The following is a 225946-nucleotide window of genomic DNA, read 5'->3' as shown; positions in this document are numbered from 1 at the left end:
CCAGGCCAGCAACCACCAGGCGCGAGCGGCAAAGGCACCGGGACCATCGTCATAGAGCACGATTTCGCTGTCGTTATCGATGCCCCAGGCCTGCAGGCGCGCCAGCAGTTGCGCCGGGTCCGGCAACGGATGCCGGCCGGTCACGCCCTTGATCACCGGCCCGCTCAGATCGCGGTTCAGGTCGGCGAAATGCGCCCCGGCGATATGCCCGTCGGCGTAGCTGCGCTGGCCGTAATCCGGGTCTTCCAGGGCAAAGCGACAATCCAGAATCACCAGGCCGGGCTGCTGTTTCTTCTGGTCCAGGGCAAGCGGGCTGATCAACTGCGCGAGGGGCATGGCGGGCTCCTGTGAATAAGTCGGAGGTTGATCCTACTGCACTTCTTCCAGGGCTTGGGCCAGGGGCACGTAAAACTCTTCGAACAGGTCGTTGACCGCTTCCCGGGCCTGCTCGGTGACAAAGCCGGCTTCCAGTACCAGCACCTGATACACCCCGCGCTTGATGGCTTCTTCGCTCAGGTGGGTGGAGTTTTCCCGGGTGGTGCACAAAAAACGCACCCAGGAGGTGAGGATGATCCAGGCATTGAGGGTCAGGGATTCGATCTGCACCTTGTCCATGGCGACGATCCCGGCCTCGACGAAACGCCCATAGATGGCCATGCCCTGGATCAGGCAGCGCTGGGAGAAACGCCGGTAGCGCGCGGCCAGTTCGGGGTCGCTGTCCAGCAGGTGCTCCAGGTCGCGGTGCAGAAAACGGTAGCGCCACATGGCCGCCAGCAGCGCCTGCAGGTAATAGCGCTTGTCTTGCACGGTGACCGCGCGTCCGGGCGGCGGGCGCAGGAAGCTGTCCACCAGGCTTTCGTACTCGGCAAACAGCACGGCGATGATCGCCTGCTTGTTGGGGAAGTGGTAGTACAGGTTGCCCGGGGAAATCTCCATGTGCGCCGCAATGTGGTTGGTGCTGACGTTGCGTTCGCCTTGCTGGTTGAAGAGTTCGAGACTGAACTGGACGATGCGTTCGCGGGTTTTTATGCGTGGGGCCATGGGTGTGGGCTTTAATCAGAAGGCTGGGGTGCATCTTACGTTCTATCCCCCTGGGGATAAATCGCGACCGGCACCGGATGGTATTTGACAATTTAGAGCATAAGCTCTAAAAAACTAGCCACCCCCAGAAACCGGAGCCCGTCCATGTCTGCCGAAATCGCCTACCTGCAGGATTCCCTTCAGCAACAGGACGCGCTGCAAACACTGTTCGAAGCCCAGCGCCGGGCCTTTGCCGCCAACCCCATGCCGCCCGCCGCGCAGCGCCAGCAATGGCTCAAGTCGCTGCACGATCTGCTCAACAGCGAGCGCCAGGCGCTGATCGACGCCATCAGCCAGGACTTCAGCAACCGCAGCGCCGATGAAACCCTGCTGGCCGAGCTGATGCCCAGCCTGCACGGCATCCACTACGCCCGCAAACACCTGAGCAAATGGATGAAGCCGTCCCGCCGCGCCGTGGGCCTGGCCTTCCAGCCGGCCTCGGCCAAGGTGGTCTACCAGCCCCTGGGGGTGGTCGGGGTGATCGTGCCGTGGAACTACCCGCTGTACCTGTGCATGGGCCCGCTGGTCGGGGCCCTGGCCGCCGGCAACCGGGTGATGCTCAAGCTCAGCGAATCCACCCCGGCCACCGGCCAGCTGCTCAAGCAACTGCTGGCGCGGGTGTTCCCCGAGGACCTGGTGTGCGTAGTGCTGGGCGAAGCCGAAGTGGGCATGGCGTTTTCCAAGCTGCGTTTCGATCACCTGCTGTTCACCGGCGCCACCAGCATCGGCAAGCACGTGATGCGCGCCGCCGCGGAAAACCTGACTCCGGTGACGCTTGAACTGGGCGGCAAGTCCCCGGCCATCGTGTCCCACAGCGTGCCGCTCAAGGACGCCGCCGAACGCATCGCCTTCGGCAAGACCCTGAACGCCGGGCAGACCTGCGTCGCCCCGGACTACGTGCTGGTGCCGGAAGAACGGGTCGGCGCCTTTGTCGAAGCCTATCGCCAGGTGGTCCGCGGCTTCTTCCCGACCCTGGCGGACAACCCCGACTACACCGCGATCATCAACCAGCGCCAGTTGAACCGGCTCAACGGCTACCTGAGCGATGCCACCAGCAAGGGCGCGCTGCTGGTGCCGCTGTTCGAGCAGAGCCAGGAACGCCGCCTGGGCCACAGCCTGCTGCTCAACGTCACGGACGACATGAGCGTGATGCAGGACGAGATCTTCGGCCCGATCCTGCCAATCGTGCCCTACAAGACCCTGGACCAGGCCTTGGCCTACATCACCCAGCGCCCGCGCCCGCTGGCGCTGTACTACTTCGGCTACGACAAGGCCGAACAACAGCGGGTGCTCAACGAAACCCACTCCGGCGGCGTGTGCCTGAACGACACCCTGCTGCATGTGGCCCAGGACGACCTGCCGTTTGGCGGCATCGGCCCGTCCGGCATGGGCCACTACCACGGGCATGAAGGCTTCCTGACCTTCAGCAAGGCCAAGGGCGTGTTCATCAAGCAGCGCTTCAATGCCGCGCGCCTGATCTACCCGCCGTATGGCAAATCGATCCAGAAACTCATCCAGAAGCTGTTCATTCGTTAACCAGTACAACGCCGGGTAATAACAATAATGACCCCTAGCCTGTATGAAACACCCGCGCTGTCACGGCGCGGCCTGCTGAAAATCGGCCTCTGCGCCAGCGCCTTCCTGGCCACCGCCGGGCTCGGCGCCAGCCTCAGCGGTTGCTCCGCCAGTACCCCTGCCAGTGGCTTCAGCATGCTGCGCAGCAATGACCTGCCGTTTTTGCGGGCGCTGATTCCGGTGATGCTCGAAGGCGCGGTGGCGGCGGACAAGATGCCCGCCGCCGTCGAGGGCACCCTGGCCAGCCTGGACAACGCCCTCAATCACCTGTCGACCGAGATGTTCAAGCTCACCCAGCAGTTGTTCGATGTGCTGGGCATGGCGGTGACCCGCGGCCCGCTGACGGGGATCTGGGGCAGTTGGGAAAACGCCAGCACGGAAGACATCCGCAACTTTCTCAGCCGTTGGGAAAACAGCTTCCTGGCCCTGCTGCGCATGGGTCATGCCTCGTTGCTGCAACTGGTGATGATGGCCTGGTACACCCGGCCTGAGTCTTGGGGCCATTGCGGTTATCCCGGGCCACCGAAGGTCTGATCGAGCTGTGTAGCCGCTGCCACAGGCTCTGAACGGGCGGGACGCTCGCGGGACACTGGGGGTTCGGCTGGAGATCGTCAAGCAAGGCCCTGCGGGCCTTTTCGCAGCTTCGCAGGCTCAGCAGCGGCTACAGTGGATCCGCGCCGAGCCTTCAATAATAAGAGAGCACCCGATATGCCCGTACCTGATCTGTTCCGCGAAGGCCTGAACCGTGGCTGGAAAACCTACAACGGCTCGCAACTGGAGCAGGACCTGACCCTGGAAGCCGATGTCGCCATCATCGGTAGCGGCGCCGGTGGCGGCACCACCGCCGAAATCCTCAGCGCCGCCGGCTACAAGGTGCTGTTGATCGAGGAAGGCCCGCTCAAGACCAGCGACGACTTCAAGATGCTTGAGGACCAGGCCTATACCAGCCTCTATCAGGAAGGCATCGGGCGCATGAGCAAGGACGGCGCCATCACCATCCTCCAGGGTCGCGCCGTGGGCGGCACCACCCTGATCAACTGGACCTCGAGCTTTCGCACCCCCGACCCGACCCTGGAGCACTGGGCCCGGGAACACGGGGTGGTGGGCCACAGCTCGGCCGAGATGGCGCCCTGGTTCGAAAAGATGGAACAGCGCCTGGGCGTGGCGCCCTGGGCCATGCCGCCCAACGCCAACAACGACGTGATCCGCAAGGGCTGCGAAGCCCTGGGCTACAGCTGGCATGTGATTCCGCGCAACGTGCGCGGCTGCTGGAACCTGGGCTATTGCGGCCTGGGCTGCCCGACCAACGCCAAGCAGTCGATGCTGGTGACCACCATTCCGGCAACCCTGGAAAAAGGCGGCGAGCTGCTGTACCTGGCCCGGGCCGAGCGCCTGCAGATCAAGGATGACAAGGTCACCGGCTTGCAATGCCAGGCCATGGACGCCCGCTGCGTAACGCCCACCGGGCGCACCATCACGGTCAAGGCCCGGCATTACGTGCTGGCCGGCGGCGGCATCAACAGCCCGGCCCTGCTGCTGCGTTCCGATGCCCCGGACCCGCATTCGCGGCTGGGCAAGCGCACCTTCCTGCACCTGGTGAACTTCTCCGCCGGGCAGTTCGACGAGGTGATCAACCCGTTCTACGGCGCGCCGCAATCGATTTACTCCGACCACTTCCAGTGGCAGGACGGCACCACCGGCAAGATGTCCTACAAGCTCGAAGTGCCGCCCCTGCAACCGGCGCTGGCCAGCACCCTGCTGGGCGGTTTCGGCCCCGAGAGCGGGCTGTCCATGGAGCAACTGCCACATACCCACGCGATGCTGGCCCTGCTGCGGGACGGCTTCCACCCCGACAGCACCGGCGGCAACGTCGAGCTGCGCGGCGATGGCACCCCGGTGCTCGACTATCAAGTCTCGCCCTACGCCTGGGACGGCCTGCGCCGGGCCTTCCACAGCATGGCGGAGATCCAGTTCGCCGGTGGCGCCAAGGCGGTCAAGCCGCTGCACAGCGATGCGCGCTTCGCCAAGACCCTCAACGAAGTGCGGGCGCAAATCGACGGCCTGGACCTGGCCCTGTACCGCACCCGCCTGGGCAGCGCCCACGTGATGGGCGGCTGCGCCATGGGCGAAGACCCGAAAATCGCCGTGACCGACAGCCTCGGACGCCACCATCAACTGCACAACCTGTCGATCCATGATGGCTCGCTGTTCCCCACCAGCATCGGCGCCAACCCGCAGCTGTCGGTGTACGGCCTGACGGCGCAACTGGCCACGGCCCTGGCGGAGCGTTTGAAAACGGCGTGAAACAGCCGGGAAATTTCGGCGTCCATAGGACTTTCTTCTCTAAAAGGCGACTTGGCCGACCGGGAAGGCTGCGATACCATCCGACTCCCCAACGGATTCCCGCCAGGACGACGCGATGAACCGAGTGTTGTACCCAGGTACCTTCGACCCTATTACCAAGGGCCACGGCGATCTGGTCGAGCGCGCCTCGCGGCTGTTCGACCACGTGATCATCGCCGTTGCCGCCAGCCCCAAGAAAAACCCGCTGTTCCCTCTGGAGCAGCGCGTGGAACTGGCGCGCGAGGTGACCAAGCACCTGCCCAACGTTGAAGTCGTCGGCTTCTCCACGTTGCTGGCGCATTTCGCCAAGGAGCAGAACGCCAATGTGTTCCTGCGCGGCCTGCGGGCGGTTTCGGACTTCGAATACGAATTCCAGCTGGCCAACATGAACCGCCAACTGGCGCCGGACGTGGAAAGCCTGTTCCTCACCCCGTCGGAGCGCTACTCGTTCATTTCCTCGACGCTGGTTCGTGAAATCGCTGCCCTGGGCGGTGATATCACCAAGTTCGTGCACCCGGCGGTCGCCGACGCGCTGACCCTGCGCTTCAAGAAATAAGCCGCGCGGCCCCGCACTGGGGCCCTTGCCTGGCGTCGGCCATCGCGCCCGCGTGCACTGCGGGCGGCAATACGGCACAATTGCGCGCATTCGTTTTTACATGCCCGGGCCTGCCGCCCAGGCCGGAGTCCCCCATGTCCCTGATCATCACCGACGATTGCATCAACTGCGACGTCTGCGAACCCGAGTGCCCTAACGCGGCGATTTCCCAAGGCGAAGAGATCTACGTCATCGATCCGAACCTGTGCACCCAGTGCGTCGGCCACTACGACGAGCCGCAGTGCCAGCAGGTGTGCCCGGTGGATTGCATTCCGCTGGACGAGAACCGTCCGGAAACCGAAGAAGAGTTGATGGCCAAGTACCGGAAGATCACCGGCAAGGCTTGAGCAATTCAGCGCCCTTCAGGGCACTTTCGCCGGCAAGCCGGCTCCTACGGCGTTCGTAGGAGCCGGCTTGCCGGCGAAGCTTCTCAGCGCTGGCAACGCGGGCAATAGACGCTGGCCCGCTGGCCCAGCTTGATTTCCCGCAGCCCCGTGCCGCAGACCTTGCAGTGCTCCCCGCCACGGCCGTAGACGAACAGTTCCTGCTGGAAGTAGCCCGGCTGACCGTCGCCGCCGATAAAGTCGCGCAAGGTGGTGCCGCCCCGCTCGATGGCCGCCGCCAGGATGCGCTTGATCTCGATCGCCAGCTGCACATAGCGGGTCCGGGAAATGCCCTTGGCCTCACGACGCGGATCGATGCCCGCGGCAAACAGTGCCTCGGTCGCGTAGATGTTGCCCACCCCCACCACCACCGCGTTGTCCATGATGAACGGCTTGACCGCCATGGAGCGGCCGCGGGACAGCTGGAACAGGCGCTCGCCGTCGAACAGATCGGTCAGCGGCTCCGGCCCCAGGCGCGCCAGCAGCTCGTGGTTCAGCGGGTCCAGGCTCCAGAGCATGGCGCCAAACCGGCGCGGGTCGGTGTAGCGCAGGGCCAGGCCCGACTCCAGTTCGATATCCACATGTTCATGCTTGGCCGCCGGCTGGCCGATCTCCACCAGGCGCAGATTGCCCGACATGCCCAGATGACTGATGAGGGTGCCGACTTCGGCGTTGATCAGCAGGTACTTGGCCCGGCGGTCCACCTGAACAATCCGCTGCCCGGACAGGCGCACGTCCAGATCCTCGGGAATCGGCCAGCGCAAGCGCCGGTCACGGACAATCACCCGGCTGACCTTCTGGCCTTCCAGGTGCGGCGCGATCCCGCGCCGGGTGGTTTCGACTTCCGGTAATTCAGGCATCTTCGCCTCAGGCACTCATCGCGATATGAACAGTCAGTGTGCGCCCAGCTCGCGCACGGTTTCCTTGAGGTTCTCGAAGTCGTAGTCCGACAGACCGACGTAATCGAGAATCAGGTGGCCGATGCTGTTCCACTCCAAGTCCTGGGTCTGGTTGCCCAGCACTCGATACGAGGCACAGATGTGCTCGGCCATCTTCAGGATCGCCAGCAGGTTCTTCAGCTGGCTGTTGCGCGACGACTCGTCGCTGAAGATCGCCAGGGCATTGTGGTGATTGGCGATGGCGTTGGTCACGTGTTCCGGCAGGCGCCAGGACTTGGCGGTGTAGTAGCCGACCACCGCGTGATTGGTGTTGAAGGCACGGTTTTCCGTGTCCACCACCCGCCGCTCCGGTCCGGCGCTGCCGTAGGCTTCTTCCAGCACCGCCATGTAGTCGGGGAAGCGCTTGAGCATCAGCGGCACGCCGCAATCATGGAACAGACCCAGGGCGTAGGCTTCGTCCACCGCTTGCGAGCCGGTGCGCTTGGCCAGGGTCAGGCAGGTCATGGCCACATCCTGGGCGGTGTCCCAGAAGCGGTTGAGGGTGACGATGGTTTCATCGCTCATCTCGCCCTTGATCGACTGCGCATTGATCAGGTTGATGATCGAGCGGCTGCCCAAGAGGTTCACCGCGCGCTGGATCGAGGCGATCTTGTTGGTCAACCCGTAATACGGCGAGTTGACGATCTTCAGCAGTGCGCCGGACAGGCCCGGGTCCTGGGATATCAGCTTGGCAATCACTTCCAGGTCGGGATCGGGCATGTACTGCTCCATCTGCAAATCCACCATGATTTGCGGTTGAGGCGGCACGCTGATGCCTTGCAGGGCCTGCTGAATCTGTTCGGCTGATAGCTCTTGGGACATAAGTACACACTCTGGCTGAGGCGGCGATTCTAACCCCTAACGGGCCAATGTTGGGCGAACGGACAGGAACTTTACCCTGCGCCTTTAGCCGCAGGTCCATTGGCCGTCGCTGAAGTTGCGCAGCAAGGTATAATCGCGCCCTTTTTTCCGGAGCGACGTCATGTCCCTGCCAAGCCTGCGCCTCAAAGCCAACGCCGATCGCCGCCTGCGCGCCGGCCACCTGTGGGTCTACAGCAACGAAATCGATGTAGCCGCCACCCCTCTGCACGGCTTCAAGGCAGGCGACCAGGCGGTGCTGGAAGCCGCCGGCGGCAAGCCCCTGGGCGTCGTCGCCATGAGCCCGAACAACCTGATCTGCGCCCGCCTGCTGTCGCGCGATGCCAAGCTGGCCCTGGACAAGTCGCTGCTGGTGCATCGCCTGAACGTGGCCCTGTCCCTGCGCGAGCGCCTGTTCGACAAGCCGTTCTACCGCCTGGTGTACGGCGATTCCGACCTGCTGCCGGGCCTGGTGGTCGATCGGTTCGGCGACATCCTGGTGGTCCAGCTGGCCTCGGCCACCATGGAACAGCACAAGGACGACGTGATCGCCGCCCTGGTCCAGGTGCTCAAGCCCAGCGGCATCCTGTTCAAGAACGACTCCGCCGCCCGCGACGCCGAAGGCCTGGGCCGCTACGTCGAAACCGTGTTCGGCCTGGTGCCGGAGTGGGTCGCCCTGGAAGAGAACGGCGTGAAGTTCGAAGCCCCGGTGATGGAAGGCCAGAAGACCGGCTGGTTCTACGACCACCGCATGAACCGCGCACGCCTGGCGCCTTACGCCAAGGGCAAGCGGGTACTGGACCTGTTCAGCTACATCGGTGGCTGGGGCGTGCAGGCCGGGGTGTTCGGCGCCAGTGAAGTGTTCTGCGTCGACGCCTCGGGCTTTGCCCTCGACGGCGTGGAGCGCAACGCCGCGCTCAATGGCATCGCCGAGAAAGTCACCTGCGTCGAAGGCGACGTGTTCGAAGCCCTGAAAGAGCTGAAGGCCGCCGAAGAACGCTTTGACGTGATCGTTGCCGACCCGCCCGCCTTCATCAAACGCAAGAAAGACCTGAAGAACGGCGAAGGCGCCTACCGCCGCCTCAACGAACAGGCCATGCGCCTCTTGAGCAAGGACGGCATCCTGGTCAGCGCTTCGTGCTCGATGCACCTGCCCGAGGACGATCTGCAGAACATCCTGCTGACCAGCGCCCGTCACCTGGACCGCAACATCCAGCTGCTGGAACGCGGCGGCCAGGGCCCGGATCACCCGGTGCACCCGGCCATCCCGGAAACCCGCTACATCAAGAGCATCACCTGCCGCCTGCTGCCCAACAGCTGAGCCCGGGCCGATGGCCCTTCCCGCCCAGCGCGGGAAGGGCCATCGCCCTCGATTGACTTTGCACGGCCACGACTCGATTCTCGGCAGCTTCTCAAGGACCGAGAGCACCGCACCATGGGCCACTCCCCCGCCACCCCGAACAAGACCTCGGCGGTCATTCTGCTGCTGACCATGACCCTGCTCGGGGTCTTCCCGCTGGACGTGATCCTCCCCTCCTTTCCCGCCCTGGCCGAACGCTTCAATACCTCCAGCGCCGATATCGCGCTGTCCGTCAGTCTGTTCGCCATTGGCTTGTCGTTTTCCCTGATGGTGGTCGGGCCGCTGTCAGACTCCCTGGGGCGCAAGAAGCTGCTACTGGCAGGCATGGCCGTGGCCATCGCCGGAGCGCTGGGCTGCATGGCCGCCACCGAGTACCGGTGGTTCCTGCTGTTTCGCGTGGTTCAGGCCGTGGGTTGCGGCTGCTTCGTGCTGTCCCAGGCGCTGGTGCAGGACCTGTTCGTCGGCCGCCAGCAGGAGCGCCTGCGCATCGCCCTGGTCACCGCCAGCGGCATCTTCATTTCCCTGTCACCGCTGCTGGGCACCTGGCTGCAGGCTCACCTGGGCTGGCAGGGCAGCTTCGAGGTGTTCGTCGGCCTCGGCCTGCTGGTCATCCTCAAGGCCTGGGTCCTGCTGGAGAACACCCCAGGCACGGCGACGCGCCAGAGGAACATCCTCGCGGCCTACCGACTGGTGTTTGCCGACCTGTCGTTCGTCGGCTACTGGCTGATCTCGGCGCTGGCCTTCGCCTGCCATTTTTCGTTCATCGTCATTTCACCGCTGATTTTCATGGAGCAGTTGCAGCTCACGCCCTACCAGTACGCCCTGGCGCTGCTGCTGTATGGCGCGGCCTATGTGGTGGGTGGTGCCGGCGCCGGGGTGATGAACCGCTACCTGCAGGCCAGCACCCAGATCGTCACCGGGCTGGGGCTGATCGCCCTGTCCGGCCTGCTGATGCTGCTGTTGCAGCGGTTCGAGCTGTCCGTCGCCACGGTCCTGGTGCCGATGATCGTCTGCACCGCCGGCACCACCATCACCCGCCCGGTGGCGACCTCGCGGGCCATGGGGATCTTCCCGCACAACGCCGGAACCTCGGCTTCGGCGGGCAACATGCTGATCTTTGTCTCTGGCGGCCTGATCAGCGCGTTCATCAACCTGAGCGCCAGCAACCTGGTGATGGCGCTGGGGCTGTGCTTCCTGGGGCTGAGTGCCATTGCCCTGGGCCTGAACAGCCTGGTCAATCGTCGCTATCAGGACGCTTGCGTCTGAAGATCGCGCAGACGGCACAAATCCCGGAGGTACAGCAGGAAGGAAAACGCCAGGGGCGGGCCAGTGAAGTAGCGCAAGGACAAAAACCCGCTCTTGAACGGATCCAGATGCTGCTCGCGGGTCCAGAAATCGAACAACGCCTGCACCAGCCACGCAGCGCCAAGAGCCACCAGCATCCAGGCTCCGTCCCCCAGCAGCCGTCGTTTAAAACCGTCACGTCCCGGCAGCCAGCTGGCGCTGAGCAGCGTCATCAGTAGCAGGAACGCCACCACGCTGTAGATCACCCCGCGGGTGAAGGGCAACTCACTGCAGGCCTGCACCACCACCGCCGCCGCAAAGGCCAGCAACAGCGCGGCCTTCCAGGTGCGCCACTGGCGCCGCTGCCCGGCCAGCAGTTGCACGAAGCCGCCGCCCGTCAGCAGGGCCGCGCCCACCACGGCCATGGCGCTGCCGGGCCAGTCGCTATGGAGCACCAGCCACATCAGCAGCAGCCCTTGCAGCAGGCCAATGCCTAGGTAAAACCTCAGGGATCGCATGTTCGCGGACATTCCAGCTCCATTGGATGGTGATCGAGGGGGCCGCGAGTCTAAACCAGGAGCCGGCGTGCGGGCAGCGCTCGGCGATATCCAGGCAATCGCACGCCACAGAGCGGCCACGGCATTCCTTCCTGACGCCAGCGGTGTAGAATCGGCGAATTCATCGCCAGTCATCCCCCGGCGGGTTTATGAGCTCAGGCTGAGGCGCGCGGCGATCCCGCGGCGTCATCGGCAGCTTTCGGACACACGGCCATTTCTGAGTGTTCCCAAGGTCAATAGAAGCTCACTCCCCACTTGTTCCCTGATTAGCCGCCCGGAGTGCTCCATGCCTGATTACCGCTCGAAAACATCCACCCACGGCCGCAACATGGCCGGTGCTCGCGCCCTGTGGCGCGCCACGGGGATGAAAGATGCCGACTTCAAGAAACCGATCATCGCCATTGCCAACTCCTTCACCCAGTTCGTCCCGGGGCACGTGCACCTGAAGGACCTGGGTCAGCTGGTGGCTCGCGAGATCGAACGCGCCGGTGGCGTGGCCAAGGAATTCAACACCATTGCCGTGGACGACGGCATCGCCATGGGCCATGACGGCATGCTGTATTCCCTGCCGAGCCGCGAGATCATCGCCGACTCCGTGGAATACATGGTCAACGCTCACTGCGCCGACGCCATCGTCTGCATCTCCAACTGCGACAAGATCACCCCCGGCATGCTGATGGCCGCCCTGCGCCTGAACATCCCGGTGATCTTCGTTTCCGGCGGCCCGATGGAAGCCGGCAAGACCAAGCTCGCCAGCCACGGCCTGGACCTGGTGGACGCCATGGTCATCGCCGCCGACTCCAGCGCTTCTGACGAGAAGGTTGCCGAGTACGAGCGCAGCGCCTGCCCGACCTGCGGTTCCTGCTCCGGCATGTTCACCGCCAACTCCATGAACTGCCTGACCGAAGCCTTAGGGCTCGCCCTGCCGGGCAACGGTTCGACCCTGGCCACCCACAGCGACCGCGAAGAGCTGTTCCTGCGGGCCGGGCGCACCATCGTCGAGCTGTGCCAGCGCTACTACGGCGACAACGACGAGTCGGTGCTGCCGCGCAATATCGCCAACTTCAAGGCGTTCGAGAACGCCATGACCCTGGATATCGCCATGGGCGGTTCCACCAACACCATCCTGCACCTGCTGGCCGCCGCCCAGGAAGCCGAGATCGACTTCGACCTGCGAGACATCGATCGCCTGTCGCGCCACGTGCCGCAGCTGTGCAAAGTGGCGCCGAACATCCAGAAGTACCACATGGAAGACGTGCACCGCGCCGGGGGTATCTTTAGCATCCTCGGCGAGCTGGCCCGTGGCGGCCTGCTGCACACCGACCTGCCCACCGTGCACAGCAAGACCCTGGCCGAAGGCATCGCCCAGTGGGACATCACCCAGACCAGCGACGAAGCCGTACACCACTTCTTCAAGGCCGGCCCGGCAGGCATCCCGACCCAGACCGCGTTCAGCCAGTCGACCCGTTGGGACAGCCTCGACGACGACCGTGAAAACGGCTGCATCCGCAGCGTCGAACACGCCTATTCCAAGGAGGGCGGCCTGGCCGTGCTCTACGGCAACATCGCCCTGGACGGCTGCGTGGTGAAGACCGCCGGTGTCGACGAGTCGATCCACGTGTTCGAAGGCAACGCCAAGATCTTCGAAAGCCAGGACAGCGCCGTGCGCGGCATCCTCGCCGACGAAGTGAAAGAAGGCGACATCGTGATCATCCGTTACGAAGGCCCGAAAGGCGGCCCGGGCATGCAGGAAATGCTCTACCCAACCTCCTACCTGAAGTCCAAGGGCCTGGGCAAAGCCTGCGCCCTGCTCACCGACGGCCGCTTCTCCGGCGGTACCTCGGGCCTGTCCATCGGCCACGCCTCGCCTGAAGCGGCGGCCGGCGGCGCCATCGGCCTGGTACAGGACGGCGACAAGGTACTGATCGACATTCCCAACCGCTCGATCAACCTGTTGGTCAGCGACGAGGAACTGGCGGCACGCCGGGTCGAACAGGACAAGAAAGGCTGGAAGCCAGTGGAAGCGCGCCCACGCAAAGTGACCACCGCGCTGAAAGCCTACGCCCTGCTGGCCACCAGCGCCGACAAGGGCGCGGTGCGCAACAAGGCCATGCTCGACGGCCTGTGATCGTCACCCGTAAATGAAAATGCCCCGCCAAGTGCGGGGCATTTTTTTGACCTTGCATCGCCCTGGCGGACGCCTTCACTGGCAAGCCAGCTCCTACGGCAGCATTCGGGGAGCTGGGGCCGGGGCTCAGGGCATGCGTTCGCCCAACTGCCCGCGCAGGAAGCGGTACAGGCCATCGGCGCTCTTGCGGTAGCCGTCGGCGGTCAGGTGCACCAGATCGTTGCGCGCCAGGTCGCTGCCCTGCCATTTGCTGATGGAGCAATCGCCGCCCATGAACGCCTGCCAGTCCCAGAACAGGGTGCGGCTGGTCTTCGCCACGTCCTTCTGGATCTGCACGATCTGCCGCAGCGGTTGCGGCTGGGAAGCCGCGCAGCTGCCGGCATTGCGGCGCTTGATGGAATCCGGCGGACCCACCAGCAGGATCACGGTCTTGGGCAGGTTCTTGCGCAACAGCCTGACCTTTTCCTGCAACTGGCTGCGGTACAGCTGCAGGTCCAGGTCGTCATCAAAGGCTTCGTTGGTGCCGTAGGCCAGCACCACCATGTCCGGGCGCAGGGCCTTGAGGGTTTCCAGCCAGCCGGGCTGCCACTTGTCCAGCACGTCCAGACGCGCGCCATTGATGCCCAGGGCGGAATAGATCACCCCGGCGCTCTTCTGCCCGAGGATGTTCCAGCCGCCCAGGGCCAGGCCCTGGTTGTTGGCCACGTTCAGGTCCAGGGGCAGGGTCAGGTTGTTGAACGGCGGACTGAAGCGCCACTGGCCACCGGTAGCGGCCAGCATGCGGCTGCTTTTGTTGAGGTTGTCCCGGGCGGTCAGGGTGTTGTTGCTGGACGCCTGGTACAGCGCGGAAATCCGGTACTGCTGGTTGCTCGGCTGGCGCTCGGCGATATGCACCCGGGCTCCCGGGGTCATCGGCAGCGACAGGTAACCGCCCAGGGGAAACTGGTTGCTCTGCTGGTTGCGTGCCGACACCAGGGACCACTGGCGCTTGGCCGCCCCCAGGATCACCCGTTCATAGCGGGTGCCGGGCACCGGTGTGGCCGCGACGAAACCAATGCCGCCATCGCCGTACTGCGCTTGCAGCAGGCGGCGCATCTCGCCGCTGAACAGGTCGGCGGCGGTATGGGAGTCACCCAGTTGCACGATGTTGATCGGCGTGCGGTCGGAGGTACTGAACTTGCGCGCCAGCAGTGCCAGGTTCGGGTCGGTGCCGATGGTCACGACTTTCTTGGTTCCGCTCCCGGACCGGGCCAGGGCCGAGGCCGGAGTGGCCTGGACCTCGGTGGTCGGGCTGCAACTGCTCAGCAAGGTGATGCCCAGCAACAGCGCAATGCCTTGCAGTCGCCCCATATCAGTGCTCCGTCAATTGTTGGCTGGGGAAGTTGATCAGCGAGATCACGCGCTCAGCGATCAACTTCTGCCCAGTGGTGGTGAAATGAATACCGTCATCGACCCGGGTCTTGACCTTCTTGCCGTCGCCGGTGGTGCGGTAATAGGAAAACTCGTCGTTCTGGTAGCCGAGAATCTCGTTGGCCGAGACGAAATGCTGCTGATAGCGCTCGATCTGGCTCTTGTACAGGTCGCTCAGGTAAGCCATGGCCGTCGACAGCTTGGGCTTCTCCATGTTCGGCGGGCCGACCCAGATCACTTGCACATTGTGGGCCTGGGCGGTGTCGAGGATCGAATCGATGCGCTGGCGATAGGCGTCTTCCCAGTCCGGGGTCTTGAAGCGCAGGAACGGCTTGCCCTTGGCCACCGGCATGTCCCACGGGTCGTTAGGGCCGAGGAAGATCACCATCAGGCGGATGTTCGGGTTGCTGGCCAGGGTGCTTTCAACGGTCTTGGGCCAGTTGAAAAAGCTCGGATAGGCAAGGCCAGTGCTCTGTTTGCTGAGGTTCAGGCTCTTGACGTTGTAGCGCTTGCGCAGGGTGTTGGCCATGTGCGGCGCCACGCCCTGCATCAGCGAGTCACCGACAAAGAACACCTCGTCGCCGGTGGCCAGACTGGCCATCAGCGGCGCCATGCCTGCCTGCTGGACCTTGGGCCCATGGCTGAGCGCCGGAGCCACGGCCACCGGCTGCGGGGCAACCGGGGCCGGGGCCTGCGCAGCGGCATGGGCGGGGGCGGCATGGGCGGCGCTCAGCGGCGGATGCTCCGGCACCGGCGCGGCGGCCAGCTTCGGCAAGGGTTCCGGCTCGTCGTCCACCGCCGCTTCGGCCTGGGCCACCGTCAGGTCGGCGGTGGCGGCAAAGCTGCCGACAAACGCCACCCGGGCATTCTCCAGGGCCTGGTTGAGCTGGGCGCCATAGCGCCACTGCGGGTTCTGCGACAGCCCAGGGATCTCGCAGTCATCGTGGTACTTCTGCTGGCAGTAAAGGCGGATCGACTGCTGGTTGAACCACACCAGCAACAGGCTGGTCACCACCAGCGCATAGAGCACCTTGGCGGCGCTGCCGAGGCTGACCGACAAGGGCGAACGGTTAGAAGCTGGCATAAATGAACCCCGGCACGCCCGACGGTGAGGCGAAGATGACCACGCAGATGAACAGCCCCAACGGCACCGGATAGAACAGCCACGGCAAGCTGGTGGCGGCGGCGAACAGGCGCTGCAGCAGCGCCACGATCCGTGGGTAGAAGGCGACGAACAACAGGCAGCCAAGCAGGCTCAGGGCGCTGCCAGCCAACCCGGCGAAGGACAGGCCGCCCAGGCCGCTGAGCATGTCCATGGCATCGGACAAGGTGGCGCAGCGGAAGAAGATCCAGGCAAAAGCCACGTAGTGAAAGGTCAGCAGGCGAGCCGCCAGGTCCGACCCGATCCAGCTCGGCCCCCGGGCCAGCAGCGGGCTGCAGAACTTGTACAGCGCCAGGCCCACGCCATGCAGCGCGCCCCAGATGATGAAGTTGGCGCTGGCGCCGTGCCACAAGCCGGAAATCAGCATCGCCAGCAGCATGTTCAGGTTGCCGCGCCACACCGGCCCACGGTTGCCCCCCAGGGGGATGTACACGTAGTCACGGATGAAGGTCGACAGGCTGATGTGCCAGCGTCCCCAGAACTCCTTGAGATTGCGCGCGGCATAGGGGTAGTTGAAGTTCAGCGGCAGGCGGAAGCCCAGCAACAGGGCGATGCCGGTCACCAGGTCGGTGTAGCCGCTGAAGTTGAAGTAGATCAGGAACGAATAACCGTAGACCGCCCGCAGGATCTGCTCGGCCGAGAAGGCCACCGGGCTGTCGAACACCGGATCGACCCACTCGTTGGCCAGCCAGGAGCTGAGGAAGAACAGCTTGACCACCGCCACCGCGATCAGGCCCAGGGCCCGTTGCGGCTCCAGCACCTGGCGCAGCTGCGGCGGGTTGATCTGCTCCAGCATCGGGATCGCCCGGTTCACCGGGCCGGCGATCAGGCTGGGGAAGAAGGCCAGGTACAGCGCCAGGTCAAAGGGCGAACCCGGCGTCAGCTCACGGCGGTTGATCGACACCAGGTAGCTGACCGAGTGGAAGGCATAGAACGACAGCCCCACCGGCAGCAGCACCTCCAGCAGCGGCAGCGACACCTCGACGCCAAACTGGGCGAAGGCGTTCTGCACCGTGCTGGTGAAGAAGTCCTGGTACTTGAACAGATAGAAGGCGCCCAGCACCAGCAACAGCATCAGGCCATTGACCCAGCCCCTGCCAGGGTAACGCTGGCTCAACAGGCCGAGCAGATACACCAGGGCCGTGTAGCCCAGCAGGATATAGAGGAAGTTCAGGCTGAAGCTGGCGAGGATCGCGTAGCTGGCGGCCAGCAACAGCGCATTCTGCAAACGCAGGCTGAAGCCCAGGCCCCAATACAGAACGAAGAACAGGATGAAACAGAGGCCGAATTCGATCGAGAGATAGCTCACAACGTAGTCCATTACGTGCAATCGGGGACAAACCCGGCACAAGGGAGAGCAGGCGGGGGACAGGAAACGGGCGCGATTATGGCAGAGGGGGTTTGACGGTCACAAGTTGAAACATTCTCCGCCTATTGCGGACGCCGGCTGCGCAACAAACGAAAGCCCCCCCCTTGTAGGAGCTGGCTTGCCAGCGAAGACGTCCACAAGAGCGACGCCAGACCCAAAGGCCTGTTCGCCGGCAAGCCGGCTCCTACGAAGGGCCGGCGTAGCGGGCGGGATTACTGGATGTCTTCAGGCTTGACGATCACCCAGTTCTTGTCCGCCGTCACCGGCAGGCCTTCCTTGGCCTGGGCCGCGGCATGCTTGGCCATCATGCCGTTGAGCTGGGTCATGTACTTGTCCTTGCGGTTGATCCACAGGTGGATGCCACCCTTGGCCACGTCCACCCCATGAAACAGCATGTAGCCGTCGCTGGTCGGGGTGTCGCCACCCACCAGCACCGGTTTCTTCCACTCGTCGATGTAGGTCAGGATCGCCGCGTGCTTGCCCGCCATCCAGGTGGCCGGGGTCCACAGGTACGGCGTCAGTTCCAGGCCGAGGTTGGCCTGCTCGTCGTACTTGCCGTCGGTGATCTGTTTGCGCGCGGTGGTCAGGGCGCCGGTCTTGCGGTCCTTGAGCAGGGTGGTCACGCCAATCACGTTCTGCGGCTTGACGTTGTAGCCGTACTTGGGATCGGCGGCGACCATGCGCACCAGCTCTTCGGAGGCGGCGGTCATCACGTAGACCTCGATGCCGTTCTCCATCAGCTTGTTGTACAGCTCGGCCTGGCCGGTGAAGACCTTGGGCGGGTTGACCTCGATGGTCTTGACCACGTCACCGTCGTAATAGGTGCTCGGCACCGGCTTGCCGGAGGCCATCAGCTCGTCGACGTAGCCCTTGAGTTCCTTGAGGGTGAAGCCGGAGAACACCTGCGCCACCCAGGGGTAGCAGACCATGTCGTCGATTTCACACAGGCGGTAGTAGTAGCTGAACAGGCTTTCCTTGTGCTCGGCGGTGTCCTTGAACGGGATCAGCTTGAGCGACGGGTCGAGGGTGTCGCGGGTGATCAGGCCCTTGTTTTCCATGAAGGGCAGCAGGGACTCTTCCAGGTCATAGCGGTAGCTGGTGTTGTCCATGTCGAACACCGCGAAGTTGCCCTTGTGGGCGTTGGCCGCGATCATCGCGTCCAGCTGCTTGGCCTGTTCGGCGGGCCAATGCTTCAACTCGGTGGCCAGGGCCTGGCCGGCGAGGCCCAGGCAGAGTGCGACTGCGAGCAATTTCGGTGCGAGTTTCATCGACGGTTTTCTCCCTGAGTGAAAGCCTTCGACGCTAACAAATCCCTGTGACAGTTCTCGTCTCCACGCGACCGCTTGCATCCCGAGAGCGCCAGCCACATGCGCCTGAGCGTCAGCGGCTTATTCCAAAAACGACAGTTGCCATGCGATATCGTTATTAATTCATTAGATTTCAAGCTGTTAGGCTTGCCGGTTCGCAATCGCCCCGAGCCGCGATTGGCACACGTCTTATCGGAGCCTCAATGAATCTGCCGCTGATCCTCAACCTGCTGGTGTTCCTGGCCCTGCTGCTGGGCCTGGCACAAACCCGCCACACCACCTGGAGCCTGGCCAAGAAGGTCTTGCTGGCCCTGGTCCTGGGCGTGGTGTTCGGCACCGCCCTGCACAGCCTTTACGGCGCCGGCCATCCGGTGCTCAAGGCCTCCATCGGCTGGTTCGACCTGGTGGGCAATGGCTACGTGCAATTGCTGCAAATGATCGTGATCCCCCTGGTGTTCGCCTCGATCCTCAGCGCCGTGGCCCGCCTGCACAACGCCTCGTCCCTGGGCAAGATCAGCTTCCTGACCATCGGCACCCTGCTGTTCACCACCGCTATCGCCGCGCTGGTGGGCATCGGCCTGACCAACCTGTTCGGCCTGACGGCCGAAGGACTGGTGGCCGGCACCCAGGAAATGGCCCGCCTGCAAGTGATCCAGAGCGATTACGCGGGCAAGGTCGCCGACCTCAACGTGCCGCAGCTGCTGCTGTCGTTCATCCCGCAGAACCCTTTCGCCGACCTGGCCCGGGCCAAGCCGACCTCGATCATCAGCGTGGTGATCTTCGCCGCCTTCCTCGGTGTCGCGGCCCTGCAACTGCTCAAGGATGACGCCGACAAGGGCCAGAAAGTGCTCAACGCCATCGACACCCTGCAAGCCTGGGTGATGCGCCTGGTGCGCCTGGTGATGAAGCTCACCCCCTACGGCGTGCTGGCGCTGATGACCAAGGTGGTGGCCGGCTCCAACCTGCAGGACATCATCAAGCTCGGCAGTTTCGTGGTGGTGTCCTACCTCGGCCTGGGCCTGATGTTCGTGGTCCACGGCCTGCTGGTGGCCCTGGCCGGGATCAACCCGCTGCGCTTCTTCCGCAAGGTCTGGCCGGTGCTGACCTTCGCCTTCACCAGCCGCTCCAGCGCCGCGAGCATTCCCCTGAGCATCGAGGCCCAGACCCGGCGCCTTGGCATTCCCCAGTCCATCGCCAGCTTTGCCGCCTCGTTCGGCGCCACCATCGGCCAGAACGGCTGCGCCGGCCTGTACCCGGCGATGCTGGCGGTGATGGTCGCCCCCACCGTGGGCATCAACCCGCTGGACCCACTGTGGATCGCCACCCTGGTGGCCATCGTGACCTTGAGTTCTGCCGGTGTGGCGGGCGTGGGTGGCGGCGCGACCTTCGCCGCGCTGATCGTGCTACCGGCCATGGGCTTGCCGGTGTCGCTGGTGGCGCTGCTGATTTCCGTGGAGCCGCTGATCGACATGGGCCGCACCGCGCTGAACGTCAGCGGCTCGATGACCGCCGGCGCCATCACCAGCCAGGTGATGCAGCAGACCGACAAGGCGCTGCTGGACGCCGATGAACATTCGGAGCTGGAGCACGCGTAAAAGCAGCTACAAGCCGCCAGCTACAAGCTGCAAGCAGAAGCCGACGGGCTCTTGCTTGCAGCTTGAAACTTGAAGCTTGCAGCTGCCTGCCGTCAGCTTCTTTCCCACACCTCGAAGCTGTACGCCGGTTTGTCCCCTTCCGGCGGATTCAGCACCTCCGACACCCGCTTCCACTGCTGTTCATCGAACTGCGGAAACCAGGCATCGCCTTCCGGGTTCAAGGCCACCCGCGTCAGATACAGGCGATCGGCCTGCTCCAGCCCTTGGGCATAAAGCTGCGCGCCGCCGATCAGCATCAGCTCGCTGGCGCCCTGCTCCAGGGCCCATTCCTCGGCCCGGTCCACCGCGGCCTGCAAAGACGGGTAGACCTCGGCACCTTCGAGCACCAGGCCGGTCTGACGACTGACCACGATGTTCAAGCGCCCCGGCAAGGGCCGGCCCAGGGAATCCCAGGTCTTGCGCCCCATGATGATCGGCTTGCCCAGGGTGGTGGCCTTGAAGAATTTGAAATCCCCCGGCAAATGCCAGGGCATGCTGTTGTCGACGCCGATCACGCGGTTTTGTGCGAGGGCCGCGATCAGGCTGAGAGGGAGAGATTTTTTCATGCTGGCGAGGATACCAGAGGCCCCAGGCCTGGCAACTTCACCCGACCGCCGCTGCAGCAGTTATGCTCAGCGCACTTTTGAGCGATGGAATGACGCGTGACTGCACTGACTCCCCTGCAACGCCTGTGGCTGACCGAAACCGTGCGCCTGCGCGAGGAGCACGCCGGCCCGCTGGAGGATCAGGAAGCCAATCGCCTGGCCCGCAACCAGGGCGGCGACCTGGTGACCCGGATCCAGAACCGCGCCCTGTGGCTGGCCCAGCGCGACGGCTTGCACGATGCCCTGCTGCACTGGCACCAGGGCGCGCGCCTGGCGTTGTTGCTGCTCTCGCTCATGGCGGTCCTCAGCGGCGCCGGCCTGGCCTTCAGCGCCCTGGGCAACACCCAGCAACCGGTCAATGTGTTCTGGGCCCTGGGCAGCCTGCTGGGCCTGAACCTGATCCTGCTGCTGAGCTGGCTGGCCGGCCTGCTGTTTGCCGGTGAACACGGGGCGGGCCTGGGCCGCCTGTGGCTGTGGCTCAGCGAAAAATTCTCCCGCGATGCCAAGGCCGCGCAGTTGCCGCCGGCGCTGCTGCTGTTGCTGCAACGGCGCAAGCTCAACCGTTGGGCCCTGGGCAGCCTGATCAACGGCCTGTGGTGCCTGATCCTGTCCAGCGCCGTGGTCATGCTGCTGGTGCTGCTGACCACCCACCGCTACAGCTTTGTCTGGGAAAGCACCCTGCTGGGCAGCGATGCCTTCGTGGCCATTACCAACGCCCTCAGCGCCCTGCCCCGCAGCCTGGGCTTCGGCGCGCCGAGCGTGGCGACCATCCAGGCCAGCACCCGGGACGTCTACAACACCGAACTGATCCGCCAGTCCTGGGCCATCTGGCTGGTGGTGCTGGTGGTGATCTACGGCGTGCTGCCGCGCCTGCTGCTGATGCTGTTCTGCCGTTGGCGCTGGCGGCACGGCAAGGCGCGCCTGCAACTGGACCTCAACCTGCCGGGCTACGCCCAGCTGCGTGAACGCCTGATGCCCAGCAGCGAACGCCTGGGAGTCAATGACGCGGCCCCCGAGCAGTTGCACCGGGTCGAAGGCGGCGTCAGCGCCGAGGACAGCAGCGGCGCCTTGCTGGTGGCCATCGAACTGGACGAGCAGCGCCCCTGGCCGCCGCAACTGCCGGACAGCATCAAGAATGCCGGCATCCTCGACAGCCGCGAGTCGCGCAACCGCCTGCTGGAGCAGATGAGCCGCTTCCCCCCGGCGCGCCTGGTGATCGCCTGCGACCCGCGGCGCTCGCCGGACCGCGGCAGCCTCGGGCTGATCGCCGAACTGGCGCGCAACGCCAGCGCCACCCGGGTCTGGCTGCTGCAAGCCCCGCCCGGCCAGGCCCTGGATGCCGACCGCCTGGGCGACTGGCACAGCGCCCTGCAACAACTGGAACTGCCCTTCGCCGATTGCGCGCCCCTCGACTGGCTGGAGAACGGTCATGACTGATGCTCGGCAAAAGCCGCTGAAACTGGCGGTGGTCGGCCACACCAACGTCGGCAAGACCTCGCTGCTACGCACCCTGACCCGGGACGTGGGCTTTGGCGAAGTCTCCCATCGCCCCAGCACCACCCGGCACGTGGAAGGCGCCCGCCTCTCGGTGGATGGCCAACCCCTGCTGGAGCTCTACGACACCCCCGGCCTGGAAGACGCCATCGCCCTGCTGGACTACCTGGAGCGCCTGGAACGCCCCGGCGAACGCCTGGACGGCCCGGCGCGGCTGGCACGTTTTCTCGATGGCAGCGAGGCTCGGCAACGCTTCGAACAGGAAGCCAAGGTCCTGCGCCAGCTGCTGGCTTCGGATGCCGGCCTGTATGTGATCGACGCCCGCGAGCCGGTGCTGGCCAAGTACCGCGATGAGCTTGAAGTGCTCACGGGGTGCGGCAAGCCGCTGCTGCCGGTGCTGAATTTTGTCAGCAGCGCCGACCAGCGCGAAGGCGACTGGCGCGAAGCCCTGGCGCGCCTGGGGTTGCACGCCCTGGTGCGCTTCGACAGCGTGGCGCCACCGGAGGACGGCGAACGGCGGCTGTATGAAAGCCTGGCTCTGCTGCTGGAGCACGCGCGCCCGGCCCTGCAACGGCTGGTCGACGACCAGGAGGCCCAGCGCCGGGCGCGCCAGCACAGCGCGGCACGGCTGATTGCCGAGTTGCTGGTGGATTGCGCCGCCTGCCGCCGCGGCGTGGCCAGCAATACCGAGCTGGAGCAGCAGGCGATTGGCGAACTGCGCCAGACGATCCGCCAGCGCGAGCAGCGCTGCGTCGAGGCCCTGCTCAAGCTCTACGCCTTCCGCCCCGAGGACGCGGCCGCCAGCGACCTGCCGCTGCTGGATGGGCGCTGGGGCGACGACCTGTTCAACCCGGAAACCCTCAAGCAACTGGGAGTGCGCGTCGGCGGCGGCATCGCCGCGGGCGCGGCGGCCGGCGCCGGGGTGGACCTGCTGGTGGGCGGCCTGACCCTGGGCGCCGCGGCCCTGGCCGGGGCGATTGCCGGTGGCGCCCTGCAAACCGCCCGCAGCTACGGCAGCCGCTTGCTGGGCAAGCTCAAGGGCCAGCGCGAGCTGACCGTGGACGACAGCGTGCTGCGCCTGCTGGCCCTGCGTCAGCGGCAGTTGGTGCAGGCGCTGAACCGGCGCGGGCACGCGGCGCTGGACAGCATCCGCCTGGCGATGCCGGAAGACAAAAGCTGGCGCGAGGGCAAGTTGCCGGAAGCCTTGAGGAAGGCCCGGGCGCATCCGCAGTGGTCGTCGCTCAACCCGCAGAAACGCCTGAGCCAGGCCGAGCGCCAGGAGCAGATCGAGGCGCTGGCGCAACATCTGCTGTAGCCGCTGCCGAGCCCGCGAGGCTGCGCAAAGGGCCGCAGGACCTTCAACAAGCCCAAAAGCGGCGCCTCCTGCGGAGCCGTTCGCAGCCTGCGGCAGCGGCTACAAAAACCAAGCCTGTACCCGCTAAAGCAGCGCCAGCGCCTTGTCCTTGAGCACCTGCAAATCCATTACCGGCACCCACATTTCCTTGGCCTGTTCGTCCCAGTGGCGCAGGCGCAAACTCAGCGCGCACAACGGGTCGAGTTCGAAGGCTGCCGCCTCTGCCGCGTTCATCGCCCCGCCCTGGTATTCCAGGGTGCGCCGGCTGGCTTCGCTCAGCCGCTGGTAATAACCGGGCTCCTTGAAGGTCAGGTAGCGCTTGGCCTGGACGTGGTACTCCACCAGCCGCGCTAGACGCTCGCTGAACCCCGCCCGGCGCAGATAATCCGCCCCCAGGCGCTCATGGCTGACCACGCCGAAACCGCCCATGTTCTCGGCATCCTGCTGGCAGATATGCCCGATATCGTGGAAGAACGCCGCCAGCACCACTTCATCGTCATGACCTTCCGCCAGGGCCAGTTGCGCGGCCTGGGACATGTGCTCGATCTGCGACACCGGCTCGCCAATGTAGTCACAATCGCCGAAGCGCTCGTACAGGCCGAAAACCTCGTCAATCACCTGCTGCCGACGCATCACGCCTCCCCCAGCAGCCGGGCGATATTGCCCTCGGCCATGGCCGGACCGACGCTCATGCCCACGCCGGTATGCATCAGCGCCGCATAAACCCCGGGCGCCGCCTCCAGGAAGGAGAACGGCCCGGGCCCACGCGCCCCATACACGCCCTGCCAGCGCTCCACCACCTGGACCTTGCAGCCCAGGGTCTGTTCGGCCAGTTCGATCAGCCAGTTGTCCACCTGTTCGGCGTTGAACGGCGACGGATCGCTGCCGTAGTCATGGGAATCGCCGATGATCAGCTCGCCGTAGGGGGTCGGGCTGATCAGCAGGTGAATGCCGTGCTCGTGCAGATGGGGCACCTCGCGCAGGATCTGCGCCTGCACTGCCGCCGCTTGCGGCAGGTCGGCGAAGGCGCCGTAGTGCACGCAGCTGAGCCCGGTGAGCAAGGCATGTTGCAGGTTGAGGTTGACCTGGGGCCGGGCGCGAAGCATCTGCAGGCGGCAGATCTGCGGCTGCAGGACGGCGATCTGCTCGGCCAGCAGGGTCTGATAGTCGTGGCCCGAACACAGCACGATCCGCGGCGCATGAAAGCTGCCGGCGGTGCTGTGCAGTTGCCCCGGCTGGATATCGCGCACCAGGGTCGAGAAGTGGAACTGCACGCCCAGGTCGCGACGCAGGTAGTCGATCAGCAGCGGCAGCGCCTCGCGGGAATACAGTTGCTGGTCATCCAGGCCGTGCAAGGCCGCGCGGTGATGGCGGAACTGGCCGCCGTACAGGTCATTCAGGGCCGCGCCCCGCAGCAGTTCGACACGATAGCCGTGCTCCCGCGCGCGACCGGCGCAGAAGGCTTCCAGCAGTTGTTCTTCGGCTTCGTTGCGGGCGAACAGGTAGGAGCCGTTGCGCTTGAGTGGCAGGCCGGCCAGCTGTTGCCAGTCGGCCCAGATATCGCGGCTGGCGCGGGCCAGTTCCAGCATGATGCCCGGCGGCTGGCCGGTGACCAGGGCCTGGCCGAAGTTGCGCACCGAGGCGCCCAGGGGCGTGGCGCTGCGCTCGAATACCTGTACCCGCAAACCGCGCTTGGCGGCCGCGTAGGCGTGGGACAGGCCGAGGATGCCGGCGCCGACGATCAGCAGATCGCTGTGATGGGTCATGTTCATGTCTCGTTGTTTTTGGCGAGGGGCTTGCTCCCGCAGGAGTGCGCAGTACTCCCAGGCAGGTGCACCGCCCGGTCGGGATTCAGGGCCGCTGCGCCGCCCAGCGGGAGCAAGCTCCCTCGCCACAGCAGCCCCTGGCGTTACTGCGCGGCAACCTTTTCCGACTTGCCGTCATAGCGCTTGCGCCATTCGGCGAGGATCTGGTCGCGGTTCTTCGAGGCCCAGGCAAAGTCGTTCTTGATCAGGCGCTGCTCGTAGTCGGCCGGCAGTTCGGTCTGCGGCTTGGCGATGCCCGGCTGGGCCAGCACGGCGAAGTTTTCCTTGTACAGCTCCATGGCCGCCGGACTGGCGGAGAAGTCGGCGAGCTTCTTCGCGGCCTCTTCATGCGGGGTGCCCTTGATCACTGCCGTGGCTTCGATTTCCCAGCCCAGGCCTTCCTTGGGCAGGATGATGTCCAGCGGCGCGCCCTGGCGCTTGAGCTGCACGGCCGGGTATTCGAAGGAGATGCCGATCGGGAATTCACCGGCGGCGGCCAGCTTGCACGGCTTGGAACCGGAGTGGACGTACTGGCCGATGTTCTGGTGCAGGTCATCCATGTACTGCCAGCCCTGCTTCTCGCCGAAGGTCTGCAGCCAGGCGCTGACATCCAGGAAGCCGGTGCCCGAGGACGCCGGGTTGGGCATGACGATCTTGCCCTTGTACTCGGGCTTGGTCAGGTCCTGCCAGCTCACCGGCTTGCTCAGGCCCTGCTTTTCGGCCTCCACGGTGTTGAAACAGATGGTCGCGGCCCAGACGTCCATGCCGACCCAGGCCGGTGGGTTGGCGGCGTCGCGGTAGTTCGGGCCGATCTGGCCCAGGTCCTTGGGCGCATAACTTTGCAACATGCCTTGCTGGTCGAGGATCGCCAGGCTGGACGCCGCCAGGCCCCAGACCGCATCGGCCTGCGGGCGGGCTTTTTCCGCCAGCAGCTTGGCGGTGATGATCCCGGTGGAGTCACGCACCCACTTGATCTCCACGTCCGGGTTGGCCTTTTCGAAGGCTTGCTTGTAGGACTTCAGCTGCTCGGCTTCGAGGGCGGTGTAGACCGTCAGCTCGGTTTTCGCAGCAAAGGCGTTCAGGCTGACAGCAGAGAGGACGGCAGCGACAAGAGCCAGGGGCTTGAACATGGTGCGGTTCCTTAGTGAGTGCAGATCAGGGGGTGGGTGAGCAAGAAATCAATGACCCGGCGCGGTTTGCCGCCAGGCCTGGGAGCGGCGCAACAGCCCGCGCGACGCCCAGGCCAGCAGCAGCGAGACGCCGGCGGAGGTGAACAGGATCAGGGTCGACATCGCCGCGGCGCCGCCGACGTTGCCGGCGTCGTCCATGTTCAGCACGGCGACGGCGGCGAGGATGGTGTCGGGGCTGTAGAGGAAGATCGCCGCCGACACCGTGGTCATGGCCGAGACGAACAGGTAGCGCACGATGTCCAGCAGCGCCGGCAGGCAGATCGGCACGGTGACCCGCAGGTAATGCCGGTACAGCGGCGCCTTGAGCGACAGCGCGGCGGCCTCGAACTCGGCATCCAGCTGGCGCAGGGCGGTGGTGGCGGTCATCTGCGCGGTGGTCAGGTAGTGGGCGATGGTGCACACCACCAGCAGGGTCATGCTGCCGTAGAACACGTGCAGCGGGTTGCCGTTGAGGTTGAAGAAGAACACGTAGCCCAGGCCCAGCACCAAGCCGGGCACCGCCATCGGCACGAAGCTGAGCAGGCGCAGCGCCAGGTTCAGGCCGCGCTGGCCGCGGGTTTTCTCCATCAGATAGGCGCCGGTGAAAATCAGCAGGCTGCCGATCAGCGCCGTGCACAAAGCCATGCTCAGGCTGTTGCGGTAGGCCAGCCAGCCACCGCCGGCGGTGTCGTCGAACTGGTAGTGGTTCAGCGACAGCGACAGGTTGTAGGGCCAGAACTTCACCAGGGAGGAATACACCGCCATGCCGAACACCAGCAGCAGCGCGGCGCAGATCAGCAGCACGATGCTCAGGTAGCAGGCGTCCCGCAGCCGCGATGGCGCCGGCTTGAACACCTGGGCGCGACCGCTCATGGCATCGCCGTGACGGCGGCGCAGCCAGGCATCGACGCCGAAGCTGAACAATGCCGGCAACAGCAACACCATGCCGATCAACGCGCCACGGCCGAACTGCTGCTGGCCCACCACCGCCTTGTAGGCTTCCAGGGCCAGCACCTGATAGTCGCCGCCCACCACCACCGGCACGCCGAAGTCGGTGATGGTCAGGGTGAACACCAGGCAGAACGCGGCGAACACCGCCTGCCGGGTGGCTGGCCAGGTGATGCTGCGAAAGGCCCTGGCCGGGCTGGCGCCCATGCTCGATGCGGCGTCGAACAGCCGCGCATCGGCCAGGGACAGGGCCGAGAGCAGGATCATCAGGGCATGGGGAAAGGTGTAGATGACTTCGCCGAGGACGATGCCCCAGAAGCCGTAGATGTTCTCGGCGAACAGGCCACGCAGCATCCCCTGATTGCCGAACAGATAGACCAGGGCAATCCCCGGGAGCATCGATGGCGCCATCAGCGGCAACAGCGACAGGCCACGCCACAGGCCCTTGCCGGGAATCAGCGTGCGTTGCAGGGCGTAGGCGAACAGGTAAGCCAGGGGCACCACGATGGCGGCGACGCTGAGGGAGACTTTCAGGCTGTTGCCCAGCAGCCAGTGGAAGTTGGCGCTGCTCACCAGCTCGCGGGCTGCCAGCCAACCACCGCCCTGCCCGGCCTCGGCGCTGAAACCGCGCCAGAAGATCGCCAGCAGGGGCAACAGCACCGCGACACCCAGCAGGAGCAGAAGCAGAAGCTTGCCACCGACGACAAAAATACGGTCGCCGATCTCGGCACGCGAAGCCTGGCGCGCCCGCTTGGCAGGTAGCGGCAGGGACATTGGCACGCTCATCTTAGGCAAACACCTGGAGGCTGCGCGGCGGCAAGGCGACCCAGATGTCCTGGGCGCCCAGGCGCGGCATGGCGTCCGGGGCCAGTTCCGCCAGCAGCGCATGCCCCGGCAGCTCGTTGAGCTCGAAGCTCATGCGGCAGCGGTTGCCGAGGAAGGTGATCTCGCGGACCTTGGCCGGGAACAGGTTTTCCTCATGCACCGGCGGGTTCACGCTGATCGCTTCCGGGCGGCAGAACAGCCGGCCCGAAGCGGTCTTGGCCGAGCCGTCGGCCAGGCGCACCTTCATCCCGCCAACCTGGGCATGACTGTCGCTGTTACGGCTGAAGGGCAGCCAGTTGCCCTGGCCGACGAACTCGGCGACGAAGGGCGTGGCGGGGCGATCGTAGATTTCCTGGGGCGTGGCGTACTGCTCGACCTTGCCGTTGTTCATCACGGCGATGCGGTCGGCCATCAACATGGCTTCGTCCTGGTTGTGGGTGACCATCAGGGTGGTGATCCCCAGGCGCCGCTGCAGTTGGCGCAGCTCGGTGCACAGGTGCTCGCGGACCCGGGCATCCAGGGCCGACATCGGCTCGTCCAACAGCAGCAGCGACGGCGCCGGCGCCAGGGCGCGGGCCAGGGCCACGCGCTGCTGCTGGCCGCCGGACAGCTGGCCGGGGTATTTCTTCTCGCTGCCGCTCAGGCCCACCAATTCCAGCATCTGCGCCACGCGCTGCCGCGCTTCCTCGCGCCCGCTGCCGGCCAGGCCGTAGGCGATGTTGGCTTCCACCGTGAGGTTGGGAAACAGCGCATAGGACTGGAACAGGATCCCGTAGTCCCGGGCTTGCGGCGCCAGCAGCGACACATCCCGATCCCCCAGGTACAACTCGCCCTGGTCCTGGCGCTCAAGGCCGGCGATGCAGCGCAGCAAGGTGGTCTTGCCACAACCGGACGGCCCCAGCAGGCACACCAGCTCGCCGGCGGCGACGTCCAGGGAGACGTTATCCAGCGCCGTGAAAGCGCCGAAGCGCTTGCGCACGCCGCGCACTTTCATCGGTGCGCCAGGGTTGCTCAGGGCAGTTGCGATTGCAGGGTTCATGGACAGGCCTCATCAAGCAGATGAGGCCAATCCTAGAGTTGTAATGAGTCGGTCATATGGCAGTAAGGCAAAAACGACCGATAGTGGTATTCGGGGATTTTGGTTCAACCTGCCAGTGATGTGCTGGCTGATCGGACGCCTTCGCGAGCAAGCTCGCTCCCACAGGGGGGAATGCATTTCAATGTAGGAGCGAGCTTGCTCGCGAAGCCCTCGGCATGGCCGATGCAGATCCTTCAGGCGGGAGCCATTTCCTGCGCCAACCCGAGAAAAGCCGCTGGCAAGCGCGCGTTCTTGCGCTCCTTGAGGCAGTACAGGTACTCGACGATCTGCGGCGCGTTTTCAATGCTCAGCACTCGCAACTGCGGGTCGTGGGGCACTTCCTGGCGGGCGATGATGCTGATGCCGATGTTGCGCAGTACCGCCTCACGGATCGATTCGCGGCTGCCGATTTCCAGCAGCGGGCCAAAGCTGACGTTGGCGTCCTTGAGCAAGGTTTCGGTAAGGCTGCGGGTGGTGGAGCCCGGCTCGCGCATCAGCAGGGTATGCCCGGCCAGGGCGTTGAGGGGCACGTGCTCCAGCGCCGCCAGGGGGTGGTTGCGGTGCACCGCCAGCACCAGCGGGTCGCTGCCCAGCACCCGGCGGACCAAGCGTGAATCGTCCAGCAATTGCGAGGAAGCGGCGACATCCACCCGATAGTCCTCCAGCGCCTCCAGGACTTGCTGGGAATTGCCGATTTCCACCGACACCTCCACCTGGGGCAGGCGCTCGCGGAAGGTCTTCACCAGATCGAGGATGTAGTACGGCGCCGTGGCGGCGATGCGCAAGGTGCCCTGTACCTGACCGCTGTTACGCAGGAAGAACTCGATATCGGCTTCTTTCTGCAACAGGTCCTTGACCATCGGCAGCAGCCGCGCGCCCTCGTCGCTGAGGCTCAGGCGCCGACCGCCGCGGTAGAACAACTCCACCGAATACTGGCTTTCCAGGTTGCGGATCTGCGTGGTCACCGTCGGTTGACTGAGGCCGAGCTTCTTCGCCGCCAGGGTGATGCTGCCCAGGCGGGCGACCATGTAAAAGGCCTTCAGCTCCGCGCTCAGCATGGCGGCTTGTCGCAGCTGCAAGCTTGCAGCGGCAAGCCGCAAGCTGAAGCCGGTGCGCGTGAGTTCATCACTCTGGTTCTCTCCTCAGTAGCTTGTTGCTTGCCGCTTGCCGCTTGCCGCTACCGTGTCCTATTTGCGCAGCAGGCGCAGGCCGTTGAACACCACCAACAGGCTCACGCCCATGTCGGCGAACACCGCCATCCACATGGTGGCGAGCCCGGCAAAGGTTACCCCAAGAAAGATCGCCTTGATGACCAGGGCCAGGGCGATATTTTGCTTGAGCACCACCGAGGTCTGGCGCGACAGGCGGATAAACGCCGGGATCTTGCGCAGATCATCGTCCATCAGGGCGACATCCGCGGTTTCGATGGCGGTGTCGGTGCCGGCCGCGGCCATGGCGAAACCGATCTCGGCCCGGGCCAGGGCCGGGGCGTCGTTGATGCCGTCGCCGACCATGCCGACCCGGTGGCCCTGAGCGTACAGGTCTTCGATGGCTTGCAGCTTGTCGCTGGGCAGCAGGTCGCCCCGGGCCTGGTCGATGCCTACCTGAGCGGCGATGGCCTGGGCAGTGTGCGGGTTGTCGCCGGTGAGCATCAGGGTCTTGATCCCCAGCTCATGCAATTGCCGGATGGCTTCGCGGCTGGATTCCTTGACCGTATCGGCCACGGCGAACAGCGCCAGCGGGCCGTTGCTGTCCAGCAACAGGACCACGGTCTTGCCCTGCTGCTCCAGGGCAAAGAGTTTTTCTTCCAGGGCCGGGGAGCACAGGCCCAGCTCTTCCGCCAGGCGGTGGTTGCCCAGGTGATAGAGCTGGCCGTTGATTTCCCCGCGCACTCCGCGCCCGGCCAGGGCTGCGAAGTTATCCACAGGGTGCATGGCCAGCTGTTTATCCACAGCCGCGCGGGCAATGGCCAGGGACACCGGGTGGTCGGAACGCCCCGCCAGGCTCGCGGCCAGGGCCGGAGCCGTGTCCTGCGCCAGTGGGTCCAGGGCCAGGAAGTCGGTCTGCACCGGCTTGCCGTGGGTGATGGTGCCGGTCTTGTCCAAGGCCAGGTAATCGAGCTTGTAGCCACCTTCCAGGTAGACCCCGCCCTTGACCAGGATGCCTTTGCGCGCCGCCGCTGCCAGGCCGCTGACAATGCTCACCGGGGTGGAGATCACCAGGGCGCACGGGCAGGCCACCACCAGCAGCACCAGGGCGCGGTAGATCCAGTCGAACCAGGCGCCGGCCATGAACAGCGGCGGGATCAGCGCCATCGCCAGGGCGAAGGCGAATACCGCCGGGGTGTAGATTTTCGAGAAGGTATCGACGAAGCGCTGGGTCGGCGCCCGTGCGCCCTGGGCCTGCTCCACGGCGTGGATGATCCGCGCCAGGGTCGAGTTGTTGGCGGCGGCGCTCACCCGGTATTCCAGGGAGCCGGCCTGGTTGATGGTGCCGGCGAACACCTTGTCGCCCACGGTCTTTTCCACCGGCAGGCTTTCACCGGTGATCGGCGCCTGATCGATGGTGGAGCTGCCGGACACCACCTCGCCGTCCAGACCGACGCGCTCGCCGGGACGAACCCGCACCAAGGCGCCCAGCTCGACGCTTTTCGCTTCCACTTCGCGCCAAGTGCCATCGGCCTGCTGCACCGTGACCTTTTCCGGGGTCATCTGCATCAGGCCGCTGATGGCGTTGCGCGCCCGGTCCAGGGAGCGGGCCTCGATCAGCTCGGCCACGGTGAACAGGAACATCACCATCGCCGCTTCCGGCCACTGGCCGATCAGCACCGCGCCGGTCACGGCGATGCTCATCAGGGCATTGATGTTGAGGTTGCGGTTCTTCAGGGCAATCCAGCCCTTCTTGTAGGTGCCCAGGCCGCCGCTGAGGATCGACACCAGGGCCACCAGCGCGATCACCCAATCGGGCGCGGCACTGGTGAAGTGAATGACTTCGGCGGCCAGCGCGCCGATACCCGACAGCGCCAGGGGCCACCAGGCTTTCTTCACCGGCGCGGCGGCAGGCGCGACTTCGGCGCCCTCCTGCTGCAGCGGCTCGGCGTGCATGCCCAGGGATTTGACCGCGTCGATGATCGGCGCGGTGCTCGGCAGGTCGTGGGTCACCCCCAGCACGCGGTTCATCAGGTTGAATTCCAGGGCCTGGACCCCCGCCAGCTTGCCCAGCTTGTTCTGGATCAGGGTCTGTTCGGTGGGGCAGTCCATGGCCTCGATGCGAAAGCTGCTCAGGCGCGCGCCGGCGCTCGGGGTTTCGCTCAAGGTGACCCTGGACGGCGCCGGACCGGCGGCACCGCAGCAGGAAGCGCCATGGGCGGCGTGGTCGTGAGCCTTGACCGGCTGCAGCTTGCCCGCCGGTGGGTGGGCATGGCCGTGATCGTGATCGTGATCGTGATCGTGATCAGCATGGGCGTGCTGGGCGTCGGGCTTGCGCGGGTTGTGAATGGAGTCGCTCATCGGGGTCGCGTCCGTATAAAGGTGCTTGTTGCCAAGTGAACACCCTGTAGCCACTATAGGGTCAAGCACCCATTCGGAGACGACGGCAATGAAGATTGGCGAACTGGCGAAACTCACCGACTGTCAGGTCGAGACCATCCGCTACTACGAGCGCGAAGGACTGCTGCCGGAACCGGCCCGCAGCGAAGGCAACTACCGCCTCTACACCCAGGCCCACACCGAGCGCCTGACCTTTATCCGCAATTGCCGCAGCCTGGACATGACCCTTGAGGAAATCCGCAGCCTGCTCAACCTGCGGGACAGCCCGGAAGGCCAGTGCGCCAGCGTCAACGCCCTGATCGACGAGCATATCCATCACGTCAAGGCGCGCATCGACGGGCTCCTGGTGCTCCAGGAGCAACTGCTGGACCTGCGTCAGCGCTGCAGCGAAGGGCCGGACCAGGATCACTGCGGCATCCTCCAGCGCCTGGAAGTCAGCGGTTCGGTGGCCCCCAACGAAGCCGAACCCTCGCACGTCGGCCGCAGCCACGGGCACTGAGCCCCGGGCGCGGCCTCAGGCGCCGCGCCGCGCGCTGCCGATCAGCCGCAGATAAGTCCCCTCGAGCAGCGCCAGCAGCCGCTGGTCAAACTGCCGCCAGGCCAGGCCCTGGCGCACCAGCCAGGCGCTGAGCAGCCCCACCAGGCAGCCACCGAGAATATCGAAGGGGAAATGCACCCCGAGGTAGACCCGGGCCCAGCCCACCAGCAGCGCCAGGCCCAGCATCACCAGCCCGGCCTTGCGCAGGCGCGCGAGGATCAGCGCGAACGCCATGGCGAACATGCCGCTGGCGTGATCGCTGGGGAAGGACGCGCCGGGCGCATGGGCGAGGAAGTTCTGCCCCAGGTCGATCATGAAGGGCCGCGGATGGAACCACAGCTCACGGATCAGCCAATTGCTGGCCAGGGCCAGCACGATGCCGAGGGTCGCCAGCAGCACGATCATGCACTGGCGGCGCTCACCGAAAACCCAGAGCACCGCCAGCAGTAACGGCACGCTGAGCACCAGCCATTGCGCGAAGAAAACCGCCAGTGTACGCATCGGCATTGACGCACCGGCACTGGCGTTGATGGCCAGGAACAGGCTGTGATTGAGTTCTTCCATTCGCGGCTCACGTTGAAGTTCACAAGGGCGACGCCCGGTGTCTGGCAGGGCCACTCCTCAGAGCGTAGCTGGCCGCCAGGCACAGTCATGCCCGGAACAGCTCCGGGCACAGGTCGATAAAGGCTACAGGGTCAATCGACAAGGGCCGCGCGGCATCAGCCACGCGGCCCCTGGCACAGCAGGTGGGGGCTTAAACGGCCATCGGCGCGGTCATTGGCGCGTGGTGCTCGTAGCCTTCCAGGGAAAAGTCGCTCGGTTCGATCAGTTGCAGCCACTCCGGCTGGTAGACGCCGGTCTTGGCGAACTCCGGCACACGCTCGGAAATCACCAGTTTGGGCATCGGGAACGGCTCGCGCTTGAGCTGTTCGTTGAGCATGTCCAGGTGGTTTTCGTAGACGTGGGCATCACCGATGAAATAGGTGAACCAGCGCGGTGTGTAGCCGGTCAGGCGGCCGATCAGGCTCAGCAGCGCGGCGCCCTCGGTGAGGTTGAACGGCGTGCCCAGGAATTTCGTGCTACCCATTTTATGCACACTACGATGAGAATCGTAGGCAATACCCAGATCATCTCGAAGTGCATGATTATAATTGCACATTACGCTATAGATAACAAGCACTTGCGCTCATTGATTGCACATTCTTGTGCAGGCCCTACCCACGGTGAATGTCTAGGAAAACGTGTCGCTCTGCCCACGTCCCTGCTGCCGGTATCTGAAGACCTCAGCTCGACCAACCTCCCAGCTGGGAACGTCTCCTCGTCGATGGTCAAGTCACGCCGAGCCGCCTGTAACGTATACACTCGGCGCAGGCGATCTGCCATTACGACAACCTGATTTTGCAACGGACACTCCATGGACTACAGACGCATCAGAGGCATGGATTCAGGACAGCGGCTTGCCTTTGAAGAACTCGTTTGCCAGCTTGCACGACGAGAGGCACCAGCCGCTGACGCGGAATTTAGGCGAATAGAAGGTGCCGGCGGGGATGGCGGTATCGAAGCTTATTGGTTGCTCAGTGATGGGAGCGAAATCGGTTACCAGGCAAAATACTATCTAAAAGCAGGTGACATTGATTGGGCCAATATTGACGACTCCGTCAAACGCGCCCTTCAGTCACATCCATCGCTAACCAAATACGTTGTGGCGTTAGCCTGCGACCTGACTGATAGGAGCGGTAAGCAAGGGGGCGGCAGAAGAGGTTGGGAACATTGGGAAGCCCATAAGGAAAAATGGACATCCTATGTTCCATCGGGTCAGACAGTGGAGTTTGTTCCTTGGACTGCCTCAGACCTGACTCACCGACTCTCCGTATCAAATGCCGAAGGCCTGAGAAGATACTGGTTTGGGGACATCGAATTCTCACCAACTTGGTTGTCAGAAAAAGTCGACTGGGCTGTAAAGTCTCTCGATGAAAGGTTTCATCCTGAAGATCATGTCGAAGTTGGGATTGAAAAGCTATTCAAGGTGATTTTGCACGATCAGGACATCATTTCAGAGCTCCAAGCTAAGATCGACAAAGTCCGCGCTCTAGCAAAAATAAGCAACACCGAAAATGAATTGGGCAGTTCCACTACCGCTCTCATGGAAAGCGTTGTATCCCAGGTGAAAAAGCTTGATGCGCTTAAAGTAAAAATCACACCTGACGCTTGGCTTACTTGGCCACTGGCGGAATGCCTTGCATGCATCGAACAAATCTCGGACAGCGTCCATGATCTCCAACGTACGGCATGGACAACCAAGGAAGAGAGACGCAATGCTAAAAAGCCCCGTAGTGAGTCTCTAGAATCCCTAGAACATCAGTTGAGCGAGCTTAGCGACGCGTCATACGCACTGAGGTCATCACTTCAAGACAGATATTTGTCTGTAGAGCATAGCCACAGTTTTTTTCTTAACGGAAAAGCCGGCACCGGCAAATCTCACTTACTTGGTAACATTGCTCAGCAAGCCATCTCGGATGGCAGGGTCGTTGTCCTTATACTCGGCCAACATTTGACTAACGAAAGTATCTGGAGCCAAGTCACTGACCGTTTAGGCCTTGGGGATATAGATCCTGACGCTTTCCTTCAAGCATTGAGTGCTGCTGCAGACGTTACGGGCAAGCGCGGCTTGATTCTGATTGATGCTCTAAATGAGGGATCTGGCATAACCCTGTGGCGTAAGGAGCTTGCAGCGTTCATCGCCAGGATCGAGAAGCATAAAAACCTATTGGCTGTGTTCAGTTGCAGAAGTGAATATACACCTTACGTCATACCTTCCAGCCTTGACGAAAAAGTCCCATCTTTTCTAATTCGCGGATTCGTGACCCCTGAAGAACAGGCCCGCGCTGCTCGCATATACCTAGGTAAACGAGGAATCTCACAACCTAATGTTCCCTGGCTAGCTGCGGAATTCGTCAATCCGCTATTTTTGAGAAGTGCCTGTATTGCGCTGAACAAAGAAAATAAAAAATGGTTTCCGAGAGGATTAACTGGTACTAAGCAGGTCTTCTCCTTTTATCTGAGAAGTATTGCTCGACACTTAGGTGCCGGTAGAGACGGCAGCGATGATCTCGTCAAACCAACCAATCAAGCCCTTTTATCGATTGCTAGGGAGATGGCCGCACAGCGGCAAGACTTCGTTCCTTACTCCCACGCCATACGCATCGTTGCTGATAAGTTTCACGCCTTTCCACCTCCGTCAGGAACAACCTGGTTTGAGGTACTTCAGCGAAGTGGCTTGTTCAGGATTGATCCAGATCCAAAAAGCAAAGGTATCGACCCATTCGAATCGTCGGAAGACATTGTCCGCTTTAGCTTCCAGAGGCTACAGGATTATTTGATGGCTTCGGGGCTTCTAGACGAAGTCAAAGACCCCGCAGAAGCTTTAATAAACGGCTCACTCCAGTTCATTCACAGTGGAAAGCGGCTTCATCCCAAGTGGGCCGGTTTGGCGGAAGCACTTTCCGTACAGTTACCTGAGCGTTTCCAAAAGGAGCTTCTCGATGTCATGCCTGGCGGCGCAAATCGATGGGCAAACGACGATTCTAGCGCCAATGCGTTTATAGAAAGTTTGCGGTGGCGAGCTAATGAATCGTTTAGCAACCGTACACTTGAACTCTTTGAGCACTTTCTATCTGAAAACGAAGAACATTTAGATATCATTCTTCAAGTGAGTGCAAGTGTAGGTCACCCGTGGAATGCGAAATTCCTGCACAACCGACTTGCTGCTCAGAGCATGCCCAAACGGGACTCTACATGGACTGCTCAGCTGAATTTCCTGCCCATGGATGAGGAGAATACCGGTCGACGATTGATCGAATGGAGTGCCTTCGAGCAAAGCAATCAAACCGACCCAGAAGTCCAGTACCTCTGCGCAATAACATTGACCTGGTTTTTTACTTGCTCCCACCGTGAGCTGCGAGACCGAGCAACAAAGGCGCTTACGTCGCTCATGATCTGGAATCCCAGCCTGTATGGAATGCTTTGCAGGGACTTCAGTAAGGTAGACGATCTCTACGTCCTCGAGCGCCTACATACAGCCGCCTTTGGAGCATGCTGCATAGATCCAGAGCAGCATCGACTGCGCACCTATTCGGAGATCGCGTACAACGAGGTCTTCGACAGAGAGAACGTTCCGCTCTCGATTTTACTCAGGGACAGCGCGCTCGGCATTATCGAGCACGCACTACTAAATGATCACCTGCCCAAACAGGTCGATATAGTGAAAGCAATGCCGCCTTATCAGTCCAAAAACATCAGGCTGTCAGTGTCCGAAGACGCCCTCGAAAAAGTGGCGAAGCGGGCTGGAGACTCGCAGATCCAAGATTCCTGCGCAGGATGGGGTGGCGATTTTGCCAGTTATGAGATCCAGCCGAGGGTCAGCTCATTCTTGAATGTAGCACTGGATTTGCCTGAACCTCTGAGCGCCACACAGGTATATGAGCGGTTCGAGGATGAGGTCATTAATCATTCCGACCTACGGATCGACATCCTCAAATTGATGAACGATTTCAGGCCTAATGCCTTCAGGGATCTCAGGCTCAAGCTTTCTGAGCAAGATGTTAGTGAGCGCTCAACCTACTTCACGAGAGCTGAAAACCTGCTGCTGGATGTTTTGAGCCCTGAAGAGCGGGCAAGATATAGAAAGGAGTATAAAAAACGCTTCAAACCCTCGGCGGCTGGGGTTGAAAGGCTACCTCACGTCGACATACAGGCGGCACAGCGTTGGGTGGCCAAACGAGCATATGGGCTGGGTTGGACAAAAAAGCTGTTTCCAGATGATCGTTCGGGTCGGTCTGACTACAGTCGCAATCGACCATTGATCGAGCGAATCGGGAAAAAATACCAGTGGCTTGCCCTCGATGAGCTTCTCTGTAGCCTTGCCGACAACAAGTGGTTATCTGAGACGAGTGAACAGGGGGCACGTCGTTATGCCAGCCCTCTAGACATCGGCACTCATCGCGACATAGATCCAACCATCCTGCTCACTGACGAGCACAGCCGGCCTGATGTACGCCATCCGGTGATCGATGAGTTTCGGATATCCATACGGGAGACTGTCGAAAACGACGTGGGGAAATGGCCATTCGAGGAGGAACCCTCCGACGGCATAGAAAACCTGGTAACCCGTACTGATTCAAACCGTGCAGCTTGGGTAGTCCTACACGAACACCGCTCTGTGACGGTGAAGTATCCAGAGAAGGAAGGCGGGGATCACGGCTCCAGGCAACAACAGTGGCGCTTCCTGCTGCCGGTGTTGGTGAGGCAGGAGGACGAACAACAGCTCCTCGATTACATCCAAAAAAAGCAAAAGTTGGACGTGGACTCATGGACTTCCCGTGATTTCACCAACGATGGCTATCTCAGAGAGGCTCCATGGCGCTCGACATGGGCTCAAGAGCAATGGTCAACCTACGAATTTCACGACTTAGGTGAAGTAGAGATTGCCTATCCGTGCTTCCGGCACTATTGGGAATCACACTTGGATGTCTCAATGCCCGAAGGCGCTCAAGCTTTGATACCGGCACCCTGGCTTGCGCAGAGGCTTAACTTAAAGCCCCATCGTGAAGATCCAAACATCTATGTGGATCAAGCAGGGGAAACGCGCTTCGTTTGCGGTAGAAGCCCAGGTGATGGCTCGCACGCGCTTATCGACCAGCAGCTTTTCCAGACATTCCTGGAGGAAGATGGGCTCGCTTGCGTATGGATCTTTGTGATGGAGCGAAGCGCATGGCCGGGCGGTGATAATGAACATGCATCCCGGCGACGTTCAGAAGGTGTAGTGTGGCAAAAGCACGGCAAACCGCAGATGGTTCATTGGAGCGATGATTGGGCTAGGGGCAGCTCAGAGCGTTATGTTCCGGTAAAATCGTAGCCGACCGCTCAGTAGGGGTAGGCTGAAACTAGGCCCTCCCCCCACTAAATCCGGCCTACCTCAAGGCTGCCAGCAACCTTGCTAGCCCTTAAAATAAGCGGCCAATTCCTAGCGTGGTCAGTCGGCCTCTTCCATTTGCGAGAGAATTTGCTTTTTGAAGTGGCTTCGCCGTGTGGTGTCGTGCATGTATGTGTCGATGAGTCTCTCTGCGATCCGGGGAGTATTGCTCAGCACATGCTTCACTATCTCCCGCATTTCACCCAATGGCTTGCCCTGTTGGGCGAGGTACTTCTCAAGCACCTTGCGCAAATTCGCTTTAGATAATTGAGGCTGCTCAGCTACCAGCGCTTCAGGTCTAAGCCGCATGAAGGCCACCTGCCCGACGATTTTTTCTGCATGGTCGTATTCGTTGAAACTTGAAATCTCCAGAGAGCGGGAGTTTAGAACTTGGCCTCCATCGTTAATCAGCGATTCGTAGATGATCTGTGTTTCATCCTCGACTACCGAAGTGAGCACCTCGCCCTTGTAACCAAAGTAGAACCCGAAGGGTAGTTTCCCATCCTCATTTGCTGCCGTCGCGATGAACGAAAATGAGTGGCAGAATCCTGCAACCACCGTTAACTCGCCACGGGCTGCGTCCATAATCGCCCGCAGATCCTGACCATACTGTTGCCAGCAAATGAAGCCGCCACTGGGCATGGCCAAGCCTTTCTCGGCATCTCCATGGCCATCGATGAAAACCAGCGGAAGCAGCCCCACCTTGCAAGAGTCCCGGATCTTTTTCATGGCGGCAGACCAATTATCTCGATGCCTGCATTGCACGTGATACACGCGCGATGTGTCATGGATAATGTTTTGCGCCGACAGAGCCATCAATGAGTCGCAGATCCCTTCATGGCGAGTACGAGCAGATTGCTTATCATCCTCTCTGAGGCAATCGATGAGAAAAATGGTGTTGGCGTCGGAGGCAATCTTCTGGTCGTAGTTAAGCGTTATCTCTTCCATCACAGAGGCCCTCATAGGCAGGTAGGCGCTTAGCATGGCCCACCTGCATCCTGGCAGCACTTCCTTACAAATGCGATAGCAAGAAGCCACCAACCCCGTGACACTGCGTCAAAGCTGAGGCAGGATTATCGCGCTCAAGCACCATCGTGCTCGCCCTAAGAGGCGGGGCCTTGGAACGCACGGAGCGCTCAATTCCCAACAGCTGTACGCGTAAATGGAGTTCACATGGCTGTAACACTGAAACGCTCGAACCTTCAGACTGATGTCTATACCTACACTTGGACTCGAGATGAAGGCGATTCACCTTACGCAGGAATTCAAGATCGCCGCCAGGTGGACAAGGATGAGGGCTATGAAGTCCTGTACTTCCTAGAGCAACTCCTGAACAAGCACGACAAAACGAAGGTTAACGAGCTGCACGCCGCAGAAGACGCCCTTCATCACAAAGACTTGAGCAAGGTCACTGATCGGGTTGACCTCACCGGAGGGGTGGAGAAAATTTTGGGCTGGTAAACAAAGCTGACGCGTACGCGGGGCATGCCGCGTGTCTTCATGACTGCAGCTCGATGGCGATGACGCCGTTGCAGTTTTGGGCTTGCCCCCGCTGGGGTACGGCTGTCGTGAACCAAACCACTGCTGTGCAGTGTTTTGGCCCTTCGGGCGTCCATCCTCCAGCCTTTGGCCCGGAGGGCCGGCGCGCTCCGCTTGCGTTCGTTGGTACAGCCAAGACCCTCATCTTTCGACGGCGGTTGGCGTGCAGGCGACACTAGAACTGCGATCCAAGCCAACTGAAGCTCAGATGAACCCTGAACAAAAACGACCATTCCCACTGTGCGGGGAACCGTGAGGGAGATCTCTATCATCTGCAGCAAGCAGTCACAGATGATTTAAATTAATTTAGAAAACAAAAAAGCCACCCTAAGGTGGCTTTTTTGATCTTGCCTTGCGGCGAAAAACGAATCTTGCCTTGCGGCTACAGACAAAGAATACGGAAAACGCTGAGGCTATGTCAATACCTTTGACATTCAAGCGGGCTGGGCCAAGACCTCTTCGACGTTGGCCGCTGCAGCCTCAACAGGCGCGGGCTCTTCGACAGGCACCATTTTTCCCATACCCATGGAGATCATCACTCCATAGCGGATTTTTAGCAATGTGTTCTCGGACACCTGGTGGGCAGGGATATTTTTTCGAGTCTCCGGATCAAAAACATCAGTCAATCGACCACCGTCAACGGCTTGCACAAGATTGCTTTTCGCCCAGCGAGGTTTACCGGCAGCGTAGCGAGCTGTCACCGGAAAGTCGCCACCCATCTGGACATGCATTCCAGAATTTTCTGGCACCTTGTGTGGTTTCGGGCCATTTTCAAACGTGCTGCTGACAGGCACAACCAAGTATAGACCCCGGTGTTTCCCGATCACCACTACCGCCCTGCGCTTGATGAGCTCGTTGGGAATCCGATAATTGTAGGCAGTGTCATCAGCCTCATCGCGCGCGACCGTGGTATCCGCACCCTCAGCTCCCTTCTTGAAGAGCCCAAATTCACATTCGTAGATGTGACCAATCCTGACCTGTCCGGCTACCCGCGTTTGCGCCACTTCCCTTGCTCCTTCATCACTGCTTTTCTGACTCAGCCGTTTATTGACGCCTATTTGCCTTGCCGAAGCAGGCTCAGATCTTTAGCCACCAAAGATTGCGACACCCCCAGCAAGTCAGCTATCTCTGACTGAGTCAGACCATCGTCATACATCTGCTTCTCAAGCTGACGACGCTCCGAAACGGAAATCTCGTTCGGGTCGAATTGGGTCATCTGCTTGAACGAGCGTCCCCGAATCCGTGCAGAAACCACCTGACCAGATGCCTTGGCAACGTGCGCGACGATCACACCAGCTGCCCCGGTAACCTTGAACTTATCTCGGGTCACGTCGATGCCTAAACCGTCGATTGTGGCCATAAGTGCGTTTCCGTCAGCAGCCAGCTTCGCTGGAGTTCGTGCCATGGACTGACTCCCTTAGTGGTAGATTTCATTGAAATCAAGGAAATCAATGAACGCGGAGAAATCCTAGCACCTCTACGTCAATTTTGCCAAATCAATTACCGATACCCGGTTCAGGAGGGCCGAAAATGCGCGATCCGTGAACGTAACTTGATCCTCTCCAACGCTTTCGCGAGGCGTTCCCTTCCACATCTTGCAACCAATTTGGAGGCAAAAAACATGGCAAATAGCCATTCCCTGCCTACGCTCAGGAATTACTCTGTGAGATGAGCGCACCATGACGAAGATTGAGGCAGGGCCAGTTGTAGCTGATGATTTTGAGACGTGGCTGAATGGGCGCCCCAAATGGTTGCAGACTGCAGCTCGAATGCTTATCGACTCGAAGCGGCAGCTGAACCAGGACGAAATCAAAGAGCTGTCCAGGCTTTGCAAGGTCGAAGCCAAGGGTGAGGCTGATACAGGATTTCTGAGCGTTACGCCCGGCGCGTTATCGCAGGTCGCCAATAGACCCATGCTTCGGATTGAAGAGATTTTGGATGTGCATGGGTTGAACGCAATCAAGCCTGGCGCCAACCTCCCCTTCGGCAAGAGTAACCTGTCTGTTATCTACGGACAGAATGGAACCGGCAAAAGCGGGTTTGCAAGGTTGCTCAAGCAGATCTGCGGATCACGTTCCAAGGACGACATTCACGGAAATGTCTTCGATCCAGCACCGACTCCGTGCCGTGCACAGTTCAAGGTATCGATTGACGGTAAATCGGCTGATGTTCACTGGGACATTCCCAGTGGGCCTCACAAAGCGCTACGACATGCACAGGTGTTCGATACCAAGGCTGCCCAGCAGTACATGACCAGGACTGAGGCTTGCTATGAGCCAAGCCGGATGAAGTTTGTATCCGCGCTGATCGCCACCGCAGATGCCGTTAGCGCGGAGCTGGCAAGAGAAAAGGCGTTGCTTAGCAAAGCGCTACCCGCTATGGCTCAGAGCCTTAGTCAAACAGTCGAAGCGAAATGGCTTTCCGCCTTGAAGAGCACGACTGCGCCTGCGAGCATTGATAAGGAATGTCTGTATACCGACCAACTTGATCGGGAGCGTATAGAAAGCGAAGCCTTGCTTGCAGAGAAGGACATCGCCGGTCGTCTTTTGGCTATCAACAAAGAAAAAACTGCCCTGAAAAGTATCGAGACAGCGATGTCGACACTTCAGTTGGGCTTGAACGACGCGACGGCGGGTGAACTGGAAAACCTGAAGAATACCGCCGTCAAAGCGAGGAGCACCTGCGAAGAGGCAGCGGCAGCTATTTTCGGGAAAGCAGAGCTTGAGGGTGTTGGCTCAGCGACCTGGCAGAAAATGTGGGAGCAAGCACGTGCCTATTCCACGGGCACAGCCTACGTCGATATAGCGTTCCCTAACGTCTTAGCTGACTCACGTTGCGTACTTTGTCACCAAAGCCTCAGCGAGGACGCCAAAGCCCGACTGACAGGGTTTGAGAAGTTCGTGACCGACGGCCTCGAAACAACCGCCAAGACGGCTGAAAATGGTTTTGCTGATCGCAAAAAGCGGCTGCCAATTCTTCCCGGACAAGCTGACTGGATTGTCCACATGTCCACTCTAGGTTTTGAAGAGGCCGATGGGGTCAGTTGGCTTGGCCTGTTGAAAGCACGGTTTGATCAAATTGCACTGGGCAGCCCTGTAGGCACCCTGCAACCTTTCGACTGGTCGGGCATAAACGAGGCGGCAAAGACCAAGTCAGCAAAACTCATCGAAGAGGAGCTGAGCCTGTCGGCCTTGTTGAAAGATGAACATCGCCAAGCCGTGCAGAGTCGAGTTCAGCAACTCCAAGCCAAGCAGTGGCTCTCTCAAAGCAAAGCGTCAATTGTTGCAGAAAGGGCTAGGTTGATCGCCGTTGCAGCGATTGATAAAGCTTCGCGCTCAGCCGCCACCAATGCCCTGACTACGAAGAAAAACGAGCTGGCGAAGACCGAGCTTGATGCTGGCTATCAATCTCGATTCCTAGATGAGTTGAAGCGCCTCGGCGGACACCGCCTTCCAATCGCGCCGCAAAGTAAATCCGGGGGCAAAGGCAAGATCACCTTCGGCTTGAACCTGGTGGGTGCAAATGGCACCCACGGCCTGGACTACATCTTGAGCGAAGGAGAGACCAGGATCGCTGCGCTGGCAGCGTTCCTTGCGGACACCACAGGCTCAAACCAACTGGCCCCGTTCATTTTTGATGACCCGATTTCTTCGCTGGATCAGGACTTCGAAGAAAAAGTAGTCGAGCGTCTCGTGGCCCTATCTCAGACGAGGCAGGTCATCATTTTCACTCACCGACTTTCTCTAGTAGCTCAGGTAGAAGCTGTTACCAAGAAGTGGGAGCAGACCCCTGGTATGCCCACCATCAAGCCAACGCTGACGTCACTTCAACGGTTAGCGAAAACTGCCGGCATTGTCGCGACTGCAAGCGCTCGAGACCTAAAGCCGGAAAGCGCGGTGCGCGGATTGATAGATAACACTATTACACACCTCAAAAAGCATCTGGAGAAGGCTGAGGTCGAGGCGTATGAGTCGCTTGGCAAGAGCGCTTGCAGTGACTTCAGAATCATCGTGGAAAAGACGGTGGAGTACATCTTACTGGCAGATGTCGTAGGACGTTTCAGGCGTGCGATCAACACCCAGGGCAAACTGCACAAGGTTGCCAAGGTGACAAATGAAGACTGCGTATTCATTGATGACCTGATGACACGCTACTCAGTGTTTGAACATGCCCAGTCGGACGAGTTGCCCAGCAGCGCGCTCGAGCTGGATGTCTTTGAGGCAGACGTAACAGCGTTGCAAAAATGGCTAGCCGAGTTCTCCTCGAGAGCCAGCTAGCACGGCCCATTGAGCAAGGGTCAGAATCAAGCCGAGCGCTCTGATTTTGACCCTGGCCTAGTTCAGAGATCCCACTGGATACATCCCGCCTGAAGCTCAAATGGCAACGTACTGCTGACCCTGTCACTCTTCTTCCTGGTGGCTCAGGAAATCAAAGGTTGTCAGAGTGTCGCAGTTTAGGCAGTGGTACATACTCGATGCGTCTTGAAAGTGCATGCCGCAAAAGCTTCCGCAGAAAGGGCAGCATTCATCCCATTCCAGATCACCCCAGTTCCAAACCCCCAGGTATTCAGGCACACCATCCCGATCATGTCCGATGACCTCAAACGAGTCATCAGTAGTACCGACGAACCCATCGATGTCGAAGTGCTTAAGGATCGGCAAAATGTCCGCCGGATCCAAGGTGAACCATTCACCAGAACCACGCAGATGCGAGAAATGTCGATGAATCTCCTTTTCCAGCCGCACGTCATCATCGGTACGAATCCACCCCAGAAGTAAAAGTTTCCTTGGATTCCCGGTTTGGAGACCTTTTTTTCGTTTCTCGATGTCCTTGGCCCGGCCTATTTTCACTTGCTCATTACTGTCTTCAATGAAGAAGTAGATCATCGCCGCGCCCTCCGTAGATCCATTATCCTGTGTCCTTTCAGAAAGCAGCCCACCGAATGAGTAGTAGGTGACACCAGACTGCCGATCCTGCGCCTAAGTCAGGTCACGGCTTGAACAACTCATCCAACGGCACGAACGCAGCGCCAGTTTCTGCGGCAGCTCTAACCTTCCGGTCAATCACCTCCGCAATGGGTATCCGCCGTCCCAGTGCTTTGTAGATATCCTCGCCGGACATGCAGATCACCTTTCGGCCTCTGCCAAACGCGTGAAGGCCTTCCTGTGTAAACCCGCCATAGCTGATGAAAACGCCACGCGCCCAAGCAGCCTTCTGATCGAGCTTGCCTTGAAACGTATGAAGCTCAGCTGCCCCAATCGGATCTCTGACCCATTTGGCCTCGATCAAATACGTTTCGTTTCCTAGCTGGAAGCTTCCGTCTATTTGCTCGCCAACCAGGCTGAACGGCGAACGCGCCTGAAGCTTGGAGGAGTCAAAAAGCTCTTTGAGGAATCCTTCGAATTCGTAGCCACGCTTCTGCGGAGCTAGGTCGCGCAGATCATATAAACGCTGCTTCAGGGCATCAAGGATCGCGCCCTGATCAATCACCGCTGCCGCAGCGAAAGGATTTTTTACCACCTGGGCGTGCTGCCCTGGCGATCTGATAGATTCGAGCAGGGATAGAAAGCGGCCTTCGGCGTTTACCACGTCTTCCGTGGCTTTGCTCTCCGCCCGAATGGTTTGGCGGTGTTTCCAGAGGGCTTCGAGCACTCGAGTTACCGTGGAGTGATCGGCGTTCTGGAGGAGGCATCTGACGCGCCTGGCCTTGGAGGTGCCATCCTTGGAAAACATCTCGTGGGAGATGTCGATCTCAAGCTCCTCCATGAAGAATTCGTCCATGGTGCGGTTGGAGAAATCGAGGACGTATCCGCCGCCCATGTCGAAGATCGAATCTAGAAACCGCATCTCAGTCGATTTGAAATTCGCCACACCTTTCCTCGGTCTTCATTTGCCCGACACTCAGATGCCAAGCCAAGATAGCGTTGAAAAATTTATTTAATAATATGCCCCAATCCAATCCCGAGGAATATATTCATGGCCACTGATACCGTGACTCAGCGATTGCAGGAAGCTAAGCACGTCGTGGTCTTCACTGGCGCTGGTGTATCAGTTGAGAGCGGCATCCCAACTTTCAGAGATGCGCTGGTTGGTCTCTGGGAGCGTTTTGATCCTGCACAACTTGCGACTCCCGAAGCCTTTCGAGCAGACCCGAGCCTGTGTTGGGGATGGTATGAATGGCGTCGAAACAAGGTCATCCATGCGCAGCCGAACGGTGCGCATATCGCTATCGCTGAGCTCGCCAGCCATGTACCCAAGCTAACTGTGGTCACCCAAAACGTTGATGACCTTCATGAGCGAGCCGGCAACCAGGATGTGATTCATCTGCATGGCAGCCTGCACTCTCCCAAGTGCATCGATTGCGGGATCGCGCATACCTTGCCCCTCACGACTGACGCTTTGCCTGAGAATGGACGTCGGATTGAGCCGCCACGATGCACCGCATGTAACGGATATGTTCGGCCAGGCGTTGTTTGGTTCGGTGAGATGCTGCCCGAGGATGCATGGAGTGCAGGGCTCGCAGCTGCAGAGGAGTGCGATATGTTCCTGTCGATTGGAACGTCCGGCATCGTTTACCCCGCAGCTGAGCTTCCGCTACGCGCTTTAGGTCACGGGGCGACTGTCGTTCACATTAATCCCGTGCGGTTCGATATCAGCTGTCAGGAGCACTTTCTTGAAGGCGCTGCCTCGGTAATGATGCAAAAGCTACTACGCGAGAGCTTCGGCGACCTTCCTGCCTAGTGGTCAGAGGTAGATTCACATTACTTCTGCTTTGGGCTTGCCCCCTTTGGGGGGCGGCTGGCGTGAACCAAACCCTGACTGAGCCAGGTTTTGGCCCTCCGGGCTTTCATCCTCAAGCCTTTGGCCCGTCGTGGGCCGGCGCGCTTCGCTTGCGTAGCTATCCTTTCCAAGACTCAACCAGTCAATTTATGCCGGACGGATGTGCACCGCTGGTAAGGCAGGTAGCTATTGACAATGGCAATATGGCAGCACAATACTTTTACTGTGAAGCTTACAGGCAGATTTTTTGCCGCGTTTCGCGGCATTTGAAACCATCGTGTCGGAGATTGCTTCTACGCGACTCACAACTTGGCGCTTCGGAATACCCTGCCGGGACGCATATGAGTGCCTGTAAGCTTCCGCTCTCAAACAAGGATGCTGCATGTCGGAATTACATCAGCTTCGGAAAGCCACCTCTCTTCATGACCTGGCTGCCATCCTTAACTACACTCCAAGTGCTTTATCCTACCTAGTGTACAAGAGACCTGCGAAATACACACAGTTCTCAATCCCTAAAAGCAATGGTTCAACACGCCAAATCTGTGCGCCTTGTGATGAGTTAAAAGCCCTTCAGCGCCGAGTAAAAATTCTCTTGGATGAATGCTTAGCCACCATCGAGAATTCAAGTCTAGCTCGCGGGGCAATTTCTCACGGTTTTAAACAAGGTCACTCCATTATTACAAATGCGGAAACTCATAAAAAAAGAAGATACGTATTTAACGTAGATCTTAAGGGTTTTTTCGACTCTATTCATATGGGCAGAGTTCGCGGCTACTTAATCAGCAACAATGATTTCAAGCTCAACCCTAATGTGGCAACTGTCATGGCACAGATCATGTGCCATGACAACAAACTTCCCCAAGGTAGCCCTACCTCACCAGTCGTCTCTAATCTCATTGGTCACCTTTTAGATTTAAGGCTCGTCCAGTTAGCCAAGAGAAATGGTTGTTCATACTCTCGCTATGCGGATGACTTGACGTTCTCAACCAACAAGAAGACGTTTCCTAAAGAGATTGCCTTATCTGACGAGAACGATAATTCTTGGGCGGCAGGCCCAGCGCTTACAAAAGTAATACAAAAAAGCGGATTTGAGCTAAATCACGACAAAACTCGCATGCAGTACAGAACCAATAGGCAATCGGTGACGGGCCTTGTCGTGAACCAGATAACGAATACTCCTGCGGAGGTTCGACGAACTGCTAGAGCCATGGCTTTCCACCTATTTAACAAAGGCCATTATTTAATCAAGGGCGAAGCGACAGGAGCTGAGAAAGCGAAAGCACTGGAAGTTAAAGACTATACCCAACTAGCATCGCTTGATGGGTTGTTTAGCTTTATATACATGGTTAATAATTTTAATCGTAAGAAAATTGTTGAAAATAGCAGCATAAAAATAGAATCATTTAAAAAGACCAGTCTTGAAATGATTCATGGCGACTTTTTGTTTTACAAAAACTTCTACGCCTCGCCTCTACCGACGATTATGTGCGAAGGTAAAACAGACAACATCTATCTTACATGCGCCATGAAGTCTCTGATTGATAAATTTCCGCAACTTTGCAAACTTAACAAAGATGGGAAGCCAGCTTTAAAAGTCCGTTTCATTAACTATTCGGAGCTGACCCATAGGGTGCTAGACCTGAATGGAGGCTCGGCTGACCTCGCTGCATTTATCCGTACGTATGCAAAAAACTGTGGCAAATACAAAGCGCACCCTCCTTTGAATCCAACCATTATAGTTGTAGATAATGACAGCGGTTCCGATCCAATATTCAAAGCGATCAAAGATGTCACCGGGAATCGTTACTCTATCCCTAATGGGAAGGGGGCAATCTTAGACAAGACTAAAACCACTTACTATATTGCTCAAAACCTATCTGTGGTTCTGACCCCATTGAGAAAAGATGGCCAACCAACAATGATGGAGGATTTTTTTCCAGCTAACGTACTGAAAGCCGTTTGGGATAACAAAACCTTTGAGATTTTGAGCAAATCCCCTTCGAAGAATACGTATAACAAAAACACTTTCGCACAAAGAATCGTGAAGGCTGACCGCCCTAACATTGAATTTAAAAGGTTTGCGCCTATTCTTAGATCGATAAGTGAGGTGATTGAGGGGTATCACGTAGAAAAGTCCGTGATTGAGCAAAATTTGCCGCCGAAGCCAGCTAAGCCTTAGTTAACAGAATTCATCCTGAAAGGTGCCGTATGTGCGGTATGTGTTGAGGTCTAGTTCTCGCATTTCAGGGCTTCAATCGCCCAGACCATCAGTTAGCGTGGAGCATTCAGCGTCAAATCTCTGATCTAGGGCGCGATATCAAATGACGCTTTCGTGCCCGTGCAGCAGCAATTGTCATTGGTCGCTGCATTCTTTTGCTCAGCGTAATGTACCCAAGTAGGGCCATTAAGCCCAAGAATGATGGCTAATGTGCCTTATTGGGGACATTAAATATGTATCTCAGAACGACGTACCAATAGCGCTCGATTCTAGGAGGGAAGTAGATTCTCTGATTCGCTGGCCTCATGGCGAGACCAGCGTAAGGTAGCTATCGACATGAATTGCCTAATCCCCAGCGCTCCCCGTTCATTTCTGGCTTTCGAGCCAGGTAGGGTCAGTGCCGCCTCTACCTTGGCACGACTCGCTTCGTACATTGCAAATGCGTTGAACTCAGAATCAAGCAGCACCAAGAGCACTGTATCGAAGGGTTGTCGTAGATCAATTGCACCCATTCGGCCCGTAATCTTTTGCGGGTTCAGGATACATCGCCCCTTGATCTGGATTCTCGCGACGCCATCTTCCAGCTTCTCTGTAACGTCGTAACCTGCCTGCCTTGCAGGATGTAGTAACAGGCCGAGTCTAGTAGCAGCTTCGTACTCTGCGATCTCGCCTGTCACGCCCAGCGGCTTGCCGGTCAGGCGATAGAATCTACGCGCGAGCACCTTGGCCTCTTTCAAGATCTCTAGGATTTCATCCTGGATCAATGCAGCCTGCTGAGGTACGTTGCCATGACTGAGTTCAGTCATCTGCAAACGCCTCGAGCGCAGTGAGCAGCTTGGCAAGCTCAGTCAGGTTGGCTGCAGTCACGATGTCATATTTTCCTCGACTACTCAGCCTATACACCTCTCGAGCCTTTTTGACGCGCTCCAGTAGTGGAACAACAATGCCTGACGCTTTTTCAAGAAACTCATTGATGTCCGCACGCGTCTGGGGAATTTTGTAGCCCTTCGCCGCACTTGTAATGATCACGTCGGAATCGCGCAGCTTGGCAATGCCGCTGGAGCGGATTCTCTGGTCGTTGACGTCACCGAAGCCGCTATCTTTTAGGTGGGCGACTATTTCTGCGGTTGGCACGTAGTCTTTGGTGACGAATTCGCTTTGGAATCTCAAGAACCGCAAGATGCTTAGCTGCAGGCGCTCATCCTCATCAGGGTGCTCATCAACGCGTTCGCTAAAAAGGTTTGCCTGGCGGACAGCTTCTTGGTGTACCTGGTAGTCTGCATACCCAGATTCATCCGTCGGGGGCGGCAGTAGAGGCTGGTATTTGGATGGCCACTCAAGCATTCCAAGAGTCAGGCTGCGAAGGATTTTCTTGTAGGCAAGAACTGCTTCTTCCGATGCTTTCTCTTCGTAGATCTGAGCGACTGAGCCAGCAAAAAAATCTGCAACCTGAACCAAAACGTTGTCCTTACTGGCCATCGTCTGGAACGCATCCTTATCGCCAAATAGGTCGTCCACGAATCGTTCTGCAACGTAGCTTTTGAGACTCTCCTGAAATTCCTGGCCACCATGCTCGTCTACGATCATCTGGAGGTCAGGGTATGCGCGGAACAAACGTTCATAGAGCAACCCGTTCACGTATTTTATGAACGAGGTCTTGATACGGAGGCCACCGTCTTTGTGAATTCGGGACTTATCAAGGACGGTGAAATAGAGCTTGAATGGCAGCTCGGCTAGCTCGTTTAGGATCCGGGCGCGACGATCTGAATCCTTGGGCTTCAGATTGCTGGATTTGATCTCGCCCGTTTGAAAATGGCGCATGCGGAGTGCTTCAGCTTGGGCATAAGCAGCTTCCAGGTCTTTCTCTGCCACCAGAATGGAGCACACGATGAAGAAGTCCGAGCTTCCTCCCTTTGACGTATCAAGGTCGGAATTCCCGGACTCATCCACGAAGGCATAGGTTCTGTCCATGAGCTTGCTCCATCAACAACGTGCTGAGCGCAGGGGGTCGCCCAATGGCAAGGTGGCGAACTTAGTTCGTCGCAGTTGTACTGCCTGGAGCGGGGCCTTCGCTGAACGTGTAGTTGATGACCACGTCATTACGGATCAAAACGTCAAGCGTTTTCTGAGTGCCCGTAGTCGTCACCTTCATGGTGACCACGTAGCTCTGGGCATGGGCTGAGCCATTGGTGTAGGTATAGATCCACTTCTCGTCGGTCTCGCTGACTGCGCTCTTAGCGTAGGGCTCACCAAATAGCGACTTCAACTCAGCAGTCGTGGTTTTGCCTTTGGTGATACTCGCTACACTGGCCGACGGAAAGTCTCGTCCTGCGGTGTAGTGGGACGTAGCGCAACCGCCAAGTGCGACACAGATTCCCATTACTGCGATGAGCTTTTTCATATCCTTCCTTGATCGTAGAAAGCTCCAAATCTAGCTGGCATCGAGGCTAAAAGCCATCAACAGGTAAACCATCAAGCACTCCCCCATCGCGACTCAGATTGGCTAGGTGGGCTTCAACGTCATCAACCGGTCGTCTGGAAGGGCGCACTGATGGTACTGTGCAGTGTCAGAGTGATGTCACATGGAAAGTGCCCGTGCTCCCTTACCACTCCCACAATTAACGTGTGACGTCATGCCTTCTACCGATGATTTTCGATTTAACGCTCATCACCTCCTGATCGATTTAGATGCAACCACTAATCATCTAATGATGCTCGTTGTCTCTCGCGAAGTGACGGGGAGCGGTTGGGACGAAGCTTTAATCCGCCACAAGCAAGCATACGAAGCTTGGGCATCCATTCTGCCTGGAGCTCAAACAGATCCGATGTATGTGCTAGATGCAAGGCCGCCGGGCGAGCACAGTGCCACTGCAAAATAGATGCAACCTCCTAGCATCCATTCGGCATTCTATGAAGCACGCAACTCCCATGCTGATCTCGCGCCGTTAGCAGTAATCTAAGCGTTACTGGAAGGACAGCGGAACCGAACCCACGTCACCATCTAAAACGCGCTAGGGGGAACATGGACGTCGAATCTTTGACGAAGCAGATCACGCTAGTTGGCGCCGTGGTTGCGGCTTGCACCGGCGTCTGGAGCCTCTGACTGCAAATGCGTGGTAAGCGCGACCATTACTCTGTCGGCACAGGAACGGTACGCCCTGAGATCATCAGAGAAACGATGATTCATGTTGTGAGTCATAGTGATCACCCGATCTATCTCGCGGATTACGGATTTATCGATCCAAACTTCAAGTTTTCCTCAATTCCTATGGAGCAGGAGCTGCACGATTTTCAAGACAGTCATGTGTACACCCGTGGCGGCAGCAATCTTGAGAAGCGCAGCGACTTCTTCGAAATTGGCTACATTCGGCGCGACACTCCCATCGGTGCATTCGCAAGAACTGTTACTCAAACTAGGCCCTGCCTCGGATTTGCCTACGATACGCCTGCATGGAAGAGGCTGTGGGTTCGTACCCTGCTTTTGGTGAAAGGGCGAGGGTATTTGCGATGATTTCCTTTCCCCCCCGGAATCCGCTGTGCTTGATTATCAAGCCAGCGGTTCTTCAGACAGCGTTGTCAGCCCGTTCGAATGTAAATCCTTACACATATAGCAAGCCGAGCCAGGGCAAAGCCCTCTGAACTGCTCTGTCTGAGAAACCAGAGGCGGCGCAGAACCTCGTTGATTTACTGCATAGCCCTGCTGCTCAAAAAAGCCTGACGCAGTTGTTGTCAGCAAATGAAATCGAGCGATTCCCTGCTCGACGGCTATCGCTTCAATGACCCGAAGCACCGCGACACCGACCCCTTTCGATCTGTATGCCGGCTCTACGACCATGGAGCGCAGCAATCCATCTGCTCCATATGTTTCAAACCCACCCCATCCGACACTCTTTCCGTCCATGGTGAACTCAAAAAAGGTTCGGCCTGGAAGATCAATATCGTCTGCTGGAAGGTCAGCAGATTTCAGCGCATCGCGAAAGCGCTGCCACTGTCCTCCGGCTATTTCCTTTGCCTGGATCCTCATCTCCTTGCTCATCCCTTTATCTCCTTTGTGCCGCTTTGTATGGGCCGTCACCGCTCAAGCCGAAGCAGCAGTCATCATATTCGCTTTACCGAATATTCGAAAAATCGTATATTCGATTTTCCATATGCATCGAGTTCAACCATGAGCCCTGCTATCAAAGTGCTTTTCGTGTGCGTTGCCAACTCAGTCCGCTCCCTGCTTGCGGAGGCTTTACTGCGGCACACTGACCCGAGCTTCGAGGCCTTCAGCGCCGGTTCCGAACCGTCTGAGGTTGATCCGCGCACGATTCAGGCATTGGAGGCAGTTGGAGTCGATGCAACGGGCCTGCGCAGCAAGTCCATCAGCGAGTTTCAAGCTGATCGATTCGATTACGTAATTACTCTTTGTGATAAATCCGCAAGCGAGTGCCTACCAATGCCCAGTGCAGGTGAAGTCATTGCCTGGGATTTTCCTGACCCAGTAACCAGCGATGATCCTGGCGCATTTCGCCATACGCTCCACGACATCCACGAGCGCATCAAGCTCTTCGTTTTGGTCAAGACCAAACACCTGGAGGATCTGTGACAGAACCCATGAACCCCACCACCTTATTCAAGTGCCTGGCGGATGACACCCGAGCAAAAATTTCGCTGCTTGTCGTGAGTGAAGGTGAGCTGTGTGTTTGCGAGCTAACGGCAGCACTCGACCTGAGTCAGCCAAAGATTTCTCGCCATTTGGCGCTGCTGCGCTCTGCCGGTTTGCTGTTGGATCGTCGCCAAGGCCAATGGGTGTACTACCGGCTGAATCCTGATTTGCCCACGTGGGTGACTGCAGTTTTGAAGGAAGTGGTAGACGCCAATCAGCAATGGCTGGAAACCGAGGCTAAGCGCCTCTGCGGCATGAACGACCGTCCGATCAACCAAGCCGTGTGTAGCTGATTCACGCCCAACCGGATTAATGAAATGCTGATTGCAGTATTGATCTTTATCGCCACCATCGTCCTTGTCATCTGGCAGCCCAAGGGGCTTGGGGTGGGCTGGAGTGCGATGTTCGGTGCCATCGTGGCGTTGCTGGCAGGCGTCGTTACCCTCGCAGACATACCCGAGGTTTGGCGCATCGTCTGGAATGCCACTGGGACTTTCATCGCGGTCATCATCATTAGTCTGCTGCTTGATGAGGCAGGCTTTTTCAAATGGGCTGCGCTGCATGTGGCCCGGTGGGGAGGCGGGAGCACCCGCAAGCTGTTCGCATTTATCGTCCTGCTGGGCGCAGCGGTGTCGGCCCTGTTCGCCAATGACGGAGCAGCATTGATCCTCACACCCATTGTGATCGCGATGTTGCTGGCGTTGCGTTTTTCGCCTGCTGCTACGTTGGCATTCGTTATGGCAGCCGGTTTTATCGCCGATACGGCGAGCTTACCGCTGGTGGTTTCCAACCTGGTCAACATCGTTTCTGCCGACTATTTCGATATCGGCTTCAACGAATATGCTTCGATCATGGTGCCGGTAAACATCGTCAGCGTGGCGGCGACATTAGCCATGCTGCTGTGGTTTTTCCGCAAAGACTTACCAAAGACCTATGACCTCAACCAACTGGACAATCCGGACGAGGCAATCCACGACCGGGCCACTTTTTTAGCCGGCTGGTGGGTGTTGGCACTACTCCTGATCGGCTTCTTTGTCATTGAGCCATTGGGGGTGCCAATCAGCGCCATTGCAGCGGTCTGTGCATTCATTCTTTACGTCATCGCGGCTCGTGGTCACGCCATCAACACAAGCAAAGTGCTCAAAGAGGCGCCATGGCAGGTGGTGATTTTTTCTTTGGGTATGTATCTGGTTGTTTATGGCCTGAAGAACGCCGGCCTGACCGACCACATCGCGCAGATCCTGAACGTGTTCGCCGGTTATGGCGTTTGGGGCGCGTCCCTAGGTACAGGACTGCTAACAGCGTTGCTGTCTTCGATCATGAACAACATGCCCACCGTTCTGGTAGGCGCCTTATCCATTCATGCCGCCGAAGTCGATGGTGTAGTCCAGCAAGCGATGATTTACGCCAACATCATCGGCTGCGACTTGGGCCCGAAGATCACCCCAATTGGGAGCTTGGCAACTCTGTTGTGGCTGCACGTGCTCGCACGGAAAAGCATAACGATCAGCTGGGGTTACTACTTCAAGACCGGGATCGTGCTGACCTTGCCTATCCTCGTCACCACATTGTCCGCCCTGGCACTGCGCCTCAGTTTCTGAATCAAGGAATCGTCTGATGAAAGTCTTGTTCATGTGCACCCACAACAGCTGCCGCAGCATTCTGTCCGAGGCGCTTTTCAACCACTTGGCGCCCGAGGGTGTAGAAGCCGTCAGCTCAGGAAGCTTTCCCAGTGGCCGGGTGAATCAACGGGCATTGCAAACGCTGGAGGCGGCGGGTATCTCCACTGCGGGCTTGAGCAGCAAGGCTTCGGATGCTTTTGAAGGTTCGCCTCCAGACATCGTGATCACTGTCTGTGACCGGGCAGCGGGTGAGGCATGCCCAATCTTCTTTGGGCCAGCTTTGAAGGCGCATTGGGGTCTGGCCGACCCGTCTGACGCTAGCGGGTCGGAAGCCGAGATCACCGCAGCGTTTGAAACCACACTCGCCAAAATTCACGAGCGCGTGAGCGCATTTCTTGCGCTGCCACTGAAGACCATCAGCGCTGAACAGTTGAAAGCTGAACTGAATCGCATCGGTTCGCTTTAAAGATCAACCGAGGCGGTGCCCAACCTGGCGCCGCCGTAGGAGTTTTTATGCAAGATACATTGCCGAACGTACACGCCGACCTGATCGACATTCCGTCGTTGGAGCAACTGGAGCCGCGTACACCGTCACTCCATAAGCCTCGAATCTTGCTTCTGTATGGATCGACGCGAGAGCGCTCTTTCAGCCGGTTGGTGACTCAGGAAGCAGCCCGCTTGTTGGAGGAGTTTGGCGCCGAAACCAAAATCTTCGATCCCTCGGGTTTGCCGCTGCCGGATGATGCTCCGGATACACATCCCAAAGTCGCGGAATTGCGCGAACTCATGCAATGGTCTGAAGGACAGGTGTGGTGTTCGCCTGAGCGGCACGGCTCCATGAGCGCAGTATTCAAGGCCCAGATCGACTGGGTTCCGCTGGCGATAGGTGCTGTACGACCTACGCAAGGGAAGACGCTTGCAGTGATGCAAGTCTGCGGTGGCTCGCAATCTTTCAACGTGGTCAATCAGCTGCGCGTACTGGGCCGATGGATGCGGATGTTCACCATCCCAAATCAATCTTCGGTGGCCAAGGCGTTCACCGAGTTCGACGAGGCAGGCCGTATGAAACCGTCCTCGTACTACGACCGACTGGTGGACGTGATGGAAGAGCTGATGAAGTTCACGCTGCTGTTGCGGGGTCGCCAGGACTACTTGGTTGATCGCTACTCCGAGCGTAAAGAGTCAGCTGAAGAGCTGTCCAAGCGCGTCAACCAGCGCTCCATTTAACTCACCGCGAGGAAACGGTATGAGTCAGATCACGATCTATCACAACCCGCAATGTGGCACCTCTCGCAACACCTTGGAGCTGATCCGCAACAGCGGAGAAGAGCCGACTGTTATTGAGTACCTACAGACCCCACCTGACCGCACCACGCTTGTCAGGTTGATCAAGGAAATGGGTATTGAGGTGCGGGCCCTGCTTCGTATTAAAGGCACTCCCTACGAGGAGCTAGAACTCGGCGATACGTCACTGACTGATGACCAGCTCATCGATGCCATGATCACTCATCCCATCCTGATCAATCGCCCCATCGTCGTGACACCTTTGGGCACACGCTTGTGTCGTCCGTCAGAGGCAGTCCTCGACCTTCTGCCGCAGGAGCAGCGCGGCAGCTTCGTCAAAGAAGACGGACAAGTCGTCATTGATGAGAATGGCCGCAGGGTTTAAACCGATGTAAAGCAGATGGGCCTGGAGAGATGATGGTGAATCAAAACTCGAAATTTGATGTAGTGGTCATTGGCGGTGGCCAATCCGCGCTCACCGTAGCCTATTTTTTGAGGCGTACAGGCCTTTCCTACGTATTACTCGACGCCGAGTCAGCACCTGGAGGGGCCTGGCGGCATGGGTGGGATTCTCTCCGACTATTCTCGCCGTCTGCTTGGAGCTCAATTGCCGGCTGGCCTATGCCAGCAGTACCCGAGGGGACTCCTGGGCGGGACGATGTTGTCGACTATCTGACTCAGTACGAACGCCGATATGACTTCCCCATCATCCGCTCCACGCGGGTGACCCATGTCGAGAACATCGAAGGCGGGTTGCGCGTTTTTTCCGGGGATGCTTTCTGGGATGCCAAAGCGGTCATCAGTGCAACAGGCACGTGGAGCAGTCCGGTTATTCCCACCTATCCAGGGAAGGAGCTTTTCGAGGGGCAGCAAATCCATTCCGCTCAATACGTTGGGCCGAGTGAGTTCGAGGGGAAGGCAGTGCTGGTCGTCGGCGGCGGTAACTCGGGTGCCCAGATTTACGCCGAAGTTTCGAAGGTGGCTCACGCAACTTGGGTGACTCAGCAAGCGCCAAAGTATCTTCCAGATGAGGTCGATGGCCGCGTCCTGTTCGAGCGGGCCACTGCTAGATTGAAGGCGCAACAAGAAGGGATGGAGCCTCAACAGCCCGTTGGAGGGCTGGGAGACATTGTGATGGTGCCACCGGTAAAGGAAGCTCGCGCACGCGGCGTGCTGAACACGGTGCGGCCATTTACGCACTTCACCTCAACAGGTGTTGTGTGGCCATCGGGGGCTGAGACAAAGATCGATGCCGTCATTTGGTGTACTGGATTTTCTCCAGCGCTCAACCACCTGGCCAACCTGGGGATCGTTGACGATGACGGTAAAGTCGCCGTGAATGAAAACCGGAGTGTTGCTTCACCTAATCTGTGGCTGGTGGGCTACGGCGATTGGACGGGGCTAGCCTCCGCTACATTGATCGGAGTGACCCGCACCGCTCGAGATGTAGTCAACCAAGTCCAAAGCGATCTCACAAGCGAAGCCTGATCGCTCGCGACGCAAAACGAGTGCGCCTACTGTGATGTGACTTCAAGCTCAGGGAAGAGAATAGGCTCCAGTGGAGGAGTTGCCTGGCACAGCCCGAGTCGCCAGTAACCGACGTCGTGCCATTTCCCAAGCTTGAAGCCAACCTCCGGATATGTGCCGATATGGACGAATCCCAGCGACTCGTGCAGACCCACACTGCCTTCATTGGGCTGAGCAATTCCGGCGTAAGCTGCGCGAAAGCACTGTTTTTCAAGGATCGGAAGCAAAGTCTCATAGAGCTCACGGCCAACGCCCCGTCGGCGAGCCGATTCAGCTATGTACACTGTCACGTCCACCGCCCACCGGTAGGCCGGACGTGCGCGGTGCTGGCTGGCATAGGCGTAGCCCTTGATCTCCCCACCTTCTTCGGCCACCAGGTAGGGATATATTTGAAGCGTTGTCGCTATTCGTTGAGCGATTTCCTCAGCGCTTGGCGGAATCTCTTCGAACGAGATCGCCGTTGTCGAAACGATGGGAGCGTAAATGCGCTGGATGGCTGCCGCATCTGCTAGCACCGCTGTACGAATCTTCAAAGGCATGTAGGTCGTCCCTGATTTAAAAGCTGAACATTAACCTCTTTGGATCACCATTGGGGATGATCAAAATTATGAAGATTTGGCCATCTTTGAGATCGTCATAGGCTGGCTGATCTTGAGCGAGCCTGAGACTGTAATTGCCGCAAATAACCAGTGATTTATCAAAACAGAATGGAGAGCAAAGGCGCGCCGCCAAGCATGCTCAACTCAGCTTAATAAGGATTGATAATCTACAGTGCTCGACATCTGGTCGCGATCTATGGCGGATTCGCTGTATACTGCCGACTCTGACTTCCCCCTGAGCTACAGGAACACCAGAATGACTGTACTCCAAACGATCTACTGGCAGCCTACGCCGCCTTAGCGCTACGCCCCCTCGCAATACTCGCACCCGCCTGTTTCGCTCGCGGTGCGTACTGCTGTATGTCCGGTTCTTACACCTAAAGCATACAGTCAAATAATCCTCAAAATTTGAATTCGTATCGACGCGCTCGCCATTCGCCTGGTGTGCGTGCGGTGCATTGCCTTGGATATTCTGATGCTGCAATCACTCAAACAAACGTGGCTTTCCAACGTCCGTGGAGACGTGCTCGCGGGTCTTGTTGTCGCCTTGGCGTTGATCCCGGAAGCCATTGCCTTCTCTATCATCGCTGGCGTCGACCCCAAAGTCGGCCTCTACGCCTCCTTCTGTATCTGCGCCGTTATCGCCTTCGTCGGCGGTCGGCCTGGCATGATCTCAGCGGCAACCGGTGCCATGGCGCTACTCATGGTCACACTGGTTAAAGAGCATGGGCTTCAATATTTGCTGGCAGCCACTTTGCTTTGTGGAGTTCTCCAAATTCTCGCTGGTTACCTGAAGCTTGGCTCATTGATGCGCTTTGTCTCGCGCTCAGTAGTCACAGGCTTTGTGAATGCACTGGCGATTCTGATTTTCATGGCGCAGCTACCCGAACTCACCAACGTCACCTGGCACGTCTACGCCATGACCGCAGCAGGCCTGGGAATCATCTACCTGTTTCCGTATATACCGAAGATCGGCAAGCTGATCCCTTCGCCGCTGGTGTGCATCCTGACACTGACCGCTATCGCGATTTACCTGGGGTTGGATATCCGCACCGTAGGTGACATGGGACAACTGCCGGACACGCTGCCGATTTTCCTGTGGCCTGAAGTCCCGCTGAACTTTGAGACTCTGCGGATCGTCTTCCCGTACTCAGCAGCGCTTGCCGTTGTAGGCCTACTGGAGTCCATGATGACCGCGACCATTGTCGATGACCTGACCGATACCACCAGTAACAAAAACCGGGAGTGCAAAGGCCAGGGCGTTGCCAATATCGCAGCAGGGATGCTCGGTGGTATGGCCGGCTGCGCCATGATTGGCCAGTCGATCATCAACGTGAAGTCTGGTGGCCGCACCCGTCTCTCGACATTGTGTGCCGGCGTTTTTCTGCTGCTGATGGTGGTGTTCCTTGGCGAATGGCTCTCCAAAATCCCCATGGCGGCACTCGTGGCTGTGATGATAATGGTGTCCATCGGCACCTTCAGCTGGGATTCCTTGCGCAATCTGAAAGAGCATCCGCTGTCGACCAACCTTGTCATGGTGGCGACTGTCGTGGTCGTCGTGGCCACTCACAACCTTGCATACGGCGTACTGGTAGGTGTGCTGCTGGCCTCCCTGTTCTTTGCCAATAAGGTCGGGCACTACCTGGATATCAAGAGCACTCTGGAAGAGACGGAATCACATCGCACTTACCATGTTGTGGGCCAAGTGTTCTTCAGCTCAGCAGACAAATTCACCAACGTTTTTGACTTCAAGGAAGCCCTGAACAAAGTCACCATCGACCTGACCCAAGCCCATTTCTGGGATATCACTTCGGTTGCAGCGCTGGACAAGGTGGTTATCAAATTCCGCCGCGAAGGCGCCGAGGTTGAAGTGCTCGGTCTCAATGAAGCCAGTGCAACAATCGTCGACCGCTTCGGCGTGCATGACAAACCCGATGCCATCGACAAGCTCATGAGCCACTAAGGAGAACGACAATGACCCACGTAATGGCCTGCATTGATAACTCACAATCCTCATTGGCGGTCTGCGACTACGCAGCATGGGCGTCGCAACAACTTAACGCGCCCCTTACCTTGCTGCATGTATTGGATGAGGAGAAATATCCCGCGTCTGCAGACCTGAGCGGTAATATCGGCCTTGGCAGTCGAGAGCATCTGCTGGAGGAGCTGGCTACGTTGGATGCCCAGCGCGCCAGGCTTGCTCTGGAGCAAGGTCAACACATGCTTGAAAAGGCCAGGGAGCGAACGGTCATTTGCGGAGCTGCATTTCCTGAGCTAAAGCAGCGCCACGGACACTTGATAGAAAGCCTGGTTGATCTTCAGGACGATATTCGACTCTTGGTCATTGGACGAGTGGGTGAAGACAGCACACGTGGAGTGCACAGCCTTGGCAGCCAAATTGAAGCTGTCGTGCGCACAATTCACCGTCCAATTTTGATCACGAGCAGCAGCTATAAAAAGCCAGAAAAAGTAATGCTCGCTTTTGACGGCAGCCCCACAGCCCACAAAACCGTTGAGCTGCTTGCCGCCAGCCCGCTCTGCAAAAATCTACCAATTCATCTCGTTATGGTTGGCGCTGACTCGGAAGGCAACCGAGAAGCGTTGGAGAAAGCCCAGAGCACGCTCATGAGTGCTGGCTTTGTCGTCCAAGCTCAGATCGTAAAGGGGGAAGTGGAAGCGGCGCTCCACGTGTATCAGGCCGAGCACGGAATTGATCTGCTCGTCATGGGGGCCTACGGCCACTCGCGCATCAGACAATTTCTGATCGGTAGCACAACTACAACCATGCTCCGCACAGCTACCATGCCGGTATTGCTGCTCCGCTGAATTGACTCGCCTGACCGCAGTGTTTCCAACACTCTGGAAACACTGCGGTCATCCTAGTTAATGAATATCTGAACATGTCCTGTTGAGACCTCATGCAACTCATAACTGAAATCCTTCACCCGGATCTGAAATCTATACAAGGGAAAGTATTCCGTCGTCATGCCGCGCGCGGAATCGTGTTGCGGAACGAACAGATCCTGTTGCTGTTCACTGAGCGCTATAACGACTTTAGCTTTCCTGGGGGCGGCCTTGATGCTGGCGAGGACATTATCGTAGGTCTTAAGCGTGAGCTTGAGGAAGAGACTGGTGCTCGCGAGATTCGGGTGCTCCAGCACTACGGTTACATCGAGGAGTACCGGCCATACTGGAAACCAGAATATGACCTAATGCACATGACGTCGCATTTTTATGTGTGCGAAGTGGCATCCCAGCTAGAGCCAGTCAAAATGGAAAGTCACGAAATCGCTAATGGAATGCGGCCTGTCTGGATCAACCTGCATGAGGCCATAACGCACAATGAAGCCGTGATGCAGCGTCAGGAGTCATCGATGGGGCAGTCCATCCAGCGCGAAACTTTCATGCTGAAAAAAGTCGCGTCCGAGTTGTTGGTGCCGATCTGCAGTTGAAAGGATACCTCGGTAGCTCCCGGCCACTGAATTTCAATCAGGGAGATATTCTGTGGCCGGCGACCTTACGCTTAACTGGAAATCGTGGCGGGCGAAGCGGCAGGAGCAGCGCTGCGCCGTAAAATCAGGACACCACCGATTGCAGCCAGGGTCGAACCGATCAACACACCGACCTTTACTTCGTCAATCAGGTGAGCCGATCCAGCAAATGCCAGGTTGCCGATGAACAGGCTCATCGTGAAGCCGATGCCACACAAGAGCGCAACGCCGTAAAGCTGTGCCCAATTGCTGCCTTCCGGTAGTTTGGCCAAGCCCGTACGAATGGCCAGAGCAGCCAATAGGAAAATGCCAATCTGCTTGCCCACCAACAGACCCAGAGCTACGCCCAGCGGAACCGGATCGACTAGATTCTCCATAGAAATACCGTCCAGTGAAACACCCGCATTGGCGAAGCCGAAAATCGGCACCACAGCGAACGCTACCCACATGTGCAGCTTTTCTTCCAGGAACAGCAGTGGAGACCGGGCCTCCTCTTCAGGTTTGCCCATTGGGACGCACAGTGCAACGGCAACACCCGCAAGGGTGGCATGCACTCCCGACTGCAGCACGAAGAACCACAGCACACCACCGACCAGCAAATATGGGAATAATCGTCTGACGCCCAATCGATTCATTGCGATCAAAATGACCAGGGTTGCGAGCGATGCCAGCAACATCGGCATGGAAAGACCAGTGGTGTAGAAAAAGGCGATGATGACCACAGCGCCCAGGTCGTCAATGATCGCCAAGGCTGCGAGGAAAACCTTTAACGAAGTCGGGACTCGCTTACCCAGCAGCGACAAGACGCCCAGTGCGAATGCGATGTCGGTAGCGGCTGGGATAGCCCACCCCTTCAAGGTCTCAGAGTTACCCCAGTTGATTGCGATGTAGATTAGCGCAGGCACAACCATGCCGCCTAAAGCACCAAATCCCGGCAAAGCACGCTGGCCCCAAGTGGAGAGCCCGCCGGCCAGAACCTCTCTTTTGATCTCTAGTCCGACCATCAGGAAGAAGATCGCCATCAGGCCATCATTGACCCAATGCTCCACAGACATGCCCAGCCAGACACTGTGCAAGGCGGCAAAATAACCTTGCGAGAGAGGCGAGTTGGCCACAATTAAGGCCGCGAGTGCTGCGCCCATCAGTACGAGACCGCCAGCGGATTCCGACGATAGGAAGCGAGCCAGGATCGCGGCTGCTCTAGGGGTTTCTGCGGGAGTTCTACTGTGAGTCATCAGTGTCCTTACGCTTTGATCTAAAGCGATTATTTTAACATCCGAGGTTTATCGATATGGCTGGGCAAATAGCCTGTAACAGTTATTGTCCTAGGCTAAGATCAGCCTCAACCATGTCCCACTATGGCTCTGGCAAGCGCCATGAGAAATTATACTCACGAGGTTTATCCGTCCTCGCCGAGCTGATCGACGTTCAACCGTGTCATGGCTTCTTGGCTATGACCAACAGCCCTGCCACGATCAAGCCCGCGCCAGCGATCATGCGCAACGTGATGACCTCTCGAAGCACCAGACCGGCGAGCAGCATGGCAACGACCACGCTACCTTTATCGATTAGTGCCACCGTGGCGACATCCCCGACCTTCAGCGCCTTGTAGTAGAAGATCCACGACAAGGCAGTGGTAACGCCAGACAGTCCTAGCCAATACAGATTTCGGCTTGTGATGTTGGCCACTTCCTGTGTCGGAACAGCCCAGGCCGCGAATACGAGTACAAAGGCACACACGAACAGGGTGCGAACGGTTAGACCAAGCTCAGCTGAAATGCCTGCGAGTCCCATCTTGGCGATCACAGAAGTAAACCCGGCAAAAAACATTGAGATGAAGGCATAAGCCACCCATTTTTCCATACGTGTGTTTCCCTGAAAATTTGATGTTGCAAGCGACTGAGAGGCCAATCGCAAATCACTTGCCCCTCAGTACCTACTCCTGGCTGACGCAGTCAATCTGGCGGATGACTTATTTCGGGACGTACGCCGCTACCGACTTGCGAATCTCTTCCCGCGCTTCATCTGCGCTTCCCCAGCGGCCCATCTTCACCCACTTACCCGGCTCCAGCGCCTTGTAGTTTTCGAAGAAGTGCTGGATCTGCGCGAGGAGTAACGCAGGGAGGTCTGAGCACTCTTTCACGTCGCTGTACATAGAATTCAGTTTTTCATGAGGCACTGCGATCACCTTGGCATCCGCTCCGGCTTCGTCAGTCATGTACATCACACCAACCGGGCGACTGCGAATGACAACGCCAGGCGATACCGGGTAAGGGCAAATCACCAGGACATCCAATGGATCTCCGTCATCGCTCAACGTATTTGGAATGAACCCGTAGTTGGCCGGATAGAACATGGGCGTGCTGAGGAAGCGGTCTACGAAAATTTGTCCACTCGGCTTGTCCACCTCGTACTTGATCGGCGAGTGGTTTGCAGGAATCTCGATAACGGTGAAGAAGTCATCGGGGATGGCGTTACCAGCAGGGATGTCTGCGTAGCTCATGCTCATATCTCCAAGCGTCTAGGAAAGACTAATGCCGCTGACGTTTTTGCCAACGGATATACGTGATTCGATTTTTACGCTGACCAAACCAACAGATTTACCGGCTATAGGACGAATGATTTTCTGATCGCATCCAAGTCAGACCAAGGTTGCGAAAATTGAGAATTGACCTCACCACAGCCAAAGCGGTGATCGAACGGTTGATGCCTCAATGTCTGGGGCTGCTGCGCCGCGCACTTTCTACAAATGACAATGCCGCTCTGGATTCTCCATCTCCTGTTCCAGTCGACTAGCTTCTCTGACGGGGTCATTACGTCTCTCTCACTTCAAACTGGCGGGCCTCAAATCGGTGGATATCACCGCACAAACGCATCATGTCCTGCATAGATGGCACGGCTTCCCAGGTGCTCTTCTATTCGCAGAAACTGATTGTATTTCTCAACGCGCTCACCCCGGCATGGAGCTCCTGTCTTGAGATGGCCAGTCCCCATGGCAACGGTCAGATCAGCGATGAAGCTGTCCACAGTCTCGCCGCTACGATGAGAAACCATCGCTCCCCAATTTGCCCCGTAGGCCATTTCGATGGCGGCTTTGGTCTCAGTCAGGGTTCCGATTTGATTGGGTTTGATCAGTACGGCATTGGCGACGTTTTCTGTGATGCCTCGCTGAATCCGTTCGACGTTGGTGACGAACAGGTCATCTCCCACCAACTCGATCCGATCACCCAGTGCAGCATTCAATTGCCTCCAACCCGACCAATCGTCTTCCGAGAGGCCATCTTCCAGTACCGCAATCGGGTACTTATCGACCCATGAGGAATAGAGGCTAATCAGCTCTTGGGCATCAACTTTGCGGCCTTCCGAGCGTAGGTGGTAAAGGCCGTTTTCATAGAAACCGCTGGATGCTGGATCGATAGCGATCTCGATCTGAGATCCAGGGGCGTAACCGGCCCTTTCAATTGCCTTAATGATCAGCTCAATGGCGTCTGAATTTTTCTTGAGTGCCGGCGCAAAGCCGCCCTCATCTCCGACCGCTGTTGAATAGCCGGCGTCTTTAAGCACCGCTTTCAGCTCGTGGTACACCTCAGCGCCCCATCGCAAGGCTTCCTTGAAACTGCCAGCCCCTGTAGGTGCAATCATGAATTCCTGAAAATCAGGGCCTTGCCAGTTGGCGTGAACACCGCCATTGAGAATATTGAACATCGGAACGGGCATTCTTGCTGCTTTCTCGCCGCCCAGATATTGGAACAAGGGCACATTCATCGCAGAAGCCGCCGCTCTGGCAGCGGCGAGGCTCACGCCCAAGATCGCGTTTCCTCCAAGCCTGGATTTATCAGAGGTTCCATCCAGCTTAATCATCAGATGATCAATCTGTTCCTGGTCAGCCGCATCCAGGCCTCTCAAAGACTCAAGTATTTCGGTATTTACATTGCTAACGGCTTTTAAAACTCCTTTGCCGGAATACCGCTGTATATCTTGGTCACGCAACTCAACTGCTTCGTGAGCGCCTGTAGAGGCACCGGACGGTACTGAAGCCCGGCCCAGGGCTCCGCACTCCAAGGTGACGTCGACTTCAACGGTAGGGTTACCACGTGAATCGAGAATTTCACGTGCATGAATAGCCTGGATTTGCGTTTTCATTGATCTTCTCCAAGGAACGATTCGGGAACGTCATTAACCATGTGAATCCGTTGAGAGGCTTCTATGTCGGACGTCAGCTCTCCCTGAGTATCCTGAACAGCTGCACTGCCGACACCGCAATTGCGGGAACCAAGAAGCCTCCAATAATTAGTTCAGGAATCTCTCCCACCAAGGGCATCAACTGCCCTCCCTTTGCCATCTGAAAAAGCTCCAGCATTTGGTTTGACGCAACCATCACGGAGCAGCAGTACGCAGTCTGGGCTTGTAACCTGGCCCGCCTTTGATTGAGCAGATGAAAGGTCAGCAACGACACACCAATGCTTACGATGAACAGCACGGCGAACTCATAGACTGATCCTGTAAAAAACTTACCCATCACAAGCCCGAATACGCTGCTCAGCATCACTGCGCTCATGTGGTCTCCCGATTTTCTAAAGTGGTTTTAATGAGCCGACGTCGCTGAGCTTCATTTCGCAGTCTCATCTTTGGGCTCATGGACATCGCGCTCATTACCCTCAATTTTGCTGTGCTCTCAGCTCGTAGCCCGGCAGGCAGGTGTGGGCTACGTCGGCCTTGCAGGACTTCTCACTGGGCATGCGCATCGTTACTAATGCACCCTCGAGCGAGGTGACGATGTACCAACCCTCGCTCGATACCTTTTGGCTACCTGCAATGCCCGCCAGAAAAAGTGTCCAAAAAATCAGTCCTACGAAGAGCGGCCTGTTGTCACGGGCCCAGTTAGCAGGAGCTGGCTGTGGACTCAGGTTATAAACTCGGTACATGGCGTTTATCCTTTTTATTGGTTGTCCAACAAGGTGTGTTTTTTAGTTTTTCGCCTGGCCCACTCGACCGTACTCGATGGGCAATTTGATATAGCTCAGCGAAAACGACTCCTTGGCTAATGCCTCCAGCAACTTGTCGCACCCAGGTTCATCAGTGGATATAGTCACCGTGACGGGATGATCGGCACCGCTGAGGAAATGTGCGGTATGCAAATGTCCCAAATGATCTAGCCCCTCCGTACCGCTCACCAGCGTTGCTCCCAGAACACCTTGTCGCTTGGCGAAGTCGACCAGCCACTCCCCCAGTGGAAGGTGCTGGTAGTTGGTACTCTGTTCAGTGAAAAACGTCAGTTGAAAGCCATTCATGGCAACATCCTCTAATGTGGCGAGAGCGACCAACGCTCGGTTGTCTATGTCTCTTCATTTGCGAATTTTTTCTTCAAAACTGAATTACAGGGCGTCACCGAGCGGTAACTCGCATAAGAGGAGAACTGCTCGCACCTTGCGCAACTCGTCAGCGTGGTCGCGCAGGAAGGTGCGCAGTTTGCCCTCTGTATCCAGCAATTCCAGACACTGGGGATGACGCATATCGCCAAGCTCCGGGTGATGATGGGAGATGCGATGGCCTGGCAAATAACCTGCAGAAATCGTCTTGAGCATGACCTGCTCAATTTTTGCTTTTTGAGCAACTTTAAGGAGGTGCTGGGCTAGTGCAGGTGCGCTTAGGTGGTGCCAGAAGCTGGTCACGCGAGCCCGGCTAGCGCCAGGAAAATAGAGTTGCAAAGCTGTCAGGCGATCTTGGTGATGTTCAATCATTTCTCTTCCCCCACAAGAGTCACTTTCCGCTCGCTGGCGGATTCACTTTGAGCATGAAATTGCTTGATATCAGAGAGCCGGATTTCCTCCGGAAGAGGACGGTGATGCTTACTGTGGCCGACGCGCTGGGCGTGATAGATCCCGGTGTGTCCGGATACGAGGTAACTTGCGATACAGGCAATGGCTGCAAGCGGAGCAATTTCGGGCCCGAAGAGCTCCATGGCCATGACGATGGTTGCCAGTGGCGTATTCGCTGCACCGGCAAAGACAGCGACAAAGCCGATACCAGCCAGCATGCCGAAGGGAAGGTGCAAGAGGGGAGCCAGCGCATTCCCCAAGGTGGCGCCGATGTAAAACAGCGGTGTCACTTCACCGCCTTTGAATCCAGTGCCCAAGGAGACAACGGTGAACACCATCTTTCCAAGCCAATCCCAAGGGGCCATTGGCATTTGAAAGGATTGGACGATGCTCGGAATGCCTAGCCCGATGTACTTATCAACGTCGATGTAATGGTTACTACCGAGCGCCCACACTGCGACTGCGATCAGCAGGCCGCCGGCGAAGGGTCTTAATGGTGAATAGGTGATAAGCCGCTTAACGAAGGCTCCGAGCTTGTGGGTCGCTGTCGCGAATAGCAGGCCGGTAAGGCCAAAGACAATCCCAGCTGCCACCACAGCCATGACGCTCCACAGCTGCACCGGAACCACTTCGCCAATGACGTAATGCGTGTGAACCACGCCCCAGGCTTGCCCCACCTGGTCAGCAACGATTGCCGCAACCACGCAAGGGAAAAGCGCGTCGTAACGCATACGTCCAATGGCCAATACTTCAAGTCCGAATAAAGCCCCGGCAAGAGGGGTGCCGAAGACGGACGCAAAGCCAGCACTGATACCGGCCATGAGAATCACCCGACGGTCTTCGCGGCGCAGCCGGAAGACATGCGTCAGTTGATCGGCAAGGGCACCGCCCATTTGCACCGCCGTCCCCTCACGTCCCACAGATGCACCAAAAAGGTGGGAAACCACAGTTCCGATCAGCACCATCGGTACCATGCGCAAAGGCACGATCTTCTTAGGATCATGGATCTCATCGATGATCAGGTTGTTTCCGGCATCAACGGGTTTGCCTATCAAGTGATATGCAAGTCCCACAGCAAAGCCGGCCACTGGCAGGAGCCAGATCACCCAGGGATGGGTTTCTCGCCACTGGGTGGCATGATCCAAAGAAAGGAGGAATAACGCAGAAGCAGAGCCTGCCAAAAGAGCTACAAGACCAGCAAGCGCAAGCCATTTCGCTATATAGGGCAGTAAGTCGAGTTGTTCAGGTCGTCGAAATTTAGACATTTGGCCAGCCACAAAAAAGTAAGTGGGCCTGACCAAAAAGGGAATCTGAGCGCGAACGCCTACAGACCTGATTGATCAGGTTTCTGTAGGCATCATCAGCTGCTACGGGCGCAGCGGTTGGTTAATGGAGGAATGCCATCTCCAATCCGTCGATCTTAGCTAGCTCCGCTCAAAATGTAAAATCATGTTACGGAGGTAGTAAGCACAGGAAGATCTCCTGAAGCCTTGCTTGGTAAAAGGATGCCGGACTAGGTGGTTTTTTTGCCGACGAAGCCCATTTCAATTGGAGTCTTTATGTAAAACACCGAGATTTCCTCAAGCTCCAATCGTACGAACAACCGTTCAGATTCGTCCTCGGTGATAGCCATGCGAATCTCGGTAGGCTGATCCGCCAGTTCAAAAAAATGGGAGGAGTGCAGCCGACCGGTATGCCCAAAACCCTCGATACCCGTAGATAGGGTCGCACCACGTAGTCCCATTTCTTTCGCCAAATCTACGATCCAGTCGCCGAGCATCTTTCCCTGATAACGACGGTTCTGTTGGGTAAAGAAAATCACCAGGAAACCTTTCATTTTCATCTCCTCAACGCGTACCGATCATTTGATAGGACAGAAGCCCGGCAGCCGTCATCGCCAGCGAGCCCACGACGTGCAATGAAACCGAACCGAGCGCCCACAGCAGCCTGCCTTCCTGGATCAGGGCAACTGTTTCTGCCGAAAACGTGGAAAAGGTTGTAAGCCCGCCACAGAAACCCGTGATGATCAGCAGACGCCACTCAGGACTCAGGGTGGGAGATGCGGCCAAAAACGCGATGGCTAGGCCAATGATGTAGCCCCCAACCATGTTTGCAACCACTGTGCCTGGGGGAATCGTCGGAAACAGAGCGTTTAGCTTCATGCCCAAGAGCCAGCGCAACCAGGCACCAAGTGACGCGCCAACGGCGATAACTACAAGTGATTTCAGCATGGCGGGCTCACCTCGTCAGACCTAGGCCAAGTAGATACCAGGTAAGCACAACGCGGGAGTGGCGACTGGGGTAGTAGGATCATAATCCTGTCCTAGATTGGGGACAGGAAGCGGATACACCTACGCACCCTGTCCAGGGTTCACGTAGGCATCATCAGCACGAAGGCGGTTAAAGGAGGAATGCCATCTCCTGATCTGATCCTATAGCATCTGCGTCAATAGCATCAAGAGCCATACATGCAGGCGATCTTAAGGCGCCTTTGGCGAGGCAAGATGCTTGATCAATTATCAAGGTACGGGCCGACCCTTTGCGCAACTAGGTCAGTTGGCGCGTCTACATCGATTTAACCGATACGACCTCAACATACTTGTATTTCTTCCTAGCCGCCTTCACAGCCTCTTGCTCAGCAAGCAACGAGCTCAACGTATCCGCCTCGTGAATCAACTCGACCATTTTCCCTTCAAACTCGTTACCAACCCGAAGCGTGACCCGCAGCCTGGGCGCAAACACTTTCTCTGCTTTTTTCTTGTCTGCGGGAGTTGCTATCGACTTGGTAAAAACAACCTCTGGCGTAGGCTCCTGCAACGGAGGAGCAGAAACCTGCACTTCCTGCTGAGCCTCACCAAACAAGGCGCGACGCATTTCTTCTTCAGTTAAATCAGCGTTCATAAAACATCTCAATGGAGAAGCAATTAGCTCAACAAATTCTACAGGGGTGGCTACGCTAAGGTACGCTGTGGAGCATGATCAGACTTCAGATACCTAAGTCTATTTCTAGACAGGAACCTCTCCAGGCTCGCGAAAGCTGCGCCTTCGGTAATAGCATGATGAGCCCGTCCGCTAGGTCACTGGCGTGACGAGCGTATAGCGTCACTGTGCCAGGAACCGGTATCCGATCAGCAACGAAGGCACCGACTCGCTCTTGGGCAATTTTCAGTATGTCTAGGACTTCTGGGCTCACCTGTTTCGTGGACAAGTGCTCAACGACAGGTTTGGGCGGAGGCGCGGCGTGACTCCACATATTTACAACCACCTGAAGCAGTCCGTCTGAACCAAGATGCTCGAGGGCCATTTCCCATAGCTGACCTTCCTGCGCCATATCCAGGCGGGCCCTAGTCATTACGGAGTTCTAACAAGGTGATGGTCTTTCTTGATTGCGAGTTTACCAAGCTCTCAGCGGCTGCGAAGCTGATATCACTCGCATTGGTGGCTGAGGATGGGCGCGAATTCTACGTGGAATTGCTCGATGCTTGGAAAGAAGAAGACTGCAGTGATTTCGTAAAGGAAATCGTGCTTCCGCAGCTGTGGGGCGGTAGCTATGTACGACCCACCATTGAGGCAAGGTCAGCGCTGCTCGATTTCCTAGCCTCGTTTGACGAAATCCTGGAAATTGTCACAGACGCTCCACAGTACGACTGGGAGCTTTTCACCGAACTTGCATATGACAATGGTAAGTGGCCAAGGAACGTCCGGAATTACCCAACTGACGCAACCACTCTAAATGCCACAAGCGACGGGGTTCCGCTTCCGCATCACGCTCTCCTTGACGTCCGTATCATCGCTAGCATGTTCACCACAAGCAATCCATAGGAAGGACTACCCTGAGAAGGCGCATTGATCCGCAGTCTGTATTGGTCAATTGGGCCGAGCGGAGTATGAAATGGAAGGCACGCATGTCGGAGCAAGTCGCGGAGTTGCTCTGTGGTGACAACGCGGAAGGCTATTTTCATTATCCGCCAGGTGCTCAGCATGAACGGAATAGATAACGATTCGCCCTCGCTCAACCGGACTATAGGGAACAATCGCCCCCGCAGCGGCCTGAGCAATCCTCAGAATACTCAACACATCACCACCACCGAGGTAGCCGTCCAGATACCCTCTGTTTTACCACCGGTCGACCGGACATCCGTCCATGACGCGCCCACAACTTGATGGAGATCCGATGGGCCGAGGTGCTCCTCCGAAGTTCTCCACAGGAAGCCTTCCTATGACAGGTTGACTCGGGTTGTGCTCATTTAAAGGTCATTCGAAATCAAGGTCGCTCGGGCGTGGTTGTTTGTAGATATCTGCGCACTGTCGATCTCGACAGCTCCAGTCTCTCTGCTATTTCTGACACAGACACGCCGGCGCTGCTCAAACGATTAGCCTCCGCTGCCTTTTGCGCCGCATCGGATCGGACGGGTCGACCAGGCGGTAGTTTTCCGGCTCGTGCCATTGACTCCATTTCCTGATCAACACTTTCTTTTCTAATTCTGTTCATCTGTTTGGAAACGCGTTTAAGGCCCTCCCCGAACGGCTCATTAGATTGCAGGGACGTTGCCATGAGAATGAGTGAGGCCGGCTCAACTTCCATTAGCGCTGCAAGACGAATGAGCACATCAATCGTGATGTTAACTTCACCACGCTCTATCCGGCCCCAGTAGGAACGGTCAATTGTGATCAGGTTTTCCTGCGCAAAACCCTTTCTTCTACGCAGTGCTCGTACTACTACAGCAAGGGCTTCTGCGGCCTCCATGACATTTCCCCAAGCAAATCGAGGATGAGGCCATATTGCGCCGCACCATAACACGGACTATCATCCGTATTATGGTGCGACCAGCACTTTCAGGCTGGCTTCCCGTGATCCGATTGACGTCTCCAAGCCAACGTAACTGGCGTGCGGAGAGACTCTTTGCGAGGGGCGAGCGCAAACAAGCGGGATTGAATTGTCAATTTCCGGGTTATTAATTGAGGTGAACCCTATGGCTAGCGTCCAAGAGCCCGACTTTATGAAAGGGCCACGTGCGCCCCTTGAGGGCCTGGAGGGTACTTCCGAAGCTCGAGCTTTAGCAGTCGAACGATTCCCTACAAAGCCTTACTGCCTAGTTCGCGACTGGACAATATTTCGCATCGAAGTCACCCGCGACGAACTCTTCAAATGCCATGCAGCGGGCCAGCTCCCGATGATCCTGTTTGCTCACAACGTGGCCGAGGACAGCCAAGGCCGTTTTGAACGCGGCGATTGGGTTCGTTCAAGCATGTGCACCGGTTTCCACGACGGTGTTGCGTTCGAGACCAGAAACTCTATTTACGTGTTGATTGGCCCTGGTCATGAACAGCTCGCGAGCCTGAAAGACGTTTTCTCCCTCTTTTAACTGCGCTCTATATCGGAGCCCATTCAGGCTAAGGACATACGATGTTTAGAACAAACGACTCCGACATGCTTGGCCTGCCGGGTATGTTCGGTGAAGGTCAGTACCAATGGCATCAGGTATCCAAAGTGCTTCGTAATCACTGGTATCACGTAACTGTCCATGCCATGTACGAGGACAGAATTTCAGAGGCGGTTCTGATGATCGACAGCGAACCACGGCTTCAGCAACTGCTGATTGCCCAGGACGCGGAGACGATCATCACAGAGGTGCAAGTAGTCACACCTGCCCACATGAATGGCACGGGAGTTTGGCGCATGGAGAAACTGACCAAAGTGACGCTTGGTGAAGACCAAAACGAGTGTGTTGTGTGCCTGCTAGAGGTGGAGACCGGCTCCAAATACCACAGCTCTCACCAACCTGGCTTCAACACTGATGTGCTGAGCAACCTTCGTCCGATCTATCACGCAAACATGATTCGTACAGCCTGAGATTTACCAAGATTCCTGCACGATACCAGCACAGTTGGTTGCGTGTGGTTTTCCTGGTAACGCCATACTGGCTGCGAAAGGAGCGCAATTATGCTGAACACTGTGGATGTGAATCTTCATGGAAAACGACATACAGATTTCGATCTTGCACGAATCCTAAAAGCACAGGCGCAAGGCTTCGACAAACCGATAACAGCCTATCTCTGCGGAGTATCCATAAAGGCTCGTGCTGGATTAGGCGTAGTGTTTGGTCACAACCGCAAAGACCAATATGGACGGTTCGGCGACGGTCACCTGATCCGGACTTCTGACGTCATTAAGGCGGAGCGCGAGGGCCGATTTTGGGTACTTACCACAGAAAACTCACGCTACGTGATCGCGACGTTTCAGCACGGTAATGGACGTGCAAGCCTGCGCCATTTTCTGCGGTTGTCTCGTGGCCAGCATCATCTGTCCCCGCACCTTCTGCAATAGAGTGTGCCACCCATCACCGGCCCATGCCTTAAGGGTCGGTAGATTGTATGTCCAGGACGGTCATGAAATTGGGCGAGCCGGTCTGAACTGCATCCGGTATCTATAAAGGGTACGAAACGACTAACTTCCTCGCTGACCGGGAAGTGTGGCTGGTCGATGTGCCTGGTATTTCCAAGATGCTTCAGACAGTCCGACCTAAATAGTTTTGAACGGTTTGAAATGTTTTTCTGGCGCCAGGTACAGCCTTCCGCGCGTCCTTGAGAAGGCGACATAGAGCTTGTTTTTTGTTTGTGGGGGGAGCGCGGCAAGCGAGGATGTTTGGTAGATCTTCCGGTGCGTAGCGCCCAGCACAACGCAGACATCGTTATAGTGATCTACGGACTCATAGCCAATACCTAGCCATCTGCAACGAAACCTCGTCACGAGATCGGCTCGTCTACCGGCTAAAGCGCCAGCGAAAGTGTAATCCCCGGCAAGACGTCATCAGATAATCGCTCAAACGCCGTACCGTTTGTTACCACCAGAGGTAATGCAGTATCGACCACCCCGAGGCCCGATACACACGTTTCCTGAGGAACAGGGGCACGAGGAACCGTAAGCTGGAGGCTGTGGAGGCTGGGCCGACGGTCTGGGCTTCGGAACAACGTAGCAGCCAGGCCCACTGCATAGACTCTTGGACGAAAGCCATTTCGAAGATTGACCATCAATGCTGATACGCGCCCATTCATTCCTCGTCTCGAAGACCTGAACCTTTTCCCCGCGCCTCAGTTTGGAGATGACCTTTCCGCCTGGTTGATCCCTGACATTGAGATTATCAGCACTCACAAAGTGTTCAGTTATGTGAGCAGGAGCCGGGGCTGGCGGTGAGGCCGGGGAAATCGACGCTAGCGTATGCGGCGTGCTCAGAGCGTGTGGCTGTACCGGGGCTGGAGGCGTGTCTTTCTTCCCCATTGCCCACAGTACGGCAAAAAGAATCAGGAGCGGGACAAACCATGACTGGGACGTCTTGCGCATATCCATTGCTCTCATTCGTCACGCATTACAACGGCTGTCTTCCTGACCAACCTGACGTCATTCACCTACTGCGAGCTTAGCCAAGCTTCCATTTTTTGCAGCTTGTCGGGATCTAAAAGTTTGGGCCTTCCCGAATTCAGGATTTCAAAAAACCGCTGCTTTGTTTCGTAAGAGGGAAACCAATCAGCTACCTCGACGTTGCAGTGCTTAGAATCACTTAGCACCCATTTCATCGCCATGTCAGCTGCGGCTCTGTAGTGATCCGCCATGAACAGCTTTTTGCCGTCTTCTGACCAGCCTCGCATCGCAAGCTCGTCGGTTACGTTGATGACTCCAGCGTCTCCAAAGAAATCGGTCGTATCTGGATAATGAATACCTGCCAAAGACACTTTCGCTACGCCCGAATCCCGGTCGAAGTAGGACAGGAAATGCCACCCACCTGTAGTGCTTCCAGCGTGGGGAAAGTTAATCGCAGCTTTCCCGGTTATGTAGTGTTCCCGTGAGACGCGTTTGGGATCAAAATCAAATAGCGGCTGCCTCATGGAAGCTTGTTGAGGCGGGCCAAGCCCTGTTTTATATGACCGGCGTTCTCGCCGACTGTGGAAAGCGCACCACGAACGTTGTCGCCGACTTCCGCATGCCCCTGGGCTTCGACCTGGAGGGTCAGCTCCATCACGGCTGCCTCAAGAGCAAGTTGATTTTGGTACATCCTTTCCAGCACATCTGATAGCGAGTATTCGGTCATGATGCACGTCTCTATTAGACAAAAAACCACCATAGCAGCGGAGGGGACGACGGGATGTCCCCCCGAACTTATAAACGCACCGTCAAAAAAAATCAAAGGCGTGCCATCGAATGCTAGACAGCCCGAACTCATCGAGATGATTCATTGCTCTTCAGCATGACCGGCTTTAACAAGGGCAGCGCCTTTACCGTCCTCCTTAGTCATAAAGCTGTGTGCATTCTCAACGGAATAGAAAAATCCGAATATCATGACAAAGTAAATACCCATTACCAGCACACATGCCTCGATGAAAGCTGACTTGCCGTGTTTCAGCAGATATGTGAAGGTAAGACGATTCTTACGCTTGAGGTCTTGCCCAGCCAAACTCTTAACATACGGATCAAGACCGGGCGTTGCCCCAGACCTAAACTCAATAAAGAAGTTTTTGATATTGGCGTGAGCAGCTAGATAAAGTAGTAAAAATATGAGAAAGCAAATCAGCCCCATGGTAGCCGCGTCTCCATAGCGCTGTTTTGCTATGAGGGTGTTAGCTTTTCCTGCGGATATGGCAACCAGCACCATAAGGAAAAACTGAATTGATGTATTGCGAAGAAACTCTAAAAAATGTTTCCTCCCCGAATTCAAAATCCACATAAATAGCTCCGTGCTAGCGATTGCGACAATAACCTAGTGGAGGTGAGGCAAGCTCACCTACCAGGCTACCAAAACCGCATTGTCCCCCCCGGCAACCGCACCTTCCAACAGAAATATGACCAAGCAGGATGACTAAGCTCCATTGCTTTGGGGCAAGCGGAGCGCGCAGGCCAGTAGGCCGGCGGCGGGAGGATGGAAGCCCAAAGGGCCATGACTTGGCGTCAGCCATGGCATGGTTTACGACAGCCGACCCGATAGGGCGTGCCATAAACCGCGAATTGCTCAGATTGTTTTCAGCAGTCGCTCGAGTGTCTGGGCTTTACGTAAACGGACGGAACCGGCTGATAGCTGCCTAGCGCTAGACTGCTATCGGCCACCTGAATCGCATAGGAATGCGCCCTGCAGATCCAAAAGCAGCTACGTCAGATTGCACTTTTCTCCGGCCTTATCTGCCTTGGAAGCGGCTTTCACTGCCTCGCTAACCAGCTTTCCATTTTGAGGGTTCATTGACTTATCCGGGCCATGCAATTCGTAATAACCAGCAGGGCCATCCGGCATCAATTCTCTGCTGTAGCTCTTGAACACATTACAGGAAGTGGTTGCGCCGCAGCTCTGACTGGAAAGTGAAGCGATACAGCTTTCGGCAAGCTGCTTCAGCTTTGTCATCTCCGCTTCCACAGTCTGTGCCTGGGCATCCGCCACAATTAGCAGCAAAGCTACGCCTAAGACTTTTTTCATCAAAACACCTGCTCTCTTCTTTAGTTGAGGGCAGACCTTACCTCTGCGAAGTTAGAGCAACCACTCAAAACCGCGTCAGAAACTGCAAGAGCGAATGCAGGGGGAAACGGTTGGTCGGGTGGGATGGTTACGCCAGGGCGGGTCAGGGATAGCTGATGTTCTGCCGGCTCAAGTATTCCAATATTTTTGGACTGTGCTTCTGGCGATGCCGAGCTTTTCAGCGATTGTTTTCCTGTCGAAACCTTGCGCTTTCAAGGCTCGAATGTAGTGCGCATTAAGCGGCTGCTTAGGCTTTCCCTGGGAGCGCTTGATGAGCTTTCCATCACTAAATTGATCCTCTACTAACTGCCACCCTCCGGACATCTCGAATTCCCTGATTCGCAAGGCAGTACGTTGCAAAGTTTCCGAAGGGAGTTCGTCACCCTGAGCCGCAATGGCGAGAGTGACTACCATCAAAAGGTCGAGGCCTAAGTAGTCAGCGATCTCGTCCAGTTTCTCCAGCGTCGGCGTCGTCCTGGCCTGCTCAAGCTTCCCTACATTCGTTCGGTGCGTTGCCCCTGCGAGATCCTCATAACTCAACCCTTGGTGTGCACGGGCTCCGCGTAATGCCCCCGCCAGCGCTTCCTTCAGATTCATGAGTCGGATCCCCAAAAGCGAGGATAGAGCCACGGGTAGCGTGTTCCGATAAACAGATCATAGTGATATTATCGTGACATATGGTTTGCCAAGCGGTCGTTTGATCATAGCGGCGCGATGTCTGGATTGGTGATGGATTGGTCATGAGAGCAGCACCTAAGACACGGCCAGGGACGTCTCGATGGGAGACGCGCTCATCAAGTCCGACGTTTATGGCCCGCGTAAACCCGCCGCAATAGTCACTGAGCGAAGTCTTGGCGAGAACCAGATCTACTTTTTGAGCGAAGGCAGGGATAGTGAGTGATGAAGTTTGATTGCGTAAAGTTTTCCGGAAAGCTCGACTATGTCCGATCTGTTTTACCCATGAAAGGTGGCTATAAAGCCAAGATCAGTATTGATGGATCGATCATTCCTAATTTGACATTGACCAACAAAATTTACGAAGAATTAGAAGTTGGCCAAGGTGTGACACTTTATGGGATGTTTAAGAACAGTAGTAAAAAAGAAAAAAATATTGGTGTGATTTACGGTCTTCAAAAAGAAAGCGGCGAGAAAATGTTCGCTACTTCTTTTAGATTCATGGTTCCAATGATTTTGGCGGGCGCCGCAGCTCTCGCATTCTGCATGGTATTTCTCATCGGCTGGTTTCCCTCTTTATTTGCATTGATCTCGTTATTCGGACAGGATCAAAGCTATATGTATAACGCTACAGTGGTCACGATAGTTGAAGCAGGGTTGGTTGCGCTGTTTTTTCTATGGCGTGCCTGGGTAATTTTCAGTGCCACCTCAAGGCCGGAATCGTGGGAAGTTATCGCCCCTTCCACGCTGTCGAGTCGCTTCAGCAAGTTTCATAAGGAGTAATGTTCGCGGCTGGCGGTATAAGCGAAATGTTTGCGCCGCAATTTCACTGAAAACTGAACTTAGTCAGAATCCCGGTGCGCTACGCATTAGGCAAGCGGAGCGCGCAGGCGTGCTGGATGAAAGCCCGTAGGGCCGAGACGTGGCTCGCCACGGCTCGGTTCACGCCAGCCATCCGCCGGAGGCGGCACGCCAAAACCACCGCCCAGCCGTGTCAAAAGGAGGCTGAAATGACCTGCGATTTACTCCGCGAACGAGAGAGGACTAGGCGAAGGGTTCTGTGGGCGCTTGCCAGCTTCCATCCTGGTGATCCGAATGCCTCCGAACTCCTCACCATCCTTGATAGCCTCGACGTCCAAGAGCGAAACGATACCCCCTGTAGCGATAAGCCACTCGAACTCATTGAGGTTCGTAACTCTGTCTCGGTGATGCGCCACAACTCCGGCATCGACATCATTTTGGAGCAAACTATTCCGCAACCCTGGAGAGAGCGTTTCTACCAGGCAAGCATCGGGTCGACCAGGTTGGTTGATGGGCCTTACGCAGCGGACTGGGATAAATTCCTGACTGAATGGGAGCGTGAGATGCAGCATCTGCAAACTCACCGAGTTGCACACGCTGCTACCAGCTAGAACGGCTGGTTCGAGCGATGGCGGCGCAAACACACAAGCAGTCGGTGTTGCCGCTGAAATTCGCAACCTCAAACAGGAGCAGCAAGGTGGAACGACCTTCTTTTTTCATTGATTTTGAAGCTTCTGGAATAGCGCCTGACAGCTATCCTATCGAAGTCGCTGTCGTGTCGAGTGAGACCTCCTTCAGCTCGCTTATCAAGCCAGTCCGGTACTGGACGCATTGGTCGTTCGATGCGCAAGACATGCACGGTCTCTCTCAAGATCAGTTACATCAGGAAGGTGATACCCCGGTCGCTGTAGCGAGAAATATGAATCAGCTGTTTTCAGGCCAGGTGCTTTGCAGTGATTCACCTCAGGACGGTTTTTGGCTCGATGTGCTATTCGAGGCCGCTGATTTGATACCCACTTTCGAGTTGAAGCCTTTGGAGGTGTTCGTGGGTCGGCAGGCTGCCAGCGATATTTATCGCCTACTGCCGACAACCAAGCGCCACCGAGCTTTCCATGACGCGACGGCTTTGATGAACGCCTGCCGTGCTTTTTTCGAATCTTGAACGATCAGGTAGGTGCCTACTTACTCAATCAACCAGCTCCAGCAAAGGCTGGTACGCGCAATCCCAGAGGATCACGTTTACCTCCGTGCTGGCCAAATGGTATGGTCAGACCGTTGTCGCCCTTCGCGACTCGCCGGCATTAGGAGAAGCCAGCTTGGGAGCTCTAGAAAATTTGTCTGGAACCTCGCCGTATCTTTCTAGATTCGCCACTCCAAGGACTGGGGAGGACAGAATCCCTGGTTACTACTCGTCTGAGCTCAACATGTGGGCGATTAACTCGCCAACTGGGGCAGTCCCCATCATCGCCGATGGAGCTCTGAATGAGCTCATGACCAAGACCAAGGTTAATGCTGAGCAAGATGATGAAGCCCCTTGGCAGGCCGAGTTGTTGACCAAAACCTATCAAAAGGTTGAGAGCGACGATGACGACCACATACGCTGTCGAGGGCAATCGTCCGCCGATAGCTTTAGCCAACCATTCAGTTTCGACTCCAGCAACCACCTGCTGCAGCTGGTGACCAAGACCGATGCGAACGCAGAGCGCGACGACAGGTGTGGGGCCAATCATATTCTCGAGTTAATCACAAAGACGAATGTCCAGTTGGAGCGTGACGACAACGGCGATCCTACCTTAGGGCTTGATACGCGCTACTACACCGACTGACCTGGAAGGGCCTCATGTTGCTGCTGGTGACCAACCGTCGTGACATCACGATGGATTATGTTGTGGCAGAGCTACGTCGACGTGGCCAGCCTTTCATGCGCTTGAATACGGAGCTGCTCCCGCAGACGCTATGCTCGATGGCAGGATATCCTCGCGATGCATGGTCTATTTCACTGGATGGTGAAACGGCCCAGGGCTCGCAGATTTCAGGAGCTTATTTTCGCAGACCAGGTGCGCCGGCTGTATCTGATCAAATAATTGATGCAGGAGAGCGGGCCTATATCGAGGCGGAGTGGAGCAGCTTTCTCAAGAGCTTATATTCGCGATTGGAAGGTCGCTGGCTTAACTCACCTACCAAGATCTTCATGGCTGAAGACAAGCCAATGCAGCTTCTTCTCGCTCAAGAAATTGGCTTCAATGTCCCCGAAGCAGTCATAACGAACGACATCTCTTCGGCACGGGCCATTACCGCAGTGAGTCAGGCCATTGGTAAACCGCTTCGCCAGGCTGTTCTAACGGGCGAGACAGAGCGCGTTATCTTCACTTCTCGCCTGGGTACGCTTGAGGATGATCAAGCCCAAGCTATCGCAATGACTCCCTTCATTGTTCAGGCTGAGGTGCTCAAACAGTACGATGTGCGGGTTACGGTGGTTGGTGAGCATGTCTTTGCCACAGCCATTTGGTCTCAGGAGAACCCAGAAACAGAAATCGATTGGCGGCAAGGTAGTCGTCCAGACCTTCGCCATGAAAAAATCAGTCTTCCCGAATTGGTACAGGGCCAGTGCCTAGAACTGGTGCGCCGTCTTGGCCTGCGCTATGGGGCTATTGACTTGATCAGTGATCGGACAGGAAAGCTGTGGTTTCTCGAAATCAACCCGAATGGTCAGTGGGCTTGGATAGAAAATCTCACCGGGTATCCAATCGCCTCGGCAATCGTGGATGAGTTGACGGTGAATACGATTGCCAAAATTTAAGGAGCGCCTGCAATGGTTGTGGCCGAGCCTCATTCCCCTAACATTAGAAGAACAGGCCGAGGATGATGACTGCGCGCGTCAGCTAGATTCGTCTGTCAGGGCAAGTAATTGGTCTAAGGACAGCGAGGTCGTTCTGGAAGAATCGCGTCGTCTATTCGATGCAGAGGTTGACCGTCGTAAGGGAGCTGATACCAAGGCGGGTATCTATCTGGCGGCGATCACTGCGCTGATTCCTGTTCTGGTCTCTCTGCTACCTGCATTGTGGAGTGACAAGTCCAGTAAATGGCTGGGCTGTCTGGGGCTGTTCATTTTCTTCTGGGCTGTGGCCTATTTGCTGAAAGCGGGAGCGTGGGCATTCCGTACGTTACAGGTCGCGGGCTTTGCTCAACTGGGCCCTGGAGAGTTAGTAAAGAGCTGGAACAAGAAGACACCGAAGGCTGCACTGGCCAAGGAGCTGTCTAGCGCCGTGCTCTACAACTACCCTCTGGTAAACAAGAAGGTCACCGGCATAAAGATGACCCATGAATACCTTCTTCGGGCGTTCTTGAGCTTCACCATTCTTCTGGTTCTGCAATTAATATGGCCGATAGGGGCGTGGATTTTAGTGGAGGGCAAGAAACTAATTGGCCCGGACGCGTTATCACCATTGATCATGTGCTTTGCCTGAACCGAGGACTACATCACCAAAGGATCATTACCAGGGTGCATAACTTCTAAGCCCCCCTCAATAGTTGACATCTAAGGACGACGCATGAACCAGACAGACCCGTGGATGGTCACGTACAAGGATTTTCAAGGTTGCACAGAAAGACTGACTGATGAAGTGGATCGGCTAACGAGCCAAACCCGTGCAGCCACAGCAGTGCTCGAAAGTTCAGCCAAGTACACGGAGCATGTTGAAGCGGTCGGTATGCAGATCGCGCAGCAAGTAAAAAATGCCGAAATGGCTTGGTCAAAAGCAGACGAAGTCGCCGTTCATGCAGCGAGACAAGCACATTCCGCAGCCTTCAAGGGTGTTGAGGACTCGATCAAATCGGTCGTCGCCGCTGTAGGTCGCTCAGCTCAGCAGAACGCTAATGCTGCTGAGCAAATTGGACAATCCGCACGCCAAGCAAGGGGGTCGATTTACTATCTGTCAGCAGGTTTTCTCGTCATAGCCGCCCTTGGTGTGTCCGCAGCCTTGTACGCCAGCAATAGAGGGGATTCTGGTCTTGAAGCAGAGGTGAGACTCAGTGCAGCGCGTTTCGATTTGCTATGGGGTAATGCTAAGGCTGACGAGAGAAAAAAGATCGTCGAAATTATCCAGCGCCAGCCAGGTGCGGTTACTAGGTAGTACCGCATGCTACATCTGCATGCCTCGACTCGGTCTCTGGAGATGGTCGTGCTCCGGCTCTGGTTTAGGCTCGTATCCTGGGCGTCGGTCATATTCCAATCTGTCGGGCTTAGCCGCTAGCAGCAAGGCTAGATGATCAAGTCCGCGAAACCGTCCATGTGCATACCGCCCCGGCCTGTTTTCATCACCTGGTACAAAAGCAAACACCATACCCTCGAGGGTTGTGGCGTCTCCTTGAGTACCTCCTGCAATCGCCGCGAGCTCGTTCACATAGGTTTTGAATCGATGGACAGTGCCGCCGACTAAGCGGGCGCCTAAGAAGCCATCCAGAAAAGACGTCGTTGAAAAGTCAGCGACTTTTCTGAGGCGAGGTTTTGTGACCATGAATGGGGCGACCTGCAGCGCGTAATGATTCAAGAACTCGCACTCCTCAATAAATCCCTCTTGGCTACCTGAGGTTGGAAGGTAGCTAGTTGCCCCCCAGCAGATGTAGTGAAAGTCCAAGCAGCGCCTTAGCAGGTCATCCCGCACCGTTAAGTGATCAAAAAGAGAGCGCCGCAAGGGTTTCTTTGCCTCGGAGCGGATATCTAAAAATGATGCTTTGAACTCGACCAGCGCAAACCGTGCATTGGCCGCGATCAAGTAATCGGCAAATATTTTATCCTGTGATCCCAGAGTTGTGTCAGCAAAACCGGCTGAGCTTTTGTCTGGTGTGGTGTTTGAGAATCGCTGACGTAGCGCTGCCGAGAAACGTAAGATGACGTTCTGTTCTAATGCGCGCAAAGCCGTCTGATCGTTTTGATGCAATTAAGCTTCCATCCCTTCCTTGATTTTCTGCCGTTTCAGGAGCCATCCCTATAATACGCCAACATCTATAGCCTTACGCTGTATGCCGCGCTCGCGAAAGGCTTGGTGGCGGATAGCAAAAATCTGTCCAGAGATGTTATGGGGATTCATCCCCTCTGGCGGGATATCACCATAACCTTTATCACGAAAAGCCGTCGATCAGGCCATAGAAACTCATGGCCGCGCCCCAGAAGGAGATCCGCCGTCAGTATCCCAATGTGTCCTTGGTCTGCTTGCAGGTGCTCAGCCGGCCTCGTACCTGCCCAGTCAGCATACGTGTCTGCATGGACTGGTAGGCTTTGGTCGAGCCGTATTGCTTCTTCACATCATCGAGCTTGCTTTTCGCTTCGGCCATCTGAATCACGCAGTCATTGATGTCCTGCTTCGAGAGGGTTCGCGTGCCGGCCTGATTATGCGTGCCCTGAGGACGATTCTCGTATAGCTTCTGCACCTCGTTCAGGCTTGCCAGTGCCGCCGCCTCATCCGCATCGCTCGCTGCCCATACCGCACCACACATCAACATCGCGACCATTCCCGCTACACACCGTTTGATCAAATCGGATCTCCCTTTGTCATTGATAGGGCTCTGCCCTAGTGCTTGCGCAGTCAACCAGTGGCTAACTGCACACGGTCATTATCCTCCGCCAGGAGGGCATTGAGAACATTGGTTTTGTCAGACTCAGGGAAGGCAACCCTTACGGCCATCAGAGCTCTGCATCCCAAGCATCCATGGCGTCACCTAAGGTCGTAAACCACCGGAGCTCGGGGTTCTGAATGGCATTGGCAACCTGCATGACTTCATTGGCCTCCATCCACGACGGGAGGCTCTGCTCGCTCCCCGAGAAAAGCCTGGCTGTCGCAACCGCGAATCTCCCCGTAGTCGTAGACTGGAGGCACATGTAGCGCGCAGCAGCTCCACTTGGCAGCCTGCGCCAAGCCACCATCTCAATGCAGTCCTGTGGCTGCATAGAAGCCTTTACGACGTCACTCGTTTGCTGAGCCACCTTGAGGTCTGCCGATATATTTAACGGTCTGCTAGGTGCGCCAGGTTTGTGAGCGAGCTGCTTAAGTTGTTCACGTGAGGCAATGATCTGGTCTCGAATCTCTTCGGGATCGATGGACATGCCACCCCGGTCAGTCACCAAAAGGGTCTTCAAAGAGTTCGCAGCCAGGATGAACTCACGTTCACGCCTCTGCTCCCAATCGGGACGGCGGTCGGGAAACAGCCTGTTAATTAAGCGATGGAGGTTGATCATGTGGTGCTCCGATGACACGGACGGTAGCTAAGGCACCTGGTAGGCTACCACCCAATTCTCGCGGTTCGAAACGGCGGCGTCTGAAGCTGCACCCAGGCGCCACGGGTTGTCGGTCGGGAACGTGATCCCGCTGTACAAGCGCATATGGGCTATCCTCGGCCTGATTGCACTCATCAGACCTAAAGTGCTGGCAACAATCACACTGTCAGGTTCGTGTCGTGTCCCCCGAATCTCCCCCGACTCATACTTGACCCATCCGAACAGCCACTGAAATTGGGGACACGACATGAGCAGCTTCGACAACGTTGAAACCCGCGTACTGAACAAAGGTGAACTGGGCCACGTAATCAGATATCTGCGCGAACTCCGCCAGTGGTCTCAGGAGACTCTCGCCGAGCTCGCCAAGACGACCCCTAGAACAATCCAGCGGGTTGAAGCAGGGGCTGGTGCCAGCCTAAACACGCTTCGCTCTCTAGCCTCTGCCTTTGAGTTCCAGGACATCGACGCATTCACTAAACCGATGGAGATTCCAACCGAGGAGCAGCTGCGCGCTGCTCGTGAGCAGTTCGATCTGAGGTATGTCATGACGAAGGCACTGAAGCTCGAATCAGGCAGGGGCTTGGCCAAGCTCGCAGCTGAAAGCATCGGCGATTACATCGAGCCCGCCTTCGAGCCATCCAGAGACCAGGCACTGGCATTCGCGGAGCTCACTGATTACCTACGGGAGTATCGCGACTGCGCCGAGCTCTATTCCAGCACAGCGCGCTTGGAGGTTTTTGAAGAACTCCAGGCCATGATCGAACGCCTGAACAAACAGGGCGTTGATCTGCGCTATGCAACCTGCCCGGTGATACAAAACACGACCTCGGATTCGCCGCAGGAAGCACTCCCAGTTGGAGACGTGCTTTATCTGATTGGATTCAAAGAAGGCGAAGCCCCAGAGGAATTGGCCCTGCCCCGGAAAATGGGTATATAGGAACCCGCTTAGTCAGAGGTACGCAGTTGCTAGGCCTAGGACGTTCGCTCCCTACGGGCACGCCCGCCTGTTAACGCCAAAAGAGGCAGTGGATCCCTGAGAGCTGATATGACGTCCTCTCCAGGCATCCAAGCCTCGCACTCATCTCGGTCAACCTGTCCAGGACTCTCAGTCCATCCCGTCTTGATATCGAGAACCGCTGAACTCACAGTAAACAGTCGACTGGAACTGATCCACCCAAGCAAGCGGAGCGCGCCGGCCCGCAGGGCCAAAGGCGTGAGGATGGAAGCCCGAAGGGCCGAGACCTCGGCAGCGCCAAGGCTCGGTACACGACAGCCACTACCCGCAGGGGAACGCCCTAACTGAAAGCACAGGGTAATCAGCCCCCAGAAAGCATGATCAGAGCTTGGATATTGCGCCGCATTTCTCCATGTGCAGAAAAGGAAAAACCGGCCCTAAGGCCGGTCTCATCACTCGATGCCGCTGAATATCAAATCGATACAGGTGCAGAGATATGCGGGTGCGGATCGTAGCCCACAACCTCGAAATCTTCGAACTTGTAGTCGTAGATGGAAGCAGGCTTACGAAGCAGCTTCAGCTCAGGCAACTGACGTGGCTCACGAGCGATCTGGGTCTTCACCTGCTCCATATGGTTGGAGTAGATGTGTACATCGCTGAGCGAGATAACGATCTCACCCACGTCGAGATCACACTGCTGGGCGAGCATGTGAGTCAGGCACGCCAGGGATGCCGTGTTGTATGGGAGCCCCAAGAAGGTGTCGGACGACCTGATGAAGAGGTGCGCCGACAGCTTGTTGTCCACAACATAGAACTGGTACAGCAGGTGACACGGAGGCAGCGCCATCTTGCCTTGACGGGCATTTTCCTGAGGGCTCACCTTCTCGTCCGGCAGATACTCTACGTTCCAACCATGGAACAGGATTCGCCGGCTGTTGGGATTGGTCTTCAGCGCGTTAACGACGTAGTCAATCTGGTTGATTGTGCCGCCATCCTTGGTTGGCCAGGCAGTCCACTGCTTACCGTACACTGGCCCGAGGTCACCGTCTTCAGTAGCCCACTCGTTCCAAATCTTGACGCCATTCTCATTAAGCCACTTAACGTTGGTATCACCGCCAAGAAACCAAATGAGCTCATTAACAATGCTTTTGAAGTGCAACTTCTTTGTTGTGAGCAAAGGAAAGCCTTTTGACAGGTCATGACGGAACTGCCTGCCAAATACACTTATTGTGCCCGTACCAGTACGATCACCTTTCTGAGCACCATTTTCGAGAACATCACCCAGTAGATCCAGATAGCTTTTCATGAACTTTTCTCCACCTGGGCAGCTTCCAGGATACTGATAACTTGCTTAAGTTTATCAATTTCTTTCTGAGACTCCAAGAGCCGTTTATTGGCATCCGCCAAAAGGCTCATATAGGTATCTCTCGAACTTACCATACTTTGATACTTGTTCTCGTTGGTCTGAGCAACGTCATACGCTAATTTAGCCTCAGTAAACCAATGAAGCACTTCAATCCGAGCTGACTCTAACTTCTCAGTCAAAACCACCATAGGATCAACTGGCTTCTTATTAGAAACCTGCCTACGCAAAACTTCGATACGGCGATTTTCCTTGATAGTCTCAAGGCGCTCTAAAGGCCAAACACGTTGCCGGATGGTATTTCGATGCATACCGGTAATACGGCTAAGTTCGGCAACAGTTGCCTTCAGAGATTCGTTCGCACCGATATCAAAGAGTGCCCGAGTCAACAACTCTGTGTACTGATCAAAATCTTCCTTGTTCTTCTGATCGAATGCACGTGGATCACTCATTTCAGAGCTCCTCTTCCAGCAGCTGAAGGACGCCGTAAGCTTCCTCCATCGCCGCTTTGTTCTGCGCATGGGTGTGTGCGTAGGCTGGGTTACCAAGCATCGCCTTGTTTTGGTAATACACTTCTCGCCAAGCCGGAGCGTTAGCTTTGCTGACGATGGCATTCTGGCAACGGTTGGGGTTGCAGCGCAGCCCTCCAATGCATGGCAGCGAACTGTCAAACTCATCCACACCTCCACCGTAACAGAAGCCAGAGCCCACGTTGATAACCGCAATGTGCTGGTCGAGCATGGCCTCGAAAATGTCCTCCTTAGTATGCCCAGAGGCCATGTAACCCCGGAAAACCTTCCTAAGACTCTCCTTGTGAGCCTCGGCGTTCACACCTGCATAGCTACCGTCAGGGTCGAACCGCTGATGAATGCTCTCAAGCTCCGCTTCCTGACGAAGCGACCTCCCTTCCGCCTTCCGGGCACCAGCCCCCTTGGAAATCCTGTCGGCGATTTCGCCGTACAGCAGGGTGGTCTTGCTAAACCCACGATCAGAATGCCCCACACCCACAATCTCACCAAAGTGCTTTAGCTGGTGAGAGATAAACGGCAGTCCCAAGTCGGCACGATGCAGTTGGTAGGCCAAGGTATGACGCATCATGTAGGCGTGGAAGTCCAGATTCTCAAACGTCTCGGGTGGCAAGACACGCTCGAAAAATTTCTCCAGCGTGGCTTTGGTTGAACCGGCAGCAAATGGTTTCCCTTGCTCTCCAAAAGCAACGGTATCAACGTTCGAAAAGATATAGTCGTTGTTCTTGTATTTGCTGATCAGCTGGCACACCCGAACAGCGTCGCGAACAATGGGAATCGCGAGCCAGAAATCATCAAACAACTCAGCAAGGTTATCTTGATGCTTGCTCACATTACTTGCCAAAACCCAATAGCGCCCATCAGGTCGGAGGCTCGAGCTTGCGAGCAGCTCTGCATATTCTGAAGGACGCATCCCGGTATATTGACCAATAATGTAGAGACATGAATAGTTAACAAAATTCAGATAAAGCCTGAATTGATCATCGAGAGCCGACCCGGTGTCTTTCGCATATTGCTTAACAGCCCAAGGTGCTATTACAGAAAACAGCCTGCTAGAGTTCATGACATCGCTGCCCAGAACTTTAGCGACCTCATCAAAAGAGAAACCCTTGTTAGAAAGCCGCTTGTACACATACAAGTTGAATTTGAGCGGATTCAACCCACTCTGTTGCGAAGGAAAGTATTCCTTAGCGTTACGACGCGTCAGGCTAGCAACATCGATAACCTCTTCTCCCATCGCATCCAAAAAATCGACAATCGACAGCGAGGCCATCTGGGAAGAAATTTCGAAGACGCTGTTTGGTAAAATTTGCGACTTTTTCTCAGCATCCTTTGCAGGCCGATTTTTACCACCCAGGACTTTCCATTTCAGCTTGGAAAAGTCGACGAATGGCAGGCTCGCACCGAACACGTTCGCTTGCAGGTAGCCAGACTTGAGGTGCTTGAACAGCTTCTCAGTGTATTCGTCGTATACGTAGTCATAATCTTCGGCAGCTGCTGCATAGAAATGCGCAGGCAAGCATTGAATTGAGATCAGCTCACGATCCACGTGCTCCTTTCCAAGCTCAATAGCCGCGACGGCATAAACCTTATCCAAAAACCGAAGCCCGTTCTCATAGTCACTGATCAGCGAATTGGGCTTAAGCGGTTTCTTGCTGACTCTGGTGGATTTCCCATCCGCTGGAATCCCGCTCAGGGCCTTGAGGATGATCATGAATGCAGCTTTGAGCTCGAGAATCGCCAGCTCTGGAATGTTGGAATACTTCGTGAAATCGATGCGAAGTTTAGCCCCACGAATGTAGCGCGAGGCATTTGGGTAATCCGCATTGAAGTCCCAAACCCCGTCCACGAATGCAGAGCTCTGAGATACCTGCAAGTTATTGAGGTAGGACAGGAAAGCCCAGGCTTCCTGCTGGTCGCTCTCTGCTTCAATAGCAGAAAGCTGGCCTTGCAGCAGCGACAGGCTCGAGCGAAAACTTGAGAACCTCAAAAGGGTAGAAAAATTAATCTGCTCCATCATCACATCGCCACCCCATCCACCAGCACAGTCGTATCAACGAACTCCGAAAGACGACGGCCCTCGGCCAACTCTTCAGGCGTGAAATCAGATTTTGAGTGCAGAATGCCATCCAGCAACGCCAAGTTTTCGCGTACTACGCGTCCATACGGCGTATCCATGATGCGAGAAACCTCCTTGAGCGTGAGGTAGTCCCGCTCCATCGCGAACAGCTCTGGCAGGTTCGACGCAGTGAGCAAAACGTTCTCGCATCCCAGGCACATGTTGTACAACGCACAAGGGCTGCCGGGCACGTAGGAGCTCAGCTTCTTGATGAACTCCGGTGGGTTGAAAATGTTACGGCAGCTCGCTAGAGGAGTTTTGAAAACAACCTGTGGCCCATCGAGATTAACGACATCAATGAGGTTGGCTTCAGCCTCGCTGTTCGAGAGGCTATCAGCCAACTCGGCTGCTGACTCATGAAGCTCCCTGAGAGCCACATCCAGCTTGGAGCGTGCGATGTAGTTGAAGTCCATACGATCTAGGTAGGCCAGTGTGGTTTCAATATGCTTGTGGCCAAGAATCAACTGAATCTCACGGACGGGGACGTCACGCTCCACAAGCTCGCTGATGAAGCTGGGGCGCAACCTGGCAGGAGTGAGGTTCAAGGGCTGGCCATTGCTGTCCACGAAGCCTTTACGCTTACCGTAAGCAGCAAAGGCAACCCCTAGTGCGCCGTCCTTCCCAGTGGCGAAGGACTTGATTTCCATGAAGCTTTTCCGAGCACTGGATTGCCAGATGAATAGCTTATCTCGCATAACTGGGGGTGCAGATACGCGGATTTTGGCTGTCAGTGCCTTGATGTCTTCAAAAATCTGAGCGACAGCATACGATTGAGACGTGGTGAGCCAGGTGATGTCAGCTTCGAAAATATCGAGATGCATCAGCTTTTCACCGTCAGAACGCTCTTTCCAGTACCGGAGGCAAGGACGCCCAGTGAGCGGATGCTTAGGCTCGTAGTCATCCACATCAAGCAGCTTGATTGAGTCAGCGTTCAGCCCGGTGACTTGAGCCAGCTTGATCGCGTAAGGCGTGATCACCTGAGCGTCCACCAGATAGTGAACGCCCCAACCCTCTACAACCTCCCGCAGCCCGGTGCCTGAACGGCTCACGATACGCAGAAAGGCTCTCACATGAGGATCTTCACTGTCCTTCTGATCATGACCAACATGCGCGCAACCGAGCTTGTTCTCGAAAATCCAGCGAGCATTTTCAAGGGTATTGCAGCCTGGCTTTAAGCTGCCTTTCGCATCAATGGGATCTTCACCAATACCGCTTCGCTGGTAGGGCTGCGCAAGGGTGTTGTAGTGCTCTATATCCTCGTTCACGCTCGTAGAAATTCGAACACGCTCAGCGCTCGAGTATGGGCGATACGCATCAGTGACACGATCAGCATCAAACCCCTGACAGTTGATGAAATCTGATCCCGCGTAACCCTTGATATTTTTGATGGTCGTCAAGGTGCTACGGACGGCACTCACCAAGGTAGTCGCGGTAATCGGAGAAAGGGTGCCCTCAACAATATGGCGCTCGAGATACGAACGGAACAACGGGAGGCTGAACGGATCGAGAACCTCAGTCAGCGGCTCCAAGCCACTGAAGCCTTGCCCAGCGAGGAGCCTCGTGAACCATTTGAACCCCTCATGATAATTGCTCGCACCAGAGTCGCTGGTAGTACCCAGCGAAGCGGTGGCAAACGCATGTTTCAAGTCGTTGAATGGCCTACCTTCAGATGATTTTTCGAGACCGTCCAAGGTGGCAAAATCAAGCATCTGGAGTCGTTTAAAATCCACAAGAGCATTCTCCTGCGGCACAAACTCCTCCTTGGATTCAACCCGCTCCTTAACGGTCATATAGTCCGCAGAGGCGACCCCAAGAGACTGAAGATCAAGGTTGATTTCCTGGCAGGCGAGCCGCACGCCTTCATACCGGCTGTAGCCGTGCTTAATGGATTCAAGACCAGGAATGGGCTCTACCGCCTTTGAGAGGCTAAGTTTGTTGCCAAAAATCGGAAGCGCAAGTTTTTCTTCATGAGAGAGAGACTTGTACCAGCCCAGTAGTTTCAAACGCCAGTTACAACCAGCGGCTGTTTCTCCCTGATGAATGACACCGTCGATTAGCATATTGAGGATGAGCTTCTGCTCTGCAAGCTCAAACATCTTGATTGATGGGTCGAGATCCTTGCCTGCAATGTACGACTCGCTGAGCATCAGCGGAGCATAAGTACCACTGGAGTTATCGCTGAGCTCGACTTGGTAGTATTGGAGTGGATTTTCTTCCAGCGCCTTCAGCCACCTGAAAATCTTGCCACTCTCGACCGCACGTTCTGAAACATTCATTTCTTATCTCCCAACCTGATTTTCAGCGTCGTCTGAGCAGCAAGATCCGCCATGCTTTTTGCTTTGGTCGCAACCTCTCCAGTGTTCGGGCAAACCAAGTGGAAGATTTCCTGTGGCAACTTGGTATAAGTTCCTGTCGTGGATGTGTCTGAGTGGCCGAGTGACTTCTGAGCCATGAGGAGTTTGTTGAGATAGTCATCGCCGAAGTCAGGGCTAGTCAAAATCGCATATGCGTGACCATGACGAAGCTTATGGGGCGAAATCATGCGTTCAACCCGCTTACTCCTGACGGCGCGCTTAGAGAGCCGCTCAAGCAGTTTGCTAACGGCATCTGGATTAAAGGGCTGTCCCTCCGAATTGAAGAAGCACGGCGTTACATCAGCAGTCTCATAACGGCGAGCGTGCTTCTTATATAAGGGAGATGCGTGATAACGCTTGATACGTTCGAGCACAGCTCGACTCACAATTGAGTATCGTGGCTTGAGCTCATTCCCACGTCCTTTACTGCCGTCAATGTAAAGAGGGCAGTAATCAGGATGCACCCAATCAAGGTCATCATCCGGAACAAAGTTAGCTTGAGCAAACCCCAAAGCTTTATTCACAGCGCCCAAGGTAACCCTGCCAACTTCACTTCGGCGCAAACCCACATCAAAGATAGCTTGGATCAGGCATCGCTCCCTCTCGCTGCTCGCAGACTCAATAAGCGCTTTGAGTTCCTGCAATGAACAGGGATAAACCAAATCCTTCTTTGGAGCAGGAGAAAGAAAACCACCAGCATAAGGATTGTCCTCACGTCCTGGGCCTTTGTGCTTTCCGCCAACGCACAGGAAGTCATTGAACAGGGCCATATAACAAGCATCCCTGTTACGGATTGTAGTTGAGGTCAAACCATCCACTTCACGCAGGTGGGTAAAGTACCGTTGGATACCGAGTTTAGTTACGGCAAGAAGGATTTCGTCATAAGACGAGCTTTTGAAAGTTGGCGTGCCTTTCAGGTGTTCGAGCAAGTAACCAATGTTACGCCCATATGTCTCGGCTGACAGGGCCGCTAGGTTGGCGCTGCGAACTGCGAAGGTCAGGTACTCGCTTACAAGCGGTACAAGCCTCTCTTCTGAATCGAACAGCCCCACCGCCGTCACAGACACCCGGTCTGCCACTGTGGGCCCATCTTCGTTGAGCATCGACCCACCTAGGTCGAGCAACTGCTTCTCTTCGACTACAACCTTCACCGACTACCCCTTTTTGAAGGCCGCCCATCCTATGCAGAATGTGCAGCTTGTCAAGGTCAAGATGAAGTAGCACGAAAGACAAATTTTTTTAGGCGAGGAGCGTGTACTGTGCGCTTTTTCCTACGTCCGATAAAAGGCCCAGGTCGTTGGAGCGGATGTAGAGGGTCAGGGAGATTTCCCGGGTCTCGACATTGGGGTGGAACTGATACAGCAGATGGCACGGCGGCAGGGCCATTTCATCCAGCTGGGCGCAGTTCCAGCCGTGGAACAGGATCCGCCGGCTGCCCGGGTCGTTGATGATGGTGTCGACGCACTGGCGCACCTGGTCGATGGCCTTGTACAGCACCACGTAGCCCTGGCCGTCTTCCTCGCCGGCGGCGATCTGCCGGTAGCCCTGGCTCAGCGCCAGGTCGATGGCGGCCTGGTTGCTGGTCTTGATCTGCTTGTAGGCCGGCCATTTACGCCATTGCACGCCGTAGATCTCGCCCAGGTCGTCGTCGCCCTGGCGAAACGGGTTGGCCAGCCACTGGGCGTTTTCGTTGGCGTTCTGGTCCCAGACCTTGCAACCCAGGGCGCGGAACTCGGCGGCGTTGTTCACCCCACGCAGGAAGCCGACCATCTCGCCAATGGCCGACTTGAAGGCCATCTTGCGGGTGGTGATGGCCGGGAAACCTTCCTTGAGGTCGTAGCGCAGCATGGCCCCGGGGAAGCTGATGGTGTTCACACCGGTGCGGTTGGCCTGCTTGGTGCCGTTGTTGATGACGTGGGCCACCAGATCGAGATATTGCTTCATGAATTACCTGCATCCTTGAACCCGGGGCACGCCCCGGGATTCGAATTTATTGCGCCGCGCTCTGGGCCGGAGCGCGATGATAAGCCAGCCAGATCAGCCCCAGGCCGCCGAGGATCATCGGCACGCACAGCACCTGCCCCATGGTCAGCCAGTTCCACGCCAGGTAGCCCAGCTGTGCGTCCGGCACCCGGACGAACTCGACGATGAAGCGGAAGATCCCGTAGAACAGCGCGAACATACCGGAAACCGCCATGGTCGGCCGCGGTTTGCGCGAGAACAGCCAGAGGATCAGGAACAGCGCCACGCCTTCCAGGGCGAACTGATACAGCTGCGACGGATGACGCGGCAACTGCGCCGGATCGCTGAACGGCGGGAAGATCATCGCCCACGGCACATCGGTGGGTTTGCCCCACAACTCGGCGTTGATGAAGTTGCCGATCCGCCCGGCGCCCAGGCCGATCGGCACCATCGGCGCGACGAAGTCCATCAGCTCGAAGAAGCTCTTGTTGTTGCGCTTGCCGAACCACCAGGCCGCCAGCATCACCCCGATGAAGCCACCGTGGAACGACATGCCGCCCTTCCACACTTCGAAGATCAGGGTCGGGTTGGCCAGGTAGGCGCTCAGGTCGTAGAACAGCACGTAACCCAGGCGGCCGCCGACGATCACCCCCATGGACATCCAGAACACCATGTCCGAGAGCTTCTCCTTGCTCCAGGTCGGATCGAAACGGTTCAGCCGGCGCGAGGCCAGCAGCCAGGCACCGCCGATGCCGATCAGGTACATCAGGCCGTACCAGTGGATTTTCAGCGGGCCGATGGCCAGGGCCACCGGATCAATCTGCGGGTAAGGCAGCATTGCGACTCCTCGTCAGGGTTAGAACTCAAATATTCCCAGGCAAACTGCCAGCCCGGGATTAAGCCAGGATTGCGTCATCGCTCAGAACAGGAAGCTGATCCCCACGCCAAACAGTAGCGCGGCGAACATCCGCTTCAACAGGCGCGGCGACAGTTTATGGGCCAGGCGCGCGCCGATCCGGGCGAACACCATGCTGGTCAGGGCAATGCCCAACAGCGCCGGCAAATACACGAAGCCGAGACTATGAGCCGGAAGCTGCGGATCATGCCAGCCCAGAATCATGAAACTTAAGGCGCTGGCCAGGGCGATGGGCAAACCGCAGGCCGAGGAGGTGGCCACAGCCTGCTGCATCGGTACGCTGCGCCAGGTGAGAAACGGCACGGTCAGCGAGCCACCGCCGATGCCAAAGATCGCCGAGGCCCAGCCGATCACCCCGCCGGCCGCGGCCAGGCCCCATTTGCCGGGCACCTGGCGGCTGGCCTTGGGCTTGAGTTCCAGGGTCATCTGCAGGGCCACCAGCAGGGCAAAGACGCCGATGATCTTCTGCAGGTGCGGGCCGGAAATGGCTTCCGCCGTCAGCGCGCCGAAACCGGCCCCCAGGAGAATGCCTGCGGCCATCCAGGCAAAGATCGGCCAGCGCACCGCGCCGCGCCGATGGTGTTCACGGACCGCATTGACCGAGGTGAAGATGATGCTGGCCAGAGAGGTGCCCACCGCCAGATGGGTCAGTACCGAGGCATCGAAGCCTTGCAGGGTGAAACTGAACACCAGCACCGGGACGATGATGATCCCACCGCCCACGCCGAACAGCCCGGCCAGTACGCCCGCGCAGGCGCCCAGCAGCAGATAGAGCAGAAATTCCATGGGAGCATCCGAAAATGAGAGCGGCATGGTAACGGAAGCGCTACCCCGGACTCCACTGGATGGCGATGGATACCCCGGGGTTGTGTGCGTAGAGTGAGCAAAAACACCCAGGGGGTCACCTCAATGTGCTTGATCGTTTTCGCCTGGCGGCCGGGCCACGCCCAGCCCCTGATCGTCGCGGCCAACCGCGATGAGTTCTACGCTCGCCCCAGCCTGCCCCTGGGGCAATGGCCGGAGTCGCCGCAGATCCACGCCGGACGCGACCTGGAGGCCGGCGGCACCTGGCTTGGGGTCGGTGCCCATGGCCGCTTTGCCGCCCTGACCAATATCCGCAACCCGCACCAACCGCCCGCGCGGCGTTCCCGGGGCGAACTGGTGGCGCGCTTTCTCGCCGGCGATATTGCCCTGGAAGACTACTTGCGCGATGTCGTCGGCCGTTCGGTGGAGTACGCCGGCTTCAACCTGCTGCTGGGCACCGGCGATCAGCTGTGGCACTACAACGCGCAGGACCTGGAGCCCCAATTGCTCAAGCCCGGGGTCTACGGCCTGTCCAATGCCGGGCTCGACACGCCCTGGCCAAAGCTGCTCAAGGCCAGGGCGGCGCTGCAGGAAGTGCTGCATGACCCCAAGCCCCAGGCGCTGCTGGCGCTCTTGAGCGATCCGCAGACCGCGCCCTTCGCCGAGTTGCCGGACACCGGTGTCGGGCTGGCCACGGAAAGCCTGCTGTCCAGCGTGTTCATCGCCAGCCCCAGCTACGGCACACGGGCCAGCACCGCGCTGATCGTCAACGCCGACGGCTCGCGGCATCTGGTCGAACGCAGCTTTGGCCCTTATGGCGGGCATCTGGGGGAGGTCGAGCTGAAGGTGTGAAGCGCGTTCGCCGGCAAGCCAGCTCCCGTGGGAGCCGGCTTGCCAGCGAGGAAAACACCTCGATTACAGGGTCTTGTTCGACGCCGGATTGATCATCCGCGCCAACCCGAGTTTCTTCAGGGCCAGTTGCAGCGAGCTGTGGATAACTTGCGGGTTGTCGATGGTCATCATCTCGTCCAGCAGTTCCTTGGCCTTGCTCAGGCTGATCTGGCGCAGCATCCACTTCACTTTCGGCAGGTTGGTGGCGTTCATCGACAGGCTGTCGAAACCCATGGCCATCAGCAGCACCGCGGCCGCCGGATCGCCAGCCATCTCACCGCAGATGCTCACCGGCTTGCCTTCGGCATGGGCATCACGCACCACGTTCTGCAGGGCTTGCAGCACCGCCGGATGCAGGTAGTCGTAAAGATCGGCGACCCGCGGGTTGTTGCGGTCCACCGCCAGCAAGTACTGGGTCAAGTCGTTGGAGCCCACCGAGAGGAAGTCCACCTGGCGCGCCAGTTCCCGGGTCTGATACACCGCCGCCGGAATCTCGATCATCACCCCCACCGGCGGCATGGGCACGTCGGTGCCTTCGTCACGCACTTCGCCCCAGGCACGGTGAATCAGGTGCAGGGCTTCTTCCAGTTCGTGGATGCCGGAAATCATCGGCAGCAGGATACGCAGGTTGTTCAGGCCTTCGCTGGCCTTGAGCATGGCCCGGGCCTGCACCAGGAAGATTTCCGGGTGGTCGAGGGTCACGCGGATGCCGCGCCAGCCGAGGAAGGGGTTGTCTTCCTTGATCGGGAAGTACGACAGCGACTTGTCGCCACCGATGTCCAGGCTGCGCATGGTGACCGGCTGAGGATGGAATGCCGCCAGTTGCTCGCGATAGATCGCCAGCTGCTCTTTTTCACTGGGGAAGCGCTGGTTGATCATGAACGGCACTTCGGTGCGGTACAGGCCTACGCCCTCGGCACCACGCTTCTGCGCCCGAGCCACATCGGCCAGCAGGCCGGTGTTGACCCACAACGGCATGCGGTGGCCATCGGGGGTGATGCAAGGCAGGTCGCGCAAGGCGTCCAGGCCCTGGGCCAGTTGCCGCTCTTCTTCCACCACATCGGCGAACTGCTTGCGCAGTACCTCGCTGGGGTTGGTGTAGACCTCACCGTGGTAGCCGTCGACGATCATCTGGATGCCGTCGACCTTGGAATACGGCAGGTCCACCAGGCCCATCACCGTGGGAATGCCCATGGCCCGGGCCAGGATCGCCACGTGGGAGTTGCCCGAACCCAGCACCGACACCAGCCCCACCAGCTTGCCTTCGGGCACTTCGCCGAGCATGGCCGGGGTCAGTTCTTCACTGACCAGGATGGTGTTGTCGGGGTAGACCAGGGTCTGCTGGCGTTCTTCCTGCAGGTAGGCCAGGAGCCGGCGCCCCAGGTCCTTGACGTCCGAGGCGCGCTCACGCAGGTAGGCGTCGTCCATCAATTCGAAACGGTTGACGTGATCGGTGACCACCTGGCGCAACGCACCCTGGGCCCATTGCCCGGTCTTGATCACGGTCTTGACTTCGCTGCCCAGGGAGGCGTCGTCGAGCATCATCAGGTAGACGTCGAACAGCGCGCGCTCTTCCGGGCGCAACTGGGTGGCAAGTTTTTCCGACAGCGCGCGCATGTCAGCACGCACCCCTTCCAGGGCGCTCTTGAACAGCGCCAGCTCGGCATCGATGTCGGTGATGTGTTTGTCCGGCACCACGTCCAGGTCGGCCGGCGGCAGCATCACCACCGCGCTACCTACCGCGGCGCCGGGGGAGCCGGGTACGCCGACGAACTTGGCTTCCTGGATGCCCTTGCCCTGGCGTCCCAGGCCGCGGATCGAACCAGTGGCCTCGGCATGGGCGATCACCCCGGCCAGTTGCGCGCTCATGGTCACCAGGAAGGCTTCTTCGCCCTCGTCGAACTGACGGCGCTCTTTCTGCTGGATGACCAGTACGCCCACCACCCGACGGTGGTGAATGATCGGGGCACCGAGGAACGAGGCATAACGCTCTTCACCGGTTTCGGCGAAGTAGCGATAACGCGGGTGATCGGCGGCGTTTTCCAGGTTGAGGGGTTCTTCCCGAGTGCCCACCAGACCGACCAGGCCTTCGTTGGGGGCCATGCTGACCTTGCCGATTGAGCGCTTGTTCAAGCCCTCGGTGGCCATCAGCACGAAACGGTTGGTTTCCGGGTCCAGCAGATAGACCGAGCAGACCTGGCTGCCCATGGCCTCTTTGACGCGCAATACAATAATCCCCAACGCCGCCTTGAGATCCTTGGCGGAGTTAACTTCCTGGACGATCTTGCGCAGCGTATTGAGCATGGCTCGGGGTCGAACTCCGTCGTCAGTCGCGCACTAAAAGGCGCGGGGCAAGCTCTTTGAGAGCGCGGCGATACACTTCGCGCTTGAATGTCACCACCTGGCCCAACGGATACCAATAACTGACCCAGCGCCAGCCATCGAATTCCGGTTTACCGGTCAAATCCATCCGCACCCGCTGCTCGTTGGAGATCAGGCGCAGGAGAAACCATTTCTGTTTCTGGCCGATGCACAGCGGCTGGCTGTGGGTTCGGACCAGACGCTGCGGCAAACGATAGCGCAACCAGCCCCGGGTGCAGGCGAGAATTTGCACATCTTCGCGCTCCAGCCCTACTTCTTCGTTCAACTCGCGGTACAAGGCGTCTTCCGGCGTCTCGTCGGGGTTGATCCCGCCTTGAGGAAACTGCCAGGCATCTTGATTGATACGGCGAGCCCATAGCACCTGTCCGGCATCATTGGTCAGAATGATCCCGACATTGGGGCGGAAACCATCGGGGTCGATCACGGCTACAACCTCGCAAACGCATGTCGCCGCATTGTTCCACAAAGCTTGGGAATGCAGCAACGAGGCTGCTCAGCTTATGTGCACTCTTGTGAAAAGACCGTATTCTGGGCACCTTTTTCCGCGACTTTTCAGTGAGTAACTGCAATGCGCCTGGCTTTATTCGACTTGGACAACACGCTGCTTGGCGGCGACAGCGACCACGCCTGGGGCGACTACCTGTGCGAGCGGGGCTTCCTCGACGCCGTCGCCTACAAGACCCGCAACGACGAGTTCTACCAGGACTACCTGGCCGGCCAACTCGACAACGCCGCCTACCTGAACTTCTGCCTGGAAATCCTCGGCCGCACCGAGATGGCCGTGCTCCAACAGTGGCATCGCGACTACATGCGCGACTGCATCGAACCCATCCTCTTGCCCAAGGCCCAGGCGCTGCTGGATCAGCACCGCGAGGCCGGCGACAAGCTGGTGATCATCACCGCCACCAATCGTTTCATCACCGCACCGATCGCCGAGCGCCTGGGGGTTGAACACCTGATCGCCACCGAATGCGAGATGCATGAGGGTCGCTACACCGGACGCAGCACCGACGTGCCCTGCTTCCGCGAAGGCAAGGTCATCCGTCTCAAGCGCTGGCTGGAAGAAACCGGCCACGACCTGGAAGACAGCTACTTCTACAGCGACTCGATGAATGACCTGCCGCTGCTGGAACAAGTGAGCAACCCGGTGGCCGTCGATCCCGACCCGAACCTGCGGGCCGAAGCCGAGAAACGCGGATGGCAGGTCATCAGCCTGCGCGATTGATCCGCGCGCTGGCGAGCCGGCTGTAGGCACCGGCTTGCCAGCGACAGGCCCTACACCGGCTTGGCCACCATCAGGTAGAAAATCGCCATGAAGGCCAGGAACGCCGGCCAGCCGAGGGCAAACCACCAGCGCATATAAAGGTGGGCCCGCATCGGCATCGCCACCCCATCACGCAAGGCCTGCTCGGCCATCTTGTGCACCCGGATCTGCAACCAGACCACCGGCAGCCAGCACAGCCCCGCCACGACATAGAGCCCCAGGCTCCACAGCAGCCAGGCCTGCTGGATCGGCCAGCCCGCCAGATGCACCAGCCCCAGGCCGCTCAATGGCTGGAACACCGCCGTGGTGGCGGTAAAGGCCCAATCGGCGAACACCAGGTGCTTGAAGGTCACGGCAATCACTTCCACCCGACCACTGCGCCAGGCCCGCAAGGCGTAATAGGCCGAGCCGGCACCGAGCCCGAACAGCACGGTCGAGGACAGGATATGCAGGGTTTTCAACAGCAGATAAGCACTCATCGACGGGGTTCGGTCCACAACAGCCAGAGGGTCGCCACCATCAACACCAGGTTCTTGGCCACGGCGGCATAAGGGTCAAACCAGAAATGCGGCAGGATCAGGCTGATGATCAGGGTGTAGCCGAGCATCAACCCCAACTGCAACTGCAAGGCCCGACGACGCCAGCGCCGCAGCAGCAGGCCGACACCCAGCAGCGCATCGCAGAGTGATCCGCCGACTACCGCCAGGGCCGCCCAGGCGCCCTGCACGCCAGCCTCGGCCATGATTCGCAGGCCCCAGTCGTAGCCCGGGCCGACGCACACCAGCGCCGTACCCAGCCAGATCAACACCATCACCGCAAGCAGCAGCGGGCGCAGGGCCAGCTGGGTGCTTTGCGCGGCCTGCGGCCAGTCGTGCAGGCGAGCCGCCAGGGGCGCCGCGTGATAACCGCAGACCGACGCCAGCACTTCAGGGTCCGCCAGGTTATCGCTGCGAGCCATGGCCAGGCTCTGCCGGTTCAGTGCTCGCCAGCCCAGGCGATCTCCTGCGCCAGCCAACAGCTTGAGCAACACCGAAGGCAGCTGGAAGTAACGGGCCGGGGCCCAGCCCTGGGCCGCGCGCAGACGGTCCAGCAGCTGCGCCATGGTCATTCGCTCCGGGCCGACCAGGGGCAGGATCATGGATTCCTGCGGCCATTGCCTGAGCAACGCCAGCACCGCCGCGCTCAAATCCTCGATATGCAGGGGCTGCATCTGCGCCTTGCTGGACAACAGTGGCAGCAACGGCCAGGGCGACATCTTCGCCAGCCAGCCGCTGCTGGCACCACCGGCGCCCAGCACCAGCGACGGCCGCAGCACCACCGCCGGAATCCCCGAGCGCAGCAGGTAATCATCTGCCGCGGCCTTGCTGGCAAGAAATGGCACGTGGGGCTGGGTGCCGGCACCCAATGCGGAAATCTGCAGCACCCGCACGCCTCGGCTCGCCGCCAGATCGAACAGGGCACGGGTGCCCAGGTCCTGGGTCAGGGTCAGCGCCCGGGCATCGGTGCTCAGCAACCCGGCGGCATTGATCAGTACATCGGTATCGGCGGGCAGGACAAAGGGCTGGGGCTCATGCCCCAGGCGATCGAGGTCCAGTTGTCGCCATTCCACCCCCGGCAGGCTGCACGGCTGTGGATGACGGCTGGTAGCGATCAACTGATGACCGGCGGCATGCAGGGCCGCCAACAGATGGCGGCCGACAAACCCTGTGGCCCCCACCAGAACAACCTTCATGGCAATCCTTAAGGTTCACGCCGGAATCAGACCGGCTTGGCGCCCATCAGGCCGGCAATGGCGACAAAACACACCAGGCTGAACACCGCCAGCACCAGGGTGAAGGTCAGGCCGCTGGCGGCCTTGGCGCGCCGCAGGCGATTGAGTCGCACCATCAGCCACAGCCAGGCCAGGACGCCCAAGGTATAGAGCACGCTGGAGCCCAGGAGCCAGGCCTGGCCCAGCGGCCAGCCCACCAGATGCACCATCCCCCAGCCACTGAACGGCAGGCTCAGCAGACCGATGGCCAGCAGCAACCAGCCGAACAGCCCCGGACGCTGCAACACCCGGCTGTAAACCGCGGCATCGCCCTGGCGGCGCAGGCGCCAGGTCCAGATCGCCAGCCCCAGGGCGCTGCCCAACAGCAGCACCGTGGCCAGTACATGAAGCGTCTTCAGCGTGCTCAGTGTTTCCATGTTCTCGCTTCCTTAAGGCTCCGTTCCTCAGCGTAGTCGTTCAGCCCAGGAACAGCTGGTACGCCGGGTTGTCGCTTTCATCCCAGTACGGATAGCCGATCTGCTCCAGGGCCGCCGGCACCAGGTGACGCTCCTCGGCCGGCACTTGCAGGCCGGCCACGACCCGGCCGTCCGCCGCGCCATGGTTGCGGTAGTGGAACATCGAAATGTTCCAGCGGCCGCCCAGCTTGTTGAGGAAGTTGAACAGCGCGCCCGGACGCTCCGGGAACTCGAAGCGCAGCACCACTTCGTCGCTGACCTTCTCGGCATGGCCACCGACCATGTAGCGGATGTGCAGCTTGGCCAGTTCGTTGTCGGTCAGGTCGATCACCGGAAAGCCCTGCCCGGTCAGGCTGGCGATCAGGGCGCTGCGCGGATCGTTTTCCGGGTGGGTCTGCACGCCGACGAAAATGTGCGCTTCGCTGCCGGTGTTGTAGCGGTAGTTGAATTCGGTGATCTGGCGTTTGCCCACCGCTTCGCAAAACGCCTTGAAGCTGCCCGGCTTCTCGGGAATGGTCACGGCGATGATGGCTTCACGGCCCTCGCCCAGCTCGGCGCGCTCGGCCACATGGCGCAGGCGGTCGAAGTTGACGTTGGCCCCGGAATCGATGGCCACCAGGGTCTGTCCGCTGATGCCGCGCTGCTCGACGTATTTCTTGATCCCGGCCACGCCCAGGGCACCGGCAGGTTCGGTGATCGAGCGGGTATCGTCGTAGATATCCTTGATCGCCGCGCAGATCTCGTCGGTGCTGACGGTGATCACTTCGTCCACATAGTGCTTGCAGATGTCGAAGGTGTGCTGGCCGATCTGCGCCACCGCCACGCCGTCGGCAAAGATCCCCACGGTCGGCAGCACCACCCGCTCGCCCGCGGCCATGGCGGCTTGCAGGCAGTTGGAATCGTCCGGCTCGACGCCGATGATCTTGGTTTCCGGACGCAGGTACTTCACATAGGCGGCAATGCCGGCGATCAACCCGCCGCCACCGACCGGAACGAAAATCGCATCCAGCGGGCCAGGGTGCTGGCGCAGAATCTCCATGGCCACCGTGCCCTGCCCGGCAATGGTGTGCGGATCATCGTAGGGATGGATATAGACGTAGCCTTTTTCATCCACCAGCTTCAGAGAATAGGCCAGCGCCTCGGGGAAGGTATCGCCGTGCAGCACCACTTTGCCGCCACGGGAACGCACGCCTTCGACCTTGATCTCCGGGGTGGTCTTGGGCATCACGATGGTGGCCTTGACCCCCAGCACCTTGGCCGCCAGGGCCAGGCCCTGGGCGTGGTTGCCGGCCGACGCGGTCACCACGCCGCGAGCGCGCTCGGCGTCGCTGAGCTGGGTCAGCTTGTTGTAGGCGCCACGAATCTTGAACGAGAACACCGGCTGCAAGTCTTCGCGCTTGAGCCAGATCTGATTGCCCAGCCGCTCGGAGAGCTGGCGGGCAGTCTGCAATGGGGTTTCTACGGCAACGTCATAAACGCGCGAGGTGAGGATCTTCTTGACGTACTGTTCGAGCATCGGAAAGCATCACTGAGCGGGTTGGGCAGGGCCAAGGAGTCTAACCCAGCGTTTGCCCGGGCGACCACACGAATACCGAGGTTTTAGCCCGCCCCCTCAAAGCCTCTCCCCCGCCATGCGAACTCCCCGTCCACCCCGGCCGATTAGCCAAACGGGCAATGACCGGATCTGCCGCGGCGCCTATAATGCCGGCCTTTGTGCCCCCCCTTGCCCGCTTCGGAGCCCGCATGACCCAGGATCAACTCAAACAGGCCGTCGCCCAGGCCGCCGTCGACCTTATCCTCCCGAAACTCGATGACAAGAGCATCGTCGGGGTCGGCACCGGCTCCACCGCCAACTGCTTCATCGACGCCCTGGCCCTGCACAAGGGCGCCTTCGACGGCGCCGTGGCCAGCTCCGAAGCCACCGCCGCGCGCCTCAAGGGCCACGGGATTCCGGTGTACGAGCTCAATACCGTCAGCGACCTGGAGTTCTACATCGACGGCGCCGACGAAAGCGACGAGCACCTGAACCTGATCAAGGGTGGCGGCGCCGCCCTGACCCGGGAAAAGATCGTCGCCGCCGTGGCCAAGACCTTCATCTGCATCGCCGACGCCAGCAAGCTGGTGCCGGTGCTGGGCAACTTCCCGCTGCCGGTGGAAGTGATCCCGATGGCCCGCAGTCACGTGGCCCGCGAGCTGGTGAAGCTGGGCGGCGACCCGGTGTACCGCGAAGGCGTGATCACCGACAACGGCAACATCATCCTCGACGTGCACAACATGCAGATCACCAACCCGGTGGAGCTGGAAAGCCAGATCAACGCCATCGTCGGCGTGGTCACCAATGGCCTGTTCGCCGCGCGCCCCGCCGATGTGCTGCTGCTGGGCACCGCTGAAGGGGTGAAAACCCTCAAGGCCTGAGCCGCCGGTTTGCCAGCGTAGACGGCGCAAGGCCGCTTCGCTGGCAAGCCAGCGCCTACATGGGTTTCTTGAAGACGTAGAACAGGTTCGGCTCGCTCACCAGATACAGGGTGCCGGCGTCATCCATGGCCATTCCCTCAGCCTGGGGCACCGACTTGCTCAAGCCCTGGCGGCCCTTGCCCAATGCCAGGGTGCTGAGCGGGCGCCCGTCCACGTCCAGTTCCACCACCAAGCGAGATTCGTCCGACAGGGCCAGCAGATGGCCGCTGCGCTCGTCGTATTGCAGGCTGGAAAGATCGCGCACAAAGAGCCCGGCATCCCGCTTGGGGTTATTCAGCACATGCACCCCGTAGGACTTTTCCGGATCGTGATGGGGGAAGCCCTGCACTTCGTAGATCAGCATCGGGTCGCGCTCCTTGGCGACGAACAGGCGCTGGCCCTGTGAATCGTAAGCCAGCCCTTCAAAGCCCTTGTTCCCCGAAAGGTGCACGCCGAGGGTGATCTGCTCGGCCTGTGCCGCGTCCACCACGGTGGTTTCATCGTCCAGCTGGATCTTGATCAGCCGCTGCTGCCGCTCATCGCTGATTACATAGGTATTGGCGCTGATGAACTCCACCGCCTCCGGATCCCCGAAGCCCACCAGGGCAATGCGCCGCAGGACCTGACCGTCCAGGGACAGCTCGACCAGCTCGGCATTCTTGTTGGTCACGGTAAACAGGCTGTTGCGCAGCGGGTCGTAGGTCAGCGCCGAAACTTCGTCCAGGCCCTTGATCGGCTGCGCCTCCAGCACCACCCGATAGTCGCCCAGCCCCAGCGACTCGGGGGCCGCTACCTGCCAGTAGGTTTGCCAGTCAAACCAGGCGCGCTGCCACAACCGGTGATTGTGGACAAACGCCGCCAGCAGTGCGGCCATCAGGCCGAGAGTCAGGTAGAGGGGTTGCAAACGGGTCAGGCGATACATGGCGAGGGAGCTCGAAATCAGGACAGGCGAATGAAATATCACAGCCCACTGAATTCAAGCTTAATGCCGCGGGACGGCACGGCTCAGGCGCCGCGCCGGGGATTCACTGCTTCTCGAAGCGATAGAACAGGTTGGGTTCGCTGACCATGTACAGGTTGCCGGCTTCATCCATGGCCACGCCTTCGGCCCGGGGAATGGTTTTCTTCAAGCCGTTGAAGCCACCGAGCAAGGCCATGAAGCTGACTTGCTCGCCCTGCTCGTCCAGCTCCAGCAGCAGGTGGGAGTCGGCGGACAGCACCAAAACATGACCGGTACGCGGGTCGACGCCCAGGGCCGAAAGGTTGCGCAGGTCGAGTTCATCGCTGGCCAGCTTCTGCTTGTCGCCCTTGAGCACCTGACTGCCATCGCTGTTCCAGGTGAACAGCGCCGGAGGACGCTCCTCGCCCAGCAGCAGTTGCTGCTTGCGCGGGTTCCAGGCGATGGCTTCGAAGGCCTTGTTCTGGTCTTGCGAAGGGCCCAGGTCGTACTGGGGGAAATCGGCGATATTCAGCGCTTGGGTGTTGGCATCGACCTTGACGATCACCAGCGAATGCTGGCGCTCATCGACGATCGCCAGCAGGCCGTTTTCCAGGACCGCCACCCCTTCCGGATTGCTCCAACCCACCAGCGGCATTTTGCGCAGGACGTCGCCCTGCAGAGTCAGCTCCAACAGGAACGGATTCTTGCCCATCACGGAAAACAGGGTTTTGCTGTGCGGATTGTAGGAAAGATCGGAGGCTTCATCGCGCTCCATTCCCGGCAGGGCCTTGGCATCGATGACCGCCCGGTAACTGGGCAGCCAGATGCTGGCGTTACGCTCGGCGCTGCTGACAAAGCCTTCCTGAAGCCAAAGCGCGCCACGATCATCCCAGTGCATGACACTGGCAACGCCATAGCAGATCACGCCCGCCAGCAGCAGCCAGGAGTACCAGCGCATGCGCAAGCGCAGGCGGCGGATGGGGTGAGGTTTGGGTAGGGAGTGGGCGTCCATCACACAGATTCCAGAAGCTCGGCCAATGGTAATAGCACACGAATTTCGGATCCGCGAACCATAAACCTCGGAATTATCCGGAGAAAATGTGAAAAACCGGTTAAAGCTCGCCGAGCCCTCTGCGCTGCGCCCTGGATTGCCGGGTCAGCGCAAAGAGATTCGGATCAACGAACGCTGCTGGTGAAACGACTGACGCCCGGCAACTCCAGCACCAGCTCATCACCGACATTCAGTGGACCAACCCCCACCGGCGTACCGGTAAGAATCACGTCTCCGGCCTGCAGGGAGAAGCAACCGGCCATGTACTGAATCATCGGCACGATGGGGTTGAGCATGACGCTGCTGTTGCCGTCCTGGCGCACTTCGCCGTTGATGGTCAGGCGAATGCCGATATCGGTCAGGTCGGCAAAACTGCTGCTCACCACAAAGGGCGCAAGGACCGCCGCCCCGTCGAAGCACTTGGAAATCTCCCACGGCAGGCCCTTGGCCTTCAGCTCGGCCTGCTTGTCCCGCAGGGTCAGGTCCAGCGCCGGGGCAAAGCCGGAGATGGCATCCAGCACTTCCTCGCGGCTGGGCTGGGTGGACAGCGGCTTGCCGATCAACACCGCGATCTCCGCCTCGTAGTGCACCGAGCCACGGTCGGTGGGAATGCTGAAGCCCCCTTCCAGCGGCACCACACAACTGCCCGGCTTGATAAACAGCAGGGGTTCGGTAGGAACCGGGTTGTCCAACTCCTTGGCGTGCTCGGCGTAGTTGCGGCCGATGCATACCAACTTGCCTACCGGAAAATGAATCCGGGTACCGTCGACATACTGGTGCTGATAGCTCATTACCGACTCCTGCTTGTGTGCTTCATCAGGCTGCTGCTTGCGCTCAAACGGCGAAGATCTTGCCCGGGTTCATGATGCCGTTGGGATCGAACACCGCCTTGACCGCCTTCATGTACTCGATCTCCACCGGCGAGCGGCTGTAGGTCAGGTAATCGCGCTTGGTCATGCCCACGCCGTGTTCGGCGGAAATTGAACCGTTGTACTTCTCGACGGTTTCGAACACCCACTTGTTGACCGTGGCGCACTTGGCGAAGAACTCGTCCTTGCTCAGGTTGTCCGGCTTGAGGATGTTCAGGTGCAGGTTGCCGTCGCCGATGTGACCGAACCAGACGATTTCGAAATCCGGGTAGTGCTTGCCGACAATGGCGTCGATTTCCTGAAGGAAGGCCGGGACTTTCGACACGGTGACCGAGATGTCGTTCTTGTAGGGCGTCCAGTGGGAGATGGTTTCGGAGATGTACTCGCGCAGCTTCCACAGGTTCTGCAACTGGGTTTCGCTCTGGCTCATCACCCCGTCCAGCACCCAGCCCTGCTCGACACAGTGCTCGAAGGTTTCCAGGGCCTGGTTGGCCACTTCTTCGGTGGTGGCTTCGAATTCCAGCAGCGCGTAGAACGGGCAGTCGGATTCGAACGGTGCCGGTACGTCGCCACGGGCCAGGACCTTGGCCAGGGCCTTGTCGGAAAAGAATTCGAAGGCGGTCAGATCAAGCTTGCTCTGAAAGGCGTGCAGCACCGGCATGATCGAATCGAAGTCGGCGGTGCCAAGCACCATGGCAGTGAGGTTCTTCGGCGCCCGATCCAGGCGCATGGTGGCCTCGACCACGAACCCCAGGGTGCCTTCGGCGCCGATGAACAGCTGGCGCAGGTCGTAGCCGGTGGCGTTCTTGATCAGGTCCTTGTTCAGCTCCAGCACATCACCCTTGCCGGTAACCACCTTCATGCCGGCCACCCAGTTGCGGGTCATGCCGTAGCGAATCACCTTGATCCCGCCGGCATTGGTGCCGATATTGCCGCCAATCTGGCTGGAACCTGCCGAAGCGAAATCCACCGGGTAATAGAGGCCGTTTTCTTGCGCCAGGTTCTGCAACTGCTCGGTGACCACGCCCGGCTGGCACACCGCGGTGCGATCCGTCAGGTTCAGGTCGAGGATCTGGTTCATGTAGTCGAAAGACACCACGACTTCGCCATTGGCTGCCACGGCGGCGGCCGACAGGCCGGTACGCCCGCCGGAAGGCACCAGGGCCACCCGGTGCTGGTTGGCCCAGCGCACGATGGCCTGAACCTGCTCGATGGTCTTGGGAAACACGATGGCCGTCGGGGCCGGGGCGAAATGCTTGGTCCAATCCTTGCCGTAAGCTTCCAGGGAGCCAGCGTCGGTCAGCACCTTGCCAGGCTCAACCAGGGTCTTCAGTTCATCAATCAGGGCAGGATTGGTCATCGACAGAACTCTCGAACAATTCATGGTCATCCTGAGAACGCTTCACGTCGCAGGAATGAGTGTTTAGCGGGGCGCGTATGCTAGCATACCGCCCCCGCAGGAGAGTGCCCAAGGGCCTTTCCGCGGTGGCGGTTGCATGCCGTCCAGGTCAGCTCAAGCTGTCCATTTCCCTGCCATTTTTCTCCGGGACACAGGTTTACGCAGATGAGCAAGACTTCTCTCGATAAGAGCAAGATCAAGTTCCTTCTCCTCGAAGGCGTCCACCAATCCGCTGTCGACGTCCTCAAGGCCGCCGGCTACACCAGCATCGAGTACCTCACCGGTTCTCTGCCGGAAGCCCAGCTCAAGGAAAAGATCGCCGATGCGCACTTCATCGGCATTCGCTCCCGCACTCAACTGACCGAAGAAATCTTCGACCACGCGAAGAAACTGGTCGCTGTGGGCTGCTTCTGCATCGGCACCAACCAGGTTGACCTGTCTGCCGCTCGCGAGCGCGGCATTGCGGTGTTCAACGCGCCTTACTCCAACACCCGTTCGGTCGCCGAACTGGTGCTGGCCGAGGCCATCCTGCTGCTGCGCGGCATCCCTGAGAAAAACGCTTCCTGCCACCGTGGCGGCTGGATCAAGAGCGCGGCCAACTCCTTCGAAATCCGCGGCAAGAAGCTGGGTATCGTCGGTTACGGCTCCATTGGTACTCAGCTGTCGGTACTGGCCGAAGGCCTGGGGATGCAGGTGTTCTTCTACGACACCGTGACCAAGCTGCCGCTGGGTAACGCCACCCAAGTGGGCAACCTGCACGAACTGCTGGGCATGTCCGACATCGTGACCCTGCACGTGCCGGAAACCCCGGCCACCCAGTGGATGATCGGCGAGAAGGAAATTCGCGCCATCAAGAAGGGCGGCATCCTGATCAACGCCGCTCGCGGCACCGTGGTCGAGCTGGACGCCCTGGCGGACGCGATCAAGGACAAGCACCTGATCGGCGCGGCCATCGACGTATTCCCGGTCGAACCGCGTTCCAACGACGAAGAGTTCGAAAGTCCGCTGCGCGGCCTGGACAACGTGATCCTGACTCCGCACATCGGCGGTTCCACCGCTGAAGCCCAAGCCAACATCGGCCTGGAAGTGGCAGAGAAGCTGGTCAAGTACAGCGACAACGGTACTTCGGTATCCTCGGTCAACTTCCCGGAAGTGGCGCTGCCGGCCCACCCTGGCAAGCACCGCCTGCTGCACATCCACGAGAACATCCCGGGCGTGATGAGCGAGATCAACAAGGTCTTCGCCGAAAACGGCATCAACATCTCCGGCCAGTTCCTGCAGACCAACGAAAAGGTCGGCTACGTGGTGATCGACGTCGACGCCGAATACTCGGACCTGGCGCAAGAGAAGCTGCAGCACATCAACGGCACCATCCGTTGCCGCGTGCTGTTCTAAGAGCCGCTTCAAGCGGCAAGTTTCAAGCCGCAAGCCAGAGCCCGCTCTTACTTGCCGCTTGTAGCTAAAACCTTGCCGCTAGCCGCGCAAAAAAAGGGAGCCTTGAACGGCTCCCTTTTTTTTGCGCGGCATTTACGATTATTTCACTGTCACTGTGATTTTCTTGGAGACGATGACCGGGTCGAACGGCACGTGGTTCTTGTCGCCCAGCTCCAGTTGCAGGGTGTGCTTGCCGGGGGTCAGGGTCACTTCGGTTTCGGTCTGGGCCTTGCCGAAGTGCAGGTGGTTGGCGTCCATCGGGATCGGCAGGTTTTCCGCCGGCAACTGATCGACGTCGATCAGCAGGTGATGGTGGCCGGTGTTGGCGGTCTGATCACCGGCCGGGGCCAGGGCGATGCCCTCAACCCCGAACTTGACGGTGAAGGTCTTGTCCACGACGGCCCCGTCAGCGGGGGAAACAATGAATACCTTGGCGCCGGCGGGGGCGGCCGTGCGCGGAATCTCCGCTGCGCCGGCCAGCATCGAGGCACCCAGCAACAGCCCGGCCAGGGCCGCACGAGACATAAAATTTTTCATTATCTTCTCCAGTTTTTCCGCAATTCTTTTACGGTTATGACAACTTCGTGGCGATTCGTTGTCGAAGGCATTCAACACCTTAGCAAAGCGAGCCTGAACGGCGCATCGCTCATATAAATTCAAGGAGTGACCATGCGTTTCCTGCCTGGCCTGATACTTTTGCTGCCCCTTGTGAGCACTTGCGCTCAAGCCGAACTGATGGACGACATCAATGACCGCGGGGAACTGCGCATCGCCCTGGAAGCCAATGCGCCACCCTTCAACTTCAAGGATGACGGCAAACTCACCGGCTTCGAGGTGGAGCTGGGACAGTTGCTGGCCAGTGAACTGGATGTACGCCCGGACTTCGTGGTGACGGCTGCCGCCGAACTGCTGCCCGGTGTGGAAAGCGGCCGCTTCGACGTGGCCATCAACCACATAGCAGTGACCCCGGAACTCAAGGATCGTTTCGATTTCAGCGAGCCCTACAGCTACTCCAGCGCCCAATTGATCGTGCGCAAGGAAGAACAGCGCCCGCTGTTTTCCCTGCAGGCCCTGCGCGGCCAGGCCCTGGGCGTGGCTCAGGGCAGCCAGTTCGTCGACCAGGCGCGCACCGTGGAAGGGATCAACCTGCGCAGCTACGCCGACGCCCAGCAGCCGATCAAGGATGTGGCGGACAAGCAGATCGACGCCGCCATCAGCGATCGCCTGTTGATTCCCTACGCCATTCGCGACAGCCGCCTGCCGGTGAAGGAAGGGGCCAAGGTGGGGCCGACCCTGAGCCTGGCGATTCCGTTCCAGAAAGGTAACCCGGCGTTCCAGGCCAGCCTGGATAGCGCTTTGCAGCGGATCAAGGCCGATGGGCGACTGATGGCTCTCTCGGAGAAATGGTTCGGCATGGATGCCAGCAAACCGCCCAAGACCGACGCCGGGCAGTAAACTACACAACCTGCCGGATTGACCTGTAGCCGCTGCCGCAGGCTGCGAACGGCCCGAAGGGACGCAGGGATTTGGCCGCTAGAGGTCGGCGAGAGACCGCCAGGCAAGGCTCTGCGAGCCTTTTCGCAGCCTCGCTGGAGCTCGGCAGCGGCTACAAGGACAGTGCGGCCAGGGCGGCAGCGGCTTCGGCCAGTTGCAGTTCGCTGAAGACCTGGACCCCGTGCTGCCTCAGCAATGCCGCGGTCACCCCTTCGCCCTGGACTTTGACCCCGCTGAAGGTGCCGTCATAGGTCAGCAGGTTGCCGCAGGATGGGCTGTTGGCCTTGAGCACGGCAACGCCAATCCCGTGCTGTTCCACCAGTTCCAGCGCCTGGCGCGCCCCAAAGAGGAATTGGGCGCTGACATCTTCGCCTTCCGTGGTCATCACCGGCGCCCGTCCTGCAAGCACATCGCCCCCTTGCCCACCGGGAATCTCCGCCGCCGCCCGTGGCGTCGGCAAGCCACCGGCCACTTCCGGACAGAGCGCAACCACCCGCCCCTCTTGCAGCCAGACGGCCAGTTGATCGAACGGCCCGCTGGCGCCGCCGTCGTAGCGTACGCGGTGGCCCAACAGACAACGGCTGACCAGGATCTTGTGCATGTTCAGAACGGCTCGTTACCACGACGCCGGAACCAACCGGTCAGGGACAGGCGTTCCCGGGTCGCGGGCAGGACTTCATGGGGCACCTCGCCGGAGAGAAACACCACCAGCCGGCCCCCGACGGGGAGCACATCGTATTGCCCCTGGTCATTGAGGTACATGCGCAACTGCCCACCGTGCTCGGGCAGCCACTGCTCATTGAGGTAGATCACCGCCGACACCATGCGCCGGTCATCGTCGCGAAAGCGGTCCACATGGCGCTTGTAGAAAGCCCCGGGCGGATACATCGCGAAGTGGCACTCGAAGTCCTCCAGCCCCAGAAACAGGCCGCGATTGAGGGCCTCGCGCAGGCTGTCCATCAATCCCAGGTAGGTGTCGCTGGCCCCGGCCTGGCCGGGTTCCAGCCACTGGATATGGTCGCCGCGGATCCCCTCGCGGATCTCCTGGGCCGGCCCGCGACCCACCGCCGCCGGCGCCAGCTCACCTTCAGCCGCACGTTTACGGCACTCAGCCGCCAGTTCGAGGGTCAGAGCCTCGGACAGAAAGACATTTTGCTGCGACCAGCCACGGGCGGCCAGGTCGTCGACAATGTTCAACAACAGCGGGTGATCAGAGGTTATTTGCATGGCGCGCATAGTATCCAGCATCAGATAAATCCGACAGAGCCACAGAGCGGAGGATCAGGCATTTTTTTCAATGCACTTACCACTCATGACTTTAGCTGACGATCCTGATACGAATTCTCGACAACCACCGCCTTGCCCCGGAGAATAGTCGCCTGCTGACAGGAGTCCTTATGCGCCGTTTGCTTTTCTCACTGTTGATGTTCTGCGCCTTGCCTGCCTGGGCAGACAGCCACGACCAGTTGTACAAGGTCGCCGGTTGGCCGGAACAGCGCGCGCATTTCAACGATGCCCTCAGCGCCGCCCAGCAGCGCTACCAGAACAGCTTGCCGCCGGCGGTCTACCAGGCCCTGGTGGACAACAGCAACCAGCGCTTCGCGCCCCAGGCCGTGGACCGCCGCGCCGAGGCCCAACTGCGCCAGCACCTGGCCGATCCGGCTCCGGCCCTGGCCTTCTTCCAGTCGCCGCTGGGACGCAAGATCGTTGCCGCCGAACTGCTGGCCACCCGTCGCGACCAGTTGGCCAAGAACGCCCAGGGCCTGCCGAAGATGCAGGCCAGCGACACCCGCCAGTTGATCATCGGCCACCTGGCCCAGGCCCTGCCGGCCAAGGAAGCCGGGGCGGAAGTCAGCCTGGCGATTGCCGGGGTCGCCGCCGACAGCCTGAGCCAGATGATCCCCGGCCTGCTGGGCGGCGGTCAGGCCCAGGGCATGCTCAACGGCCAGCGCCAGCGATTGATGCAGCAGATCGGCAACGACCTGAACAACACCTTGCTCTACGTCTATCGGGATCTGTCCGACACCGAACTCGAAGAGTTCGCCACCTTCGCCGAATCCAGCGAAGGCAAGGCCTACTACCAGGCGGCCCTGGCGGCGATTCGCGCTGGCCTGGCGGTCGGCCAGAGCACCTCCAGCCTCGCCCCATGAGCCCGCCAACTCACCGGTAACCGCTGCCGAGCCCGCGAGGCTGCGCAAAGGTTGGCAGGACCTTGCCTGGCGATCTAACGCCGAACCTCCAGCGGCTCTTCGGGCCGTTCCCAGCCTGCGACAGCGGCCACACCCCTCTCCCGCAGCTCAGACGTGCTCGGTCAGGAAGGCGAAGTACTGATCGCGGTACAGCGGGATTTCATTGGCCAGGTGGTGCCGTGCATCGGGCAGCATCAGCACCTCAGGCGTTGCGAACTTGTCGCGAATCACCTGCAGGTTGTGCTGCCAGTCCACGGTCATGTCCGCATCACCCTGGACGATCAGCGGCTGCCTGGAACTGCGCGGCGCGGCTTCCAGGCGCTTGATCCAGCGCGACAGCGCCCCCACCCAGGCCGTTGGCAAGCGCTGCGGTTGCAAGGGATCGGCCTGGAGGAAGGCGAGGAAGTCCGGATCGTTGGAGTTTTCGCTGAAACGCCGGGCAATCCCGCTGACAAAGGGCCGCAGCAGGTAATAGCTGAGCATCGACCAGCCCCAGGCCCGCGGCCGCACCAGCGGCGAGAGCAGCACCACCCGTCCCTGGGCCGGGCTCTCGGCGCCCTGGTTGAGCAGGTGATCCATGATGATGGCCCCTCCGGTGCTTTGCCCGAACAGGTGCCAGGGCTGAGGCAGTTCCAGGGCCCGGGCCTCGCCGAACAGGCCCTGCAGCACCCGCTGATACACCGCGAAATCATCGATGCTGGCGCGCTCGCCGCTGGACAGCCCGTGCCCTGGCAGATCGCAGGAAATCACCACGAAGCGGCGTTGCAGCGCCCACTCGATCACATGCCGGTACAAGCCCATGTGATCGTAGAAACCGTGGAACAGAAACAGCGTTGCCCGCGGCTGCTCCGGCCACCAGACCTGACAGACAACCTCGTAGTCGTCCACCTGGATACGCCCCAGGCGACTGCGAGGCACCAGCGCCCGCCCGGCAAAGTCCAGCCCGTAGAAGCGCTGATAGGCTTGAGCCTCGGCCGACAAGGGCTGCCCGGCCGCCAGGGGTTGCAGGCTGGCACGCAGATGGTCGGGGTCGAAGTTCACGGGCATGGGGTTTTCCAAAACGGAGGGCGTTGGGACAAAACGGGCTTTCTGGGCCTGCGATATTCATCTGTCGCGACAAGCATGGCAAGCTACGCGACCTTCGAGGACCGATCTTAATGCGCCAGTCTTACCGCACGCCCCTGCTTGCCAGCCTGCTCGTCCTGTTTTGCGCCGTTGTGCTGTGGAGCGCCTACGACTGGTTCCAGGGCCGCTATCTGCGGGCGTTCAGTGAACACACCGCGGTCTTCTCCGGCGACCCGCTGCAACTGCCCGCCGAACTGGCCGGCCCTGGCGCCATTCGCCTGGTGCACTTCTGGGACCCGGCCTGCCCCTGCAACGTTGGCAACCAGCAGCACCTGGCCGAGCTGATCGCCACCTATGGTCCGCAAGGCGTGGAGTTCTACTCGGTGCAGAAACCCGGCAGTCACGGCCAGTTGCCCGCGACCCTGAGCGCCCTGAAAACCCTCGATCACCTGCCCGGCGCCGAACAGATCCCCGCCAGTCCGGCGGTGGCGATCTGGGATCGCAACGGCAAGCTGGCCTACTTCGGGCCCTACAGCGAAGGCCTGACCTGCAACTCCAGCAACAGCTTCATCGAGCCCATCCTCCAGGCCCTGGCCAGCGATCGCCAGATCAATGCCACCCATACCCTGGCGGTAGGCTGCTATTGTCCCTGGCCGGCCAGCACCCACTAGGGCATTCGCGACTATTCAAGGACTGCCTCCTGCGCGATACCCGAGACTTGTGCTAAATCTCTGCAGCTCTCAAGGCGGCACTGACAACAACAGCAAGGAGCCCGCATGAAACGCAGCCTGACCCTGGTCGCCGTCCTGATCCTCGCCCTGCTGGCGGGTGCCGCCGGCTATCTGTACAGCAAGCAGCCCACACGCCAGGGCCAGGTGGAAATCCGTGGCCTGCAAGGCTCGGTCACCGTGCGCTACGACGAACGCGGGGTGCCGCACATCCGCGCGGAAAACGAAGCCGACCTGTATCGCGCCCTGGGTTACGTGCACGCCCAGGACCGGCTGTTCCAGATGGAAATGCTGCGCCGCCTGTCCCGAGGCGAGCTGGCAGAAGTCCTCGGCCCCAAGCTGCTGGACACCGACAAGCTGTTCCGCAGCTTGCGCATCCGCGAGCGCGCCGACAGCTACGTGGCCGGCCTTGATCGCCAGTCCCCGGCATGGAAGGCCCTGGAAGCCTATCTGGACGGCATCAACCAATATCAGGACAGCCACGTCAGCCCCATGGAGTTCGATGTCCTGGGCATCCACAAGCGGCCGTTCACCGCAGAGGACACCGTCAGCGTCGCCGGCTTCATGGCCTACAGCTTCGCCATGGCCTTTCGCACCGAACCGCTCTTGACCTACATCCGCGATCAACTGGGCAACGATTACCTGAAAGTCTTCGACCTCGACTGGCAGCCCAAGGGCGTGCTGGCCAAGGGCAAGCCGCAACCGGCGCTGCCCCTGGCCGCCGTCGACTGGCAGGACCTGGGACGGATCTCCCGCCTGAGCCAGGATGCCCTGAGCGACGCCGGACTGCCGCAATTCGAAGGCAGCAACGCCTGGGCCGTGGCCGGCACGCGGACCAGGAGCGGCCGCCCGCTGCTGGCCGGCGACCCGCACATCCGCTATTCCCTGCCGTCGGTGTGGTACGAGGCGCAGCTGTCGGCGCCGGGTTTCGAACTCTACGGCCATCATCAGGCCCTGGTGCCCTTCGCCTTCCTGGGCCACAACCTGGATTTCGGCTGGAGCCTGACCATGTTCCAGAACGACGATCTCGACCTGATCGCCGAGAAGGTCAACCCGGAGAACCCCAACCAGGTCTGGTTCCGTGACAAGTGGGTCGACCTGATCAGCAGCGAGCAGCAGATCGCGGTCAAGGGCCAGGCCCCGGTCACCCTGACCCTGCGCCGCTCGCCCCACGGGCCGATCATCAACGACATGCTCGGCAGCACCGTGGGCAAGGCTCCGGTGGCCATGTGGTGGGGTTTTCTGGAAACCCCGAACCCGATCCTCGACGGCTTCTACCAGCTCAACCGCGCCGACACCCTGGCCAAGGCCCGCGCGGCGGCGGCCAAGGTCCATGCTCCGGGCCTCAACATCATCTGGGCCAACGCCAAGGGCGATATCGGCTGGTGGGCGGCGGCGCTGCTGCCTAAACGCCCGGCCGGGGCCAAGCCGACGTTCATGCTCGATGGCAGCACGGCGATGGCCGACAAGGAAGGCTTCTATCCCTTCAGCGCCAACCCCCAGGAAGAGAATCCGCCCAGGGGCTATATCGTCTCGGCCAATTTCCAACCGGTTTCCCCTACCGGCATGGAGATTCCCGGCTACTACAACCTCGCCGACCGCGGCCAGCAACTGGATCGCCAGCTCAGCGACAAGAGCGTGAAATGGGACCTGGAAAACACCCAGAAACTGCAGCTGGGCACGACCACCGCCTACGGCCCGCGCCTGCTGGCACCGCTGTTGCCCGTGCTGCGGGAAGTGGTCGGCGACCCCGAGGAGCTCAAGCTGGTGGAGCAACTGGCCAAGTGGCAGGGCGACTACCCGCTGGACTCCACCAGCGCCACCCTGTTCAACCAGTTCCTGTTCGAACTGGCCAACGCCACCTTCCATGAAAAACTCGGTGACGCCTACTTCGACGCGCTGATCCAGGCCCGAGTGGTGGATGCCGCCCTGCCCCGGCTGGCGGCCGATCCCGACTCGCCCTGGTGGGACAACCGCACCACGCCCCAGCGCGAAAGCCGGGCCGACACGGTCAAGCTGGCCTGGCGCGCCAGCATCGACCACCTGCGGCTGACCCTCGGCGCCAACCCGGCGCAGTGGCGCTGGGGCAGCGCCCACACCCTGACCCACGGCCATCCCCTGGGGATGCAGAAGCCGCTGGACCGGGTCTTCAACGTCGGCCCGCTGGACGCCCCCGGCAGCCATGAGGTGCCGAACAACCTCACCGCCAAGATCGGCCCGGCGCCCTGGTCGGTGGTCTATGGCCCCTCGACCCGACGCATCATCGACTTCGCCGACCCGGCCCACAGCCTGACCATCAACCCGGTGGGCCAGAGCGGCGTCCTGTTCGACAAGCACTACGACGACCAGGCCGAGGCCTACATCGAAGGGGTTTACCAACAGGCGCACTTCAGCGAAGAGGAAGTCACCGCCAACACCCGCAGCACCCTGAAGCTGCTGCCGGCGCGCCGCCCCTGACACTCCCTCTAGCAAGCCCGCTGTAGGAGCTGGCTTGCCAGCGAAGCGGCCCGAAAGCCAAGCGCACATCTGAGGAGCGCTTTCGCCGGCAAGCCAGCTCCTACGGCGAAACAGGCGGCATGGGGCAATAAAAAACCTCGCTCCCGGTTACGGGGCGAGGTTTTTTATTGCGAACCTGAGGTGTTGCGAACCTGAGGTCAGACGGCTTCCGGTGCCTGAGCCCGACGCACGTCTGGCTGCTTCCACGAGTCGGCAGCGCTTTCCTCGATGGCTTGCTGGATCGCGCGCTTGCGGGATTCTTCGGCGCGACGGCTGAAGAACCAGACCAGGAAGGTCACCAGGGACACCGCCAGCAGAATCAGGCTGGCCACGGCGTTGATCTCCGGTTTTACCCCCAGGCGCACCGCCGAGAACACTTCCATCGGCAAGGTGGTGGAACCCGGGCCTGAGACGAAGCTGGCCAGCACCAGGTCATCCAGGGACAAGGCAAAGGACATCATGCCGCCGGCCGCCAGCGAAGGCGCGATCATCGGGATGGTGATCAGGAAGAACACCTTCCACGGCCGCGCGCCCAGGTCCATGGCCGCCTCTTCGATGGACAGGTCCAGCTCGCGCAGGCGGGCCGACACCACCACCGCCACATAGGCGGCGCAGAACGTGGTGTGGGCGATCCAGATGGTGACGATCCCGCGTTCCTGAGGCCAGCCAATCGCCTGGGCCATGGCCACGAACAGCAGCAACAGCGACAGACCGGTGATCACCTCGGGCATCACCAGCGGCGCGGTCACCAGGCCACCGAACAGGGTGCGGCCCTTGAAGTGGGTGATCCGGGTCAGCACGAACGCCGCCAGGGTGCCCAGGGCCACCGCCGCCACGGCGGTGTAGCAGGCGATCTCCAGGGAACGCACCACCGAGCCCATCAACTGCGTGTTATCCAGCAGGCCGATGTACCAGTTGATCGACCAGCCGCCCCAAACGGTCACCAGTTTCGAGGCGTTGAACGAGTAGATCACCAGGATCAGCATCGGCAGGTAGATGAACAACAGGCCCAACACCAGCATCAGGCTGGAGAAACTGAAGCGTTTCATTCCTTGCCCTCCATTTCCTTGGCCTGACTGCGGTTGAACAGGATGATCGGCACAATCAGGATCGCCAGCATCACCACCGCCAGGGCGGACGCCACCGGCCAGTCACGGTTGTTGAAGAACTCTTGCCACAGCACCTTGCCGATCATCAGGGTTTCCGGGCCGCCCAGCAGTTCAGGAATCACGAACTCGCCGACCACCGGGATGAACACCAGCATGCAGCCGGCGATGATGCCGTTCTTGGACAGCGGCACGGTGATCTTCCAGAAGCTGTTGAAGGTGCTTGAACCCAGGTCGGCGGCGGCCTCCAGCAGGCTGGTATCGTGCTTCACCAGGTTGGCGTACAGCGGCAGGATCATGAACGGCAGGTAGGAATAGACCACGCCGATGTACACCGCGATGTTGGTGTTGAGGATCTGCAGCGGCTCGTTGATCCAGCCCATGGACAGCAGGAAGCCGTTGAGCAGGCCGTTGTTGCTGAGGATGCCCATCCAGGCGTAGACGCGGATCAGGATCGCGGTCCAGGTCGGCATCATGATCAGCAGCACCAGCACCGTCTGCAGCTCTTTGCGGGCACTGGCGATGGCGTAGGCCATCGGGTAGCCGATCAGCAGGCAGAGGATGGTGCTGAAGAACGCCATCTTCAGCGAGCCGAGGTAGGCGGCGATGTACAGCTCGTCGTCCCCCAGCATGGCGTAGTTGCCCAGGTTGAGCAGCACCTGCAGCTTCTGGTCGACGTAGCTGTAGATCTCGGTGTACGGCGGAATGGCCACGTCCGCTTCGGCGAAGCTGATCTTCAGGACGATGAAGAACGGCAGCATGAAGAACAGGAACAGCCAGATGAACGGAACCCCGATGACCATCTGACGGCCACCGGGAATTATTCGATTGAGTCGGCGCTTGAGCTTTCGCATGTTCATGAGCGCAGTACCACGCCGCTGTCGTCTTCCCACCAGACGTAAACCTGGTCGCCCCAGGTTGGCCGCGCGCCACGACGCTCGGCGTTGGCGACGAAGGACTGCACCAGCTTGCCGCTCGGCAGCTCGACGTAGAACACCGAATGCCCGCCCAGGTAGGCGATGTCATGCACCTTGCCGCTGGACCAGTTGTTTTCGCAGGTCGGCATTTCGGCGGTGACCAGCAGCTTCTCCGGACGAATCGCGTAGGTCACCGACTTGTCCTGCACCGAGGTGCTGATGCCGTGGCCGACGTAGATGTTGCGGTCCAGGTCCTTGCAGGTGATCAGGGCGTGGCCTTCGGCGTCGTCCACCACTTCGCCTTCGAAGATGTTGACGTTGCCGATGAATTCGCAGACCAGACGGCTGACCGGGGTTTCATAGATGTCGATCGGGCTGCCGATCTGGGCGATCCAGCCCAGGTGCATGATGGCGATGCGCTCGGCCATGGTCATGGCCTCTTCCTGGTCGTGGGTCACCATCACGCAGGTCACGCCGACGCGCTCGATGATTTCCACCAGTTCCAGTTGCATCTGCGAACGCAGCTTCTTGTCCAGGGCGCCCATGGGTTCGTCCAGCAGCAACAGCTTGGGACGCTTGGCCAGGGAACGGGCCAGGGCCACGCGCTGGCGCTGGCCACCGGACAGCTGGTGCGGCTTGCGCTTGGCGTACTGGCTCATCTGCACCAGCTTGAGCATCTCCGCCACCCGGGCGTCGATTTCCGCCGGCGGGATCTTGTCCTGCTTGAGGCCGAAGGCGATGTTCTGGGCCACGGTCATGTGCGGGAACAGCGCGTAGGACTGGAACATCATGTTGATCGGCCGCTCGTAGGGCGGCATGTCGGTGATGTCCACGCCATCGAGGAAGATTCGCCCCTCCGTTGGCCGTTCGAAACCGGCCAGCATGCGCAGCAAGGTGGACTTGCCTGAGCCCGAACCGCCGAGCAGGGCAAAAATCTCGCCCTTCTTGATTTCCAGGGACACATCGTCCACGGCAACCGTCTCGTCGAACTTCTTCGTGACCCGGTCGATTTTGACCAGCACCTGCTTAGGTGTCTGGTCGCCCTCGAGGGCTTTCTTATAGGCGCCGGAGGCAACTGCCATTTGCGAAACTCCCAACAAAATTTGCAGCCCGCCCCACGCGGGCGGACCTTGGATAGTTTGAGCCTGTGGAACTATTTACCCGTCTTGACCTTGGTCCAGCTGCGGGTCATCAAGCGTTGGATATTGGGTGGCAGCTCGATGGACACGTAGGTCTTGTCGAGCACGGCCTGCGGTGGATAAACCGCTTCGTCGGTGCGAATGGATTGCTCCATCAGCTTGTCCGACCCGGGGTTGGGGTTGGCATAACCGACGTAATCACTGACCTGGGCGATCACCTCAGGCTGCAGCAAGTAGTTGATGAAGGCGTGGGCTTGCTTGACGTTGGTCGAATCCTTGGGGATCGCCAGCATGTCGAACCACAGGGCACCACCTTCCTTGGGAATGGCGTAGGCGATGTTCACGCCCTTGCCGGCGTCGGCGGCCCGGGCCTTGGCCTGGAACACGTCGCCGGAAAAGCCGATGGCCACGCAGATATTGCCGTTGGCCAGGTCCGAGATGTACTTGGACGAATGGAAGTAGGTCACGTAGGGACGCACCGCCAGCAACGTGGCCTCAGCCTTCTTGTAGTCCTGGGGGTTGGTGCTGTTGGCATCCAGGCCCAGGTAATTGAGGACCGTGGGCAGCATTTCATCGGCGGAGTCGAGGAAGGCCACGCCGCAGCTGTTGAGCTTCTTGATGTTCTCCGGTTCGAACAGCACGCTCCAGGAGTCGATCTTGTCCACGCCCAGCACGGCCTTGACCTTGTCGACGTTGTAGCCGATGCCGTTGGTGCCCCACAAGTAAGGCACCGCGTACTGGTTGCCCGGGTCGTTCATCTCCAGGCGCTTGAGCAGCGCCGGGTCGAGATTGGAGTAGTTCGGCAGCAGGCTCTTGTCGAGTTTCTGGAAGGCCCCGGCCTTGATCTGCTTGCCCAGGAAGTGGTTGGACGGCACCACCACGTCATAACCGGTGCGACCGGCCAGCAACTTGCCTTCCAGGGTTTCGTTGGAATCGAACACGTCATACACCGGCTTGATGCCCGTGGCCTTTTCAAACTCGGCCAGGGTGTTTTTCCCGATGTAGTCGGACCAGTTATAAATATGCACGGTCGGTGCAGCCTGGACGCCGGCCACCAGCGTCAGGCTGGCGGCGACCAGCATGGCTTTGCGAAACAAAGAAATAGGCAAGTGGAGGTCCTCTTCAATAGTTGGGCCCAAGTTGCCCCGCGCTACCTGACAGCCTCCGAGCTGCCCAGCAACAAAACCGGCGCGCAACTTACCCTCGATAAACCAATCCAGCAAAACTTTCTGTCATTTAATTGTTTCCTGTTGCCGCCCTCGCCATGACGACGGCAACAGGTGGTGCTGCAAATCGGCTTATTTGCCGGATTTGATCTTGGTCCAGCTGCGGGTCAGGATGCGCTGGGTCGCGGCCGGCAGGTCGGCAATCGCGTACAGCTTGGCCTGCACATCAGCTGGCGGGTAAACGCCCGGGTCGCTGGTGATGTCTTTATCGACCAACGGGGTTGCAGCCGCATTACCGTTGGGGAAACGCACGGCGTTGGTGATTTCGGCCATGACTTCAGGCTTTTGCAGGAAGGTCATGAACTTGTAGGCGCCTTCGACGTTTTCCGCGTCTTTAGGGATGGCGACCATGTCGTAGAAGCTGCCAGCACCCTCTTTCGGAATGTTGTAGCTGACCTTGACCTTGTCACCGGCTTCGGCAGCACGGGCCTTGGCCTGGTAGATGTCGCCCGAGTAGCCCACGGCGACGCAGATGTTGCCGTTAGCCAGGTCGGAGATGTACTTGGAGGAGTGGAAGTAGGCGATCGAAGGACGGATCTTGAGGAACAGCGCTTCGGCTTCAGCCAGCTGCTTCTTGTCCTGGCTGTCGGTCGGGTAGCCCAGGTAGTGCAGCGCCACCGGAATCATCTCGGTTGGCGAATCGAGGAAGCTGACGCCACAGGCCTTCAACTTCTCGGCATTTTCCGGCTTGAACAGCAGGTCCCAGGAGTTGGTCGGTGCGTCGGCGCCCAATACGGCCTTGACCTTCTCGGCGTTGAAACCGATGCCGATCGAGCCCCACATGTAAGGGAAGGCGTGCTTGTTGCCCGGGTCGCTCACCGATACCGCCTTGAGCAGCGATTCGTTGAGGTTCTTCCAGTTCGGCAGCTTGGACTTGTCCAGCTCCTGATAGACGCCGGCCTTGATCTGCTTGGCCAGGAAGTTGTTGGAAGGCACTACCACGTCGTAACCGGATTTGCCGGCGAGCAACTTGGCTTCCAGGGTTTCGTTGCTGTCGAACACGTCGTAGACCACTTTGATGCCCGACTCGGCTTCAAACTTCTTGATGGTGTCCGGAGCGATGTAATCGGACCAGTTGTAAACGTGCAGCACTTTATCGTCCGCCTGTGCTGCCGCCGCCATCACGCCCATCAGGGACATGGCGAGGAGGGTCTTGCCAGCTAACTTCATACCTAATGCCTTCATGCGTAATGCTCCAATTATTCTTTTTAACCACTCGTTCAGCGGCCAATATCCGGGCAACCAAAACGGCGGGTAGTCTGGCAAGATCCAAGGCCGGCTTTCAAGGAAAGACCGGCCTTTATGCCTGCTTCGAACAGGGTGCCCGCAAGCACCGCGCCCAAAGCCTAGCACTCAGCCCTGCAGGGCACTCAAGGTCAGGTCCAGGCACTTGCGCGCCTTGGCTACCAGCTCGTCGATCTCCGCTTCGCTGATCACCAGCGGCGGGGAAATGATCATGGTGTCGCCCACGGCCCGCATGATCAGGCCGTTGTCGAAACAGAACTGCCGACAGATCATGCCCACGCCCCGGCCCTGATAGCGCGCCCGGGTCGCCTTGTCCTTGACCAGCTCGATCGCCCCCAGCAGACCGACCCCGCGAACCTCGCCCACCAACGGATGGTCGTTCAGCTCGCGCAGACGTTTCTGCAAATACGGTGCCGTTTTTTCATGGACGCGCTGGATAATTTTTTCATCGCGCAGGATGCGGATGTTTTCCAGGGCCACGGCGGCGGCCACCGGATGCCCGGAATAGGTGAAGCCGTGGTTGAAGTCGCCGCCCTCGTTGAGCACCGCCACCACTTCATCACGCACGATCAGGCCACCCATGGGGATGTAGCCGGAAGTCAGGCCCTTGGCGATGGTCATCATGTCGGGCTTGAGGTCGTAGAAATCGCTACCGAACCACTCACCGGTGCGACCAAAACCACAAATCACCTCATCGGCGACGAACAGGATGTCGTACTTGGCGAGGATCTCCTTGATCCGCGGCCAGTAGCTGTCTGGCGGCACGATCACGCCGCCGGCACCCTGGATCGGCTCGGCGATAAAGGCGCCGACGTTGTCCACGCCCAGTTCCAGGATCTTTTCTTCGAGCTGGTTGGCCGCCCAGATGCCGAACTCGTCGGGGCTCATGTCGCCGCCCTCGCCGAACCAGTAGGGTTGCGGGATGTGGACGATGCCCGGGATCGGCAAGTCGCCTTGTTCGTGCATGTAGGTCATGCCGCCGAGGCTGGCGCCGGCCACGGTGGAGCCGTGGTAGCCATTGACCCGGCTGATGATGGTTTTCTTGTTCGGCTGGCCCTTGATCGCCCAGTAATGGCGGACCATGCGCAGCATGGTGTCGTTGCCTTCGGAGCCGGAACCGGTAAAGAACACATGGTTCATGCCTTGCGGCGCGATCTCGGAAATTACCTTGGACAACTCCAGTACCGGTGGGTGGGCGGTCTGGAAGAACAGGTTGTAGTACGGCAGTTCGCGCATTTGCTGGCTGGCGGCCTCGGCCAGCTCATCACGGCCGTAGCCGATGGCGACGCACCACAGACCGGCCATGCCGTCGAGAATCTGATTGCCTTCACTGTCCCAGAGATACACACCTTTGGCGTGGGTGATGATCCGCGGCCCCTTTTCCTTCAATTGCTTGAAATCACTGAAGGGCGCCAGGTGGTGATCACTGCTGAGGGTTTGCCACTCGCGGGTTTGCGGGTTTTTTTGAGTCATCAATCTCTCCTAAGTGTCAGTGAAGGCGCCACTGGCGGGCAGTGGCGCCCGGCGAATCAGACGGCGAACAACAGGAATTCCCGCTCCCACGAACTGATCACGCGCTTGAAGTTTTCATGTTCGGCCCGCTTCACCGCGACGTAGCCGGTGATGAACTTCTGGCCCAGGTACTTCTCGATGGTCTTGCTGTTTTCCATGCGTTCCAGAGCGTCCTCGATGGTCAACGGCAGACGCAGATTGCGGCGTTCATAGCCGCGCCCGACCACTGGCGCACTCGGATTGTGGCCTTCGACCATGCCGATGTAGCCACACAACAGGCTGGCGGCAATCGCCAGGTAAGGGTTGGCGTCGGCGCCCGGCAGGCGGTTTTCCACCCGACGGTTCTGCGGACCGGCATCCGGCACCCGCAGGCCCACGGTGCGGTTCTCTTCGCCCCACTCGACGTTCACCGGTGCCGAAGTGTCCGGCAGGAAACGGCGGAACGAGTTGACGTTGGGGGCGAACAGCGGCAGCAGCTCGGGGATGAATTTCTGCAAACCGCCGATGTGGTTGAGGAACAGCTGGCTCATGGTCCCGTCTTCGTTGGAGAAGACGTTCTTGCCGGTGTTGATGTCGATGATGCTCTGGTGCAGGTGCATGGCACTGCCCGGCTCGCCGGTCATGGGCTTGGCCATGAAGGTGGCGGCCACGTCGTGCTTGAGCGCGGCTTCGCGCATGGTGCGCTTGAACACCAGGATCTGGTCGGCCAGGGACAGGGCGTCGCCGTGACGGAAGTTGATCTCCATCTGCGCCGTGCCGTCTTCGTGGATCAGGGTGTCCAGGTCCAGTTCCTGCAATTCGCACCAGTCATAGACGTCTTCGAACAGCGGGTCGAACTCGTTCGCCGCTTCGATGGAAAACGACTGACGACCGGTTTCCGGGCGACCGGAGCGGCCGATCGGCGGCTGCAACGGGTAGTCCGGGTCGTCGCTGCGCTTGGTCAGGTAGAACTCCATCTCCGGCGCCACGATGGGCTGCCAGCCGTGGTCGGCGTAGAGCTTGAGCACCTTCTTCAAGACGTTGCGCGGCGACAGCTCGATGGGGTTGCCCTGCTTGTCGTAGGTGTCGTGGATCACCTGGGCGGTGGGCTCGATGGCCCAGGGCACCAGGTACACCGCGTTCTGGTCAGGGCGGCAGACCATGTCGATATCCGCCGGGTCCAGTAGCTCGTAGTAGATGTCGTCTTCGACATAGTCGCCGGTCACGGTCTGCAACAGCACGCTTTCGGGCAGGCGCATGCCTTTTTCGGCAATGAACTTGTTGGTCGGCGAGATCTTGCCCCGGGTGATGCCGGTCAGGTCGCCGATCATGCATTCGACTTCTGTGATCTTGTGGTCTTTCAACCAATCGGTGAGCTGGTCGAGGTTGTTACTCATAAATGCCTCTAGGCTGAGTTTCCTGACTCTCTATTAAGTCAGGCGTTGTGTGACGCTTCGGCGTCGCGTTGTTTTGCCCGCCGGCGGCAGGCATCACCAAAAGCCTGGAAAATGGCCAGGTAGTGAGGGTTGCAGCTTACCTGCCATTCGGGGTGCCATTGCACCCCCAAAGCAAAAGCCTTGCTGGCCTCGACCGAAACAGCCTCGACCAGACCGTCGGGAGCCAGTGCCTCAACCCGCAGCCCCGGCGCCAGACGCTCAACGCCCTGAGCATGAATCGAGTTGACCTGGATCGTCTGCGGCAAGCCCAGGCCCGCCAGGACACCGCCGGGCTGGACGTGCACGTCATGGGCCGGTGCATACCAGGCATCCAGGGGCTGGCCGGCCTCTTCATCATGGCGGTGGTCCATGAATGGCTGCACTTCATGCACGTTCTGGTGGAGGCTGCCGCCCAGGGCGACGTTCATTTCCTGAAACCCGCGGCAGATGCCCAGCACGGGAACGCCCGCAACGACGGCGGCATCCAGCAGCGGCAGGGTCGCGGCATCCCGTGCAGAATCATGAGCAGTGCCCGGCGCGCTGGCAGGTCCCTGATAATGGAAAGGTTCGATATTGGAGGGGGAGCCGGTAAAGAGAATGCCGTCCAGACCGTCCAGAATATCGGACGGGGAAAGCAGCTGCGCCAGGGACGGAAGAATCACCGGCACGCCTTGGGCTGCGCTGGCTATTGCCTGGACATACTCGTCGCCACTGATGTGATAGGCATGCAGACCGATCTGCCTGGAGCAGGCGGTGATGCCGATTAACGGCAGGCGAGACATGAAACACCCCGGTATTATTGCTGTTATGGGTTTGATTCGAGCTTAGCCTTGTTCATTTTTTTACACAACACCCCCGTAAAAAATACAACACGGCCCGCTCAAGCCTGCGCCACCCGAGGCAGTCGAGTCCCAAAAAACGCCCTGTTTTGCCCCAAAAGAGCCTTGGCAGCCCTTTATTAGGGCGTAAAGAGCCTTACTTGACTTCGGCATGCCGTTCGGGTTGACTGAAACCAGAAAAGATCAATGATTGATATTTTTAACAACAAAGGTGTTGCATCATGTCGGTACCCCCGCGTGCCGTTCAGCTTAACGAAGCGAACGCGTTCCTTAAGGAACATCCTGAGGTTCTGTACGTTGACCTTCTGATTGCGGATATGAATGGTGTGGTGCGCGGCAAGCGCATCGAACGCACCAGCCTCCACAAGGTTTACGAGAAAGGCATCAACCTGCCGGCCTCCCTCTTTGCCCTGGATATCAATGGCTCTACGGTGGAAAGCACCGGCCTGGGCCTGGACATCGGCGATGCTGACCGAATCTGCTATCCGATCCCCGATACCCTGTGCAATGAACCCTGGCAGAAGCGCCCGACCGCGCAGTTGCTGATGACCATGCACGAGCTGGAAGGCGATCCGTTCTTCGCCGATCCACGGGAAGTGCTGCGTCAGGTCGTGACCAAGTTCGACGAACTGGGACTGACCATCTGCGCGGCCTTCGAACTGGAGTTCTACCTGATCGACCAGGAGAATGTGAACGGCCGTCCACAACCGCCACGTTCGCCGATCTCCGGCAAACGTCCGCATTCCACCCAGGTCTACCTGATCGACGATCTCGACGAATACGTCGACTGCCTCCAGGACATTCTGGAAGGTGCCAAAGAGCAAGGCATCCCGGCCGACGCCATCGTCAAGGAAAGTGCCCCGGCACAATTCGAAGTCAACCTGCACCACGTGGCCGATCCGATCAAGGCTTGCGACTACGCGGTACTGCTCAAGCGCCTGATCAAGAACATCGCCTACGACCATGAGATGGACACCACCTTCATGGCCAAGCCTTACCCGGGCCAGGCGGGCAACGGTCTGCACGTCCACATTTCGGTTCTGGACAAAGATGGCAAGAACATCTTTGCCAGCGAGGATCCCGAGCAGAACGCCGCACTGCGTCACGCGATCGGCGGTGTGCTCGAGACCCTACCGGCGCAGATGGCCTTCCTCTGCCCGAACGTCAACTCCTACCGTCGTTTCGGCGCCCAGTTCTATGTGCCGAACTCGCCGAGCTGGGGCCTGGACAACCGTACCGTGGCCATTCGCGTACCAACGGGCTCCGCTGATGCGGTGCGCATCGAGCATCGGGTCGCCGGTGCCGACGCCAACCCGTACCTGCTGATGGCTTCGGTCCTGGCAGGCGTGCATCACGGCCTGACCAACAAGATCGAGCCGCCGGCACCGACCGAAGGCAACAGCTACGAGCAGAACGAGCAAAGCCTGCCGAACAACTTGCGCGATGCCCTGCGCGAGCTGGACGACAGTGAAGTGATGGCCAAGTACATCGATCCGAAATACATCGATATCTTCGTGGCCTGCAAAGAGAGCGAGCTGGAGGAGTTCGAACACTCCATCTCCGACCTCGAGTACAACTGGTACCTGCACACCGTGTAAGCACCAGTTGCCTGAAGAACGCCGCCGGGCTCACCCCCCGCGGCGTTTTTTTTATGCCCGTGATTCCCATGCGCAATAGCTCCGGGCGACCGCTACAGGGATAACTGCCCACTCGCGTACAATGCCCGCTGCCCAGTAGGAGACACCGATGACGCGCACCGCCCCGCTTCGCAAACCCCGTGCACGCAGCCAGGCCCGGATCGACTCGATACTCGAGGCCGCCCGGACCCTGCTGGCCAGCGAGGGCGTGGCCAGCCTGTCGATCTACAGCGTGGCCGAACGCGCGCAGATTCCACCGTCGTCGGTCTATCACTTCTTCGCCAGCGTCCCGGCCCTGCTGGAGGCCCTGACCGCCGATGTCCACGCGGCGTTCCGCGCCTGCCTGCAAGCCCCCATCGACCACCACCGACTCCAGGGCTGGCGAGACCTGTCACGCCTGGTGGAACAGCGCATGCTCGACATCTACGGCGCGGACGCGGCGGCCCGCCAGCTGATCCTCGCCCAGCACGGGCTGACCGAAGTCACCCAGGCCGACCGGCAGCACGACCTGGAGCTGGGGGACCTGATGCACACACTGTTCAATCAGCACTTCGAGCTGCCGACCCTACCCCGTGATGTGGATGTTTTCGCCCTGGCCATGGAGTTGGGCGACCGGGTCTACGCCCGTTCGGTGCAGCAACACGGACAGATCACCCCGCGCATGGCCGAGGAAGGCATGCGCGTGTTCGATGCTTACCTGAGCCTTTATCTGCCGCCCTACCTGCCCAAGCGCCCAGCACCGCTCTGAGCGCTCAAGCTTGCCGCAGCAGCAGCCTGTCGATGCTGTGATCCGCTGATTTGTGAATGATCAGGTTGGCCCGTTCCCGGGTCGGCAGGATGTTTTCGACAAGGTTCTTCAGGTTGACCCGATCCCAGGTATCGGACGCCACCGACAGCGCCTCGGGATCCGAAAGCCCCTTGTACTTGTTGAAATAGGAATCTGCCGCTTGGAAAGCGGTGTTCTTCAAGTAGACAAAGCGCTCCAGATACCAGGCCTTGATCGCCTCCTCGGAGGCATCGACGTAGATCGAGAAGTCGATGAAATCCAAGGGGTTCAAGCCTTGCCCCTGCTCCCCCTGCAACACATTCAGGCCTTCGAGGATGATGATGTCCGGCGCCTCCACCGACTGCGCCTCATCGGCCAGGATGTCGTAGCGCACATGGGAATAGATGGGAATCCGCGCCGCCTCGCCCCGGCGGCACACGGCCTGGAGAAAATCCACGAACAGCGGTTCATCGTAGGACTCGGGAAACCCCTTGCGGTGCAGGATATTTTTTTCCTGCAGGGTGGCCAGGGGGAACAGAAACGAATCCGTGGTCACCAGGTGCACATTGGGCTTGCCCGGCCAATAGGCCAGGAGCGCCGCCAGGACCCGGGCAAAACTGCTCTTGCCCACCGCCACGCTGCCGGACACACCGATCACATAAGGGGCCTTGAAGCCGGCCTGGGGCACCTTGAGCGACTGCACCTGGGCCGCATGCAAATGCAGCAGGCGCGACAGCGGCAGCAGGATCTGCCGCACCTCTTCGGACGCCATGGGCTGGGTCGGACTGGTCAGCGAGTCCATCTCGGACGGCGACAGGTTCATGGGTTCTCCGGCCCGCAACGCCGACCAGTGGTCGCGATCGAACTCCAGATACCCTGCGTTTGGACCCTGCTCTGTTGTCATGTTTACTGTTCAGGTCTTGCCGAAAGCAGGGAAAGTATCAAATCTGACCGGTATTTACAGCGCCCATGAAAAAGCCCCGAAGGGCTCGCACCCTTCGGGGCTGATCTCTGGCATCGCTCACAGCTTGGCGATCGACACCTCGGTGGACTTCACAAAGGCAATCACTTCGCTGCCGATGGACAGTTCCAGTTCCTTGACCGAACGGGTGGTGATCACCGAAGTGACAATCCCGGACGCGGTCTGCACGTCGATTTCCGAGAGCACGTCGCCTTCGACGATTTCCTTGATGGTGCCCTTGAACTGGTTGCGTACGTTGATGGCTTTGATGGTCATGGTATTTCTCCTAGGGTCGAAAAACAGAGCTGCAAGCTTCAAGCGCTCAACGGCAAGCAAAAGCGCGACGCTCTGGCTTGCCGCTTGCAGCTGAAAACTTGCCGCTGCTCTAAAGCGCCCAACGCAACTGCGTGGGCAAGGGTGAAACGGGTTCCGGTTCCGGCGGCGAGCCGGGCAGTGACAGCACACGGTTGAGGACTTGGGTTTCCAGGGCCGCCAGGCGATGGGAACCCCGCACCCGCGGACGCGGCAGCTCGACGTGCAGGTCCAGCCCCACCTCGCCGTCCTCGATCAGGATCACCCGATCGGCAATCGCCACCGCCTCGCTGACATCATGGGTCACCAGCAACACGGTAAAACCGTGCTGCTGCCACAGGCGTTCGATCAACTGCTGCATCTCGATCCGGGTCAGGGCATCCAGCGCCCCCAGCGGTTCGTCCAGCAGCAACAGCCGCGGTTGATGGATCAGGGCCCGGGCCAGCGCCACACGCTGCTTCTGGCCACCGGACAGCGCCGCCGGCCACTCATTGGCGCGATCGGCCAGGCCCACCGCCTCAAGGGCTTCCAGGGCCTGGGGCCGCCAGTTGCCCGCCAGACCGAGCCCGACGTTGTCGATGACTTTCTTCCAGGGCAGCAAACGCGCTTCCTGGAACATCAGCCGGGTGTCTTCGATGGCCGCGCTCAAGGGCGCGGAGCCCGCCAGCAACTCCCCGGCCGAAGGCTGGTCGAGTCCGGCCAGCAGGCGCAGCAAGGTGCTCTTGCCGCAACCGCTGCGCCCCACCACCGCGACGAACTGGCCGGCGGGAATGTGCAGGTCGATTTCCCGCAGCACCTGGCGCGAGCCGAAAGTCTTTTGCAGTTTGCGCACGGCCAGGGGAATGCCCCGCAGCAGCCGTGGAGGTTGTTGAGCCGTCATTGGGCACCGCCCTTGGTCACTTGGTAGGCCGGATGCCAGCGCAGCCAGACCCGCTCCAGGCCACGCGCGGCCAGATCCGCCAGCTTGCCGAGCACCGCATACATGACAATGGCCAGCACCACCACATCGGTCTGCAGGAACTCCCGGGCGTTCATCGCCAGATAGCCGATGCCGGAGCTGGCGGAGATGGTTTCGGCGACGATCAGGGTCAGCCACATGAAGCCCAGGGCAAAGCGCACGCCCACCAGGATCGAGGGCAAGGCCCCCGGCAGGATCACCTGGCGAAACAGGGCAAAGCCGGACAGGCCATAACTGCGCGCCATCTCCACCAGCGCCGGATCGACGTTGCGGATGCCGTGGTAAGTGTTGAGGTAGATCGGGAACAGCGTGCCCAGGGCCACCAGGAAAATCTTCGCCGACTCATCGATGCCGAACCACAGGATCACCAGGGGGATCAGCGCCAGATGCGGCACGTTGCGGATCATCTGCACCGAACTGTCCAGCAGCCGCTCGCCCCACTTCGACAGGCCGGTGATGAAGCCCAGCGACAGGCCGATACCGCCGCCGATGACAAATCCGAGCCCCGCGCGCCAGCCACTGATGGCCAGGTGAGTCCAGATATCGCCGCTGCGGACCAGACTGATCCCGGCTTCGATCACCGCGCTGGGGGCCGGCAGGATGCGGGTCGACAGCCAGCCCGCCGACACCGACAGCTGCCACACCGCGAGCAGCAGCAAGGGCAGGCCCCAGGGCGCCAGACGCTGCACTATGCGTTGTCCATTCATGGCCGCACCTCAGCTCTGGGACGCAGCTTTGGGAATGATGTCATTGGCCACCATCTCTCCGAACGGACTGACGTAACCGGCGGCTTCAGGCAGCTTGGGCCGTTCGATATCCAGATGCGGGAACAGCAGCTCGGCCACGCGATAGGACTCTTCCAGGTGTGGATAACCGGAGAAGATGAAGGTGTCGATGCCCAGGTCCGCATACTCTTTCATCCGCGCCGCCACGGTCGGGCCGTCGCCCACCAGGGCGGTGCCGGCCCCGCCACGCACCAGACCGACGCCGGCCCACAGGTTGGGGCTGACTTCCAGCTTGTCGCGACGACCGCCATGCAAAGCCGCCATGCGTTGCTGGCCCACCGAGTCGAAGCATGCCAGGGATGCCTGGGCCCGGGCGATGGTGTCGTCGTCCAGATGGGAAATCAGGCGTTCGGCGGCCTGCCAGGCTTCGGCGTTGGTTTCCCGCACAATCACGTGCAGGCGGATGCCGAAGCGCACGCTGCGTCCGAGCTTGGCAGCCTTGTCGCGCACCTGCCGGATCTTCTCGGCCACGGCGGCCGGCGGCTCGCCCCAGGTCAGAACCATGTCCACCTGCTCGGCGGCCAGGTCCTGGGCAGCTTCCGAAGAGCCGCCGAAATACAGCGGCGGGCGCGGTTGCTGCAACGGCGGATAGAGCAGCTTGGCGCCCTTCACGCTGATGTGCTGGCCGTCATAGTCCACGGTTTCGCCTTCCAGCACCCGGCGCCAGATACGGGTGAACTCCACCGAGGCCTGGTAACGCTGTTCATGGTCGAGAAACAGACCATCGCCGGCCAACTCGTCGGGATCGCCCCCGGTCACCAGGTTGAACAGCGCCCGGCCGCCGGACAGCCGATCCAGGGTTGCCGCCTGACGCGCCGCCACCGTCGGGGAAATGATCCCGGGGCGCAGGGCGACCAGAAACTTCAGGCGCTGGGTCACCGGAATCAGCGAGGCCGCCACCAGCCAGGAATCCTCGCAGGAGCGTCCGGTGGGGATCAGCACGCCGCCAAACCCCAGGCGGTCGGCGGCCTGGGCGATCTGCTGCAGGTATGCATGATCCACGGCGCGAGCGCCTTCGGCGGTGCCAAGGTAATGGCCGTCGCCGTGAGTGGGCAGGAACCAGAAGATGTTGAGGCTCATGGAGTTGTCTCCTAAGGGGTCGAATTACGGCGCTTTGGCCACGGCGGCAGTGGGCGTCCAGATCACGTCTTTGATGCTCAGCGGCTTGGGAATCAGCTTGAGCTGATAGAAGCTGTCGGCGATTTTCTGCTGCGCCCCGATCACCTCCGGAGTCAGGAAGCCCGCGCCGTAGCCCTGGCGCTTCACCGAGGTCAGGGTGATATCCGTGGACAGGCCGAGCAGTGGCGCCACCTGCTCGGTGACCTCCTGCGGATTGGCCTTGGACCACTCGCCCACCGCCCGCACTTCTTCCACCAGGGCCTTGATCACCTCGGGGTGCTGCTGTGCGTAGGGTTTGGTCGCCAGGTAGAACTGGTGGTTGTCGACGATGCCGCTGCCGTCACGCAGCGTGCGCGCCTGCAGTTGCTGCTCGGCCGCCGCCTGGTATGGATCCCAGATGACCCAGGCGTCGACGCTGCCACGCTCGAACGCGGCGCGGGCATCGGCCGGGGGCAGGAACACGGTCTGGATGTCGCTGTACTTGAGGCCGGCGTCTTCCAGGGCGCGGACCAGCAGGTAATGAACGTTGGAGCCCTTGTTCAGCACCACTTTCTTGCCCTTGAGGTCCTGCACCGACTTGATCGGCGAGTCCTTGGGCACCAGGATCGCCTCGCTATGGGGCGCCGGTGGTTCGTAGGCCACGTAGAGCAGATCGGCACCGGCGGCCTGGGCGAACACCGGCGGGGTTTCGCCGGTCACGCCGAAGTCGATGGAACCGACGTTCAGCCCTTCCAGCAACTGCGGACCACCCGGGAACTCGGTCCACTTCACGTCCACGCCTTGCTGCGCCAGGCGCTTTTCCAGGGTGCCCTTGGCCTTGAGCAGCACCAGGGTGCCGTACTTCTGATAACCGATACGCAGGGTGTCGGCTTGAGCTTGAACGATGGCGCCGAAGGACACAGCCGCAGCAAACAGAGCGACCAGACCGCGACGCAAAATGACAGGGCGCATGGCGCTCTCCTTTTTGCTGTGGGGGTTGTGGCTGCACCTGCTTGCCCGTTGGCGGGCGAGTAAGGTCAGTAGTTCAAATCAGGGGTGTGGCTCAAATGCTCCAGCGAGCACTCAACAGGCGTTCATTCAACAGATGCGGGTCCAGCGGCTTGGGGCGACGGGCCATGGCGCTGTGAAACTGCTCCAGAGCCTCTTTCAAACGCAGCTCCAGAGCCTCGGCCAGCTGCGGCTGGACACTGCCTTCGCCGTAGGCGATCTGGCTGTCCTCGGCAAAGATGCCCTGGAGCATCTCCTGGGCCTTGAGCGCCGAAAGCACCGGCTTCAGCGCGTAATCCACCGCCAGCATGCGGGCGATGCTGCCGCCGGTGGCCATGGGCAATACCACCTTGTGGCTCAGGGCACGCTCCGGCAGCAGGTCGAGCAGGGTTTTCAGGGCCCCGGAAAAAGACGCCTTGTACACCGGCGTGGCGATCAGCAAGCCGTCGGCCTGTTCGATCTGTTGCAGCAGGTCAATGACCTTGGGACTGTCGAAGCGGGCGTGGAGCAGATCCTCGGCCGGGAAGTCCCGCACCTGGTAGCTGACCACTTCCACGCCGTGCTGCTGTAACCAGCGCTTGGCCAACTCCAGCAGCACCCCGGAACGGGATCGCTGACTGGGACTGCCACCGAGAGAGACCACCAGCATTCGGGGGATTCCTTGAACAAGATAAGCGATTCGCGGGATGCGATCTCGCCGGACTGCACAGACCTTAACAGCCTATTTATATATCCATAAATCTTATTTTTTCATTTGTTTATTCTTTAAATGAATATAAGAAAGGATGATTTCCAGGCAAAAAAATAGGCCGTCGAAACGGCCTGAAAACCCCTGCTTTGTGGTTCTGTGACTCCTGCATTCTGCGCAGGAGCGGGCTTGCCCGCGAAAGGGTCCGCGACACTTGCATCGGCCTCACCGCCGCCTTCGCCGGCAAGCCGGCTCCTACAGCGGTGAGTGGGTCAGCGATTGGGTTGTGGAGTCAGGCGCAGGTAGGGCTTCACTGCGCGATAGCCTTTGGGAAAACGTCGCTTGATCTCGTCCTCGTCCTTGAGCGACGGCACGATCACCACTTCATCACCGTCCTGCCAGTTGGCCGGCGTGGCCACCTTGTAGTTGTCGGTCAGTTGCAGCGAATCGATCACCCGCAGAATTTCATGGAAGTTGCGCCCGGTGCTGGCCGGATAGGTGATGGTCAGGCGAATCTTCTTGTTCGGGTCGATGATGAACAGCGAACGCACGGTCAGGGTATCGCTGGCGTTGGGATGGATCAGGTCATAGAGGTCCGACACCTTGCGATCAGCGTCCGCCAGGATCGGGAAGTTGACCCGGGTGTTCTGGGTTTCGTTGATGTCCTCGATCCACTTGTGATGGGAGTCCACCGGGTCCACCGACAGGGCAATGGCTTTCACCCCGCGCTGGGCGAATTCGTCCTTGAGCTTGGCGGTAAAGCCCAGCTCGGTGGTGCACACCGGGGTGAAGTCCGCCGGATGAGAAAACAGCACGCCCCAGCTGTCGCCCAGCCACTCGTGGAAACGAATCTTTCCGGCACTGGAATCCTGTTCGAAGTCGGGGGCGATATCGCCCAGTCTGAGGCTCATGGCTGCTGCTCCTGTGAGTGCGTGATGGAGCTACTCTGCCTGCGCCAGAGTTTATTTAAAAAGAATAAATATCGATTTATTAAGAACTGGAAAGAATATTAAAAATCTCTTCACTGGACGCGCGCGCAGGCGAAGACCACCCTTCTCAACAAGGTTCGAGAAGGCCTTGAGTCGCTGTAAAAAGAGGGGAATTCAGGAAGGGCTCACGGGGGTGGGCCTGACTTGAAGCAATACCTCGCCCGGCGTTGCGCCGGGCGAGGCTTTCAACCCGCTATTACTTCAACGGGATCGAGTAGCTGACGATCAGACGGTTTTCGTCCTGGTCGCGCTGGCCCGGAATGTCGTTACGCCACATGGCGTTTTTCCAGGTCAGACCCAGGTTCTTCAGCGGACCTTGCGGCACCACGTAGGACAGGGTCAGGTCGCGTTCCCACTCGGTGCCACCGGTGCCCAGGGTGAGCTTCTGAGCAGCGCCGACTTTACCGGCGGTGTCGATGTTGTTGCCACGCAGGTAGATGATGCCGGCGGTCAGGCCAGGCACGCCAACCTTGGCGAAGTCATAGGCGTAGCGAGCCTGCCAGGTACGCTCGCCGGCACGGGCGAACTTCTGGATCTGCATGTCGGTGATGGTGCTGTTGGACGAGCCGTCACCCTGGTTCAGCCAAGGGAAGTCGCTGTCACCGTTGCTGTACTGGTAGCCGCCACCGAAGGTGTGACCTTCAACCGAGTACAGGGCCAGGTAGCTGTACAGGTTGTTGTCGACCTTACCCTTGGTGATTGCCGACAGGCCTTTGTCCGGGTAGTAGCCGGTGGTGTAGTAGGCAGCAGTGTCGCCGTTGGAGCCGTTGTCGCGGCTGCGGTAGTAGCGCAGGTCGCTTTTCAGTACGCCAGGACCGATGGACCAGTTGTGTACCAGGCCCAGGAAGTTCTGCGAGTAGAAGTCTTTCAGCTCACCGTAGTAGTACGAAGCGGTCAGATCCTTGGTGATCTTGTAGTCAGCACCAGCGTAGTAGAACTTGTTGCTGAACTTGCCGGCATCGTAGTTGGAGCTGGCGTTGGCACCGGCGATGGACAGGCCTTCGTTGTTGCTCGAGTTACGCCCTTTGGCGTGCTCGATCTGACCTGCGGTCAGGGTCAGGTCCTTGATCTCGTTCGAAGTGATCTGGCCACCCTGGAAGGTTTGTGGCAACAGACGACCGTCGTTGTACTTGATCACCGGGTTGTTTGGCTGCAGGGTGCCGATCTTCAGCTCGGTCTGGGAAACCTTGACCTTGCCGGTCAGGCCCAGGCTGGAGTAGTCGTTCACCGCTTGAGCGTTTTTGCCGCTGGAGGAGTGAGTCGGGAAAATGGTGCCGCCAGCAGATGTGGTGGTTGCGCCGTTGGTGCCGCCACCGGAATCCAGGCGCACGCCCAGCAGGCCGATAGCGTCCAGACCGAAACCTACGGTGCCTTCGGTGTAGCCAGAGGTGAAGTTGAAGATGAAGCCTTGGCCCCATTCTTCCTGCTTGTTCTGGGCTTTGGCGGCTTTGGTATCACCGTCACGGTTATCGGTATTGATATAGAAGTTACGCAGCCCCAAGGTGGCCTTGCTGTCTTCGATGAAACCGGCGGCGCCTGCCTGCTGCGCCAAAACCCCTACGGCCACAGCCAGGGCCAAGGTGGACTTGTTCATGTTTCGCTCCTCTCGTTTCTAATTCTTGTGGTTCCTGGCCCCGGATCGAACGCCCGGGTGCCACAGATGCGCGATTAGCGCCAGACCGTGACTGATAAGTCAATCGTAACGATCTGTGTCTACGACCATGGTCTAATCGCCGTAATTTGGTCCCTGCAGGGTAATGAATTACTCATAAACCCAAAAAGAATTGTTTAATTCTTTTTCATGCCTTTCAGGAATAAAGCTCGCCACTAATACGCTGAACGTCCCAGCGTAGACGCTCACGAGCTTATTGCTGAAAAGATTTTTCCCACTCTTGCGGCCATGATCCGATGCGTTTTGGGCGCAAAACGTCAAACAGGATCAAAAAAGCGACGCAATCATGGCTAAGAGCCTATCCTCCCGTCAATTTGTTACAGTTTTTGTATCGAAATGAAATTTTTCTGACATGTCCATAAAGCACAACGCCTCGATCCAGGGACCGAGGCGTTGCCGATTACGGAACGAGTGGAAGACTCAGAGAGCCTTCTCGAAGATCTTCGAATTGCGCTGATAGTTGTACAGCGAAGCCCTGGCCGAAGGCAGGCGCTCGACGCTGCTGGGCACAAAGCCCCGCTCACGGAACCAGTGCGCGGTGCGGGTGGTGAGAACGAACAAGGTTTTCAGGCCCTGGGCCCGGGCCCGGGCTTCGATCCTTTCCAACAGTTCATCGCCACGTTTGCCATGGCGATATTCCGGGTTCACCGCCAGACAGGCCAGTTCACCGGCATCGGAATCGGCAATCTGGTACAAGGCCGCGCAGGCAATGATCATGCCCTCGCGCTCGACCACGCTGAACTGTTCGATCTCGCGCTCCAGCACCTCGCGGGAGCGCCGCACCAGGATGCCTTGCTCTTCCAGCGGACTGATCAGATCCAGCAATCCGCCGACGTCTTCAATCGCCGCCTCGCGCACCCGCTCGAACTGCTCCTGGGCCACCAGGGTGCCGCCGCCATCGCGGGTGAACAGCTCGGTCAACAGCGCGCCATCTTCGGCATAGCTGACGATATGGCTGCGCCCCACCCCGCCACGGCAAGCCTCGGCGGCGGCATCCAAAAGCTCGGCCTGGTAATTGCTGCCCAGGCGCTGCAGGTGGGCTGGCACCTGTTGTGGACGCAGCTCGCGCACCAGCTTGCCGTTTTCATCCAGCAGCCCAGGGTCGGCACCGAACAGCAGCAGCTTGTCGGCCCCCAGGTCGATGGCGGCACGGGTCGCCACGTCCTCGCAGGCCAGGTTGAAGGTTTCGCCGGTGGGCGAATAACCCAGGGGCGACAGCAGCACGATGGAGCGTTCATCCAGCAGGCGGTTGATGCCCTTGCGGTCGACCCGGCGCACTTCGCCGGTGTGGTGGAAATCGACGCCTTCCAGCACGCCGATCGGACGCGCCGTCACCAGGTTGCCGCTGGCCACCCGCAAGCGCGAGCCCTGCATTGGCGAGGAAGCCATGTCCATGGACAGGCGCGCCTCGATGGCGATGCGCAACTGGCCGACGGCGTCGATCACGCATTCCAGGGTCGCCGCATCGGTGATGCGCAGGCCGTGATGGTAATGCGGGGTCAGGCCACGAGCCGCCAGGCGCGCTTCGATCTGCGGGCGCGAACCGTGCACCAGCACCAGACGCACCCCCAGGCTGTGCAGCAGCACCAGGTCGTGAACGATATTGCCGAAGTTGGGGTGTTCAACACCGTCGCCCGGGAGCATGACCACAAAGGTGCAATCCCGGTGAGCGTTGATGTAGGGAGACGCGTGGCGAAGCCAATTGACGTATTCGGGCATGAACCTGAGCCTGTAAATAAATAGCAGCCTATAAAAGGACGAAACGGAAAACGCACAGCGGGCTGATGGTTATCGTCGGAACAGGCTTGGCAACACGCTTACTCTCCTCAATGGGTACGGACAGGAACACCGGCAATTTACTTAAATCGGGGCCGGTGTCAGGCAGTAATGTTCGATCAATTCTCGTAATAGATGCACGGTAGGCTGCAAGCGTGACATTTCGAGGTATTCCCCAGGCTGGTGGGCACAGGCGATATCACCCGGACCGAGCACCAGCGTCTCGCAGCCAAGGCGCTGAAGATAAGGCGCTTCGGTGCCAAACGCCACTGCTTCGGCGCGATGCCCGGTCAGCCGCTCCGCCACTCGCACCAGCTCGGCATCCTCGGGCTGCTCGAACGGCGGCACGGCGGGAAACAGCGGTGCATAGTCGATCTGCACTTCATGGCGCTGGGCGATCGGCACCAGCTTCTGACGAATGGCTTCGCGCAACATCTGCGGGTCCATGCCCGGCAACGGGCGCAGGTCGAACTCCAGGGAACATTGGCCACAGATGCGATTGGGGTTGTCGCCACCATGGATGCAGCCGAAGTTCAGGGTCGGCTGCGGCACGCTGAACTGCGGATTGCGGTATTCGCGTTGCCACAGCAGCCGAAGCCCGCGCAGCTCGCCGATGGCGTCGTGCATCGCTTCCAGGGCACTGCGGCCCAGGCTCGGGTCGGAGGAGTGACCGCTGCGCCCGAGAATATCGATGCGCTCCATCATGACCCCCTTGTGCAGGCGGATCGGCTTGAGCCCCGTGGGTTCGCCGATCACCGCGGCGCGTCCCAGGGGCCGCCCGGCTTGGGCCAGGGCCCGCGCCCCGGCCATGGAGCTCTCTTCGTCGCAAGTGGCCAGGATCAGCAGCGGCTGCTTGAACGGCTGCTCCAGCAACGGCCGCACCGCCTCGATGATCAGGGCGAAAAAGCCCTTCATGTCGCAACTGCCCAGACCGACCCAGCGGCCGTCGACCTCGGTCAGCTTCAGCGGATCGGTCTGCCACAGCGCGGCGTCGAATGGCACGGTGTCGCTGTGCCCGGCCAGCACCAGCCCACCAGGACCACTGCCGTAGCTGGCCAGCAGGTTGAACTTGCCGGGGCTGACCGGCTGGATATCGCAGCTAAACCCGAGGTCGCCGAGCCAGCCGGCCAGCAACTCGATCACCGCTCGGTTGGACTGGTCCAGCGCAGGCTGGGTGCAGCTCACCGACGGCGCGGCGATCAGTGCAGCGAACTGCTCCTTCAAGGACGGCAATGGCATGAGCTGGCTCCGGAAATCCCAAGATGAGCAGCATCATAGAGGCATCCGGCGAGAGGAAGGAACCGTCGTGGCGCCTCCACGCGCCCGCTCCTGTACACTGCACGGCCTTGGCAGCCAACTCTTCCTCCGGCTGCACTCCCGATCCTGGATTTTCCGGCCATGCAGAAAGAAACCGAAATCAAACTCCGCGTCAGCCGCGAAACCCTCGCCGCCCTGCGCGAGCACCCGCTCCTGAAAAAACGCAACAAAAGTGGCTGGGAACGCCGTGAGCTGATGAACCAGTACTTCGACACCCCAGAGCGCGACCTGGCCCGGGCCAAAGTCGCCCTGCGCCTGCGCCGCGACGGCGACGCGGTGATCCAGACTCTCAAGACCAGCGGCCAGAGCGTCGCCGGCCTGTCCGAACGCAACGAGTACGACTGGCATCTGCCCAAAGCCAAGCTCGACCTGAAGAAACTCGACGGCGAATGCTGGCCAGAAGCCCTCGCCGAGCTGGACAAAAAGACCCTCAAGCCGCTGTTCACCACCGATTTTGTCCGCGAGCGCGCGGAAATCGCCTGGGGCCGGGGCAAGGCCAAGGTGGTGATCGAGGCCGCCCTGGATCTGGGCCAGGTGATCGCCGGCAAGCACAAGGAAGAAATCTGCGAGCTGGAGCTGGAACTGCGCGAAGGCGAGCCGGCCGCGCTGCTGGAACTGGCCGCGGAACTGGCCCTCACCCTGCCGTTGATGCCCTGCGACATCAGCAAGGCCGAGCGCGGCTATCGCCTGTTCGATGCCGGCAGCTACTCCCTGAGCCTGCCGGCGCCACAGCTGAGCGCCGAAACCCCGCTGGACGACGCTTTCGCCGCCCTGGCCTGGCATCTGCTGGGCAGCAGCCAGCGCCTGGCCGAACAATATCGTTTCAACGGCCACTGGCGCCTGCTGCAGGACTGGGTCGACAACCTCGCCGAATTGCGGGCCCTGGCCAGCAGCCTGGGCCAGGCCGCGCCGCGCCAGTCCACCGCGGAACTGCGCAGCGCCCTGGATGCCCTGCTGGAAGACTGGCGCCCTCTGGTGCAGGCCGGCCTGGATGACGAAGACGTGCGCAAGGCCGCGCCGGAGCAGTTCATGGAAGAGCTGCAGGACGTGCGCTGGGGCCTGTTCTCCCTGAACACTTCGCGCTGGCTGCTGGCCCGGGCCTGGACCGCCGAGCGCAACACCCGTGGCAACCGCCAGGGCGCGGCGCAACTGGGCAGCTGGCTGCCACGCCTGCTGGCCGAAGAGGCCAGCTCCCTGCAACTGCCGCGCTACCAGCAGCAGCCCGAGGACCTGGCCGAGCAGCTGCCGCGGATCGAACGCATCCAGGCCTGGCTGCACCACGCCCGCGCCGCGCTGGAGATTGCGGAGCTGGATCGCCTCTACGGTGAACTGAACAAGCTGGCCCAACTGGCCAACGAACCGATCACCGACGAAGCCCTCGATGCGCGCAAGCAGCAAGCCATCGCGGTGTTCCAGAACCGCGCCTGGAAGACCCTGCTGCGCCTGTAATCGATCACCCTCAACGCAATACCGGCAGGCTGGTGGTGGACTTGATCTCCGACAGGGCGACGATCGAGTTCACCTCCTGAATGCCCGGCACCATGGACAGCTTCTCGAAGAAGAACCGCTCGTAGGCTTCGATATCCGCCGTCACGATGCGCAACAGGAAGTCCACCGCGCCCATCAGCACATAACACTCCAGCACCTCGGGAAAACCGCGAATGGCTTCGGTGAACTCGGTGAAGTTGGAGCGTCCATGGGCGTTGAGCTTGACCTCGGCAAAGATCTGCGTGTTCAGGCCAATCTTCTTGCGGTCGAGCAGGGTCACCTGGCCGCGAATCACCCCTTCATCCTTCATGCGCTGAATCCGCCGCCAGCAAGGCGACTGGGACAACCCCACCTGTTCGGCAATCTGGGCACTGGAAAGCGATGCGTCGTCTTGCAGCAACGCAAGGATCCGGCGATCGTAGGCATCCAGCTCGCTTTGCATAACCAACCCCCAAAAACGTTAAAAATCGAATCAGACAATTCGTCAGCAGGCGAATTGAGTGCATCTTAGATAAGAAAAACCCGAAACCGAATGTAAAAATTTCTCCACTGACCTGGAGATCGCCATGCCCCTGCACAACCCCGCCACGAGCCCATCGACCCGCGCCGATGTCTGGAACCACGACAATGCCCAGTGCCACGTGCACTACCAGCTGTTCGCCGATGTCGAGGCCGACGTGCTGTGCCGGGTGCTCAACCATTTCGCCCTGCAACTCTTGGTGCCGCAGCGGGTCGCGGTCATCCAGCAGGACGACACGCTGCATATAGAAGTGGAACTCGCGGGCCTGAGCTGGCACCGGGCCCGAGTGATCGGCGACAAGTTGCGCAACCTGATCAGTGTCAGCTCGGTGGAGCTGCAATTGGTCGAGACCTCGCGCCTGCAGGCTACCGGCTGAGCCCGGTAAAACCCTGCAACCCTTGGCCCGCTGGGGCGCCGTCCGATGTGACTATTCTTGGCAGTCGACGACCAGAGAACCGACTCTGGACCACGCTCCCAAGGAGTTCCCATGACCGCAGCCCAGGTGTCCCCGGACCGCTGGCTGGATCTCAGCGAGCTACTGAGTGACCTGCTGGCCCAGGAGCGCATCAGCCAGGACGCCGCCGAACAGGCCATGAGCGCCCGGCGCCAAGGGGCCGACCCGCACCTGCATCCTCTTGAACTCATCGCCAGCCAGCAGTTGCCCGACCGACAGCAGCCAGGGCGACACCTGGACCTGGACAGCCTCAGCGCCTGGCTGGCGCGGCAGGCGGGCCAGCCCTACCTGCGCATCGATCCGCTACGGATCGACGTGGCCGGCATCACCCCCTTGATGTCCTTCGCCTTCGCCCAACGGCACAAGATCCTCGCCGTGGCGGAGGATGCCCACAGCGTTACCGTGGCCAGCGCCCAGCCCTATGTCAGGGGCTGGGAGGCCGATCTGGCCCAGGTGCTCAAGCGCCCGATCCGACGGGTCGTGGCCAGCCCGGCGGAGATCCAGCGCCTGACCCTGGAGTTCTATCGCCTGGCCAAGTCGGTCAGCGGCGCCAGCAATGAACAGAAGACCCGCGGCCCGGGCAACTTCGAACAGCTGCTCAAGCTGGGCGCCAACGATCAGGCACCGGATGCCGACGATGCCCACATCGTCAACATTGTCGACTGGCTGTTTCAGTACGCGTTCCAGCAACGGGCCAGCGACATTCATATCGAACCGCGTCGCGAACACGGCACCCTGCGCTTTCGCATCGACGGTGTGCTGCACAACGTCTATCAGTTTCCGCCCCTGGTCACCCTGGCCATGGTCAGCCGCCTCAAGAGCCTGGGACGCATGAACGTCGCAGAAAAGCGCAGGCCCCAGGACGGCCGGATCAAGACCCGCCCTCCCGCAGGCAGCGAAATCGAGCTGCGCCTGTCGACCCTGCCCACGGCCTTCGGCGAGAAACTGGTCATGCGCATCTTCGATCCCCAGGTGCTGCTCAAGGACTTCGACCAATTGGGCTTTGGCGCCGACGACCTGAGCCGCTGGCAGGCCATGACCTCCCAGGCCCACGGCATCATCCTGGTCACCGGGCCCACCGGTTCGGGCAAGACCAGCACCCTCTACACCACCCTGAAGCAGCTGGCGACGCCTGAAATCAACCTGTGCACCATCGAGGATCCGATCGAGATGATCGAGCCGGCCTTCAACCAGATGCAGGTCCAGCCCAACATCGACCTGAGTTTTTCCAGCGGTGTACGGGCGCTGATGCGCCAGGACCCGGACATCATCATGATCGGCGAGATTCGCGACCTGGAAACCGCGGAAATGGCCATCCAGGCCGCGCTCACCGGGCACCTGGTGCTGTCCACCCTGCACACCAACGACGCCCCGGCCGCCATCAGCCGCCTGCTGGAACTGGGCGTGCCGCCCTATTTGCTCAGGGCCACCCTGGTCGGGGTCATGGCCCAGCGCCTGGTGCGCACCCTGTGCCGACACTGCAAGGCCCCCGCCGAACTCGCCAGCGATGACTGGCACAACCTGATCCATCCCCGGCAATCGCCGCCACCGCGCCATGGCATGCGGGCCGTGGGCTGCGCCGAGTGCCGGGGCACCGGCTATCACGGACGCACGGCGGTCTACGAAGTCATGCCCTTGAGCGCCGCGCTCCGGGCCCTGATCCAAAGCGACCTCGACCTCGCCGATCTGCGTCGCCAGGCCGCCGAGGACGGCATGCACAGCCTGCGCCAGGCCGCCGCACGCAAACTCGCCGAAGGCCTGACCAGTTTCGAGGAGGTATTGCGGGTCACGCCGCAGAACCCTGGCGGGTAGCCGAGAACTCGCCCGGCGGCGAACCCCGGGCACTGGACTACGCTTGAATTACCGCCAAAACGAGCAGGAAGCCAGGCATGAATATTCGGCAAAACATGATCGCCTCCGGGGTCCTCAGCCTACTGGCCATTGCCCTGGTGGCGGGCCTCGGTCTGTGGGGACAATCGCGCCTGGCCGGCGCACTGCAGGACAATGAACTCAATGCCAGCGCCCTGCGCAACCACCTGGAGGCCGACATGATGCACGACGCCCTGCGCGCCGATGTGCTGGAGGCGCTGAGCAGCGAGCCCGGCGACAGTGCGGCCGGCGAGGAGGTGCGTAGCAGCCTGCGCGAACACGGCGACTGGTTCCGCAAGGCGCTGGCGGAAAACGCCAAACTGCCCCTGGCGCCGGATATCCGCGATGCCATCAGCGAGCTGCAACCGGTCCTGGAGAACTACATTCATGCCGCCGAGAGCATCGCCGAACAGGCGCTCAAGGATCCGCAGGCGGCACGCCAGCACATGCTGGAGTTTTCCCAACGCTTCAGCGAAGTGGAAACCCGCAACACGGCGCTGAGCAGCAAGATCGAAGCGATTTCGGCACAAACTCGCCAAGACAGTGAACATGCCGTGCGCCAGGCGGCCGCTTGGCTGATCGGCGGCAGCCTGATTGCCGCCCTGATCCTGTGCCTGCTGACCCGTCAGTTGCTCATTCGGGTACTCAAGCCTCTGGAAAAGTCCGTCGCCACCGCCCGGGCCATCGCCCAGGGCAACCTGACCACCGTCATCAGTATCGACAGCCGGGACGAAGCCGGGCAGTTGCAGCAGGCCCTGGGTGAAATGCAGGACAACCTGCGGCAGATGATCACCACCATCCGCCACGAGAGCGAGGAGCTGCGAGGACGCTCCCACAGCCTCAGCGACACCTCGCTGGGCATTGCCGACGGCGCCACCGAGCAGGCCGACGGCGCCACCAACATGGCCGCCGCCATGGAACAGATGATCAGCAACATTGCCCAGGTCGCCGAGCACGCGCGCAATGCCCAGAGCATTGCCGCTCAGTCCGAATCCCTGGCCGGCAGCGGTGGCCAGGTGATCCTCGGGGTGGTGGACGGCATGAGCCACATCGCCGAAGCGGTGAACAACTCGTCCCAGAGCATCACCGCCCTGGGACAGTCCTCGGAAGAGATCCATTCGATCATCCAGGTGATCAACGGCATTGCCGAGCAGACCAACCTGCTGGCCCTGAATGCCGCCATCGAGGCGGCCCGGGCCGGCGAGGCCGGACGCGGATTTGCCGTGGTCGCCGACGAAGTGCGCAACCTCGCGGCGCGCACCGCGCAATCCACCCGGGAGATCACCGGCATGATCCAGCGCATCCGCGAAACCACCGAACAAGCGGTGAGCAGCATGCAAACCGGGGTCAGCCGGGTCAACGACGGGGTGCACATGGCCCAGCAGGCGGGGACATCGATCAATGAGATTCGCCAGGGCGCGCAACGCTCGGCGCTGATGGTGGAAGAGATTTCCCACACCATTGGTGAGCAGTCCAAGGCCGGCAGCGAAGTGGCCCAGCGGGTGGAAATGATCAGTCAGGTGGCGCGGCGCAACAGCCAGGCCATGCGGGACCTGACCCTCACGGTGGAGCAGATGGAAAACTCCGTGGCCACTTTGCAGACGTCGGTCACCCGCTTCCGGCTTTGAGCGGATCGGCGCGGTGTTGTGTGTCCTGATGATGCAAGGGCCAAGGTATCCCAACGCCAGAACCGGCAGCCCTCTACACTCGTGCTCGCCGTCCCCATGAGCAATGACTGAGCAGGTGAATGTGATGCAGATAGGAAGCGTACTGTTACTTTTCGTCGCCCTGGCGGTGGCCCTGGTCTTCATGGGCTTCAAGGTTGTGCCGCAAGGCTATCAATGGACCGTGGAGCGTTTCGGCCGCTACACCAATACCCTCAAGCCGGGGCTGAACATCATCATTCCGGTGATGGACCGCATCGGTCGCAAGATCAACGTCATGGAAAGCGTGCTGGACATTCCCCCCCAGGAAGTCATTACCGCCGACAACGCCACGGTGCAGATCGACGCCGTGTGCTTCTTTCAAGTGGTCAACACGGCCCAGGCCGCCTACGAGGTCAACAACCTGGAGCACGCCATCCGCAACCTGCTGCAGACCAATATCCGTACCGTGCTCGGCTCCATGGAGCTGGACGCGATGCTCAGCCAGCGTGACGGCATCAACGAGAAACTCCTGCGCACCGTCGACGAAGCCACCGCGCCCTGGGGCATCAAGATCACCCGGATCGAGATCAAGGACATCAGCCCACCGGCCGACCTGATGGCGGCCATGTCCGGGCAGATGAAGGCCGAACGGGTCAAGCGCGCACAGATCCTCGAAGCCGAAGGCCTGCGGGCGGCGGCCATCCTCACGGCCGAAGGCAAGAAACAGGCGCAGATCCTGGAAGCCGAGGGCGAGCGTCAGGCGGCGTTTCTCGAATCCGAAGCCCGGGAGCGTCAAGCCGAGGCCGAGGCCCGGGCGACCCAGGTGGTGTCCGAGGCGATCGCCAGCGGCAACGTCCAGGCGATCAACTACTTCGTGGCGCAAAAGTACATCGATGCCCTGGGCAAGCTGGCGGCGGCCAACAACAGCAAGGTGATCCTGATGCCGCTGGAGGCCAGCCAGGTGATCGGCGCCGTGGGCGGCATTGGCGAAATCGTCAAAGCCACGTTCGACGGCAAGAAAGGCTGAGGCACGCACTATGCTGGCATACCTGCAAACCCTGTCGTTCTGGGACTGGCTCGCCCTGGGCACCCTGCTGCTGATCTTCGAGGTGTTCGGTGCTGGCGGCTACCTGCTATGGATAGGGCTGGCCGCCGCTTTCGTCGGGGCCCTGACCTTCCTGGTTCCCGGCCTGTCCTGGGAAGTGCAGTTTTTCCTGTTCGGCCTGCTGTCGGTGCTGACGGCGCTGTACTGGTGGCGACGTCAGCGCAACGTGGTCCGCCCCAGCGACCAGCCGAACCTGAACCTGCGGGGCCAGGAACTGATCGGCAAGACCTTCGTCGTGCATCAGGCGATCCTCAATGGCCGCGGCCGGATCAAGGTCGCCGACGGGGTGTGGATCGCCAAGGGCGCCGACGCGCCGGTGGGGGCCCGGGTGCGGGTGATAGGTCAGGAAGGGGCCATTCTGCTGGTCGAAAACCTTGACTGACAGGTCACGGAACTCCGCTGGTGTATCTAGAATCAAACGGTGCAGATAACCCCAGTTGGAGTCACCCATCATGCGTCTGAAAATAGCTGTCGCCACCCTTGCCTTGCTGTCCCTTCCCGTTGGTTCGGCAATGGCCGACACCTTCTGGCGTAACGTCATTTCCTCCGGCGCCACCACCGGCTCCACTTACCTGACCTTCAAGGACCACAAACTGATCGTCGCCGCCCAGGACGACGCCGGTAGCTTCGTCGCCAGCGAAGGCAGCATCCGCGGCCCGTACCTGGAAGCCGCCATGCAGAAAGTCCGCGCCGACAACCCTGGCCTCAAAGCCACCGACATGGAGCTGGCCAACGCCATCCTGGCCAAGAACGCCGTCGCCCAGGAGTAAGCACCGGCCCGGAAATCGCCGAACAGGAACGCCGACCTCAGGGTCGGCGTTTTTTTTGCCCGGACAACGGCCTAGACGGGAGTCGAAGCCCGAGACACGGCAGCCAGGCCGGCCAGGGCGTAACTCATCATGTGCTCGATCAACGCAGGCGGATCGAGCGCCAACCCCGGCAACACATGGCGCGTCAGCGGCTCATGGGCAATCAGCAGGAACAGGCATGGCGCAAACACGCTGACCGCGCTGCGCAGTGTGGCCGGGTCGTCCGGCGGCAGTTGCATGATCTGGCCGAGAATGTTTCGCACGATCTGGGCCTTGGGAAAGGCTTGCTCCTCCAGCACCTCCGGCAACACCGACGAGGGCGACAGCAGCTCGCGGGTCAGCACCTTCAGCGCCCAGCCCTCGCGCTGGTTGGCCAGCCCCTCGATCAGCACGGTGATGATCGCGCGCAGCTTGTCCTCGGCGCGCTCCTGGCTCTCGCTCAGGGTGATCATGGTCTCGATCCGCAGCAGGCGGTCATGGGCCTCGCGCAACACCGCCCGATACAGGCCGTCCTTGTTCTCGAAGTGATAATTGACCGAGGCATTGTTGGCCCTGGAGTTCTCGCAGATCTGCTTGCTGGTGGTATTGGCGTACCCCAGCTCGGCAAAGAGCTGGCCGGCGGTTTCCAGAATCTGCTGGCGAGTCGCCTGGCCATCCTGGCGCGGTGCACGGGCCGCAGGCGTCTGCGGGGAAGCGGAAAGAGCCATGGCTTTCTCACTAAGTTAAATTCAAATTTGACTTTTGTTTATGCACTGCTTAGCTACAAAGCGCCAGTTTCTCGTGCAACCACGATTGAGGGAGTACAGGAAGATGCCGGCCTCTCGTCTATTCAAGCCAAAGGATATCAGCATGGAAGCGCGCGTCATGACCCCCTTCACCTACTTCTCCTTGCCCATGCAGAAGCTGTTCCTGCGCAACCAGGCGGCGGTCAGGAACAAGCCGTATGCCAAATACTTCCGCTCGGAAATGCGCGTGCCACTGTCCGCCGTGCGCAAGATCCAGCAAGGCCCGATGGACCTCAAGGACACCCTGACCCCGAGTGTGGAGGACATCAATCGCCTGCTCGACCCGGACTTCGTCAGCGAAGAGTCCGGCTACGCCCTGCTGCCGGGCCCGATGGCCTATGTGCAGAGCCGCAAGTTCTTCCCCGGTTGCACCGCGCAGATGTTCAAGTGGTGGTTCATGTGGCACCCGGCGGAAGCGCAGCGCTATACCCTGTGGTTCCCCTACGCCCATGTCAGCAATCCATGCGTGAACCACCAGCGCCTGGGTGACGCGTCCTTGAGTTTCGAGGAGCGCTTGTACGGCAACACCTTCTGCGCCTCGGAATATGTTGGCGACCGCCTGATGCACCTGCACATCGATTTCAAGGAGCCGGCCAGCCTGGGCCTGGACCCGGACCTGTATCGCGAAGCGAAAATCGATGGCAGCGTCAGCGCCCTGATGAGCCTGGCCGAGCATCCGCAGGTGCCGGTGTCACTGATGGTGCATCTGTTCAAGGAGGTGCCAGGCGGCATGTACCTGACCAGCCGCTACTGGGTTGGCTCGCACCCCTCGATGGCCCGCTTTCCCGGGGCAGAAAAAGCATCGGCGCTGCTCAAGGAAAGTGGTTTCGGCGAAACCGAGCTGGAAACCCTGGCCTATGAGTTCGCCGTTCACGACATGTGCGAGTTCAATCATCTGGCCAGCTTTCTGCCGGACCTGTATCGGGAGTTCGCTGCCGCTTCAGCCTGAAACATCCGTCATTGAGCCCGCATCCTGTGCAGGCTCAATGCTCTCAAGGAATCAACGTTGCGCGCCAGAACAGACACCGTTGATCAGTAAATCAGTGAATTCCTCAATATCCTGTTCCGCAGTCAACTGCTCGGTCAGCAGCCGATACCAGCAAAAACCGAAAATCATATCGAGCAGCAATTCACGGTTGGTGTCCTTGGGCAATTCACCATTGCTGATGGCATTTTCCACCAGTTTTTTCGGCATCTCCCTTCTGCGCTCCATGAACTGATCCTTGAGTTGGGTCAATGTCGCTGGATCCAACTGAGCTTCGGCAATCACACAGCGAAACGCCTCGCCACAAATGGTTTCTCGCCAAACTTTCCAGAGATTACGCAGTAAAAAGTCGAGATCTGCCTTGAATGAGCCGAGATCAGGAAACTTTCTTACCTGCTCGCTCTCGTTTTCATAGACTTCCGCGATCAACGCCGCTTTGTTCGACCACCACCGATAAATCGTCGGCTTGCTGGCACCCGCCCGGCGCGCGACCGACTCAATGCTGAGTCCGGAATAACCGCATTCCTTGAGGATCTCGATGGTGGAACTGAGGATGGCTTTGTGGGTATGCGGACTTCGCAAAGAGCCGATGGAGCTGCGAGATGGGGTACGAGCCACAATAAAAAATCTCCAGGCAGGGCGCTTGACAAACGCAACGCAGGGTATAGGATTCCCTCGAATCGAAATGAAACGGTCCGTTTCGTTTCATTCTTGAAAGAATCATGAAATTCTTGCACCGATCCATCTAGTTCTTGAAATTTCTCGTAAGGGTTGAGCGGATCAGGCCTTTTAACTCAGAGTCTCTCAAATTCGAGGCTTGAAGCCTTTTCTCTCAAGAGACTGGATCGTCTGAAATTATTATTAAACGAAACGTTCCGTATCATAGCACGATGAGGTGAAGAAAAACAGCTTTCGAGTGGCTTTTCCCCTCTTTGGAGCCTGCGGTAAAACCCCTCTGGACTGAGGGTTTACGCGGTGCCGACCAGAGTCAGGCAGCAAAAACTGTTTTCCGTATGTTTCAAGGGTGCTTCTGAGCAAGCACGACCCAGTTTTCTCAAAAAGAATGGAATCAAGAGGAAAATGAACGTGAAAAAAGTAGGCATTGTCAGCTACGGCGCGGCTGTTCCGGTATGCCGTCTCAAAGTTCAGGACGTCATCAACGTCTGGAAAAACACCGACCTCAAGCTGGTGGAGGAAAACCTCGGCGTCAGCGAACGAGCGGTGCTGCAGCCGGATGAAGATGTCATCACCCTTGGCGTGCTGGCGGCGCAACGGGCCCTCGACAAAATCCCCGGTCATGAACTCCAGGCCCTCTATCTGGGTACTTGCACCAACCCCTACGATTCTCGGGCTTCGGCCTCGATCATCCTGGAAATGCTCGGCAGCGGTTACGACGCCTACTGCGCCGACGTGCAGTTCGCCGGCAAGTCCGGCACCTCAGCCCTGCAGATCTGCCAGGCCCTGGTGGCCTCCGGCATGACCGGCAGCGCCCTGGCCATCGGCGCCGACACCATCAACCGCAACACCGCACCGGGCGACCTGACCGAGTCCTATGCCGGGGCCGGCGCCGCGGCATTGCTGATCGGCAATCAGAATGTCATCGCCGAATTCGACGCCAGCTTCTCCTGCGCCGCCGATATCGCCGACAACATCCGCCCCCAAGGCGATCGCTATATCCGTTCCGGGATGGGCCTGGGCTCGGACAAGAACAGCATCGGCCTGGAAGACCAGACCCGCCGCGCCGCCGAGGGCCTGATGGCCAAGCTGCATACCAGCCCGGCCGATTATGACTATGTGGTGTTCCAGCAAAACCTGGTGTCCACGCCCTATTCCCTGGGCAAGCACCTGGGCTTCAACCCCAAGCAAGTGGAACCGGGGATCTATGCCGGCAGCGTTGGCGACACCGGTTCGGCCAGCCCGCTGCTCGGCCTGATCAACGTGCTGGACCAGGCCCGTCCGGGGCAGAAGATCCTCATGGTGTCCTATGGTTTCGGCGCCGGCAGTGACGCCATCGCCCTGACCGTCACCGACGCCATCGAGCAGTACCAGAAGCACAACAAGCCCCTGCGCGAACTGCTCGAAACCAAGACCTATGTCGATTACGGCACCTCCATCAAGTACGAGTTCAAGTACCTGCGGGCTGACTACGCCCTGACCGCCTACCTCTGATTACGCCTGTCTACGCAAGGAGCATGCACATGTGCGCACGTCGTGTTGCAATCGTTTCGGCCGCCTATACGCCGAAGCCCGGAAGTTCACGAGTTCGGCAGACGTTCAAGGAAATGATCGTCGAGTCCGCTTACAAGGCCCTCAAGGACGCCAAGATGCACCCCCGGGAAATCCAGGGCGTCGCCTACGGTTACCACGGTGAAGGCATCTCCGAATATGGCGGCCTGGGCCCGACCATCTCCGACGCCCTGGGCATCAGCCCGGCGCCGACCTTCATGAGCACCGCCAACTGCACCAGCAGCTCGGTGTCGTTCCAGATGGGCCACCAGATGGTCGCGTCCGGTGAGTACGACATCGTCCTGTGCGGCGGCTTCGAGAAAATGACCGATCACTTCAACTACGCCGAATACATCGGCTCCAGCACTGAATGTGAATACGATTACTTCCTCGGCATCTCCCACACCGACGCCTTCGCCCTGGCCACCGCCGAGTACTTCCAGAAGTTCGGCTACGCCGGTCGCGAGGCTGATGTACTGGCCACGTTCGGCCGGCAGATGCGGGTCTATGCCCACAACACGCCGACCGCCACCCGCTACGGCCAGCCGATCCCCACCCTGGAAGCGCTGAAGAACAGCGAAGCCTGCGGCTCGATGCTGGCCTGGGGCGAGGCCAGTGGCTGCGCGATCCTGGTGGCCGAGCACCTGGCCCACAAGTACACCGACAAACCGGTGTTCGTCCGCGGCTGCGCCTACACCGGGGTTTCGCACTACTTTGGCACGCGCTTCCACAATCCGACCCTGCACCACCCGGGCCTGCCCAAGGACGTGGGCATGGCCGTCTCGGCCAACTCCATCGCCTGCGCGGAAATCGCCTACAAGAAAGCCGGGATCACCGCCAAGGACATCGACGTGGCCCAGGTCTACGACCTGCTCGGCGCCGGGCTGATCCAGATGGAATCCATGGGCATCTGCGGCAAGGGCCAGGCCGGCGACTTCGTGCTCGAAGGCGGCATCGCCCTGGACGGCCAACTGCCGCTGAACACCGACGGCGGCAACATCGGCCGCGGCCATGCCTCCGGCTGCGACGGCATCCTGCACATCACCGAGCTGTTCCGGCAGCTGAGGGGTGAATCCGACAACCAGGTCAAGGGCGCACGCATCGGCGTGTCGCAGAACCTTGGCGGTTACGCGGCGCACAACTCAGTGATTGTCCTCTCGAACGACTAAGGAGCCCGGACCATGTCCATGTACCCAGAACAGATCCACAGAATGACTACCGCCAGCATGCTCCGCGAATGGCGCGAGCATGGCGGCAAGTACCGCCTCGAAGGCAGCCAGTGCGAAGAGTGCAACGAGATCTTCTTCCCAAGGCGCACCGTCTGTGGCGCCTGCAATTCCCTGAGCGTGAAGCCTTACCGCTGCAAGCGCACGGGCAAGATCGAAGTCATGGCCCACGCCGAGAACCCGGTCCTGGCCGCCATGGGTTATGGCGAAACCGTGCCGCGCGTCATGGCCATGGTGCGCCTGGACGACGGCCTGGTGATCGCCTCGGAGATCGTCGACGTCTGCGATCCGCACCAACTGAAAGTCGGCGCGCCGGTGCGCATGGTGATTCGCAAGCATGTGCGCGAAAGCAACCTGGCCTGGCAATACGCTTATAAGTTCGTACTGGATATATAAGTTGTTGTTCAAGGTGCCTTTATATAAGGCACCTTGAAGTTAGCCATTAAAATAAAATCCAACTTAAAAGTTACATCAACGGCCGCTTCACGCCTCGAAGTTGCCTTAAGGTCCTGATTTCCTTTAGGGCCTACAGATTCCTGTGCCTATTAACGGGGAACGATCCCCACCCCTTAACTTATTGGCTTACTTAGAGCCAAGGACCCATCATGTCTACTCTTTGCCTCCCACACGTCATGTTTCCGCAACACAAGATCACCCAGCAGCAGATGGTTGATCACCTGGAAAACCTGCACGCCGACCATCCGCGCATGGCCCTGGCCAAACGCATGATCGCCAACACCGAAGTCAACGAGCGCCACCTGGTGCTGCCGATCGACGAGCTGGCGGTGCACACCGGCTTTACCCACCGCAGCATCGTCTACGAGCGTGAAGCGCGGCAGATGTCGTCGGCCGCAGCGCGCCAGGCCATCGAGAATGCCGGGTTGCAGATCAGCGACATCCGCATGGTGATCGTCACCTCCTGCACCGGCTTCATGATGCCGTCGCTGACCGCGCACCTGATCAACGACCTCGGCCTGCCCAATTCCACCGTGCAACTGCCCATCGCCCAGCTGGGCTGCGTGGCCGGCGCCGCGGCCATCAACCGGGCCAACGATTTCGCCCGGCTCGATGCGCGCAACCACGTGCTGATCGTGTCCCTGGAGTTCTCTTCGCTGTGCTACCAGCCGGACGACACCAAGCTGCACGCCTTCATCTCCGCGGCGCTGTTCGGCGATGCGGTGTCGGCCTGCGTGCTGCGCGCCGATGACCAGGCCAGCGGCTTCAAGATCAAGAAGACCGAGTCGTTCTTCCTGCCCAAGAGCGAGCACTACATCAAGTACGACGTGAAGGACACCGGCTTCCACTTCACCCTCGACAAGGCGGTGATGAACTCGATCAAGGATGTGGCGCCGGTGATGGAGAAGCTCAACTACGACAGCTTCGAACAGAACTGCGCGCACAACGACTTCTTCATCTTCCACACCGGTGGCCGCAAGATCCTCGACGAACTGGTGATGCACCTGGACCTGGCCTCGAACCGGGTGGCGCAATCGCGCAGCAGCCTGTCGGAAGCCGGCAACATTGCCAGCGTGGTGGTGTTCGACGTGCTCAAGCGCCAGTTCGATTCCAATCTGAAGCAGGGCGACATCGGCCTGCTGGCGGCCTTCGGCCCGGGCTTCACCGCAGAAATGGCGGTAGGCCAGTGGACCGCCTGAAGTAGCGCCCTGCGTCTGTCCGACCCGAGGTTGCCGGGCTGCACGGCCCCCTCGGGTCGCACCCTAACGGCGCCCCGCGCCGGGTTCATGGTTTCACAAGGAAGCTGAGCGATGAACACTGGAATACCGACCACGGCTGCCGACAGCCGTTACGAAAGAACCATGGTGCTGCTGCTGTCACTGAGCTTCGGGCTGGTGGGGCTGGACCGCTTCATCATCCTGCCGCTGTTCCCGGTGATCATGCACGACCTGCAACTGGACTATCAGGACCTGGGCTACCTGTCCGCCGCGCTGGCCTTGACCTGGGGGCTGTCCGCCCTGGGCATGGGCGGCGTGATCGAGCGCCTGGGCACCCGCCGCGTGCTGGTGATCTCCATCACCGTGCTGTCGCTGCTGTCCGGCTTCTCCGCGCTGGCCAGCGGGGTACTCGGGCTGGTGATCCTGCGCGGGCTGATGGGCATCTGCGAAGGCGCCTTCACCCCGACCAGCATCATTGTCACCAACGAAGTCTCGCGCCCCGACCGGCGCGGCCTGAACCTGGGTATCCAGCAGGCGCTGTTTCCGATCCTCGGCCTGTGCCTGGGGCCGCTGATCGCCGCCGGCCTGCTGCAACTGACCGGTTCCTGGCGCGCGGTCTTCGCGATCATCGCCCTGCCCGGCCTGCTCCTGGCCGGCTACCTGTGGAAGGCCTACCGGCCGCTGCCGGCAACACCCCGTAGCGCCTCCGACGCCAGCGCCGGGAGCCAATGGCTGGCGGCCTTCAAGAGCGGCAACGTCAGCCTGAACATCCTCATCATGTTCTGCACCTCACTTGCCAGTTCGTGCTTTGCGCCATGCTGCCCAGCTACCTGACCGACCATCTGCACCTGCAGAACCTGTCCATGGCCCTGGTCATCTCGGCCATCGGCCTGGGCGGCTTCATCGGCCAGCTGATCATTCCCGGCCTGTCCGACCGCCTCGGGCGCAAGCCGGTGGTGTCGGTGTGCTTCATGACCAGCAGCACCCTGGTGGGCCTGCTGATCGTCAGCCCGGCGATTCCCTGGCTGCTGTTCCTGCTGCTGTTCCTGCTGTCGTTTTTCAATTTCAGCCTGATCTGCATGACGGTGGGCCCGCTGACCAGTGAATCCGTGGCCCCGGCCCTGCTGCCGACGGCGACCGGGATTGTCGTGGGTTTCGGCGAGATCCTCGGCGGCGGCCTGTCACCGGCCGTGGCCGGGTTTGCCGCCAGCCATTTCGGCCTGCCGTCGATCCTGTACGTGGCCCTGAGCGGCAGCCTGGCCGGCTTGTTGCTGTCGTTGCTGCTCAAGGACAGTGCGCGCCAGCCCCAGCGCGCCAAGGCCCCAGGGCCGCTGCCTATCCTCCCCGCCCGCTTGCCCCTCAAGGACTAGAGAATCATGGACGATTACCTGCTGTTGCTGGATGTCTGCCACAAGGATCAGCGCGCCATCGGGCTGTTCGACTTTCACAATGGCCAGAGCCTGCGTGCCCTTTCCGAACATGGCGGGCTGTACGAGACGTTGCAGTTCTGCGCTCGCCGCCATCTGAGCTGGAGCGAACACCTGCGCGGCCTTCCGGCCCATCCCCAGCTGCCTGCCGAAGGCCTTGTGCAAGGACCGCTGCGCCCGCCGCTCAAGCCCAGCGACAGCCTGCTGGCCCAGGTCTGCGAGGTCACCCTGAACACCGCGCACACGCACCAGGGCTGGTTCTACAAGGGCAACGGCAACCTGCTCAAGACCGATGGCGAGGCGCTGACGATCCCCTACCACGCCCTGAGCATCAGCAGCCAGCCGGGGGTGGTCTGTGTGTACCTGGTGGATCACTTCAAGCAACTGCGGTTTGTCGGTTTCAGCCTGGGCCAGGACATCCACGACCCGCTGTTGAGCCGCCAGGACGCCAGTGCCTGCGCGCAATCGCGGCTGCGCCAATGCGCCATCGCCCCGGCGCTGATCCTTGGCGAGCTGCAGCACAGCCTGTCGCTCAATGTCCGGGTGGAACGCCAGGGCGCGCAGTTGTCCTACCTCAGCTACCACCTCGATCTGCAGAGCTGGTGGGCGCTGCGCAAGTATTCCCAGACGTTCCTCGAACAAAACGAGCAGTTCCTGCAACCGGGCATGGTCCACTACGTGTTCCACAGCGCCAGCCGGCGCGAGAACGAACTGCAACTGCAGCACGGCGACTGGCTGGACCTGGACTGCCCGGAGCTGGAGCTGGGCCTGAGCAACCAGGTCAGCGAAGAAGAGCTGCTGCACCTCTATCCCCTGGAGAGCCAGCCACACCGGGGCCGCGCCCAGGGCACCCGCCCGACGCGGCTACGCCAGCACTACTGAGGCGGACTCAGCGGTAGGCCGCCACCGGGACACAGGCGCAGAACAGGTTGCGATCACCGTAGACGTTGTCCACCCGGTTGACCGTCGGCCAGTACTTGTGGGCCCGCGCGTGGTCGCTGGGCAGCACCGCCTGCTCGATGCTGTAAGGCCGCTCCCAGGTCCCGGCGATATCCGCCAGGGTATGGGGCGCGCCCTTGAGCGGATTGTCCTCGGCCGGCCAGTTGCCCTCCTGGACCTGGGCGATCTCGGCGCGGATGCTCAGCATGGCCTCGACAAAGCGATCCAGCTCGGCCTTGGACTCGCTTTCGGTGGGCTCCACCATCAAGGTGCCCGGCACCGGGAACGACATGGTCGGGGCATGGAAGCCGTAATCCATCAGGCGCTTGGCCACATCCTCCTCGCTGATGCCGGTCAGGGCCTTGAGCGGTCGCAGGTCGAGAATGCATTCATGGGCCACCCGGCCATTACGCCCGCTGAACAGCACCGGGAAGGCGCCGTTGAGCTGAGCGGCCAGGTAGTTGGCGGCCAGGATCGCCACCTCGCTGGCATCCGCCAGTTGCGGCCCCATCAGGGCGATGTACATCCAGCTGATGGGCAGGATACTGGCGCTGCCCCAGGGCGCCGCGCTGACCGCGCCGTTCTCCGCCAGCGGTCCGTCGAGCGGCACCACCGGGTGATTGGCGACAAAGGGCGCCAGATGGGCGCGCACGCCGATGGGCCCCATGCCCGGGCCACCACCGCCGTGGGGAATGCAGAAGGTCTTGTGCAGGTTCATGTGGGAGACGTCGGCGCCGATGTCCGCCGGCCTGGCCAGCCCGACCTGGGCGTTGAGGTTGGCGCCATCCATGTACACCTGGCCGCCGTGGCTGTGGATAACTTCGCAGACCTGGCTGATGCCCTCCTCATAGACACCGTGGGTCGATGGATAAGTGGCCATCAGGCAGGACAGGCGATCGCCGGCTTCGGCGGCCTTGGCCTTGAGATCTTCCAGATCGACGTTGCCGGACTCGTCGCATTCGACGATCACCACCTGCATCCCGGCCATCTGCGCCGACGCCGGGTTGGTGCCATGGGCCGAGGCCGGTATCAGGCAGATGTGCCGCCCGCCTTGCTGGCGGCTCTCGTGGTAGCGACGAATCGCCAGCAACCCGGCGTACTCGCCCTGGGCCCCGGAGTTGGGCTGCATGCAGACCGCGTCGAACCCGGTGATGGCGCACAGCCAACGCTCCAGCTCCTCGATCATCAAGGTGTAACCGACGGCCTGCTCCCGCGGGACGAAAGGATGCAGGTTGGCGAATTCCGGCCAGGTGATGGGGATCATCTCGCTGCTGGCATTGAGCTTCATGGTGCAGGAGCCCAGGGGGATCATCGACTGGTTGAGCGCCAGGTCCTTGTTCTCCAGTTGCTTGAGGTAGCGCAGCATCTCGGTTTCGCTGTGATGGGCGCTGAACACCGGATGGGTCAGGCAGGGGCTGCGCCGCAGCAGCGCATCAGGCAGCCCCGACTCCAGCGCCTCGGCGTCCAGTTCGCCAACGTCCAGCCCGTGGTCGGCGCCAAGAAACACATCCAGCAGCCGGGCCACGGTGGTTTCGTCACAGGTTTCATCCAGGCTCAGGCCCAGCCGGCCGCGCCCGAGAATCCGCAGGTTGATCTGCTGCGCCCTGGCGCTGTCGATGATCGCCGTCTGGCTGCCCCCGACCTCCAGGGTCAGGGTGTCGAAGAAGTGCCGGTTGACCCGGGTGATCCCCTTGCGCTCAAGGCCGGCGGCGAGAATGCAGGTCAGCCGATGCACCCGCTGGGCAATGCGCTTGAGCCCCGCCGGGCCGTGATAGACCGCATAGAAGCCGGCGATGTTGGCCAGCAGCACCTGGGCGGTGCAGATGTTGGAGTTGGCCTTCTCGCGGCGGATATGTTGCTCGCGGGTTTGCAGGGCCATGCGCAGGGCCACCTGGCCCCGGGCATCCTTGGACACGCCGATGATGCGCCCGGGCATGGCGCGCTTGTACTCGTCACGGCAGGCGAAAAACGCCGCATGCGGACCGCCGTAGCCCATGGGCACGCCGAAGCGCTGGGAGGACCCCAGCACCACGTCGGCCCCCAGCTCGCCGGGCGGGGTCAGCACCAGCAGGCTGAGCAGATCGGCGGCGACACAGGCCAGGGCCTGCTGGGCGTGCAGATGGTCGATCAACGGCCGCAGGTCGCGAATCTCGCCGTGGGTATCCGGGTATTGCAGCAGGGCACCGAACACCTGATGCGCGGGCAAGTTATCCACAGCGTCGACGATCAGTTCGAAGCCAAACCCTTCGGCCCGGGTACGCACCACGGAAAGGGTCTGCGGATGGCAGTGTTCATCGACAAAGAACAGATTGCTCCTGGACTTGGTCACGCGCTTGGCCAGGGCCATGGCTTCGGCGGCCGCCGTCGCCTCGTCGAGCAACGAGGCGTTGGCCAGGTCGAGGCCGGTAAGGTCGATGGTCATCTGCTGGAAGTTGAGCAGCGCTTCGAGCCGGCCCTGGGCGATTTCCGGTTGATAGGGCGTGTAGGCGGTGTACCAGCCGGGGTTCTCCAGCACGTTGCGCAGGATAACGGTGGGCGTCAGGGTGCCGTGATAGCCCATGCCGATCAGGCTGGTCCAGACCTGGTTCTGCGCGGCATAACCCTTGAGCTTGGCCAGGGCGGCCTGTTCATCCAGCGCCGGTGGCAGGTCCAGGGCGCGATTGAAGCGGATTCCCGGTGGCACCGTCTGCTCGATCAGCTCGGTCCGGCTGCCCAGCCCGAGGCTGGCGAGCATCGCCTGCTGTTCCTGGGCATCGGGACCCAGGTGCCGGTTGAGAAAAGCGTTGGGCTCGCGTAACTGGCTCAGGGATGGCGACTGGGACATGGCAGGCTCTCCGATAAGCGGCGCTCAGCGTCGATGCAACAGGGTGCAAAGCAGCATAGCAGCCGATTCCGCCGCTCGACGCACTGGCGTCCCGAGGCAATCGGTACCATCATGCAGGGCGTTCGCGCGCCAGCCCCGGCGCGCCTCAACCCCTGCTTCCATCGTCCGCTTATCGGGTGTCCCACTGTCATGAGCCAACTGCCATTCCTGCCGTTCTCCAAACCCACCATTGATGAAGCCACCATCGCCGCCGTCGGCGAAGTGCTGCGTTCGGGCTGGATCACCAGCGGTCCCAAGGTCCAGGCTTTCGAAGCCCAGCTGTCGGAGTTCTTCGGCGGGCGCACGGTACGTACCTTCAACTCCGGCACCTGCACCATGGAGATCGCCCTGCGCATCGCCGGCATCGGCCCCGGGGATGAAGTCATCACCACGCCGATCTCCTGGGTCGCCACCGCCAACGTGATTCTCGAAGTGGGCGCCACGCCGGTGTTCGCCGACATCGATCCGATCACCCGCAACATCGACCTGGCCCAGGTCGAAGCGGCGATCACCCCGCGCACCAAAGCCATCATTCCGGTGTTCCTGGCCGGCTTGCCGGTGGACATGACTCGCCTGTATGCCCTGGCCAAGAAACACGGCCTGCGGGTGGTGGAAGACGCGGCCCAGGCCCTGGGCTCCAGCTGGAATGGCCAGCGTATCGGCGCCGGTGGCGACTTCGTGTCCTTCAGCTTCCAGGCCAACAAGAACGTCACTTCGTCCGAGGGCGGCTGCCTGGTCCTCAACACGCCGGAGGAAGTGCGCCTGGCCGAGAAGTACCGCCTGCAGGGCGTGACCCGCAGCGGCTTCGACGGCCTGGACGTGGACGTGCTCGGCGGCAAGTTCAACATGACCGACGTCGCGGCCGCTATCGGCCTGGGCCAGTTTGCCCATATCGAGGCAATCACCGCCCATCGCCGCGAGCTGGCCCGGCACTACTTCGAATGCTTCGGCAGCGACTTCGAGGCCCGCTATGGCGCCCAGCTACCGCCGGCGGATTTCAGCAACAGCAACTGGCACCTGTTCCAGCTGGTGCTGCCGGAGCGCAAGGACGGCAAGCCGGCGCGCGCCACCTTCATGGAGCAGATGCAGGAACGCGGGATCGGCATCGGCTATCACTACCCGCCGATTCATTTGCTGAGCCTGTACCGCGAGCGCGGTTTCAAGGAGGGGATGTTCCCGGTGGCGGAACGAGTCGGTCGACTGATCGTCTCGTTGCCAATGTTCACCGCCATGAGCAAGGCCGACGTGGAACGTGCGGTGGCGGCGGTGAAAGAGGTGTTGCAGGCCTAAGAGCCTTCGCCGGCCAGCCCGCCCCTGCATAAACAGGCGCGGGCAGGCCGGCGAGAACGGCTTATTCGCCGATGGCGGCCTTGTAGCCGGCGGCGTCCAGCAGCTTGTCCAGGTCACCCGGATTGCTTGGCTTGAGCTTGAAGATCCAGGCGCCGTAAGGGTCGCTGTTGAGCAGCTCGGGGCTGGCGCTCAGCTCTTCGTTGACCGCGATCACCTCACCGGCTACCGGGGCGTAGATATCGGAAGCGGCTTTCACCGACTCCACCACACCGGCCTGGTCCCCTGCGCCAAACACATTGCCGACTTCGGTCAGCTCGACGAACACCACATCGCCCAGGGCTTCCTGAGCATGGTCGCTAATACCCACGGTCACGCTGCCGTCGGCTTCCAGACGGGCCCATTCGTGACTATCGGCAAAACGCAGGTGGGCAGGGATATCGCTCATGTTCTGTGTCCTCAAGAAGAAGTGTCAGCGGCGCAATGCCGGCTGGAAATAGTTAGATCAAGGTCTTGCCGTGGCGCACGAAGGTCGGTTTGACCACCCGGACCGGGTACCACTTGCCGCGGATTTCCACTTCGGCACGGTCGGCGGTGGCCATCGGCACCCGCGCCAGTGCGATCGATTTACTCAGCGTAGGGGAGAAACTACCACTGGTGATCTCACCTTCGCCAACATCGGCGATGCGAACCACCTGATGTGCGCGCAAAACCCCGCGCTCCTCCAGCACCAGGCCCACCAGTTTCTGCTTCACCCCGGATGCGCGCTCGGCCTCCAGGGCCGTGCGCCCAATGAATTTGCGCGAGGACGGCTCCCAGGCAATGCTCCAGGCCATATTCGCCGCCAGGGGCGAAACATCCTGGTGAATATCCTGGCCGTAGAGGTTCATGCCGGCTTCCAGGCGCAGGGTGTCCCGGGCGCCCAGGCCGATGGGCGAGATCCCCGCCCCCACCAGATCGTTGAAGAAACCCGGCGCCTGCTCGGCGGGCAGGACGATCTCCAGACCGTCTTCGCCGGTGTAGCCGGTACGGGCGATGAACCAGTCGCCGTCGCTGCCGGCTTCGAAGGGTTTGAGCTGCTGGATCAGGGTGCCGCGGGACTGGGTCACCAGTTCGGCGATCTTGTGCCGGGCCTGGGGGCCCTGGATCGCCAGCATGGCCAGCTCCGGTCGCTCGCGCAGTTGCACCTGGTATTCGCCCAGTTGCGCCTGCATCCAGGCCAGGTCCTGGTCCCGGGTGGCGGCGTTGAGCGCGAGGCGATAAGCGTCCTCGAGGCGATAGACGATCATGTCGTCGACGATGCCGCCGCGCTCGTTGAGCATGGTGCTGTACAAGGCCTGGCCAGGGTGCTGCAAACGTTCGACATCATTGGCCAGCAAGTGCTGGAGCCAGACCTTGGCCTGGGCGCCGCTGACATCGATCACGGTCATGTGGGATACATCGAACACACCGCAATCACGTCGCACCTGATGGTGCTCCTCGACCTGCGAACCGTAATGCAAAGGCATATCCCAACCGCCAAAATCGACCATTTTCGCGCCGAGGGCGAGATGCAGGTCATACAGAGGCGTGCGCTGTCCCATGGGTTTCTCCTTCCGGGCGTGGCGAGGGTGCGGACTGGCGCTGCTAGGGTGAAAGCCTTGAAACAGGTGGCTTGCAGCCGATTTCAGCGTCCCGGCCAAACAGCAGGCCGCACCGAATGCCGCGCATTGTAGCTGCAAGGTGCAAGGCTGGCACCTAACCGATTCGCTGGGCCGAGCGACGGATCAGGCCAATCACCGGCAGCAGGCCAACCAGTACCAGGGTCAGCGCCGGCAACGAGGCCCGGGCCCACTCCCCTTCGCTGGTCATCTCGAAGATCCGCACCGCCAGCGTGTCCCAGCCGAACGGGCGCATCAGCAGGGTGGCGGGCATTTCCTTGAGCACGTCGACGAACACCAGCAAGGCCGCGCTCAGGGTCCCGGGCAGCAACAGCGGCAGATACACTTTGAAAAACAGTCGCGGCCCACCCACCCCCAGGCTGCGCGCGGCTTCGGGCAGCGACGGGCGAATCCGTTCCAGGCTGTTTTCCAGCGGCCCGTAGGCCACCGCGATAAAGCGCACCAGATAAGCCAGCAGCAAGGCCGACAGGCTGCCCAGCAACAGCGGCTTGCCAGCCCCGCCCAGCCAGCCGGACAGCGGGATCACCAGCTCGCGATCCAGGTAACTGAAGGCCAGCATGATCGACACCGCCAGCACCGAGCCGGGCAAGGCGTAGCCCAGGTTCGCCAGGCTGACCCCGGCGCGGATGCCCCGGGTCGGCGCTTGGCGACGGGCGAAGGCCAGCAGCAGGGCCACGCTGACGGTGATCAACGCCGCCATGCCCCCCAGGTACAAGGTATGCACGATCAATCCGGCGTAGCGCTCGTCCAGATCGAAGCGCCCGCGCTGCCAGAACCACGCCAGCAGTTGCAGCAGCGGAATCACGAAGGCACAGGCAAACACCAGCAGGCACCAGCCCGTGGCCGCCGCGGCCTTGATCCCCCGCAGGTGATACAGGGCCTTGCCCCTCGGGCGTTCATTGCCGGTACGGCTGGCCCCCCGGGCCCGGCGCTCGCCATACAGCACCAGCATCACCGCCAGCAGCAACAGGCTGGCCAGCTGCGCAGCGCTGGAAAGGCTGAAGAAGCCGTACCAGGTCTTGTAGATGGCGGTGGTGAAGGTATCGAAGTTGAACACCGACACCGCGCCGAAATCCGCCAGAGTCTCCATCAGCGCCAGGGCCACCCCGGCGCCGATGGCCGGCCGCGCCATGGGCAGCGCCACGCGCCAGAAGGCCTGCCAGGGCGATTGGCCGAGGACTCGTGCGGCTTCCATCAGCCCCTTGCCCTGGGCCAGGAAGGCATTGCGCGCCAGCAGGTAGACATAGGGATAGAACACCAGCACCAGGACCAGGATCACCCCGCCGGTGGAGCGCACCCTGGGCAGCCGCAAGCCCGTGCCGAACCACTCCCGCAGCAGGCTTTGCACCGGTCCAGAAAAGTCCAGCAGGCCGACGAAGACAAAGGCCAGCACATAGGCCGGAATGGCGAAGGGCAGCATCAGCGCCCAATCCAGCCAACGCCGTCCGGGGAATTCGCAGAGGCTGGTGAGCCAGGCCAGGCTCACCCCCAGCAGCGTGACGCCAACCCCCACCCCGAGCACCAGGGTCAGGGTGTTGTTCAGCAACCGTGGCATCTGCGTGTCCCACAGGTGGGACCAGATCTGCGCATCGACCGCCTGCCAGGACAGCAGCAGCACACTCAGCGGTAGCAGGACCAGGGCCGCTACGGCAAAGACCAGGGGATACCAGCGACGTTGGGCGGGATGGGCCACAAAGAACTCTCGGGCAGGTGGAACAGACAAAAATACTTGCGCAAAACCCGTGGGGTGAGGGAGCTTGCTCCCGCTGGGCGCCATGGCCGCGCCAACAGCTGCAACCACGTTACGCCAGTTGAATCACGTATTCAGGGCTTGCCACCGCTACGCGGTGGAACGGGAGCAAGCTCGCTCGCCACAAAAGCCCAACCGTTAAACAAAACGCCCCGCAAAAGCGGGGCGCAGTATAACGGCAGGCTCAGTTCCAGCCAGCGCGGTCCATCAAGCGAATGGCTTCGGCCTGGCGCTTGCCGGCGATTTCAACCGGCAGGGTATCGGCCACGAACTTGCCCCAGCTGGCCACTTCTTCCGAAGGCGCCACCGCCGGGTTGGCCGGGAACTCCTGGTTGACGTCGGCGAAGATCTTCTGCGCCTCAGGCGTAGTCATCCACTCCACCAGGGCCTTGGCCGCTTCCGGGTGTGGCGCGTGCTTGGTCAGGCCGATGCCCGACAGGTTGACGTGCACCCCGCGATCGCCCTGGTTCGGCCAGAACAGCTTCACCGCCAGGTTCGGCTTCTGCTTGTGCAGGCGACCGTAGTAGTAGGTGTTGACGATGCCGACGTCACATTGCCCGGCGTTGATCGCGTCCAGTACCGCGATGTCATCGGAGAACACATCGGTGGACAGGTTGTTGACCCAGCCCTTGACGATCTCTTCGGTCTTCGCCGCGCCGTGGGTTTCGATCAGGGTGGCGGTCAGAGACTGGTTGTAGACCTTCTTCGCGGTGCGCAGGCACAGGCGACCTTCCCACTGCTTGTCGGCCAGGGCTTCGTAGGTGGTCAGCTCGGAAGGTTTGACCCGCTCGGTGGAGTAGGCCAGGGTCCGCGCCCGCAGGCTGAGGCCGGTCCAGGCGTGGTTGGAAGAGCGATATTGCAGAGGAATGTTGCTGTCGATGACCTTGGAAGTGAACGGCTGCAGGATGCCCATCTGCTCGGCCTGCCACAGGTTGCCGGCATCCACGGTGAGCAGCAGGTCGGCGGTGGCGTTTTCGCCTTCGGCCTTGATCCGCTGCATCAGCGGCGCTTCCTTGTCGGTGATGAACTTGATCTTCACCCCGGTCTTCTGGGTGTAGGCATCGAACACCGGCTTGATCAGCTCATCGATACGCGAGGAGTAGACCACGACTTCATCGGCGGCCTGGGCGGCGCTGCCGATGAGGGTGAGGGCCAGGGCAGTCAGTAGACGCTTCGGTGCCAACATGGGAGCAGTCTCTCGATTTCAAAATGAGGCGAAATGATAAGGACTCCCATTTGCCATCTCAACCGAACCCGGCGCCGAGGCGTTACCAGATGTTGCGTAGGACCGCCCTCAAGCACGCGCCACCTTCGCGTCGGGTCCTAGGCTCTCGCCAGCTCTGGCAGATCGCCGCTCAGGCCCAGGGCCTGGCGCACGAAGACCGCCTTGGCCTCGGGCATTTGCTCGATCACCTTGAGGCCCGTGTTGCGCAGCCAGCGCAGTGGCAGCGGATCGGCCTGGAACAAGCGTTCGAAGCCTTCCATGGCCGCCATCAGCGCCAGGTTGTGCGGCATGCGCCGGCGCTCGAAACGACTGAGGACCTTGACCTCGGCCAGGCGCTCGCCACGACCGGCCGCTTGCAGCAGCACTTCGGCCAGTACCGCGGCATCGAGAAAGCCCAGGTTGACCCCCTGCCCCGCCAACGGATGGATGGTGTGGGCCGCGTCGCCGATCAGCGCCAGGCCTTCGGCCACATAGCGCTTGGCATGCCGCTGGCGCAGCGGTACGCAGAGCCGCGGGTCGGCGCCGAGCACCTTGCCTAAACGGCCTTCGAAGGCGCGCTCCAGTTCAACGCAGAAGCGCTCGTCGTCCAGGGCCATCAGGCGCTCGGCTTCAGTGGGCGTGGTGGACCAGACAATCGAGCACCAATCCTGCTGCCCATCCCGTACCAGCGGCAGGAAGGCCAGCGGGCCGGTATCGGTGAAGCGCTGCCAGGCGGTCATTTGGTGAGGCTGGCTGCTGCGCACGCTGGTGACAATGGCGTGGTGCAGGTAGTCCCATTCGCGGGTGGCACAGCCGGTCAGGCGGCGCACCGCCGAGTTGGCGCCGTCGGCGGCGATCACCAACGGTGCGCGCAACACCCGACCATCGGCCAGGGTCAGCAGCCAGTCATCGCCGGAGCGGCGCATCTGCTCCAGGCGGGCATTGGCCAGCAGGCCGATGTCGCATTCGTGCAGACGTTCGAGCAGGGCGTCCTGCACCACCCGGTTCTCGACGATATGCCCGAGCACCTCGGCATGCACGCTGGACGCGGAGAAGTGGATCTGCCCGGTGCCGCTGCCATCCCAGACCTGCATGTCGCAGTAGGGGCTGCTGCGACGCCGGACGATGCCGTCCCAGGCGCCAAGGCGTTCGAGGATGCGCTGGCTGGCCGCCGACAAGGCGCTGACCCGGGGCTCGAACGGCGACTCGGCGGCGAAGGGTTTGACACTCAAGGAGCCGCCATCGAGCAGCAGCACTTCCAGGCCGCTGCCCTGCAACGCCAGCGCCAAGGCACTGCCGACCATTCCGGCTCCGACAATCAGCACATCTGCGCGCATTTCCATGCTTTAGGCCTGTCTCGCTTGCGGCTTGCGCCGCACATAAAGGGTTTTATCGACCCGCGCCACCAGGGTGCCGGAGCCGTCATGAATCTCGACCTGCAACTGCGGCAGGTACTTTTCGCCATTGGCGGTCTGCCGGCGCACTTCGTCGAGCAGCGCCTGGTCGATGCTGAACCGGGCAAACACCGGCCCCCTGCCCGGGGCAATGAAATCGATAGCCGCGGCCTTGTCCCAGACGATGTAGTCGCGGCCCAGGTTCTCCATCAGCATCAGCATGAAAAACGGGTCCACCATCGAATACAGGCTGCCACCGAACTGGGTGCCGACATAGTTGCGGTTGTACCAGCCCAGGCCCATGGAGACCTGGACTTCGCGCAAATCCGCGCTGATCTGGCGAATCCGCACACCGGCCCCCAGATAGGGCGGATACAGGTTCATCACCCAGCGCAGCAAGCGTGCCTTGCCGACGCGTCGGGCCAGCCACTCACGCATCCGGGCGAGTACCCAGGCCCATGGCCTGGCGCGCGAACCAGCGCTTGGCCGGGGGCAGCAGGTCCAGTCCGAGCAGGCCGAGGTTGCGGCCCACCGACAGCAGCGGCAGCTTGCTGCCAAACAGTCGGGTGACCTGATCGGAGAAGCCCACGGTCAGGTTCTGGTCCAGGCGCTGACGCTCGCGATAGGCCTGCAACACGGCAAAATCCCCGGGCAACTGCTCGCTGGCCAGCAAGGCGTCGGCCAGGGCCTGGGCGTCACGCAGCGACAGGTTGAAGCCCTGGCCGGCAATCGGATGCAGGCTGTGGGCGGCGTTGCCCAGCACCACCAGATGCGGGCGCACCTGCTCTTCGGCTTCTACCAGGGACAGCGGGTACAGATGCCGCGCCCCCACTTGTTTCAGGGTGCCCAGGCGATAACCGAACACGCCCTGCAGTTCGCTGAGGAAACTGCGCTCATCCAGTTCGGCCAGACGCTGGGCGTCCATGCCCTGGCGCGTCCAGATCAGCGCGCAGCGGTTGTCCGGCAAGGGCAGCAGCGCCATCGGGCCGTCGTCGGTGAAGCGCTCGAAGGCCATGCCGTTGTGGGCTTCGCTGGGGGTGATGTTGGCGATCAGCGCACTCTGGTTGTAAGGGCGATTCCGGACCCCGATCCCCAGCTGTTCGCGCAGGCCGGAACGACCGCCATCGGCGAGCACCGCCAGGTCGCATTCCAGGGTGGTTTCGTCATTCAGGGTCAGGCGATAGCCGCCTTCCAGAGGCTCCAGGCGGGTGACTTCCGCCGGGCAGCGCCAACTGATCACGTCCTTGTCCAGGCCCTGCCACAGGCATTGGCCGAGCCAGGCGTTTTCCACCACATAGCCCAGGGCCGGAACGCCCTCTTCCATGGCCGACAGGCGCGCCGTGGAAAACCGCCCGCGGTCGGACACGTGAATCTGCTTGATCGGCTCGGCGCGCCGGGAAATCGCCTGCCACAGGCCCAGGCGCTGGTAGATCTGCCGGGCACCGAAAGACAGCGCCGAAGAGCGCGCATCGTAGCTGGGCTGGAAGCTGTCGCCGGGGGCGAACGGCTCGATCAGCACGATCTTCCAGCCCCGGGCCTTGGCGCCAGCCTGCAGGGCCAGGGCCAGGCTGGCACCGACCAGGCCGCCACCGATGATGGCCAGATTGACCCGGCTCATGAGGCCTGGACCCGGGCGGCGGCCATCAACGCCTCGATTTCGGCGACGCTTTTCGGTACGCCGCCCGTCAGAATTTCACAGCCCTGCTTGGTCACTACCACGTCGTCCTCGATGCGCACGCCAATGCCGCGCCACTTCTTAGCCACCTGCTGGTTGTCCGGGGAGATATAGATGCCCGGCTCCACGGTCAGCGCCATGCCGACCTCCAACACCCGCCACTCGCCGCCGACCTTGTATTCGCCGACATCGTGTACATCCATGCCCAGCCAGTGTCCGGCGCGGTGCATGTAGAAGGCTTTGTAGGCCTCGCTGGCGATCAGCTCGTCGACGCCGCCTTCCAGCAGGCCCAGTCGCACCAGACCGGCGGTGATGACCCGAACCGTCGCCTCGTGGGCCTGGTTCCAGTGCTTGTTCGGGGCGATTTCGGCAAACGCCGCTTCCTGGGCCGCCAGCACCAGTTCGTAGATCGCCTTCTGCTCGGGCGAGAACTTGCCGTTGACCGGCCAGGTCCGGGTGATATCGCTGGCGTAGCAGTCGATTTCACAACCGGCGTCGATCAGCACCAGATCGCCATCCTTGAGCAGGGCGTCATTCTGTTGGTAGTGCAGGATGCAGCTGTTGCGCCCCGCCGCGACGATGGAACCATAAGCCGGCATCTTCGCCCCGCCCTTGCGGAACTCGTAATCCAGCTCGGCCTCCAGACTGAACTCGTGCAATCCGGGGCGACTGGCCTGCATGGCGCGGATATGGGCCTGGGCGGAAATCCGTGCAGCTTCGCGCATCACCTTCACTTCCGCCGCCGATTTATACAGGCGCATGTCGTGCAGCAGATGATCCAGGGCAACGAATTCGTTCGGCGGCTGGGCGCCAAGGTGCGCTTTAGAGCGGATCACGTTGATCCATTCCATCAGGTGACGATCGAACTCGGGGTTGCTGCCCATGGCCGAATAGACCCGGTCACGACCTTCGATCAGGCCCGGGAGAATGTCGTCGATGTCGGTGATGGGAAACGCATCGTCCGCGCCATAGTCGCGGATCGCGCCTTCCTGGCCTGCCCGCAGGCCGTCCCAGAGCTCGCGCTCGGCATTGCGCTCACGGCAGAACAGCAGGTACTCGCCATGCTCGCGACCGGGCATGAGCACGATTACGGCCTGGGGCTCGGGGAAACCGCTGAGGTACTGGAAATCGCTGTCCTGGCGGTAGACATGCTCCACATCGCGGTTGCGAATGGCCACGGCGGCGGCCGGCAGGATCGCAATGCTGTTGGGCTCCATCTGCGCCATGAGCGCCTTGCGGCGACGGCTGTATTCCGTTTTAGGGATATGAATCATGGGCAGATGCAGTTCCCTGTCGATCAGTGCAGAGAAGGCTTGGCAGCCGGTGCAACGGTCTTGTTGGTTTCGGTGAACAGCAGCAACGGCGCGACCCGCAGGTACTCCATCACTTCCATGTAGTCGCTTTCGCCGTCGTCGGACTCTTCCAGTGCATCCTGGACCTGAGCGATGGCGGCAAGGTCCTGCAACACTTCCGTGGCCTCGGCGCTCAGGGCGCTGCTGTCACGGGAATTGAGGCCGAAACCGGCGAGGAAGCCCTGGCACCACTGGCCCAGGGCCGCGGCACGCTCGGTCAGGGGAGCGTCGTCGCTGGGCAGCAGCAGGACCACGGTCATGTCGTCGCTGGTGAGTTCGCCCTTGACCATTTCCTGCAGGCCGATCAAGGCGTTGCGCACGTTGTCTTGCGGCTCGCCTTCGAGCAGCTCGGCGGCGTCCACCAACCAGCCGTCGACCTCGAAGCCGGCGCCGGCGCAGCTGCGACCCAGCAACAGGCCGTGCAATTCGGCAGGAGAAACAGGATGACCACTGCTGCTGAGCAGGGTGGCGAAGGCGTTGTACGGGGAATTCTGAATGGGCATGGGCAGCTAGGCGCCAAGCGGCGCAATGTCTAGAATGAAGGCCTTGTATCGTAGGGCGTGTCATCATTCATTGCCAGCGCCGCGTTGCGCCTCGCGCCCCGTTACAGCGGTCCGCCGGGCCTTGGGCGACGGACAGATTGCCGACCGGACAGCACCGAATGCGCAAGGACCGTTCAGGCCGTCCAGGCGCTGTCCAGCCAGTTGCCACTCATCAGACCAACTTCAGTGGGACACAATGGAAGACACCGACCTGCACGCACTGATGGCCAGACTCGAACTGCTTATTACCCGGGTCGAGCAACTAAAGAGTCAAAACGCACTCTTATTAGCTCAGGAAAAGACCTGGCGCGAGGAACGCGCGCACCTCATTGAAAAAAACGAAATCGCCCGGCGTAAGGTCGAATCGATGATTTCGCGCCTCAAGGCCCTGGAGCAAGACTCATGAGTTCAAGCAATAGCGTTACCGTGCAGATCCTCGACAAAGAATATTCGATCATCTGCCCCCAGGAAGAGCGCAGCAATCTGGTGAGCGCCGCCCGTTACCTGGACGGCAAGATGCGCGAGATCCGCAGCAGCGGCAAAGTCATCGGTGCCGATCGCATCGCGGTCATGGCCGCGCTGAACATCACCCACGATCTGCTGCACCGCCAGGAGCGTCCGGATGTGCAGGCCAGCGCCACCACCCGCGAACAGGTCCGGGATCTGCTGGAACGTGTTGACCTGGTCCTGGCCACCGATTCGGACGCAAGCAAAGCTGATTCCTGACAGCGGTTGCGGTATACTCCCGCCACTCCCTGGGGTGCTTGCCAGTTGGCGATGTCCCTGAGCCGATTCGCACTACCCTGGAAGTTGCACGTTGGGCTGGTGTGCATGTCCGCTAGACGGAAAGCCTTAAAGCCTGCTGCATCTTCCGCCTTGAACTTTCGGGTTCAAGGGCTAAGTCGACAGCGGTTCGCCTGGGGAGCCTGAATTATCAGCCAATGCCAGTTATCCATGCTGGCATTGGTTTTTCCGGGTAGGCTGTTCTGCCATGTCCGACTCTCCATAGCCTCCTCCATGACCGAACCTGCGCCGCTTTCCCGCCCGCAACTTCGACGCATGCTGCGTAAAGCCCGTCGTGCCCTGACACCAGCCCAGCAACGCCAGGCCGCCCGTGGTCTGTACCGCCAACTGGCGCAGAACCCGGTGTTTCGTCGAGCCCGACACCTGTCCCTGTATTTGCCCACCGATGGCGAAATCGACCCGCGCCTGCTGCTGCGTGCCGCCCAACGCCGGGGCAAGGCCACCTACTTGCCTGTGCTCAGTGCCTGGCCACGAACCAAGATGGTATTCCAGCGCATCCGGCCCGGAGAAAAACTACGCCCCAACCGCTTTCGCATCCTCGAGCCGCGGACCAACGCCGCACGGCAACGCAAGGTCTGGGCACTGGATCTGGTGCTCCTGCCCCTGGTGGGATTCGATGAAGAGGGGGGACGCCTGGGAATGGGCGGCGGCTTCTACGACCGCAGTCTGGCTTACCTGGCGCGGCGCCAGAACTGGCGCAAGCCAAAGCTGCTGGGCCTGGCCCATGAATGCCAGAAAGTCGCGAGACTGGATCAGGCCAGCTGGGATGTGCCGCTACAAGGCACGGTGACGGATCAGGGATGGTACTGCGCCCGATAGGCGTTGCCTTCTCTCAGCGACGCCAGGGCAGGTTCAGCGCTTGAAGGGTTGCGGCTGTTGGGCGATCTCGATCGGAGCATCGGTCTTGTTGGCCCACAAGCTTTGCGCATAACCGGTGGTTACAACGCCCAAACCGAACAAAATAACCAAAATCCATAGTAAATCCGGTTGGCGTTTCATCGATTGCCCCCCCTCGGGCAAGTCACACACGATGACAGCAACGGTTTCCATAACAGGCCGTGCAGCAGCGTCAAGCTTAAAATCCCGGCATTTTGCGATAACGTGAACCGACACGCAAACGCTGGCGTCAACCGACCGTCGGTTTGTCATAAAATCCTCCGGCAACCTGCCCAATCACCCTTTGGAGGGTAAGAAACATGGCCTATTGGCTGATGAAATCCGAGCCGGACGAACTCTCGATCCTCGGCCTGCAGCAGCTTGGCCAAGCCCGTTGGGATGGAGTACGCAACTACCAGGCGCGCAATTTTCTGCGCAGCATGGCCGTCGGTGATGAGTTCTTCTTCTATCACTCCAGCTGCCCGGAGCCTGGCATCGCCGGTATCGGCCGGATCATCAAGGCGGCCTACCCGGACCCGACGGCCCTGGAACCGGACAGCCACTACTTCGACCCCAAGGCCAGCGCCGAAAAGAATGCCTGGAGCGCCATCGACGTGGCCCACGTGCAAACCTTCGACAAGGTCCTGCGCCTGGACTACCTCAAGCAGCAAACCGCCCTCGCCGAAATGCCCCTGGTGCAGAAGGGCAGCCGCCTGTCGGTGATGCCGGTCACCGCCGAGCAATGGGCTGCCGTCCTCACCCTGCTCTGAGCATCCCCCAAGTCGCCGGGGCCTGATCCGGGCTGCGGCGGCAGTGGCGGTTTTTTTGCCCCGATCGCCATGCAGCCTGTGGACAATAGGTTTAGTCTTGCCCCTTTCATTTGACGAGCATCAAGCGGGCAAAAGCCTGGCTCTGTCAGACTTGGACGCTATAGCCGCAGGACGCAGAACACATGTCGACGAACCACCGTTCCTCCCGCATTTTCGCTGTTTCCCTCTTGATTCTGTTGCTCGCCGCTGGTGGCTTCGGCTACTGGAAATCCCTCCAGGATCGCCTGCCGGAAGGCCTGAGCATGGGCAATGGCCGTCTTGAGGCCACTGAGGTGCAGATCGCCAGCAAGATCCCCGGGCGCCTGGCGGAAGTGCGGGTCAACGAAGGCGACAAAGTGCTCCAGGGTCAACTGCTGGCCCGCATGGATACCCGTACCCTGGAAGCCCAGCGCAACCAGGCCGAGGCCGAGGTGCTGCGGGCACGGGAAAACCTGTCGGCCGCCGAAGCCAACGTCCAGCTGCGCCAGAGCGAGCAACTGCTGGCCAACCAGGAGCTCAAGCGCTCCCAGGAACTGTTTCGCCGCGGCTTCGCCAGCCAGCAGATCATCGATCAGCAACAGGCTCGGTTGAACACCGGAAATGCCGCCGTACAGGCAGCCCAAGCCCAGGTTGCCGCGGTCAAGGCCGCCATTGGCGCCGCCCAGGCCCAGGTGGCCCAGCTCACCAGCGAGATTGACGACAGCAGCCTGCGGGCGCCCATCGACGGCATCATTCAGTTGCGCCTGGCCGAGCCCGGCGAAGTCCTGGGTGCCGGCGGCCGGGTGCTGCTGCTGATCGACCCCAACGATCAATACATGAACCTCTATCTGCCGGCCTCGGTGACCGGTCGCCTGACCGTTGGCGATGAGTCGCGAATCCTGCTCGACGCCCTGCCCAACCAGCCACTGCCGGCGAAGATCAGCTTCGTCGCCGCCAAGTCCCAGTTCACCCCCAAAGAAGTGGAAACCCGGGACGAGCGCCAGAAGCTAGTGTTTCGGGTCAAGGTGCGCCTGACTCAACCTGCCGCCGTGCCTCAGGCCAAGCCGGGAATGCCCGGTGCCGGTTATGTGCGCACGGCTCCCGTGGACTGGCCGGCTAACTTGAAATGAGCGGCCTGGCGCTGCAAGCCAGCGGCATCAGTCATCGCTACGGCTCCCAGCAAGCGCTGGTCGATATCAGCTTCAACCTGCCGGCGGGCACCCGCTGCGGCTTGATCGGGCCGGACGGCGCCGGCAAGTCGAGCCTTCTGGGCTTGATCGCCGGGGTCAAGAAGCTGCAGCAGGGCGAGCTTGAGGTGCTTGGCGGGGCGATTTCCCAGCGCCGCCACCGCCGCAGCCTGTATCCGCGTATCGCCTTCATGCCCCAGGGCCTGGGCGGCAACCTGTATCCGGATCTGTCCATCAGCGAGAACATCCGCTTCTTCGCCACCCTGTTCGGTCTGCCTCGCGACGAATGCGAGCAGCGCATGCACAGCCTGCTGCTGGCCACCGACCTGCTGCGCTTTGCCGAGCGCCCGGCGGGCAAGCTGTCCGGCGGGATGAAACAGAAACTCGGCCTGTGCTGCGCGTTGATCCACGAGCCGGACCTGCTGATTCTCGACGAACCCACCACCGGGGTTGACCCGCTGTCCCGGCGGCGCTTCTGGGAGCTGGTGGAAGACGTGCGCCAGCAGCGTCCGCAACTGACCCTGCTGGTGGCCACCGCCTACATGGAAGAAGCCGAGCAGTTCGAGCACTGCCTGATGCTCGACAAAGGCCGGATGATTGCCCAGGGCCTGAGCCAGGAGCTGGCGAAAGTGACCGCCAGCGGCAAGCTGGACGATGCCTTCACCCACTTTCAGGGCGACACGGGCCACGACAGTCAGCCACTGGTGATTCCGCCCCGCTCCGGCGACAACCACGACATCGCCATCGAGGCCCACGAGCTGACCCTGCGCTTTGGCGACTTCACCGCGGTCAACAAGGTCAGCTTCGCCATCGGTCGCGGGGAGATCTTCGGCTTCCTCGGCTCCAACGGCTGCGGCAAGACCACCACCATGAAGGTCCTCACCGGACTGATGCCCGCCACCGAAGGCAGCGCCAAGCTGCTGGGCAACCCGGTGGACGCCAAGGACCTGGCCACCCGCAAGCGGGTCGGCTTCATGTCCCAGAGTTTTTCCCTGTACGGCGAGCTCAGCGTGCGCCAGAACCTGGAGCTGCACGCCCGCCTGTTCGACCTGCCGAAAGCCGAAAGCGGCCCGCGCATCGAGGAACTGATCCAGCGCTTCGATCTCGGGGCGATTGCCGAGCAGCAATCCGGCGCCCTGCCCCTGGGCCTGCGCCAGCGCCTGTCCCTGGCGGTGGCGGTGCTGCACCGTCCGGAAGTGCTGATCCTCGACGAGCCCACTTCCGGGGTCGACCCGGCCGCCCGTGACGACTTCTGGCGCCTGTTGATCGAGCTGTCCCGGGAACAGGGCGTGACCATCTTCCTGTCCACTCACTTCATGAACGAAGCCCAGCGCTGCGATCGCATTTCGTTGATGCACGCCGGCAAGGTACTGGCCTGCGACACACCCGCGGCGCTGCAACAGCAGTTTGCCGGCGACACCCTGGAAGCCGCCTTTGTCCGCTGCCTGGAAGAGGCCCAAGGAACCGCGGAGGCCGCGCCAGCGCCTCCTCCGGCGGCGGCCGCCGGACATGCCATCGCCGCTCCACGCTCGGGCCTGAGCCTGGCCCGGCTGCTGGCGGTGGCCACCCGCGAAGGCAAGGAACTGCTGCGGGACAAGGTACGCCTGGGCTTCGCCCTGCTGGGGGCGATCTTCATGATGGTGATCTTTGGCTACGGCATTTCCCTGGATGTGGAAAAGCTCGCCTTCGCCGTCTACGACCAGGACCAGACGCCGCAAAGCCGCGCCTATCTGGAGGCTTTTCGCAGCTCGCGCTACTTCGAGGAAAAACCCAGCATCCGCAGCGCCCCTGAACTGCACCGGCGCCTGCAGCGTTCGGAGATCAAGCTGGCCCTGGAAATCCCGCCCGGCTTCGGCCGCGACCTGTATGCCGGGCGCCAGCCGACAGTGGCCGCCTGGCTGGACGGCGGCATGCCGTTTCGCGCGGAAACCAGCCGCAACTACGTCGAGGCGGTACACCAGGCCAACCTCGAACTCCTGGCCGAACACAGCAGCCCGGCACTGAACGCAAGACCCGCCGCCAAGCTGGAAACGCGCTTTCGCTACAACCAGGACGTGGTCAGCGTCAACGCCATCGGGCCCGGGGTCATGGCGCTGATCCTGGCGTTCATTCCGGCCATGCTCACCGCCCTGGGAATCGTTCGCGAAAAGGAACTGGGCTCGATCACCAACTTCTATGCCACGCCCCTGACCCGCCTGGAGTTCCTCCTGGGCAAGCAGGCGCCCTACCTGGTGGTGAGCCTGATCAACCTGGGCTTGCTGGTGGCCATGAACCGCTGGCTGTTCGGCGTGCCCTTCAAGGGCAGCGGCCTGACCCTGGCCCTGGGCGGGGTGCTCTACGTGCTGGCCACCACCAGCATGGGCCTGCTGATCTCGGCCTTCACCCGCACCCAGATCGCCGCGATCCTCGGCACCATGATCATTACCAGCCTGCCGACCATCCAGTTCTCCGGCTTGATCGTGCCGCGCTCGTCGCTGGAGGGATCGGCGGCGATCATGGGACAGCTGTTCCCCGCCGGGCACTTCCTCGACATCGCCGTCGGCACCTTCACCAAGGCCCTGGACCTGCGTGAGCTCTGGCCTCAGTGCCTGGCCCTGATCGGGTTCTTCCTTGGCTTCACCGGGCTCAGCCTGGTCATGTTGAAAAAGCAGGAGGTCTGATGAACCGGCTCGCCCATATCCTGCGCCTGGGTCTCAAGGAGCTCACCAGCCTGCGCCACGACAGCGTCCTGCTGTTGTTCCTGTTCTACGCCTTCACCGTGGCCATCTACCTGCCGGCGGCCGGCTCGGTCATCGGCGTGCACAACGCCAGCGTGGCCCTGGTGGATGAGGACCACAGCGCGCTGTCGCGACAGCTGGCCGAAGCCCTGCAACCACCCGAATTCCAGGCCCCGGTATCGCTGCCCTACAACCGACTGGACGAAGTGATGGACAGCGGCCAGTACACCTTCGTGATCAACATCCCCGCCAACTTCCAGAGTGATCTGCTGGCCGGCCGCCAGCCGGCGGTGCAGGTCAACGTCGATGCCACCGCCATGAGCCAGGCGTTCATGGGCGCCGGCTACATCGGTCGGATCTTCCAGCGCGAGCTGCTCAGCTACGCCAATCAGGCGGATGCCGCGAGCAAGGCCCCGGCCCTGCTGACCACCCGCGCCCTGTTCAACACCAATCTGCAAGGCGGCTGGTTCCTGGCAGTGATCCAGATCGTCAACAACATCACCATCCTGGCCATCATCCTCACCGGCACCGCGCTGCTGCGCGAACGCGAGCACGGCACCCTCGATCACCTGCTGGTGCTGCCGCTGACGGCGCTGGAGATCATGCTGGCGAAGGTCTGGAGCAACATGCTGGTGGTGGTGTTGTGCACCTGGATATCGCTGGAGGTGATAGTCAAGGGCGTGCTGGGGGTGCCCCTGGCGGGCTCCATGGGGCTGTTCCTGATGGTCACGGCGCTGTATCTGTTCGCCAGCACCGCCCTGGGAATCTTCCTCGCCACCCTGGCCCGTTCGACCCCGCAATTCGGCCTGCTGGCGATCCCGGTGATCATTCCGATGCTGCTGCTGTCCGGCGGCAGCACACCGCTGGACAGCATGCCGCAATGGCTGCAATGGGTGATGCAGGGCTCGCCATCCACGCACTTCGTCAGCCTCAGCGCGGCGATCCTGTTTCGTGATGCGGGCGTCAGTGTGGTCTGGCCCGACCTGCTGGCCCTGGCGACGATCGGGCTGGTGTTCTTCGCCATCGCCCTGGCGCGCTTTCGCAAAAGCCTGGCCTCGTGACCCGTACCTTGTAGGAGCCGGCTGGCCGGCGAAGGGGCTTCAGCCCTGCGTCGCCCTCTCGGGCGTCTTCGCTGGCAAGCCAGGCCCTACAGCGGGCAGGCCTATTGGATGATCAGGTTGTTGAACAACAGGTCTTCCACCACCGGTTTGCCGGTTTCGTCGTTCATCACTTGCTGCACCTGCTTGAGGGCTTCCTGGCGCAGCTTCTCCTTGGCCTCGACGTTGTTCATGGTCTCAGTGGTCTGCTGGGCAAACAGCGCCACCAGTTGGTTACGGATCAGCGGCTCGTTGGCCTTGACCGCCTGGGCCGAAGCGTCGCCGGTCACTCGCAGGGCCACGTCGGCCTTGTAGACCTTGAGCTTGGGGCCGCCATCCAGGCCGTAGTTGCCGACAAAGGGCGGACTCAGGCTGATGTAGCTGACTTTCGGTGCTTCACCTTCTTTGGCCTCTTCAGCCCCGGCTGCCATGGGCAGGGAGAGGGCCAGCAGCAACATGATCCACGCTTTCACAATTCGCTCCTTAATCCGGTTTGCGGCCTAGCATAAAGGCCCGCCCGCCTGAGCCCAAGCACAAGCTTATGGCTGCCCATCAGGGCCGGGCATGCTCATTGACCGCCTGATTCACACTCCTACACTTATCGGCCACCAACCCCAAAGGAATAGCCCTGATGAAAGCCGTGCTGTGCAAAGCCTTCGGCCCCGCCGAAACGCTGGTGCTGGAAGAGGTCGCAAGTCCCGTGCCGAAGAAGAACGAGATCCTCCTGGACGTGCATGCCGCTGGGGTGAATTTTCCGGACACCCTGATCATCGAGGGCAAATACCAGTTCAAGCCGCCCTTTCCCTTTTCCCCCGGTGGCGAGGCCGCCGGCGTGGTCAGCGCGGTGGGCGAGAAAGTCAGCCATCTCAAGGTCGGCGACCGGGTCATGGCCCTGACCGGCTGGGGCAGCTTTGCCGAACAGGTGGCAGTGCCGGGCTACAACGTGCTGCCGATTCCCGCCGCCATGGACTTCAACACCGCCGCCGCGTTCAGCATGACCTACGGCACCTCGATGCACGCCCTCAAGCAGCGCGGCCACCTGCAACCGGGCGAAACCCTGCTGGTGCTCGGTGCCTCGGGCGGGGTCGGGCTGGCGGCGGTGGAAATCGGCAAGGCCATGGGCGCCCGGGTGATCGCCGCCGCCAGCAGCGCGGAAAAGCTCGCCGTGGCCAAGGCCGCCGGTGCCGATGAGCTGATCAACTACAGCGAAAGCAACCTGAAGGACGAGATCAAGCGCCTGACCGACGGCAACGGCGCCGACGTGATCTACGACCCGGTGGGCGGCGACCTGTTCGATCAGGCGGTGCGCTCCATCGCCTGGAACGGCCGCTTGCTGGTGGTGGGCTTTGCCAGCGGACGCATTCCCGAATTGCCGGTGAACCTGGCGCTGCTCAAGGGCGCGGCGGTGGTGGGGGTGTTCTGGGGTTCCTTCGCTCAGCGCCAGCCTCAGGACAACGCGGCGAATTTCCAGCAGCTGTTCGACTGGTTCGCCGCGGGCAAGCTCAAGCCGCTGGTGTCCCAGGTCTATCCCCTGACGGCAGCCGCCCGGGCCATCGATGATCTGGGCCAGCGCAAGGCGGTGGGCAAGGTGGTGGTGCAGGTCCGCTGAGGGCGGCTGCCATCAATGGGCCGCAACGCCCTTGCAGCGCTTGAGCCGCGCCTCCAGATTGCGATCCGGCATGGCGTGGTTGCGCAGGGCCTGAACGGTCTGTTCAACGTAATCGCGGGTGGTGCCATAACGCCCGCAGGCACTCTCGAACACCTGGCTCAGCACATGATCCGGCAGATTGCCGGCATAGCTGGGCAGGTGCCGCTCCAGCACGAATCCCAGGGCCTGGACCTGGCTGCCGTCCTCGAGACGGCAGTTGAGCCAGTGCGGACGGTACGAGGGATAAGGCATTTCACGCTGCCACAGGGCGTACAGCGAAGCATCCAGATGCTCTTCCGGCAGCCGGTAGGCAAAGCCGCTGCAGGAGCCGCCGCGATCCAGGCCGAACACCAGGCCCGGCATCTCCGGCGTGCCGCGGTGCTCGTGGGACCACAAATACAGACCGCGATGATAACCATGTACCCGGCCGCGCATGCGCTCGACCGCCGAACACTCCGGGCGCCAGATCAATGAGCCATAGGCGAACAGCCAGACCGGCCCGCCCTTGTGCCGGGCCATGGTGGATTGCATGGAGCTGCGAAGTTGTTCGTGGGTCAGCTGCGGCCCCAGATCGAGCCGCGGAGGGTAAGCCAGATTCAGATAACTGGATTCAAGGGCTGTCATGGCGAATAGCGTTCTGCTCCCCGCGTAAAAGAAGTTACTGAATAGAACGCCTGGCAGTAACTACAAGACACAAAAGTTTCACGGCAAGTTAAGTGCCACTAGCGCAGCACTTTCAAGTTGAAGGCTTATATATAACCTACCGGCATTTATTTAATTAGATAAATACCGATGGGCTATATACAGAGTTATAAAGAAGCGCCCCGACCGGATGCAGTCAGGGTCGCGGAGCGTAGGCGAACACGTCGGCCCGCATCTGATGGGCGTCCATCCCGGCATTCACCAGCGCATCCAGGGTAGCGTAGATCATGGCCGGCGAGCCACTGGCATAGACATGCACCGCGGACAGGTCGGTGATGTCCTCGCACACCGCCTCGTGCAGCATGCCGCAGCGTCCCTCCCAGCCGCACAGGTCACTGACCACCTTGTGCAGATACAGGTTGGGCAAGCGCTGCCATTCATCCCAGTGTTCCAGCTGGTAGAAGTCCTCCGGCCGGCGCACGCCCCAATACAGATGCACCGGGTGCTTGAAGCCCTTGGCCCGGCAGTGCTCGATCAGGCTGTGCATCTGCGCCATGCCGGTCCCGGCGGCGATCAGCACCAGCGGACCGTCCGGCAACTCGGCCAGGTGGGTATCGCCGAACGGCATCTCGATCCGCGCCATGCGCTCGCGTTGCAACTGCTGCATCAGGCTTTGCGCACTGTTTTCGCGCACCAGTACGTGCAACTCCAGATCCCGCCCGCAATGGGGCGCCGACGCCAGGGAGAACGCCGACTTCTCGCCGTTATCCCGCTCCAGCATCAGGTACTGGCCCGCGTGATAGCGCGGCGGCTTGCCGGCCGGAGCCCGCAGTCTGACGCGCCAGACATCGCCGCCGACTTCCAGGCATTCAGTGAGCTGACACGACAGGCTGCGCACCGGCAACTCTCCCAGCGCAAGGACGCCATCCCACAGCACGATGCAGTCTTCCAGCGGCTCTGCAATGCAAGTGTAGAACTCGCCGTGATCACGCACATCGCCGGCTTGCTGCACGCGGCCCTCCACCAGCAGCGCCGCACACACATGACAGTTGCCATTGCGACAGCTCTGCGGGCATTCATAGCCCAGGCGCCGCGCCGCATCGAGAATCCGCTCGCCGGGCAGCGTCTCAAGCACCGCTCCGGAGGGCTGCAAGGTTACACGCATCAATCTATTCCTAACTGATTCCAGATGGCATCGATCCGGCGGGTGACCGCCTCATCCTTGACGATGACCCGGCCCCACTCTCGGGTGGTTTCTCCGGGCCACTTGTGGGTGGCATCGAGCCCCATCTTCGACCCCAGGCCGGACACCGGCGAGGCGAAGTCGAGGTAATCGATCGGGGTGTTGTCGATCATCACCGTGTCGCGCTTGGGGTCCATGCGCGTGGTGATGGCCCAGATCACATCGTTCCAGTCCCGGGCATTGATATCGTCGTCGGTGACGATAACGAACTTGGTGTACATGAACTGTCGCAAAAACGACCAGACACCCAGCATCACGCGCTTGGCATGCCCCGGGTACTGCTTCTTCATGGTCACCACCGCCATGCGGTAGGAGCAGCCTTCGGGCGGCAGGTAGAAGTCGGTGATCTCCGGGAACTGCTTCTGCAGGATCGGCACGAACACTTCGTTCAACGCCACGCCGAGGATCGCCGGCTCATCCGGTGGCCGGCCGGTGTAGGTGCTGTGGTAGATCGGCTTGATGCGATGGGTGATGCGCTCCACGGTGAACACCGGGAAGCTGTCGACTTCGTTGTAGTAGCCGGTGTGGTCGCCATACGGACCTTCATCGGCCATTTCGCCGGGGTGAATCACCCCTTCGAGAATGATTTCGGCGGTGGCCGGAACCTGCAAGTCGTTGCCACGGCACTTCACCAGTTCGGTGCGGTTGCCCCGCAACAGGCCGGCGAAGGCGTATTCGGAGAGGCTGTCCGGCACCGGGGTCACGGCGCCGAGAATGGTTGCCGGGTCCGCGCCCAGGGCCACGGACACCGGGAACGGCTGGCCCGGGTGCTTGTCGCACCATTCGCGGTAATCCAGCGCGCCGCCACGGTGGCTCAACCAGCGCATGATCACCTTGTTGCGACCGATCACCTGCTGGCGATAGATGCCCAGGTTCTGCCGGTCCTTGTTCGGGCCCTTGGTCACGGTCAGGCCCCAGGTGATCAGCGGCCCGACGTCGCCGGGCCAGCAGGTCTGTACCGGCAGCATGCCCAGGTCGACGTCGTCGCCCTCGATCACCACTTCCTGGCACACCGCATCCTTGACCACCTTGGGCGCCATGGAAATGATCTTGCGGAAGATCGGCAGCTTGGACCAGGCGTCCTTCAAGCCCTTGGGCGGCTCCGGTTCCTTGAGAAAAGCCAGCAGCTTGCCGATTTCGCGCAGTTCGCTGACGGCTTCGGCGCCCATCCCCAGGGCCACGCGCTCGGGGGTGCCGAACAGGTTGCCGAGCACGGGAATGTCATAGCCGGTGGGGTTTTCAAACAGCAGGGCCGGGCCTTTGGCACGCAAGGTGCGATCGCAGACCTCGGTCATTTCCAGCACTGGGGACACCGGAACCTGGATGCGCTTGAGTTCCGAGCGCTGTTCCAGGCCACTGATAAAGTCGCGCAAGTCGCGATACTGCATGCGTGAGCCTCATTTTCGCCGTGGCATTCGGGGCGGGCAGTTTAGCGCCGAACCCACAGGTTCAGAATAGAGAATGTCAGATAGCAAAAAGCCGGGTTTCCCCGGCTCTTGCTGGCCTGATCGATTTACTTGCGCTTCATCGACAGGAAGAACTCATCGTTGGTCTTGGTCTGTTTCAACTTGTCGACCAGGAACTCGATGGCCGCGACTTCATCCATGGGATGCAGCAGCTTGCGCAGGATCCACATGCGCTGCAGCTCGTCGTCGGCGGTCAGCAGCTCTTCACGGCGGGTGCCGGACTTGTTGATGTTGATGGCCGGGAATACGCGCTTCTCGGCGATACGACGATCCAGGGGCAGTTCCATGTTGCCGGTACCCTTGAACTCTTCGTAGATCACTTCATCCATCTTCGAGCCGGTTTCAACCAGCGCGGTGGCGATGATGGTCAGCGAGCCGCCTTCTTCGATGTTGCGCGCGGCACCGAAGAAACGCTTCGGCTTCTCCAGGGCGTGGGCATCGACACCACCGGTCAGGACCTTGCCGGAGCTCGGGATCACGGTGTTGTAGGCGCGGGCCAGACGGGTGATGGAGTCCAGCAGGATCACCACGTCCTTCTTGTGCTCGACCAGGCGCTTGGCCTTCTCGATCACCATCTCGGCCACTTGCACGTGACGGGTTGGCGGCTCGTCGAAGGTGGAGGCGACCACTTCGCCGCGCACGGTGCGCTGCATCTCGGTCACTTCTTCCGGACGCTCGTCGATCAACAGCACGATCAGATGAACTTCTGGGTTGTTACGGGTGATGTTCGCGGCGATGTTCTGCAGCATGATGGTCTTGCCCGCCTTCGGCGGAGCAACGATCAGACCACGCTGGCCTTTACCGATCGGCGCGCACAGGTCGATGACACGACCGGTCAAGTCTTCGGTGGAACCGTTGCCGGCTTCCATCTTCATGCGCACGGTCGGGAACAGCGGCGTCAGGTTTTCGAACAGAATCTTGTTCTTGGCGTTCTCGGGGCGGTCGTAGTTGATGGTATCGACCTTGAGCAGCGCGAAGTAACGCTCGCCTTCCTTGGGAGGGCGGATCTTGCCAACGATGGTGTCACCGGTGCGCAAGTTGAAGCGACGGATCTGGCTTGGCGAGACGTAGATATCGTCCGGGCCGGCCAGGTAGGAGGCGTCGGAGGAGCGGAGGAAGCCGAAGCCGTCCTGGAGGATCTCCAGCACGCCATCACCGGAGATTTCCTCACCGCTTTTCGCGTGCTTTTTCAGCAGGGAGAAAATCACGTCCTGCTTGCGCGAACGGGCCATATTTTCTATGCCCATCTGTTCGGCCAATTCGAGCAGTTCGGTAATCGGCTTTTGCTTGAGTTCAGTCAGATTCATATAGGAATGACGTAATCATTTATAGAGGGGGGAAATTAAGCTTTTGGCTTAATGAGGCCGCGCCGCAGAGAAGGCGACAGGATCGCGTACTTATTCGAAAAGGAGAGCGTCGGCGACAGCTTGCAGGGGGCACTGGAGAAACCAGTGCGGGGCCGAATGTAACACCTGAGTTTCGGAGCGTCTAGCCCTCAATTACGAAAAAGCCCCGCATTTTGCGGGGCTTTTCCAGGGCACTGAAATCGACGCTTAGATGTTGGCGTCGAGGAAAGCGGCCAATTGCGACTTGGACAGTGCGCCGACCTTGGTGGCCTCGACGTTGCCGTTCTTGAACAGCATCAGAGTCGGGATACCACGCACGCCGTGCTTGGCCGGGGTTTCCGAGTTTTCGTCGATGTTCAGCTTGGCGACGGTCAGTTTGCCTTTGTAGGTTTCAGCAATTTCGTCCAGAACCGGAGCGATCATTTTGCATGGGCCGCACCACTCAGCCCAGTAGTCGACCAGTACAGCGCCTTCGGCTTTGAGTACGTCGGCCTCGAAGCTGGCGTCGCTGACGTGTTTGATAAGATCGCTGCTCATGGAATTCTCCAGGTTGTAAGCAAAAAAACGTGGCCCATCATATCTGCCCTTCCCGCGTTCAGGAAGCCGGAGATGATTGACTCTCACTATGGTGACCCATGAGTTTGGGTATAGCTCAGCTCAGGAAGATGCGGGGGTGACGAAGGCGATTCCAGTGCGCAGGGCCGCATTGCGCACATGCTCCTGCATGGCCTTTTGCGCCGCTCCGCAAGCGTGCCGGACCAGGGCCCGGAGGATCTTGCGATGCTCTTGCCAGGTTTCCATGGCCCGCTCGGGGCGGATGAACGGTAGCTTCTGACTCTCCAGAAAGATCTCGGCACTGGCGCTGAGGATGCTCAGCATCGCCTGATTGCCGCTGGCCAGGAGGATCTTCTGGTGAAACTCGAAGTCCAGCCGCGCCGCCGCCTCGAAATCCCCGGCCCGCAACTCACGGCGCATGGCCTGCACATTGTCTTCCAGCACATCCAGCTCATCGGCGGTCAGGGTCACCGCCGCCAGGCCCGCAGCGAACCCCTCCAGGGCATAACGCAACTGAAAGATATCCACAGGCGAAGCCTGGGCGGCGAACGGCCAGCTCAATCCGGCACCGGCAGGCAGGGTTTCCGGCGCCTGGACGAACACCCCCTTGCCCGGCTGCACACTGATCAGCCCCAGGGCGCTCAAGGATGACAAGGCCTCGCGCAGCGACGCCCGGCTGACCCCCAGTTGCACCGCCAGCTCCCGCTGCGAGGGCAGCGCATCCCCCGGACCGAAGCCCCGTTCGGTGATCAATTGGCGAATGGCTTGCAGGGCCACTTCGGGTACGGCACGGGTGATCGAGTTCATGGATTGGCGGCTGACCGGTGCGGGAAAAGCTCCCTTGTAAAGCTATTCGCCGAACCCGGCAAGTCGTGCCCCACGGGGGTTCGGCGCGGCCCCGCGATGCTCGATCCAGGTGCGAAAAGGCCTCCAACTGTTCAGACCAGTAAGACCGAAAAGCCACTGCAAACCGCAGTTCCACGGCCTTTTCCGGGTCTTGGCATGGCCTGTGCTCTGTCGCCACACAGCATTCACTTCCCAAGACTTGCGGAGATTCGCCATGACCAAACGCTGTTGCGCCCTGCTCTCTGCCCTGTTCGCCAGCCTGCTGCTGAGCCAGGCCCCGGCCCAGGCCAGCGCCCTGGACGAGGTGATCGCCCGCGGCACCCTCAAGGTGGCCGTGCCCCAGGATTTCCCGCCGTTCGGCTCGGTGGGCCCGGACATGCAGCCCCGCGGCCTGGACATCGACACCGCACGCCTGCTGGCCGAGCAACTCAAGGTCAAGCTGGAGCTGACCCCGGTCAACAGCACCAACCGCATCCCGTTCCTCACCACCGGCAAGGTCGACCTGGTGATTTCCAGCCTCGGCAAGAACCCCGAGCGGGAAAAGGTCATCGACTTCTCGAAAGCCTACGCGCCCTTCTACCTCGCGGTGTTCGGCCCGCCCGACGCGGCCATCGCCAGCCTCGGCGACCTCAAGGGCAAGACCATCAGCGTCACCCGCGGCGCCATCGAGGACATCGAACTGACCGCCGTGGCGCCCCAGGGCGCGACCATCAAGCGCTTCGAGGACAACAACTCGACCATCGCCGCCTACCTCGCCGGCCAGGTCGACCTGATCGCCAGCGGCAACGTGGTGATGGTCGCCATCAGCCAGCGCAATCCGAAACGCATCCCGGCGATGAAGATCAAGCTCAAGGACTCGCCGGTCTACGTCGGGGTGAACAAGAACCAGCCGGAGCTGCTGGACAAGGTCAACCAGATCCTCACGGCCGCCAAGGCCGACGGCGCCCTGGAGAAGAACTCCCAGCAGTGGCTCAAGGAGCCGCTGCCGGCCGACCTTTGACCGCCCGCCCGGAGCTTGAGCATGGCTTATCAGTTCGACTTCCTGCCGGTGCTGGAAAACACCGGCCTGCTGCTGCGCGGCGCGCTGTTCACCCTGGAGCTGACCGCCATCGGCACCTTGCTCGGGGTCAGCCTGGGGATCATTGGCGCCCTGGTGCGGGCCTGGCGGATTCAGCCCCTGGCGACGATCTTCGGCGTCTACGTCGAGCTGATCCGCAACACCCCGTTCCTGGTGCAGTTGTTTTTCATCTTCTTCGGCCTGCCGTCCCTGGGCCTGCAGATTTCCGAGTGGCAGGCGGCGGTGCTGGCCATGGTGATCAACCTCGGCGCCTATTCCACGGAAATCATCCGCGCCGGCATCCAGGCGATTCCCAAGGGCCAGCTGGAAGCCGCCGCGGCCCTGGCCATGAGCCGCTTCGAGGCGTTTCGCCACGTAGTACTGCTACCGGCCCTGGGCAAGGTCTGGCCGGCCCTGTGCAGCCAGATCATCATCGTCATGCTGGGTTCTGCGGTGTGCTCGCAGATCGCCACCGAAGAGCTGAGCTTCGCCGCCAACTTCATCCAGTCGCGCAACTTCCGCGCCTTTGAAACCTACGCCCTGACCACCCTGATCTACCTGTGCATGGCCCTGCTGATCCGCCAGTGGCTGAACTGGATCGGCCAGCGCTACATCCTGAGGAACAGCCGATGAGCGACTTCAGTTTCTGGGACATCCTGCGCAACCTGCTCAGCGGCCTGCAATGGACGCTGCTGCTGTCCCTGGTGGCCTTTGTCGGCGGCGGCCTGATCGGCCTGCTGGTCATGACCCTGCGAATCTCCGACAAGGGCTGGGCCCGCTCCTGCGCCCGCCTCTATATAGAACTGTTCCAGGGCACACCGCTGCTGATGCAGCTGTTCCTGGTGTTCTTCGGCATCGCCCTGCTGGGTGTGGATATCTCGCCCTGGCTGGCCGCCGCCATCGCCCTGACCCTGTTCACCAGCGCCTACCTGGCGGAGATCTGGCGCGGTTGCGTCGAGTCGATTCCCCATGGGCAGTGGGAAGCCTCGTCGAGCCTGGCGCTCAATTCCTATGAGCAACTGCGCTACGTAATCCTGCCGCAAGCGCTGCGTATCGCCGTGGCGCCCACCGTGGGCTTCTCGGTGCAAGTGGTCAAAGGCACCGCGGTGACCTCGATCATCGGTTTCACCGAGCTGACCAAGACCGGCAGCATGCTGGCCAACGCCACCTTCGAGCCCTTCATGGTCTACGGCCTGGTGGCCCTCGGTTACTTCCTGCTCTGCTACCCCCTGTCCCTCAGTGCCCGCTACCTGGAAAGGAGACTGCATGCCTCTGCTTAGAATTTCCGCCCTGCATAAATACTACGGCGACCACCATGTGCTCAAAGGCATCGACCTGAGCATCGAGGAAGGCCAGGTGGTGGCGATCATCGGGCGCAGCGGCTCGGGCAAGAGCACCCTGCTGCGCACCCTCAACGGCCTGGAGTCGATCAACGACGGGGTGATCGAGGTCGACGGCGAATACCTGGACGCCGCCCGCGCCGATCTGCGCAGCCTGCGTCAGAAGGTCGGCATGGTGTTCCAGCAGTTCAACCTGTTCCCTCACCTGAGCGTGGGCGAGAACGTGATGCTCGCCCCGCAAGTGGTGCAAAAGGTGCCCAAGGCCCGGGCTGCCGAGCTGGCGCGGCAGATGCTGGCCCGGGTCGGCCTGGCGGAGAAGTTCGATGCGTTTCCAGATCGGCTGTCCGGCGGCCAGCAGCAACGGGTCGCCATTGCCCGGGCCCTGGCGATGTCGCCCAAGGTGCTGCTGTGCGACGAGATCACCTCGGCCCTGGATCCGGAGCTGGTCAATGAAGTGCTCAGCGTGGTGCGCCAGCTGGCCCGGGACGGCATGACCCTGATCATGGTCACCCATGAAATGCGCTTTGCCCGGGAGGTCGGCGACAAACTGGTGTTCATGCACCAGGGCAAGGTCCACGAAGTGGGCGATCCGAAACTACTGTTCGCCAACCCGCAGACCGCCGAACTGGCGAACTTCATCGGCAGCACCGAGCCGGCTTGAGGCGGCTCGTTCGCAACAGCCGGCTGGCCGGCAAACAGCGAGAGCATCGCCTGCCACGGGTTTTGTGCGTTGAATCAACGCATTGGACACTGCGCGTTGGCGCAGGCCGTTGATCGTGGCAGGATGGCGAGGTTATCGACCGAGACCCCCAACCATGCCCCAATCCCAAGCCAAGAATCTGTCCCTGATCGCCGCGATCGATCTGGGCTCCAACAGCTTTCACATGGTCGTGGCCAAGGCCCGGAACGGTGAAATCCGCATTCTCGAGCGGCTCGGAGAAAAGGTTCAACTGGCCGCCGGCATCGACGAAGAACGCCAGCTCAACGAAGAATCCATGCAGCGCGGGCTCGACTGCCTCAAGCGCTTCGCCCAACTGATCAACGGCATGCCGCCGGGCACCGTGCGTATCGTCGGCACCAACGCCCTGCGCGAGGCGCGCAACCGTGGCGAGTTCATTCGCCGCGCCGAAGAGATCCTCGGCCACCCGGTGGAGGTCATCTCCGGCCGTGAAGAGGCCCGCCTGATCTACCTCGGGGTGTCCCACACCCTCGCCGATACCCCGGGCAAGCGCCTGGTGGCCGACATCGGCGGCGGCAGTACCGAATTCATCATCGGCCAGCGCTTCGAGCCCCTGCTGCGCGAGAGCCTGCAGATGGGTTGCGTGAGCTTTACCCAGCGCTACTTCCGCGACGGCAAGATCACCCCGGCCCGCTACGCCCAGGCCTACACCGCCGCGCGCCTGGAGATCATGAGCATCGAACATGCCCTGCATCGCCTGACCTGGGACGAAGCCATCGGCTCGTCCGGAACCATCCGCGCCATCGGCCTGGCCCTCAAGGCCGGCGGCCAGGGCAGTGGCGAGGTCAACGCCGAGGGCCTGGCCTGGCTCAAGCGAAAGCTGTTCAAGCTGGGGGATGCCGAGAAGATCGACTTCGAAGGCATCAAGCCCGACCGCCGGGCGATCTTCCCGGCGGGCCTGGCGATTCTCGAAGCCATCTTCGACGCCCTGGAACTGCAACGCATGGACCACTGCGAAGGCGCCCTGCGTGAAGGCGTGCTCTACGACCTGCTGGGTCGTCACCACCACGAAGACGTCCGCGAACGCACCCTCAGCTCGCTGATGGAGCGCTACCACGTCGACCTGGAACAGGCCTCGCGCGTCGAGGGCAAGGCCCTGCGCGCCTTCGACCAGGTCGCCGCGGACTGGGACCTGGAAGACGGCGTCTGGCGCGAACTGCTGGGCTGGGCCGCCAAGGTCCACGAAGTGGGCCTGGATATCGCCCACTACCACTACCACAAGCACGGCGCCTACCTGATCGAGCACTCGGACCTGGCCGGCTTCTCCCGGGAAGACCAGCAGATGCTGGCGCTGCTGGTGCGTGGCCACCGCCGCAACATTCCCAAGGAAAAATTCGCCGAGTTCGGCGACGACGGCATCAAGCTGATCCGTCTGTGCGTGCTGCTGCGCTTTGCCATCCTGTTCCACCACATCCGCGGCACCCAGCAGATGCCCCAGGTGAGCCTGCGCGCCAGCGGCGATCAGTTGGACGTGGAGTTCCCGGAACACTGGCTGGATGAAAACCAGCTGACCCAGGCCGATTTCGCCCTGGAAGCCGAATGGCTGACCCGGGTCGGCATCGTGCTCAACGTCCGCTGACCCTGCCACGGACCTGTAGGAGCCGGCTTGCCGGCGAACAGGCCGCGAAACCTTGCATCACTCGCAGGGACGTCTTCGCTGGCAAGCCAGCTCCTACAGCCTCTTGCAAGCCACAATAAAAAGGCCAGCCCGATGATCGGGCTGGCCTTTTTATTAGCTACGACGCTTGAGGCGCTTAGCGCACCGGCAACACCGGGCTGCCAAGACGCTCCAGCAAGGTCGCCTGGGCGCTGCGCGGGTTCTGGTTGCCGGTCGGCGTGTTGCGGATGTAACGGCCGTCGGACTGCAGGCTCCAGCTGTGGGTGTTATCGGTGAGATAGCTTTCCAGCTCTTTCTTGACCCGCAGGATCAGCTTCTTGCCTTCCACCGGGAAGCAGGTCTCGACCCGCTTGTCGAGGTTGCGCTCCATCCAGTCGGCGCTGGAAAGGAACATCTGCTCCTCGCCGCCGTTGAGGAAGTAGAACACCCGGGTGTGCTCCAGGAAGCGGCCGATGATCGAACGCACATGGATGTTGTGCGAGACCCCGGCAATCCCCGGACGCAGGCAGCACATGCCACGCACCACCAGATCGATGCGCACGCCGGACTGGCTGGCCTTGTACAAGGCGCGGATGATCTTCGGATCGGTCAGCGAGTTGAACTTGGCAATGATGTGCGCCGGCTTGCCGTCCAGGGCGAACTGAGTCTCCCGGGCGATCATGTCGAGCATGCCCTTCTTCAGGGTGAAGGGTGCGTGCAGCAGCTTCTTCATGCGCAGGGTCTTGCCCATGCCGATCAGCTGGCTGAACAGCTTGCCGACGTCTTCGCACAAGGCGTCGTCGGAGGTCAGCAGGCTGTAGTCGGTGTACAGACGGGCGTTGGCCGCGTGGTAGTTGCCGGTGCCCAGGTGCGCATAACGCACGATCTCGCCGGCCTCGCGACGCAGGATCAGCATCATCTTGGCGTGGGTCTTGAAGCCCACCACGCCGTAGATCACCACCGCGCCGGCCGCTTGCAGGCGGCTGGCCATCTGCAGGTTGGACTCTTCGTCAAACCGCGCACGCAGTTCGATCACCGCGGTGACTTCCTTGCCGTTGCGCGCCGCATCCACCAGGGCGTCGACGATCTCCGAGTTGGCGCCACTGCGGTACAGGGTCTGGCGTACCGCCAGCACGTGCGGGTCCTTGGCGGCCTGGCGCAGCAGGTCGACCACCGGGGTGAAGGATTCGAACGGGTGCAGCAGCAGGATGTCCTGCTTGCTGATGACGCTGAAGATGTTCTCGCTGTTCTGCAGCAGCTTGGGGATCTGCGGGGTGAACGGGGTGTATTGCAGTTCCGGGTGGCTGTCCAGGCCGGTGATGCTGAACAGCCGCGTCAGGTTCACCGGGCCATTGACCTGATACAGCTCGGTCTCGTGCAGGTTGAACTGCTTGAGCAGGTAGTCCGACAGGTGTTTGGGGCAGGTGTCGGCCACTTCCAGACGCACCGCGTCACCGTAGCGACGGGAGAACAGCTCGCCGCGCAGGGCGCGGGCCAGGTCTTCGACGTCCTCGGTGTCCACCGCCAGGTCGGCGTTACGGGTCAGGCGGAATTGATAGCAGCCTTTCACCTTCATGCCCTGGAACAGGTCATCGGCGTGGGCGTGGATCATCGACGAGAGGAACACATAGTTGTCGCCAGGGCCGCCGACTTCTTCCGGCACCTTGATGATCCGCGGCAGCAGGCGCGGCGCCGGGATGATCGCAAGACCCGAATCGCGACCGAAGGCATCGATGCCTTCCAGCTCGACGATGAAGTTCAGGCTCTTGTTCACCAGCAAGGGGAACGGGTGCGTCGGGTCCAGGCCGATCGGGGTGATGATCGGCGCGATCTCGTCGCGGAAGTAGCGGCGGACCCAGGTCTTGAGCTTGGTGGTCCAGTAGCGGCGACGGATGAAGCGAATCTGGTGCTTCTCCAGTTCCGGCAACAGGATGTCATTGAGGATCGCGTACTGGCGGTCGACGTGACCGTGCACCAGCTCGCTGATCCGCGCCAGCGCCTGATGCGGCTGCAAGCCGTCGGCGCCCGCCTGCTCACGGGCGAAGGTGATCTGCTTCTTCAGACCGGCGACGCGGATCTCGAAGAACTCGTCCAGGTTGCTGGAGAAGATCAGCAGGAACTTCAGACGCTCCAGCAGCGGGTAGGACTCGTCCAGCGCCTGTTCCAGCACGCGGATGTTGAACTGCAACTGCGACAGCTCGCGGTGAATGTACAGGCTACTGTCATCCAGGTTGGGGATGACAATGGCCGGCGCCGGCGGCGCCTCGGCCACCGCGGGCGCGGGTTCCAGCTCCGGCGGGGTTTCAACCACTGGCTCGACCACCGGCTGAGCGTCTTTTACGGCAACTTCTGAGAGTCCTTCAGTATTCATCGCGTGTTCCTGGGAGGGCTATTTTTGCTCTCGTAACAATTGAGCAGCACGAACGGCAAAGTAAGTCAGGATGCCATCGGCACCTGCACGTTTAAAAGCGGTCAGGGATTCAAGAATAACCCCTTCACCCAACCAGCCATTCTGGATCGCCGCCATGTGCATGGCGTATTCGCCGCTGACCTGATAGACAAAGGTCGGCACCTTGAATTCATCCTTGACCCGAAAAAGGATATCCAGGTACGGCATGCCTGGCTTGACCATGACCATGTCCGCCCCTTCCGCCAGGTCCGCCGCCACTTCATGCAGGGCTTCGTTACCGTTGGCCGGGTCCATCTGGTAGGAGGCCTTGTCGGCCTTGCCCAGGTTCAGCGCCGAACCCACCGCATCGCGGAAGGGGCCATAGTAGGCGCTGGCGTACTTGGCCGAGTAGGCCATGATCCGCACGTTGACGTGCCCCGCCAGCTCCAGGGCTTCGCGGATCGCCTGGACCCGCCCGTCCATCATGTCCGAAGGCGCCACCACCTGGGCGCCAGCCTCGGCGTGGGACAGGGCCTGACGCACCAGGGCATCGACGGTGATGTCGTTCTGCACGTAGCCGTGTTCGTCGAGAATGCCGTCCTGGCCATGGGTGGTGAACGGGTCGAGGGCCACATCGGTGATCACCCCCAGTGCCGGAAAGCGCTCGCGCAAGGCGCGGGTGGCGCGCTGGGCGATGCCCTCGGGATTCCAGGCCTCGGCCGCATCCAGGGACTTGAGCCCGGCCGGGGTCACCGGAAACAGCGCCAGGGCCGGAATCCCCAACTCGACCCAGTGCGCCGCCTCTTCCAGCAGCAGGTCGATGGTCAGGCGCTCGACCCCGGGCATCGACGCCACCGCCTCGCGACGGTTCTCACCGTCAAGCACGAATACCGGCAGGATCAGGTCATCGACGCTCAGCCGGTTTTCACGCACCAGGCGGCGAGAGAATTCATCGCGACGGTTACGCCGCAGACGAGTGGCTGGGAACAGGCGGCTGGCAGGGGTAAAGCTCACGGCGGACTCCAGGGCCCGCGCGGGCGGGCGAGCGGAACAGTTATAAGCGGGCATTATGACGAACAGATGACAGTTGTGCTCAAGCCGTTGACCGGCAGCAACACTCATTGTTATTGGCGCAATTGTTCACGTCGAGACACATTTCGATACTTTCCCGAACGTCGTCGAAGGGGTAGGCTGCGCGTTCATTTCGCCAGCATCCAGACAATGCTCCAACAATTTCTTCAGGATTTCGGCTACTTCGCCCTCTTTCTCGGCACGTTTTTCGAAGGTGAAACCATTCTGGTTCTTGCCGGGTTTCTTGCGTTCCGCGAGTACATGGATATCAAGCTGGTGATGATCGTCGCCTTCCTCGGCAGCTACGCCGGTGACCAGCTGTGGTACTTCCTGGGGCGCAAGCATGGCCGCAAGCTGCTGGCGCGCAAGCCGCGCTGGCAAATGATGGGCGATCGGGCGCTGGAGCATATCCGCAAGCATCCGGATATCTGGGTGCTGAGCTTCCGCTTCGTCTATGGCCTGCGCACCGTGATGCCGGTGGCCATAGGCCTGTCCGGCTATCCGCCGGGCCGCTATCTGCTGCTCAACGGTATTGGCGCGGCCGTCTGGGCCGTGGCCCTGGCCCAGGCCGCCTACCATTTCGGCGCGGTCATGGAAGGCATGCTCGGCAGTATCAAGAAGTACGAGCTGTGGGTCCTGGGCGCCCTGCTGGTGCTGGGCTTCGGCCTGTGGTTGCGCCGGCGTTTCAAGAACGCCCGCCTGGCCAAGCAGGTCTACGAGGCCGAACAAGCCGCCGCGCAGGACAAGACCAAGGCTTCGACCACACCGGTGGAGTGACACGCCCGTCCTTTGGCATGCTGTCGGCACCCTTAACCTGGAGAAACAACCATGAGCAAAAAAGTTGCAGTGATCCTTTCCGGTTGCGGCGTGTTCGACGGTGCCGAGATCCACGAGAGCGTGATCACCCTGCTGCGCCTCGACCAGCGTGGTGCCCAGGTGCAGTGCTTTGCCCCGAACATCCCGCAGATGCATGTGCTCAACCACCTGACCGGTGAAACCATGGCCGAAACCCGCAACGTGCTGGTGGAATCGGCGCGCATTGCCCGTGGCCAGGTCAAGGACCTGGCTGAAGCCAACGTCGAGGATTTCGACGCGCTGATCATTCCCGGCGGCTTCGGCGCCGCCAAGAATCTGTCCAGCTTCGCCACCGAAGGTGCGGCCTGCACGGTCCAGGCCGACGTCCTGGCCCTGGCCGAGGCCTTTGCCGAAGCCGGCAAGCCGGTGGGCCTGATGTGCATCGCCCCGGCCCTGGCGGCGAAGATCTACGGTCCGGGCGTGACCTGCACCATCGGCAACGATGCCGACACCGCCGCGGCCCTGGGCAAGATGGGCGCCAGCCACGCCGAATGCGCGGTGGGCGACATCGTCGAAGACACCGCGCGCAAACTGGTAAGCACACCGGCCTACATGCTGGCGCAATCGATCAGCGAAGCCGCCTCGGGCATCAACAAGCTGGTGGACCGGGTGCTGGAACTGACCCACGAAGGCGAATAACCGCCCCGCCACAAGGACAACCTCCTGTGGCGAGGACAGGGGCTCAAGCCGGGCCGCAAAACGGCCGCACACCGGAATACCCCACTGCAGCCGGCTCCCCGCCGGCTGCACACAGCCAAAGGATTGCTCGGCACATCAGGCCCTTCAGGCCTGACGCGACAGCCGGGTCAGAATCCGATCCAGCGCATTGGCAAATGCCTGCTTCTCCCGATCGCCATAGGGCGCCTGCCCGCCGCTGACCTGCCCCTGCTCCCGCAGATCGGTAAACAGATTACGCACCGCCAGGCGCTCGCCCATGTTCTGCGCGTCGAACTCCTTGCCCCGCGGGTCCAGAGCGGCCACGCCCTTCTTCACCAGGCGGTCGGCCAGCGGCACATCGCTGCAGATCACCAATTCGCCCGGCACCGCGTGCTCCACCAGGTAATCGTCGGCGGCATCCGGGCCGCTGGGCACCACGATCAACCGGACGCAGGCAAACGCCGGCTTGATCTGCGCCTGCCCGGCCACCAGCACCACCTCGAACTGACGCTTCAAGGCAAAGCGCACCACCTGCTCCTTGGCCGCCTTAGGGCAAGCGTCGGCATCGATCCACACACGCATCGAGTGTTCTCCTTCCAGAATGCAAAACGGGCAAGCCACCCCGTGCAGGAGTGGCTTGCCCGCGATCAACCGCGCAGCGTCAAGAAGCCTGCAAGCGCCGCTTCTCACTCAGGCGACTGCGACTATAAAGCACCACGATCGCCAGGATGGCCACCGCCTGGGCACCCAGCGAGTAAGCGTCGGCGTGAATCCCCAGCCAGTCGAAGTCGAAGAACGGCACTGGCCGGGTGCCGAAGATACCGGCTTCCTGCAGGGCCTTGACCCCGTGCCCGGCAAACACCACCGACAAGGCGCAGAGCAACGCCGCGTTGATGCCGAAGAACAGCGCCAGCGGCAGCTTGGCCGAACCCCGCAGGATCACCCAGGCCAGGCCCACCAGCAGCACCAGGGCGGTGGCGCCACCGGCCAGCACCGCGTTGTGTCCGGCGGGGCCGGCCTGCAGCCACAGGGTTTCGTAGAACAGGATCACTTCGAACAGCTCGCGATACACCGAGAAGAACGCCAGCACGGCAAAGCCGAAACGCCCGCCGCCGCCCACCAGGCTGCTTTTGATGTAGTCCTGCCAGGCCGCCGCATGCCGGCGATCATGCATCCACACCCCGAGCCACAGCACCATGACGCTGGCGAACAGCGCGGTAGCACCTTCCAGCAGCTCGCGCTGGGAACCGCTGACGTCGATCACGTAAGCCGCCAGAGCCCAGGTGCCCAGGCCCGCCAGCAACGCCAGGCCCCAGCCGACGTTGACGCTGCGCACCGCCGATTGCTGGCCGGTGTTACGCAGGAAGGCGAGGATGGCCGCCAGCACCAGGATCGCTTCCAGCCCCTCGCGCAGCAGGATCAGCAAGCCGGAGATAAAGCTCAGCGACCAGCTCAGGCTGTCGCCGCCCAGAAGCCCGGCAGACTCCTTGAGCTTGGCCTTGGCCGCGTCCAGGCGCTGCTCGGCCTGAGCCACCGGCAAGCCGTCCTGCAACGACTGACGGTAGGCCATCAGGGCCTTTTCCGTGTCCTTGCGCACCGTGGCATCGACGTTGTCCAGGGAGCTTTCCACCAGCTCGAAACCTTCCAGGTACGCCGCTACCGACAGGTCATAGGCCTGTTCATGATCGCCGTTGCGATAGGCCGCAAGACTCTTGTCCAGGGTCGAGGCGGTGTAGTCCAGCAACTGCCCCGGACCCCGCTTGACCTGAGGCGGCTGCGCCCGCTGGGCGCGGAAGGTGGCGGCGGCCTGCGGGCCTTGGGCGGCCAGGACTTCGGCGGGCGTCTGCCGGGCCAGGTCGGCCAGGTTGAAGCCTTGCTCGCCCTTGGCCGCCGCCGGATCGGCGCTGAACCCGGCGATGTAAGTGGCCAGGTCCCAACGTTGGCGGTCATCCAGCTGATCGGCAAAGGCCGGCATGTCCGTGCCTTCAACACCCAGCCCCAGGGTGTTGTAGACCGCGTACAGGCTCAGGCGATCAAGACGCTCGGCATCCCGCAGATTGGCCGGTGGCGGAGTCATGCCAACGCCGGCCGGACCATCGCCGGCGCCTTTTTCGCCGTGGCACACCGAGCAGTGCTGGGCATACAGCGGCGCACCGCGGCTCGGGTCCGGGGTAATGACCGGCGCCTGGCTGACCTCATAGGCCACCGCCAGCTTGGCTCCCATCTGCCGCGCCAGACGGGCCACCTGAGCCCCCTCGAGCCGATCCTCCACCGCCTTGCGCAAAGCGGCGATGCCCTGCTCCAGCTCGGCCTTCTCCGGTTTGGCCGGCAGCTCGGCGATCAGCCCTTGCAAGACCCCGAGAAACTCCACCTGTTCGCGGTATTCGGACTCGTCGACGACCTTGCCGGCTTCAACCGTGGGCGGGTAATCGGCGCCGATGTAATCCAGCAGATGCAAGGCCTTGGGCGCGCCATCGACGGTATCGGCCAGCAGGTTGAAGCTGCAGAGCGCGAGTACCGGCAGCACCAGCAATGCCAGTAAACGGGAAGGGCCAGTCATGAACGAATCTCAAATGGAAATACGAAGTAACATATTGTTCACTCCCAATGAGTTTCACTCAAGGCTTATCCGTCTGTTGAAACATTTCCGCTGACCAGCGCCTGCCCAACGGCGCCCAGCTGCCGGCCACGCGACAGGCGCCCCGCATCCGCCACCAGGACCCGATAGCCCTTCCCTGCCCACTGTCTGCCCCTGATAATGCGCCACCTCTTGCAGGTCACGTTCAGGGAAGAACCACCATCTATGACCCGCTGCCTTATCTCCTTGCTGCTGTCGATCCTGCTGCTGAGCGGCTGTTCGATCTTTCGCAACTACGACCTGGAACTGCAACAGACCAACCAGCAACTGCAGGCTGGCAACGTCGACGGCGCCCTGGCCCTGCTGGAACAGCACAATCCCTGGCAAGACAAGGACCTGCTCTATTACTTCGAGAAAGGCGAACTGCTGCGGGCCAAGGGCGACCTGATCGGCAGCCAGCTGGCCTGGCGCCGGGCCGACCGGGTGCTGTTCACCTGGGAAGAGTCGGTGAAGTTCGACAGCGCCAAGTACCTGGCCCAGTTCGGCAGCTACCTGATCAACGACAAGGTCCGACGCTACGAGGGCTACGACTACGAAAAGGTCATGCTGACCACCCAGATGGCGATCAACCACCTGGCCCTGCAGGACTTCGACGGCGCGCGCATCGAGATCAAGAAGACCCACGAGCGCGAGGCGCTGATCGCCGAGTTGCGGGACAAGCAGTACCTGCAGCTCGAAGAACAGGCCCACAGCCAGGGCATCAACGTGCGCTACCAGGATTTGCACGGTTATCCGGTGGCGACCCTGGACGCCCCCGAAGTGCTGGAGCTGAAGAACAGCTACCAGAGCGCCTTCAGCCATTACCTGGCCGGCTACCTCTACGAAGCCCTGGGCGAACGGGGCCTGGCCGCCGCCGGTTATCGCCAGGCAATCGAGCTGCGCCCCCATACGCCGTTGCTGGAACAAGCCCTGCGCAGCCTCGATCGCCCCACTGCCAAGGCCGATGAAAGCGACGTGCTGATCATCGTGCAGAACGGCCTGGCGCCGGCCCGAGGCTCGGTGCAGTTGCCGGTCACCGTGGAGATCGAGGGCCAGCCGATCCCGACCCTGGTGTCGTTCCCGATCATGCTCGCCGACACCTCGACCCGCCCCGTGGAGCAGCTCAGCGTGAATGGTCGCAAACAGCCGCTGACCGCCCTCAACAGCGTCAGCGCCATGTCGCGCCGGGCCCTGCGCGACGACATGCCCGGGATCATCCTGCGCACCACCTACCGCGCCCAGTCCTACGCCGCCTTCCAGGCCCAGCAATTGAAGAAGGACCCGCAGCGGGCCAAGGAGAAACAGCGGCTCAACGTGCTGATCGAGGACGCCGACACCCGCACCTGGCGCACCCTGCCGGACACCACCCTGGTAGCCCGTCTGCGCCTGAAGAAAGGCCAGCACCGGCTGGCCCTGGGCAAGAGCGCGCAATTGCCCTTCAGGCTGGACCAGCGCTTCCAGGTCATCAGCCTGCGCAGAGTGGGCGACCAGTTGTTCGTCATCGCCCCCGCGCCGGAGGAACGATCGCCGCTGGCCGCCCTGTTCGGTGGTTAATGCGCAGCGGCTCACATAGTGGCTAACAACTATCAATCTGACCCTAAAAAGCCATTACACCACCCAAAACCACGTCTATAATGCCGCGCCCTCGTTATCGCGAAATGGCATTTAAGCTCCTCTTTTTATGAGGAATTGGCAGGATCGCCAGCGCTCCTGCCAGTGGGTTCGTCCAGCCCGACCCGCACGCCCGGCTGTCTCATTCAGGGAAGAAGAAGTACCCATGGCATCCCGCGCCCTCACCACGATTGCCCTCGGCGCAGTCACTTTGCTTGCAGGCTGTTCGGCCTTGCGCAGCTACGACAGCGAACTGCAGGAAACCAACCAGCAACTGCGCACCGGCAACCTCGATGCCGCCCTGACCCTGCTGGAAAAGAACAACCAGGGTGAAGACAAGGACCTGCTCTACTACTTCGAAAAGGGCGAGTTGCTGCGGGCCAAGGGTGACCTCAATGGCAGCCAGGCCGCCTGGGGCCATGCCGATCAGGTGGTGGCCAGCTGGGAAGATTCGGTCAAGCTCGACACCGACAAGTACCTGGCCCAGTTCGGCAGCTTCCTGGTCAACGACAAGGTCCGCCGCTACGAAGGCTACGACTACGAAAAGGTCATGCTGACCACCCAGATGGCCATGAACCTGCTGGCCGGCAATGACTTCGACGGCGCCCGCATGGCGATCAAGAAGACCCACGAGCGCGAAGCGGTGATCGCCGAACTGCGCGACAAGGAATACCTCAAGCGCGAGGACGAAGCCGAGAAGCAAGGGATCAAGACCGAGTACAAGGACCTCAAGGGCTACCCGGTGGAAGCCCTTGACGCCCCGGACGTGGTCAACCTGAAAAACAGCTACCAGAGCGCCTTCAGCCACTACCTGGCCGGCTTCGTCTACGAAGCCCTGGGCGAGAAGGACCTGGCCGCCCCCGGCTACCGCAAGGCTGCCGAACTGCGCCCCAACACCCCGCTGCTGGAACAGGCCCTGCTGAACCTGGACGCCCCCGTGGAACCGGTGAAAATCGAAGCCCCGGGCAAGTCTTCGGCCAAGTCCAAGCGCAAGGCTGCGGCCAAGGCCCCCGCCAAGGCGCCGGTGGTACCAGCCCTGGCGGCGGATGAAAGCGACGTGCTGATCGTGGTACAGAGCGGCCTGGCCCCGGCCCGCGACTCGGTGCGCATTCCCCTGCCGCTGCCGATCAACGACCATCTGGTGATCACCCCGCTGTCGTTCCCGGTGATCAAGGCCGACACCTCGACCCAGACCTTTGCCCAGATCGGCATCGACGGCCAGCAACACAACCTGACCCTGCTCAACAGCACCACCGCCATGTCGCGCCGCGCCCTGCGCGACGACATGCCGGGGATCATCCTGCGCACCACGGTGCGCGCCGTGACCCGTGGCGTGGCGCAAAAGAACCTCAACGAAGTCAACCCGCTGGCCGGTCTGGCCGTGGGCCTGGCTTCGGCGGTGACCGAAGGCGCCGATACCCGTACCTGGCGCACCCTGCCGGACAACACCCAGGTGACGCGCCTGCGCCTCAAGCAGGGCGAACACAGCCTGAGCCTGCCCAACGCCCTGGGCGGCACCCAGGTGCAGGTCAAGATTGACCAGCGCTACCAAGTGGTCGCCCTGCGGGTGGTCGGCAACCAGGTGTTCAGCAGCGGCCTAGCCGCCCATGTCATCCCGAACAACGCCGGCCAGAACATGGCCAGCAACCAACGTCCTTGAGCGGAGCCCCCTCATGCGCTTGAAGCTTCTCGCTGTCGCCGCACTGGCCCTATTGGCCGGTTGCGCCACCCCGCCACCTCCTGCTCCCGGCAGCGCCGCGAGCAAGGTGGTGGTGATGAACAAGTTCAACAACATCGCCATCGGCGCGATGCGGGTCGCCCGTGAAAACGGCTTCCTGACGGTCAAGGTGGCGCTGAACAACACCAGCCACACCAACATGACCCTGTACTACCGCTTCGTCTGGCTGGGCGACGACGGCTTCCCGGTGGCCGATGAAGAAAGCTGGAAAGTCTTCAACCTGTACGCGGCCCAGGCCACCTTCCTGCCGGCCATCGCGCCGGTGCCCAAGGCCACCGACTTCCGCCTGGAAGTCAAAACCCAATAAGCCGTCCCTGAACCCGATCAAGAGAGCACTTCCATGTTTGCACGCTTTTCCTTCCTCGCCGTGGTCGCCCTGCTGGCCAGCGGTTGCGCCAACACCTCCCCGGTACTGGGCGGCAAGAACATCAGCTACGGCGACAGCAAGGCCGTGGAACTGGTGACCAACGAGTTCGGCTCCACCGACCTGCAGATGATCGCCGAATCCATGACCCGCTCCCTGGCCCAGTCCGGCATCCTCCAGGGTCGCCCGGTGGTGCAGGTCTACGACGTGAAGAACAAGACCAGCGAGTACATCGACACCCGCGAGATCACCACCTCGATCAAGACCCAGCTGATGAAGTCCGGCACTGCTCGCTTCGCCAGCGACAACACCGCCATGCAGAGCCAGGTCGACCAGCTCAAGCTGCAGAACCAGAGCGGCCTGTACAAGAAATCCACGGTGGCCAAGACTGGCAACATGATTGCCGCCAAATACCGTCTTGAAGGCTCCATCAGCTCCATCGTCAAGCGCAGCAGCGACTACAAGGACGTCTTCTACAAATTCAGCCTGCAACTGATCGACGTCGAGAGCGGTCTGGCCGAGTGGATGGACGAGAAAGAGATCCGCAAGACCACGGAGCGCTAAGCAATGCGTGCATGGATTGGCATTCTGGCCCTGGCCTGCGCATTCAGTGCGCAGGCGGCCCCGAAAGTCGCAGTCATGGACCTGGCCTACCAGGAACGTGTGCAGGAATACATCCACGTGGTTTCGGCCCAGCAGAACTACCGCGAGGGCTACTACAGCTCCAGCGGCTCGGCCAGCTACAACGAACTGGAAGCCAGCACCAGCTACATCGAGGAAGGCGAACTGCGCAAGTTCACCGGTGATATCAAGGGCGGGATCCTCAAGTCCGGGATGTTCCAGCTGGTGCAGGGTTCGCCCCACACCGACGCGTCCAGGACCAACGTCTACGACATCATCAAGCGCATCAAGGCCGGCAACTTCAAGGGTGCCGACTACGTGCTGTTCGGCACCGTGTCGGACATCGACTTCACCCAGGACATCAACGAGCTGGCCAATACCAACAGCTACTCGGCGGTGCTGGGCCTGACCCTGGTGGCGGACTTCAGCCTGATCAACACTCGCACCTTCGAGATCACCTCGGCGTTCACCGCCATGGGCGAAGGCCAGGACACCAAGCTGGTGAACAGCCGCGACATCCGTGTCTCGCTGAACCGCCCACGGGTGGTGCGCGAAGTCTCCAAGGCCCTGGGCGAAGACGTCACCCGGCAGATGGCCGAGCAGCTGGGCCGCGGTGGCTACGAGCAACCGGGGCAAGCGCCGATGCGCAACAACCTGCCGCCGGACACCGCGCCGGTGATCCTGCGCTAAGCCGTGCACCAATGAAAAAGGCGACCCGTGGGTCGCCTTTTTTTGTCTCTGGAAAACCTAGGCCGCCGCTTTGCGGATAGTCGCCAGAAAGCCCGCCGCACCGAGGAACAGGCCGGCAAAGGTGCGGTTCATGCGCCGCTGCTGGACCGGGGTGCGCAGCAGGCGCAGGACCTTGGACGCCAGCCCGGTGTAGCCGGCCATGACGATCAGATCGACCACGATCATGGTGGCGCCGAGGATCAGGTACTGCTTGACCAGGGGTGCGTGCGGATCGATGAACTGCGGCAGCACCGCGAGCATGAACACCAGGGCCTTGGGGTTGCTGATGTTCACCAGGAAGCCGCGAAACACCAGGGCCAGGGGCTTGCCGATGGGGCGAATGGCGGCGTCATCGCTGAGGTCGCTGGGCAGCGCGCGCCATTGCTTGACCGCCAGGTACACCAGGTAGGCCACACCGAACCACTTGATGGCATAGAAGGCAGTGGCCGAGGCGGCGAGGATGGCGCCGACACCGGCGGCGACAATGGCAATCTGCATGGCCAGGCCCAGTTGCAGGCCCAGGGCGTTCCAGTAACCGCGCCAGAAACCGTATTGCAGGCCGCAGGACATCGACGCAATGGCGCCGGCGCCCGGGGAAAGACTGATTACCCAACTGGCGGCAAAGAACGCCAGCCATGTCTCAAGCACCATTGCACACCTCGGATCGAATTGGTCGTGACTGCCTAAGCTAATCCTCTGCTTGGCGGCTGACCATATTTTTTTCGCCCAAAGGTCACGCACGCCCCTCTAGCCGCTGCCGCAGGCTGCGAACGACTGCGCAGCAGGCACCGCGCTGGCGGCACCGAAGGTCCTGCGGACCTCATCGCAGCCTGCGGCAGCAACCACAGAGCAAGGCGTTACTTCTCGCCGCCGCCTACTGGCAGCGCATCGGTGCCACGCCAACGGCGCACCGAGCGCTGGAAGAACAGGCTGTTGGGCACCTGGACCATGGCGCTGCCGGTGCCGGCCTCTTCGGCTTCGATGAGGGTGGTGTACAGCAGGTTGATCGCCACCACCCGGCCCTTGACCCCGGGCTTGTCGACGGTGTCCACCAGCTCCACCACATCACCCAGGCGGAACGGGCCAACGGTGAAGATCAGGATCGCGCACAGCAGGTTGGAGAGCACGCTCCACATGGCGAAGAACGCCACCGCCGCCACGGCGACAAAGCCGGACAGGGCGGTCCACAGCACCGTGGCGGAAACCCCCAGGCGCTCCAGGACGAAGATCACCGCGCTGCCCATGATCAGCCAGCGCAGGCCGCCGCGCAGGGGCATCAGCAATTGCGGCGGGAACGGGTAACGCTCACCCAGGCGGGTCAGGCCACGGGCGACGAAACGCTGGGCCAGATAGCCCGCCAGCAGAATCAGCAGGATCTGCACACCGATCCACAACGGACCGATCCACTGCGCCGGCAACGGCAGCTGCAGCGCTTCCATCAGGACAGCGCCTCCAGCTCGGCCTGCATGCTTTCCAGCAGCTCCAGGGCCTCCATCCAGGCCTCTTCCAGCTCGGACTCACGGGTCTTGAGCCTGGCCTGCTCGGCCAGCAAGTCGCGCAGCTCATCCTTGCGCGCCGCCTCGTACAGACCGCTGTCGCCGAGGCTGGCCTCGATCTTGGCCAGGCGCTCATGCACCTTGCCCAGCTCGGCTTCCAGCTTGTCGGCCTCGCGCTTGTGCGGCGCCAATTGCTGACGCAGGGCGGCAGCGGCCTGACGCTGGGCCTTCTTGTCGGTCTTGTCCGGATTGACCGGCGTGTTGCTGACCGGCGCATTGCGCTGGCGGTAATCCACCAGCCAACGGGTGTAGTCGTCCAGGTCGCCGTCGAACTCCTCGACCTTGCCGTCGGCCACCAGGAAGAAATTGTCCGTGGTGCTCTTGAGCAGATGGCGATCGTGGGAAACCACCAGCACCGCGCCACTGAACTCTTGCAGGGCCATGGTCAGGGCCAGGCGCATCTCCAGGTCCAGGTGGTTGGTGGGTTCGTCGAGCAGCAACAGGTTCGGCCGCTCCCAGGCGATCAGCGCCAGGGCCAGACGGGCTTTTTCGCCGCCGGAGAAATTCAGCACCGGCTCGTCGATGCGCGCGCCACGGAAGTCGAAGCCGCCGAGGAAGTCGCGCAGGGTCTGCTCGCGCTCGGTGGGCGCCAGACGCTGCAGGTGCAGCAAAGGGCTGGCCTTGGAATCCAGGGAGTCGAGTTGGTGCTGGGCGAAGTAGCCGACAACGGTGTTCTCGCCCCGGGTCAGGCGTCCGGAGAGCGGCTGCAGCTCACCGGAGAGGTTCTTGATCAGGGTCGACTTGCCGGCGCCGTTAGGGCCCAGCAGACCGATCCGCGCACCCGGGGTCAGCTGCAGCTTGACCTTCTCCAGGATCGTGCGCTCGCCATACCCCAGGCGCGCATCGGAGAGGTCGATCAGCGGGCTGGAAATCTTCGTCGACTCACGGAAGGTGAAGTCGAAGGGCGAATCGACGTGGGCCGCCGACAGCTCCTCCATGCGCTCCAGGGCCTTGATCCGGCTCTGGGCCTGACGGGCCTTGGTGGCCTGGGCCTTGAAGCGGGCGATGTAGCTTTCCATGTGCGCGCGCTGCGCCTGCTGCTTCTCGTAGGCCTGCTGTTGCTGGGCCAGGCGCTCGGCACGGGCGCGCTCGAAGGCGCTGTAGCCACCGCGATAGAGGGTGATCTTGCGCTGATCGACATGAGCGACGTGATCGACCACGGCGTCGAGGAAATCCCGATCGTGGGAGATCAGCAGCAAAGTGCCGGGATAACCCTTGAGCCAGTCTTCCAGCCAGATGATGGCGTCGAGGTCCAAGTGGTTGGTCGGCTCGTCAAGCAGCAACAGGTCCGACGGGCACATCAGGGCCTGGGCCAGGTTCAGGCGCATCCGCCAGCCCCCGGAGAAGTCGCCGACCTGACGGTCCATCTGTTCGTTGGTGAAGCCCAGTCCGGCCAGCAGCTTGCGCGCCCGGGCATCGGCGGTATAACCGTCGGCGCTGTCCAGTTCGGCATGCAAGCGCGCCTGAGCAGCGCCATCCTGGGCCGCTTCGGCAGCCGCCAGGTCACGCTGCACCTGGCGCAGGCGCAGGTCGCCATCGAGCACATAGTCCACCGCCAGGCGCTCGAGGGTATCGACCTCCTGGCGCATGTGGGCAATGCGCCAATCGGCGGGCAGGAAGCAGTCACCCGAATCCGGGTGCAGCTCCCCGCGCAGCAGGGCGAACAGGCTGGATTTGCCGGCGCCGTTGGCACCGATCAGGCCGGCTTTCTGGCCGGCGTGCAGGGTCAGCTCGGCGTCTTCTAGCAGACGTTGCGGACCACGCTGTAAAGTCAGGTTCTGAAGTCGAATCATAATGGCGGCGGAGTCTACCAGCTTCGTTCGCAACTGGCGCGAGTAGCACTATGTCCTCTGACCTGTGGAGTTTTTCCCTTGGCACCTATGCCCTTCCGGGCGTGCAGGAGGCCTGTCTGCAACTGCAGGACAGCGGGGCCAATGTCTGCCTGCTGCTCTGTGGCGCGTGGCTTGGCCAGCGAGGTGTCAGTTGCGACGCTCAGCGTTTGCAGCAGTTGCAGGCGCTGGCGGCGCCCTGGGATCGGGACGTGGTCCAGCCCTTGCGCGACTTGCGCACCCGCTGGCGCCAGGCGGCCCGCGAGGACAGTGAGTTGAGCGCCTTGCGCGAACAGGTCAAGACCCTGGAGCTGGAAGCCGAACGGCAATTGCTGCTGCGCTTGCAGGAACAGGCCAGGCCATGGCCCGACGCTCAGGCAGCGAACCTGGAAGACTGGCTTGAGGGATTGGCGGCCGGAGCCGCCGAACGCAACCGCGACGCGCTGCAGGTGCTGCGCGTCGCGGTGACCGGCGCTTAGGAAGCGCTGGAGGGAGTGCCGGCGGCAGCCGGTGCAGGCGTGGCGGCAGGCGTGCTCGTCGCAGCAGCTGGAGAAGCTGTTGGCGCTGGAGCAGCAGGTTTGGCCGCAGCAGGTGCAGCCGGCTTGGCCGCTGGAGTCGCGGTTTTGGCAGCGGCAGGCTTGGCGGCCGCCGGTTTTTTCACAGCAGGTTTTGCCGCAGGCTTCGCTGCAGCCTTGGCCGCTGCTGGCTTGGCCGCAGGTTTCGCTGCCGCGGCGGCAGGCTTGGCCGCCACTGCCGGTTTGCTGGCAGGCTTGGCCGCAGCTTTTGCCGGGGCTTTGGCTACTGCAGGTTTGGCGGCGGGTTTGGTGGCAGCGGGTTTCGCGGCTGCGGGTTTGGCCGCAGGCTTGGCGGCAGCTTTAGCGGCTACCGGTTTGGCAGCAGGCTTGGCGGTGGTTTTGGCTGCTGGCTTGGCGGCAGCGGTCTTGGCGGCAACAGGTTTGGCAGCGGCAGGCTTAGCCGTTGCGGACTTGCTCGCCGCAGGTTTGGCGGCGCTGGCGGCGGCCGGTTTTTTCGCAGCAGGTTTGGCCGCTGGCTTGGCAGCGGATTTGGCTGGCGCTTTGGCAGCAGGCTTGGCTGCCGGCTTCTTCGCCGCCACTGCGTCCGACTGGGCATCACGAGTGCTCAATGCCTTGGCCACCGCTTCCTTCACACGGCCAACGCCTTGAGCCAACTTCAGGCTTTCCTGGGCATCGCGCTTGAGTTGCAGGATGTAGCTGCGGGTTTGGGCCTGACGTTCTTTCAATGCGTCCAGCAGGTCTTCGAGTTCACTCACCGCGGTCTTGGCCTTGGCTTGTGCCTTGGCTTTGCCGGCCGCCGCGGCATCCTGCAATTTGGTGCGCGATTTGTGCAGTTTTTCCTGCGCCTTGCCTCGTTGTTTTTCCAGCTTGGCGAGCAGTTTTTCAGCATCAGCCAAGGCTTGGGAACAAGCGTTTTCCAAATGTTCGAGCAGGCTGCCCGACAACTGTTGGAGCAAATGCAACGGAGTATTTACAGGCTTCTTACTGGCCGACATGGTTGACCTCCTGGCTGACGTGAGTTGCGGCTCATACTAGACCTCTGCTGTTACCGCCGCTAGGGCATGTTGACAGTATCGAAAGCCTGGCGTTGCAAGCGACGGAAAATGTTCTTCGCCGCCATCGAAGTTGCTCACCAACCCGCCCTTTGTCGCTGGCATAATCCACCGCTACTCAGGCCGGAGAGTGCCCATGTCGCGTTACCTGTTTTTATCCTTGAGCCTGTTCTTGCCCCTGGCGCAGGCTGCTGCGCAAGCACCGCCCAACGACGCTCATGATCTTGCCTACAGCCTGGGCGCGAGCCTCGGCGAACGGCTGCGCGACGAAGTCCCCGACCTGCAGATCCAGGCGTTGGTGGAGGGATTGAAAGCCGCCTACCAAGGCAAGCCGCTGGCCCTCAAGAGCGAGCGCATCGAACAGCTCCTGGCCCAGCACGAAGCGCAGATCAGCGAACAGTCGGCTCGCTCGCAGATCGAGACGGCGCTGGAAAACGAACGACGGTTTCTCGATCAGGAAAAAGCCAAGCCCGGCGTGCGCCAGCTGGCTGACGGCATCCTGCTGACCGAGCTGGCGCCGGGCAGCGGCAACAAGGCCAGCCCTAACGGCTCGGTCCAGGTGCGCTACACCGGGCGCCTGCCTGACGGCACCGTGTTCGATCAGACACAACAGCCTCAATGGTTTCGCCTGGACAGCGTGATTGCCGGCTGGCGCATCGCCCTGGCGCAGATGCCCACCGGTGCCAGATGGCGGTTGGTGATTCCTTCGGACCAGGCCTATGGCACCGAAGGCGCGGGCGATCTGATCGCTCCCTACACGCCGCTGGTGTTCGATATTGAATTGCTGGGCGTTGCCGGCTGAGTCGCAGAAACAAAAACGGCACGCCTGGGCGTGCCGTTTGCTGATGCTCGAACCTGTATTCAGGCCTGAGCCACCGCGTCCTGCTTATGGGCGTTGTGCAGCACTTCGATCAGGCAATCTTCCAGCTCGAAGCGTTCGTGCAACAGGCCGCCCAGCTCCTTGAACTTCTGCGCCACACACTGACCCGCATCGCACAGATCGTTGAACGCCAGGAGTTTTTCGGTGATCACGTCGATACGCGGATAGAGGGTATCGGCCAGTTCAAGACCGCGCTTGTCGCCAAAGGCCTTGGCTTCGCTGGTCAGCTGTTCGTAGATTTCAAAATGTCCGGCGGACACATAATCCACCAGAATCCCGCAGAATTCCTGAAGCGGCTTCTTGCTCTTGCTCAACGCCTCGGGCTCGGCGCCCAGCGCATCATAGGCTCGAACCAGTTCGTGACGCTCCTGCAACCAGCGATCGATCAGCAGATGCACTCCACCCCAGCGTTCCTGAGCATTCTGACAACTTTCGAGCATGGTGATCTCTCTTCCCTTATGGGTCATGCCGTCTGCCCGCCGCCCCCCTTGTTGGAGACTCTGGATCCGGTCGGACACAACAGCATCGAGCAACATAATTCCGGTGACAGGTGCGGGCCAGATTATGCCCGCTCGACAACAGCATCAAGGTACGCAGGAGATAAAGTTCATACAAGCGTTTAATCCGCGCCTTGCCACCAAACGCTGACTCAGGGCAACGCCTCGGCCCTGTGTGTAGCCCGCGTCATGCGCAGCAGACGGTAACCGCTGAAGATCAGCATGATCACGAAAAACAGCAGGCTCCACTCGGGCAGGCTCATGTCCAGCAGCGTCCAGGTGACCTCGGCGCAGTCCGAGGTGCCCATGAAGGTCAGTTGCAGCGCCTGCCACCAGGACAGCTGGCGCAGCATGAAAGACATGTCCGGCAGGCAAGCCAGGAGTTGCTCGGAAGGAATGTTCTGCAGCAATACATGACGCCCGGCGGTGATCACCCCGAGCAGGCCCAGCACCAGGTTCAGCCCCCAGTAGAGCGCTCGCCCCACACGCCCCGGTCCCTGCACCACCGCCAGCAGGTTGACGCCGCCGAACATCAGCAGCAACAAGCGCTGCACGCCCCACAACGGGCAAGACTCGAGGCCGCCACCGGTTTGCAGGTTGAATGCTGCCCACGAGGCCAAGGCCCCCACCAGGAACACCAGGGAGAACAGCACGCGGGAGCCGGCCAGCGACATGAGATATCCGTAACACAAAGAAACAGGCAGCCACGGTAGAGAAAGCGCTCGCTGCTTTCAAGAAGCGCTATGCCGCAGTCGAGCGACGATAGACAGCGAGCCAGTGGTGCAACCCGGGCAAGGAAAGGCCGGTTGCCCGCAACAGGCAACCGGCCCTGACAGCGCTTCAGGCCCGCGCCGGAACCGGCAACGGTGACGCCAGCAGACGCTCGTCGAGCATGCCCAGGCCCTCCTGGAACAGTTGGTTGCTGCGATCGGTATCGCCCAACTGCGCCAACAACCGGGCCAACTCAGCACAGGTTTCAGGATTGCGCTGCAGACGCAGGCTGCTTTCCAGGTAGTCCCGGGCCTTGCCCCACAGGCTGTTCTGCAGGCATAGGCGCCCCAGGGTCAGCAACAGACCGGGATCGTCGGCGTGCTCCTTCAACCAGTGCTCGGCGGTCTGCAACTGCCGGGAGGGGTCACTGCCACGCACCAGGCCGTAAAGCCGCGCCAGATGACTCTCGTACTTGCGCTTGATGGCGGTGCGCAGCGCCTCTTCGGCTTCGGCACCGGCCCCCAGCTGACGCAACTGCTCAGCGTAGGCCAGCACCAGTTGCGGCTCCTGGCGTTGCGCCGAGGTCAGTTGCTGCCAGGCGCGATTGAGGGACTGCAAGCCCGCCACCTGGTCCTCTTCACGACGCGCCGCCAGGCTCAGGTTCTCGCCCCAGGCCCGACGCTCCAGCTCCTGCAACTCGCTGGCCGGCAGCACTTTGTCCTTGCGCAACTCGGGCAGCAGGCGGATCAGCGCCGACCAGTCGCCACGCTGCTGATGCAAACGCTGCAACTGACGCAGCACCTGAACGCTATGCGGATGACGCTCGTGCATGGCTTGCAGGGTGCTCAGGGCGCCTTCGGTATCGCCGCGATCGGTCTGCAACTGGGCATGACTCAAGGCCACCGCCAACTCCGCCTGGGGCTGCCGGGTCAGCGCCCGCTCCAGCAGCCGGTCGCATTCTTCGTAATGGCCTTGCTCGTTGGCGGCACGGGCCGCACCGAGGTAGTACAGCAGCGGCTGGCGCTCGGCCTCGGCGGCACGGTACAGGTGCTTTTGCGCGCTGGCCCAGCGACCTTCGGCCAGGTCCATCTGGCCCTGTTCGATAGCAATCTGCACCCGGCGACTGCGATTGCGGCGCGACCAGGGATTGACCACGCCACCGGAAACCATCACCAGCTCGACCAGCAGCTTGATGCCCCAGATCACCAGCCAGATCAGCGCCACCAGGGCCAGGGTCGCCCACAGACTCGATTCGTAACGGAAATTGCTGTAGGCGATCAGCACGTAGCCCGCATGCTCGGCGATGGCCAGCCCCAGCAAGCCGATAGCGGCGATGACCAACAGCACAATCACGTAGACGCGTTTCATGGGCTGGTCTCCTGGGCGGCGTTCGCGGCAGGTTTGGCCAGAGGCTTGATGGAGTCCTCAGCGTTGAGGTTGCGCCGCTCAAGATAGGCCTGCACCGCGCTCAGGGTCTTGGCCAGGTCTGGAGTGACTACGGTCACCGGCTGCTTGCTCAGTTCGGACAGGCGCTCGAGCATGATCTTGCTCTGCGGATTGTCCTGATTGAAGTTGCTGACCAGTACATCCCGGGCTTCGGTCAGCGCCTGGGTGTACACCGGCGCCTGGCCATTCAGGGCCGCCCACTGCGCCTGCTCCAGCGCCAGGCTCAGGGCCAGGCGCACCTGGGTCAGGCCCTGCCCCGCCAGCAGCGGACGGATGTTCTTGTCGGCATTGAAGTCGATACGGAAGTAGCGGGAGATCTGCTCCCACCACTGGGCCCAGCGGCTTGCGCCATCGCCGTCGGCGGTCAGCCCCAGCAACGAGTCGCCGCGGTCCTTGTATTCCGGCGCCACCGCACTCAGCTCCAGGACCTGATCACGCAGGGCCCCCAATTGCAGGAACAGACCGGTGCGATCCGGTTGTTCGGTGCTGCGCAAGGCCGCCAGGCTCTTGGCCAACTGTTCGCGGGCAGCGAAGGAGCCCGGGTCGTTCTGCTCACGCAGGATATCGTCGGCGCCCTGGACCAGGGCCTGGGCGCTGCTGATGTCCTGCAGAGCGGACAGACGCAGACTGGCCAGGCGCAACAGGTGTTCGGCTTCCGCCAGGCGCCAGTCCTTGCGGCTGGCACCCAGCACGGTTTCCAGGCGCTGACTCAGACGCTGCTGATCACCTTGCAACTGGGCCACGAGACGCCGCCGGTCTTCCAGCTCGTCGGCGGGCGGCAATTGCTCCAGGCGCGCACTCAGGCGCTGCTCACTGAGCTTGAAGCTCTGGGCCTGATCACCCAGGGCCTGCAACTGACTCAGTTGCTGCTGGTGATTGGCTTGCAGGCTACGCACCTGCCAGATCCCCCAGCCACCGGCCGCGACACCCGCCGCCCCCAGCAGCAGGGCCAGTATCGCCAACCCGTTGCCACGACGCTCAACGGTTGGGGTCGTGGGCTCAGCAGGTGTTCCGGACACCGGCTGGACTTCATCTTTAGGCAAGGCTGTTTCGCTCACGTATCCATCCTTTGCGTTAGAGAACGGGCACGGGTTGCTCCCGTAACGCCGTTAGCAAAGCCGCGGCACTGGCGCCGCGACAATCCACAACTTTTTCCGCCCCGGCGGCACGCGCCATGTCGGCGACCCGGGGGCTTGGAACAAACAACGGCATCTGCGCCAACTGCGGCCAGTCCGCTCCGGCCAGCTGCAGCAAATGGCTGAAGCCCTGTCCACTGCTGACCACCAGCCCGTTCAAGCGTTCCCCCGCAATCTTGCGCAGCAGTGCATCCTCGGCGTAATGCGGGAGGCAGCGGCGGTAGAGTTCCAGATAATCGACACTAGCACCAAGGTCGCGCAAACGCTCAGAGAGCAGCTCGCGACCGCCCTCGCCACGCACGATCAACACCCGGGGATCGGGCCGGCAGATAGCCTCGCGCAATTGGGGAAGCGCAAGCAAGGCTTCGCTGTCATCCCCCGTTTGTGGGTAGAACACCTGCAAACCAGCATCCGCGAGGATCTGCCCGGTTCCGGCGCCCACGCTAAACCAGCTCTGGCACGGGGGCTCTGGCCAATAGGCGCGCAGCAGTTTCAGACCCAGATGGGCCGCAGGCTTGCTGACCACGATCAGCGCGCAGTATCGATCCAGTTCAAGCAGGGTCGCGCGTTGCGCGTCAGTGACGGGCAAGGCCTGAATCTCCAGCAACGGCAGGCTGCTACTGAACACCTTGGCGTCGGCCAGGATCGCTGCCAGTGCAGCGCAATCCTCGCTCGGCCGGGTCAGCAGCAGGCGCCAGCCGGTCACTCTTGCTCCGCCTCGCCATAGACCGCGCGCAGGATGTCATCGGCACCCTGGGCCAGCAGGGCATCCGCCACTTGCACCCCCAGTTCGCTGGCAGACGTTCTGGGGCCACGGGCTTCGGCGCTGAGCAGCCGGCCGCCGCTGGGCTCACCCACCAGGCCGCGCAGCCAGATCTGTTCGCCTTCGAGCACCGCATAACAGGCGATCGGCACCTGACAGCCGCCGTTGAGGTGCTTGTTCAGCGCCCGCTCGGCCGTGACCCGGCTGGCGGTGTCGGCGTGATGCAGAGGGGCCAGCAAGGCGTGGATTTCAGTATCGGCACTGCGACATTCGATGCCGACCGCGCCCTGGCCACCGGCAGGCAGGCTGTCGTCGACGCTGATGAAGGAGCTGATGCGATCTTCGAATCCCAGACGGATCAGGCCAGCCGCGGCCAGGATGATGGCGTCGTACTCGCCGGCATCCAGCTTGGCCAGCCGGGTATTGACGTTGCCCCGCAGAAAACGGATCTGCAGGTCGGGGCGACGAGTCAGCAACTGGGCCTGGCGGCGCAGGCTGGAAGTGCCCACGACGCTGCCTTGCGGCAACTGTTCAAGGCTTTGGTAGGTATTGGAAACAAAGGCGTCGCGCGGGTCTTCGCGCTCGCAGATGCAGAACAGGCCCAGGCCTTCGGGGAAGTCCATGGGCACGTCTTTCATCGAATGCACGGCGATGTCGGCCTGGTTTTCCAGCAGCGCGGTTTCCAGCTCCTTGACGAACAGCCCCTTGCCGCCGATTTTCGACAGGGGCGAGTCCAGCAGTTTGTCGCCACGGCTGACCATGGGCACCAGGGTCACCACAAGGCCCGGATGGGCCTCTTGCAGACGGGCTTTGACGTATTCGGCCTGCCACAAGGCCAGAGCACTTTTGCGGGTAGCGATGCGGATTTCGCGAGAGGACATGGATCAATCCGTACTGAATAGATACGGCAGATAATAACAGCTCAGCCAAAGCAGCTTTGACTTGTATCAGAAACGCAGCGTCCCGCCGACGCCGGGCCTGCCTTGGTATGCGAGCAAACGAGCGCGCTAGAGCTGTTGCATCATCTTGCGCACACCCGCAACGTGGCGCCGACTGACGATCAGGGCATCGCCATTGAGACCCTTGAGGTACAGCTGGAAATGCCCCAGCGGCGTGCGCTGCAAGCGCTCGATTCGCTCGCGGGCCACCAGCGCATTGCGATGAATACGCACAAAGCGATCGCCGAATTCGTCTTCCAGGGCCTTCAGGGGTTCGTCCAGAAGCACTTCGCCGCTTTCGTGACGCAAGGTCACGTACTTGTGGTCGGCAATGAAGTACACCACCTGAGCCAGGGGAATCAGTTCGATGCCTTTACGGGTTCGCGCGCTGATGTGGCTACGCGGCCCATTGCCGCTTTCCGCCGCCGGCCGCGTCAGGGCCGCCAGTTGCACACGATTGGGTTTCTCGGCGGCTTTCAAGGCTTCGAGCAACAGCTCGGGGCGCACGGGCTTGACCAGGTGGCAGACGCCACTGGCATTGAAGGCCTCAAGGGCGAATTCATCCGGAGCCGCACAAAACACCAGCGCCGGAGGCGTCTCGCGCTCGCACAATTTGCCGGCAACCTGCAGACCATCCAGACCCGGCATGTGCACATCGAGCAAGACGATATCCGGCTTCAGGCTGTCGATCAGGCTCAATGCCTCTTCGCCGTTGGTGGCGCTGGGCTCCAGGACACTGTATCCCTCGAGCTCACTGACCATCCGGCTCAGGCGCTCGCGGGCTAGGGGTTCGTCATCAACGATCAGGACATTCATATTGCGCTGGATTCCTGCGTGAGTCTCGCACATGGATAGCGTAGACAGGTGGAGTGACGTCCGTCACCGCGATCCACGCTAAGACTAGTGCGAAGGCCAAAAAGTGCCGCAAGTCGGGCACCAATATTTACCCGTACCTGCCCGATACCGCCCAAGGTCGGTGGCTGCGCGACGGTGCCGCAGGGAACGCTGGTATTCAACACAAAGCCCCCCTCGTTACTGTGGTCGGCGTCCACCCTGTCCGCACCCGCCTCGTTTCATGGGCGGATTGCCAGGACCTGCGCGGTGTGAACTCGATGGACAGACCCACTGCGAACACGCGAGGGGGTGTTACGCAATTGTGCCGGTCCTCTTGTCCAACTGTAGACGGTTGCCAAGACGATATTGCTCAATCGACAAATATCGTTTGATCGATATCACCTTCCGCACTCAAGGCCCCCTCCCCCTGATGCACCGCGGATTGTTCCGACGCCAGTCTCTGCGCCCTCATGGCCGGCGACAAGCCATGCACAGGCGGCCCGACGAAAAAAGCTGCCGACCAGTGCCAGCGACAGCCGAGGCAACCCTGTTATCATCGGCTCCTGTTTTTTACGCCATCTTCCTTCAGCAGATCACGAGCGAATTCATGAGCACTGACAAGACCAATCAGTCCTGGGGCGGCCGCTTCAGTGAACCCGTCGACGCCTTCGTCGCCCGCTTCACCGCCTCTGTCACTTTCGACCAGCGCCTGTATCGCCACGACATCATGGGCTCCATTGCCCACGCCACGATGCTGGCCAAGGTCGGCGTGCTCACCGACGCCGAACGCGACAGCATCATTGACGGCCTGAAGACCATCCAGGGCGAGATCGAGGCCGGCAGCTTCGACTGGCGCGTGGATCTTGAAGACGTGCACATGAACATCGAGGCGCGCCTGACCGACCGCATCGGCATCACCGGCAAGAAGCTGCACACCGGCCGCAGCCGCAACGATCAGGTGGCCACCGACATCCGCCTGTGGCTGCGGGACGAGATCGACCTGATCCTGGCCGAGATCACCCGCCTGCAAAAAGGCCTGCTGGAGCTGGCCGAGCGCGAAGCCGAAAGCATCATGCCGGGCTTCACCCACCTGCAGACCGCCCAGCCCGTGACCTTCGGCCACCACATGCTGGCCTGGTTCGAAATGCTCAGCCGTGACTACGAGCGCCTGGTGGACTGCCGCAAGCGCACCAACCGCATGCCCCTGGGCAGCGCCGCGCTGGCCGGCACCACCTACCCGATCGATCGCGAGCTGACCTGCCAGCTGCTGGGCTTCGAAGCCGTGGGCGGCAACTCCCTGGACAGCGTTTCGGACCGTGACTTCGCCATCGAATTCTGCGCCGCCGCCAGCGTGGCGATGATGCACCTGTCGCGTTTCTCCGAAGAACTGGTGCTGTGGACCAGCGCGCAATTCCAGTTCATCGATCTGCCGGACCGCTTCTGCACCGGCAGCTCGATCATGCCGCAAAAGAAAAACCCCGACGTGCCGGAGCTGGTGCGGGGCAAGAGCGGCCGGGTATTCGGCGCGCTGATGGGCCTGCTGACCCTGATGAAGGGCCAGCCCCTGGCGTACAACAAGGACAACCAGGAAGACAAGGAACCGCTGTTCGACGCCGCCGACACCCTGCGCGACTCGCTGCGGGCCTTCGCCGACATGATCCCGGCGATCAAGCCCAAGCACGCCATCATGCGTGAAGCGGCGCTGCGCGGTTTCTCCACCGCCACCGACCTGGCGGATTACCTGGTGCGCCGCGGCCTGCCGTTTCGCGATTGCCACGAAATCGTCGGCCACGCGGTGAAGTACGGCGTGGAAACCGGCAAGGACCTGGCAGAAATGAGCCTGGAAGAACTGCGCCAGTTCAGCGACCAGATCGAGCAGGACGTGTTCGCCGTGCTGACCCTGGAAGGTTCGGTGAATGCCCGCAACCACATCGGCGGCACCGCACCGGCCCAGGTCCGGGCTGCCGTGGTTCGCGGCCAGGCCTTGCTGGCCAACCGCTAGGCCATCGCAGGTCAGCCTGCTGCACCAGCAGGCTGACCCGTCACCCGTGTACCAGTGACCGCGCTACTTCCTCGCCGCCACCATCGCCAGGAACTGCGGCATCGCCGCTTCTCTATCCGCCGCTACTCGCTGGGCATTGGGCAGCTGCTCCAGGCGCTCCAGCAAGGCTTTTGCCGCGGGCATCCCCTCCAGAAAGTCCACCCCGAACAGCTTGTGCCCGACCGCCCGGGCCAGGGTCACGCTGTAGAGAAAATACAGATCCGCCACACTCAGGCTGTCGCCGGCCACATAAGGTGCAAATTTGCCATGCCGCGCCAGGGAGGCAAACCCTAGCAGCAACTCAGCCTTGGACTTTTCCTGGATCGCCGGGGCCACCGACAGACCGAAGAACGCCTCGGGATAGCAGGCCCGCGCCGGCAGTTCGATGTAAAGTTCGATCTCCCTGGCCAGCGCCAGTACCTGGGCACGCTGGAATGGATCGCTGGGCAACAACGCCCGACCTGGCTGGGTGTGCTCCAGGTACTCGAGAATCACGCTGGTTTCGTTCAGGTACCCCTGCTCGACCTCAAGCACCGGCACCTTGCCCCGTGGACTGATGGCCAATGCCTCCGGACTTTGACCACCAGAAAAAACCACCTCTTCGAAAGGCAGGCCTTTCTCCAGCAACGCCAGCTTGACCATGTTGTAGTAGTTACTGACAGAGAAACCGTAAAGCTTGAGCATCACATAGCCTCCAGGCCGTGCAGGGGTTGGCAGCATTTTTTATAGAAGCCCAATGCAATTCTGGCCAGCAGCATCACCGCCCTGAATACGAGTAAACTGGCGACCTTTCCTTGAGGAGCCTGCCATGAGCGAGCCAACCGATATCGACACCGACGAAGAAGAGTTCGCCGAAAACACCCTGATCGAAGCCATCGAAAACCAGATCGAAAGTGACAACCCGCCGGCGGCCAAAGCCACGTTCAACAAACTGACCCTGGTGGGTTACGAACGGGAAGAAATCCTCAATCTGATGGCTCACGTCCTGGCCATCGAGATCGATGCAATTCTCGAGGAAGACCGCGCTTTCGATACCCAATGGTACGAAGCCGCCTTGCGCGCCCTGCCGCAACTGCCTCCCGAGAAGTCCTAAGCCCGCAGCACCGGAGCGCTGCCTAGGGCAACGCTCCTGCAGCACGCTCCCGCCCTGACTACACTGCAAACTCCCTGCGGCCAAACGCCGCCATCCCCAGGTACAAAAGTCCTCAGCGAACGCTGGACACGCCGCCGTTCTGCGGTCACCTTAAGAACGCTGACCTCTCATTCCTAGAAAGTCTGGAGTCCTTATGTCGTATACCCCTGAGTTGGTTGCCGAACTGGAAATCCTTGCACTCTTCAATCTGGACAACTCCCAGGAAGGCCTGAAAATCCATCAGACCGCTGCCCCTTCCGCCATTGCCGCTGCCCAACGCCTGTTTGACAAAGAACTGATTACCCAAGCCGATGGAGGCTACCTGACCAGTCTTGGCCGCGACGCCGCCGAACACGCCCAAGGTCTGCTGACCATCCTGAGCGTCAAAGAAACCGCCTGAACATCGCTCCTCGGCCTGCGGGGTTCCCGTCTGTCGGATTCCGTAGGCACCCTCCCGCCAATACGTTAGAAATCTGGCGTCAAAAAATAAATTGAGCTAAAGACTCGGCCTTGTCTGACGCTAAACTGCTGCCGTTCCAAACCCCGTCACCTTCGAGCTCCGCTTGAAATGCCCCATACCCATGAAATCCGCCCTGTTCTGGATGAAGGAATCGATCGCAAGGTTCTCAGCCAATTGCGCACGCGCTTTCTTAAGGTCAATCAAGGGCGCCTGGCTCGGGCAATGGAGGGGTTGTCGGCACGCCAGCAACTGGTCCTCAACCTGCTGCCGCTGTTCTTTCACGTCAATCACCCGCTGCTGCCCGGCTATGTCTCCGGCGCTACCCCGGCGGGGCTGTCCAACTATGAACCCGATCCCCAGGCCCTGGCCGAAGCCCAGCGCCTGACCCGATCCTTTTCCTACAAGCCGCGCCATGGCAACCCGCCGCGGCCGATTCACGGGCTGTTTCTCATGGGCAGCCTGGGCACCCTGGCACAGGCCGACCAGAGCGATATGGACGTCTGGGTTTGCCACGCTGCAGATTTGAGCGAAACCGAGCTGACCGAACTGCAGAAGAAATGCCAGCTACTGGAAGCCTGGGCCGCCAGCCAGGGCGCCGAAGCTCATTTCTTCCTGATCGATGCCAGCCGCTTTGTCCGCGGCGAACGCGACACCCAGCTCAGTTCGGATGATTGCGGCACCACCCAGCATTACCTGCTACTGGACGAGTTCTACCGCACCGCCATCTGGCTGGCCGGACGCACGCCGCTGTGGTGGCTGGTGCCGGTGTACGAGGAGCCCCGCTACGAGCGCTATATCCATACCCTGCTCTCCAAGCGCTTCGTACCCGCCGAGGAGAATCTGGACCTGGGCCACATGGCGCGCATTCCGCCCGGCGAGTTCATCGGGGCCGGACTCTGGCAGCTGTTCAAGGGCATCGAGTCCCCCTACAAATCGGTACTCAAGCTGCTGCTGATCGAGGTCTACGCCAGTGAGCATCCCAAGGTCCAGTGCCTGAGCCTGCGCTTCAAGCAGGCGGTGTTCGCCAACCGCCTGGACCTGGACGAGCTCGACCCCTATGTCGTGGTCTACCGGCGCATCGAGGAGTACCTCAAGGCCCGCGGAGAACCGGAACGACTGGAGCTGGTACGACGCAGCCTGTACCTCAAGGTCAATCGCAAGCTCACCCAAGGCAATGGCGCCCGCAGCCCGAGCTGGCAGCGCTCGCTGCTGGAGCGCCTGGCCAGCGAGTGGGGCTGGGATCAGCGCCAGCTGGCCCTGCTGGACAGCCGCAGCCAATGGAAAGTGCGCCAGGTCAGCAGCGAGCGCCGGGCCCTGGTCAACGAACTCAACTACAGCTATCGCTTCCTGACCCAGTTCGCCCGTACCGAGCAAGCCGCCAGCCTGATCAACAAGCGCGACTTGAACGTGCTGGGCAGGCGCCTGTACGCCGCCTTCGAACGCAAGGCCGGGAAGATCGAATTCATCAACCCCGGCATCGCTCCGGACCTCGCGGAAGACACCCTGACCCTGGTGCAGTCGCCGAACAAGAAAGAACCGGGACAGACCTATTGGGGCCTGTACAACGGCAACCTGACCGCCTTGGAATCAGAGCATTTCGCCCCGATCAAGCGCAGCCGGCAACTGCTGGAACTGCTCACCTGGTGCCATCGCAACGGGGTGATCGACAGCAGTACGCGCCTGGCCCTGCACCCTGGCAGCAGCGACCTGAGCGAGTTCGAGCTGTTCAACCTGCTGGGCAGCCTGCAGCAGACCGTGGCCCTGCCACTGGCCACGGTGGACGAAGACCAGCTACTGCACGCCAGCGTCCCCAGCGAGGTCTTGATCCTGGTGAACGTCGGCGTCGATCCCCTCAAGCATCACCGCGACCTGAACATCCTCATGACCACCGAACGCACCGACTCACTGAGCTACGCCGGGGTCCGGGAAAATCTGGTGCTGACCCTGGATCAGGTCACCCTCAATAGCTGGAACGAGGTCATGGTCGAGCGCTACGACGCCGAGCATGCGCTGCTCGATTGCCTGCGCGATTACCTGAACAGCCTGCCTGCCGGGCCCCAGCCACGCCTGAGGGTCCGCTGCTTCTGCCACAACCGCGCGCAATTCATCGCCCGCCGAGTGGAGGAGCTGTTCGAAACGGCGCAGCATTTGTTGCTCAGCCAGCTCAACTACCGCTACCTGATCCAGGTGCAGCAGCACTATCACGTCCTGGAACTGGTGGCCGGCCAGGTCCGGCACAAGGCCATGGCCCATCCCGCCGCGCTGCTGGAGTACCTGGGCCAGGAGCAGGCCAGCTACAGCCCCCTGCACCTGGACCCCATGGCCCTTGAGGAGCACGACCTGGCGCTGATCCTGCCCATGGGCCGGCCGGACTGCATCCAGGTGTTCTACCGGATCATCGACGAGCAGGCCGAGCTGTACCTGCTCGATGAGCACAATGCCCTGTGGCAGCAGACCTTGCCCTATCACGACGAGCAAAGCCTGCTGGTGCCATTGCAGCGTTTCCTGCAGTCGATTCTCTACCGTCGCGATGCGCTGTTGCCGATAAGCAGCAACCCGGGCGAGAAACCTTTGGACACACTCTACTTTCAGGTATTGCCTTCGGGCAGCGGCCGGGCACGCCGGGTAGAGCCACGGCCGGCACCGCCGACGCCGGTCGACAAGGCCTTTTATGACGTGCAGGCGATCATCGGCAAGGCCGCACCGGGTCAGGTGCAAGTCTCGCTGTACTGCAATCAACGGGAGTTTTCCGAGCTGGAATATGGCGATCAGCTGTTTGCCGCAGTGGCCCAGGACATCGTCGCCCAACGCCGCGAACCACAGCGCTATCGCTGCTACATCACCGACCTGGACCTGTCCGGCCTGCTCGGTGATGGACAAAGTCCGAGCATTCTCTACCTGCGTTACAAGGCCAGCCTGGAGCGCGCGCTGAATGACGCGCTCGAGCAGGTCTAGCCGCTATCAGAGGTGGTAGTCGCCGGCGGCTTCCGGCTGGTATTCCACTTCCAGCAGCGTCAGCTTCAGGGTCTTGCCGCCCGGAGCCGGCCAGTCGATGTATTGACCGACCTGCAGGCCCAGCAAGGCACTGCCCACTGGCGCGAGGATCGAAATCTTGCCCTCGTCGGCGTTGGCGTCCTGTGGATAGACCAGAGTCAGGTGATAGTCCTTGCCGCTGCTTTCTTCACGGCAATGCACACGCGAATTCATGGTGACGACACCGGCCGGAACTTCATCGTGACCCACCAGCGTTTCGGCACGATCCAACTCGGTCTGCAGTGCAATGACGCCTGGCAGCGAGTCGTCCAGGCTGTCGAT

Annotated in this window: 219 protein-coding genes, 1 other RNA gene, 3 pseudogenes and 2 riboswitches (2 of these 225 running past the window's edge); of the genes and pseudogenes, 93 read left to right on the top strand and 130 right to left on the bottom strand. The window is 60.7% G+C overall.

What is annotated here, in order from left to right:
• Both GGI48_RS17250 and GGI48_RS17245 read right to left on the bottom strand, forming a co-directional pair.
• Window positions 1-336, bottom strand: the start of a protein-coding gene (locus tag GGI48_RS17250; protein WP_179599327.1) for a sulfurtransferase. 519 nt of this gene lie to the left of the window's left edge; the window shows 336 of its 855 coding nt (coding positions 1-336); the start codon lies at window positions 334-336; the stop codon falls past the left edge of the window.
• A gap of 33 nt (window positions 337-369) precedes the next feature.
• On the bottom strand, window positions 370-1041 hold the full coding sequence (locus GGI48_RS17245; RefSeq protein WP_103741294.1) for a TetR/AcrR family transcriptional regulator: 672 nt from the start codon (window positions 1039-1041) through the stop codon (window positions 370-372).
• A gap of 144 nt (window positions 1042-1185) precedes the next feature.
• Here GGI48_RS17245 and GGI48_RS17240 point away from each other — a divergent pair, with 144 nt between their 5' ends.
• From GGI48_RS17240 to GGI48_RS17220, 5 genes are all read left to right on the top strand, one after another.
• Window positions 1186-2616, top strand: coding sequence for a coniferyl aldehyde dehydrogenase (locus GGI48_RS17240; protein WP_179599325.1), 1431 nt, complete (start codon window positions 1186-1188; stop codon window positions 2614-2616).
• A 27-nt stretch (window positions 2617-2643) separates the two neighbouring features.
• The gene (locus GGI48_RS17235) at window positions 2644-3189 is read left to right on the top strand and encodes a twin-arginine translocation pathway signal protein (RefSeq protein ID WP_179599323.1); all 546 of its coding nucleotides are present in this window, start codon (window positions 2644-2646) and stop codon (window positions 3187-3189) included.
• Between the two features lie 174 nt (window positions 3190-3363).
• Complete coding sequence (locus GGI48_RS17230; protein WP_016963553.1) at window positions 3364-4959, top strand: GMC family oxidoreductase; 1596 nt, start codon at window positions 3364-3366, stop codon at window positions 4957-4959.
• A 115-nt stretch (window positions 4960-5074) separates the two neighbouring features.
• The gene (coaD, locus tag GGI48_RS17225; protein ID WP_003176711.1) at window positions 5075-5554 is read left to right on the top strand and encodes a pantetheine-phosphate adenylyltransferase; all 480 of its coding nucleotides are present in this window, start codon (window positions 5075-5077) and stop codon (window positions 5552-5554) included.
• A gap of 134 nt (window positions 5555-5688) precedes the next feature.
• Entirely contained in the window at window positions 5689-5940 is a 252-nt protein-coding gene (locus tag GGI48_RS17220) for a YfhL family 4Fe-4S dicluster ferredoxin (protein ID WP_016963552.1), read from the top strand.
• Window positions 5941-6023: 83 nt separating this feature from the next.
• On the opposite strand, the gene mutM is transcribed toward GGI48_RS17220, so the two are convergent.
• Window positions 6024-6836 carry a bifunctional DNA-formamidopyrimidine glycosylase/DNA-(apurinic or apyrimidinic site) lyase gene (gene mutM, locus GGI48_RS17215; RefSeq protein WP_179599321.1) on the bottom strand — a complete coding sequence of 271 codons (813 nt, stop codon included), beginning with the start codon at window positions 6834-6836 and terminating at the stop codon, window positions 6024-6026.
• Window positions 6837-6869: 33 nt separating this feature from the next.
• Window positions 6870-7682, bottom strand: a complete 813-nt coding sequence (locus GGI48_RS17210; protein ID WP_179602038.1) for an HDOD domain-containing protein — start codon at window positions 7680-7682, stop codon at window positions 6870-6872.
• Between the two features lie 214 nt (window positions 7683-7896).
• Between GGI48_RS17210 and GGI48_RS17205 the strand changes: the two genes are divergently transcribed.
• The gene (locus GGI48_RS17205) at window positions 7897-9093 is read left to right on the top strand and encodes a class I SAM-dependent rRNA methyltransferase (protein WP_016963549.1); all 1197 of its coding nucleotides are present in this window, start codon (window positions 7897-7899) and stop codon (window positions 9091-9093) included.
• A 114-nt stretch (window positions 9094-9207) separates the two neighbouring features.
• Window positions 9208-10398 (top strand): MFS transporter, encoded by a 1191-nt coding sequence (locus tag GGI48_RS17200; RefSeq protein ID WP_179599319.1) that lies wholly within the window; start codon window positions 9208-9210, stop codon window positions 10396-10398.
• Here GGI48_RS17200 and GGI48_RS17195 read toward each other — a convergent pair.
• Window positions 10380-10946 (bottom strand): hypothetical protein, encoded by a 567-nt coding sequence (locus GGI48_RS17195; protein ID WP_179599317.1) that lies wholly within the window; start codon window positions 10944-10946, stop codon window positions 10380-10382. The two genes, GGI48_RS17200 and GGI48_RS17195, sit on opposite strands and share 19 nt — an antisense overlap.
• A 313-nt stretch (window positions 10947-11259) precedes the next feature.
• Between GGI48_RS17195 and ilvD the strand changes: the two genes are divergently transcribed.
• Window positions 11260-13101, top strand: a complete 1842-nt coding sequence (gene ilvD, locus GGI48_RS17190) for a dihydroxy-acid dehydratase (RefSeq protein WP_102862106.1) — start codon at window positions 11260-11262, stop codon at window positions 13099-13101.
• Window positions 13102-13227: 126 nt separating this feature from the next.
• Here the strand turns inward: ilvD and GGI48_RS17185 are convergent, their stop codons facing one another.
• From GGI48_RS17185 to GGI48_RS17170, 4 genes are all read right to left on the bottom strand, one after another.
• Window positions 13228-14451 (bottom strand): SGNH/GDSL hydrolase family protein, encoded by a 1224-nt coding sequence (locus GGI48_RS17185; protein WP_179599315.1) that lies wholly within the window; start codon window positions 14449-14451, stop codon window positions 13228-13230.
• A gap of 1 nt (window position 14452) precedes the next feature.
• Window positions 14453-15595: an SGNH family hydrolase gene (locus tag GGI48_RS17180; RefSeq protein WP_179599313.1), complete on the bottom strand. Its 1143-nt coding sequence runs from the start codon at window positions 15593-15595 to the stop codon at window positions 14453-14455.
• Complete coding sequence (locus GGI48_RS17175; protein WP_047306541.1) at window positions 15582-16982, bottom strand: MBOAT family O-acyltransferase; 1401 nt, start codon at window positions 16980-16982, stop codon at window positions 15582-15584. The genes GGI48_RS17180 and GGI48_RS17175 overlap by 14 nt, the downstream gene beginning before the upstream one ends.
• Window positions 16983-17254: 272 nt before the next feature.
• Window positions 17255-18310: a hypothetical protein gene (locus tag GGI48_RS17170; RefSeq protein ID WP_047306514.1), complete on the bottom strand. Its 1056-nt coding sequence runs from the start codon at window positions 18308-18310 to the stop codon at window positions 17255-17257.
• A 242-nt stretch (window positions 18311-18552) separates the two neighbouring features.
• Here GGI48_RS17170 and GGI48_RS17165 point away from each other — a divergent pair, with 242 nt between their 5' ends.
• Entirely contained in the window at window positions 18553-19944 is a 1392-nt protein-coding gene (locus GGI48_RS17165; protein WP_047306515.1) for an L-cystine transporter, read from the top strand.
• 92 nt (window positions 19945-20036) lie between these two features.
• Here the strand turns inward: GGI48_RS17165 and GGI48_RS17160 are convergent, their stop codons facing one another.
• Entirely contained in the window at window positions 20037-20549 is a 513-nt protein-coding gene (locus tag GGI48_RS17160; RefSeq protein WP_179599311.1) for a dihydrofolate reductase, read from the bottom strand.
• 96 nt (window positions 20550-20645) lie between these two features.
• Between GGI48_RS17160 and GGI48_RS17155 the strand changes: the two genes are divergently transcribed.
• Both GGI48_RS17155 and GGI48_RS17150 read left to right on the top strand, forming a co-directional pair.
• Entirely contained in the window at window positions 20646-22025 is a 1380-nt protein-coding gene (locus GGI48_RS17155; protein ID WP_179599309.1) for a DUF2868 domain-containing protein, read from the top strand.
• Window positions 22018-23397 (top strand): GTPase/DUF3482 domain-containing protein, encoded by a 1380-nt coding sequence (locus GGI48_RS17150; protein WP_179599307.1) that lies wholly within the window; start codon window positions 22018-22020, stop codon window positions 23395-23397. The genes GGI48_RS17155 and GGI48_RS17150 overlap by 8 nt, the downstream gene beginning before the upstream one ends.
• Before the next feature lie 123 nt (window positions 23398-23520).
• Here GGI48_RS17150 and GGI48_RS17145 read toward each other — a convergent pair whose 3' ends face one another.
• From GGI48_RS17145 to GGI48_RS17115, 7 genes are all read right to left on the bottom strand, one after another.
• Window positions 23521-24072, bottom strand: coding sequence for a phosphonate degradation HD-domain oxygenase (locus tag GGI48_RS17145; RefSeq protein ID WP_409284674.1), 552 nt, complete (start codon window positions 24070-24072; stop codon window positions 23521-23523).
• Window positions 24069-25202 (bottom strand): TIGR03364 family FAD-dependent oxidoreductase, encoded by a 1134-nt coding sequence (locus tag GGI48_RS17140; RefSeq protein ID WP_179599303.1) that lies wholly within the window; start codon window positions 25200-25202, stop codon window positions 24069-24071. Before GGI48_RS17140 ends, GGI48_RS17145 begins: the two co-directional genes overlap by 4 nt.
• A gap of 143 nt (window positions 25203-25345) precedes the next feature.
• Complete coding sequence (locus tag GGI48_RS17135) at window positions 25346-26371, bottom strand: putative 2-aminoethylphosphonate ABC transporter substrate-binding protein (protein ID WP_016964359.1); 1026 nt, start codon at window positions 26369-26371, stop codon at window positions 25346-25348.
• A 48-nt stretch (window positions 26372-26419) separates the two neighbouring features.
• The gene (locus GGI48_RS17130) at window positions 26420-28144 is read right to left on the bottom strand and encodes a putative 2-aminoethylphosphonate ABC transporter permease subunit (RefSeq protein ID WP_179599301.1); all 1725 of its coding nucleotides are present in this window, start codon (window positions 28142-28144) and stop codon (window positions 26420-26422) included.
• 1 nt (window position 28145) lies between these two features.
• Window positions 28146-29222, bottom strand: coding sequence for a putative 2-aminoethylphosphonate ABC transporter ATP-binding protein (locus GGI48_RS17125; protein ID WP_016967292.1), 1077 nt, complete (start codon window positions 29220-29222; stop codon window positions 28146-28148).
• Between the two features lie 233 nt (window positions 29223-29455).
• Window positions 29456-30319, bottom strand: coding sequence for a LysR family transcriptional regulator (locus GGI48_RS17120; RefSeq protein ID WP_047306542.1), 864 nt, complete (start codon window positions 30317-30319; stop codon window positions 29456-29458).
• Between the two features lie 129 nt (window positions 30320-30448).
• The gene (locus GGI48_RS17115) at window positions 30449-32770 is read right to left on the bottom strand and encodes a heavy metal translocating P-type ATPase (protein WP_179599299.1); all 2322 of its coding nucleotides are present in this window, start codon (window positions 32768-32770) and stop codon (window positions 30449-30451) included.
• An 88-nt stretch (window positions 32771-32858) separates the two neighbouring features.
• On the opposite strand from GGI48_RS17115, the gene cadR reads away from it, so the two are divergent.
• Window positions 32859-33308: a Cd(II)/Pb(II)-responsive transcriptional regulator gene (gene cadR, locus GGI48_RS17110; RefSeq protein ID WP_016967545.1), complete on the top strand. Its 450-nt coding sequence runs from the start codon at window positions 32859-32861 to the stop codon at window positions 33306-33308.
• 15 nt (window positions 33309-33323) lie between these two features.
• On the opposite strand, the gene GGI48_RS17105 is transcribed toward cadR, so the two are convergent.
• Window positions 33324-33911 (bottom strand): undecaprenyl-diphosphatase, encoded by a 588-nt coding sequence (locus GGI48_RS17105; RefSeq protein WP_179599297.1) that lies wholly within the window; start codon window positions 33909-33911, stop codon window positions 33324-33326.
• Window positions 33912-34101: 190 nt separating this feature from the next.
• Window positions 34102-34416, bottom strand: a pseudogene (locus GGI48_RS17100) (thymidylate synthase); the annotation flags it as partial.
• A gap of 345 nt (window positions 34417-34761) precedes the next feature.
• Between GGI48_RS17100 and GGI48_RS17095 the strand changes: the two are divergent.
• Window positions 34762-39261, top strand: a complete 4500-nt coding sequence (locus GGI48_RS17095) for an ATP-binding protein (protein ID WP_179599295.1) — start codon at window positions 34762-34764, stop codon at window positions 39259-39261.
• 117 nt (window positions 39262-39378) lie between these two features.
• On the opposite strand, the gene GGI48_RS17090 is transcribed toward GGI48_RS17095, so the two are convergent.
• Window positions 39379-40302 carry a hypothetical protein gene (locus GGI48_RS17090; protein WP_179599293.1) on the bottom strand — a complete coding sequence of 308 codons (924 nt, stop codon included), beginning with the start codon at window positions 40300-40302 and terminating at the stop codon, window positions 39379-39381.
• Between the two features lie 189 nt (window positions 40303-40491).
• Between GGI48_RS17090 and GGI48_RS17085 the strand changes: the two genes are divergently transcribed.
• Complete coding sequence (locus tag GGI48_RS17085; RefSeq protein ID WP_179599291.1) at window positions 40492-40779, top strand: hypothetical protein; 288 nt, start codon at window positions 40492-40494, stop codon at window positions 40777-40779.
• Between the two features lie 512 nt (window positions 40780-41291).
• On the opposite strand, the gene GGI48_RS17080 is transcribed toward GGI48_RS17085, so the two are convergent.
• Together GGI48_RS17080 and GGI48_RS17075 are read right to left on the bottom strand one after the other, a co-directional pair.
• A complete protein-coding gene (locus GGI48_RS17080) occupies window positions 41292-41861 on the bottom strand; it encodes a type II toxin-antitoxin system PemK/MazF family toxin (protein WP_179599289.1) in 570 nt (189 codons plus the stop codon).
• 50 nt (window positions 41862-41911) lie between these two features.
• Window positions 41912-42262 carry a hypothetical protein gene (locus GGI48_RS17075; protein ID WP_179599286.1) on the bottom strand — a complete coding sequence of 117 codons (351 nt, stop codon included), beginning with the start codon at window positions 42260-42262 and terminating at the stop codon, window positions 41912-41914.
• A gap of 274 nt (window positions 42263-42536) precedes the next feature.
• On the opposite strand from GGI48_RS17075, the gene GGI48_RS17070 reads away from it, so the two are divergent.
• Window positions 42537-45134: an AAA family ATPase gene (locus tag GGI48_RS17070; protein WP_179599284.1), complete on the top strand. Its 2598-nt coding sequence runs from the start codon at window positions 42537-42539 to the stop codon at window positions 45132-45134.
• A gap of 123 nt (window positions 45135-45257) precedes the next feature.
• Here the strand turns inward: GGI48_RS17070 and GGI48_RS17065 are convergent, their stop codons facing one another.
• The gene (locus tag GGI48_RS17065; RefSeq protein ID WP_179599282.1) at window positions 45258-45743 is read right to left on the bottom strand and encodes a GIY-YIG nuclease family protein; all 486 of its coding nucleotides are present in this window, start codon (window positions 45741-45743) and stop codon (window positions 45258-45260) included.
• A gap of 103 nt (window positions 45744-45846) precedes the next feature.
• Complete coding sequence (locus GGI48_RS17060; protein ID WP_260620446.1) at window positions 45847-46728, bottom strand: restriction endonuclease; 882 nt, start codon at window positions 46726-46728, stop codon at window positions 45847-45849.
• Between the two features lie 105 nt (window positions 46729-46833).
• On the opposite strand from GGI48_RS17060, the gene GGI48_RS17055 reads away from it, so the two are divergent.
• Both GGI48_RS17055 and GGI48_RS17050 read left to right on the top strand, forming a co-directional pair.
• Entirely contained in the window at window positions 46834-47598 is a 765-nt protein-coding gene (locus GGI48_RS17055) for an NAD-dependent deacylase (RefSeq protein WP_179599280.1), read from the top strand.
• A gap of 421 nt (window positions 47599-48019) precedes the next feature.
• Window positions 48020-49816 carry a retron Ec67 family RNA-directed DNA polymerase/endonuclease gene (locus GGI48_RS17050; protein WP_179599278.1) on the top strand — a complete coding sequence of 599 codons (1797 nt, stop codon included), beginning with the start codon at window positions 48020-48022 and terminating at the stop codon, window positions 49814-49816.
• Between the two features lie 308 nt (window positions 49817-50124).
• Here the strand turns inward: GGI48_RS17050 and GGI48_RS17045 are convergent, their stop codons facing one another.
• The 3 genes from GGI48_RS17045 to GGI48_RS17035 all read right to left on the bottom strand — a co-directional run bounded on the left by GGI48_RS17045 (window position 50125) and on the right by GGI48_RS17035 (window position 52256).
• Window positions 50125-50661, bottom strand: coding sequence for a hypothetical protein (locus tag GGI48_RS17045; protein WP_179599276.1), 537 nt, complete (start codon window positions 50659-50661; stop codon window positions 50125-50127).
• A complete protein-coding gene (locus GGI48_RS17040; protein ID WP_179599274.1) occupies window positions 50654-51826 on the bottom strand; it encodes a DUF3800 domain-containing protein in 1173 nt (390 codons plus the stop codon). The genes GGI48_RS17045 and GGI48_RS17040 overlap by 8 nt, the downstream gene beginning before the upstream one ends.
• 61 nt (window positions 51827-51887) lie before the next feature.
• Window positions 51888-52256 carry a hypothetical protein gene (locus GGI48_RS17035; protein ID WP_179599272.1) on the bottom strand — a complete coding sequence of 123 codons (369 nt, stop codon included), beginning with the start codon at window positions 52254-52256 and terminating at the stop codon, window positions 51888-51890.
• A gap of 232 nt (window positions 52257-52488) precedes the next feature.
• Here GGI48_RS17035 and GGI48_RS17030 point away from each other — a divergent pair, with 232 nt between their 5' ends.
• Both GGI48_RS17030 and GGI48_RS17025 read left to right on the top strand, forming a co-directional pair.
• On the top strand, window positions 52489-52734 hold the full coding sequence (locus GGI48_RS17030; RefSeq protein ID WP_124527247.1) for a hypothetical protein: 246 nt from the start codon (window positions 52489-52491) through the stop codon (window positions 52732-52734).
• 230 nt (window positions 52735-52964) lie between these two features.
• The gene (locus GGI48_RS17025; RefSeq protein WP_179599271.1) at window positions 52965-53366 is read left to right on the top strand and encodes a hypothetical protein; all 402 of its coding nucleotides are present in this window, start codon (window positions 52965-52967) and stop codon (window positions 53364-53366) included.
• Window positions 53367-53402: 36 nt separating this feature from the next.
• Here the strand turns inward: GGI48_RS17025 and arsN2 are convergent, their stop codons facing one another.
• Window positions 53403-53891 (bottom strand): arsenic resistance N-acetyltransferase ArsN2, encoded by a 489-nt coding sequence (gene arsN2, locus GGI48_RS17020; RefSeq protein WP_179599269.1) that lies wholly within the window; start codon window positions 53889-53891, stop codon window positions 53403-53405.
• Window positions 53892-54020: 129 nt separating this feature from the next.
• On the opposite strand from arsN2, the gene GGI48_RS17015 reads away from it, so the two are divergent.
• From GGI48_RS17015 to GGI48_RS16985, 7 genes are read left to right on the top strand one after another with little or no spacing between them, the layout of a single operon-like run.
• Complete coding sequence (locus GGI48_RS17015) at window positions 54021-54443, top strand: arsenate reductase ArsC (RefSeq protein ID WP_076564218.1); 423 nt, start codon at window positions 54021-54023, stop codon at window positions 54441-54443.
• An 8-nt stretch (window positions 54444-54451) separates the two neighbouring features.
• The gene (locus GGI48_RS17010) at window positions 54452-54796 is read left to right on the top strand and encodes a metalloregulator ArsR/SmtB family transcription factor (protein WP_007247283.1); all 345 of its coding nucleotides are present in this window, start codon (window positions 54452-54454) and stop codon (window positions 54794-54796) included.
• Between the two features lie 24 nt (window positions 54797-54820).
• Window positions 54821-56104 (top strand): arsenic transporter, encoded by a 1284-nt coding sequence (locus GGI48_RS17005; RefSeq protein WP_179599267.1) that lies wholly within the window; start codon window positions 54821-54823, stop codon window positions 56102-56104.
• A gap of 16 nt (window positions 56105-56120) precedes the next feature.
• Window positions 56121-56591 (top strand): arsenate reductase ArsC, encoded by a 471-nt coding sequence (locus tag GGI48_RS17000; protein ID WP_003395039.1) that lies wholly within the window; start codon window positions 56121-56123, stop codon window positions 56589-56591.
• Between the two features lie 47 nt (window positions 56592-56638).
• Window positions 56639-57352, top strand: a complete 714-nt coding sequence (arsH, locus tag GGI48_RS16995) for an arsenical resistance protein ArsH (RefSeq protein ID WP_054092739.1) — start codon at window positions 56639-56641, stop codon at window positions 57350-57352.
• Window positions 57353-57371: 19 nt separating this feature from the next.
• On the top strand, window positions 57372-57794 hold the full coding sequence (gene arsC / locus GGI48_RS16990; protein WP_179599265.1) for an arsenate reductase (glutaredoxin): 423 nt from the start codon (window positions 57372-57374) through the stop codon (window positions 57792-57794).
• A 29-nt stretch (window positions 57795-57823) separates the two neighbouring features.
• Complete coding sequence (locus GGI48_RS16985; protein ID WP_179599263.1) at window positions 57824-58897, top strand: ArsO family NAD(P)H-dependent flavin-containing monooxygenase; 1074 nt, start codon at window positions 57824-57826, stop codon at window positions 58895-58897.
• Between the two features lie 26 nt (window positions 58898-58923).
• On the opposite strand, the gene GGI48_RS16980 is transcribed toward GGI48_RS16985, so the two are convergent.
• Window positions 58924-59475 carry an arsinothricin resistance N-acetyltransferase ArsN1 family B gene (locus tag GGI48_RS16980; RefSeq protein ID WP_179599261.1) on the bottom strand — a complete coding sequence of 184 codons (552 nt, stop codon included), beginning with the start codon at window positions 59473-59475 and terminating at the stop codon, window positions 58924-58926.
• A gap of 535 nt (window positions 59476-60010) precedes the next feature.
• On the opposite strand from GGI48_RS16980, the gene GGI48_RS16975 reads away from it, so the two are divergent.
• The 3 genes from GGI48_RS16975 (at window position 60011) to GGI48_RS16965 (ending at window position 62987) form a co-directional block, all read left to right on the top strand.
• On the top strand, window positions 60011-61498 hold the full coding sequence (locus tag GGI48_RS16975) for a SulP family inorganic anion transporter (RefSeq protein ID WP_179602034.1): 1488 nt from the start codon (window positions 60011-60013) through the stop codon (window positions 61496-61498).
• Window positions 61499-61509: 11 nt separating this feature from the next.
• Window positions 61510-62361: a universal stress protein gene (locus GGI48_RS16970; protein WP_179599259.1), complete on the top strand. Its 852-nt coding sequence runs from the start codon at window positions 61510-61512 to the stop codon at window positions 62359-62361.
• Window positions 62362-62453: 92 nt separating this feature from the next.
• On the top strand, window positions 62454-62987 hold the full coding sequence (locus GGI48_RS16965) for an NUDIX hydrolase (protein ID WP_179599257.1): 534 nt from the start codon (window positions 62454-62456) through the stop codon (window positions 62985-62987).
• A 71-nt stretch (window positions 62988-63058) separates the two neighbouring features.
• Here the strand turns inward: GGI48_RS16965 and nhaA are convergent, their stop codons facing one another.
• The 12 genes from nhaA to GGI48_RS16905 form a co-directional block, all read right to left on the bottom strand.
• Window positions 63059-64261 (bottom strand): Na+/H+ antiporter NhaA, encoded by a 1203-nt coding sequence (gene nhaA, locus GGI48_RS16960; RefSeq protein ID WP_179599255.1) that lies wholly within the window; start codon window positions 64259-64261, stop codon window positions 63059-63061.
• Window positions 64262-64463: 202 nt separating this feature from the next.
• Window positions 64464-64889, bottom strand: coding sequence for an EamA family transporter (locus tag GGI48_RS16955; RefSeq protein WP_095142851.1), 426 nt, complete (start codon window positions 64887-64889; stop codon window positions 64464-64466).
• A gap of 109 nt (window positions 64890-64998) precedes the next feature.
• The gene (gene ppa, locus GGI48_RS16950; protein WP_179599253.1) at window positions 64999-65529 is read right to left on the bottom strand and encodes an inorganic diphosphatase; all 531 of its coding nucleotides are present in this window, start codon (window positions 65527-65529) and stop codon (window positions 64999-65001) included.
• Window positions 65530-65885: 356 nt separating this feature from the next.
• Window positions 65886-67169, bottom strand: coding sequence for a phosphopyruvate hydratase (eno, locus tag GGI48_RS16945; RefSeq protein WP_179599251.1), 1284 nt, complete (start codon window positions 67167-67169; stop codon window positions 65886-65888).
• 73 nt (window positions 67170-67242) lie between these two features.
• Window positions 67243-67584: a hypothetical protein gene (locus GGI48_RS16940; protein WP_179599249.1), complete on the bottom strand. Its 342-nt coding sequence runs from the start codon at window positions 67582-67584 to the stop codon at window positions 67243-67245.
• A gap of 100 nt (window positions 67585-67684) precedes the next feature.
• A complete protein-coding gene (locus GGI48_RS16935) occupies window positions 67685-67951 on the bottom strand; it encodes a hypothetical protein (protein ID WP_179599247.1) in 267 nt (88 codons plus the stop codon).
• Between the two features lie 42 nt (window positions 67952-67993).
• A complete protein-coding gene (locus GGI48_RS16930; RefSeq protein WP_179599245.1) occupies window positions 67994-68317 on the bottom strand; it encodes a DUF190 domain-containing protein in 324 nt (107 codons plus the stop codon).
• An 84-nt stretch (window positions 68318-68401) separates the two neighbouring features.
• Complete coding sequence (locus GGI48_RS16925) at window positions 68402-68767, bottom strand: hypothetical protein (protein ID WP_179599243.1); 366 nt, start codon at window positions 68765-68767, stop codon at window positions 68402-68404.
• Window positions 68764-70110, bottom strand: a complete 1347-nt coding sequence (locus GGI48_RS16920) for a voltage-gated chloride channel family protein (protein WP_177121874.1) — start codon at window positions 70108-70110, stop codon at window positions 68764-68766. The genes GGI48_RS16925 and GGI48_RS16920 overlap by 4 nt, the downstream gene beginning before the upstream one ends.
• A gap of 79 nt (window positions 70111-70189) precedes the next feature.
• Window positions 70190-70262, bottom strand: a riboswitch (Fluoride riboswitch).
• Between the two features lie 96 nt (window positions 70263-70358).
• Window positions 70359-70682, bottom strand: a complete 324-nt coding sequence (locus GGI48_RS16915; RefSeq protein WP_047338306.1) for a DUF190 domain-containing protein — start codon at window positions 70680-70682, stop codon at window positions 70359-70361.
• A gap of 10 nt (window positions 70683-70692) precedes the next feature.
• On the bottom strand, window positions 70693-71076 hold the full coding sequence (gene crcB, locus GGI48_RS16910) for a fluoride efflux transporter CrcB (protein WP_087715972.1): 384 nt from the start codon (window positions 71074-71076) through the stop codon (window positions 70693-70695).
• A gap of 138 nt (window positions 71077-71214) precedes the next feature.
• Window positions 71215-71276, bottom strand: a riboswitch (Fluoride riboswitch).
• A gap of 134 nt (window positions 71277-71410) precedes the next feature.
• Window positions 71411-71746, bottom strand: a complete 336-nt coding sequence (locus tag GGI48_RS16905) for a hypothetical protein (RefSeq protein ID WP_179599242.1) — start codon at window positions 71744-71746, stop codon at window positions 71411-71413.
• Between the two features lie 468 nt (window positions 71747-72214).
• Here GGI48_RS16905 and GGI48_RS16900 point away from each other — a divergent pair, with 468 nt between their 5' ends.
• Entirely contained in the window at window positions 72215-72667 is a 453-nt protein-coding gene (locus GGI48_RS16900) for a 3'-5' exoribonuclease (RefSeq protein ID WP_179599240.1), read from the top strand.
• Window positions 72668-73109: 442 nt separating this feature from the next.
• On the opposite strand, the gene GGI48_RS16895 is transcribed toward GGI48_RS16900, so the two are convergent.
• Window positions 73110-73592, bottom strand: a complete 483-nt coding sequence (locus GGI48_RS16895) for a helix-turn-helix domain-containing protein (protein WP_179599238.1) — start codon at window positions 73590-73592, stop codon at window positions 73110-73112.
• Window positions 73593-73818: 226 nt separating this feature from the next.
• Here GGI48_RS16895 and GGI48_RS16890 point away from each other — a divergent pair, with 226 nt between their 5' ends.
• From GGI48_RS16890 to GGI48_RS16880, 3 genes are all read left to right on the top strand, one after another.
• Window positions 73819-74211, top strand: coding sequence for a DUF6957 family protein (locus tag GGI48_RS16890; protein WP_260620444.1), 393 nt, complete (start codon window positions 73819-73821; stop codon window positions 74209-74211).
• A gap of 41 nt (window positions 74212-74252) precedes the next feature.
• Window positions 74253-74699, top strand: coding sequence for a hypothetical protein (locus GGI48_RS16885; RefSeq protein ID WP_179599234.1), 447 nt, complete (start codon window positions 74253-74255; stop codon window positions 74697-74699).
• A gap of 90 nt (window positions 74700-74789) precedes the next feature.
• Window positions 74790-75173 (top strand): hypothetical protein, encoded by a 384-nt coding sequence (locus tag GGI48_RS16880; protein WP_179599232.1) that lies wholly within the window; start codon window positions 74790-74792, stop codon window positions 75171-75173.
• 495 nt (window positions 75174-75668) lie between these two features.
• Here the strand turns inward: GGI48_RS16880 and GGI48_RS16875 are convergent, their stop codons facing one another.
• From GGI48_RS16875 to GGI48_RS16850, 6 genes are all read right to left on the bottom strand, one after another.
• On the bottom strand, window positions 75669-76124 hold the full coding sequence (locus GGI48_RS16875) for an SH3 domain-containing protein (RefSeq protein ID WP_260620675.1): 456 nt from the start codon (window positions 76122-76124) through the stop codon (window positions 75669-75671).
• A 128-nt stretch (window positions 76125-76252) separates the two neighbouring features.
• Window positions 76253-76729 carry a hypothetical protein gene (locus GGI48_RS16870; RefSeq protein ID WP_179599230.1) on the bottom strand — a complete coding sequence of 159 codons (477 nt, stop codon included), beginning with the start codon at window positions 76727-76729 and terminating at the stop codon, window positions 76253-76255.
• Window positions 76726-76935, bottom strand: coding sequence for a hypothetical protein (locus GGI48_RS16865; RefSeq protein WP_179602030.1), 210 nt, complete (start codon window positions 76933-76935; stop codon window positions 76726-76728). The genes GGI48_RS16870 and GGI48_RS16865 overlap by 4 nt, the downstream gene beginning before the upstream one ends.
• A gap of 138 nt (window positions 76936-77073) precedes the next feature.
• A complete protein-coding gene (locus tag GGI48_RS16860; RefSeq protein ID WP_179599228.1) occupies window positions 77074-77565 on the bottom strand; it encodes a hypothetical protein in 492 nt (163 codons plus the stop codon).
• Window positions 77566-77982: 417 nt separating this feature from the next.
• On the bottom strand, window positions 77983-78303 hold the full coding sequence (locus GGI48_RS16855; protein WP_179599226.1) for a hypothetical protein: 321 nt from the start codon (window positions 78301-78303) through the stop codon (window positions 77983-77985).
• A gap of 168 nt (window positions 78304-78471) precedes the next feature.
• The gene (locus tag GGI48_RS16850; protein ID WP_179599224.1) at window positions 78472-78939 is read right to left on the bottom strand and encodes a helix-turn-helix domain-containing protein; all 468 of its coding nucleotides are present in this window, start codon (window positions 78937-78939) and stop codon (window positions 78472-78474) included.
• 303 nt (window positions 78940-79242) lie between these two features.
• Between GGI48_RS16850 and GGI48_RS16845 the strand changes: the two genes are divergently transcribed.
• The 7 genes from GGI48_RS16845 to GGI48_RS16815 all read left to right on the top strand — a co-directional run bounded on the left by GGI48_RS16845 (window position 79243) and on the right by GGI48_RS16815 (window position 83951).
• Window positions 79243-79800 carry a hypothetical protein gene (locus tag GGI48_RS16845; protein ID WP_179602028.1) on the top strand — a complete coding sequence of 186 codons (558 nt, stop codon included), beginning with the start codon at window positions 79243-79245 and terminating at the stop codon, window positions 79798-79800.
• A gap of 227 nt (window positions 79801-80027) precedes the next feature.
• Window positions 80028-80429: a hypothetical protein gene (locus GGI48_RS16840; protein WP_179599222.1), complete on the top strand. Its 402-nt coding sequence runs from the start codon at window positions 80028-80030 to the stop codon at window positions 80427-80429.
• An 86-nt stretch (window positions 80430-80515) separates the two neighbouring features.
• Complete coding sequence (locus tag GGI48_RS16835) at window positions 80516-80980, top strand: hypothetical protein (RefSeq protein WP_179599220.1); 465 nt, start codon at window positions 80516-80518, stop codon at window positions 80978-80980.
• A 328-nt stretch (window positions 80981-81308) separates the two neighbouring features.
• Window positions 81309-81644, top strand: a complete 336-nt coding sequence (locus GGI48_RS16830; protein ID WP_179599218.1) for a hypothetical protein — start codon at window positions 81309-81311, stop codon at window positions 81642-81644.
• Between the two features lie 14 nt (window positions 81645-81658).
• On the top strand, window positions 81659-82618 hold the full coding sequence (locus tag GGI48_RS16825) for a hypothetical protein (RefSeq protein ID WP_179599216.1): 960 nt from the start codon (window positions 81659-81661) through the stop codon (window positions 82616-82618).
• Window positions 82605-83285, top strand: coding sequence for a hypothetical protein (locus GGI48_RS16820; protein WP_260620443.1), 681 nt, complete (start codon window positions 82605-82607; stop codon window positions 83283-83285). Before GGI48_RS16825 ends, GGI48_RS16820 begins: the two co-directional genes overlap by 14 nt.
• Window positions 83286-83369: 84 nt before the next feature.
• The gene (locus GGI48_RS16815) at window positions 83370-83951 is read left to right on the top strand and encodes a hypothetical protein (protein ID WP_179599214.1); all 582 of its coding nucleotides are present in this window, start codon (window positions 83370-83372) and stop codon (window positions 83949-83951) included.
• A gap of 9 nt (window positions 83952-83960) precedes the next feature.
• Here GGI48_RS16815 and GGI48_RS16810 read toward each other — a convergent pair whose 3' ends face one another.
• From GGI48_RS16810 to GGI48_RS16800, 3 genes are all read right to left on the bottom strand, one after another.
• Entirely contained in the window at window positions 83961-84758 is a 798-nt protein-coding gene (locus GGI48_RS16810) for a hypothetical protein (RefSeq protein WP_179599212.1), read from the bottom strand.
• A 244-nt stretch (window positions 84759-85002) separates the two neighbouring features.
• Window positions 85003-85329, bottom strand: a complete 327-nt coding sequence (locus GGI48_RS16805) for a hypothetical protein (RefSeq protein ID WP_179599210.1) — start codon at window positions 85327-85329, stop codon at window positions 85003-85005.
• A 172-nt stretch (window positions 85330-85501) separates the two neighbouring features.
• Entirely contained in the window at window positions 85502-86053 is a 552-nt protein-coding gene (locus GGI48_RS16800; protein WP_179599208.1) for a hypothetical protein, read from the bottom strand.
• Window positions 86054-86339: 286 nt separating this feature from the next.
• Here GGI48_RS16800 and GGI48_RS16795 point away from each other — a divergent pair, with 286 nt between their 5' ends.
• Complete coding sequence (locus tag GGI48_RS16795; protein ID WP_179599206.1) at window positions 86340-87029, top strand: helix-turn-helix domain-containing protein; 690 nt, start codon at window positions 86340-86342, stop codon at window positions 87027-87029.
• 490 nt (window positions 87030-87519) lie between these two features.
• On the opposite strand, the gene GGI48_RS16790 is transcribed toward GGI48_RS16795, so the two are convergent.
• The 8 genes and pseudogenes from GGI48_RS16790 to GGI48_RS16755 form a co-directional block, all read right to left on the bottom strand.
• Complete coding sequence (locus GGI48_RS16790) at window positions 87520-88353, bottom strand: thymidylate synthase (protein WP_053486357.1); 834 nt, start codon at window positions 88351-88353, stop codon at window positions 87520-87522.
• Window positions 88350-88862: a hypothetical protein gene (locus GGI48_RS16785; RefSeq protein WP_179599204.1), complete on the bottom strand. Its 513-nt coding sequence runs from the start codon at window positions 88860-88862 to the stop codon at window positions 88350-88352. Before GGI48_RS16785 ends, GGI48_RS16790 begins: the two co-directional genes overlap by 4 nt.
• A gap of 1 nt (window position 88863) precedes the next feature.
• Window positions 88864-90957 (bottom strand): site-specific integrase, encoded by a 2094-nt coding sequence (locus GGI48_RS16780; protein ID WP_179599202.1) that lies wholly within the window; start codon window positions 90955-90957, stop codon window positions 88864-88866.
• On the bottom strand, window positions 90957-93332 hold the full coding sequence (locus GGI48_RS16775) for a tyrosine-type recombinase/integrase (RefSeq protein ID WP_179599200.1): 2376 nt from the start codon (window positions 93330-93332) through the stop codon (window positions 90957-90959). Before GGI48_RS16775 ends, GGI48_RS16780 begins: the two co-directional genes overlap by 1 nt.
• Window positions 93329-94561, bottom strand: a complete 1233-nt coding sequence (locus tag GGI48_RS16770; RefSeq protein WP_260620442.1) for a tyrosine-type recombinase/integrase — start codon at window positions 94559-94561, stop codon at window positions 93329-93331. The genes GGI48_RS16775 and GGI48_RS16770 overlap by 4 nt, the downstream gene beginning before the upstream one ends.
• A gap of 133 nt (window positions 94562-94694) precedes the next feature.
• A pseudogene (gene thyA, locus GGI48_RS16765) lies at window positions 94695-95354 on the bottom strand (thymidylate synthase); the annotation flags it as partial.
• Window positions 95355-95400: 46 nt separating this feature from the next.
• Window positions 95401-96210 (bottom strand): prolipoprotein diacylglyceryl transferase, encoded by an 810-nt coding sequence (lgt, locus tag GGI48_RS16760; protein WP_016967543.1) that lies wholly within the window; start codon window positions 96208-96210, stop codon window positions 95401-95403.
• Between the two features lie 81 nt (window positions 96211-96291).
• A complete protein-coding gene (locus GGI48_RS16755; RefSeq protein ID WP_047306525.1) occupies window positions 96292-97074 on the bottom strand; it encodes a sulfite exporter TauE/SafE family protein in 783 nt (260 codons plus the stop codon).
• A gap of 123 nt (window positions 97075-97197) precedes the next feature.
• On the opposite strand from GGI48_RS16755, the gene GGI48_RS16750 reads away from it, so the two are divergent.
• On the top strand, window positions 97198-97944 hold the full coding sequence (locus GGI48_RS16750) for an NRDE family protein (RefSeq protein WP_016967541.1): 747 nt from the start codon (window positions 97198-97200) through the stop codon (window positions 97942-97944).
• A gap of 63 nt (window positions 97945-98007) precedes the next feature.
• Here GGI48_RS16750 and ptsP read toward each other — a convergent pair whose 3' ends face one another.
• Window positions 98008-100287: a phosphoenolpyruvate--protein phosphotransferase gene (gene ptsP, locus GGI48_RS16745; RefSeq protein ID WP_047306526.1), complete on the bottom strand. Its 2280-nt coding sequence runs from the start codon at window positions 100285-100287 to the stop codon at window positions 98008-98010.
• A gap of 22 nt (window positions 100288-100309) precedes the next feature.
• On the bottom strand, window positions 100310-100789 hold the full coding sequence (locus GGI48_RS16740; protein WP_011064073.1) for an RNA pyrophosphohydrolase: 480 nt from the start codon (window positions 100787-100789) through the stop codon (window positions 100310-100312).
• 144 nt (window positions 100790-100933) lie between these two features.
• On the opposite strand from GGI48_RS16740, the gene GGI48_RS16735 reads away from it, so the two are divergent.
• Window positions 100934-101590, top strand: a complete 657-nt coding sequence (locus GGI48_RS16735) for an HAD family hydrolase (protein WP_016967275.1) — start codon at window positions 100934-100936, stop codon at window positions 101588-101590.
• Window positions 101591-101640: 50 nt separating this feature from the next.
• Here GGI48_RS16735 and GGI48_RS16730 read toward each other — a convergent pair whose 3' ends face one another.
• From GGI48_RS16730 to ilvA, 4 genes are read right to left on the bottom strand one after another with little or no spacing between them, the layout of a single operon-like run.
• Window positions 101641-102108, bottom strand: coding sequence for a DUF2269 family protein (locus tag GGI48_RS16730; protein ID WP_016967274.1), 468 nt, complete (start codon window positions 102106-102108; stop codon window positions 101641-101643).
• A complete protein-coding gene (locus tag GGI48_RS16725; RefSeq protein ID WP_179599196.1) occupies window positions 102105-103361 on the bottom strand; it encodes a DoxX-like family protein in 1257 nt (418 codons plus the stop codon). Before GGI48_RS16725 ends, GGI48_RS16730 begins: the two co-directional genes overlap by 4 nt.
• A gap of 26 nt (window positions 103362-103387) precedes the next feature.
• Complete coding sequence (locus GGI48_RS16720; protein ID WP_179599194.1) at window positions 103388-103816, bottom strand: DUF2269 family protein; 429 nt, start codon at window positions 103814-103816, stop codon at window positions 103388-103390.
• Window positions 103817-103856: 40 nt separating this feature from the next.
• On the bottom strand, window positions 103857-105371 hold the full coding sequence (ilvA, locus tag GGI48_RS16715) for a threonine ammonia-lyase, biosynthetic (protein ID WP_103742122.1): 1515 nt from the start codon (window positions 105369-105371) through the stop codon (window positions 103857-103859).
• Window positions 105372-105598: 227 nt separating this feature from the next.
• Here ilvA and rpiA point away from each other — a divergent pair, with 227 nt between their 5' ends.
• On the top strand, window positions 105599-106270 hold the full coding sequence (gene rpiA, locus GGI48_RS16710; RefSeq protein ID WP_016963479.1) for a ribose-5-phosphate isomerase RpiA: 672 nt from the start codon (window positions 105599-105601) through the stop codon (window positions 106268-106270).
• Window positions 106271-106325: 55 nt separating this feature from the next.
• Here the strand turns inward: rpiA and GGI48_RS16705 are convergent, their stop codons facing one another.
• From GGI48_RS16705 to GGI48_RS16690, 4 genes are all read right to left on the bottom strand, one after another.
• A complete protein-coding gene (locus GGI48_RS16705) occupies window positions 106326-107231 on the bottom strand; it encodes an SdiA-regulated domain-containing protein (protein WP_179599192.1) in 906 nt (301 codons plus the stop codon).
• Window positions 107232-107334: 103 nt separating this feature from the next.
• On the bottom strand, window positions 107335-108261 hold the full coding sequence (locus GGI48_RS16700) for an SdiA-regulated domain-containing protein (protein ID WP_179599190.1): 927 nt from the start codon (window positions 108259-108261) through the stop codon (window positions 107335-107337).
• A gap of 164 nt (window positions 108262-108425) precedes the next feature.
• Entirely contained in the window at window positions 108426-109091 is a 666-nt protein-coding gene (locus GGI48_RS16695; RefSeq protein WP_016963476.1) for a fumarylacetoacetate hydrolase family protein, read from the bottom strand.
• Window positions 109092-109134: 43 nt separating this feature from the next.
• Window positions 109135-110529, bottom strand: a complete 1395-nt coding sequence (locus GGI48_RS16690; RefSeq protein ID WP_042940671.1) for an FAD-binding oxidoreductase — start codon at window positions 110527-110529, stop codon at window positions 109135-109137.
• 204 nt (window positions 110530-110733) lie between these two features.
• Between GGI48_RS16690 and serA the strand changes: the two genes are divergently transcribed.
• On the top strand, window positions 110734-111963 hold the full coding sequence (gene serA, locus GGI48_RS16685) for a phosphoglycerate dehydrogenase (protein ID WP_016963474.1): 1230 nt from the start codon (window positions 110734-110736) through the stop codon (window positions 111961-111963).
• Between the two features lie 138 nt (window positions 111964-112101).
• On the opposite strand, the gene GGI48_RS16680 is transcribed toward serA, so the two are convergent.
• Complete coding sequence (locus GGI48_RS16680) at window positions 112102-112539, bottom strand: DUF4399 domain-containing protein (RefSeq protein WP_016963473.1); 438 nt, start codon at window positions 112537-112539, stop codon at window positions 112102-112104.
• A gap of 132 nt (window positions 112540-112671) precedes the next feature.
• Between GGI48_RS16680 and GGI48_RS16675 the strand changes: the two genes are divergently transcribed.
• Window positions 112672-113457, top strand: coding sequence for a transporter substrate-binding domain-containing protein (locus tag GGI48_RS16675; RefSeq protein ID WP_047306533.1), 786 nt, complete (start codon window positions 112672-112674; stop codon window positions 113455-113457).
• A 151-nt stretch (window positions 113458-113608) separates the two neighbouring features.
• Here GGI48_RS16675 and GGI48_RS16670 read toward each other — a convergent pair whose 3' ends face one another.
• Together GGI48_RS16670 and GGI48_RS16665 are read right to left on the bottom strand one after the other, a co-directional pair.
• Complete coding sequence (locus GGI48_RS16670) at window positions 113609-114097, bottom strand: DUF523 domain-containing protein (protein WP_179599188.1); 489 nt, start codon at window positions 114095-114097, stop codon at window positions 113609-113611.
• Window positions 114098-114099: 2 nt separating this feature from the next.
• The gene (locus tag GGI48_RS16665) at window positions 114100-114732 is read right to left on the bottom strand and encodes a 2OG-Fe(II) oxygenase (RefSeq protein WP_016963466.1); all 633 of its coding nucleotides are present in this window, start codon (window positions 114730-114732) and stop codon (window positions 114100-114102) included.
• Between the two features lie 161 nt (window positions 114733-114893).
• On the opposite strand from GGI48_RS16665, the gene GGI48_RS16660 reads away from it, so the two are divergent.
• Window positions 114894-115646, top strand: a complete 753-nt coding sequence (locus tag GGI48_RS16660; RefSeq protein WP_016963463.1) for a DUF2059 domain-containing protein — start codon at window positions 114894-114896, stop codon at window positions 115644-115646.
• Window positions 115647-115793: 147 nt separating this feature from the next.
• Here the strand turns inward: GGI48_RS16660 and GGI48_RS16655 are convergent, their stop codons facing one another.
• Window positions 115794-116732, bottom strand: a complete 939-nt coding sequence (locus GGI48_RS16655) for an alpha/beta hydrolase (protein ID WP_179599186.1) — start codon at window positions 116730-116732, stop codon at window positions 115794-115796.
• Between the two features lie 110 nt (window positions 116733-116842).
• On the opposite strand from GGI48_RS16655, the gene GGI48_RS16650 reads away from it, so the two are divergent.
• Together GGI48_RS16650 and GGI48_RS16645 are read left to right on the top strand one after the other, a co-directional pair.
• Window positions 116843-117421, top strand: coding sequence for a DUF6436 domain-containing protein (locus GGI48_RS16650; protein ID WP_016963459.1), 579 nt, complete (start codon window positions 116843-116845; stop codon window positions 117419-117421).
• Between the two features lie 105 nt (window positions 117422-117526).
• A complete protein-coding gene (locus GGI48_RS16645; RefSeq protein ID WP_047306538.1) occupies window positions 117527-119935 on the top strand; it encodes a penicillin acylase family protein in 2409 nt (802 codons plus the stop codon).
• A 197-nt stretch (window positions 119936-120132) separates the two neighbouring features.
• Here GGI48_RS16645 and GGI48_RS16640 read toward each other — a convergent pair whose 3' ends face one another.
• The 8 genes from GGI48_RS16640 to GGI48_RS16605 form a co-directional block, all read right to left on the bottom strand.
• Window positions 120133-121023 carry an ABC transporter permease subunit gene (locus tag GGI48_RS16640; RefSeq protein WP_047306539.1) on the bottom strand — a complete coding sequence of 297 codons (891 nt, stop codon included), beginning with the start codon at window positions 121021-121023 and terminating at the stop codon, window positions 120133-120135.
• Window positions 121020-121901, bottom strand: a complete 882-nt coding sequence (locus tag GGI48_RS16635) for an ABC transporter permease subunit (protein ID WP_173655965.1) — start codon at window positions 121899-121901, stop codon at window positions 121020-121022. Before GGI48_RS16635 ends, GGI48_RS16640 begins: the two co-directional genes overlap by 4 nt.
• A gap of 35 nt (window positions 121902-121936) precedes the next feature.
• Entirely contained in the window at window positions 121937-123079 is a 1143-nt protein-coding gene (locus GGI48_RS16630) for an ABC transporter ATP-binding protein (protein WP_092308589.1), read from the bottom strand.
• 71 nt (window positions 123080-123150) lie between these two features.
• Window positions 123151-124245, bottom strand: a complete 1095-nt coding sequence (locus GGI48_RS16625; protein ID WP_016963440.1) for a polyamine ABC transporter substrate-binding protein — start codon at window positions 124243-124245, stop codon at window positions 123151-123153.
• Window positions 124246-124434: 189 nt separating this feature from the next.
• Complete coding sequence (locus GGI48_RS16620; RefSeq protein ID WP_042940668.1) at window positions 124435-125532, bottom strand: polyamine ABC transporter substrate-binding protein; 1098 nt, start codon at window positions 125530-125532, stop codon at window positions 124435-124437.
• 183 nt (window positions 125533-125715) lie between these two features.
• Window positions 125716-127080 carry an aspartate aminotransferase family protein gene (locus GGI48_RS16615; RefSeq protein WP_047306544.1) on the bottom strand — a complete coding sequence of 455 codons (1365 nt, stop codon included), beginning with the start codon at window positions 127078-127080 and terminating at the stop codon, window positions 125716-125718.
• A gap of 56 nt (window positions 127081-127136) precedes the next feature.
• Window positions 127137-128495, bottom strand: a complete 1359-nt coding sequence (locus GGI48_RS16610; RefSeq protein WP_011064101.1) for a glutamine synthetase family protein — start codon at window positions 128493-128495, stop codon at window positions 127137-127139.
• 38 nt (window positions 128496-128533) lie between these two features.
• Window positions 128534-129316, bottom strand: a complete 783-nt coding sequence (locus GGI48_RS16605; RefSeq protein ID WP_179599184.1) for a gamma-glutamyl-gamma-aminobutyrate hydrolase family protein — start codon at window positions 129314-129316, stop codon at window positions 128534-128536.
• 278 nt (window positions 129317-129594) lie between these two features.
• Between GGI48_RS16605 and GGI48_RS16600 the strand changes: the two genes are divergently transcribed.
• Complete coding sequence (locus GGI48_RS16600; RefSeq protein ID WP_047306546.1) at window positions 129595-130971, top strand: glutamine synthetase family protein; 1377 nt, start codon at window positions 129595-129597, stop codon at window positions 130969-130971.
• Window positions 130972-131119: 148 nt separating this feature from the next.
• A complete protein-coding gene (locus tag GGI48_RS16595) occupies window positions 131120-131758 on the top strand; it encodes a TetR/AcrR family transcriptional regulator (protein WP_016967634.1) in 639 nt (212 codons plus the stop codon).
• Window positions 131759-131762: 4 nt separating this feature from the next.
• Here the strand turns inward: GGI48_RS16595 and coaA are convergent, their stop codons facing one another.
• From coaA to argE, 11 genes are all read right to left on the bottom strand, one after another.
• Window positions 131763-132599 (bottom strand): type I pantothenate kinase, encoded by an 837-nt coding sequence (coaA, locus tag GGI48_RS16590; protein ID WP_235437047.1) that lies wholly within the window; start codon window positions 132597-132599, stop codon window positions 131763-131765.
• A gap of 198 nt (window positions 132600-132797) precedes the next feature.
• On the bottom strand, window positions 132798-133013 hold the full coding sequence (locus GGI48_RS16585; RefSeq protein ID WP_011064106.1) for a molybdopterin-binding protein: 216 nt from the start codon (window positions 133011-133013) through the stop codon (window positions 132798-132800).
• Window positions 133014-133122: 109 nt separating this feature from the next.
• Window positions 133123-133929 carry an aliphatic sulfonates ABC transporter ATP-binding protein gene (gene ssuB, locus GGI48_RS16580; protein ID WP_016967636.1) on the bottom strand — a complete coding sequence of 269 codons (807 nt, stop codon included), beginning with the start codon at window positions 133927-133929 and terminating at the stop codon, window positions 133123-133125.
• Window positions 133926-134714, bottom strand: a complete 789-nt coding sequence (ssuC, locus tag GGI48_RS16575; RefSeq protein ID WP_179599182.1) for an aliphatic sulfonate ABC transporter permease SsuC — start codon at window positions 134712-134714, stop codon at window positions 133926-133928. The genes ssuB and ssuC overlap by 4 nt, the downstream gene beginning before the upstream one ends.
• A 9-nt stretch (window positions 134715-134723) precedes the next feature.
• A complete protein-coding gene (gene ssuD / locus GGI48_RS16570; protein WP_179599180.1) occupies window positions 134724-135872 on the bottom strand; it encodes an FMNH2-dependent alkanesulfonate monooxygenase in 1149 nt (382 codons plus the stop codon).
• 24 nt (window positions 135873-135896) lie between these two features.
• Complete coding sequence (locus GGI48_RS16565) at window positions 135897-136862, bottom strand: sulfonate ABC transporter substrate-binding protein (protein ID WP_016967639.1); 966 nt, start codon at window positions 136860-136862, stop codon at window positions 135897-135899.
• 91 nt (window positions 136863-136953) lie between these two features.
• Complete coding sequence (ssuE, locus tag GGI48_RS16560) at window positions 136954-137547, bottom strand: NADPH-dependent FMN reductase (protein WP_179599178.1); 594 nt, start codon at window positions 137545-137547, stop codon at window positions 136954-136956.
• Window positions 137548-137858: 311 nt separating this feature from the next.
• Window positions 137859-138497, bottom strand: coding sequence for a peroxiredoxin (locus GGI48_RS16555; protein WP_016967641.1), 639 nt, complete (start codon window positions 138495-138497; stop codon window positions 137859-137861).
• A 274-nt stretch (window positions 138498-138771) separates the two neighbouring features.
• Complete coding sequence (locus GGI48_RS16550; protein WP_092308556.1) at window positions 138772-140169, bottom strand: OprD family porin; 1398 nt, start codon at window positions 140167-140169, stop codon at window positions 138772-138774.
• A gap of 498 nt (window positions 140170-140667) precedes the next feature.
• Window positions 140668-141966, bottom strand: coding sequence for an amino-acid N-acetyltransferase (gene argA, locus GGI48_RS16545; protein ID WP_016967643.1), 1299 nt, complete (start codon window positions 141964-141966; stop codon window positions 140668-140670).
• A gap of 141 nt (window positions 141967-142107) precedes the next feature.
• The gene (argE, locus tag GGI48_RS16540) at window positions 142108-143262 is read right to left on the bottom strand and encodes an acetylornithine deacetylase (protein WP_179599176.1); all 1155 of its coding nucleotides are present in this window, start codon (window positions 143260-143262) and stop codon (window positions 142108-142110) included.
• Window positions 143263-143421: 159 nt separating this feature from the next.
• Here argE and GGI48_RS16535 point away from each other — a divergent pair, with 159 nt between their 5' ends.
• A complete protein-coding gene (locus tag GGI48_RS16535; RefSeq protein WP_016967644.1) occupies window positions 143422-144789 on the top strand; it encodes an inorganic triphosphatase in 1368 nt (455 codons plus the stop codon).
• A gap of 10 nt (window positions 144790-144799) precedes the next feature.
• Here the strand turns inward: GGI48_RS16535 and GGI48_RS16530 are convergent, their stop codons facing one another.
• Window positions 144800-145270 (bottom strand): Lrp/AsnC family transcriptional regulator, encoded by a 471-nt coding sequence (locus tag GGI48_RS16530; RefSeq protein WP_016967645.1) that lies wholly within the window; start codon window positions 145268-145270, stop codon window positions 144800-144802.
• A gap of 124 nt (window positions 145271-145394) precedes the next feature.
• Here GGI48_RS16530 and GGI48_RS16525 point away from each other — a divergent pair, with 124 nt between their 5' ends.
• The 6 genes from GGI48_RS16525 to GGI48_RS16500 all read left to right on the top strand — a co-directional run bounded on the left by GGI48_RS16525 (window position 145395) and on the right by GGI48_RS16500 (window position 151192).
• The gene (locus tag GGI48_RS16525) at window positions 145395-145724 is read left to right on the top strand and encodes a hypothetical protein (RefSeq protein ID WP_179599174.1); all 330 of its coding nucleotides are present in this window, start codon (window positions 145395-145397) and stop codon (window positions 145722-145724) included.
• 111 nt (window positions 145725-145835) lie between these two features.
• Window positions 145836-147614: a GspE/PulE family protein gene (locus GGI48_RS16520; protein WP_179599172.1), complete on the top strand. Its 1779-nt coding sequence runs from the start codon at window positions 145836-145838 to the stop codon at window positions 147612-147614.
• A 77-nt stretch (window positions 147615-147691) separates the two neighbouring features.
• Window positions 147692-149299, top strand: a complete 1608-nt coding sequence (locus tag GGI48_RS16515) for a methyl-accepting chemotaxis protein (protein ID WP_179599170.1) — start codon at window positions 147692-147694, stop codon at window positions 149297-149299.
• Between the two features lie 124 nt (window positions 149300-149423).
• Window positions 149424-150344 (top strand): SPFH domain-containing protein, encoded by a 921-nt coding sequence (locus GGI48_RS16510; protein ID WP_047306628.1) that lies wholly within the window; start codon window positions 149424-149426, stop codon window positions 150342-150344.
• A 10-nt stretch (window positions 150345-150354) separates the two neighbouring features.
• A complete protein-coding gene (locus GGI48_RS16505; protein WP_016966056.1) occupies window positions 150355-150804 on the top strand; it encodes an NfeD family protein in 450 nt (149 codons plus the stop codon).
• A gap of 70 nt (window positions 150805-150874) precedes the next feature.
• Window positions 150875-151192, top strand: coding sequence for a DUF2388 domain-containing protein (locus tag GGI48_RS16500; protein WP_016966055.1), 318 nt, complete (start codon window positions 150875-150877; stop codon window positions 151190-151192).
• 71 nt (window positions 151193-151263) lie between these two features.
• Here GGI48_RS16500 and GGI48_RS16495 read toward each other — a convergent pair whose 3' ends face one another.
• Complete coding sequence (locus GGI48_RS16495; protein ID WP_179599169.1) at window positions 151264-151938, bottom strand: TetR/AcrR family transcriptional regulator; 675 nt, start codon at window positions 151936-151938, stop codon at window positions 151264-151266.
• Window positions 151939-152080: 142 nt separating this feature from the next.
• On the opposite strand from GGI48_RS16495, the gene GGI48_RS16490 reads away from it, so the two are divergent.
• Window positions 152081-152965: a DAPG hydrolase family protein gene (locus GGI48_RS16490; RefSeq protein ID WP_047306555.1), complete on the top strand. Its 885-nt coding sequence runs from the start codon at window positions 152081-152083 to the stop codon at window positions 152963-152965.
• A 51-nt stretch (window positions 152966-153016) separates the two neighbouring features.
• On the opposite strand, the gene GGI48_RS16485 is transcribed toward GGI48_RS16490, so the two are convergent.
• The gene (locus GGI48_RS16485; RefSeq protein WP_016966053.1) at window positions 153017-153619 is read right to left on the bottom strand and encodes a TetR/AcrR family transcriptional regulator; all 603 of its coding nucleotides are present in this window, start codon (window positions 153617-153619) and stop codon (window positions 153017-153019) included.
• A 462-nt stretch (window positions 153620-154081) separates the two neighbouring features.
• On the opposite strand from GGI48_RS16485, the gene GGI48_RS16480 reads away from it, so the two are divergent.
• From GGI48_RS16480 to GGI48_RS16455, 6 genes and pseudogenes are all read left to right on the top strand, one after another.
• A complete protein-coding gene (locus tag GGI48_RS16480; protein WP_016966052.1) occupies window positions 154082-155170 on the top strand; it encodes a hydroxymethylglutaryl-CoA synthase in 1089 nt (362 codons plus the stop codon).
• A 29-nt stretch (window positions 155171-155199) separates the two neighbouring features.
• Window positions 155200-156396, top strand: a complete 1197-nt coding sequence (locus GGI48_RS16475) for a thiolase family protein (protein ID WP_016966051.1) — start codon at window positions 155200-155202, stop codon at window positions 156394-156396.
• A gap of 12 nt (window positions 156397-156408) precedes the next feature.
• On the top strand, window positions 156409-156849 hold the full coding sequence (locus GGI48_RS16470) for a Zn-ribbon domain-containing OB-fold protein (RefSeq protein ID WP_016966050.1): 441 nt from the start codon (window positions 156409-156411) through the stop codon (window positions 156847-156849).
• Between the two features lie 209 nt (window positions 156850-157058).
• Window positions 157059-158108, top strand: coding sequence for a type III polyketide synthase (locus GGI48_RS16465; RefSeq protein WP_016966049.1), 1050 nt, complete (start codon window positions 157059-157061; stop codon window positions 158106-158108).
• 111 nt (window positions 158109-158219) lie between these two features.
• Window positions 158220-159496 (top strand): annotated as a pseudogene (locus tag GGI48_RS16460) (MFS transporter).
• A 6-nt stretch (window positions 159497-159502) separates the two neighbouring features.
• Window positions 159503-160435, top strand: coding sequence for a fumarylacetoacetate hydrolase (locus GGI48_RS16455; RefSeq protein WP_016966047.1), 933 nt, complete (start codon window positions 159503-159505; stop codon window positions 160433-160435).
• 7 nt (window positions 160436-160442) lie between these two features.
• Here GGI48_RS16455 and gcvP read toward each other — a convergent pair whose 3' ends face one another.
• Window positions 160443-163316, bottom strand: a complete 2874-nt coding sequence (gene gcvP, locus GGI48_RS16450) for an aminomethyl-transferring glycine dehydrogenase (protein ID WP_179599167.1) — start codon at window positions 163314-163316, stop codon at window positions 160443-160445.
• A gap of 189 nt (window positions 163317-163505) precedes the next feature.
• Here gcvP and GGI48_RS16445 point away from each other — a divergent pair, with 189 nt between their 5' ends.
• The gene (locus tag GGI48_RS16445) at window positions 163506-164645 is read left to right on the top strand and encodes a DegT/DnrJ/EryC1/StrS aminotransferase family protein (RefSeq protein ID WP_179599166.1); all 1140 of its coding nucleotides are present in this window, start codon (window positions 163506-163508) and stop codon (window positions 164643-164645) included.
• A gap of 61 nt (window positions 164646-164706) precedes the next feature.
• Here the strand turns inward: GGI48_RS16445 and gcvH are convergent, their stop codons facing one another.
• The 9 genes from gcvH to GGI48_RS16400 all read right to left on the bottom strand — a co-directional run bounded on the left by gcvH (window position 164707) and on the right by GGI48_RS16400 (window position 174181).
• A complete protein-coding gene (gcvH, locus tag GGI48_RS16440) occupies window positions 164707-165090 on the bottom strand; it encodes a glycine cleavage system protein GcvH (RefSeq protein WP_011064135.1) in 384 nt (127 codons plus the stop codon).
• Window positions 165091-165142: 52 nt separating this feature from the next.
• Complete coding sequence (gene gcvT, locus GGI48_RS16435) at window positions 165143-166225, bottom strand: glycine cleavage system aminomethyltransferase GcvT (RefSeq protein WP_016962909.1); 1083 nt, start codon at window positions 166223-166225, stop codon at window positions 165143-165145.
• 154 nt (window positions 166226-166379) lie between these two features.
• Window positions 166380-167996 (bottom strand): iron ABC transporter permease, encoded by a 1617-nt coding sequence (locus tag GGI48_RS16430; protein ID WP_179599165.1) that lies wholly within the window; start codon window positions 167994-167996, stop codon window positions 166380-166382.
• 241 nt (window positions 167997-168237) lie between these two features.
• A complete protein-coding gene (locus GGI48_RS16425) occupies window positions 168238-169239 on the bottom strand; it encodes an extracellular solute-binding protein (RefSeq protein WP_016962908.1) in 1002 nt (333 codons plus the stop codon).
• A 137-nt stretch (window positions 169240-169376) separates the two neighbouring features.
• Entirely contained in the window at window positions 169377-170594 is a 1218-nt protein-coding gene (locus GGI48_RS16420) for a 2-octaprenyl-3-methyl-6-methoxy-1,4-benzoquinol hydroxylase (protein ID WP_016962907.1), read from the bottom strand.
• Window positions 170595-170603: 9 nt separating this feature from the next.
• Entirely contained in the window at window positions 170604-171089 is a 486-nt protein-coding gene (locus GGI48_RS16415) for a DUF4442 domain-containing protein (RefSeq protein ID WP_016962906.1), read from the bottom strand.
• Window positions 171082-172269, bottom strand: coding sequence for a 2-octaprenyl-6-methoxyphenyl hydroxylase (gene ubiH / locus GGI48_RS16410; protein ID WP_047306565.1), 1188 nt, complete (start codon window positions 172267-172269; stop codon window positions 171082-171084). Before ubiH ends, GGI48_RS16415 begins: the two co-directional genes overlap by 8 nt.
• Window positions 172266-173600 carry a Xaa-Pro aminopeptidase gene (gene pepP / locus GGI48_RS16405; RefSeq protein ID WP_179599164.1) on the bottom strand — a complete coding sequence of 445 codons (1335 nt, stop codon included), beginning with the start codon at window positions 173598-173600 and terminating at the stop codon, window positions 172266-172268. The genes ubiH and pepP overlap by 4 nt, the downstream gene beginning before the upstream one ends.
• Before the next feature lie 23 nt (window positions 173601-173623).
• Window positions 173624-174181, bottom strand: a complete 558-nt coding sequence (locus GGI48_RS16400; RefSeq protein WP_016962903.1) for a YecA family protein — start codon at window positions 174179-174181, stop codon at window positions 173624-173626.
• Window positions 174182-174416: 235 nt separating this feature from the next.
• Here GGI48_RS16400 and GGI48_RS16395 point away from each other — a divergent pair, with 235 nt between their 5' ends.
• The 4 genes from GGI48_RS16395 to GGI48_RS16380 all read left to right on the top strand — a co-directional run bounded on the left by GGI48_RS16395 (window position 174417) and on the right by GGI48_RS16380 (window position 175843).
• Window positions 174417-174626, top strand: a complete 210-nt coding sequence (locus GGI48_RS16395) for a TIGR02449 family protein (protein ID WP_011064144.1) — start codon at window positions 174417-174419, stop codon at window positions 174624-174626.
• Complete coding sequence (locus GGI48_RS16390) at window positions 174623-174946, top strand: cell division protein ZapA (RefSeq protein ID WP_016962902.1); 324 nt, start codon at window positions 174623-174625, stop codon at window positions 174944-174946. The genes GGI48_RS16395 and GGI48_RS16390 overlap by 4 nt, the downstream gene beginning before the upstream one ends.
• Before the next feature lie 23 nt (window positions 174947-174969).
• Window positions 174970-175148, top strand: a non-coding RNA gene (ssrS, locus tag GGI48_RS16385) — 6S RNA.
• An 89-nt stretch (window positions 175149-175237) separates the two neighbouring features.
• On the top strand, window positions 175238-175843 hold the full coding sequence (locus GGI48_RS16380; protein ID WP_103740748.1) for a 5-formyltetrahydrofolate cyclo-ligase: 606 nt from the start codon (window positions 175238-175240) through the stop codon (window positions 175841-175843).
• A 33-nt stretch (window positions 175844-175876) separates the two neighbouring features.
• Here GGI48_RS16380 and GGI48_RS16375 read toward each other — a convergent pair whose 3' ends face one another.
• Window positions 175877-176023 (bottom strand): hypothetical protein, encoded by a 147-nt coding sequence (locus GGI48_RS16375; RefSeq protein ID WP_085984450.1) that lies wholly within the window; start codon window positions 176021-176023, stop codon window positions 175877-175879.
• Window positions 176024-176220: 197 nt separating this feature from the next.
• Here GGI48_RS16375 and GGI48_RS16370 point away from each other — a divergent pair, with 197 nt between their 5' ends.
• From GGI48_RS16370 to GGI48_RS16355, 4 genes are all read left to right on the top strand, one after another.
• Window positions 176221-176670, top strand: a complete 450-nt coding sequence (locus GGI48_RS16370) for an EVE domain-containing protein (RefSeq protein ID WP_179599163.1) — start codon at window positions 176221-176223, stop codon at window positions 176668-176670.
• A gap of 182 nt (window positions 176671-176852) precedes the next feature.
• Window positions 176853-177818 (top strand): HlyD family secretion protein, encoded by a 966-nt coding sequence (locus GGI48_RS16365; RefSeq protein WP_179599162.1) that lies wholly within the window; start codon window positions 176853-176855, stop codon window positions 177816-177818.
• The gene (rbbA, locus tag GGI48_RS16360; protein WP_179599161.1) at window positions 177815-180535 is read left to right on the top strand and encodes a ribosome-associated ATPase/putative transporter RbbA; all 2721 of its coding nucleotides are present in this window, start codon (window positions 177815-177817) and stop codon (window positions 180533-180535) included. Before GGI48_RS16365 ends, rbbA begins: the two co-directional genes overlap by 4 nt.
• Complete coding sequence (locus tag GGI48_RS16355; RefSeq protein ID WP_047306572.1) at window positions 180535-181653, top strand: ABC transporter permease; 1119 nt, start codon at window positions 180535-180537, stop codon at window positions 181651-181653. Before rbbA ends, GGI48_RS16355 begins: the two co-directional genes overlap by 1 nt.
• 101 nt (window positions 181654-181754) lie before the next feature.
• Here GGI48_RS16355 and GGI48_RS16350 read toward each other — a convergent pair whose 3' ends face one another.
• A complete protein-coding gene (locus tag GGI48_RS16350) occupies window positions 181755-182162 on the bottom strand; it encodes a flagellar basal body-associated protein FliL (RefSeq protein WP_016967181.1) in 408 nt (135 codons plus the stop codon).
• A gap of 158 nt (window positions 182163-182320) precedes the next feature.
• On the opposite strand from GGI48_RS16350, the gene GGI48_RS16345 reads away from it, so the two are divergent.
• The gene (locus tag GGI48_RS16345; protein WP_016967180.1) at window positions 182321-183298 is read left to right on the top strand and encodes an NADPH:quinone oxidoreductase family protein; all 978 of its coding nucleotides are present in this window, start codon (window positions 182321-182323) and stop codon (window positions 183296-183298) included.
• Window positions 183299-183310: 12 nt separating this feature from the next.
• Here the strand turns inward: GGI48_RS16345 and GGI48_RS16340 are convergent, their stop codons facing one another.
• The 6 genes from GGI48_RS16340 to GGI48_RS16315 all read right to left on the bottom strand — a co-directional run bounded on the left by GGI48_RS16340 (window position 183311) and on the right by GGI48_RS16315 (window position 189396).
• Window positions 183311-183961 carry a gamma-glutamylcyclotransferase gene (locus GGI48_RS16340; RefSeq protein WP_016967179.1) on the bottom strand — a complete coding sequence of 217 codons (651 nt, stop codon included), beginning with the start codon at window positions 183959-183961 and terminating at the stop codon, window positions 183311-183313.
• A gap of 214 nt (window positions 183962-184175) precedes the next feature.
• Entirely contained in the window at window positions 184176-185144 is a 969-nt protein-coding gene (locus GGI48_RS16335) for a CDP-6-deoxy-delta-3,4-glucoseen reductase (protein WP_179599160.1), read from the bottom strand.
• The gene (ubiD, locus tag GGI48_RS16330) at window positions 185144-186610 is read right to left on the bottom strand and encodes a 4-hydroxy-3-polyprenylbenzoate decarboxylase (RefSeq protein ID WP_016967177.1); all 1467 of its coding nucleotides are present in this window, start codon (window positions 186608-186610) and stop codon (window positions 185144-185146) included. The genes GGI48_RS16335 and ubiD overlap by 1 nt, the downstream gene beginning before the upstream one ends.
• Window positions 186611-186735: 125 nt before the next feature.
• A complete protein-coding gene (gene rho / locus GGI48_RS16325) occupies window positions 186736-187995 on the bottom strand; it encodes a transcription termination factor Rho (protein ID WP_016967176.1) in 1260 nt (419 codons plus the stop codon).
• Between the two features lie 246 nt (window positions 187996-188241).
• Window positions 188242-188571, bottom strand: coding sequence for a thioredoxin TrxA (gene trxA, locus GGI48_RS16320; protein WP_016967174.1), 330 nt, complete (start codon window positions 188569-188571; stop codon window positions 188242-188244).
• 120 nt (window positions 188572-188691) lie between these two features.
• Window positions 188692-189396, bottom strand: coding sequence for a FadR/GntR family transcriptional regulator (locus GGI48_RS16315; protein WP_016967173.1), 705 nt, complete (start codon window positions 189394-189396; stop codon window positions 188692-188694).
• A gap of 253 nt (window positions 189397-189649) precedes the next feature.
• Between GGI48_RS16315 and GGI48_RS16310 the strand changes: the two genes are divergently transcribed.
• The 5 genes from GGI48_RS16310 (at window position 189650) to ppx (ending at window position 194150) form a co-directional block, all read left to right on the top strand.
• Window positions 189650-190435: a transporter substrate-binding domain-containing protein gene (locus GGI48_RS16310; protein ID WP_047306575.1), complete on the top strand. Its 786-nt coding sequence runs from the start codon at window positions 189650-189652 to the stop codon at window positions 190433-190435.
• Between the two features lie 21 nt (window positions 190436-190456).
• Complete coding sequence (locus tag GGI48_RS16305) at window positions 190457-191125, top strand: amino acid ABC transporter permease (RefSeq protein ID WP_103740741.1); 669 nt, start codon at window positions 190457-190459, stop codon at window positions 191123-191125.
• Complete coding sequence (locus tag GGI48_RS16300) at window positions 191122-191772, top strand: amino acid ABC transporter permease (protein ID WP_047306577.1); 651 nt, start codon at window positions 191122-191124, stop codon at window positions 191770-191772. The genes GGI48_RS16305 and GGI48_RS16300 overlap by 4 nt, the downstream gene beginning before the upstream one ends.
• Window positions 191759-192493 (top strand): amino acid ABC transporter ATP-binding protein, encoded by a 735-nt coding sequence (locus tag GGI48_RS16295; protein WP_016967170.1) that lies wholly within the window; start codon window positions 191759-191761, stop codon window positions 192491-192493. The genes GGI48_RS16300 and GGI48_RS16295 overlap by 14 nt, the downstream gene beginning before the upstream one ends.
• A gap of 154 nt (window positions 192494-192647) precedes the next feature.
• Window positions 192648-194150 (top strand): exopolyphosphatase, encoded by a 1503-nt coding sequence (ppx, locus tag GGI48_RS16290; RefSeq protein WP_047306578.1) that lies wholly within the window; start codon window positions 192648-192650, stop codon window positions 194148-194150.
• Between the two features lie 175 nt (window positions 194151-194325).
• Here the strand turns inward: ppx and ppk1 are convergent, their stop codons facing one another.
• Together ppk1 and hemB are read right to left on the bottom strand one after the other, a co-directional pair.
• A complete protein-coding gene (gene ppk1, locus GGI48_RS16285; protein WP_016965639.1) occupies window positions 194326-196539 on the bottom strand; it encodes a polyphosphate kinase 1 in 2214 nt (737 codons plus the stop codon).
• An 18-nt stretch (window positions 196540-196557) separates the two neighbouring features.
• Complete coding sequence (hemB, locus tag GGI48_RS16280) at window positions 196558-197571, bottom strand: porphobilinogen synthase (RefSeq protein ID WP_103740739.1); 1014 nt, start codon at window positions 197569-197571, stop codon at window positions 196558-196560.
• Window positions 197572-197778: 207 nt separating this feature from the next.
• Between hemB and GGI48_RS16275 the strand changes: the two genes are divergently transcribed.
• Window positions 197779-198405 (top strand): DedA family protein, encoded by a 627-nt coding sequence (locus GGI48_RS16275; protein ID WP_016965640.1) that lies wholly within the window; start codon window positions 197779-197781, stop codon window positions 198403-198405.
• A 51-nt stretch (window positions 198406-198456) separates the two neighbouring features.
• Window positions 198457-199122: an isoprenoid biosynthesis glyoxalase ElbB gene (gene elbB, locus GGI48_RS16270; RefSeq protein WP_179599159.1), complete on the top strand. Its 666-nt coding sequence runs from the start codon at window positions 198457-198459 to the stop codon at window positions 199120-199122.
• A gap of 144 nt (window positions 199123-199266) precedes the next feature.
• On the opposite strand, the gene GGI48_RS16265 is transcribed toward elbB, so the two are convergent.
• A complete protein-coding gene (locus GGI48_RS16265; protein WP_016965642.1) occupies window positions 199267-199722 on the bottom strand; it encodes a YaiI/YqxD family protein in 456 nt (151 codons plus the stop codon).
• 79 nt (window positions 199723-199801) lie between these two features.
• Complete coding sequence (locus GGI48_RS16260; RefSeq protein WP_179599158.1) at window positions 199802-201700, bottom strand: cytochrome c/FTR1 family iron permease; 1899 nt, start codon at window positions 201698-201700, stop codon at window positions 199802-199804.
• A 243-nt stretch (window positions 201701-201943) separates the two neighbouring features.
• Between GGI48_RS16260 and GGI48_RS16255 the strand changes: the two genes are divergently transcribed.
• From GGI48_RS16255 to GGI48_RS16235, 5 genes are all read left to right on the top strand, one after another.
• A complete protein-coding gene (locus GGI48_RS16255; RefSeq protein ID WP_179599157.1) occupies window positions 201944-203311 on the top strand; it encodes a COG3014 family protein in 1368 nt (455 codons plus the stop codon).
• A gap of 223 nt (window positions 203312-203534) precedes the next feature.
• Window positions 203535-205028, top strand: coding sequence for a COG3014 family protein (locus GGI48_RS16250; RefSeq protein WP_179599155.1), 1494 nt, complete (start codon window positions 203535-203537; stop codon window positions 205026-205028).
• A 13-nt stretch (window positions 205029-205041) separates the two neighbouring features.
• Complete coding sequence (locus GGI48_RS16245; protein ID WP_016966925.1) at window positions 205042-205413, top strand: YcfL family protein; 372 nt, start codon at window positions 205042-205044, stop codon at window positions 205411-205413.
• Between the two features lie 33 nt (window positions 205414-205446).
• Entirely contained in the window at window positions 205447-206034 is a 588-nt protein-coding gene (lpoB, locus tag GGI48_RS16240; protein WP_016966926.1) for a penicillin-binding protein activator LpoB, read from the top strand.
• A gap of 3 nt (window positions 206035-206037) precedes the next feature.
• Window positions 206038-206781 (top strand): penicillin-binding protein activator LpoB, encoded by a 744-nt coding sequence (locus GGI48_RS16235; protein ID WP_179599153.1) that lies wholly within the window; start codon window positions 206038-206040, stop codon window positions 206779-206781.
• 57 nt (window positions 206782-206838) lie between these two features.
• Here GGI48_RS16235 and GGI48_RS16230 read toward each other — a convergent pair whose 3' ends face one another.
• The 3 genes from GGI48_RS16230 to GGI48_RS16220 all read right to left on the bottom strand — a co-directional run bounded on the left by GGI48_RS16230 (window position 206839) and on the right by GGI48_RS16220 (window position 210169).
• A complete protein-coding gene (locus GGI48_RS16230; protein ID WP_011064164.1) occupies window positions 206839-207471 on the bottom strand; it encodes a LysE family transporter in 633 nt (210 codons plus the stop codon).
• Between the two features lie 206 nt (window positions 207472-207677).
• Window positions 207678-208259 (bottom strand): mechanosensitive ion channel family protein, encoded by a 582-nt coding sequence (locus tag GGI48_RS16225; protein WP_016966929.1) that lies wholly within the window; start codon window positions 208257-208259, stop codon window positions 207678-207680.
• On the bottom strand, window positions 208259-210169 hold the full coding sequence (locus GGI48_RS16220) for an ATP-binding cassette domain-containing protein (RefSeq protein ID WP_016966930.1): 1911 nt from the start codon (window positions 210167-210169) through the stop codon (window positions 208259-208261). The genes GGI48_RS16225 and GGI48_RS16220 overlap by 1 nt, the downstream gene beginning before the upstream one ends.
• Before the next feature lie 50 nt (window positions 210170-210219).
• On the opposite strand from GGI48_RS16220, the gene GGI48_RS16215 reads away from it, so the two are divergent.
• Entirely contained in the window at window positions 210220-210684 is a 465-nt protein-coding gene (locus tag GGI48_RS16215; RefSeq protein ID WP_047306587.1) for a TIGR02444 family protein, read from the top strand.
• Here GGI48_RS16215 and GGI48_RS16210 read toward each other — a convergent pair.
• Window positions 210681-211736 (bottom strand): AlgP family protein, encoded by a 1056-nt coding sequence (locus GGI48_RS16210; protein WP_179599151.1) that lies wholly within the window; start codon window positions 211734-211736, stop codon window positions 210681-210683. The genes GGI48_RS16215 and GGI48_RS16210 overlap by 4 nt on opposite strands.
• A gap of 193 nt (window positions 211737-211929) precedes the next feature.
• Here GGI48_RS16210 and GGI48_RS16205 point away from each other — a divergent pair, with 193 nt between their 5' ends.
• A complete protein-coding gene (locus GGI48_RS16205; RefSeq protein ID WP_016966933.1) occupies window positions 211930-212595 on the top strand; it encodes an FKBP-type peptidyl-prolyl cis-trans isomerase in 666 nt (221 codons plus the stop codon).
• A 59-nt stretch (window positions 212596-212654) separates the two neighbouring features.
• Here the strand turns inward: GGI48_RS16205 and GGI48_RS16200 are convergent, their stop codons facing one another.
• The 7 genes from GGI48_RS16200 to GGI48_RS16170 all read right to left on the bottom strand — a co-directional run bounded on the left by GGI48_RS16200 (window position 212655) and on the right by GGI48_RS16170 (window position 218980).
• The gene (locus GGI48_RS16200; protein WP_016966934.1) at window positions 212655-213113 is read right to left on the bottom strand and encodes an Rsd/AlgQ family anti-sigma factor; all 459 of its coding nucleotides are present in this window, start codon (window positions 213111-213113) and stop codon (window positions 212655-212657) included.
• 209 nt (window positions 213114-213322) lie between these two features.
• Complete coding sequence (locus GGI48_RS16195) at window positions 213323-213844, bottom strand: disulfide bond formation protein B (protein WP_179599149.1); 522 nt, start codon at window positions 213842-213844, stop codon at window positions 213323-213325.
• A 166-nt stretch (window positions 213845-214010) separates the two neighbouring features.
• Window positions 214011-215249, bottom strand: coding sequence for a heme biosynthesis protein HemY (locus GGI48_RS16190; RefSeq protein WP_103740727.1), 1239 nt, complete (start codon window positions 215247-215249; stop codon window positions 214011-214013).
• Complete coding sequence (locus GGI48_RS16185; RefSeq protein ID WP_179599147.1) at window positions 215246-216385, bottom strand: uroporphyrinogen-III C-methyltransferase; 1140 nt, start codon at window positions 216383-216385, stop codon at window positions 215246-215248. Before GGI48_RS16185 ends, GGI48_RS16190 begins: the two co-directional genes overlap by 4 nt.
• Window positions 216386-216401: 16 nt before the next feature.
• Window positions 216402-217169, bottom strand: a complete 768-nt coding sequence (locus tag GGI48_RS16180) for a uroporphyrinogen-III synthase (RefSeq protein ID WP_179599145.1) — start codon at window positions 217167-217169, stop codon at window positions 216402-216404.
• Complete coding sequence (hemC, locus tag GGI48_RS16175; RefSeq protein ID WP_179599143.1) at window positions 217166-218107, bottom strand: hydroxymethylbilane synthase; 942 nt, start codon at window positions 218105-218107, stop codon at window positions 217166-217168. The genes GGI48_RS16180 and hemC overlap by 4 nt, the downstream gene beginning before the upstream one ends.
• A gap of 126 nt (window positions 218108-218233) precedes the next feature.
• Complete coding sequence (locus tag GGI48_RS16170; protein WP_179599141.1) at window positions 218234-218980, bottom strand: LytR/AlgR family response regulator transcription factor; 747 nt, start codon at window positions 218978-218980, stop codon at window positions 218234-218236.
• Between the two features lie 625 nt (window positions 218981-219605).
• On the opposite strand from GGI48_RS16170, the gene argH reads away from it, so the two are divergent.
• Window positions 219606-221000, top strand: coding sequence for an argininosuccinate lyase (gene argH / locus GGI48_RS16165; protein ID WP_179599139.1), 1395 nt, complete (start codon window positions 219606-219608; stop codon window positions 220998-221000).
• A gap of 63 nt (window positions 221001-221063) precedes the next feature.
• On the opposite strand, the gene GGI48_RS16160 is transcribed toward argH, so the two are convergent.
• On the bottom strand, window positions 221064-221723 hold the full coding sequence (locus GGI48_RS16160; RefSeq protein ID WP_047306592.1) for a glutathione S-transferase family protein: 660 nt from the start codon (window positions 221721-221723) through the stop codon (window positions 221064-221066).
• 124 nt (window positions 221724-221847) lie between these two features.
• Between GGI48_RS16160 and GGI48_RS16155 the strand changes: the two genes are divergently transcribed.
• The 3 genes from GGI48_RS16155 to GGI48_RS16145 all read left to right on the top strand — a co-directional run bounded on the left by GGI48_RS16155 (window position 221848) and on the right by GGI48_RS16145 (window position 225586).
• Window positions 221848-222132 (top strand): hypothetical protein, encoded by a 285-nt coding sequence (locus GGI48_RS16155; RefSeq protein WP_016966943.1) that lies wholly within the window; start codon window positions 221848-221850, stop codon window positions 222130-222132.
• Window positions 222133-222325: 193 nt separating this feature from the next.
• Window positions 222326-222571 (top strand): TIGR02647 family protein, encoded by a 246-nt coding sequence (locus GGI48_RS16150; protein ID WP_016966944.1) that lies wholly within the window; start codon window positions 222326-222328, stop codon window positions 222569-222571.
• Between the two features lie 168 nt (window positions 222572-222739).
• On the top strand, window positions 222740-225586 hold the full coding sequence (locus GGI48_RS16145; protein WP_179599137.1) for a class I adenylate cyclase: 2847 nt from the start codon (window positions 222740-222742) through the stop codon (window positions 225584-225586).
• Between the two features lie 6 nt (window positions 225587-225592).
• On the opposite strand, the gene rnk is transcribed toward GGI48_RS16145, so the two are convergent.
• Window positions 225593-225946, bottom strand: partial view of a nucleoside diphosphate kinase regulator gene (rnk, locus tag GGI48_RS16140; protein ID WP_011064182.1) — the 3' portion only. The gene runs 60 nt beyond the window's last position; only the last 354 of its 414 coding nucleotides appear in the window; its start codon lies off the right edge, out of view — the gene reads right to left on this strand; it ends in the stop codon at window positions 225593-225595.

It is taken from the genome of Pseudomonas protegens, assembly GCF_013407925.2.
GTDB lineage: Bacteria > Pseudomonadota > Gammaproteobacteria > Pseudomonadales > Pseudomonadaceae > Aquipseudomonas > Aquipseudomonas fluorescens_AP.
This window is presented reverse-complemented; position numbering and strand designations above follow the sequence as displayed.

Bases quoted from the DNA above. Each gene is read 5' to 3' on its own strand.
- GGI48_RS16260 (WP_179599158.1), bottom strand. From the start codon at position 201,700: ATGACTGGCCCTTCCCGTTTACTGGCATTGCTGGTGCTGCCGGTACTC.
- ssuE (WP_179599178.1), bottom strand. From the start codon at position 137,547: ATGCTGGTGGTCTCTCTCGGTGGCAGTCCCAGTCAGCGATCCCGTTCC.
- GGI48_RS16525 (WP_179599174.1), top strand. From the start codon at position 145,395: ATGCCCCTGCACAACCCCGCCACGAGCCCATCGACCCGCGCCGATGTC.
- GGI48_RS16510 (WP_047306628.1), top strand. From the start codon at position 149,424: ATGCAGATAGGAAGCGTACTGTTACTTTTCGTCGCCCTGGCGGTGGCC.
- argE (WP_179599176.1), bottom strand. From the start codon at position 143,262: ATGCCATTGCCGTCCTTGAAGGAGCAGTTCGCTGCACTGATCGCCGCG.
- lgt (WP_016967543.1), bottom strand. From the start codon at position 96,210: ATGCTGCCTTACCCGCAGATTGATCCGGTGGCCCTGGCCATCGGCCCG.
- GGI48_RS17180 (WP_179599313.1), bottom strand. From the start codon at position 15,595: ATGCCAGCTTCTAACCGTTCGCCCTTGTCGGTCAGCCTCGGCAGCGCC.
- GGI48_RS16420 (WP_016962907.1), bottom strand. From the start codon at position 170,594: ATGCGCGCAGATGTGCTGATTGTCGGAGCCGGAATGGTCGGCAGTGCC.
- GGI48_RS16340 (WP_016967179.1), bottom strand. From the start codon at position 183,961: ATGACAGCCCTTGAATCCAGTTATCTGAATCTGGCTTACCCTCCGCGG.
- GGI48_RS16975 (WP_179602034.1), top strand. From the start codon at position 60,011: ATGCTGCAATCACTCAAACAAACGTGGCTTTCCAACGTCCGTGGAGAC.
- argH (WP_179599139.1), top strand. From the start codon at position 219,606: ATGAGCACTGACAAGACCAATCAGTCCTGGGGCGGCCGCTTCAGTGAA.
- GGI48_RS16190 (WP_103740727.1), bottom strand. From the start codon at position 215,249: ATGAAACGCGTCTACGTGATTGTGCTGTTGGTCATCGCCGCTATCGGC.
- GGI48_RS17130 (WP_179599301.1), bottom strand. From the start codon at position 28,144: ATGAGCGTGCCAATGTCCCTGCCGCTACCTGCCAAGCGGGCGCGCCAG.
- GGI48_RS16235 (WP_179599153.1), top strand. From the start codon at position 206,038: ATGCGTGCATGGATTGGCATTCTGGCCCTGGCCTGCGCATTCAGTGCG.
- GGI48_RS16655 (WP_179599186.1), bottom strand. From the start codon at position 116,732: ATGCCCGTGAACTTCGACCCCGACCATCTGCGTGCCAGCCTGCAACCC.
- GGI48_RS16345 (WP_016967180.1), top strand. From the start codon at position 182,321: ATGAAAGCCGTGCTGTGCAAAGCCTTCGGCCCCGCCGAAACGCTGGTG.
- GGI48_RS17035 (WP_179599272.1), bottom strand. From the start codon at position 52,256: ATGAAAAAGCTCATCGCAGTAATGGGAATCTGTGTCGCACTTGGCGGT.
- rpiA (WP_016963479.1), top strand. From the start codon at position 105,599: ATGACCCAGGATCAACTCAAACAGGCCGTCGCCCAGGCCGCCGTCGAC.
- GGI48_RS16425 (WP_016962908.1), bottom strand. From the start codon at position 169,239: ATGTTGGCACCGAAGCGTCTACTGACTGCCCTGGCCCTCACCCTCATC.
- crcB (WP_087715972.1), bottom strand. From the start codon at position 71,076: ATGCTGAAATCACTTGTAGTTATCGCCGTTGGCGCGTCACTTGGTGCC.
- GGI48_RS16225 (WP_016966929.1), bottom strand. From the start codon at position 208,259: ATGGAAGCGCTGCAGCTGCCGTTGCCGGCGCAGTGGATCGGTCCGTTG.
- mutM (WP_179599321.1), bottom strand. From the start codon at position 6,836: ATGCCTGAATTACCGGAAGTCGAAACCACCCGGCGCGGGATCGCGCCG.
- GGI48_RS17125 (WP_016967292.1), bottom strand. From the start codon at position 29,222: ATGAACCCTGCAATCGCAACTGCCCTGAGCAACCCTGGCGCACCGATG.
- GGI48_RS16375 (WP_085984450.1), bottom strand. From the start codon at position 176,023: ATGAAACGCCAACCGGATTTACTATGGATTTTGGTTATTTTGTTCGGT.
- GGI48_RS17040 (WP_179599274.1), bottom strand. From the start codon at position 51,826: ATGGACAGAACCTATGCCTTCGTGGATGAGTCCGGGAATTCCGACCTT.
- GGI48_RS16750 (WP_016967541.1), top strand. From the start codon at position 97,198: ATGTGCTTGATCGTTTTCGCCTGGCGGCCGGGCCACGCCCAGCCCCTG.
- hemC (WP_179599143.1), bottom strand. From the start codon at position 218,107: ATGTCCTCTCGCGAAATCCGCATCGCTACCCGCAAAAGTGCTCTGGCC.
- lpoB (WP_016966926.1), top strand. From the start codon at position 205,447: ATGTTTGCACGCTTTTCCTTCCTCGCCGTGGTCGCCCTGCTGGCCAGC.
- GGI48_RS17070 (WP_179599284.1), top strand. From the start codon at position 42,537: ATGACGAAGATTGAGGCAGGGCCAGTTGTAGCTGATGATTTTGAGACG.
- GGI48_RS16965 (WP_179599257.1), top strand. From the start codon at position 62,454: ATGCAACTCATAACTGAAATCCTTCACCCGGATCTGAAATCTATACAA.
- GGI48_RS16895 (WP_179599238.1), bottom strand. From the start codon at position 73,592: ATGGAGGCCGCAGAAGCCCTTGCTGTAGTAGTACGAGCACTGCGTAGA.
- GGI48_RS16310 (WP_047306575.1), top strand. From the start codon at position 189,650: ATGACCAAACGCTGTTGCGCCCTGCTCTCTGCCCTGTTCGCCAGCCTG.
- GGI48_RS16265 (WP_016965642.1), bottom strand. From the start codon at position 199,722: ATGCGTGTGTGGATCGATGCCGACGCTTGCCCTAAGGCGGCCAAGGAG.
- argA (WP_016967643.1), bottom strand. From the start codon at position 141,966: ATGCCCGAATACGTCAATTGGCTTCGCCACGCGTCTCCCTACATCAAC.
- GGI48_RS17220 (WP_016963552.1), top strand. From the start codon at position 5,689: ATGTCCCTGATCATCACCGACGATTGCATCAACTGCGACGTCTGCGAA.
- GGI48_RS16150 (WP_016966944.1), top strand. From the start codon at position 222,326: ATGTCGTATACCCCTGAGTTGGTTGCCGAACTGGAAATCCTTGCACTC.
- arsC (WP_179599265.1), top strand. From the start codon at position 57,372: ATGAGTCAGATCACGATCTATCACAACCCGCAATGTGGCACCTCTCGC.
- GGI48_RS16195 (WP_179599149.1), bottom strand. From the start codon at position 213,844: ATGTCGCTGGCCGGCTCCCGCGTGCTGTTCTCCCTGGTGTTCCTGGTG.
- GGI48_RS16885 (WP_179599234.1), top strand. From the start codon at position 74,253: ATGTTTAGAACAAACGACTCCGACATGCTTGGCCTGCCGGGTATGTTC.
- GGI48_RS16490 (WP_047306555.1), top strand. From the start codon at position 152,081: ATGGAAGCGCGCGTCATGACCCCCTTCACCTACTTCTCCTTGCCCATG.
- GGI48_RS16730 (WP_016967274.1), bottom strand. From the start codon at position 102,108: ATGAGTGCTTATCTGCTGTTGAAAACCCTGCATATCCTGTCCTCGACC.
- GGI48_RS16160 (WP_047306592.1), bottom strand. From the start codon at position 221,723: ATGCTCAAGCTTTACGGTTTCTCTGTCAGTAACTACTACAACATGGTC.
- GGI48_RS17075 (WP_179599286.1), bottom strand. From the start codon at position 42,262: ATGGCACGAACTCCAGCGAAGCTGGCTGCTGACGGAAACGCACTTATG.
- GGI48_RS16255 (WP_179599157.1), top strand. From the start codon at position 201,944: ATGACCCGCTGCCTTATCTCCTTGCTGCTGTCGATCCTGCTGCTGAGC.
- GGI48_RS16415 (WP_016962906.1), bottom strand. From the start codon at position 171,089: ATGCGTGAGTGGCTGGCCCGACGCGTCGGCAAGGCACGCTTGCTGCGC.
- GGI48_RS16295 (WP_016967170.1), top strand. From the start codon at position 191,759: ATGCCTCTGCTTAGAATTTCCGCCCTGCATAAATACTACGGCGACCAC.
- GGI48_RS16355 (WP_047306572.1), top strand. From the start codon at position 180,535: ATGAACCGGCTCGCCCATATCCTGCGCCTGGGTCTCAAGGAGCTCACC.
- GGI48_RS16720 (WP_179599194.1), bottom strand. From the start codon at position 103,816: ATGGAAACACTGAGCACGCTGAAGACGCTTCATGTACTGGCCACGGTG.
- GGI48_RS16245 (WP_016966925.1), top strand. From the start codon at position 205,042: ATGCGCTTGAAGCTTCTCGCTGTCGCCGCACTGGCCCTATTGGCCGGT.
- GGI48_RS17185 (WP_179599315.1), bottom strand. From the start codon at position 14,451: ATGGGGCGACTGCAAGGCATTGCGCTGTTGCTGGGCATCACCTTGCTG.
- GGI48_RS17105 (WP_179599297.1), bottom strand. From the start codon at position 33,911: ATGGAAGAACTCAATCACAGCCTGTTCCTGGCCATCAACGCCAGTGCC.
- GGI48_RS16230 (WP_011064164.1), bottom strand. From the start codon at position 207,471: ATGGTGCTTGAGACATGGCTGGCGTTCTTTGCCGCCAGTTGGGTAATC.
- GGI48_RS16620 (WP_042940668.1), bottom strand. From the start codon at position 125,532: ATGAAGTTAGCTGGCAAGACCCTCCTCGCCATGTCCCTGATGGGCGTG.
- GGI48_RS16205 (WP_016966933.1), top strand. From the start codon at position 211,930: ATGTCGCGTTACCTGTTTTTATCCTTGAGCCTGTTCTTGCCCCTGGCG.
- pepP (WP_179599164.1), bottom strand. From the start codon at position 173,600: ATGATTCATATCCCTAAAACGGAATACAGCCGTCGCCGCAAGGCGCTC.
- GGI48_RS17065 (WP_179599282.1), bottom strand. From the start codon at position 45,743: ATGATCTACTTCTTCATTGAAGACAGTAATGAGCAAGTGAAAATAGGC.
- GGI48_RS16600 (WP_047306546.1), top strand. From the start codon at position 129,595: ATGTCGGTACCCCCGCGTGCCGTTCAGCTTAACGAAGCGAACGCGTTC.
- GGI48_RS16690 (WP_042940671.1), bottom strand. From the start codon at position 110,529: ATGACCAATCCTGCCCTGATTGATGAACTGAAGACCCTGGTTGAGCCT.
- GGI48_RS16825 (WP_179599216.1), top strand. From the start codon at position 81,659: ATGTTGCTGCTGGTGACCAACCGTCGTGACATCACGATGGATTATGTT.
- GGI48_RS17170 (WP_047306514.1), bottom strand. From the start codon at position 18,310: ATGAAACTCGCACCGAAATTGCTCGCAGTCGCACTCTGCCTGGGCCTC.
- GGI48_RS17205 (WP_016963549.1), top strand. From the start codon at position 7,897: ATGTCCCTGCCAAGCCTGCGCCTCAAAGCCAACGCCGATCGCCGCCTG.
- GGI48_RS16515 (WP_179599170.1), top strand. From the start codon at position 147,692: ATGAATATTCGGCAAAACATGATCGCCTCCGGGGTCCTCAGCCTACTG.
- GGI48_RS16250 (WP_179599155.1), top strand. From the start codon at position 203,535: ATGGCATCCCGCGCCCTCACCACGATTGCCCTCGGCGCAGTCACTTTG.
- GGI48_RS16465 (WP_016966049.1), top strand. From the start codon at position 157,059: ATGTCTACTCTTTGCCTCCCACACGTCATGTTTCCGCAACACAAGATC.
- GGI48_RS17010 (WP_007247283.1), top strand. From the start codon at position 54,452: ATGAACCCCACCACCTTATTCAAGTGCCTGGCGGATGACACCCGAGCA.
- GGI48_RS16800 (WP_179599208.1), bottom strand. From the start codon at position 86,053: ATGATCAACCTCCATCGCTTAATTAACAGGCTGTTTCCCGACCGCCGT.
- GGI48_RS16475 (WP_016966051.1), top strand. From the start codon at position 155,200: ATGTGCGCACGTCGTGTTGCAATCGTTTCGGCCGCCTATACGCCGAAG.
- GGI48_RS16980 (WP_179599261.1), bottom strand. From the start codon at position 59,475: ATGCCTTTGAAGATTCGTACAGCGGTGCTAGCAGATGCGGCAGCCATC.
- GGI48_RS17135 (WP_016964359.1), bottom strand. From the start codon at position 26,371: ATGTTCAAGCCCCTGGCTCTTGTCGCTGCCGTCCTCTCTGCTGTCAGC.
- GGI48_RS17095 (WP_179599295.1), top strand. From the start codon at position 34,762: ATGGACTACAGACGCATCAGAGGCATGGATTCAGGACAGCGGCTTGCC.
- GGI48_RS16455 (WP_016966047.1), top strand. From the start codon at position 159,503: ATGGACGATTACCTGCTGTTGCTGGATGTCTGCCACAAGGATCAGCGC.
- GGI48_RS17165 (WP_047306515.1), top strand. From the start codon at position 18,553: ATGAATCTGCCGCTGATCCTCAACCTGCTGGTGTTCCTGGCCCTGCTG.
- GGI48_RS16675 (WP_047306533.1), top strand. From the start codon at position 112,672: ATGCGTTTCCTGCCTGGCCTGATACTTTTGCTGCCCCTTGTGAGCACT.
- GGI48_RS16805 (WP_179599210.1), bottom strand. From the start codon at position 85,329: ATGGTCGCGATGTTGATGTGTGGTGCGGTATGGGCAGCGAGCGATGCG.
- GGI48_RS16300 (WP_047306577.1), top strand. From the start codon at position 191,122: ATGAGCGACTTCAGTTTCTGGGACATCCTGCGCAACCTGCTCAGCGGC.
- GGI48_RS17235 (WP_179599323.1), top strand. From the start codon at position 2,644: ATGACCCCTAGCCTGTATGAAACACCCGCGCTGTCACGGCGCGGCCTG.
- GGI48_RS17030 (WP_124527247.1), top strand. From the start codon at position 52,489: ATGCCTTCTACCGATGATTTTCGATTTAACGCTCATCACCTCCTGATC.
- ilvA (WP_103742122.1), bottom strand. From the start codon at position 105,371: ATGCTCGAACAGTACGTCAAGAAGATCCTCACCTCGCGCGTTTATGAC.
- GGI48_RS17085 (WP_179599291.1), top strand. From the start codon at position 40,492: ATGGCTGTAACACTGAAACGCTCGAACCTTCAGACTGATGTCTATACC.
- GGI48_RS16830 (WP_179599218.1), top strand. From the start codon at position 81,309: ATGACCAAGACCAAGGTTAATGCTGAGCAAGATGATGAAGCCCCTTGG.
- GGI48_RS16210 (WP_179599151.1), bottom strand. From the start codon at position 211,736: ATGTCGGCCAGTAAGAAGCCTGTAAATACTCCGTTGCATTTGCTCCAA.
- GGI48_RS17000 (WP_003395039.1), top strand. From the start codon at position 56,121: ATGAAAGTCTTGTTCATGTGCACCCACAACAGCTGCCGCAGCATTCTG.
- GGI48_RS16480 (WP_016966052.1), top strand. From the start codon at position 154,082: ATGAACGTGAAAAAAGTAGGCATTGTCAGCTACGGCGCGGCTGTTCCG.
- GGI48_RS17055 (WP_179599280.1), top strand. From the start codon at position 46,834: ATGGCCACTGATACCGTGACTCAGCGATTGCAGGAAGCTAAGCACGTC.
- GGI48_RS16215 (WP_047306587.1), top strand. From the start codon at position 210,220: ATGTCCTCTGACCTGTGGAGTTTTTCCCTTGGCACCTATGCCCTTCCG.
- GGI48_RS16555 (WP_016967641.1), bottom strand. From the start codon at position 138,497: ATGAGCCTCAGACTGGGCGATATCGCCCCCGACTTCGAACAGGATTCC.
- GGI48_RS16660 (WP_016963463.1), top strand. From the start codon at position 114,894: ATGCGCCGTTTGCTTTTCTCACTGTTGATGTTCTGCGCCTTGCCTGCC.
- ppk1 (WP_016965639.1), bottom strand. From the start codon at position 196,539: ATGAATACTGAAGGACTCTCAGAAGTTGCCGTAAAAGACGCTCAGCCG.
- eno (WP_179599251.1), bottom strand. From the start codon at position 67,169: ATGAAAACGCAAATCCAGGCTATTCATGCACGTGAAATTCTCGATTCA.
- ssuD (WP_179599180.1), bottom strand. From the start codon at position 135,872: ATGAGCCTCAACATCTTCTGGTTCCTGCCCACTCACGGCGACGGCCAT.
- GGI48_RS16725 (WP_179599196.1), bottom strand. From the start codon at position 103,361: ATGAAGGTTGTTCTGGTGGGGGCCACAGGGTTTGTCGGCCGCCATCTG.
- GGI48_RS17140 (WP_179599303.1), bottom strand. From the start codon at position 25,202: ATGACCCATCACAGCGATCTGCTGATCGTCGGCGCCGGCATCCTCGGC.
- GGI48_RS16925 (WP_179599243.1), bottom strand. From the start codon at position 68,767: ATGATTGAACATCACCAAGATCGCCTGACAGCTTTGCAACTCTATTTT.
- GGI48_RS16365 (WP_179599162.1), top strand. From the start codon at position 176,853: ATGTCGACGAACCACCGTTCCTCCCGCATTTTCGCTGTTTCCCTCTTG.
- ppx (WP_047306578.1), top strand. From the start codon at position 192,648: ATGCCCCAATCCCAAGCCAAGAATCTGTCCCTGATCGCCGCGATCGAT.
- GGI48_RS16595 (WP_016967634.1), top strand. From the start codon at position 131,120: ATGACGCGCACCGCCCCGCTTCGCAAACCCCGTGCACGCAGCCAGGCC.
- GGI48_RS16775 (WP_179599200.1), bottom strand. From the start codon at position 93,332: ATGAATGTTTCAGAACGTGCGGTCGAGAGTGGCAAGATTTTCAGGTGG.
- GGI48_RS16755 (WP_047306525.1), bottom strand. From the start codon at position 97,074: ATGGAATTTCTGCTCTATCTGCTGCTGGGCGCCTGCGCGGGCGTACTG.
- GGI48_RS16200 (WP_016966934.1), bottom strand. From the start codon at position 213,113: ATGCTCGAAAGTTGTCAGAATGCTCAGGAACGCTGGGGTGGAGTGCAT.
- gcvT (WP_016962909.1), bottom strand. From the start codon at position 166,225: ATGGGACAGCGCACGCCTCTGTATGACCTGCATCTCGCCCTCGGCGCG.
- GGI48_RS16840 (WP_179599222.1), top strand. From the start codon at position 80,028: ATGACCTGCGATTTACTCCGCGAACGAGAGAGGACTAGGCGAAGGGTT.
- GGI48_RS17050 (WP_179599278.1), top strand. From the start codon at position 48,020: ATGTCGGAATTACATCAGCTTCGGAAAGCCACCTCTCTTCATGACCTG.
- GGI48_RS16985 (WP_179599263.1), top strand. From the start codon at position 57,824: ATGATGGTGAATCAAAACTCGAAATTTGATGTAGTGGTCATTGGCGGT.
- GGI48_RS16670 (WP_179599188.1), bottom strand. From the start codon at position 114,097: ATGCACAAGATCCTGGTCAGCCGTTGTCTGTTGGGCCACCGCGTACGC.
- GGI48_RS16955 (WP_095142851.1), bottom strand. From the start codon at position 64,889: ATGGAAAAATGGGTGGCTTATGCCTTCATCTCAATGTTTTTTGCCGGG.
- GGI48_RS17230 (WP_016963553.1), top strand. From the start codon at position 3,364: ATGCCCGTACCTGATCTGTTCCGCGAAGGCCTGAACCGTGGCTGGAAA.
- GGI48_RS16550 (WP_092308556.1), bottom strand. From the start codon at position 140,169: ATGAACAAGTCCACCTTGGCCCTGGCTGTGGCCGTAGGGGTTTTGGCG.
- GGI48_RS16145 (WP_179599137.1), top strand. From the start codon at position 222,740: ATGCCCCATACCCATGAAATCCGCCCTGTTCTGGATGAAGGAATCGAT.
- GGI48_RS16920 (WP_177121874.1), bottom strand. From the start codon at position 70,110: ATGTCTAAATTTCGACGACCTGAACAACTCGACTTACTGCCCTATATA.
- GGI48_RS16610 (WP_011064101.1), bottom strand. From the start codon at position 128,495: ATGAGTAACAACCTCGACCAGCTCACCGATTGGTTGAAAGACCACAAG.
- ssuC (WP_179599182.1), bottom strand. From the start codon at position 134,714: ATGAATGGACAACGCATAGTGCAGCGTCTGGCGCCCTGGGGCCTGCCC.
- GGI48_RS16630 (WP_092308589.1), bottom strand. From the start codon at position 123,079: ATGGCAGTTGCCTCCGGCGCCTATAAGAAAGCCCTCGAGGGCGACCAG.
- GGI48_RS16530 (WP_016967645.1), bottom strand. From the start codon at position 145,270: ATGCAAAGCGAGCTGGATGCCTACGATCGCCGGATCCTTGCGTTGCTG.
- GGI48_RS16735 (WP_016967275.1), top strand. From the start codon at position 100,934: ATGCGCCTGGCTTTATTCGACTTGGACAACACGCTGCTTGGCGGCGAC.
- ptsP (WP_047306526.1), bottom strand. From the start codon at position 100,287: ATGCTCAATACGCTGCGCAAGATCGTCCAGGAAGTTAACTCCGCCAAG.
- GGI48_RS16880 (WP_179599232.1), top strand. From the start codon at position 74,790: ATGCTGAACACTGTGGATGTGAATCTTCATGGAAAACGACATACAGAT.
- GGI48_RS16815 (WP_179599214.1), top strand. From the start codon at position 83,370: ATGAACCAGACAGACCCGTGGATGGTCACGTACAAGGATTTTCAAGGT.
- GGI48_RS16305 (WP_103740741.1), top strand. From the start codon at position 190,457: ATGGCTTATCAGTTCGACTTCCTGCCGGTGCTGGAAAACACCGGCCTG.
- GGI48_RS16170 (WP_179599141.1), bottom strand. From the start codon at position 218,980: ATGAATGTCCTGATCGTTGATGACGAACCCCTAGCCCGCGAGCGCCTG.
- GGI48_RS17120 (WP_047306542.1), bottom strand. From the start codon at position 30,319: ATGCTGAGCGCGGAGCTGAAGGCCTTTTACATGGTCGCCCGCCTGGGC.
- GGI48_RS17150 (WP_179599307.1), top strand. From the start codon at position 22,018: ATGACTGATGCTCGGCAAAAGCCGCTGAAACTGGCGGTGGTCGGCCAC.
- GGI48_RS16535 (WP_016967644.1), top strand. From the start codon at position 143,422: ATGCAGAAAGAAACCGAAATCAAACTCCGCGTCAGCCGCGAAACCCTC.
- GGI48_RS16780 (WP_179599202.1), bottom strand. From the start codon at position 90,957: ATGATGGAGCAGATTAATTTTTCTACCCTTTTGAGGTTCTCAAGTTTT.
- GGI48_RS17195 (WP_179599317.1), bottom strand. From the start codon at position 10,946: ATGTCCGCGAACATGCGATCCCTGAGGTTTTACCTAGGCATTGGCCTG.
- GGI48_RS16890 (WP_260620444.1), top strand. From the start codon at position 73,819: ATGGCTAGCGTCCAAGAGCCCGACTTTATGAAAGGGCCACGTGCGCCC.
- GGI48_RS17160 (WP_179599311.1), bottom strand. From the start codon at position 20,549: ATGAAAAAATCTCTCCCTCTCAGCCTGATCGCGGCCCTCGCACAAAAC.
- GGI48_RS16315 (WP_016967173.1), bottom strand. From the start codon at position 189,396: ATGAACTCGATCACCCGTGCCGTACCCGAAGTGGCCCTGCAAGCCATT.
- rbbA (WP_179599161.1), top strand. From the start codon at position 177,815: ATGAGCGGCCTGGCGCTGCAAGCCAGCGGCATCAGTCATCGCTACGGC.
- GGI48_RS16155 (WP_016966943.1), top strand. From the start codon at position 221,848: ATGAGCGAGCCAACCGATATCGACACCGACGAAGAAGAGTTCGCCGAA.
- GGI48_RS16850 (WP_179599224.1), bottom strand. From the start codon at position 78,939: ATGAATCTGAAGGAAGCGCTGGCGGGGGCATTACGCGGAGCCCGTGCA.
- rho (WP_016967176.1), bottom strand. From the start codon at position 187,995: ATGAATCTGACTGAACTCAAGCAAAAGCCGATTACCGAACTGCTCGAA.
- trxA (WP_016967174.1), bottom strand. From the start codon at position 188,571: ATGAGCAGCGATCTTATCAAACACGTCAGCGACGCCAGCTTCGAGGCC.
- GGI48_RS16695 (WP_016963476.1), bottom strand. From the start codon at position 109,091: ATGAGCTATCAGCACCAGTATGTCGACGGTACCCGGATTCATTTTCCG.
- GGI48_RS16970 (WP_179599259.1), top strand. From the start codon at position 61,510: ATGACCCACGTAATGGCCTGCATTGATAACTCACAATCCTCATTGGCG.
- GGI48_RS16845 (WP_179602028.1), top strand. From the start codon at position 79,243: ATGAAGTTTGATTGCGTAAAGTTTTCCGGAAAGCTCGACTATGTCCGA.
- GGI48_RS16650 (WP_016963459.1), top strand. From the start codon at position 116,843: ATGCGCCAGTCTTACCGCACGCCCCTGCTTGCCAGCCTGCTCGTCCTG.
- GGI48_RS16370 (WP_179599163.1), top strand. From the start codon at position 176,221: ATGGCCTATTGGCTGATGAAATCCGAGCCGGACGAACTCTCGATCCTC.
- GGI48_RS16645 (WP_047306538.1), top strand. From the start codon at position 117,527: ATGAAACGCAGCCTGACCCTGGTCGCCGTCCTGATCCTCGCCCTGCTG.
- GGI48_RS16905 (WP_179599242.1), bottom strand. From the start codon at position 71,746: ATGAACGCTGATTTAACTGAAGAAGAAATGCGTCGCGCCTTGTTTGGT.
- arsN2 (WP_179599269.1), bottom strand. From the start codon at position 53,891: ATGAGCAAGGAGATGAGGATCCAGGCAAAGGAAATAGCCGGAGGACAG.
- GGI48_RS17240 (WP_179599325.1), top strand. From the start codon at position 1,186: ATGTCTGCCGAAATCGCCTACCTGCAGGATTCCCTTCAGCAACAGGAC.
- ubiD (WP_016967177.1), bottom strand. From the start codon at position 186,610: ATGCAGTATCGCGACTTGCGCGACTTTATCAGTGGCCTGGAACAGCGC.
- GGI48_RS16915 (WP_047338306.1), bottom strand. From the start codon at position 70,682: ATGAAAGGTTTCCTGGTGATTTTCTTTACCCAACAGAACCGTCGTTAT.
- GGI48_RS17025 (WP_179599271.1), top strand. From the start codon at position 52,965: ATGCGTGGTAAGCGCGACCATTACTCTGTCGGCACAGGAACGGTACGC.
- ssuB (WP_016967636.1), bottom strand. From the start codon at position 133,929: ATGACGGCTCAACAACCTCCACGGCTGCTGCGGGGCATTCCCCTGGCC.
- coaD (WP_003176711.1), top strand. From the start codon at position 5,075: ATGAACCGAGTGTTGTACCCAGGTACCTTCGACCCTATTACCAAGGGC.
- GGI48_RS16665 (WP_016963466.1), bottom strand. From the start codon at position 114,732: ATGCGCGCCATGCAAATAACCTCTGATCACCCGCTGTTGTTGAACATT.
- GGI48_RS16700 (WP_179599190.1), bottom strand. From the start codon at position 108,261: ATGGACGCCCACTCCCTACCCAAACCTCACCCCATCCGCCGCCTGCGC.
- GGI48_RS16705 (WP_179599192.1), bottom strand. From the start codon at position 107,231: ATGTATCGCCTGACCCGTTTGCAACCCCTCTACCTGACTCTCGGCCTG.
- elbB (WP_179599159.1), top strand. From the start codon at position 198,457: ATGAGCAAAAAAGTTGCAGTGATCCTTTCCGGTTGCGGCGTGTTCGAC.
- GGI48_RS16680 (WP_016963473.1), bottom strand. From the start codon at position 112,539: ATGAAAAATTTTATGTCTCGTGCGGCCCTGGCCGGGCTGTTGCTGGGT.
- GGI48_RS17090 (WP_179599293.1), bottom strand. From the start codon at position 40,302: ATGCTAAGCGCCTACCTGCCTATGAGGGCCTCTGTGATGGAAGAGATA.
- GGI48_RS17200 (WP_179599319.1), top strand. From the start codon at position 9,208: ATGGGCCACTCCCCCGCCACCCCGAACAAGACCTCGGCGGTCATTCTG.
- coaA (WP_235437047.1), bottom strand. From the start codon at position 132,599: ATGAACCTGTCGCCGTCCGAGATGGACTCGCTGACCAGTCCGACCCAG.
- GGI48_RS16520 (WP_179599172.1), top strand. From the start codon at position 145,836: ATGACCGCAGCCCAGGTGTCCCCGGACCGCTGGCTGGATCTCAGCGAG.
- GGI48_RS16395 (WP_011064144.1), top strand. From the start codon at position 174,417: ATGGAAGACACCGACCTGCACGCACTGATGGCCAGACTCGAACTGCTT.
- GGI48_RS16445 (WP_179599166.1), top strand. From the start codon at position 163,506: ATGAGCCAACTGCCATTCCTGCCGTTCTCCAAACCCACCATTGATGAA.
- GGI48_RS16390 (WP_016962902.1), top strand. From the start codon at position 174,623: ATGAGTTCAAGCAATAGCGTTACCGTGCAGATCCTCGACAAAGAATAT.
- GGI48_RS16470 (WP_016966050.1), top strand. From the start codon at position 156,409: ATGTCCATGTACCCAGAACAGATCCACAGAATGACTACCGCCAGCATG.
- GGI48_RS16870 (WP_179599230.1), bottom strand. From the start codon at position 76,729: ATGAGGCAGCCGCTATTTGATTTTGATCCCAAACGCGTCTCACGGGAA.
- GGI48_RS16400 (WP_016962903.1), bottom strand. From the start codon at position 174,181: ATGCCCATTCAGAATTCCCCGTACAACGCCTTCGCCACCCTGCTCAGC.
- ilvD (WP_102862106.1), top strand. From the start codon at position 11,260: ATGCCTGATTACCGCTCGAAAACATCCACCCACGGCCGCAACATGGCC.
- GGI48_RS16505 (WP_016966056.1), top strand. From the start codon at position 150,355: ATGCTGGCATACCTGCAAACCCTGTCGTTCTGGGACTGGCTCGCCCTG.
- GGI48_RS17005 (WP_179599267.1), top strand. From the start codon at position 54,821: ATGCTGATTGCAGTATTGATCTTTATCGCCACCATCGTCCTTGTCATC.
- GGI48_RS16790 (WP_053486357.1), bottom strand. From the start codon at position 88,353: ATGAAAAGCTATCTGGATCTACTGGGTGATGTTCTCGAAAATGGTGCT.
- GGI48_RS17115 (WP_179599299.1), bottom strand. From the start codon at position 32,770: ATGAGCGACTCCATTCACAACCCGCGCAAGCCCGACGCCCAGCACGCC.
- arsH (WP_054092739.1), top strand. From the start codon at position 56,639: ATGCAAGATACATTGCCGAACGTACACGCCGACCTGATCGACATTCCG.
- cadR (WP_016967545.1), top strand. From the start codon at position 32,859: ATGAAGATTGGCGAACTGGCGAAACTCACCGACTGTCAGGTCGAGACC.
- GGI48_RS16935 (WP_179599247.1), bottom strand. From the start codon at position 67,951: ATGTACCGAGTTTATAACCTGAGTCCACAGCCAGCTCCTGCTAACTGG.
- GGI48_RS16335 (WP_179599160.1), bottom strand. From the start codon at position 185,144: ATGCGTGTAACCTTGCAGCCCTCCGGAGCGGTGCTTGAGACGCTGCCC.
- GGI48_RS17045 (WP_179599276.1), bottom strand. From the start codon at position 50,661: ATGACTGAACTCAGTCATGGCAACGTACCTCAGCAGGCTGCATTGATC.
- serA (WP_016963474.1), top strand. From the start codon at position 110,734: ATGAGCAAGACTTCTCTCGATAAGAGCAAGATCAAGTTCCTTCTCCTC.
- GGI48_RS16855 (WP_179599226.1), bottom strand. From the start codon at position 78,303: ATGAAAAAAGTCTTAGGCGTAGCTTTGCTGCTAATTGTGGCGGATGCC.
- ubiH (WP_047306565.1), bottom strand. From the start codon at position 172,269: ATGAGCCGGGTCAATCTGGCCATCATCGGTGGCGGCCTGGTCGGTGCC.
- GGI48_RS16875 (WP_260620675.1), bottom strand. From the start codon at position 76,124: ATGGGGAAGAAAGACACGCCTCCAGCCCCGGTACAGCCACACGCTCTG.
- GGI48_RS16930 (WP_179599245.1), bottom strand. From the start codon at position 68,317: ATGAATGGCTTTCAACTGACGTTTTTCACTGAACAGAGTACCAACTAC.
- GGI48_RS16585 (WP_011064106.1), bottom strand. From the start codon at position 133,013: ATGACCATCAAAGCCATCAACGTACGCAACCAGTTCAAGGGCACCATC.
- GGI48_RS16565 (WP_016967639.1), bottom strand. From the start codon at position 136,862: ATGCGCCCTGTCATTTTGCGTCGCGGTCTGGTCGCTCTGTTTGCTGCG.
- nhaA (WP_179599255.1), bottom strand. From the start codon at position 64,261: ATGACTCACAGTAGAACTCCCGCAGAAACCCCTAGAGCAGCCGCGATC.
- gcvP (WP_179599167.1), bottom strand. From the start codon at position 163,316: ATGTCCCAGTCGCCATCCCTGAGCCAGTTACGCGAGCCCAACGCTTTT.
- GGI48_RS16785 (WP_179599204.1), bottom strand. From the start codon at position 88,862: ATGAGTGATCCACGTGCATTCGATCAGAAGAACAAGGAAGATTTTGAT.
- GGI48_RS16795 (WP_179599206.1), top strand. From the start codon at position 86,340: ATGAGCAGCTTCGACAACGTTGAAACCCGCGTACTGAACAAAGGTGAA.
- GGI48_RS16220 (WP_016966930.1), bottom strand. From the start codon at position 210,169: ATGATTCGACTTCAGAACCTGACTTTACAGCGTGGTCCGCAACGTCTG.
- GGI48_RS16380 (WP_103740748.1), top strand. From the start codon at position 175,238: ATGACCGAACCTGCGCCGCTTTCCCGCCCGCAACTTCGACGCATGCTG.
- GGI48_RS16275 (WP_016965640.1), top strand. From the start codon at position 197,779: ATGCTCCAACAATTTCTTCAGGATTTCGGCTACTTCGCCCTCTTTCTC.
- GGI48_RS16495 (WP_179599169.1), bottom strand. From the start codon at position 151,938: ATGGCTCTTTCCGCTTCCCCGCAGACGCCTGCGGCCCGTGCACCGCGC.
- GGI48_RS17015 (WP_076564218.1), top strand. From the start codon at position 54,021: ATGAGCCCTGCTATCAAAGTGCTTTTCGTGTGCGTTGCCAACTCAGTC.
- GGI48_RS16640 (WP_047306539.1), bottom strand. From the start codon at position 121,023: ATGAAACGCTTCAGTTTCTCCAGCCTGATGCTGGTGTTGGGCCTGTTG.
- ppa (WP_179599253.1), bottom strand. From the start codon at position 65,529: ATGAGCTACGCAGACATCCCTGCTGGTAACGCCATCCCCGATGACTTC.
- GGI48_RS16615 (WP_047306544.1), bottom strand. From the start codon at position 127,080: ATGACTCAAAAAAACCCGCAAACCCGCGAGTGGCAAACCCTCAGCAGT.
- GGI48_RS16605 (WP_179599184.1), bottom strand. From the start codon at position 129,316: ATGTCTCGCCTGCCGTTAATCGGCATCACCGCCTGCTCCAGGCAGATC.
- GGI48_RS17245 (WP_103741294.1), bottom strand. From the start codon at position 1,041: ATGGCCCCACGCATAAAAACCCGCGAACGCATCGTCCAGTTCAGTCTC.
- GGI48_RS16500 (WP_016966055.1), top strand. From the start codon at position 150,875: ATGCGTCTGAAAATAGCTGTCGCCACCCTTGCCTTGCTGTCCCTTCCC.
- GGI48_RS16860 (WP_179599228.1), bottom strand. From the start codon at position 77,565: ATGTGGATTTTGAATTCGGGGAGGAAACATTTTTTAGAGTTTCTTCGC.
- gcvH (WP_011064135.1), bottom strand. From the start codon at position 165,090: ATGAGCGATATCCCTGCCCACCTGCGTTTTGCCGATAGTCACGAATGG.
- GGI48_RS16940 (WP_179599249.1), bottom strand. From the start codon at position 67,584: ATGAGCGCAGTGATGCTGAGCAGCGTATTCGGGCTTGTGATGGGTAAG.